Raw genomic sequence first — 218,273 nt, 5'->3', positions numbered from 1 at the left:
GATTTCCCTGCTTGAAGACCCCTTGTAGACGACGAGGTGGATAGGTTCGAGGTGGAAGCGCAGCAATGCGTGGAGCTGACGAATACTAATCGGTCGAGGGCTTATCCTATATTGGAATGATGTCTCACGTTTCGCATCCGGTTTTCAGGGCACAATAAATCCCTATGCGGACGTGGCTCAGTGGTAGAGCATCGCCTTGCCAAGGCGAGGGTCGTGGGTTCGAATCCCATCGTCCGCTCCATACATATAAGATGAAGCACCGCTAGTCAGCGGTGTTTTTTTGTGTCAAAAAATGACCTTATCCATAAAGATAGTATCAAAAATTGATTTTAAGTTTGGCCATAAACCGGAAATGCTAGGTTTCATAGCGAATAGGCTCAAAAAATGACTCTAAGCCTCCAAAACCACCATTCCACATCGTTCGTAAGCTCAATAACTGATATTATGCAAAGAGATAGTATCAAATATTGAGCTTAGGCGTTAGAATGGGTTTACTATGATACGAACGGATGGTGAAAAAATGAGCAATACCAGTTTCAGCAATATCCCTCAATTCAACAGCTTCGAGCAGTTTTGGCCGTATTATCTTCAGCAGCATAGCAAACCGTTGACTCGAATCTTGCACTTTATAGGTACGGACTTTGTATTCGTAGCGATCATTTTGGCTATTGTGCTTCATCCGGCATACATACTTTTAGCTCCGGTAGTTGCTTACGGCTTTGCATGGTTTAGTCACTTCCTCATTGAAGGCAACAAGCCGGCTACATTCGGTCACCCGATATGGTCGTTAATTGCAGATTTCAAAATGTGGTTTTACATCGCCTCAGGGCAAATTAACAAAGAGTTGGCGAGGCTGAATATTGCTCAATAATTGTTCGGAGACTACCTTGGAGAAACTCGGTCAATGATCGTTGCAGCGGAATAAAGTTCCGTACGAGGCGGTTGGTCAATGCGGCGCGGCAGCTGCAACGGAACAAAGATCCGTTCGGAGTAGCTAGTTTGACGGTGTGCCGGGCTGCAGCGGAATAAAGTTCCGTACGAGGCGGTCGGTCAATGCGGCGCGGCAGCTGCAACGGAAAAAAGTTCCTGTTCGGAGTAGCTAGTTTGGCGGTATATAGGGCTGCAGCGGAATACAATAGTAAAATCAAAAGAGCCAACCAAATCGGTCGGCTCTTCTTTGCATGTGCTTATGGCAGCTCGATCGTCACTTCGCGCTTCTGCTCGGAGGAGCGGAGAACGGCGTCGATGATCGCTTGATTGTACAAAATTTGTTCGCCCGGGATCGGTGCCGGACGGTTGTTGCGGATCGCGTCGACGAAGTCGCGAACCTTCTCGTTAAACAGATTGATGCTGTGCTCCTGAAGCGGAATTTCGCTCTCGGTATGATGTCCCATGATGTCATGGTACATCTTGACGCTGCCGAGTCGGCCGTCCCATACGCCGCTCCAAGGGCCTTTGCCGGCCGGATTAATTTTAAGGCCAGCATCGGTCCCAAGGAACAACGTCGAGCCGAGCGTATCCATATGCATCGCCCAGGAGATCTTATAGTTGAGCACAATGTCGCCTTCAAGACGGATCATGGCGACGCCGAAATCCTCCACGTCGAACTGGTCGGCTTGGTGATGGTATTTCGGATTCGTGCCGAAATAATTGGACGTATAAGCCGATACGGTCAGCGGCTTCGGATAGCCGAGCGCGTTCAGCGCCATATCGAGCGAATAGCAGCCGATGTCGGCCATCGCGCCGGCGCCTGCCAAGTCTTTACGGATGAACGTGCCGCCAGGCATGCCGCGGCGGCGTCCGCCTCCGGTTTCGACGAAATACACTTTACCGAGCTGACCGGATTGAACGATATCGCGGACAATTTTCATGTTCGGATCGTAGCGCGGCTGGAAGCCGATCGACAGCATTTTGCCCGTTTTTTTGGAAACCTGCACCATGTCGATCGCTTCATCCAGCGTAACCGACATCGGCTTTTCTACAAGCACGTGCTTACCGGCGTTCAACGCATCGACCGTCGTCTGGTGATGCGCCATGTTCGGCGTACAAACGCTGACGCCGTCCAAGTCAAGCTCGAGCATTTGGCGATGGTCTTCAAACGCTTCAGCGCCCGGCAAATCTTGATCTTGGATGAAAGACTTCGCCTTGCCCGGAACGATGTCCGCCACCGCTACGATTTCAACCTCTTCCATCGTTTTGTAGCCGCGAATGTGCGCAGCGGCGATGCCCCCGCTGCCGATAATGCCGATTCGGGTTTTTCGTGTCATAGGATTCCCTCTTTTCGTTTATATTCGCCGGGTGTAACGCCCAGCCGCTTTTTGAATACGGAAAATAAATAATTTCCGTTCGTGAAACCGTTATTTACCGCGATCTGCTCGATCGTCAAGTCCGGTCTGCGCAATTGCTCGCACACCCGCTTGAGGCGTACCGTTTCGAGATATTCGCTGAACGAAACGTCCCCATGCTCCCGAAACACACGCTGCAGCTGGCGGCCGCTCACCTGGACCCGCTCAGCCACCTCATCCAGAGAGAGGGGGCTGGCATAATTGTCCTGTATGTATTGAACGGCGAGCTGGTACCGGTGCCTGCTCATATCCCTTGCAGGGAGCGAGGTCATCCGACGATTCCGGAAAGCGCGGACGGACCGGAGTAAAATTTGGATGATCGCATGCTTCACGGTCGAGTGAAAGAACGGATCGTTCTCATGCCATGCGCGATAAGCGGTCAAAAACCACGACATCGCATCCCACTGATCGTTCACAGGCTTTGCCGGAAGTCGGCGCAGCTCCTCGACGCATCGTCGGGCTTCCTCATGCTCCAGCGCGTCAAACCCGCCGACACCGCCGATCCCGCTCAAACCCGGTTCGTTCAGCTCCACAATATCGATGTGCAAGCACAGCTCCGACATCGGATCCTCCGCGTCGGTCTCCTGATAGTGCAGCACATCCGGACCGGTCAAGTAAAACAAGCCTTCCCGAAGCTCGTATTCTCCGTCGGGAAGCCCCACTTTGCCGCGCCCTCTAGGGATAAAATGAAACTCATACTCCGAATGCTTATGCAATGAAATCGTATGCGACGGCGGAAACACGGCCAAATGACAGCGCAGCACGCGGAAACCGTAGCCGCCCCAGCGGAAGCTGATATCGAGCGCATCCAATGCCTTCGGGCGCTCTTCCATGACGGCATACGGAAATCCCTTGCTTGCTTTCTTAGGATTACGGGCATTCGGCGTACGCGTCGCCATCGTTTTACTTCTCCAAGCCGGCCAAATCGACAGCGCGGCCGGAAGCGGCCGATAGGTTCGAAGCCTCCATCAATTTCGTCAAATCGAGAGCGAGGGCAATGTTCTCATCCGCCGTCGACCCGTTCTGAATATGTCCGACCCACTGGTGGAACGCGCCGGGCACATTGCTCGGGATGTCTTGCGCTACCCAGCCTTCTGTGCCGTTGCGGTTGGAGCGGAGCAGAAGCTTGCTGTCCGGCGTACCGTACATAAGCGTGCCGTCCGTTCCGTGAATTTCAATCGTAAACGGCGAATGGCTGTTCACGAAACCGGCTTCCACGATGCCGACGGCGCCGGATTCGTACTTGAGAATCGCCACGGCGTTATCCTCGACTTGTTTGCCCGTCACATATCCGTACGTTGCGCTTACGCTTTTCGGCAAGCCCAGGAACAATCGGGTCAAATACATCGGATGGCAGCCGAGGTCGATCAAGGCTCCGCCTTGGCACTGCTCGAGATTGAAGAAATGCTCCGGCAGCCAGCCCGCCGTAGCGCCGTTATGCGACAGGCGAACGCGCGCCATCGTCAATTCGCCGAGCAGCTTTTCTTCAAGAATGCGCTGAATCGCAAGCGTATATCCGTCATTCAGCCGCGGCAGGGATACCGTAAGCTTCACGCCGGCTTCCCGTACGGCCGCCAAAATTTCGTTCGCCTCCGCAGTCGTTGCCGCGACAACCTTTTCCGTAAAAATGTGCTTGCCCGCTTTAGCGGCCTTCACCATCACGTCCCGGTGAATATTCGTCGGAGTATCTACGATGACCGCGTCGATGTCGCTCTGTGCGAGCAGCTCGTCGAGCGATTCGAAAAACCGAACGTCCCGCTTCTCCGCTTCCTTCCGTCCGCGCTCCGGCAGCTCATCCCAAATCGCGACAATCTCCGTGTCGGGGTGGTTTGTCGCTTCCCTCGCGTAATCGTTTGCATGAACGTGCCAAAAGCTTAACATAGCTACTCGAATCATAAACTTGCGCGCTCCCTTCGAAACTATAAAATAGCGACTTTTTTCATGATACGTACCTAAAATACCATGAAAACAATGGATTGAACACTATATTTTCGCGACACAATACAATTTTTAATCATGCATAGCAAAAAGCCCCCGCCGTATCGGAAAAGCTTGCGTCCGAACGGTGCGGGAGCTTTGGTCATTTCGCGTTCAATTCCCACCATTTCAAATGAGTAAACGGATCCGAGGTCGTCCACGGGGAGGAGGCGGTATGATACATTCCGAAATGCAGATGCGGCGAAAACTTGCCCGACGTGCCCTGCGGACCGTAGCCCGTGCTTCCTACGTACCCGATCAGCTGTCCTTGGGACACTTTGGCGCCTTTATACAGATTGCTTCCATATCCCGACATATGCGCATAATAAAATGCAGTATCATTATCGATTTGAACGGTGAGGCGCCATCCGCCGTAATCGTTCCAGCCGATGTTCACTACGGTGCCTCCGGCAGAGGCGTAAATCGGTGTGCCCGCTCTGGCGAAAATATCGACGCCCTCGTGCGTTCTTGTATCGGGGCCTTCCGGGCTCCAGTCGCGCGAGACGGCGTAATTGTCTTCGAACGGGGTGTATGTACCCGCTTTCAACGGAAACGTGCCGTTAACGAAATTGGCAGGCTTCTTGGGGATCGATAGTACGAGTCCTGCATAAATGTTGTCCAGGTTTGTGATTTGGGGGTTCGCTTTTGCTAAAATGGATAACGGGATGCCGAATTTTTGCGCGATGAGCCACATCGTATCTCCGTAGCGTACCGTGTAACCGTTTTTGACGGGAAGCTGCAGCGTCTGGCCGGGCCAAATCGAGCTGCTTGTTAAACCGTTATAGCTCATCAACTCGTTGACGGAAATGCCGTTCGCGTTCGCGATCAGCCACAGCGTATCTCCCGAGCGAACGGTGTAGCTCGCCGCGTTCGCAGTCGAGGCGATCAGAGGGAGCGAAATCAAGACGCTTGCCAAGCCGGCTGCTATTGTTCTCTTCATGATGCCAACTCCTTGAGGTTTGCTAGATTTAATGATAGGGGAAAGCGGTGGGCATTTTAAAGCTGTAAATATTGGGAAGAGGAAGTAAATCCAGTGCAAAGAAGGATGAAAAAGGATATGAATACAAGATACAGCGAGCTTTCGCAAGAGCAATTGAGAGAGGAAATCGAGCGGCTGGAGAAGGAACTGGCGAAGGCGGAATCGGCGTGGCAGGAGAACGTAATCCGGCAAAAGGCGTACATGGCAAAGTCGTATTTGATGAAAGGGCTGCAGCTGCCTCAAGGAACGTATCGTGTGGGACACGAGCCCCGGACGTTTCAGCTCGAGCGGATGAACGGGATCATGGCATGGGGGAGATGGGATGACGGGGAGGAAGGAGCGGTTCCGATCGCGGCGCTCTTGCTCCCGTAAGTAAAATAGAAAAAGCGGCTGCACCGTAACGGTTACATAGCCGCTTCTTCTCTTCTTTGTTTAACGCGCGCATCAATTTGCGTTCTAAGAATAAAGCCGCGCAAGCTGTTAAGCTGCTCCTGCGGGAAGTCGAGAAACTTAGCGCCGATATATACGCCGCGTTCCGACGTCTGCCTTCGGGAAACCTCGACCCGGCATTGAACGCCGCCCAAAATGTTGAACTCGGTCTCCGCTACCGTCATCGTCCGCAGCGGAACCGATTCGGAGGCAATTAACCCGACGCCGCCAAGGCTGATGTTGCTAATATGAAAGGGGAACGGCTCCTCTAATGGCTGTACCGATTGGTTCGTCCCGATGATGGCGCGGATGAAGCCCTCGCTCTGAATGTCGATCCGCGGGTGCTGCCGCCGCTGCGTCAGCCGCTGGTTTTCCGGCGGGTTCAAAATCATAATCACTTCGTTGTCCTTCGCGATGACGGACGATGGAAGAATAAGGAATCCGTTATTTGAGTATACGGTGACTTTGATCGGATCTCCGGGCGCGTAATATTTGGCTTGGGGCAGTTCGACTTCAATAATGTCGCCCTCGATAAACGTTACCATTCCTACGGAGACGAAATCTTTCTTTTCTACGGAAACTTTGTTTCCGATCGCAACCGAATTTTTGCTATGATGGTTTAATTCGTCGACCCGCAAGAACGGCATGCAATTTTCCTCCTATGTATGCAATCGGCAGCCCGGCCGCCATAACGGTCTCCCGCGTTAGGCCCTCGGCTTTGCGTCTCTGTCTTTCGGCAGATTTGCCTTTTATACGATCAATTGAAAATCACATGAAACATACTATATTATATGCGATATAGGAAAATAGTTGCAATACTAGACAAAGCGTCGGAAGTATACAATAAAGGGTTGCGGAGGCGGTACATGATGAAGATCGTTCGAATTGAAACGCAGGAAAGCCTGAAGCAAGCGTTCCGCATCCGGCTGGAAGTGTTCGTGGAAGAACAGCAGGTGCCGGAGGATTTGGAGATGGACGAGTACGACGTGTCGCCGGAGGCGGCCAGACATGTTTTGCTCTTGGATGAGGACGGGTCGCCGGCCGCTACCGGCCGGTTTATCGTATACAAACCGGATACGGCCAAGATGCAGCGCGTCGCGGTCCGCCAACGGTACAGAGGCCGCGGAACCGGGCGGGAGCTTATGGCTGCGCTGGAGAAATGGGCGAAGGAGGAAGGGTTTGCGTACAGCCTGCTTGACGCGCAATGCCATGCGGAGCCGTTCTACAAGAAATTGGGCTATGAAACGGTATCTCCGGAAACGTTCCTGGACGCGGGTATTCCGCATGTTCGGATGAAGAAAAAGCTATAAAGCAAGAGGCCGCTTCGATACCGATCGTTGCGGCCTCTACGATTTATTCGAATCGATACGGCTTGTGCTGCTCGATAAATTTCATGAGACCGGTTTGTCCGACAAACTGCTCCATCTCGTCGCCGTAGTGCATCAGCCAAATTCGCTCTTGGATGCGCGGCGGCAGCGATAGCAGCTCGGTTAACGTCGTATGCACCTCGCCCTTGCCGATCAGCTGGCAGTCGTGCATAATATGCCGGCAGCGTCCTTCATCGATCATCGACGTCAGTAACGCCTCGTCGAATACGAGATCGGAGCTGTAAAACAATGTATCGTTCATCAGCACTCCGTAGCTCGGTCTTCCCGGGATATGCAGGGTCGGGATGAGCTCAACGGTAAGCCCTTCGGACAGCGCCGTCGGCTTCCGGGGTTCAACGGGAATGACCTGGAAGTAGGCGTCCAGCGTATCGAGTCCTTGCTCGACGACTTCCATGGCGCCTTTGAGCGTAGAGTTCCAAAGCGTCTCAACGATGGTCGACGGAACGTATAGGACCGGCTTTTTCCGGTATTTAAACATCATTTGAAATGCGAATTCTTCCAAACCGCCTACATGATCCCCATGGATATGAGTAACGAGGAGAGCGTCGATGTCGGTGAAGCCGACGTCAAGCCGGTGAAGTGCATAAGGAGCCGTAACTCCGCAATCTAGAAGTAGTTGATAACCGTCGACCTTGACCAAAGCGTTGTTGTTGAAGTAGCGTTTGGCAAAGGCGCTGCCGGTGCCGATCATGGTCACTTCGACACTCACACTTAGTACCCTCCAGTCTTTCTTTAAAAACTGTTTAAAATCACTAAATATTAATGTAACACGATCATATGGAAATTTAAAGCATTCCCGGACAAACGAAAATCCGGGTCATTAAGACTCCGGATTTGTGTGGTTAATTAAGATGCGGACGATGAGCTGGTCGAGCCGCTGGCTGACGGCGACCACGTCCGGATGGCAGAAGTCGTATTCATATCTCTCCACAGTGTCCTCAAGCAAATTCTTGAGGCTCCTCATTTCCTCTTCGATCCGATAATTGTTCATCTTTATCTACTTCACCTTATTCTTCGTGTTAACAATGTTAATTTTATCCTATTCAGGACACAATCGGAACACCGTTCGATGCGCGCAAACTTTTGTTTACAAATACCAAGTTTTGTGATATTGGAAGTTTTTTGCCGAGGAAATGCGTTCGGAGCGCAACTCTTCCGCAAATGGCGAGTATAACTTGACGGAAACAACTTTTGGAGGGAATCTGAATGAAAATCCGCAGAATGCTGTTGTGCGCGATAGCGCTGTCCATGGTAGGCGGGGCTTCCATTGGAGCCAACGAGGCACTCCAGACTTGGAAAGGGAAAAAAGTGCGCGTAACCGTCAACGGCGACGATATTAGCGGAGGAGCGCTGCAAATCGACGGCAAGACATATATTCCTCTTCGGTCGGACACGCTTCAGGCTTTGGTGAAGAACGATCCGAATTCCGACGCGATACATATTTATAAGCCGAATGTGCATCTGTTTCTCTTTTACGGCGACAAGAACGCGATGAAGCCGTTCGGGTATGCCAAGAAGGGACAGTCCGGGGAATTTTTCGTGTTTGCGCAGGTCGACAATTTGCAGACGAAGGTTCGTTCGATTAAAACCGTGGTAGCCGACCCGAACGGCGAAACGGTCGAATCCCAGGTTTACAAACTGGAGGACGGCGCAAGCGACAGCTTCTGGCACGTCACGTCCCCCATTAAGATGGAGTTTAAATTGTCCGGGCAGTACAAAGTAAAGTTTTATATCAAACAATCGGAGGACAGCGATTTTGAGCTGGTGTCCGAGAAGGCGATTTTGTCGAAGGCGGAATAAAGTATAATGGGAGAGGCAACTGGGCCACACTCTAGCCTATAGACAATATTCGAACAGACGGAGCGAGGTAACTTACATGGCGGATCATGAGCGCGACAACCTGGAAGACGAAGAAGAAGCGGTATTGATCGTAACGGACGAAAACGGCGCCGAGCGCGAGCTGGTTCATATACGGACCTTCGACTACGACGGCAACGATTATGCGGTGCTGATCGACCGGAACGATCCCGATGCGGACGGACATATTTTGCGGATTGAGCAGGACGGCGACGAGCTCGTTCTCGCCAATATCGAGGACGACGAAGAGTGGGAAGCCGTGCTCGATATTTACAACAGCATGCTGGACGAAGAAATCGGGGAAGACGACTAATCGCAAAGCGTAAGAAGAGCCGCGGGTCTCAACGAAGAGACTAGCGGCTCTTGTTTTTTTGTCTATTTCCTGGGATTGAAATACATGATGCGGCCGTTGAATAAGTGCGTTTCGGTTTTGAGCTGTCGTCCTAAATATTTGCAGAACTCATTTGCTTTCGCTTTATCCCCGTGCGTACTTCCATCCGGAAGGACGACCTGGATGAAATGCCGTTCTCCGTCTTCCGTCGTTTCCTTGCCGACCCCGAAAACAATATACTTGTACAGCTCGTTCTTTCCTTTCAAGTAAAACCAGACGCCGTCCCCTTCGGGCTTGGACTCGATCGTATACGGAAATGCCGCCTCGGAATAACTCCAGCCCAGCTGCTTGCCGGTTAATTCCAATTGATCGCGGTAGTGCAGCAAATGCTGCTTCAGCTCGTCCAACGTGACCGATGGCGCTTCGGATCCGTCAACAAAATATAGCGCTGCGCTCTGACTCATATGTACACCTACTTTGGTTGCTGTAATCCGTGTTCCTTTTGTTTCCACGTACCATATTAACAGGTTTAGAGAACGGTTACAATGCTTATGGCCGGAGAAAACAAAAGCCGCCCCTTAAAAAAGCGGCGGCTGTATGCTTATGCGGTAATGGCGCGCTCCTCCACGATGACCTTCACGTTGCGGAGCGTCTTGTCTTCCGGTCCCTGCACCGGCAGTCCGACCTTGATATGCTCGTTAATGTAGTCGATGTTTTCCTGCGAAATGACTTCGCCCGGCAGCAGGATCGGAATGCCCGGCGGATAAACCATTATAAATTCCGCGATAATGCGGCCGTCCGACTCTTCCAGTGGGACCGATTCCGTCTCCGCATAGAACGCATCGCGCGGCGAAAGCGACAGCATCGGAATTTTCGGATTTTTGACCGCGAAGATTTTCGCTTCGGGCGCCCCCGCGCGCTCCTCGGCAATCGCCGACAAAGCGTCAATCAGAGCTCCTACCGTGTCTTCCGAGTCGCCGTGCGTAATGATGCACAGAATGTTGTACATATCGCTCATTTCCACTTCGATGTTGAACCGCTCCCGAAGCAGCCGCTCCATATCGAAGCCTGTAAGGCCGAGCTTGCGGACGTGGACTGTCAGCTTCGTCGGATCGTAATCGTAGGTTGCTTCCGTCCCCAAAATTTCCTTTCCGAAGCAATACAACCCTTTGATGGCGTTAACGCGTTCCCTTGCGGATTCCGCCAGCCGAATGGACTTCTCCGTCATTTCGCGACCGTGCAGCGCCAAATTTCGGCGAGCCGCGTCCAAGGACGCAAGCAGCAAGTACGACGTCGAGGTCGTAGTCAGCATGGACAAGATCGCCTGTACCCGCTTCGGACTGATCCGGTTGCCCTTCAGGTTCAGCACGGAGCTTTGCGTCAGCGATCCGCCAAGCTTGTGAACGCTCGTCGCCGCCGCATCCGCGCCGGCTTGCATCGCCGACAAAGGCAACTCCTCGTGGAACTGAATGTGGACACCGTGGGCTTCGTCTACAAGCACGGGGACGTCGAACGAGTGCGCCACCTCGACAATTTCCTTTAAATTGGCGCTGATGCCGAAATAGGTCGGGTTGATGACGAGCACCGCTTTGGCGTCGTGATGGAGCTCGAGCGCTTTCCGGACGGAACGCGTCGTAACGCCGTGCGCAATGCCGAGCTGGTCGTCCATCGCCGGCGACAAAAACACCGGGCGCGCGCCGGCAAAGATGATCGCCGACAAAACCGATTTATGAACGTTCCTTGGAACGATGATTTTATCTCCGGGGCCGCAAACGGCCATGATCATCGTTTGAATCGCGCCGCTCGTTCCTTGTACGGAAAAAAATGTATAATCCGCCCCGAAAGCTTCGGCGGCAAGCGCTTGAGCTTGCGCGATCGCGCCGGACGGCTGATGCAGATCGTCCAGCGGGGCGATATTGATCAAGTCGATGGACAGCGCGTTGTCGCCGATAAAGTCCCGAAATTCGGCGTCCATGCCTAAGCCCTTCTTATGACCGGGAATGTGGAATTGAAGCGGATTGCGCCGTGCGTGGGCTATAAGCGCTTCAAGTAACGGTGTGCGGGATTGATCCATATGAACAATCGCCCCTTTCGAGTAACAAGAGATATCGAAACAAACAATAGATTTGAGTATAGCAAAATTAGCGCCAGTTTCAACAATAATTTAAATGCGGAATCGAATATAGTGTTGTTCATGTTGGTGAAAATAATCAAGATCGGGCAAGGAAACTAAAGTAAGGAACAAACTGGGGAAAGAAGGGGGGAGAGACATGCGCTTTCCGAAGCTTTCGGGAATTTGGTCGCCGTTTGTTTTCGAGCTGTTGTTCATCATGTTTTCCGTCGAGTTTGTCAAAGGGGCGCTGCTCGTCTCCGTCCTGCCGCTGTATTTGAAAGGGGCGCTCGGAATGTCCGCGTTTGCGCTCGGCTGGGCGTTCTCGCTTCAATACATAGGAGACAATTTGTTCAGGGGACCCGTCGGCTGGCTGATCGATACGGCGGGCTACCGTTGGACGATGACGGCGGGAATCGGCATTACGCTGGCCGGTGTGGCGCTGCTCGCCTTCGGACGAACTCCGCTGCTTGCGGTCATCGGCTGCTTTCTGCTCGGAACGGGAACTTCTCCGCTATGGCCGAGCGTAGTGACCGGAACGACGGAGGTGGCGGGCGAGAAGGCGAAGGGCACGATCCTCGGCGTCGTTTATACGGCGTGGATGGCGGGCACCGGGGCGGGGCCGGTCGTCATCAATCTGTTCATTAAGGATCACACCTTTACGCTCCCGTATGCCATTATCCTCGGATTAACCGCGGCCGTATTTGTCGTATGCTTCTTTCTTCCGCACAGAACCGGAACAAGGGAGAGACCGCCGAGGCTTGAGAAGACGGGGGGAAAAGCCGCGGACGGTGCGCCCGTTACCGCGAAAGTCGCCGGTTATTTCAAGGAGCTCTCCCGTTCCCTTCAAGTAAGCAGGCTGCTGTATCCGGCGATGTTCCTGCAGACGTTCGCGCTGGGCGTATTGACGCCGATCGTTACGTTGTACGCCAGAGAAGATTTAAAGCTGTCGCCCAACGAATTCAGCTTGTTTCTGATCATCGGCGGAGCGGCGACGCTGCTGCTGCTCGTTCCGGTCGGAAGGCTGACGGACCGGTGGGGAACGAGATGGTTTCTGCATATCGGCATACCGCTCGCCGCCGCGGCGACTACTTGGTTCGCCGCGATCGGCGGGAGAGCGGAGCTGTATGCGGCCGTCATCGCCGTCGGGTTCGGTTATGCGCTGGTCATCCCCGCGTGGAACGCGCTGGTCGCTTCCGCCGTTCCCGAACGGAAGAGAGGGGCTGCTTGGGGCTTCTTCCTGACGATTGAAGGAGCAGGCTTCGTCATCGGCCCGCTCGTCTCCGGGAAGCTGTGGGACACGCTCGGCCACCGGTATCCGTTCCTGCTTAGCGGAGCGGTCCTCATGGCGCTGTTCGTTCTTCATCTGTTCATTTCCTATCGCAAAAAGGATGTGGTAGGATAAAGGTTGTTACTTCTGAGATTCGAGAGATGCGGGGGATCAACGTGGATAAACGGTTGCCGATTATTTTATTTATGGTATTTACGATTTTTCTCGGCTTCGGGATTATTATCCCGGTGCTGCCGGCGATGATCGTCGGCTCGGGAGCCGAGCGCTTTCATTTGTATGTCATGCTTGCGGCGTATTCGGCGGCGTCATTTTTGATGTCTCCGTTTTGGGGAGAGCTGTCGGACCGTTTGGGCCGAAGGCCCGTACTGCTGATGGGCGTCGCGGGCTTCAGCGTCAGCTTTTTGCTTTTCGGCTTGTCTTCCGGACATTTGGGGCTCATGTACGCTTCCCGCATTCTCGGCGGCATCTTTTCCGGCGCCGCGACATCGTGCGCCGTCGCTTATATAGCCGACATAACGTCGGAGGAAAAGCGGACAAGGTCGATGGGGCTGATCGGCATGTCCATCGGACTGGGCTTTATTTTCGGCCCGGGCATTGGAGGAGCGTTAAGCAATTTCGGAACGGCGGTCCCGTTCTTCGTCGCTTCCGGCGTGGCGCTCGTCAATTTCTTGTTCGCATTGTTTTCGCTCCCGGAATCGGTGTCTGCGGAGGAGCGCAGAAAACACGCGGCGAAGGAGAAGGTTTCGCGCTGGACCGCATTCGAAGGCCCGATCCGTTATTTGTTCGTGCTCTCTTTCATTGTGACGTTCACGCTCGCGGGTCTCGAATCGGTGCTCCAATATTTTAGTATGGAACGGTTCGGAGCGACGCCGGAGCAGTTCGGATACATGATGCTGATCAGCGGGGTTGTCGGCGCGCTGATGCAAGGCGGGTTCGTGCGGAAGTTCGCGAAGAAGGGGACGGAGCCGGGGCTCATCCGGGCCGGCTTGCTCATTTCGGCGGCCGGGTTTGTGCTGCTGCTGTTTTCCCGCGATTTTTTGACGACGTCTTTGTTTTTATGCGTCTTCTCGATCGGGAACTCGCTGCTGCGCCCGTGCGTGACGTCGCTGATCACGCAGACTACAACGGCGGGGCAGGGGCTTACCGGCGGGCTGAACTCGTCCATGGACAGCTTGGGCCGCATCGCCGGGCCGCTTATTGCGGGAGGCGTGTTCGAGCTTAAGTCCGCCTTTCCGTTTCTGCTTGGGGCTGTATTCTGCATCGGAGGACTTCTCCTGCTTCAACAGTTTTTGACGCTGATCAAGCGAAGGGCCGGGAGCGCGGCGTAGCTCAATAGGATGGGTTCGGCAATAGTGAAGTTTTACCGCACTATTTTGCAGAAACGAGGCACGTGGAGCGAAATAGTGAGGTGAAACTTCCTTATTGTGACGGTATCATCGAAAAGTGGCGAGGAAACGGTGATATAGTGAAGTTTGACCGCGCTATTTTGCAGGAAATGGTCTTCCGAATCTAAATAGTGAAGTTTTACCTTCTTACTATTAGTGCCAACCAAAGCAAAAGCCCCACCATCCGTTGGTGGGGCTTTTGCTTTGGTTTGATTATTATATTACTTTTGCATAATCTGAATAAGGTTGCCGCATGTATCGTCTAAGACAGCTATTGTGAGTTCGCCCATTGTTGTCGGCTCCATAGAAAACTTCACGCCGTTTTCCAATAACCGTTTATACTCTTTATTAATATCTGCAACGCCAAACATTGTTGCCGGGATGCCGTCCGTAAATATTTTCTTTTGATACTCTTTGGCGGCAGGATGGTCATTCGGTTCGAGCACAAGCTCGGTACCGTCTTGATCATCGGGAGAAACAACAGTTATCCACCTAAATTCACCCACGGGAACGTCATGCTTTTTTACAAAGCCCAGCGTTTTTGTATAAAACTCCAATGCCTTGTCTTGATCTTGAACGAATATGCTTGTAACAATGATTTTCATATTACTCGATCCATCCTTTCAGCAAATTTTTAAGTGGCTCGTTGTTGAATATTATTACTCGAAATTTCCCCTTTCGTTCTGATTTTACGAGCCCTGCATCTTCCAATGTAGAAAGATGTTTGGCTATCGCTTGCCGCGAAATGGAAAGCTGGTGCTTCATAATGAGACGTGCCGTAAGTTCGTACAACGTCAACTCGTTGCGTTCGGATAGTTCGTCTAATATAAGCCGCCGGGTAGAGTCGCCAAGTGCATTGAAAATAGCGTTTTTATCCCAATTCATATATCGAGTATATGCAACCCTGTGGTTACTTGTCAAGATTAGCAACCCTGTGGTTACTTGTCAAAATCCTGCCGATTCGTTTCCCCAAAGATTAGTTACCTCCAGCGGAACTTCGTTCCGTTGCAGCCATCCGCGCCGCATGACCGGCCACCTTGAACGGAACTTTATTCCGCTAAAGCTCCCTTCACCCACAGACTAATTTCACGCAACGGAAAAAAAGCAACCTCCCAAGTTTCTAACCGAAACAAGGGAGGTTGCTCTTCTTATTCACCGGCCGCAAGCTTATAAATCGGCGCCAGCTGACGCATCATCCCGCGGGCGAGCGCAATAAACCGCTCGCCGTCATGCACGATAGGATCGTCCTTGGCGATTTGCCTGCCGATGAGCAGTTCCGCGTTCTTCACGTTGCGGAAGCGGTGCAAAGCGGACTCCCAATCCGATCGGTTCATGGCGCTTACATCGCCTGCGCCTTTCTTCATATGGTCGGTCGAAAGCTGGGCGTCCTCCGGCAGCGCATCCCGAATCCGGTCGATGCCTGCGAGCAGCCGATCCGCTACCGCGGCTTTATCCGCTATCTCATAAATGCATGCCAGCCATATGAACACCCGGTCGTCGAACAATCCGATTTGAAAGTGCGGATACTGCTTATAGCCTCGCTTGTTCGGGCTGAACGCCAGCCACGTATCGACCGGCGGATTGACGGTGCGGCGGGCGTGCTTGGCGATATGCAGATACATTTCTTTGCCTGCCAGCGCGGTCAAATCGCCGGACAGCTCCTCGGCGATCTCCCTAAACTTCGGCTGAATCCGTTCGCGGATGCCGGCCATCCGCTCCTCTAAGCCTGCAATATGAAATACATTGAAATCTTCTGGAGTAAATCCCTTAAATGCCAATGCTGCCGCTCCCTTCGTGATGTCTAAGCTTATGTACGATGCTTCCAATATTGTATGGCGATTTGCGTGCGGTCACGCAAAGCGAGCTTTTCGAGAATGACGGTAATATAGTTTTTAACGGTGCCTTCGCTTAAAAACAGCTCTCCGGCAATTTCCTTGTTGGTCAGCCCGTCCGCTATTTTCGCTACGATCTTCATTTCGGCGGGCGTCAGTCCGGCGCCGGCGAACGCCGATTCGACGGAATCCGGGGCGGTCGTCTTCGGCGCCGGCTGCAGCATGTCGCTGAGCTTCTTGGCTATGTCGCTGTGCAGCACCATGTTTCCGTTATGCACCGTTCGAATTCCTTCCGCAATGCGCTCGGGGGAAACGTTTTTGACCAAATAGCCGTTTGCTCCGAAGCGCAGCGCCCGGACGAGAATATCGTCGTCGTCGAAGGTCGTCAGAATAAGCACTTTCACGTTCGGATCGATTTCTTTGATGAGCCTTGTCCCTTCCACACCGTCGCATTCCGGCATCCGAATATCCATCAGGACGACATCCGGCCGCGGGTTGCCGGCGCGGACGAAATCGGCCGCTTCCCGCCCGTTGCCGCAAACGCCGGCTACTGTAATGTCAGGCTGCAGGTCGAGAATCATTTTGAGGCTTTCGCGAATGAGCATGTCGTCGTCAACAATTAATAATGAGATCATAGCGCTTGTTCCCCTTTCCTATACGTACCGCCAAACTTTGCCTATTTGTCTTCGTTATGCGGAAGCGGAATCGTCGTCACGAGCGCGAATTCGTCTCCGACAACGATTTCCGCCGTTCCTCCCAAAAGAGATACCCGTTCTCTCATCCCGGTAATGCCGAGTCCGAGCCGGTCGACCTTTCCTTGATCAGGCAAGGCCCCGTTGTTCGAAACGGTCATGCGCACCGAATCGGGCAAATACTCGAGCGTAATGCGGGCGGTCGTCGCGCCTCCGTGACGGATCGCGTTCGTAATGGCTTCCTGCGCGTTGCGAAACAGAGCGACCTCCGCACTCGGGTACAGCGGATAAGGCATGCCCCGCATGTCGCCCGTCACCTCGATGCCGAACCGGTCGGCCGCTTCCTCCATCAGCCGGTGAATGGAAAATTGCCGGTGTCCTGCGGAGCGGTCCGGCTTCCACTTGCGAACCGTCAGCCGCATCGTTTCCATGCTGTCCTGCAGCTGATCCTTCACCGCCGACATCAGCTCGAAGCTTTTATCCGGCTGAGCGGAATGAATGTTCACCGCGGCCTCCAGCATCAGCTTGGCTCGAATGAGGCGGTGCCCCAAATCGTCATGCAGCTCGACGGCGATCCGGTTGCGTTCTTCCAGCTGGGCCGCATTCTCGATTTTTCTTGCAAAATCCGCCGCTTGCTGTTTGGCTTCCTCCAGCTCGTACGCTTTTTTGCGCACCTCGTCAAATAAAAATCCGGTTTCCCGGTTCGCTATCGACAATCGCCGCACTTTAAACAGCAATCCGATGAAGCAAGCGTAAAGCGTAATGATGGCAATGCACCCTTCCGTACCGTAGACGGAAGAAAACGATTCGAACACGGCAGCGCCTATTGCCAATCCTATGAAATTTGCCGTACGATCCGAATCCCGCGCAGCGGCGGGGGGAGAAGCAAATAGAGAGACGGCAAATGAGAAAGGGAGCAAATACATGAATTCCGCATAGGTGTGAGCAAACCAGAAGCAAGCAAATAGCTCGGCCGCTCGCCCGAGCCAGCGCGCCGACACCGGCAGCAGCCGGTCGGAGGCTTGCGCTGCCGCAAGGTAAAGCAGTGCGGCGGCGGTATACCATTCGTAATTATGTATATTGCCCCGGTATAATGCGAGGATGAAAGCTAAGATGAGCAGGGTATAACGAATCCATAGCAGAGTTCTCAAATCGGTACGCCTCCGTACGATTCGCCTGGAATGACAGGGGCTTGCGAATCGCGCAAAAAAGATTATAGCATATTTTTCTTTACCCGCTTAAGCTATGACTTAGGTCACTTGCGAAAATGACTCAATATACGTCAAAAAGGCCGCACCGGAAGCTACAATGATCTCATAAACGGGAAACTTGGAAAAAGGATGTGCTCAGCGATGCCGATCTTGCAGTTGAACGATGTTGTGAAACGGTACGACACGACCATGGCGGTCGATCATATGAACCTATCGATTGAAGAAGGGGAAATTTTCGGTCTGCTCGGACCTAACGGAGCTGGAAAAAGCACGGTGATCCGACTTATATCCGGTTTGCTCCGGCCCGACTCGGGCGAGGTGCTGGTCGACGGCTTGTCGGTCGTCAAGCATCCGAGAGAGGTCAAGCGGATCATCGGCGTCGTTCCGCAGGATTTGGCGATTTATTCGGAATTGTCTGCGTCGGAGAACGTCTCGTTCTTTGCAAGGCTGTACGGTCTTCGCGGGGCGAAGTTGAAGGAAAGGACCGAAGAGGCGCTCGAATTCGTAGGCTTGAAGGATCGCAGACACGATCGGCCGGACTCCTTCTCCGGCGGCATGAAACGGAGACTGAACATCGCCTGCGCGATCGCCCATCGGCCGAAGCTGATTATGATGGATGAGCCGACGGTCGGCATCGACCCGCAGTCCAGAAATCATATTTTGCAATCCGTGCTCGAACTGAACCGGCTCGGCTCTACAATCATCTATACAAGCCACTACATGGAAGAAGTGGAGGCAATTTCGACGCGCGTCGGCATTGTCGATCGCGGACGATTTATCGCTCGCGGGACGCAAGAGGAGCTGCAGGAGCAAATCCGGTTTGAGGAAACGCTCGATATCGAGCTTTCCGAGCCGCCAACGCCCGGCAGCGTAGAAGAGCTGCAGCGCCATGCAAGAATCCGCTTCGTACAGCCGGAAGACAACCGGTTGAAGCTGTATTTGACGGACTCCCAGCTCGTGCTGCAGGATGTGCTGTTCATTCTTTCGAAGCATGGCGCGGTCATCCGCTCCGTTCATCGGAATGAGCCGACGCTAGAGGCGCTCTTCTTGGCGTTGACCGGCAGAAAGCTAAGAGATTAATAAGGGGGTCGCGTTATGAATCTTTGGACGATTTTTCGCGGGGAAATGGTGCGAATGGCGCGCAGCCGCACTACGTTCGTGCTCTATTTCGCTTCTCCGCTGCTTATCATATTCATACTGGGCTCGGCGTTATCCCAAATGTTCAATCCGGGCGCGGAAACGTTTGCGCCGCGCGTGGCCGCCTACGTCTCCGCCGGGAGCGGCGTTCAAACGATGCTGGAGAAAACCCTCCCCACTGCCGAGATCGAATGGTTTGAGCGAGAAGAACAGGTGGAGGCGGAGACGGCCGGCGGCAATTTCGATTTCGGATTGGTCGTTAAGGACGGCGATACGCCGGTGTGGGAGCTTTTCCCCGGTAACGACCGGATGAAAAATATCGTAATCGAGAGCATGCTGCGAAGCGCGGCGGAGGAGACGGGGCTTAGGCAATCGGAGCAGACTGGTGTACCGATCCGGACCGAAACGGTAAAAACGTTCACTGCGATGCAATATTACGCTTCCGCGATGCTCGTCATGTTTCTGTTATATTCCGGAATGGTCGCCGCAAGCGGCTTGGCCGGGGAGAGAGAGAGGAATACGCTGGAGCGTCTGGCGGCTGCGCCGGTGCCATTCGGCTCGATCATTGCCGGCAAAATGCTCGCGCACGGGACGATTGCCTGCATTCAAACAGCCTTTATCATCGCATTCACGCACTGGGTTTACGGCGTATACTGGGGCGATCGGCTCGGACTGCTGGCGGTTGCCTCCGTTTTGACCGTTATCGCTTCGATGAGCTTAGGGCTGCTTGCCGCCGAATTTTTCCGCAGCGCGAAGGTCGTTACCGCCGTGTTCCAAACGCTGGTCATTACGATGACGCTTTTATCGGGAGGGTTCACGCAAGGAATCGGCGAGGAAATGGCGGCGGTCGGCCGGTTTACTTTGTCGTATTGGTCGACACGCAGCTTCCTGCGTTTAATGATCGACAGTCCGTATGACGCCGTCATTCAACATATCGCTTGGTTGGGCGCTTATGCGGCCGCGCTCTTTGCCTTGTCCATCTTATTCTCGAGGAGGACGAAATATTTATGAACTCGATATGGATTGCGGTAACGATGATTCGAAGAATCACCTCGAAACGCAAAAATATATTTTTCTTTCTGCTCGTTCCGTCCATCGTGGTTTCTTTTGCGATTCAAGCGCTGGGCTCCTTCGATAAAGCGGCGCCGACCGTCGGCTTTGTCGACTTGGAGGGGGGCGCTGCCGGCAAAGCCGTGCTTTCCGTGCTGGAGCGGCAGTTCGACGTCGTCCCGGCGGCGGATGAAGATGCGCTTACGACTGTTTTTGTGGACGGCTTGACGAACTCGGGCGTTATCGTGCGCGAGGACGGAAGCCTGCAATACAGGGAGTGGAGAGCGGGCGCCGACACGGCGGCGGTTCAAATCACGGTCGACGGAATCAGCCGCCGACTGGCCGAACCCGAGAATGCGGGAACCGTTCAGCCGGCCGTTACCGTGAAAGAAAGACCGAAGGGAAACGGGATCGTTCCCAACGCGCTGGGCTTGCTTCTCATGTTCATCCTTTTGCTGACCAGCGGCTCGGTAGCGACGATTTTAGAAGACCGCAGCGGTCGTACGCTTTCCAGAATGTATACGGCTCCCGTACGGCCGATCGAAATATCGCTCGGGTTATTTCTAGGGATGCTTGCCATCGGTCTCGGCCAAATCGGGATCGTCACCCTAATGAACATCGTCATTTTCGGCGTGGCGTTCACACATTCGCTTGGGCTTCAGCTGCTGATCTTAGTCTGCTTCTTGTTTGCGGCCGTCGGCATGTCGACCGCCATCGCAGGCGTTGCGAGACATCGGCATCAAATCGGCATCATCAATTCGCTGGTCATCACCCCGAGCTGCATGCTGGGAGGCTGCTTTTGGCCGGCGGAGTTTATGCCGGAGGTCATGCAGCGGCTTTCCAATATCGTCCCTCAGAAATGGGCGATGGACGGATTCATTGCCCTTGCCGGCGGGGGGACGCTTTCCGACATCGCTTGGCCGCTGCTCATTCTCATGCTGTTCGCGGCGGTGACGATCGGCCTCGGCTCGGCTGTGCTCAAACCGGAACAAGAGACGGTAAGCGGATAAAAATAGGTCCTTAAACCAAGTTGCGCAATCATATACATCAGTATACTATAAGGTAAAGATGAATTTTTAGAATATTTCGTCTCTTTATCACGCCGCAGCTTGGGAGGGATTGCCGTGAACAAAAGCTATGAAGTCGAATACTGCAACTTAGATTTACGATTTGATCGCCGGACAATCCACAACTTTATCAAATCATTGATCCAGGAAGGCTATTCATTGTATTGGAGCGAGAACGAATCGTATTTCATCGTTTCGATCCGCTCGGCGCGCAGGCTGGTGAAGCTGAAGTTTCAACGCATCGGAGACCGCTTTAAGATGGTAGGCAACTATTCGTTCCGGGATGAGAAGCTGGTGGAAATCATGGAGCGTATGATCGGGGCCACACGCGGGCACGCGGTAGTGAAAAGGTTCCGCGAACGCCAAATCGTCATCGAAAATATTATGTTCGGCGAAATCATTCGAATGGTGGAAATATCGGGGGTGGAGCATAAAGTGGTGTTCCAACGCGAGCGAGCCGTCACATTGGAGGATATTGCAAAGGCATACCGGTCGAAACGGGCGGAGGAGCGTATTCCGGTACTGCGTCTTGAAATCGATTATGAGCTGGCGACGCTTTCGGATGCATTGGCGGAAGGCGACGAGCCGCTGATTTCCGAAACGAAGGCAAGACTGGAAGCATTGCGTAAAGAAATGCTTTTGCTGGAGGCTTGAGTGCCGCATGATCCCTATAGCATGTTTTCATTATGCATAGCAGACGCTGTTTCTCTCACGATGAGCGGAACGGCGTTTTCTTTTTGCACGGTACCGTATGTTGGAAGTTGCGCTTCATTCGTGTAATATAGGGGAAGAGCGTTTTGTGCGATACATATTATTGGTACAAAGGATGATCCTAATGACGAAACAGCAGATCGGGGTCGTAGGCCTTGCGGTAATGGGCAAAAACCTGGCCCTTAACATGGAGAGCAAGGGTTTTTCCGTCGCGGTGTACAACCGTTCGCCGGAAAAGACGAGAGAGCTGGAGGAAGAAGCCAAGGGAAAAAATTTGAAAGCGACATACAGCGTTGAGGAATTTGTGCAATCATTGGAAACCCCCCGCAAAATCATGATTATGGTCAAAGCGGGCGAACCTACGGATAAGACGATTGAGCAGCTTGTCCCGCATTTGGACAAGGGCGACGTCATTATCGACGGCGGCAACGCATATTTTCCGGACACGCAGCGAAGGGAGAAGGAGCTGTCGGAGAAGGGGCTCCGCTTTATCGGCACCGGCGTATCGGGCGGCGAGGAAGGCGCATTGAAGGGGCCGGCCATTATGCCGGGCGGACCGAAGGAAGCGTACGATTTGGTCGGTCCGATCTTCGAAGCGATTTCCGCCCATGTAGGGGACGAGCCGTGCTGTACATACATCGGCCCGGGCGGTGCGGGCCATTATGTAAAGATGGTGCACAACGGCATCGAGTACGGCGATATGCAGCTCATCTGCGAAGCGTACCAGCTGCTTCGGGACGTGCTCGGGCTGAATGCGTATCAGCTCCATGAAATTTTCGCGGATTGGAACAAAGGCGAGCTCGACAGCTATTTGATTGAAATTACCGCGGATATTTTCACCAAGCTCGATCCGGATACGGGCAAGCCGATGGTCGATTTGATCAAGGATACGGCCGGACAGAAGGGTACGGGCAAATGGACGAGCGCAAGCGCCTTGGATCTGGGGGTGCCGCTGTCCATCATTACGGAATCGGTATTCTCGCGCTTTATTTCTTCCATGAAGGAAGAGCGGGTGAAGGCGAGCAAAGTGCTCGGCGGCCCGGCGGAGAAGCCGCTCGATATCGGCGCGGCCGAGTTTGTCGAGCAAGTCCGCAGAGCGTTGTACGCAAGCAAGATATGTTCTTATGCGCAAGGCTTCGCGCAAATGCGCGCCGCTTCCGAGCATTTCGGGTGGAATTTGCAGTACGGCGAAATCGCGAAAATTTTCCGCGGCGGCTGCATCATTCGCGCCCGGTTTCTGCAAAACATTACCGATGCGTACAAGCGTAACCCGGAGCTATCGAACCTGCTGCTTGACGATTATTTCAAGAACGCGGTCGAAAATTATCAGGACGCTTGGCGCAGCGTCGTTTCCGTCGCCGTGCAGCGCGGCATTCCGGTGCCTGCCTTCTCGTCGGCGCTGGCTTACTACGACTCTTATCGTGCGGAACGTCTTCCGGCGAACCTGCTTCAAGCGCAGCGCGACTACTTCGGAGCGCATACGTTTGAGCGGATCGATAAAGAAGGCACCTTCCATTTCAATTGGATCGATTAATTCGGCTTTAACGGCTCCCGCGCGGGAGCCTTTTTTCATTGTTCGCGCTCTTGCGTCTATGTTATGATGGGGAGAAAAGGCTGGCAGGGGAGCAACGTTGCGAAACATAACGCTTCAGGACAAGACGAACATCGCCTTAATCGGATTTATGGGGACCGGGAAGACGACCGTCGGACAGGCCCTCGCGGAGCGGCTGCGATGGACGTTCGTCGATACCGACGAAACGATAAAGGGGAAAGAGAACCGTTCGATTGCCGACATATTCGCCCAAGACGGCGAGCCGTATTTCCGGGAAGCGGAAACGTCGGCCATTCGCGAAATCATGATGGGCAAGCGGCAAATTATATCGACAGGCGGCGGAGCCGTGCTCCGCGAGGAGAACAGAAGACTGCTGAACGCCGGCGCATATATCGTCGCGCTTAAGGCGCCGGCGGAGACGATTATCGCGCGGTTACGCAAGGACACCGAACGGCCGCTGCTTGCGGGCGACAGAGAAGCCAACGTAAGAAGGCTGCTGGAAGATAGAAAAAACGCCTACGACTTTGCCGATCTGGCGATCGACACGTCGGAGGCGAATATTCGGCAAACCGTAGACAAAATTATCGCGCATTTCAAATTGCCGCGCTTATAATTGAGACCAGGCCGTCATCCCGCCGGTCATATTGACCGTATTGCGGTATCCGAGCGATTCGAGATAGGCGTACGCTTTGCCGCTCCGGTTTCCGCTGCGGCAAACGAGGATGACCTCGCAATCCTTCGGGATTTCTTGGCAGCGTCCCGGCAGCTCGCCGAGGGCGATATGCTTCGCTCCGGGAATCATGCCGGCAGCGACCTCTTCGTCTTCCCGAACGTCAATGATGCACGGCGTGTCGCCGCGGTCCAATCTTGCTTTCAATTCGGATGGTGAAATGGCGCGCAAATCGCTCATTGGCATCGTCCTTTCGTTTACGGCTTTATTTGGCTTTTAGACTAACAATCATCTTACGCCGTCGATTCGGCCGTTGTCAAACACAGGAGGGGCTGTATGGTTTGGTTAGCCGTAGCCGTATTCGGAGCTCTAGGGTCCGCCGCAAGATGGGGGATCGGACTTCTGATCGGCACAGGCTCGGGTTTCCCGTCAGGCACGCTGCTGTGCAACATTGCAGGCTCCTTTGCGCTCGGCTGGGTTACAGGCAGAAGCGTTGCGAAGCGGTGGCCCGCTTGGGCCGCGCAGGGGATCGGGACCGGGTTGATCGGCGCCTTTACCACGATGTCGGCGTTCGGCGTGGAGACTTGGACGCTGATTCGCTCCGAGCAGTGGGGATCGGCGGCCGTTTACGTGCTGGCGAGCGCTCTTCTCGGCCCCGCAGCGGCGTATTCCGGCCTGCGCTTCTACAAACAAAGATCGAAGGAGCAGCGGGTATGATACTTGGCGGGATACACGCAAACGTATTGGCTCCGGTTGTCGTCGCCTGCGGCGGAGCCCTTGGCGCTGTGCTGCGGTGGCTTGCGATCCGCTATGGGAAGAAGCTTCTCCGCAGTCCGATTCCGACGCTGTTGATCAATTGTGCCGGTTCCTTGGCGCTCGGATGGTTGGCTGCGCGCGATGCCGGCATCGTTGCGCTTGGGCTCGGAACCGGTGTTTTAGGAGGCTTTACCACGTTCTCGACGTTCGCGGTGGAAGCGGCACAGCTTTACGAAGCGCCGGAGCGGCGCATCAAATCGATGGTTTACGTCGCCGTCACATTATTCGCTTCCGCGGCTTTCGCAGCGGCAGGCTGGGTGATCGGAACCGGCGGCGTTTCTACATAACGTTACGCACATGAGAGGAGTATTCGAGTCAATGGATGCCATTATTAAACCGACGAAATCACTGAAGGGTGAAATTCAAGCCTTATCCTCCAAAAACTATACAACCCGTTACATGCTCGTTTCCGCATTGGCGGAAGGGATGAGCACGATTCGCTTCCCCGCCCATAGCGAAGACAGCGACGCTTTGCGGCGCTGCATCCAAGATTTGGGGGCGGTACTGGAGGAAGACGGGGACACGATGCACGTTACGGGGTTCGGGAAGCACCCGAACAATCCGGGCGAGCTGAATGTCGGCAATGCCGGAGCGGTGCTTCGCTTCCTGCTGTCGATCGCCGCGCTGCTGCCGAAAGTGACGTTCGTCAATGCGTACCCGGATTCTTTAGGCAAACGGCCGCACGACGATTTAATCACGGCACTGCAGTCTATGAACGTGCGGATCGAGCACCGGGACGGCAAGCTGCCGATCACGGTATACGGCGGGACGACGCGCGGCGGAAACATCGAGGTGTCGGGCAGCGTATCGTCGCAATTTTTAAGCTCGCTGTTGTTTTTGACGCCGATGCTGGAAGAAGACAGCGAAATTACCGTGCTTAACGATTTGAAATCGAAAATCGTGGTAGGACAGACGCTTGAGGTGCTTCAGGATGCGGGGATTGTCGTTGAGGCAAGCGCCGATTTGATGAAATATCGCATTCCGGGCAAGCAAGCTTACCAAAGCCGCGAATATATTGTACAAGGGGATTATCCGGGCTCCGCGGCTATTCTCGCGGCGGCCGCCGTTACCGACTCCGATGTTACGGTGCACCGGCTTCTTGAGCATAGCAAGCAAGGAGAACGCAAAGCGGTTGACGTGCTGAAGGCGATGGGGACGCCGCTGACGCATGAAGGCGGGGTCGTTCGCGTACAAGGCAACGGCCGGCTTACGGCTGGCGAATTCGACGGCGACGAGTTTACGGACGCCGTGCTCGCATGTGTGGCCGCCTCGGTTTTTGCCGAAGGCACATCAAGATTCTACAACGTGGAAAACTTACGATATAAAGAATGCGACAGAATCACCGATTTTGTTACGGAGCTTCGCAAAGCCGGAGCCGACGTGGAGGAGAGACGCAGCGAAATCATCGTACACGGCAAGCCGGAGGGCATCCGCGGCGGCGCCGTGATCGACGCTCACTTCGACCACCGTGTCATCATGGCATTATCGGTGGCAGGCTTGCGTTCGGAAGAAGGTTTAATTATTCGCGACGCGCATCATGTGGCCAAATCGTATCCGCAATTTTTCGATCATTTGCGCGCGCTGGGCGCGGACGTATCCCTCGAGTCGTAATAAGGAGGACTGAGAAGCATGGCGTATCGGCATCCGTCCAATGAGCAAATCAAGGAAATTCTTGAAAATGCCGGAAACATCGCAGTCGTCGGGCTGTCGGAAAATCCGGAAAAAACGTCCCACATGGTAGCTAAAGCAATGCAGGCCAAAGGGTATCGGATCATTCCGGTGAACCCGACGGGAGACGTCATCTTAGGGGAGAAATGCTATCCGAAGCTTTCGGACATTCCCGAACCGGTAGATATCGTCAACGTATTTCGCCGTCCGGAGCATACGCCCGAAATCGCCAAGGAAGCGGTAAGCATCGGAGCGAAGACGCTGTGGCTCCAGCAAGGAATCTATAACGAAGAAACGGCGGACATTGCGGCTAGCGGCGGGCTTAACGTCATTATGGACCGCTGCATTAAAGTGGACGATGCGCTGCTTCGTCCGAATCGGCAGAAGGTGGAAGGCTAGCCCGCCGAATCGGTTCATAAATTGTTTTCTCCTTAGACAAAATAAGTTTGGCTTCATCTTTGTCCTGTCCATGGGGGCATCGTTTGAAGACAACTTATCCTTCGAGGAGGAAAAACGAGTGTTCAATCAGTTTCAGTCTTCTTTCGGACAGCCGGTTCAGTCTCAGTACCGCGGTTCGGCTCGTCAGTTCCAGCCGACCGGCATCGTTCAGTCGTACTACGGCGGCCAACAGCAAAGCATGATCAACCCGCAAGCTCAAAGCTACCACACGGCAGGATATGCCGGCAACCAACCCGGTCACGACAATTACTTGCGTGCCGACAGCACGCGTCCGGGCTCGTTCTCTGCAGTAACGGCGCAAAGCTACCACACGGCGAGCTATGCGGGCAACAAGCAAGGTCATGATCAGCATTTGCGCGCTGATGCTACAAGCCCGAGCTCGATGGGGATGGGCATCGGTCAAGCCGTACCGTCGTTCCGCTCTTCGTTTGTTCCTGCGCAGAGCTTTGCGGCAAGCCAATTTGGCGGCGGGTTTCAGCAGCATCAAGTAAACCCGAGCAGCTACCATACCGCTAATTATGTCGGCAACCAGTCGGGCCATGACAATTATCTTCGCGCGGACAGCACGAACCCTTCCATGGGCCGTTCCCAAGGTATGGGCATGATGAGCACAAGCTTCCGGAACGTGTAATCGAAGCGAACGGTTGTGAAATGGCGGACAATGATCCATTGTCCGCCATTTTTTTGCTTGCTTTGACAATCCATTGTTCTCCAATTACCATTAGTGCTATGGAAAGGGGGGGATCCCACAATGAATACGATGGGAATGCTGCAGCAATTCGGCCGTTCGTTAATGATACCTACGATCGCGCTTCCCGCTGCGGCCATCTTGATCCGTCTCGGTTCATTCGATTGGGAAGCCGCCGGCATGGGACAAACCGGCGAGATGCTTACTTTTGCCGGAATGACGGTATTTATTTATTTGCCATACATATTCGCGATCGGCGTAGCGCTGGGCTTGACGGAAAGCGCAGGCGTCGCCGGCATGTCCGCGCTGGTCGGGTATTTTATATACGATAGGGTTACGCAATTTTTCATTCCCCAAGGATTTCAGTTAGGCGTTACGGGAGGCATCATCATCGGACTGATGGCTGCGCTGCTGTACCATCGCTTTAAAGGAGTCCGTTTTCCGGAATACATTCAATTTTTCGGCGGACCGCGCTCGGTGTTGCTGATCATGAGCTTCGCTTCCGTATTGTTCTCATTTCTGATCGTACATATCGGTCCTTATTTGCAGGCGGGACTGTTTGAGTTGAGCGACATCGTGCTAGGAATGGGCGGCTTCGGTACGTTCTTGTACGGCATGTTTCATAGACTGCTGGTTCCTTCCGGATTGCACCATATATTGAATAATGTCATCTATTTCCAAACGGGGACTTTCGAACGGGACGACGGAACGATCTTTTACGGGGATTTGCCGAGATTTTTTGCGGGGGATCCGACAGCCGGCACGTATATGGCGGGGCTGTATCCGATCATGATGTTCGCGCTGCCGGCGATCGCGTTCGCGATCATTCACGAGGCAAGGGAAGATTTGAAGCCTGCCGTTCGGGCGACGTTCTTGACGGCGGCGTTATCCTCCTTCCTCACCGGCGTCACCGAACCGATCGAGTTTGCGTTTTTGTTCGTGGCGCCGTACTTGTTTGTCGTACATGCCGTATTGTCCGGATTATCGATGTGGATCACCTATTTGCTCGACATCCATCACGGCTTTTCGTTCTCCGCCGGGGCGATCGATTACATCATCAACTTCCACCTGGCGAAGAACGGCTGGATGCTGATTCCGATCGGATTGGTGTACGGATTCGGGTATTATTTCCTGTTCCGATGGGCGATCCGAAAATTCCAGATTCCTACTCCAGGCCGCGAAGAAGGCTCGGCGCTCGACGAATGGGCGGGCGACATACCGTACCGCGCCCCGCTTATTTTGCAGGCGCTCGGAGGCAAAGAAAATATTACTCATATGGAAGCCTGCATAACCCGCCTTAGGCTTACGCTTGTGAACGACCGTTCGTTGGACGCGGCCGCGCTTCGCCATCTCGGGGCAGCCGGCGTCATAACGCTGGGCGGGGGCAACGTGCAGGTTGTGTTCGGCACGTTCTCCGAGCTGATCCGCGAAGAAATTATGAAGGTGATTCGGAAAGATCCGCGAGGCGTATCCTTCTACTCGCCGGTGAGCGGACGGATGATTCCGCTTGAGGAAGTTCCGGATCCGGTGTTCGCCGAAGGCATTGTAGGCCGCGGAGTGGCGTTTATGCCGGAGCGCGGCGAATTGGTTTCCCCGGTATCCGGCAAAATTGTGCATATCTACCCAACGATGCATGCGCTTGGAATCGCTACGGACGAAGGGCTTGAGGTGCTGCTTCATATCGGGATCGATACGTCGAATGCGCACGGAGTATTCCAATCGCACGTTCAAGAGCAGGAGACGGTCAAGCCCGGTCAGCTGCTGATTTCGTTCGATATCGCCAAGCTTCGCAAGCATGCCAAATCGCTTGCTACGCCGATGCTGGTCACGAACCCGGGCCGCGTCAAATCGTGGAGCTTCGCTCCATGGGGAGCCGTAAAGAAAGGCCAAGCGTCGATTATGTCCGTCACGATGAAGGAGGAGGATCAGGATGTCCATCGCTCGTAAAGCAACAGGTATCGGGGCTTCCGCGGGCATCGCGGTAGGCAAAGCGTTCGTGCTGCCGAGCCTGGAATGGGATGTGCCGGATCACCGAATCGGAGTGGAGGATTTGGCCGCCGAATTTGAGCGGCTGTATGAGGGCATTCGCCATTCCAAACAAGAAATCCATTTGATTAAACAGGAAATTTCGGGATATATCGGCGAATCGGAGTCGAACATATTCGACGCACATTTGGCCATACTGGACGATCCGGTATTCATGAACGAAATTCAAGGCATTATCCGGCGCCATTATAAGGCTGCCGAAGTGGCCGTCAAGGAAGTCATGGACAAGTTCGTGGGCATGTTCGACTTATTGGACGATCAATATATGAAGGAGCGGGCTCTGGACATAAAGGATGTCGGCAACCGGCTGTTAAAGCACTTGATCGGTTCTCCCGAAGTGAAGATGCCGGCGGACAATCGTCCGTTCGTCCTCGTGGCGAAGGAGGTTTCGCCTTCGCAGCTGGCTCATCTGAACCCAACCAACGTGCTGGGCATCGCCATGATGGCGGGCGGCGGCACCTCGCATGCGGCGATCATGGCTAGAGCGATGAACATTCCGATGGTCGTCGGCTTGGAAGGAAAGCTGCCAGCACCGGTCGAAACGGGCGACACGCTCGTCATCAACGGCAAGACCGGAGAAGTATACATCAATCCGCCCGATGATACGGTGTCCAGGCACTTGAAGCTTCGGGAAAAGGAGCTGGAGGCGAGGGAGCGTCTGTTTTCTCTGGCCGATTTGCCGGCGGTCACGAAAGACGGAGTCCGGACGCATTTATTCGTCAATATCGCGTCGCTGAAAGAGCTGGAGGGCGCGCTTTCGAGCGGCGCCGAAGGCGTCGGCTTGTTCCGCACGGAGTTCATTTATATGGATCGGGATACGTACCCTTCGGAGGAAGAGCAATTCGTCATTTACCGGCAGGCCGCCCAAATGCTCGCCGGCAAACCGCTCACGATCCGTACGCTGGACGTCGGAGGCGACAAGAAGCTCGACTATTTGGAGCTGCCTGAAGAGGAAAATCCGGTGCTCGGCTTGCGTTCCATTCGCATTTCCTTAGTGCATCAGGAGCCGTTCTTAACTCAGCTGCGCGCGATCGTCAGAGCGAGCGCCTACGGGAAAGTCCGCGTCATGTTTCCGATGGTATCCTCAGTGGAGCAGCTGCATGCGGCGAAAGCCATCCTGTCGCGGGCCATGAATGAGCTGAGAGAAGAAGGCCATCCGTTCGACGAACGGCTCCAAATCGGCATTATGATCGAGGTCCCGGCGGCTGCGCTCATCTCCGATCTGCTGGCGCAAGAGGTGGACTTCTTCAGCATCGGGACGAACGATTTAACGCAATACGTTCTCGCGGCGGACCGCATGAACGAGCATATCGCGAGCCATTACGAACCGTTTCACCCGGCGGTGCTGAGACTGATCTCGCAGGCGGTTGCCTCCGCCCGGCAAGCCGGCGTGTCGGTTTCGGTGTGCGGGGAGATGGCCGGGGACCCGCTGGCGCTGCCGGTTTGGTTAGGGCTCGGCGTCCGCGATTTGAGCATGGCCGGCGGTTTGATGCTGCCGCTGAAAAACCGGCTGCTTCGGGCAACGTATGAGGAGAGCGCGCGGCTGCTGGAGCGGATTATGTCCATGCGTTCCGCGGCGGACATTCGCCAGGCGCTCGGCGCGTACGACAAATCGTTGGAGGAAAGCCCGGAAGACGAGTAAGCGAGCGTTGCCAATAAGTACTATCGTGCAGCGGAAGGAGTTTTGTTTTCCCGGAGCGAATATACTCTACAAGCAGGAAGAATGGTCTTCCTCTCTAGGAGGGTTTGTTTTGGAAAAACAATGCGTTTGCGGCGCAACGATGGAAATTCGCTTAAGAACGGTGATCTTCTCGGGCAAAGTGACCATCGAGAACGTACCGGTATTATCCTGCTCCGGCTGTGAACGGAGCATCGTGCATCCCGATGCGAAGCCGGAGCTGTCGGATCTCCTTCGTTCGCTGGGCGATGCCTCGGAGAAGAAGCAAATCTTTTTTCATGAAGTGAACGAGTTCGCGTTTTTACTGCGGGAGGCAACCAGAAAAGACCGGAGCCATGTGCCTTTGGAGCATATCATAAGCGAACGTGTGAACGAGCTGCTGGACCTGCTGCTGCTTGCCCAATCCGTTCACGATACCGAATGGGCGAACAATATTCGGGAGAGGCTCTCGCAAATAACGAAGAAAAGAATCGCTACATATTAAATACCGTATTTCGACATAAACCTCCCCGGAGGTTTTTCTTTTTGGCGTTTTTCTTTGGAGGCAAGAAGGCGTCAGCGTTGCGCAAAGCAAATTTTTGTCGTATGATAACCTTATCTTGGATTGGACGTACAAATTTTTGTTTATTGGAGAGAATGCACGTGACTGTAACAATTTATGACGTGGCCAGGGAAGCGGGCGTATCGATGGCGACCGTATCCAGGGTCGTCAACAATAATCCGAACGTCAAGCCGCAGACGCGAAAGAAGGTTTTCGAGGCCATCGAGCGGCTCGGCTACCGCCCGAACGCCGTAGCGCGCGGACTTGCGAGCAAGAAGACGACGACCGTCGGAGTCGTCATTCCCGATATTTCCAACACGATGTATTCCGAGGTCGTTCGGGGCATCGAGGATATCGCCAATATGTATCACTACAACATGATTTTGTGTAACTCCGATAAGAAGAAGGAGAAGGAAATCCGCGTAATCAACACGCTTCTCGAGAAGCAGGTGGACGGACTTCTTTTTATGGGCGGAATCGTAACGGACGAGCATATCGAAGCGTTCCGGAATTCCGTGCCGATCGTGCTCTGTGCAACGACGGATGCCAATCACATCATGCCGTCGGTAGACATCGATCATGAGCGGGCCGCATTCGATGCGGTCACTTCCTTGATCCAGCACGGTCACCGCAGCATCGGCATGATTTCGGGCAATTTGCAGGACCCGTCGAACGGCTTTGCGCGTTACCAAGGCTACAAGACCGCTCTGGAAGCGGCAGGCATTCCGTTCCAAGAAGCCTATGTTCGGATCGGTAACTATAAATATGAGTCCGGCATTGAGACGATGGAGTATTTCTTGGGATTGGACAATCGTCCGACGGCGATATTCGCGGCAACGGACGAGATGGCGATCGGAGCGATTCACGCCATTCAGGATCACGGTCTCCGGGTGCCGGAGGATATTTCCGTTATTTCGGTCGACAACATTCGAATGGCCTCGATGGTGCGCCCGATGCTTTCTACCGTCGCGCAGCCGATGTATGACATCGGCGCCGTATCGATGCGGCTGCTCACGAAATTGATGAAGAAAGAACCGGTATCCAGCCCGACCGTCGTACTGCCCCACGAAATGATTATGCGCAAATCCGTGGCTCATGTATAATGAGCCTCTTTTTTTTGAGGAGGATGTAAGGAATGTCGTTTGAAACCGTCGGATTGATCGGCGCCATGCAAGAGGAAATCGAACGCTTTTTGGAACGGATCGGAAATGCCGAGACGATTACGGTCGCCGGCATCGAATTTCGTAAAGGCGACTGGCTCGGCAAGAAGGTCGTTCTGTGCAAGTGCGGCGTAGGGAAGGTGAATGCCGCCGTATGCACGCAGCTGCTGATCGATCGCTTCGGCGTCGACTGCGTTATTTTTACCGGTGTGGCGGGTGCGCTTCATCCGGAGCTTAACATCGGGGATATCGTCGTGTCCACGGATTGCATTCAGCACGATATGGACGTAACGCCGCTCGGCTTTGCCAGGGGCGTCATTCCATATACCGAAGAGTCGGTATTTCCGGCGGACGAGCGGCTGGTGGAGACGGCGTTTGCGGCGAGCGAAGCTTTATACCCGGGGAAGGCGCGTAAGGGAAGAGTGCTGTCCGGGGATCAGTTTGTCGCCAGCAGAGAAACCGTCGAGCTGCTTCGGCGGGAGCTGCAGGGCGATTGTGTCGAGATGGAAGGCTCGGCGGTCGCTCAAGTATGCCGTCTGAACGGCGTGCCGTATGTCGTGCTCCGCTCCATGTCGGATCGGGCGGACGGCTCGGCGCATGTAAATTTCGAGGAATTTACGAAGCTTGCCTCGGAACGGTCCGGAAGTATCGTGGAAGAGATGCTGAAGCGGGGTATTTGATTTTAGCATCACTATGAGTTGTTAATCGGTTGGTATTAAGGGTTCTGTAGAAATTAAGCACACTACGAGTTGTTAATCACGTAAAAATGGTGAGTAGAGAGCCGTTTTTGCCGAGATAGCAACTTACAGTGTGCTTATGTTTTTCAAAGGCGCAAAATATGGCCCCAACAGCAACTCCTAGTGATGCTATTTCTCCGATGCATAAAAAAAGCGACAGTCCATCGTCAATGGCTGTCGCTTTTTTCTTTACTCCAAATGTACGGAAGGCGAAGGGGGAGATTCCCCGGCGCCGTTCTCCGCCGTAATGCGGTACCAGCCGCCGACCGAAACGGAGATGTATTCGAAAGTCGTTCCTTCCGTCGAGCCGATCAACTGATACGGACCGGACTCAGCTTGCGCGAAGTAGACGTTATATTTCGCGACGGCTTGCTCGGCGGGGCTGGCCGCCCATGAGAGCTTAACGCCGAGATCGCGCGCTTCCGCAGTCGGCTGAGACGGTGCCGCCGGCGCTCCGGCAGCGGCGCCTCCGCCGTCTCCGGTACCGCCGTCTCCGGATCCGTCGCCCGCGCCCGAATCGAGCGGATCCGTACCGTCGCCCGTCGTATCGGACGGATTGAACGGCGTACCCCCGGCAGGCCCGATATAAAGCGGTTCGCTCGGCGCCGACGTTTTGCCGGCAATGTCGACGGCGACGATATAGTATCCGAACGTCCGGTTCTCATCGATGTCGTCGTAAAACGCGGTAATATCCCCGTTCAGGACGGTCTTGCCCGGCATCTGCTGGAACGGGCCGCCGTCTACGGAACGATAGACGCGATAGCCTGCGATATCGTTATGCGGACTCGGAGAGAACATGACTTTGAAGCCTTTGTCGGTTTTTAGGCTCGACAGCTTCGCAGGCGGCGTCGGATTGACGCCGTCCTCCACCCGCGGGTCCGTCTCCGTCGGCGCATCGCCGAAGCCGTCGTTCGGACGGTAGCGTTCGAGCGGCTTGCGCTTCTTCTCGGGAATTTTATTCATCAATTCCTCGATGCGCTTCAGCAGATCGGATATCGGCTCTTCACGCACGACGACGGGCATCGTTCTCGTCATATCGTCCGGCGTTCCCGATTGCGGAATGTACGATTTGCCTTTGACGTTTACGATCTTAGCCACCTGCAGTACATCGTCCACTTTGGTCGGAATATATTTGCGGTTGAACAAATCCGTAACCGTAAGCTTTTCTTTAATGACCGTTTCGCTCGGCAAATCGCCGGAAACGCGGGAGACGGTCTTTTGCACGATGCCTTCCGGCATTTCGAATTCTTTTGTCGCAAACAGCTCGGGCTTCGTTTCGACGAGCGTGTTCATGACATCCGCCCAAACCCGTTTCGCCCTGAGCGATTCCTTCAAGGTGGAAGGCTGATCGTACCCGACCCATACGCCAAGCGTCACGTCGGGGGAATAGCCTACGAACCAGAGATCGTAGTTTTCCGAAGTCGTTCCGGTTTTGCCGACGATCGGGATGTCTTTGCCGTATTTAAACCGGCGCTTCACCTCCGTCGCAGTGCCGCTCGAAATAACGGTGCGCATCATGTCCGTCATCAAATACGCCGTTTGCTCCGAAAATACCGGTTCCGGCGCCAGCTTGTGCTCGTAGATCACATTGTCCTCGGAGTCGGTAATTTTGCTGATTAAGTAGGCGTCGTTAAACTGGCCCTTATTGGCGATAGCGGAGTAGGCGTTCGTCAGCTCTTCGACGGAAACGCCGTGCTCCAGTCCGCCGATGACGCCCGTCCGCGCATGGTAGTCGTCCTCGGTCAAGCTGGTAATGCCTAGCTTCTTGGCGAAATCCCACGCGGCCGGAATCGTGACGGTATCCACAAACAGCTTGATGGCCGGGATGTTCCACGATTGATTCAGCGCTTGCCGCGCGGTGACTAGTCCATGGTACTTGCCGTCCCAGTTTTGCGGAATATGAATCCCCGACGTGCCGTCCGGAAGAATGATCGGCACATCGTCGATCACGTCGCCCGGCTGTATGGCTCCCGACTCGAGCGCCGGCAAATAAGCCGCGATCGGCTTCATCGCGGAGCCCGGCTGGCGGGTGCTTTGTGTGGCGTGGTTCATCTGCTCGATATGAAAGTCCCGCCCCTCGATCATGCCGAGAATGGCGCTCGTTTGGTTATCCAGCAGGATCGCGCCTACTTGTTCGACGCCTTTTTTCGGATCGTCCTTCGTAAAGTTTTCCGGATTTTCGGCATAAGCGCGCAGCGCGGTGTAAATGTTTTTGTCGATGGTCGTGTATACCTTGTAGCCGCCCCGCAGCAGGTGCTCCCGCGCATCCTTCATCGCCTCGGCGTATTCCGGGCTGCGCAGCTGCTTAAACGTTAAGTCCGGATTTCGGGCAAGCACCAACGTCTCGGATGCCTGCCGCTCAACCTCCAGCATCAAAAACGGATAAGTGGAATACGCTTTGCGGGTCGGCTTCGCCAAGCTGTTCTTCAAATCGAAGGCAAGCGCATCGCGGTACTGCTCCTCCGTAATTTTACCGGTATCGCGCATGCGGTGCAGCACCCAGCGCTGACGCTCCAGGGCTAGGCGCAAGCCTTCTTCGTCCAGCTCTCCCTTGCTGGTAAAAGCGGAGAAGCGGGAGGGCTGCTGCGGCAAGCCCGCCAAATAGGCGGATTGGGCGAGGTTCAGCTGGTTCAGCTCCAAGCCGAATATGCCTTTGGCCGCCGCCTTGATTCCGAACAGATTGTAGCCGGAGGAGCCGTTGCCGAACGGAACCTTGTTCAGGTACGCGGCTAAAATATCTTCCTTCGTCATAAACCGTTCCATCCGTAGCGAGAGAAAAATTTCTTTAATTTTGCGGGAATCGGTTTTATCCAGGCTTAAAAACACGCGGCGTGCCAGCTGCTGCGTTATGGTGCTGCCGCCGGTCTGCTCGTCCTCGTCAAGCACCCGCTGCTTGACGGCTCTGACGAGCGCCGTAAAGTCGATGCCGATATGGCTGCGAAAATCGGCGTCCTCGGTAGAAATGAGTGCGTCTTCGACATATTTCGGAATTTCCGGATAAGTAACTACTCTTCGGTCTTCTTCCGTCCGCAGCTGGCCGACGACGGTGCCGTCCCGGAAGTACACGAAGCCGGTCTCGCTGTTCGTGCTCACCGCCTCGAGAATTTCAGCCTGCGTACGCACTTTCTCGTCCTTAACCAGCGCAGCCACGTAGCCGGTTACGGCTCCTCCGGCAACGATCACGCCGAGTATGCCGACAAGGAAAAGCCATAGCAGCGACTTGAATCCGAACCGGACGAACTTTCGCCCGAACGAAGCGGACGAAGGCGAGGCTGCGTCCTTGTTTTGGTTTTCTTTCATATCAGACATCGTTATGTACCTCCCCAAGATCAACCTTCATTATATCACACGAACGCCGCCTTGGGCATGCAATGCGGCTGTTCCAAATAAAACACGGCCCGGGCATGTTGACTGTCGCGTAAGGGGTATGCTATATATTGGTACATCTTAAGGAGTGAGAGGAATCATGGAAAAATCGATTGAACTGACCAAAGAGCAGCAAGCTGAGCTGGATCGTCAGCTCGCGACACTTCGCCGGGGTACCGCTGATATTATTCCGGAGGAGGAGTTCGCAGCCAAGCTGGCCCGCTCGATCGTTTCGGGCGTTCCGCTCAAAATTAAGCTGGGGCTCGACCCGTCGGCGCCCGACATTCATGTCGGCCATACCGTCGTGCTGCATAAGCTGCGCCAGTTTCAGCAATTCGGCCACCGGGTGCAGCTGCTCATCGGCGACTTCACGGGAAGAATCGGCGACCCGACCGGAAAGTCCGAAACCCGGAAGCAGCTGACGGAAGAAGACGTTCAGCGCAACGCCGCCACTTATAAAGAGCAAATTTTTAAAATTTTGGATCCGGAACGGACGGAGGTCGTATACAACTCGACATGGCTCGCTCCGATGACGTTCGCCGACGTCGTGGCGCTTGCCGCGAAGACAACGGTGGCGAGAATGCTGGAGCGCGACGATTTCACGAAACGGTATACATCGGGACAACCGATTTCCATTCATGAATTTTTTTATCCGCTGATGCAAGGTTACGATTCCGTCGCGCTGGAGACCGATGTCGAGCTGGGCGGCACGGACCAGAAGTTCAACCTGCTGATGGGGCGGACGCTGCAGAAGGAGTACGGCAAAGAGGCGCAGATCACGATGACGATGCCGCTGCTCGAGGGGCTTGACGGCGTCCAAAAAATGAGCAAGAGTCTGGGCAACTATATCGGAATCAACGAGGACCCGAAGGAAATTTACGGAAAAGCGATGAGCGTGCCGGACGAGCTTATGCTGAAGTATTACGAGCTGGTCACGGATCTGACGAACGAAGAGCTCGTACAGCTGAAAAACGGTCTTGAAAACGGAACGACGCATCCGCGGGACGCCAAAATGAATTTGGCGCATACGCTCGTTCGCATGTACCATGGGGAAGAGGCGGCAAAGGAAGCGCAAAACCATTTCGTCACCGTGTTCCAGCAGCGTGCTCTCCCGGAGGATATCGAGGAATTCACCGTTCCGGCGTCCGAGCTGGATAACGGAACGATCCGCCTGGCGAAGCTGCTCGTCGTCAGCGGGCTGCAGCCTTCCGGCGCCGAGGCTCGACGTACCGTTCAAGGCGGAGGGGTAAAGGTGAACGAGGAGAAGGTGACGGACCCGAACGCAGAGCTTCGTGTGCAGGACGGGGATATCGTGCAGGTCGGCAAGCGCAAGTTCATCCGATTGAAGCTGTAAAGCTTGCTCAAGCTGCGAAAACAATAAAAAGGCTTCCGCTAAAAAAGCGGAAGCCTTTGTTGTGAACCGTTGATTATCGGCTGTAGAACTCGACGATTTGCTTCTCGTCGATTTCTTGCGGAAGCTCGGAACGCTCCGGCGTACGAACATACTTGCCTTCCAATGCAGCTTCGTTGAACTCAAGGTAGTTCGGCAGGAAGTTGCGGTTCGCAAGTGCTTCCTTAACGGAAGACAGGTTGCGGCTTCTTTCGCGAAGGCCGATCACGTCGCCTGTGGATACGAGGTACGAAGCGATGTCGACCTTCTTGCCGTTTACGGTGATATGGCCGTGGGACACCAATTGGCGTGCGCCGGCACGGGAATTCGCGAAGCCAAGACGATACACGAGGTTATCGAGACGGCTTTCGAGAAGAACCATGAAGTTCTCACCCGTAATGCCTTGCATATGGGAAGCTTTATCGAACAAGTTGCTGAATTGCTTCTCGTTCAAGCCGTACATATGGCGAAGCTTCTGCTTCTCCATCAATTGCATGCCGTAGCCGCTCACTTTACGGCGCTGGCCAGGGCCGTGTTGTCCCGGAGGGAAGGGACGCTTCAATTCTTTACCCGTGCCGCTCAAGGAAATGCCAAGACGGCGGCTTAATTTAAATTTAGGACCTGTGTAACGTGCCATGGTTAAAAAACTCCTTCTCGTTCGTAAATATAAGTTAGCGTTGCTCATTCTTTAGGTTAGGTTCCGATAAGCTTGGACACGATTGCGCCTGTACGCGCCGCAAAAAAACGGAAACGCCGTATGCGTCATTCGGACGTGTTCAGCCGCAGGCCCGAACGTGCGGTACAGGAGGGTTGCACAAAACTCTTGGGTTAGAAGAGCGGTCCAACTTACGTACTCGACTACTCATTCTACGTGATATATCAGTCATTTGTCAAGATTTAGCCTTCATAATTCGTTATGCATTTATATACGAAAGTATAGTAGAATATAGGTAATATTGTTCCGAACTGGGAAAATCGCGGTCGTTGCGATAAAGAGGGGATGTTTTTGAAAGAAGAACTATGCTTAGCAGACGCACAGAAAGACGGCGGCCCAAGCTATGTGAGTCTTAAGCGCGAATTGGAGATGTACCGCAAGCTGCAAGGCGCCGTCAGGCGACTGAGCTCGAAACGGTCGGGACGGGAAGTTTTGGAAGCGTTATCGGAAGCGATCAAGGACTGCGTTCCGCATGCGGACGCCAGCTTGTATTTGACGCAGGATATCGCAACGTCGGACTTCCATGTGAAGCCGCTGCTGTTTAAAAATACGGGAAAAGATCTTTGCACGACAGCGTATTTGGAAGGACGGACGCTGATCGAGGACGAAGCCGGAGGGAAGGCGGTCAGGATCGCGGCTCCGCTTACGGGCAACCAAGGCGTATACGGCGTTGTAGAGATTGCGGCCGACACGCACTTCTCTCCGGAAGAGGTCGTGTTTTTATCCAATATTTGCGAAACTGCCGGTTCGGTATTCGAAAACGTCAAGCTTAACGAGCAGTCGAATCTCCTCATAACCGAATTGCGGCTTGTAAACGAAATTGCCAAAAGATTGAACCAGAGTCTGCGGCTGAACGATCTGTTCAATTACGCTTGCACGGAGCTTATTGAAGCGTTCCAGGCTCACTTTGCATGCATTCTTCAACTAGACCCCCACAATAGAACCTTCGTAGTGCAAGCGACGAACCTGCCTGCCATGCATGGAGATCACTTTTCAATAGATTACGGGTTTTCAGGAATTGTTTACCGCACGAAGGAGCCGGTGATCATATCGGACTACCAGGCGAAAAGCTCCGTCGAATCGAAGCTGATGAGGCATACCGGAGCGCGCTCGCTAATTGCGGCGCCGATCACGGTCGCATCCGAGGCGGTCGGGGTCATTCTCGTCGCTCACGAGAAAGAAAACTATTTTACCTATGAGGATTATAAGCTGCTTCAAGTGCTTTCGGACCACATCGGACTGGCCATATCCAACGCCCAGCTTCACGCCGAGCTGAATCGGATGGTCATTACGGACAATTTGACCGGCCTTCATTCGCGCAAATATTTGGATGAGCAGCTTCTCCTGTTCCAGCGAAGAGACAACGGAGGGACGCTGATCGTTGTCGATGTGGACGATTTCAAGACGATCAACGATACGTACGGGCATCAAGTCGGGGACGACGTGCTCAAGCATGTCAGCACCATTATCCGCTCATGTATTCGGGACACGGACGTTGCCGCGCGATGGGGCGGGGAGGAGCTCGCCATTTACTTGCCGCAGGTGCCGCTTCAGCACGGACAGATGATCGCCGAAAGAATCCGCAGCCGCGTTGCGTCCGAGACGAGACCCCCGGTAACGGTATCCTGCGGGCTCGCCGAGTGGACCCGCGGCGACGACAAGGTGAGCGTCGAGCATTTGTTTTACCGTGCGGATATGGCGCTGTACGCAGCCAAGCACGGCGGCAAAAATCAATGCAAAACCGGATGAAGGCTTCATAGGGACGCTCGCTTCGCCGGCGTTTGTTGGATAAATTGACCTGTGATAAAATAATAGGCGTATTTCGTACTTTGCTGCGGTAGAATTCGAAGGAGGAACTGAACTTGAAAGATCCTAGAATGATAAAATTGGCCCAAACGATCGTAAACTACTCCGTTCGAGTGCAACCGGGAGAAAAAGTGCTGATCGAAATGATCGGCCCCGAGCGGGAGCTGCTGAAGTGCATCATCGACGAGGTGCATGCAGCCGGCGGATATCCTTTCGTTCAACTGACGGACCGCGCCGTGCAGCGCACGATGCTGAAATCGATGACGAAGGAAAACCTTGAAATGTGGCGCGACCACGACCTCGCCCGCATGAAAGAGATGGACTGCTATATTGCGGTTCGCTCCGGCGAGAACGCAAGCGAGCTGTCGGGGCTGCCGGACGGCCAGCTCGGCTTGTATGAGAAAATTTATTATAAGCCGGTTCACTTGGACCAACGGGTGCGTCATACGCGCTGGGTCGTAATGCGTTATCCGAGCCCGTCCATGGCTCAATCCGCCGGCATGAACACGGACGCATTCGAAGATTTCTACTTTGACGTCTGCACGCTCGATTACGAGAAGATGTCCAAAGCGATGGACCCGCTTTCGGAATTGATGTCGAAGACGGACAAAGTTCGTATTACAGGACCGGGAACGGACCTGACGTTCTCCATTAAGGGCATCCCGAACGTGAAATGCGTCGGCGACAAAAACTTGCCGGACGGCGAGCTGTACACGGCTCCGGTTCGCGACTCCGTAAACGGCACGCTTCAATACAATACGCCTTCCGTTTATAGCGGCATTACGTTCGAAAACATCTTCTTCCGCTTCGAGAACGGGAAAATCGTCGAGGCGACGAGTAACGACACGAAGAAGCTGAACGAAATATTGGACAATGATGAAGGCGCGCGGTATATCGGCGAATTCAGCATCGGCTTTAACCCGTACATTCAGCATCCGATGAAGGATACGCTGTTCGACGAAAAGATCGACGGAAGCCTGCACTTCACTCCGGGTCAAGCCTATGAGGAAGCCGACAACGGCAACCGTTCCTCCATTCACTGGGATCTGGTGCTCATTCAGCGTCCCGAATACGGCGGCGGAGAAATTTGGTTCGACGATCGACTCATCCGCAAAGACGGGCGTTTCGTCATTCCGGAATTGGAAGTATTAAACCCGGAAAATCTAAAATAATGTTGCGGTGAGCAAATCTCACAATAATTTTCTTGATAAAGCCGCAAACCCAAAGTATGATTAGGGAAGAATGGTTGTTCCACATTATGGGTTCGGAGGCGATACCTTTTGACAACAAACAAAAATGCTGCCATCGTGGAAATTGCGCAAACAGCCGGCAAATTCAAATCTTCTATCGTTCTTCAATATGAAAACAAGTATATTGACGTGAAGAGCATCCTCGGATTGTTCACGACGCTTTTAACGGACAGCGATTACGAGCTGCACGTACACGGCCCGGACGAAGAGGAAGCGAAGCAGGCGATGTCCCAAGCGTTCGAAAAGCACGGCTTGAAGGTTATCGTTGTAAACGGATAAGCAAGCATCATAGAAAGAGCGAGCCGCCTTGGCCCGCTCTTTTTTGCGCCTTGTGCCCGATTACTTGTACTGCGCGGCGATTTCGTCTAATATAAACATATAAAAGCTTGCAATTTCATTAAACATCTTAAGTATTTGAATGGTGTTACGTGGGGGGAAAGCGCCATGTCTTCTTCGGAATTGTTGCTCCAATTGAATCAAAAGGCGATGCACCTGCTGCAAGAGGACGCGCGCAAGATCGAAAATTTGATCCAGGTGCAGATGGAAAACCTGGCCACGCGCCAATGTCCGTTATATGAAGAAGTGTTGGATACGCAGATGTACGGTTTGTCCCGGGAGATCGATTTTGCGGTTCGTGCCGGTTTGATTCAAGCAGCGGAAGGGAAAGAGCTTCTGGTTAATTTGGAGCGAAACCTCGCCCAGCTGTACGAAGCGCTCGCGGTCAACCAAAATCGATAACGGTTAAGCGGCCATATAGGCCGTTTTTTTGTCCTTGAAGTGCATCCGGATACCCATTACAATGAAAATCAAAGCCTATATAAAGAGGTGAGCCTTTCGTGACGGAACAAAGTGGAAGCATTCGAATTGCAGACGATGTCGTAGCTACGGTTGCAGGATTGGCGGCGCTGGAAACACCGGGAATTGCGGCGATGTCCGGAGGTATTTCCGAAGGGTGGGCGAAGCGGCTATCCGGCAAAAATGCGCAAAAAGGAGTTTCTGTCGAGGTCGGCAATGTGGAAGCGGCTGTCGATTTGCGAGTTATCGTTCATTACGGCGTGGCCATTCATAACGTTTGCCGCGATCTGCAGGAGCGGGTAAGGGAATCGATCGAAAACATGACCGGTTTGCGCGTGGTGGAAGTGAACGTGAAAGTCGAGGGTGTACTGTTCCATGACGAAGTGACGGAGGAAGCGCCGGCGATTCGCGTGAAATAATGGATAATATACGAAAGAAGGCTGACCGCCTATGTGTTGAAAGCGGTGCAGCCTTTTTTTTGTTATGAACGAATGCGGGGCACCTGCTGCGGAATCCGCTCGACCCGAGGCTGCTTCTCCGATTCGACGGCCGCCTTGGAGCTATCCCGGGAGATGCTGAGCAAAATACCGGAGCTAAGCATGCACACAAGCAAGGATGAACCCCCGTAAGAGATGAAAGGCAGCGTAATCCCGGTCATCGGAATGGCGCGCGTGACGCCTCCGATATTGATCAGCGCTTGAATGCCGAACATGCCTATGATGCCGATGCCGACGAGCGTGCCGAACGGATCCGGACATCGCAGCGAGACGATGATTCCCCTCCACAAGTATAAGAGGAATAGAAGCAAAAATACGAGCGTTCCGATAAATCCGAGCTCTTCGCCCATAATGGCGAAGATGAAGTCGTTATGCGCCTCGGGGAGATAAAACAGCTTCTGGATGCTTTGGCCGAACCCGGCTCCGCCGATGCCGCCGTGGCCGAACGCCAGCTCGGCTTGTACGTTCTGCCAGCAGCCGCCTAGTTTGTCGGCCCAGGGATCGAGATAGCACTGAATCCGGTCCATCTTGTACGATTGCTGCTCGGAGAAAGCCAAGTTCCCTATGAATACGGCCCCGGCAACCGCGAGAGTCGCGGCACCGAGCAGCAGATGCTTCATATTGGCTCCGCCCGCCACAATGACGATGGCGCTGCAGCAAAGAAAAATAAAGGCCGAACCGAAATCCGGCTGCTTCAGGATCAAGAATGCGACAAACCCTACGACCATAGCGACGGGCAGCAAGCCGTTCTTGAACCGTTCGAATTTTTCGCCCTTCTTGCAAATCATGGAGCTTAAATACAAGATGATGGCAAGCTTGGCGAGCTCCGCGGGCTGGATCGAAAAAAAGCCGAGATCGATCCAGCTGCGAGGCTTGCCTCCGGCGGGCTGAAGCAGCACGGCAACCAGCAGCCCGAGCGTACATACGAAGAAAGGGAGATACCCTTTCTTCAGCTTCGTATACGGCACATTCATGGCGAGCAGCAAGAGTATGGCACCGAGCGTCCCCGCGATCAGCTGCTTCTTGGTAAACAGCAGCGTGTCTCCGTATTCGTAGGCTGCAACGGGCGAGCTGGCGCTGAATACCATGACGATGCCGAACCCCACGAAAAGAAACGTGAGCAACAGCAAAAGAAAATCCGGCGTTCCCCTACGTTCCATTTCAGTTCCCTGACGCTTACGCCTGAATCAGCTGTTTGAAGGCGGCAAGCTTCTGCTTCGCCAGCTTCATAACCGACTCCGGCACTGCGGAATTGTAATCCAGGCCGTGCGGGAACGTGGCCCGTCCGATGTAAACCTCTTCGACCGCAAGCACGGCTGCGGGGTTTTCCAGCTTGCCTTCAACCGCTCTTGTGCTGATCCGCACGAAATAGTCTTCCTTGCTCGGTTTATCTTCAATCTTCAAGTCGTATGTAGCGCGGGTATATTCCCATTGCCAACGGACAAAACCGATCTTCTCCGAAGCTTCGTCCAAATCGGCCAATTCCGCTTGCAGTCCTTTCAGTCCGCTGTCCTCGATAATCAAAATACATTCCTCCTGTTAATACCGCTTCGCGGCTAATCGTCAACCCCATGATATTATGAATTCGTCCCTCGACGCAACCATCTCTCTTAAAGGGGAATGACAATTATGTTACTATAAGATAAATGAGGAGGGATTCGGAATGGTTCGGGTTCGGGAAGAGACTTTGCAGGAAACGATGGAGCAGGTCGTGACATGGCGCAGACATCTGCATCGTTATCCGGAATTGTCGTACCAGGAGCGGGAGACGTCGGCGTTTGCCGCGAGGCTGCTTCGGGAGTGGGGCTGGAACGTCCGCACGGACGTAGGCGGCTACGGCATTGTGGCCGATCTTGCCGGCAGCGGGGGCGGCCGCACCGTTGCTTTGCGGGCGGATATGGATGCGCTCCCGATTCAGGATGCGAAAACCGTCGAATACGCGTCGCAGGTACCCGGCGTGATGCACGCCTGCGGGCATGACGGCCATACGGCGGCGATGCTCGGGGCGGCGAAGCTTTTATCGGAGTCGAAGGAGTCGCTCGAAGGCAATGTGCGGCTGTTGTTTCAGCCGGCCGAAGAAATGCCCCCGGGAGGGGCGAGCGCCATGATCCGGGACGGGGCGCTGGACGGAGTGGACTGCATATACGGCATCCATCTTTGGTCGCAGATGCCGGCCGGGACGGTACAGACGGTTGCAGGCCCGATGATGGCGGCGGCCGACGAATTTACGGTACATATTAAGGGTAAGGGCGGGCACGGCGGTTTGCCGCACGAGGCGATCGACAGCGTGCTCGTGGCTTCGCATGCAGTCGTCAATTTGCAGTCGGTCGTCAGCCGTAACTTCGATCCTACGCTGCCGAGCGTCATTACGGTCGGCTCGATTCGCGGCGGAACGACGTTCAACGTCATTGCCGCCGATTGCAAGCTGCAAGGGACGGTCCGTACGTTCCAGAAGGAGCTTCGCGCCTATGCGCAGCAGCGGATCGACGAGGTGCTGGCGCACACGTGCGGCATGTTCGGAGCGTCATACGAGCTCGAATACATGCTCGGGTATCCGCCCGTGGTGAACGACCCGGCCGAGACGGATTTCGTGCTGCGCAGGGCGGCCGAGCTGTTCGGTGCCGAGCGTACGGCAACGTCTCCGCTCATTATGGCCGCCGAGGATTTCTCTTACTACTTGGAGCGCGTGCCCGGATGCTTCGTGTTTGTCGGCGCCGGTTCGGATACGGTCCAAGCGCCGCATCATCACCCGTCTTTCGATATCGACGAAAGCGCGCTTGAAACGTCCGTAAGGCTGCTGTATTCGCTCGCTTCCCGGCGCTGAATGGAACGGCTTCCGTTTGGGGATTCTAAGGGAGAACGCAAAATATGCCGACATGAAGGCATACAGCTTTGATCCTTTACCCAAGCAGGAGGAGATTCGATGAAAACGGTCAAAACCGTTGCCGAAATTATGGAAACGGACATTGTAACGGTGACGTTGAAGGATAATATTTACGAAGTCGCGCTGAAGATGAAGCTTCACAATATCGGCTTTGTTCCGGTTGTGGAAGGCAAGCAGCTGCTCGGCGTCATTACCGACCGAGACCTCGTCATTCGCGGATATGCGGAGAAGCACTCCGGCTCCACCGCCGTCAAAGAGGTCATGAGCGATCAGCAGGTCATTACGGTGACGAAGGACACCTCGGTCGATGAATGCGCCAAGCTGATGGCGAAAAATCAAATTCGCCGTCTGCCGGTCATCGAAAACAACGAATTGATCGGCGTCGTGGCGATCGGCGACTTGGCCGTTCGGGATATGACGGAGGACGAAGCGGGAGAAGCGCTCAGCAAAATTTCCGAGCAGCGCAACACGGTCGGCAGTACTTCGATGAAATCGTGAAGAATCGTTTCCGCTCCGTTTTCCTTCTACAGGAAAACGGAGTTTATTTGTAAGCGGGGGTGAATTATTTTCATGACGGACAAGCCGATCATCGTGCAGAACGATAATACCGTGCTGCTGGAAACGGGTCACGGGAAAGCCGAAGAGGCAAGAAAGGCGCTGAACGGCTTCGCCGATTTATGGAAAAGCCCAGAGCATTTGCATACATACCGAATTACGCCATTATCGCTTTGGAATGCCGCCGCCTCGGGCTGGACGGCGGATTCGATTGTTCACGCCCTTTCCGAGCACGCGAAATTCGGCGTTCCCAAAAAAGTGGAGGAGTTCGTCACATCTTTTGTAAACCGGTTCGGATTGCTTCGTCTGGTGCAGGAGGGAAGCAGGCTGCTGCTTACTTGCGACGACGAAACTGTGCTTCGTCGAATCGAAGGCTACGGCTCGATGTTCCGGTATTTCGACGGCTACCGGGAGCTGGGGGCCATCGGCGTTAAGCCGGCGGAACGGGGCGAAATTAAACAGGAGCTGCTAAAGCTCGGCTATCCGGTAGAGGATGTTGCGGGGTATGCGGAGAGCGAGACGGTTCCGATCCGCATCCGGACCGTTTCGGCGAGCGGAAAACCGTTTCAGCTGCGGGATTACCAGGAGCGGGCGGTGGAGGCGTTTTACCGTGGGGGCAGCGCCGAGGGCGGGAGCGGCGTGCTCGTACTGCCGTGCGGCGCCGGAAAAACCGTTATTGGGATATTCGCGATGGCGCGGCTGGGCTGCGCCACATTGATCCTAACGTCCAATTCGACCTCCGTCCGGCAGTGGAAGGAAGAGCTGCTGGATAAGACGGAGCTGACCGAGGAGGAGGTCGGCGAATACGGCGGCGATCGCAAGCAAGTCAAACCGATCACGATCGCTACGTATCAGATGCTGACGCACCGCAAATCGAAGGACTCCCCTTATTCGCATATGCGCCTGTTTCGGGAGCGCAGCTGGGGACTCATTATTTACGACGAGGTACATATGCTGCCGGCTCCGGTATTCCGCGCGACGGCGGAAATTCAAGCGACGCGGCGGCTCGGGTTGACCGCAACGCTCATTCGCGAAGACAGCCGCGAGGACGACGTGTTCTCACTCGTCGGCCCGAAGCGGTTTGAGGTGCCGTGGAAGGAGCTCGAAGCGCAGGGCTGGATTGCCGATGTGCGCTGCCGCGAAATCCGGGTGTCCATGGACGAAGCGACGTCGAGGGAATACCGCGGCGCCGCTTCGCGCGAGCAGCACCGGATTGCCGGGGAAAACGTCGAGAAGCTGAAGGCTGTCGAGCGTCTGCTTTCCATGCATGACGGCGAGCAGACGCTGGTCATCGGGCAGTATCTCGATCAGCTGCATCGGATTTCCGAGCAGTTCGGCGCACCGCTTATTACCGGAGAGACGCCGCACGAGCAGCGTGAGGTGCTGTACCGGAAATTTAAGCGGGGCGAGCTTCGGCTGCTGGTCGTATCGAAGGTCGCCAACTTTGCGATCGACCTTCCGGATGCGTCCGTTGCGATCCAAGTTTCGGGAAGCTTCGGATCCAGGCAGGAGGAGGCGCAGCGTCTCGGCCGCGTGCTCCGGCCCAAACGCGGGGACAATACCGCTTATTTTTATACCGTCGTGACGAAAGATTCGAGAGAGCAGGACTACGCGCTGAAGCGGCAAATGTTTTTGGTCGAGCAAGGATACAGGTATCAAGTGGCCGATGCGGCGGAGAAGCTGTTACCGGAGGAGGCGTATCGATGATCGGACAGAAGCCGCAATTAAGCGGAACGGAGGAAAAAACGCTCCGCGCCATCGTGATTCATTTTGCCGAGGAGCCTTTTACGTGCGAGGCGCTGGAAGCCGCCGCACCTTGGGAGCTGACGGGCTGGGAGGCCGAGGCGGGGGTGGCGGGACTGCGCAGGAGGGGAATCGTAACGACGCGGAAAAAGGCGTGGGGCGAACGCATCCACACGCTGGCTGACGGCGTATTCGTATATTGGCAGCAGCTGTTTGTCGGCGGCGGCGAATCGCTTGCGATTCCCGCAGGTCGAATCGTTCCGTCCTACGAGCCGAGACGCGGCATTGCCTCATTGCTGTTCGGCCTGCTTTCGGCGGCGCGTTATACTCTTCTCCCGCTGACGCAGAAGGGGACGCTTCATAAGCGGGACTTGCAGCGCTTATCCGAGAGGCTGGACGTCTCCGACGAAGAGCTCGCGGGTTTGCAGAACAGCTATCTGCATCAGGATAAATACGGGATTGCGTTCGCCGTCGTCTACGACATGGCGCTCCGTCTCGGCCTGCTTACCGGAGGCGTAGACCGGATCGCCGCTAACCCGAAGCGGCTCGAAGAGTGGCTCGGCCGCTCCCGCCGCGAGATGAACGAGCGGCTGCTGGCGATTTGGCGGGAGGTGTACATGCCGAGCGATGTATGGCTGCAGCATGCCGCCGCCTTGCTGCAGTCGCTCCCCGCGGGGCAATGGACGAGCGTAAGCCGAATGACCGAGCTGCTGCTGAGCGCCGGCGTGCCGCAAGGCGGACGGACGCAAGCGGAGCTCGAGGACGCGATTCGAGCGTGCTGGCTGCGTCCGATGCGTGCCTTCGGCTGGCTTGAGCTTGGAAATTTGCACGGCGAGGAGGATGCCGTAAGGTGGAAGCAGGATCCGGATGGCGCGGAAGAGGCGGGAACCTGGTACGTGCAGCCCGATTTCGAGGTGCTTGTTCCGCCCGGCGTCCCGTTCTCTCTCCGCTGGGGGCTGGAAGCCTGCTGCCAGTACGCCGGCGGCGAAGAGCTGGAAAAATACCGTTTGACGAAGGAATCGTTGACGCGCGCTCTGGATCTGGGCATGAGCGCCGAGGACGTGACGGAGCTGCTGCGCCGCGGCTCGAAGCACGGGGTGCCCTCGAACGTCGAGGAGACGGTGCGGGGCTGGGGGAGCCGGTACGGGACGGTGACGATGGAGAACGTAACGCTGCTTCGCTGCCGGGATTCGAAGGATGCCGAGGACATCCGGTCGCATCCGATGACGGCGCCTTACGTGATAACTCTCGTCGGAGACCGCGATCTCATCGTTCGAAGCGGGATGGCCGACGAATTGTTCGACGTGCTCAAGCGGCAAGGCTATGATCCGCGTAAGGAAGAAGGCGAGGTGCCGCCTCCTTCCGCAGAGGAAGGGAAGTCTCCGGAGTCGCCCGGCGGGCTCGTATACTCCAGGCGGACAGCCGCTTTGTTCCCGGTGGATCCCGCTCCGCCCGCACCGGAAAGCGTGCGTCTGGCCGAGCAGGTGCCGCAAGCTTGGATCAAGCAGCTGCGCCGCTACCATCTGTCGACCATGCGGGATTTGGTGGAGACGGCGGTTCGCCTGAGGACGAATGTAAAGCTCGGAAGAGACGGAGAGCTGAAGACGTTCTACCCTCGCAGGATGGAGCGGATGAACGATCGGTGGTTCGCGGTCGGATATATGGACGGAGCGGAGGCGCGGATTGCGATCGAGGAATGGGCGGAGGCGCAGCTGCTCTTGCCGGAATAACGGCGCCTTAGGGCAAGCAATGTTTTTCCTTCTTCATTGCTCGCGCAAATATGATATGATGAAGTTGTATCTTATTTTGCAAATCCGAGGTTGATGGAATGAGCATAGCCGAAAGACATATAATGGATTTCCCTGCTCTTTTAGATAAAGCGGACGAACTCGGGAACGCGCTGCTCCGATCCAGCGAGGTCGCGCAATATTTGTTCTGGAAGGAGCGCGCTGCGAAGGACGAGGCGGCGAAAGCGATCATCCGGAAAATGGCGAAGGCGAAGGAGCGGTTCGAGGAGTGCGAACGGTTCGGGCACTTTCATCCCGACTATCACGCCGCATTGAACGATGTAAAGGCGATCGAAGCGGAGATGGAACGAGTCGAGTCGATCCGCGAATTCAAGAAGGCGGAGGATGCGCTCGATAAGCTGCTGTATGACGTATCCGAAGTTATTGCGCATGCGGTGTCGGAATCAGTTAAGGTTCCAAGCAACGATCCGCTGCCGAAAAGCGGATCGAGCTGCGGCACGGGCGGCTGCTCGGGCGGCTGCAGCAGCTGCGGGTGACGAACATAACGGATGCGTCCGCCAAGGGAAGCCGTAAGCTTCCTTGGCGGACGCATCTTTTTTTCGTTGCTAACGGACACCACAGACGTTATATCGCCATTTTCCCCACCGTCATGCCGCTAACGGACACTACAGACGCTAAACCCCGATTTTTGGCGCTGATCCCTGTTTTTTCGAGGCAATAACTGCTACGGTGTCCGTTACAACTGCAAACTCCATTCAAAACGCCGAATAACTGCATCCTTGTCCGTTAGAGCGAGCCGCCATTTATCAGAATCGATCCAGCTTGAACACCGGCACGGTGCGGCCGACCTCCGTGCCGGCCCAGTTTTTGATGACGGGGCGATGAAACGACGACAGCTTTTCGCTCTCTTCCGGTGTCAGCCATCCGAGCTGCAGCAGCGCCTCGGTAACGGCCGGATAATTCGCCCGTTGATTGCCGTCCTCGATTTTGCTCGCCAAAGCAAGTCCCGACCCCGGCATCGTCACCGCGAATACGCCTTCCGCGCCCATCTTCCCGACAAGCTTGCCGTTCGTAGCGATGATCAGCGCGGTGTCGAACCGGCCTTCGCCTGCGATCATGTGCGGATGCTTCGAAACGGCGCCGACGATCGTGCGGCACGCTTCGGAAGGAAGCGGATCTGCAGGCGTCCCGAGGCGGGCGAAGGCGAGCGCGATGTTTTTGAGCGGCGTGCCGTACACGGGAACGCCGCAGCCGTCCACGCCGATGGCAATGGAATCCTCGGGGATCCCGGCGAACGCGGCGTAGGTCGCGAGCATTCGCTTCTGAACGGGGTGATCCGGCTCCAAGTACGTCTCGAGCGGCGCCCCCATGTGAACGGCTAACGTAAGCATCCCGGTATGCTTGCCGGAGCAGTTGTTGTGAAGAGCGGTCGGCTTTTTTCCTTCCAGCGCGAGCGCTTCCGCCGACGGTTTATGGTACGGGGCGTGAGCGCCGCAAAGCAGCATCTCCGGCCCGATCCCGAGCTTGCCGAGCATGCCCGCGACGGTTTCCACGTGCCGCTGCTCGCCGCCGTGGGAAGCGCACATCACTGCGATCTCCCGCTCGTTGTAACCGAACGCCTCGGCTGCGCCGGACGCAACGACCGGCACCGCCTGTATAAATTTCGCGGACGATCTGGCATACGTAACATAATCGGGATTTCCCGCTCCGGCGGCAAGCTTCCCGCTCGTGTCCACGACGGCCATATGGCCGCGGTGAACGGACTCGATGACGGATCCTCTCATCATATGGATCAGCTGAATTGATTCGGACATGAAGATCGACGCTCCATTCGACAATTTTCTGTTATAATAGTATCCATAAGAAGTACCAGTCTCACTTGGAAATGGGGAATACTCATGTTTGTGGAACGGCTCGGTATCATTGTCTGGTTATCCGATACGAAATCCGCACGGAATCTTGAGAAATACGGAACGCTTCACTACATCTCCAAAAAGATGTTTTATGCGGTGCTTTACGTCCATGCCGACCGTGCGGAGGAGACGATAAAAAGTATACAACGATTGCCTTACGTAAAGAAAGTAGAACGGTCTTACCGGGCAGAAATACCTACGGAATACAACAATACGATACCGGACAAAACGAGATTTTATACCTACTAAGCACATTTTTAGAAAAAAAGCAATGCCTTCCGTTTCGGCGGGAGGCATTTTTTATGCGTTTCTTTTTCGCTGGAAAAGTTAATTTCCTGTTGTAATATGAGAAATAACAAAGGCGGCGGCCGTACAGCGGAGGAGACGAATGAAGGATAAAGCGACGGAACGGTGGGGGACTTACGAATCATTTTTCGTGCAGCTGGGGGACAAAAGAATCGCCGACATTATCGTGACGAATCACGCCAAGGAACGGTGGACGAACCGGGTGGAATCGGAGAAAACGGGCACCGACGATATTTGCGCATTTCTTTGGGAGCATCTGAAGAAAGGGACGATCCGTTCCTATTACCGAAACGAACAGGATGTGTATACGGTAGAGGACGATTTGGTGTTCGTCGCCGAGTTTGCGCCTTCCGACCGCCATATGGATCTTGAGGGCAAGCCTCTGGAAAAGATGATCGTCGTAACGTTCTTAGGCAGGATGTCGGAAACGATGGAGCTAAGGGATTTGCGGACGTATTATTCGTGGCTTCGCCACTCGAGACGGATGACGTTGATCAAAAACGGCAGAAAAAAAAGATGAAGGCGCGGTGTGTGCGTTAGCCCCGCGCTTTTTTCATGCCGCTGCACTCTGGTATAATGTAGCAAGACCGCGATTGGCGAAAGGTTTTGTTGAAACTAAACAATTGCCGATCTCGTTAGTTATAAAAAACTCGTAAAGCGGTGAGCTCATATGGCGCTAAGCTTTCATCAACTGCATATATTTCATACGGTGGCCGAGAAGGGCAGCTTCTCTGCGGCCGCTGCCGCCCTTCATATGACTCAGCCCGCTGTGACCATGCAGGTTCAAGCGCTTGAGGAATATTTCGGAACGAAATTGTTTATCCGTTCCACCAAAAAAATCGAACTTTCGGACGCGGGGAAAGCGCTTCTCCCTTACGCCCGCAGAAGCATCGAGCTCGTGAAGGAGACGGATATCGCCTTATCCAAATTTACGCATATGCTGGAGGGCAGGCTGCAGCTGGGCGCCAGCCTGACGGTCGGGGAATATGTGCTGCCAAGGCTGCTCGGGCCTTTTAACCAGGAATACCCGAACATTGCGATCCAGATGAAAGTGATGAACACGACGCAAATTCTTGAAGAAATGACGCGCCATCAGCTTACGTTCGGATTAATTGAAGCGCCGGTCGTCCATCCGGATGTTCATACGGAGCCGGTGCTCAGCGATGAGCTGAAGCTGATCGTGCCCGACGGACATCCGCTGCTGTCTTTGCCGGAAGTTACGCTTGAGGATGTGCTCACATATCCGTTCGTGCTGCGGGAGCAGGGCTCCGGGACGCGCCAGGTGATGGAGCAGGAGCTGCGCCGCGCCTCGATCGACCCCGCGTCGATGAAAATCGTCATGGAGCTCGGGAGCACCGGCGCAGTCAAGTCGGCGGTCGAAGCCGGGCTCGGCATCACGTTTTTGTCGCAATCGTCCGTCAAGCATGAGCTCGCCCTCGGGGTGCTCAAGATGGTGCCCTTGCGCGAAATCCGGTTCATGAGGCATTTTTACGCGATGTATTTAAAAACGACCCTCCTGCCGATTTCGGCGGTTACGTTCTTGACCTTTTTGCGGGAGAGGGATCTCAGCAAATGGCTGTAAAGGAGACGGACGGAATGAACGAAGGGCGGTACGACCTGCATACGCATACGACGGCGTCCGACGGCCGCCAAACGCCGAGCGAAAACGTGCGCCTTGCCAAACAATCGGGTTTGGCCGGCCTTGCCATAACGGATCACGATACGGTGGCCGGCGTCGCGGAGGCGCTGGAAGAAGGAGCCGGAAGCGGCGTTACGGTCATTCCCGGCGTTGAAATCAGCACGAGCGGCGACGACGGGGATGTGCACGTGCTCGGGTATTGGGTCGACATTCGCGACGAAACGTTCCTCGAACGGCTTGCCGAGCAGCGCGACGCGAGATTGAAGCGCAACGAGCTGCTGATTGAAAAGCTGAACGAATTAGGCTATGTCGTGACGCTGCAGGAGGCGGAAGCGGTTGCGGCGGAGCGGAGAAGCGGCAAGGAGAAGGCCGTCGGCCGTCCTCACATCGCGGAGCTGCTTGTGCGCAAAGGGTACGTCGAATCCGTCTCCGCAGCGTTCGAGACGCTGATCGGCTCCGGCGGCAAGGCGTACGTTACGGTACCGAGAGTGGCGCCGGAGTTGGCAGTGCGCTGGATTCATGAAGCGGGCGGCGCTGCGGTGCTCGCTCATCCGGGGCTTTATTCCGCAGGGGAAGAGCTCGCCGAGCGGCTTGTGTCCGCCGGACTGGACGGGGTTGAAGCCGCGCATGCGGACCACGACGAAGCGAAGGAAGCGGCATACCGGAAGCTGGGGCTGCGGCTCGGGCTCGTTGCGACGGCGGGCTCGGATTTCCACGGGTTTCGCGACGGCATCGCTTTTCATGCTCCGCTCGGCTCGCGCACGGTCGATCGGTCCGTCGTTCGGCGGCTGTTCGAAGCAACGGGAAGAAAAGAGAGGTATACATGATGATACGTAAAGCGATCATTCCGGCCGCGGGTCTTGGCACCCGATTTTTGCCGGCGACTAAAGCGCAGCCGAAAGAGATGCTGCCGATTGTGGATAAACCCGCTATCCAATATATCGTGGAGGAAGCCATCGATGCGGGCATCGAAGATATCATTATCGTAACCGGCCGGAATAAACGGGCGATCGAGGACCATTTCGACAAATCGATCGAGCTGGAATTGATGCTGGAGGAAAAAAAGAACGAGGAAATGCTGAACATGATCCGCGGCATTTCCAACATGGTCGACATTCATTACATTCGCCAAAAGCAGCCCCTCGGACTCGGACACGCCGTATTGTGCGCCAGAACGTTTATCGGAGACGAGCCGTTCGCCGTATTGCTCGGGGACGACATTATCGAATCGAAGCCCTCGTTCCTGAAGCAAATGCTTCAGGCGCACGAGGAGCATCGGACGTCCGTCGTAGCCGTGCAGCAGGTGCCTTGGGATGAAGTGCAAAAGTACGGCATCGTCTCCCCGTCGGAGCCCGTAGCGGGCGTGAACGGAACGTGGCTTGAGGATTTGGTTGAGAAGCCGGACCGGGAGCAGGCGCCGTCCAATTTGGCGGTAATCGGCCGGTATATTATCGAGCCCCACGTATTCCGCATTCTGGAGCATTTGCAGCCCGGACGCGGGGGAGAAATCCAACTGACGGACGCGCTGCGGATTTTGAACAAGGACAAGCGCATGATCGCCTGCACGCTGCAAGGCAAGCGGTACGACATCGGCGACAAGTTCGGATATATCGAGGCGACGATTGAATTCGCCCTGCGGCGCCCCGAGCTTTCCGGCTCCGTACGAGCCTATTTGACGTCGCTCGTTCAACAGTGGGAGCAAGAAAAGCAATAAAAGGATTGCATGGATTGGAAAATGGTGGTATGATATATCCAACAGCACATCTTAAGGTGAAGCACACCTTTGGAACGGCCTCGGCCGTTCCGAAGGTGTTTTTTGTTATTCCGATTTTTTGAAAACAGCCGATAAGGAGTGAAAGGCGAATGGGAGCATTATTGTTTACGAAGGAAGAGATGACGGCGTTTTTGATCAAGCATATTCAGGAGAAGGAGCCGAGCATCCGATTTGAGCCGAAAGAGGAGGAATTGCTGTATACGATACGTTTTGAAGGCTATCAGGAAGATTTGGCGGTAATGAATTTCAACAATATTTGGACCGCTTATTCCCGAACGAACGATTTGAATTGCGTGATCGAAGGGCTGAATGCGCAAGTGAAGGCATTAAGCATGTCGCGCAGCTTGCAGGAAGACTGGCAAGGCTTTCGCGAGGAGCACGTATACCCTGTGCTGCGTCACAAGCTGTATGCTCCGGACCGGAGAGGGGAAAGAGACGGGCTGCTGACCGACGCGACGGTGGAAGGGCTGGATACGATGTTTCTGGAACGGAGGGACGGCATATGTTTGCTGCTGAGCAAGCAGATGGTTCCGCCGGGCGAGCAGGCGAGGTGGAAGCGGATTGCGTACGATAACGTGCGCGCCAAAGGCTGGGTGCCGCCTGCGGAATCGTTTCCCGCGCTGAACTTTTGGGAAGGCGGAACGATGCATGTGTTTTACGGCGCCGACCACCCGTTCCAGCTGCAGTTTTTCTTGAAGGAGCTGAGGGAGAAAGGGATGCCGTCATCTTTCCTTGTCGGTTTTCCGAGCTACGATATGGCGATCGCGCTGACGGTGGACGGGGGCATCGCGAAAGCGAAGACGGCGAAGGAGATCGCCCTGCGCTCCGGTTTGGCCAAGTATATGAGAGCGATGTACTTACAGGAGCCTAGACCGCTGTCCGTCAATGTGTATTGGGTGAACGGGGAGCACAAGAGTTGCGTCCTTCGGGAGCCGGCGCACGCTTCGAACAAAAAAACAGGCTGAAGCTCAAGCCTCAGCCTTGCTGCTTTCCGGCGGACATCGCCTTTACTTTCTCTTCGTCCGGCGTAATATAGATCGTCTTTTGCCGTTCATAGATGACGAATCCGGGCTTTGCGCCCGAAGGCTTGCGCACATGGCGGACCTGGGTGTAATCGACGGGAACGCTGCTGGAGCTTTTCGCTTTGCTGAAGTAAGCCGCCAAATTCGCAGCTTCGTCCAAGGTCGCTTGGCCGAACCGGTCGCCGCGGATCAATACGTGCGAGCCCGGAATATCCTTCGTGTGCAGCCACGTATCGGAAGGGTGCGCAAGACGGTTCGTGATGTAATCGTTCTGGGTATTGTTTTTTCCTACATAAATCGTGACGCCTTCGGAAGAGACGAAGCCGTGCAGCTGCGGCTTGGCGCCCGGGCGCGCTTTCTTCTCCTTGCGGCCGCCTCTGCTGCGGACGTAGCCGCCTTCGACAAGCTCGGCGCGAATTTCTTCGATGTCGGCCAGCGTCGCGTCGTCCAGCTGCTGCAGCAAATCCTCGAGGTAGCGGATTTCTTTGGACGCTTCCTCCATTTGCTCCTCCACCGCGGTCAGGCTGTTTTTCATCTTTTGGTATTTTTTGAAATACCGCTGCGCATTTTCGGAAGGCGTAAGCAGCGGGTCGAGCTCAATCGTCATACTCCGCTGCTCCTCGTCGTAATAATTGACGACTTCGACCTGCGCGGCGCCGCGTTCGAACGTGTGCATGTAGGCGTTGAGCAGCTCTCCTTGAATGCGGTACCGGTCGGCATCCTGCGCATCGTTCAGCGTTTCGCGGAGCTTTTCGAGCTTCTTTTCGTTTTTGTTCCTCTCGTTTTGCAAAAAGCGGTGAAGATCGTGCGTCTTTTGCTTGACCGCATCTCGTTCCGCCTTGTCGCCGTAGTACTGCTCCAAGCATTCGCTGATTCCTTGGTATTGCTTTCGCTCGCCTCGGATATGAAGCAGCGGAACGACGGAGAAGTACGACTTCCCGGTTCGCTCCTGCACTACGATGTTAGGCTCATAGCGATGGCTGCGAATCGCCTCCATCGTTTGAACGAACGCATGTGCGGCGGCTTCGGCGGCGACGTATTCTCCATCGGCGAGGCTTGAGACGGCGCGCTCCGCGATGGCTCGGGCAGCCAGCGGGCTGATCCCCGTAAAGCCGTCCACCAACGCCCGCGCTGCTAGATCCGGCGTTAGTGCGGCCCCGTCGTTCACCGCGGAATGCAGGCGGACGGTTACTTCACTCGGTGAAGCGTCCAGCGGATTGCGTTTGTCCTGCTCGGGCGGAGCGACGTACGGACTTCCGGGAACGATGATGCGGTACGAGCTGATTGCGGGCGTAACGCGGTGGATCGCATCGAGCACCGTACCCGAGGACGGATCCGTCAGGACGATATTGCTGTGCCGGCCGGTCAGCTCGATGACGATTCGCTTGGAGCTGACGTCTCCCAGCTCATCCCGCTGCCGAACGTGAATATGGATGATCCGCTCCATGCCGACCTGCTCGATCGATTCGATCACGCCGTTCTCGCAATACTTTCGAAGAAGCATGCAGAACATCGGCGCTTCCAGCGGGTTTTGATAGCTGCGCTCCGTCCGGTGCACTCTCGGGTAGGTCGGATTGGCGGAGAGCAGCCACTTGGCTGTCGTGCCGCCGCCTCTTAAGGTCCAAACCAGCTCATGCTCGTTCGGTTGATGTATTTTATGAATTCGTCCGCCGACGAACGATTGCATTTCATGCACTACGGCGCGGACGACTAAACCGTCGTATGACATTGTTTTCAACTCTCCCTCGACTTGCCTGACAATACCCCTATATTGCCACACTTTGCCCGAAAAGGTAAGAGAAACAGTTCCTCAACAGGTGGGATATTCTCGTCCAAGCATGAATACATTGATGCTAGTACAAGTATTTCCACTGGGAGGGAAGAGGGGTTATGACGCAAAAACCGTGGTATCAGATGGACGTGAAAGAGCTTTGCGACATCCACGGACTGGACCCTGAACGAGGGTTGTCGACCGCCGAGGCGGACCGTCTTCGGGAGGAGCTGGGCGCCAACGAGCTGAGCGAAGGCGTTCGCGTTTCGCCGCTGACGTTATTTTTAAACCAGTTCAAGGACTTCATGGTGCTCGTTTTGATGGGTGCTACGCTCATTTCCGGCTTGCTCGGCGAGTATTTGGACGCAGTCACGATTTTGGCGATTATTATCATTAACGGTATCCTCGGGTTTATTCAAGAGTTCCGAGCGGAGCGGTCGCTGCGGGCGCTGAAGGAGCTGTCGGCGCCGACGGCCAAGGTGCTTCGGGAAGGGGAATGGACCGTTATTCCTGCCCGTGAACTGGTGCCCGGAGACGTGGTGGCGCTGGAAAGCGGCGACCGCGTTCCCGCGGACGTGTTGTTCATCGAGGCGAATAGCCTGTATGCCGAAGAATCTGCGCTAACGGGCGAATCCGTCCCCGTATCGAAGCGGATCGGCCCGCTTACGGAGGACGACATTCCGCTCGGCGACCAGCGCAATATGGGCTTCCTCGGCACGATGATCACGATGGGCACCGGCAAAGGCATTGTCGTTCGTACCGGAATGCATACGGAAATGGGCAAAATCGCCGATCTGATCAACAACACCGAGGAAGCGGAGACGCCGCTGCAGCATCGCTTGGAGCAGTTCGGCAAAATATTGATCGGCGTGGCGCTCGCTTTGACAGTGCTTGTCGTCATTGCCGGCATTATGCACGGCCAGCCGGTATACGGCATGTTCCTCGCAGGCGTCTCGCTTGCGGTCGCCGCCATTCCGGAAGGGCTGCCGGCCATCGTCACGATCGCTCTCGCCCTCGGCGTGCAGCGGATGATCAAGCGAAAGGCGATCGTGCGCAAGCTGCCGTCCGTCGAGACGCTCGGCTGTGCGACCGTCATTTGCTCGGATAAAACCGGAACGCTTACGCAAAACAAAATGACGGTGACGAAGCTGTGGCTTGGCGGAAGGAAGTTGGATGTGACCGGCGAAGGCTATGAGCCTCAAGGCCATATCTTAGCAGGCGGGGAAAAAATCGACTGCCGCGAAGACAGCGCGCTCCGCAGGTTTTTGCAAATTTCCGTGTTGTGCAACAACGCGGCGCTCGTAAAAGAAGAAACGGTCGTGCAGGATAAGCGGAAAAAAGCGAAGAGCACCGTGCAGACGATATGGAACATTAAAGGCGATCCGACGGAAGGGGCGCTCATGGTGCTCGGCGCGAAAGCCGACGTAACGCGAAGCAGCCTGGAAGGTTTGTACAGCCGCGTTGCGGAATTCCCGTTCGATTCGGAGCGCAAGCGCATGTCGGTGCTGGTCGAGCACCAGGGCGGGCGGCTGCTGTGCGTGAAAGGCGCGCCCGACATGCTGCTGGATAAGTGCAGCTATATTTTATGGGACGGCAAGCTCGTTCCGTTCACTGGGACGCTCAAGCAGAAGGTGATGGAAGCGAACGAGGGGTTTGCGGAGTCCGCGCTACGCGTGCTCGGTTTGGCGTTCCGCGACGTCAAGCCGACCGAGACGCTGGAGGCGTTCGAGGACGCCGAGAAAAACCTCGTCTTCGTCGGTCTGGCGGGCATGATCGATCCGCCGCGCCGCGAGGTGAAAGAGGCGATTGTCAAATGCCGCCGCGCGGGCATCAAGACGGTCATGATTACGGGGGATCATCAGACGACAGCGGAAGCGATCGCCGATCAGCTCGGCATGATTCCCAAGGGCGGGAGAACGATCAGCGGCGCGCAGCTTGCCGCCATGACCGACGAACAGCTCGATAAGCATGCCGACGACATATACGTTTATGCGCGCGTTTCGCCGGAGCACAAGCTGCGCATCGTGAAGGCGCTCCAGCGCCGCGGACACGTGGCGGCCATGACGGGGGACGGCGTCAACGACGCGCCGGCGATTAAAGCGGCCGACATCGGCATCGCCATGGGCATTACGGGGACGGATGTTTCCAAGGAGGCTTCGGCGCTCATCTTAAGCGACGACAACTTCGCAACGATCGTCGCGGCGATCGAGGAAGGGCGCGGCATCTACGAAAATATCCGCAAGTTCATCCGTTACTTGCTCGCCTCCAACGTCGGCGAAATATTGACGATGTTTATCGCGATGATGGCCGGCATGCCGCTGCCGCTCGTGCCGATCCAAATTTTATGGGTCAACCTGGTGACCGACGGCTTGCCCGCGATGGCGCTCGGCGTCGACCAGCCGGAGGCCGACTTGATGGAGCATAAGCCTAGAGGCGCGAAGGAAAATATTTTTGCACGCCGCTTAGGCTGGAAAATATTGTCGCGCGGCGTATTGATCGGGATATGCACGTTGATTCCTTTCTGGCTTGTGCTTCAGCAAACGGCGGGGGATGCGGACTCTTTGACGAAGGCGCAAACCGTCGCATTCGCTACGCTCGTTATGGCGCAATTGATACACGTGTTCGATTGCCGAAGCTCGCGCTCCATATTCCACCGGAACCTGTTTGAAAACAAATACCTTGTCCTTGCGGTAATTTCTTCCTTGCTGCTGCTTCTCGGCGTCATCTACATCGAGGCGGCGCAGCCGATCTTCAAGACCGTTGCGATCGGCTTGAAGGAGTGGATTATGGTGCTGCTGTTCGCATCGATTCCGACGCTGTTTTTCGGCTTCGGCAGCTTGCTCTCCAAACCGAAGAAAAACCGGACGATCCGGTATGGCGCAAGCAGCGGAGCGGGAGCGGCCGCCAGATAATCTCCCGCGAAAGCCCAAAGTTTGTAGTACGCGTTCAAATACGACAGAAATACTAGGCTTTGCCTCCGATTTGCGGTATGATATTGGCTAATCAAGTGGTCAATCTTACCCCGATTCGGGGGTTTTCGTTTTTTCAATGGGGGATGAACAGAATGGATTTCGTGAAAATGCACGGTCTCGGCAACGACTTTATCGTGGTGCGAAGCCCGGAGGTGCCTGCGGACGCCGGGGAGCTGGCCGTTCGCCTATGCGACCGCCACTTCGGCATCGGCGCCGACGGCCTCGTTTATATATTGCCGTCCGCCTCGGCGGACGCGATGATGCGCATCTTTAACGCGGACGGCTCGGAGGCGGAGCAGTGCGGCAACGCGATTCGCTGCGCCGCCAAGTTCGTTTGGGAGCAAGGCGGCTTCGAGTCGGATGAGCTGACGATCGAAACGAAGGGCGCTGGAGTGCAGCCCGTTCGGGTGTTTACGGAAGGCGGGAAGGTCGTCCGCGTACGTGTCGATATGGGCGCGCCGATGTTAGACGGGCTGCGCATTCCGACGACGATCGACGAAAGCCCGGTAGTGAACCGGCCGATTGAGGCGGACGGCAGACGGTTTACGTTTACCGCAGTGTCCATGGGCAACCCGCATTGCGTCATACCGGTCGACGATGCGGCGCAATTTCCGGTGGACGTATGGGGACCGCTGCTGGAGAAGCACGAATGGTTTCCGAAGCGAACGAACGTAGAGTTTGTGACGGTGCGGTCGCGCACGGCGGCCGATATGCGCGTATGGGAGCGCGGCGCCGGCCAGACGCTCGCCTGCGGCACCGGCGCGTGCGCCGTGCTCGTGGCTGGCGTATTGAACGGGACGATGGAGCGCGCCGGCACCGTTTCGCTAAAGGGCGGCGATCTATCCATCGAATGGGACGAAGAAACCGGCAGAGTATATATGACCGGAGCGGCGGACGAAGTGTTTAGGGGGAGAGTTGCGTCATGACGAAGGGGAAGCTTCTGGATGTGATGAACCGGGAGGTGCTGGTCGGAGACGGTGCGATGGGCACGTATTTGTATCAGCTCGGGTTTCCGGTCGGCATATCGTATGAGGAATTAAACATCACGAAGCCCGATGTCATTCAGAGCATTCATCGGCAATACGTCGAGGCGGGAGCGAACGTGCTCGAAACGAACACGTTTTCCGCCAATCGCGAAAAGCTGTCCAAGTTCGGGCTGGAAGGCGAAGTCGAGCGGATCAACCGTGCGGGCGTGGCCGCGGCGCGGGCGGCCTGCGAGCCGGAGACGTTCGTGCTTGGCGCCGTAGGCTCGATTCGGGCGGGCAAGCGCATTTCGATCGACGACGACGCGGTGCGCGGCGCCTTCAAGGAGCAGCTGCAGGTGCTTGCGGATACGGACATCGACGGCATTATTCTTGAGACGTTCTATGAGGTGCAGGAGGCGATCATCGCCCTGCGGCTTGCGCGGCAAATGACGGACTTGCCGGTCATATGCCAGCTGGCGGTCGAAATCGGAGGCGCCGCGCAGGACGGCGTGCCGGTTCGAAAGGCGTTCGACATGCTCCGCGACGAGGGAGCGGACATCGTCGGCTTCAATTGCAGAATCGGCCCGCACGGCATCATTCGCTTAGTAGAGGGCTTGGGCGGTTATCCGGAAGCCCCGCTCTCGGTCTTTCCGAACGCCGGCTTGCCCGCATATGTGGACGGCCGGTTTACGTATCCGGCGGGACCGGACTATTTCGGGGAGAGCGCGCTCGCATTCGCACGGCTTGGCGTGAAGCTGGTCGGCGGCTGCTGCGGAACGACGCCGGAGCATATTCGCTCCATAAGACAGGCGATCGACAAGATCAACGCCGGAGAGGGCGCCGGCAAGCCGGCTGCCGCCGACGTTCCTTCCGCGAAGCTCGGGGCTCCCGCCGTCGCCGAAAAGCCGAAAGCGGAAGCTGTTCCGGCTGAAGCGGAGCAGGATCCGACGCTCGTCGAATTGGTGAAGACGCGGCATACCGTCATCGTCGAGCTCGACCCGCCGCGCGATTTGAGCATCGACAAGTTTATGCGCGGCGCCCGGGCTTTGAAGGAGGCGGGAGTCGACGCCATTACGATGGCGGACAACTCGCTGGCGATGACGCGCATGAGCAACCTGGCGCTCGGCTATCTTGTGAAGGATAAGCTGAACATGCGCCCGCTCGTCCATATCGCCTGCAGAGACCGCAATCTGATCGGCACCCAATCGCATCTGATGGGGCTGCACGCGCTCGGGATCGACCACGTGCTGGCCATCACGGGCGATCCCGCCAGATTCGGAGATTTGCCGGGATCAAGCTCGGTGTACGATTTGACGTCGTTCGAAATCATCCGCATGATCAAGCAGCTGAACGACGGCGTGTCGTTCTCCGGAAAGCCGCTGAAGCAGAAGGCGAATTTCTCGGTGGCGGCCGCGCTGAACCCGAACGTGAGGCATCTTCATAAAGCGGTGGAGCGGCTCGAGAAAAAAATCGACGCCGGCGCCGATTACGTGATGACACAGCCCGTATACGATCCTGAGCTTGTGGAACGGCTGTACGAAGCGACGAAGCATATCCGCATTCCGATTTTTATCGGCATCATGCCGTTTACGAGCGGACGGAACGCGGAATATTTGCATAACGAGGTGCCGGGCATTACGCTGTCGGACGACGTGCGCAAGCGGATGGCCGGTCTCGAAGGGGAAGAAGGACGGCGCGTGTCCCTCGACATTTCGAAGGAGCTGCTCGACGTTACGATGAAGCGGTTTAACGGCATTTATCTCATTACTCCTTTTATGGCGTACGAAATGACGGTTGAGCTGACAAAATATATTTGGGAGCGAACGAATCGCCGTTTTCCACTTGTACCCACCTTGTAAATGAAGTAGAATACAGGAATGGAAATAGAGAAAGAGCGCGGAAATGCGCCGTAACCGAACGATTATTCATTGCACGGAGTGCGAATAACGGTATGAGCCGCTTCGGTGAGGGCAACAATGCCTATTATAGAGGTGCAGGGGGAATCATCTGTGGCTATTAAGCTTATTAACATCGGTTTCGGAAACATTGTTTCCGCAAATCGCATCATTTCAATCGTCAGCCCTGAATCGGCTCCGATCAAACGGATCATCCAGGAAGCGCGGGACCGTCATATGCTGATCGACGCGACGTACGGGCGGAGAACGAGAGCCGTCATCATCACCGACAGCGACCACGTCATTCTTTCCGCGGTTCAACCGGAAACGGTCGCTCATCGACTATCCAATAAGGATGAAGATAACGACGAATGACGAGCATGACAGGAGCTGCCCAACCTATTACCTTAAGCAAAGCAGAGGAAGGTTTCATGAATAAAGGCTTATTGCTTGTCCTCTCCGGTCCGTCGGGCGTGGGCAAAGGCACGCTGTGCGCCAGGCTGCGCGAGCTGGCCCCCGACCTCGTATATTCCGTATCCGCAACGACGCGCGCGCCGCGCGCCGGCGAGGTAGAAGGGAAAAATTACTTCTTTACTTCCCGCGAACGGTTCCGCGACATGATCGACCGTGGGGAGCTGTTGGAGTGGGCGGAATACGTCGGGAATTTCTACGGGACCCCCAAACGGTTCGTTGAGGAGACGATCGAGCAGGGCCGCGACATCATTTTGGAAATCGAAGTCCAAGGCGCCATGCAGGTGAAGAGAAATTTCCCCGAAGCGGTATTTATATTTCTGCTTCCTCCTTCGCTGCCCGAACTGCTCAGCCGAATTACCGGGCGCGGGACCGAGAGCGAAAGCGTCATTCAATCGAGAATGCAGACGGCGACCGAAGAGCTGAAGCTGATCGAGCAATACGATTATGCGGTTGTTAACGATGTTGTCGATGATGCCTGCAAGCGAATTCGGAGCATCATTCAAGCGGAGCACTGCAAAAAGGAACGCATGATTCCCGCAATTCAATCTTGGCTGAACGAGGTGTAACCATATGTTGTATCCGTCAATCGACAAACTGCTTGAGAAGACCGACAGCAAGTATTTGCTGGTAGTGGCCGCTTCCAGACGGGCGCGCGTTTTGCGCGACGGCGCGAAATCGCAAATCCGCACTCCGAGATCCCATAAAAATGTCGGCGTTGCGCTTGAAGAACTGTATCAGGATTATATTCGGGTCGAGAAAAGCCCTAAAGAGAGCGTAAAGTAACGTTCAAGCCTGCAAATCATTCGGCACACGCCAAACAAACTTGACAACCCTCAGCGGTTGTTATTTTTTTCTCTAAGGGAGAGTGAGCGCTTTGCTGCAGGGGAAAACGATTGTTTTAGGAGTTACGGGGGGCATAGCCGCCTACAAAGCCGCCGCTGTATGCAGCAAGCTGAAGCAGGCTGGCGCCGACGTGCACGTCGTCATGACCGAATCCGCGGTCAAATTCGTTGCGCCGCTGACGTTTCAAGCGATATCCCGCAACCGGGTCATCGTGGATACGTTCGATGAGGCGGACGCCTCGGTCATCTCGCATATCGACCTTGCGGACCGCGCGGATGCGGTCATCGTTGCGCCGGCGACGGCGAACTTTTTGGCGAAGCTGTCGCTGGGCCTTGCCGACGACATGCTGAGCACGACGCTGCTCGCGACGCGCGCCCCGATTCTTGCAGCCCCGGCGATGAACGTTCACATGTATGCGAACCCGGTCGTACAGGGCCACATGAGGACGCTGCGGGAACGAGGGGTTCGCTTCGTCGAGCCGGGCGAAGGCTTTCTTGCCTGCGGATATACGGGCAAAGGACGGCTTGCCGAGCCGGAACACATCGTAGAGGAGCTGACGCGAATGCTTGGCGCGTCCAAGCTGCTAGCCGGCAAAAGGGTGCTCGTAACCGCGGGAGGGACGATGGAGCGCATCGATCCCGTCCGTTATTTGACGAACGATTCTTCGGGCAAGATGGGCTTCGCGATCGCCGAGGCCGCCAGAGACCGGGGAGCCCGCGTTACCGTCGTCGCAGGCCGGACAAGCGTCGAACCGCCGTCCGGAGTGGACGTCGTCTATGCGGAGTCGGCTGCGGATATGCTGAAAGCGGTCCTGTCTTTGTACGAGAGCTCGGATATCGTCGTGAAGGCGGCGGCCGTAGCGGATTATCGCCCGGTGAAGGCGGAGGACAAAAAAATCAAGAAGGACGGGGACCGTCTAACGCTCGAATTGGAAAAGACGACCGATATTCTTCAGGAGCTGGGTAAACGAAAAACGCATCAGGTATTGATCGGTTTTGCAGCCGAAACACATGATTTGGAAAGGTTTGCCATCGGAAAAGCTGTAAAGAAAAATTGCGATTTGATCGTAGCGAACGATGTGACGGTGCCTGGAGCCGGTTTTGCGGTCGATACGAACGAGATTTCGATATATAACGCGGAAGGCTTGGTCGAGAAGCTTCCGCTGCAAGCGAAGCGGGAGGCGGCGGAGCGCATCGTCGCGCTCGCAGCGGCGCTGCTTGCCGAGCGGGAAAGAGGTAAGGCGGACGAATGATTGCCAAAGTAGTGGTAGACGTAGCGGCCCGGGAAACGGACCGGCCGTTCGACTATGCGGTGCCGGACCGTCTCCGGCCGCTTGTGCGACCGGGCGTGCGGGTCGCCGTGCCGTTCGGTCCGCGTTTGCTGCACGGCTTTGTAGTCGGAACGGCGGATTCCAGCGACACGCCGGCGGACAAGCTGCGGCCGCTGAAGTCCGTGCTGGATTTAACCCCCGCTGTCACTGAGGATTTGCTCGAATTGTCGGCCTGGATGAGCCGAAAGTACGTGTGCACGCTGCATACCGCGCTGTCTGCGGTGCTGCCGAGCGCGCTGAAGACGAAGACCGAAACGGTGTACCGTTTGTCGGAATCGGCGCGCGCGCAGGCAGGACTGCAGCTGTCCGACATGGCGGAGCTCATCGCATACATAGAGCGGAAAGGGGCGGCCGCCGAATCGGATTTGCTGAAGACGTTCGCGGACCGGTCCGAGCTGCTGCGGATGGCGGTCGATCAAGGGATCGTCACGGAGGAGAAGCAAATCCGTGACGCAGCCGGTAAGAAGCTCGCTTTGTTCGTATCGCGGCGAGAAGCGCCCGAAGCGCTCCTCGCCGCCGCGGAATCGCTCCGCAGGAAGGCGCCGAAGCAGGCGGAGCTGCTGCAGCTGCTTGCGGACGGCGACGAGCCGATTGCGCTTGCCGAGCTGCTGAAGTCAGCCGGAACGAGCGCCGGCGCCGTTCGCTCGCTCGAGGAGAAGGGGCTTGTCTCCGTCGAAGAAACGGAGGTTGCCCGCGACCCGTTCGCGCACCGCACCTTCGAGACGTCGAAGCCGCTTCCGCTCACGAGCATGCAGGCATCCGCGCTTGAACCGATTCGCGCGGCGGTAGCCCAGTCAAAGCACGAAGCGTTTCTGCTGCACGGCGTAACCGGCAGCGGCAAGACGGAAGTATATTTGCAGGCGATGCAGTCGTGCCTCGACGCGGGGCGCGAAGCGATCTTGCTCGTGCCGGAAATATCGTTGACGCCGCAAACGGTGAACGCCTTTAAAGGCCGGTTCGGCGACGAGGTCGCGGTCATGCACAGCAGGCTGTCTACCGGAGAGCGCTATGACGAATGGCGGAAAATCGCCGAGGGCAAAGTGCGGATCGCCATCGGAGCGCGATCTGCAGTGTTTGCGCCGTTTACGAATATCGGACTTATCATTATTGATGAAGAACACGAATCTTCCTATAAGCAAGAGGAATCGCCGAAATATCATGCGAGAGACGTCGCGCTGCGGCGGGGGAACATGCACGGAGCGGCGGTCGTGCTCGGCTCCGCGACGCCATCCCTGGAAACGTATTTGGCCGCTCGCCAGGGAAAGTACGCGCTGCTGGAAATGCAGGAGCGGGTAAACGGAAAGCCGCTGCCCGCGGTGGAAATCGTAGACATGCGCTCGGAGCTGAAGGACGGCAACCGGGCGATGTTTTCAAGACGGCTGAGAGAGGCGCTGGAGGCGAGGCTTGAGCGCGGCGAGCAATCGGTGCTGCTGCTCAACCGCAGAGGATACTCCACCTTCGTGCTTTGCCGGTCGTGCGGCTTTACGGCGCAATGCCCGCATTGCGATATAACGCTCACGTACCACCGGACGAGCCGCCATTCGAGATGCCATTATTGCGGCTATACCGAGCGGGAGGCCACTGCCTGCCCGAGCTGCGGAAGCGAGCATATCCGCCATTTCGGCGCAGGCACGCAGCGGGTGGAGGAGGAGCTCGCAAAGCTGTTCCCGGGCATCCGGACGATCCGGATGGACGTCGATACGACGGCTGCGAAAGGCGCCCACGAAAAGCTGCTCGCGGCGTTCCGCAACCGTCAAGCCGACGTGCTGCTGGGGACGCAAATGGTGGCCAAGGGGCTCGATTTTCCTTATGTGACGCTGGTCGGCGTCATTAGCGCCGATACGGTGCTGCGCATCCCGGATTTTCGCGCCGCGGAACGGACGTTTCAGCTGCTGACGCAGGTGGCGGGGAGAGCGGGACGTCATGAGCTCGCCGGCGAAGTCATCGTGCAGACGTACACGCCCGACCATTACAGCATTGTGCACGCCTCCAAACACGACTACCGCTCCTTCGCCCGGCGGGAGCTGACGATGCGCAAGGAGCTCGGTTACCCTCCATACCGCCGATTGGCGCTCGCCACGCTCGCCCATGAGGATGCGTCGAAGCTTTTGAGGTGGAGCGAATCGTTCGCTGCAGGCTTACGGGCCAGCATCGGCCGCAAAGCTTGGGAATACGGTCCTCCGGAGCTGCTCGGTCCTGTGCCTTCGCCCATTCCGAAGCTGAAAGATAGATATCGATTCCAATGCGTGGTAAAATATCGTGGAGAAACAGCCGCGATCGACGCATTAAAGGATGCGGCCGACGAGCTTCGCGACGAAATACGAAAGTCGAAATTGAGCATCCAGCTGGACGTAGACCCCCAGATGCTCATGTGACGCATACATGCATGTAACTGAGCCATTCCGGCCTAAAAAAAGAAGGAGTGCAAAATCTATGGCAATCCGCATCATCGTTAAGCACCCGGACTCGGTTCTCCGAGAGAGAGCGAAAGAAGTTCCGAAAGTGACTCCAAACATTCAGAAGCTGCTCACCGATATGGCGGACACGATGTACGACGCGCCAGGCGTCGGGCTCGCCGCTCCGCAAATCGGCATATTAAAGCGGGTCATCGTCGTCGATATCGGAGACGAGCACGGCTTGATCGAGCTCGTAAATCCGGAAATCCTGGAAGCGGACGGAGAGCAGTTCGGCCCGGAAGGCTGCTTGAGCATTCCCGGCCTGCAGGGAGACGTCAGAAGAAAGAACCGCGTTAAAGTCAAAGGGCTTAACCGCGACGGAGAACAAATCGTCGTTGACGCAACAGGCTACTTGGCGCGCGCGCTTCAGCATGAAATCGACCATTTGAACGGCGTGCTGTATATCGACATCGCCGAGCGAGTATATGAGCCTAAGGAAGAGGACGAAGAAGAAGCATGATGAAATCGCAATTTCCCGCGATCGTATTTATGGGAACCCCCGATTTTGCCGTACCTTGCTTGCGGGCGCTGATCGATGCCGGATATAACGTCGTTGCGGCCGTCACGCAGCCCGACCGCCCGGTCGGGCGCAAACGGGTGCTGACGCCGACGCCGGTCAAGGAAGAAGCGCTGCGCCATGGCATTCCTGTACTGCAGCCGGTCAAGCTGCGGGCTGCGGACGCGGTGGAAGAGCTCGCCGCCTTCAAGCCGGATTTGATCGTAACGGCCGCCTACGGCCAAATATTGCCGAAGTCGGTGCTGGAGCTTCCGCATTACGGCTGCATCAACGTGCACGGCTCGCTGCTTCCGAAATACCGCGGCGGCGCGCCGATTCAGCGTTCGGTTATGAACGGGGATACGGTTACGGGCGTAACGATAATGTATATGGCGGAAGGGCTCGACACCGGGGACATGATCTCCGTCGTCCGGGTGCCGATCGAGCCGGAGGACGACACGGGCTCGATGTATGAGAAGCTGAGCGCGGCGGGCGCCGAATTGCTCATTCCGACCGTCGCTTCCATATTGGACGGCACCGCAACCCGCACGCCGCAGGACGACGCTCAGTCTACCTACGCGCCGAATTTGTCGCGGGACGACGAGCGCATCGACTGGAGCAAGCCGGCGGCGCACATTCACAACCAAGTGCGCGGCTTGTCGCCCAGGCCCGGCGCGTTTACGTATTGGAACGGCGACGTGTTCAAGGTGTGGAAGACGGCGCCGGAGCAGGGCTCGGCTTCGGGCAAGCCGCCGGGAACGGTCGTCACTGCGGATGGGGACGGCATACGGGTTGCGGCGGGCGACGGCATTCTCCGCCTGCTGACGGTACAGCCGGCCGGCAAGAAGGCGCTGCCCGCGGCGGACTTCGTCCGGGGCGGACAGCTGAAAGCGGGCGACCGGCTCGGGGAGGCAACCCCGTGAGCCGCGCGGCAAATCGCTCCCGACCCGTCGGAGCGAGAGAGCTGGCATTGCAGGCGCTGCTGTCGGTCGAGGCGGAGGGCGCTTACAGCAATCTCGCGTTGAACGAGGCGCTGCAAAAGCATCGCCCCGAGCCGCGGGAAGCCGCTCTTGCGACCGAGCTCGTGTACGGTACGATTCAACGCAAAAATACGCTCGATACGGTGCTGAACCGTTTTATCAATAAAGGTGTGGAAAAGCTGCAGCCGTGGGTACGCAGCTTGTTTCGTTTAAGCGCATATCAGCTGTTGTATTTGGACCGCGTTCCCGCCCATGCGGCGGTCAGCGAGGCGGTAGCGATCGCCAAGCGGCGCGGCCACCAAGGGATCAGCGGCATGGTGAACGCCGTGCTCCGCAACGTGCTTCGCACTCCGGACCCGCTGCAGCCGCAGCCGGACTGGACGGCGAGCGAACGCATCGCCTTCGTTCATTCCCACCCGGAATGGCTCGTGAAGCGATGGATCGGTCAATTCGGAGAAGAGACCGCAGCGAACATCGCCGCGGCAAACAACGAGCCGCCGAGCGTGAGCATCCGTGCGAATACGCTTCGCATCTCGCGGGACGAGCTTCTCCGGAAGCTTACGAGCGCCGGAATCGACGCGAAGCCGTCCGACGTAAGCCCATCCGGCATCGTCGTGAAAGGTGCGGGCAATATGGCCCATTCGCAATGGTACAAGGACGGCTTGTGCACGATTCAAGACGAAAGCTCGATGCTGGTGGCCTCGGCTCTTGCTCCGCCTCCGAAAGCGAGGGTGCTCGATTGCTGCGCCGCCCCCGGCGGAAAGACGACGCACCTCGCGGAGCTGATGGGAGGCGAGGGCACGGTCGTCTCCTGCGACATTCATCCTCACAAGCGCGAGCTGATCGAAAGCAACGTCAAGCGGCTCGAATTATCCAATGTCGAGACGCATACGATCGACGCGACGAAGCTGGCCGGCAAGTTTCCGGAGAACAGCTTTGACGCCGTTCTGCTCGATGCGCCGTGCTCGGGCTTCGGCGTCATTCGGCGCAAGCCGGACATCAAGTGGTCGAAACGCCCGGAGGATGTGAAAGAAATCGCCGGGCTGCAGCACGACATTTTGACAAGTATTCATGGGTTGCTCAGGCCGGGAGGAACGCTTGTGTACAGCACATGCACGCTGGATGCGGAAGAGAACGAGCGGCAGATCGAGCGGTTTTTATCGGAATATCCGATGTTCGAGCTTGACGATTCGATTGCCCGTTACGTGCCGCAGGAGGTCGCCGCCCGGTGCGCGATCGCACCTGGACAGCTTCGCGTTCTGCCGCATTATTTCGGCTCCGACGGCTTTTTCATCGCGCGGCTTCGCAAGAAATAAGCCCTAAGCAATCAAGCCTGTGTTAAAATAGGCAACATCAGATTACAATAGAGGTAAAAAAAGGCCGGGGATCAACCATATGAAAAATCCAGATATAAAACCGGAAAAACCGTTTATTTACGACCTTTCTCTGGAAGCTTTGCAGGATTGGGCGAAGGAGAACGGCGAGCCCGCCTTTCGGGGCGGACAAATTTTCGATTGGCTGTACGTCAAGCGCGCAAGCTCCTTCGACGAAATGAGCAATTTGCCGAAGAGCATGCGGGAAAAGCTGGCGGAACAATTTCAGTTCGTGACGCTGAACGAAATTACGAAGCTGGAGTCGAAGGACGGCACCGTAAAGTTTTTATTCGGTCTGTGGGACAACAACGCGATCGAGACGGTCGTCATGCGGCACAACTACGGGATCAGCATATGTGTAACGACACAGGTAGGCTGCCGTGTCGGCTGCACGTTCTGCGCGTCGACGCTCGGCGGCTTGAAGCGCAATTTGACCGCGGGCGAAATTATCGCTCAGGTCGTTTACGCTCAGAAGCTGCTCGATGCAACGAAAGAGCGCGTCAGCTCCATCGTCATAATGGGTACGGGCGAGCCGTTTGAAAACTATGACAATGTGAAGCAGTTTCTGCAAACGATGATTCACGAGAAGGGGCTCAATATCGGCCAGCGCCACATTACGGTGTCCACCAGCGGCATCGTGCCGGGCATTATCGCCTTCGCGGATTGGAACACGCAAATCAGCTTGGCGATTTCGATTCACGCGCCGAACGATGAGCTCCGCTCGAAGCTGATGCCGGTCAACCGCCGGTACCCGTTCGCGCAGGTGATGGACGCTTTGAAATATTACATTGAGAAAACCGGAAGGCGCGTCACGTTCGAATACGCGCTCATCAACGGCGTCAACGACCGGCCGGAGCATGCGGAGGAGCTCGGCGACGTGCTGTCCGGCATGCTGTGCCACGTAAACCTGATTCCCGTCAACTATGTGCCCGAGCGTGAGCATTACGAGCGGACGAGCCGGGAAGACATTTTTCAATTCCAGCGTATTCTAGTGGAAAAAGGGGTAAACACGACGATCCGCAGAGAGCAGGGCCACGACATTGCGGCCGCCTGCGGACAGCTGCGTGCGAAGCATATGGAGTCAACCGCGAGGTGAATGTAATGCTTATTTCAGCACATAAATCCGACGTCGGCCGGGTTCGTTCGGTGAACGAGGACCGCGCCGTCGTCCGAAACGGGCTCGGCGGTTTAACGTTTGCCGTCGTCGCTGACGGCATGGGCGGACATCAAGCCGGCGACACCGCCAGCCAAATTACGGTGGAAATTTTGCAGCAGGAGCTTGAGAAGCTTTGCGCCGAGGGGAACTTGGAGGAATGCGCCGGGCATTTGCGCGAAGCGATTCGCCAGGCGAACGCAAAGGTGTTCGAAATCGCCTCGAGCAAAGAGCATTACCGCGGCATGGGCACGACGGTTACGGCCGCGCTCGCCGACGCCGAGCATCTGTTAATCGGCCATATCGGGGATTCCCGGGCTTATTTGGTGAACGGGGAGGATGCCCGTCAGCTGACGGAGGATCATACGCTGGTTTATGAATTGTTGAAGAGCGGGCAAATTACGCCCGAGGAAGCGCAGTTGCATCCGAGGCGCCACGTTGTCACCAGAGCGCTGGGAACCGATGCCGAGGTGGAGATCGATATCGAGAAGCTTTCTTGGCACTCGGGGGATACGCTTGTCATTTGCAGCGACGGATTATCGAATTTAGTAGACTTGGAAGATATGATCAGGACGCTGCGAACCGACGCCCCCCTTCAGGAGAAGGCGGATTTGCTCGTACAGCTGGCGCTGGATGCCGGCGGGGACGATAACATAACGGTGGTGCTTTTGAACAATGAATAAACAATCGATCAGCAGAAGGGGTGAGACCGGGTGACAGGAAATTTGCTCGCGGGACGTTATGAAATGCTGGAACGCGTAGGCGGCGGCGGGATGGCGCTCGTTTACAAAGCGCGGGATACGCTGCTGAACCGCAATGTCGCGGTAAAGGTGCTGCGCCAGCAATACGTTCATGACGAAGAATTTGTCCGCCGGTTTCGCCGGGAGGCGCAATCCGCTGCGTCGCTCTCTCACCCGAACGTCGTCAACGTGTACGATGTCGGCCAGGACGAAGAAACGCATTTTATCGTTATGGAATTTGTAGAAGGCTCGAACTTAAACGACATTATTAAAGAACAGGCGCCGCTTCAGGTGGAGCGCGCGGTGCGGATCGCAGCGCAAATTTGCGATGCGCTGGGCTCCGCCCATGCCAACGGAATTATTCATCGCGATATTAAACCTCATAATATATTGATCGGCACGAACGGACGCGTGAAGGTAACCGACTTCGGCATCGCGCGCGCCGCGACGTCGTCCTCCATTACGCAAACCGGCTCCGTCATCGGCTCCGTCCATTATTTTTCGCCGGAGCATGCGAAGGGCGTCTCCGCCGGAGAGAAGTCGGACATTTATTCGGTAGGCATCGTATTGTACCAAATGTTGACCGGAAGGCTTCCCTTCCTCGGCGAGAGCCCGATTTCCGTCGCTTTGAAGCATCTGCAGGAGAACGTGGAGGAGCCCCGTTCGGTCAATGCGATGATCCCGCAAAGCGTCGAAAATATTATTCTCAAAGCGATGCGGAAAAAACCGGAGGAGCGGTACTCCACGGCCGGCGAAATGCTTCGCGATTTGGAGACGTGCCTTTCGCCGCAGCGGGTGAACGAGCCGAAATGGACGTACGCCGGCGACGACGGGCACGATGAGGACGCTACCCGCATCATGCCGGCGATCCGCGGCTTGGAGCCGCAGGATAAAGCTTCCTCCGACGAGGCGCGAGCGGGCGGGGAAGCGCCGGTATGGCGCGACGATAAATACGAGGAGCCGGGACAGGAGAAACGGAAAAACCCGTGGGTAAAGCCGGTCATCTGGTTCGCGGTGATGCTGCTGCTGCTTGGCGGCGCCTGGTACGGCGTCCAAGCGATGCAAAAAGCGCTCGTCATTCCGGAGGTTCGTGTTCCGGACGTGACCGGACTGCCGCTCGAGAAGGCTAAGGCGGATCTGGAGGCCGTTCAGCTAAAAGTCGCCGATCCGGTATTTGAATTCAATCGGGACGTCCCTGAAAATTACGTCATTCGTCAAGACAAGATGACTCCTGATACAGCGAAAATTCATACGGAAATCCGTTTGTTCGTCAGCAAGGGCATCCAGAAGGTGATCATGCCGCCCGTCGAAGGGGAGAAGCTTTCGGATGCGATCGCGGCATTGGAGGAAGCGGGGATCCCGGGGGATAAAATCGAGAAAAAGGAGCAAGCCTCCGATCAAGACCCGGGTACGGTGCTGCAGCAGTTTCCGAGCGCGGACGAGGAAATCGATCCGCTCTCCTCGTCCGTCACGCTGATCGTCAGCAAGGGGCGCGATCAGGTAGCGATGCCGGATTTGATCGGCCGCGACCCGAATGAGGCGAGGGCGCTGCTTGAACGGGAAAATCTCGTGCTGAAGGAAGGAAACATCATTAAAGATAAGGCGTATTTCCCTGTCGGCAAAGTGTTCAAGCAGTTTCCTTACGAGCCCGGCCAGATGGTGACGCCGCCGGGCGACGAGATTCAAATATACGTCAGCTCCGGTCTTCCCGACGATGCGCGCGTGACGAACTACGACGTGACGGTCGGCCCGCAGCAGGACGGCGTGGAGAGCGTAATCCGCATCGTCGTCAGCGACGCGATGGGCGACAGCAAGGAAGCGGTGAGGCAGAAGGTGACGCAGTTCGAGACGTTCAGCGTTGAGCTGGTCACTTCGCCGTCGAAGAACGCCGTTATTGAAATATACCGAGACGACGTCAAAATCGGCCATTATACGTGGACGAACCGCCAAGCTAAGGAATCGGGAGGCAGCGCGTCTACAGGATTCGAGCCGGAGCCTGCGCAGGAGCCGCCGGCGGCGGAAAACCCGCCGGCAGATGCTGCGGACGATTCCGCGGACGGGCTGTCAGAGGACGTAACCGCACCGGGAGGCTTATAAACCAATGCTTGAAGGCATGATCGTCAAAGCATTAAGCGGTTATTATTATGTAAAGCCGCATGACGGCGGAGAAGCGGTGCAATGCAGAGCGAGAGGCTTGTTCAAGAAGCAGGGTATTACGCCCTTGGTAGGGGACAAAGTATTGTTCGAGCGTTCCGGCGACGAAACGAGCGACGGCACCGTAACGGACGTGCTGCCCCGTACGACGGAGCTGATCCGGCCGCCGATCGCGAACGCGGATACGGCCTTGCTCGTGTTTGCGGTGGCGGAGCCTGCGCTCGGCTTGCAGCTGCTGGACAAATTTTTGGTGCATGCCGAGCTTGCGGGCTTGCGCCCGGTCATTTGCTTGTCCAAGGCCGATTTGCTGGACGGCGAAGGCGAGGAGATCGCGGCGCTCCGCGAGCGGATCGGATCGATCGCCGCAACGTACGAATCGATCGGGTACCAAGTGTTTGTAACGAGTGCCAGGCTGCAGCGTGACATCGACAAGCTCCGCAGCGCTCTCGACGGGAAAGTCACCGTGTTTGCGGGCCAGTCCGGTGTCGGCAAATCGTCGCTGATGAACCGGCTCGTTCCGGGACTTACGCTTGAGACGAACGAAATCAGCCAAAAATTAGGCCGCGGCAAGCATACGACGCGCCATGTGGAGCTGTTTCCTCTCGGGGAGCGCGGGCTTGTCGCCGACACGCCGGGATTTTCCCAGCTGGATTTTCCGGAGATGGAGCCGGAGCGGCTGTCCGGCGCCTTCCCCGAGATGGCGGAGCTTTCGGCAGAGTGCAAGTTTCGCGGCTGCCTGCACCGCAGCGAGCCCGGCTGCCGCGTGCGCGAAGCCGTCGAATCCGGCAGCATCCCGGCTTCGCGGTATGAGCACTACGGACTGTTTTTGACGGAAATAAAGGAGAGGAAACGGAGGTACTGAAATGGCGATTATCGCACCGTCGCTTTTGGCCGCCAATTTTGCCTCGCTGGCTGAAGAAGTGCGCGAGGTGGAGGCGGGCGGCGCCGAATGGCTGCATCTGGACGTCATGGACGGCCATTTCGTCCCGAACATAACGTTCGGCCCGCTGGTGATCGAAGCGCTGCGTCCGCGCACATCGCTCTTTCTGGACGTTCATTTGATGATCGAGCGGCCGGAGAGCTTCATTCCGCAATTTGCGGCGGCAGGCGCGGATTTGATCACGGTTCATGCGGAGGCGTGCGTGCATCTGCACCGCGTCGTACAGCTGATTAAGGACCAAGGCGTCAAGGCGGGCGTGGCCGTCAATCCCGCAACGCCGGCCGAATGGATATTGCCGATGCTGCCCGATGTCGATTTGGTCTTGATTATGACCGTCAACCCGGGGTTCGGCGGGCAATCGTTCATTCGTTCGACGCTCGGCAAAATTGCCCAGGTTCGCAAGTGGATTCGCGAGCAAGGCCTGGAAGGGCGCGTGGAGCTGGAGGTGGACGGAGGCATCGCCGTCGACACGGCGAAAGAAGCGGTGAAAGCCGGCGCATCCGTGCTCGTGGCGGGCAGCTCCGTCTTCGGCGCGAAGGACAGGCCGGCGGCCATATCCGCGCTGCGGGAAGCTTCGATTTGACGCTCGCCCGTTGATACGAGCATGCAACTTTTCTTCCCGTTTCTTCGCAAAAGTAGGCACATTTCCGAATTCCATGAATACAATAAGGCTATAAAGGCTGTACGTAGGGTAAATGGAAAGAGCTGAGGCGGCGTTACTATTGCGAGGAGGGGTAGAGATGAGGTTTTATACAATCAAACTACCTAAATTCTTAGGCGGCTTTGTCAAGACGTTATTGAACGCGTTTAACAAAAATTAACGGTTCCGTTACGCGGCGGCAGGCAGCGGCAGAGAGGCTGGGAGTTTGAGGCGCAAACGGTGAAAGCACCCGATCGGGTGCTTTTTGTCATTCGTCGTTAAAGAGCGCATAAAAGAAACCGCTCCGTCGCGCAATAGCGAAACGAAGCGGCTTCCTGCCTTGTCCAACACGCGATTATACGCGAGTCACTTTACCGGATTTCAACGCGCGAGTGCTTACGTATACGCGCTTCGGCTTACCGTTCACGAGAATCCGAACCTTCTGTACGTTAACGCCCCAAGAGCGGCGGTTGCGATTATTCGCGTGAGAAACGTGGTTTCCCGTGCCCGGTGTTTTACCGGTGATGAAGCATTTGCGAGCCATTACAGACACCACCCTTCCGTGGCAAACATAACTAAAACTATACCATATCATAAAAAGTTTCGTCAACTCGGACGATCGAGAGGTTTTGCATTTATTTCTGACGTTTAATATAGTACAATGAGCCTTAGTCCATAATATGACATAGTACCGAAGGAGAGGAATACAGATGCCCATTCAAATAGACACGGACAGAGGGAAAATACACGTAACCGACGAAGTCATCGCAACGATTGCCGGGTCCGCCGCTTTGGAATGTTATGGACTCGTGGGCATGGCCTCAAAGAACAAGTTGAAGGACGGGATTGCGGAGCTGTTGCGCAGAGAAAACCTCGGCCGCGGCGTGGACGTGCGGCGCGAGACGGATGCCGTGCATATCGACTTGTATATTGTGGTTAGCTATGGTACCAAAATTTCTGAGGTTGCCCACAATATCCAATCGAAAGTAAAATACGTACTGAACGATATTGTCGGCTTGCACGTAGATTTCGTCAATATTTTCGTGCAGGGTGTTCGCGTTTCACCTTAGGAAGGAGAATGAAATTGAGTAAGCGCTTAATAAATGGTGCTGAATTTGCGGCGATGGTATTTGCGGGCGCCGCGCGATTGAGTGCGGGAGTTCAGCGGGTTAACGCATTGAACGTCTTTCCCGTACCGGATGGAGACACCGGAACGAATATGAATTTAACGTTGACCTCCGGAGCGGAAGAGCTCAGAAAGAAGCCGTCCGATCGGATCGGCCCAGCCGCGGAAACGCTGGCAAGAGGCTTGCTGATGGGTGCGCGCGGCAATTCGGGCGTAATTCTTTCCCAGCTGTTCCGAGGCTTTGCCAAGAGCGTGTCCGCTATGGAAACCGTCGGCCCCGCCGAATTTGCCGCTGCGCTTCAGCAAGGCGTGGAGACCGCTTATGCGGCGGTAGTCCGGCCGGTTGAAGGCACGATTCTTACCGTTTCCAAGGAGGCGGCCAAGGCTGCGCTTCAATCCGCGCGCCGGGCTCCGGATTTGGAGACGGTGATGCGCGATACGCTGAACGCCGCGAATGAAGCGCTTGCCCGGACCCCCGATCTGCTGCCGGTACTCAAGCAAGTCGGCGTCGTCGATTCTGGCGGACAAGGCCTCGTGCTCGTTTACGAAGGTTTTTACGCCGCGCTTACGGGCGAAGCGGCCGAACCTGCCGCGGATACGAGAGCCAAGACCGACTATTCCGTTATTCCGGCGGATGCGCTTGAGCTTGTCAGAGCGGAAGAGAAGAAGGCCCGCGAATATGTTCCTGCACAAGCGCACATCGATACGGGTTCGATTGAATATGGATATTGTACGGAATTTATCGTTATGCTGACTCCGGGCGGGAAAACTCCCGGCGTCGTATTCGACGAGCCGGAATTTACGCGCGAGCTCGAGAAGCTTGGAGATTCGCTGCTGGTCGTAGCCGATCAAGATCTCGTCAAAATTCACATTCACGCCGAGCAGCCCGGCGAAGTGATGAACTACGCCATGAGATACGGCGATTTGACCCGCATCAAAATCGAAAATATGCGCGAACAGCATTCACATATTTTAAATCAAGATTACGACTTGCCAGCCGCTGCGGACGACAATCCGGCGCCTGCCGCCGCCGTCGAGCCGAAGAAGCCTTACGGCATTATTGCGGTTGCGGCCGGCGAAGGCATCGCCGACATCTTTACAAGCGTAGGGGTCGATTATGTTCTCTCGGGCGGCCAAACGATGAACCCGAGCACGGAAGATATTTTGAATGCCGTGAGCCAAGTGAACGCGGAGCATGTGTTCGTGCTTCCGAACAATTCCAACATCATTTTGGCTGCGGGACAGGCGATGGAGCTTTCCGAAACGCCGCTGTTCGTCATTCCGACCAAATCGATCCAGCAAGGACTCGCAGCCGTGCTTGCGTTCCAAGAGGGCGCCGACATCGACAGCAACGTCGAGCAGATGCAGCGGGCCGCTTCGAAGGTGAAATCCGGCCAAATAACACATGCGGTTCGGGACACCTCCATCGACGACGTAACGATTCGAGAAGGCGATTATATCGGCATTTTGGACGGAAAAATCGTCGTCTCGGAGCCGGACATGTTCGCTTCTTGCTCGGAGCTGCTTCGCGCGATGCTAGTTTCCGGCGATGAGATGGTTACCGTTTTGCTGGGGGCGGATGCGGATGATGCCGTCACGGAGAAGTTAACTGCATTATTAGAGGAGCAGTTCCCGGATGCGGAATATGAACTGCTGCCGGGCGGCCAACCGGTATATGCGTATCTGTTTTCCGCCGAATAAGGAAAACCACCGACTCGTGATGAGGTGAATTGTGCTATGGCAAACGTGCGAATCGTCGTCGACAGCACGGCGGACATTCCGCTCGACATTCGACAGCGGCTGGGCATCGAGATGGTCCCGCTAAAGGTTCATTTCGGCAACGAAACGTATCTCGACTCCGTTACGATCCACGCCGATCAATTTTTCGAGAAGCTTGCGGCGGCGAAGGAGATGCCGACGACGTCTCAGCCGTCTCCCGTCGATTTTCTTGAGAAATACAAAAAATTATTGGAAGAGCCGGATACCGCAATTATTTCGATACATCTTTCCTCGGCGTTCAGCGGCACGTATCAGTCCGCCGTTCTCGCCAAATCGCTTCTCGGTACGGAGTCTAACATTCATATCGTCGACTCCAAAACCGCATCGCTCGGCGTAGGCATACTTGCGATGGCTGCCGCGGAAGCTGCGCAGTCCGGCGCAAGCGCGGAACAAATACTGCAGCTCATCGAAACGACGAAGCAGCAGACCCGCTTGTACTTTCTCGTCGATACGCTCGAGTACTTACATAAGAACGGGCGAATCGGCAAAGCGTCGGCGGTGTTCGGTTCGCTGCTGAATATTAAGCCGATTTTATCGATCGACGACGAGGGCACGATCTACCCGGTCGATCGGGTGAGAGGCAGCCGCAAAGCGATGAATCGAATCGTGGAATTGCTCAAAAACGATTTCAACGGCAAAGAGGTCGATATTTCGATCGTTCATGCGGTCGCGGAGCAGCCGAGCAAAGAGCTGGAGCAGGTTATAAGAGAGCATTTTAACGTACGAACCGCATCATTTTATGAGCTTGGTCCCGTCATCGGCACCCACGTCGGACCGGGAACGCTGGGGCTGTTTATGACCCCGGCGAAAGCGTGATGAGAGACGTATTCCAAATCCCGGTGGATCAAGTGCGCGGCGTAGGCGATGCCAAAGCCCGCGAGCTTGCATCCTTCGGGATTGTTTCTGTCGGCGGTCTTTTTGAGTTTTTCCCGCACCGGTACGAGGATTTTCGCATTCGGGAATTGTCGGAGGCCGGGGACGGAGAGCGGGTCACGGTATCCGCCGTGCTGATGGGCGTTCCGTCGCTTCAAATGTACGGAAGGAAGAAGTCGAGGCTTGTTTGCCGGGCCGCCTCCGGGGCCGTTTCGTTCACGGCGGTCTGGTTCAATCAGCATTACTTGAAGGACAAGCTTGCTTCCGGCAGCGAGGTCGTGTTGACGGGCAAATGGGATCGCGCCCGCAAGCAGCTGACCGTGTCGACCTGCGAGTTTCCGAATGCCGGAACGCAGCGGGCGGGCACGGTTCAACCGGTGTACGCGCTCGGCGGCGAACTGTCGCAGGCTTGGTTTCGCAAGGTGATGGCGACGGCTTTGCAGCAATACGGCGATCTGATCCCCGAATGGCTGCCGGAAGAGCTCGTGCGCAAGTACCGGTTAGTTGCCAGATCTGCGGCGATCGCTGCCATTCACCAGCCCTCGGGACAGCATGATGGGGTTCAAGCGCGGAGACGGCTTGTATATGAGGAGCTGTTTTTGTTTCAGCTTAAGCTTCAGGCTTACCGGGCGATGACGCGCAGAAAAAAGGACGGCGTAGCCCACTCCTTCGACCGCGAAGAAGTGCGGAGGTTTGTCCGGTCGCTCCCGTTCGAGCTGACCGACTCCCAGAAGCATGTCGTTGCCGATATATTGCGCGATTTGGAGGAGCCGTATGCGATGAACCGCCTGCTGCAGGGGGACGTCGGAGCCGGCAAAACCGTCGTCGCCGCCGTTGCGCTGTACGCATGCGTCAAAGCGGGACGTCAAGGCGCGTTGATGGTGCCGACGGAAATACTCGCGGAGCAGCATGCGCGCTCGCTGTCGCGGTTGTTCGACGGTCTCGGGGTCGAAGTGGGGCTGCTGATCGGATCGATGACGGAGCGGCAGCGAAGAGACGTGCTTGCGGGACTGCAGAGCGGCATGACCGATATCGTCGTCGGCACGCACGCGTTGATCCAGGAGGGTGTATATTTCAACGCGCTCGGCTTGGTCGTGACCGACGAGCAGCACCGGTTCGGGGTTCAGCAGCGCGCCATTCTGCGCCGGAAAGGAATGAACCCGGACGTATTGACGATGACTGCGACTCCGATTCCGCGCACCCTTGCCATCACCGCGTTCGGCGATATGGACGTCTCGACGCTGAACGAGCTGCCGAAGGGCAGGCTGCCGATCAAGACGTATTGGGTGAAGCACAGCGCGATGGACCGGGTGCTCGGCATGATCGGCAAGGAGCTGGCGGCGGGGCGGCAAGCGTATGTGATTTGTCCGCTCATTGAAGAATCGGACAAGCTGGATTTTGAGAACGCTTTGGATATGTGCGTGCGTTTGCAGGGCGTGTTCGGCGCGGAGCAAGTCGACCTGCTGCACGGGCGCATGACGGCGGCGGATAAGGAAGCGGTGATGGGCCGGTTTAAGGACGGCGCCTTCGGCGTGCTCGTATCGACGACGGTCGTTGAAGTCGGAGTGGACGTCCCGAATGCGACGGTGATGGTCGTGTACGACGCGGAGCGGTTCGGGCTGTCGCAGCTGCATCAGCTGCGGGGCCGGGTCGGCCGCGGCGAGCATCAGTCGTACTGCGTGCTCGTCGCCGACCCGAAGTCGGAGCAAGGCCGCGAGCGGATGCGCGTCATGACGGAGACGAACGACGGCTTTGAGGTGGCGCGGCGCGATCTGGAGCTTCGCGGGCCGGGCGATTTTTTCGGCACGAAGCAGAGCGGCGCGCCGGAGTTTCGGCTGGCCGACCTGTCGGCGGACTTTGCCGTTCTCGAGGCGGCCCGCGACGACGCCGCGGCGCTCGTGCAGGGCGGCGAGTTCTGGACGAACGTGAAATACACCGCCCTGCGTTCCTTGCTCCTGAAGGAGCAGATGTTCCAGGGCGAGCAGTTGGATTAGGCGCGTTGCGTACGTGATGGAGTGCGTGCGCCTCCATTTGGTAGGTTAGACCACTTTTTGGTGCTAACCACCTCGGTTTGGGCTGTTTTTGCGGGGTTAGTACTAAGTTTTGGTGCTAGCTTGATTGGTTCCTGTAGTTTTGATGGGGTTAGCACCAAATTTTGGTGTAAACGGTTTCGGTTCAAGTAGTTTTGGTGGAGTTAGTACCAAACTTTGGCACCAATTCACTTGGTGTCCAGTTGATCGTATAAGGGAGTACCATGTTTGAGCGCAGCGGGCTTATGCTTGCTGCGCTTTTTTTGGTGCAGACGCCGGAGTATGTAATTACTAGTGCCATTTTTTCGTTGGGCTTGATTCATACGGCCAGGCAGTTTAGCGGATTTTCATTCATACAATTAGTAAAAAGCTTTCGGCAGCATTGCAAGGGAGGAACGATATGGCGGCATACGAAAAATACGGAATCAGCCCGGAGCTGGTGGAGAGAGTAAAGACGAAGCTGAAGGATCCCGTCGTCAAGGAGCGGGTCAAAACGGTGCTGAATAACGTCACCAAGGTGGATTTGCAAGACCGCGCCAAGGTCAAAAAACTGCTCGCGCTTACCTCGAAGGCGGTGGGGGAGAAGCTGAACGACAATCAATCGGACCAGATTATCCGCTTTATCATCAGTCAAAAAATCGATCCGAACAATGCGCTGCATTTGATCAAATTATGGAATATGTTCCGGTAACGGTTTTTGGGCTGGATAGGAATATACGTTCGGTGTATAATAAGGGAACACGAACATATATTCCTGTTTTTGTGTTCGCGATTGCGAAAAGTAACGGGTGATGACGGATTGGCGAAGCCGAGAGTAGTGATGATGGTCGATATGCAGAGCTTTTACGCCAGCGTGGAGAAGGCAAGCCGGCCCGAATACGCGAACCGGCCCGTCGTCGTCGCGGGCGACCCGAAGATTCGCTCCGGGATCGTGCTGGCGGCGTGCCCTCTCGCGAAGAAATGGGGGGTTACGTCGGCGGAACGGCTCGGGGAGGCGATGAACAAATGTCCGGAGCTCGTCGTGCTGCGTCCCCGCATGCAGACGTATATCGACGTATCGATGCAAATTACGCGCATTATGGAGCGCTACGCCGACGCAGTCGAGCCGTTCTCGATCGACGAGCAGTTTTGCGAGCTGACGGGCAGCCTGCATCTGCACGGCGGAGATGTAAGGGCGGCGGCGATGCGCATTCAGCGCGAAATCAGCGACAAGACGGGCGTCTATGCGCGGGTCGGCATCAGCGACAACAAGGTGCTGGCGAAGATGGCGTGCGACCTGTTCGCGAAGAAGAATGCGGAAGGGATTTTTTATTTGCCGAAGGCGGACGTGGAGAAGGAGCTTTGGCCGAAGCCGGTGCACGGCTTATTCGGCGTGGGGAGCCGGATGACGCGGCATTTTCACCGGATGGGCATATACACGATCGGCGACCTGGGCCGAACTCCGGTCGAGACGCTGAAGCGGAAATGGGGGATCAACGGCGAGGTGCTGTGGCGCACCGCCAACGGCATCGACGATTCGCCGGTCACGCCGGGAACGCACGACGGGGCGCAGCAGGCGATCGGGCACGGCATGACGCTGCCGCGGGACTACGGGGAGAAGCGAGACATCGAGACCGTACTGCTCGAGCTTGCGGAGGAGGTGTGCCGCAGGTGCCGGTTCCGCGGGGTGATGGGTCGCGTGCTGTCGGTCGGCTGCGCCGGCGCCGGGTTCGACTTCGGCTTCTCCCGGCAGACGACGCTGCTACAGCCGACGCAGGTGACGAACCACGTATACCGCGCGGCGGTCGAGCTGTTCCATCAATTTTGGAACGGACGTCCGGTGCGGCAGCTCTCGATCGCGCTCGGCGGGCTTGTGCGCGACGACATGTACCAGCTCGAGTTCGACGACGAGCGGGAGAAATTCCGGGCGCTCGAGCGCACGACGGACGATATTAAGGCGCGCTTCGGCGTCGCGGCGCTCATACGGGCCGTCTCGGCCGGGCCCGGGGGGCAGGCGTACGGGCGAGCCGCCAAAATCGGCGGCCACTACAAATAAAGAAGGGGGGCGAAGAGCATGGCACAGCAACGCGGCAAAAAATTGCGCGGCAACGGAATATGGGAGGCGACACGCATGATGCTCCCGCAGCATAAGGAAGCGATTCGCACCCATCGGAGCCGGCTCGGAGAGCGGGCCAAGCCGGAGCTGGACGAACAGCGGATCGAGGAGCTGTCGCTCGCGCTGGCGGAGGCGCTCGAAAGCGGCTCGGAGACGGCCGTTACGGTGTTCGGGCCGTTCGAGGACGAGACGAGCGTCGGCATCGTCGAGAAGGTCGATCCGCTCGGCCGTTACGTGAAGCTGGCAAGCAGGGAAGAAACCGTATGGATTCCGTTCGGGGATATCGTGCAGATTACGGTGCGCAAACCGGCGCGTACGGATGACGAGGCGGCGCTGCACTAAGGCAGCTCCGCACTCTCTAACCGGCAGCGGATCGATTCGAGCCAACGACATTATTGTATTCCGCGGCAAAATGTTGTAAACTCACAAAGAATCCAATCAAGGAGGTCTCCGTAGACCGATGAAGCAATAACACTGATGCTTACGCTTACGAACTTGACGCGAACGATGCGGCAAGCGCCTGTTACCGGGCGGATGAAGCGGGATCAGTGTGTTTACGGGGCCGGACTCATGACGTGGCGGATATAGCCGTGTCGTGCGGTTGATTCGGATATACGCCGTGTATTTCACCGTTCCTTTACGATGCTTTTCATCCGAGCCCGGGCAGCTGCAAAGCTGCTGCCGGGCTTTTTTATTGCGCCTGCCGCATCCGGTTACTGCCACAAACGAATACGTACCGGAGGCGATGTTTATATGTTTATCGTGAAAGCGAAAGGAATCGGATTCAGCGTACAAGGCGCTCCGCTGTTCAGCGGCGTCGACCTGGAGCTGAAGGAAGGGGAGCACGCCGCGCTGCTGGGCCGAAAAGGCGCCGGAAAAACGACATTGCTCGGCATATTGCAAGGTGCCATCGAGCCCGAAGAAGGGCAGGTGCAGCGGTTCGTCAGCCCGGAGGAGTGGGGCTGGCTGCAGCAAGCCGCCGAAGCGCCGCCCGGGCAGAGGACAATCGACTATGTGCGCGCCGGAACCCCGCGAATGAACGAAGCCCGCTGCGAGCTGCTCCGCCGGCAGGAAGAGCTCGAGAAGCTGAGCGGGCAGGCCGGAGGAGGCGACGCTGCCGTCGATTGGGAGGACGCGCTCGCCCGCTACGGTTCCGCCTATGAGCGCTATGCCGCGAGCGACGGCTACGGCTGGGAGGCGGAGGTGGAGCGGGCGATGAAGCAGGCGGGGCTCGAAGCTCGCCTGTGGGAGCTGCCGTATGACCAGCTGAGCGGCGGACAGCAAACAAAGGCAGGGCTAGCCAGATTGCTCGCACGAAAGCCGAAGGTGCTGCTGCTGGATGAGCCGACGAACCATGTCGACGAAGAGACGATGCTATGGCTGCAGGAATGGGTGCGCTCTTATCCCGGCACGATTCTGATGGTGTCGCACGACCGCGCCTTCCTGGACGCAACCGCCGAGCGCATACTCGAGCTGCAGCCCCAAGGCGTAAGGTCGTACAACGGCAACTACAGGGCGTACCGGGAGCAGAAGGAGCTCGAGCGAAAGACGCAGGAGATGCTCTACCGAAAGCAGGAAGCCGAGAAGGAAAAGCTGCTCGAATCGATTCGCATGTACCAGCAATGGTATTTGAAGGCGAGCCGCCAGGCGGCCAAGGCGGAGGTCGGCGCCGCGAAGCCGTATTACGCGGCGCGGGCGAACAAGCATACGGCAAGATACCACGCGAAGCAAAAAGAGCTCGAGCGACTCGAATCCAACAAGGTGGAGCAGCCTCGCGATTCGGAGCAGCTCCGGATGCGCTTGGAGTCCGCCGCCTTTGAAGCGAAGACGCTCATCCATGTCGACCGGATCCGGTTCGCTTACGAGCATTCGCTGCCGCCGTTATTTTCAGGCGCGACGCTCACCGTCAAACGCGGGGATCGCGTGGCGGTCGTCGGGCCGAACGGCGCCGGCAAATCGACGCTGCTTAAGCTGATCATCGGCGAGCTGACCCCGCGGGAAGGAACCGTTACGCGCCATCCGGAGCTGAAAATCGGCTATTTTTCGCAGCAGCTTCAAAGCCTTCGGCAGAGCACGACGATCCTCGACAGTCTGCTGACGATTCCCGGGATGACCGAATCGTTCGCGCGGACGATTCTCGGATGCTTCTTATTTTCCAGGGACTCGGTGTATAAGGAGATCGGAAGCTTAAGCATGGGCGAAAAATGCCGGGTGGCGTTTCTTCAGCTGTATTTCAGCGGCGCGAATTTGCTCGTGCTCGACGAACCGACCAACTACTTGGACATCGATACCCGGGAGCGAATGGAGGAGGCGCTTGCGGCGTACAATGGGGCGTTCGTTGTCGTTTCGCACGACCGGTACTTGCTTCGCGCGCTCGCAAGCAAGGTCGTCGCGCTTGACGGGCGAGGCGGCTGGCGGCTGTATGAAGGCAGCTTCGCCGAATACGAGGAGCGGTTGAGCGGCGGAAAAGCAGAGATGCAGCCGACCGGCGATACGGAACGCATCCGCATATTAAAGCTTCGCCAAGCCGTCCTGATCGCCAAGGAACAATTATCGGAGGAAGAGAAGGCGCAGCTGGAGCAGGTCAACCGGCTCCTCGGAGAAGCCGCAAATTAAACGAAACCCCGCATCGGCATAAAGCAGGCCGTAGCGGGGTTATTTTTGACGTATAAATAATCGTGAATAACCTATCCTGGATTTGCCAAGACTTGAATCAATGCATACACTTTTCCGGATACCGGATGTTCGGAGGCTAACGATGGCAATCATCGTCGGGACTATAGCAACCTGGATTGCAGTAACTGTTTTTTCACTCATTCCAAAGAAACTCACCGTATCCGAAAATATTGTTCTATTTTTTTATAATACAATATTTGAACTAAGCGTGTTTACGATTCTACATGTCAATCTCAAACTAATCGTCGTTGAACCGGGGATTGGGAACGGGATTGCAGATTTAATGTTTCGACTTATCGAACTGCCTTTAGTATTAGTCGCGACGTCCAATATCTTACTGTATTCAAGCGATGTAAAATGGCTCGGAGTGGCATTGATCGTACTGTTTACTTTACTTGTTCAGCTGGTAGCGGTATATGTCGGGATCGTTTCCTTTCATCATTGGAATATTATATATTCGGCCATTAGCATGTGCGCAAATGTACTGTTTTCGAGAATAATAACTTGGGCGATTACTTCCTTGGACAGAAAGGTAACAGCTTAAACATGATTGTTTATGATACTCAATTTAACGCCAACGAATGGTTCGTTATTACCGGATTCTGTACCGGTTATCTATTGATGTTTATTTTACCGAAACGATTTCCCTTAAAGACTACCGTTATATTTGCAACTTGCGGGATCTACAACGGTTTCATGTTCGATCATTCCCTAAGCGTGGAGCCGGTAGATTTTTATGATGTAAATGATTCATCAAACTATGAGTTTTTCGACTTCATCTCCTATTTGATGTATGGGCCATGGAGCTATTTGTTTTTTTACGTATGGGATTGGTTGCGTTTCAATTTTCGTTTTGCGCCTCTATATATCTTTTTATGGGGAGCATTTTCGTTCGGACTAGAAAGATTGGCAGTTTTGTGCAACGTGTATCATTATAAAAACGGTTACGAATTTATGTATTCTTTTCCGATTTATTTAGTTGCCATAAGTTTTTGGGCTGTTCTTTACTACTTTTTTAAAGGTAAGCAGCTTAGTGAAAAATAATTGAAAACGGCATGATGTAAGCTTAGTTAACCGTCTTCTAAGGAAGGCGGTTCATTTTTTTACCGCAGAGATGCAAGCCTGACAAAAAAAGTCCGTACGGACTTTTCCGCACGGAAAATAATTCGGGGCCTGCTTTCGCAGACCCCTTTCATGGGAGAGGAGAAACCGGACGAAGAGCTTATGGGGAAACGTAAGTCTTCTCCGCGGTTGTCTACGACATACGTGATGTCGCTAACTACAGCATTGCCGAATTTGGGAGTTTTATACACCTGATGCGGAACATTTTTCACGGAAAAAGAATTATGTTACGATAAATTGGAAAAATGTTCGTACAGCAACAATCAATCAGCGGTTTTTTGGAGGAAACAGCACGTGAGGGTCATATCGGGTTCGGCCAAGGGGAGGCCGCTGAAGGCGGTGCCGGGAATCGGGACGCGGCCGACGACAGACAAAGTGAAGGAAGCGCTCTTCAGCATGATCGGTCCGTACTTCGACGGCGGGGACGCGCTCGATTTGTTCGCCGGTACCGGCGGACTCGGCATCGAGGCGCTGAGCCGGGGGATGGACGGCGCCGTCTTTATCGACCATGACAAGCGGAGCATCGAGACGATCAGGGACAATTTGCGCTCGGCCAAGCTGGAATCGAAGGCGGAGGTGTTTCGCACCGAAGCGGCGCAGGCGCTCAAGGCGCTTGCCAAGCGAAGCCGCTCGTTCGATCTGGTGTTTCTCGATCCTCCGTACCGGATGAAGGATGCCGCGGACTATTTATTATTTATGGAGAACCGCGGCTTGCTCCGGGACGGGGCGGTCGCGGTAGTGGAGCATGAGGTTTCGCACAGCTATCCCGACAGCTTCGGATCGTTCAAGCTGCGGCGGAAATCGCAATACGGGGATACGGCCGTCAGCTTGTACGATTTTGAGCCGGAAGAGGAAGCGACAGAAACAGAACAGATCGGCGGGAGCATCGAGTAGAGAGGGGTAATCATACGTATGGAAAATCCGAAAGGGCGGGGCGCGACGGTTGCCGTGTATCCGGGAAGCTTCGATCCGGTCCACTACGGACACCTTGACATTATTCACCGCGCAGCCAAGCAGTTCGACCGGCTGATCGTCGCGGTGCTGAACAACACGTCGAAAAATCCTTTGTTTACGCTGGACGAAAGGAAAGAGCTGCTTCTCAGCGTTACGAAGGATATTCCGAATGTGGAGGTCGACGGGTTCCGCGACCTGCTCATCAATTATATGAATCAAAAGCAAGCTCATGTCATCGTTCGCGGCTTGCGCGCGGTGTCGGATTTCGAGCATGAAATGATGATGGCTTCTACGAACCGAAAGCTGGGCGGCGATATCGAAACGTTCTTTATGATGACGAACCCCGTTTACTCGTATGTAAGCTCCAGCATCGTAAAAGAGGTCGCCACGTTCCGCGGTCCGGTAAAGGATCTAGTTCCGCCTGAGGTCGAAAAAGCGCTTCGGGACAAATATTCGGGCCAGTAACGATAACGATGCGGCAGCGGCGAGAACCAGCGCAAGCAGCGCAAAGGTTACGGGCACATGCTGCCAGTACGATGCGCCGCCTTGAACGGCAGCTTCAGTTCCGCCAATGGCAGAAATAGGGGAAAACGTCTGCTCGGCTTGGCCGGGGAGCAGAAGAAGCAGCCGGCGAAGCGGCTCCCACAGCGTCAACGCAACGAACAAAGATACGATCGAATGGACGATGCGCGAAAGCAAAAAGGCAGCGTAGCGCAAGTCGGTGCCGGCGATCAGGCTTTTCACCTGTGCGTGAACCGATAAGCCGCCCCAGCCGACCGCCGCGCACAGCAAGGCGGCCGTCCATAAGGCGCCGCTTTGGCTATGGCTAAGGGCGTAGGCGCCGAGATGAACTTCAAACAGCGCTGTGATTGCGCCTTCGGCCAGCTCCGGCGGCACACCGAACGGGACGAACAACGTTTGGAGCAGCCGGTGCAGCTGCGCCGTCAATCCGGAAACGGCAAGCAGCTTCAGCAGGACGGAAAAAACGATCATAAAACCGCCGATGGCGAGCAGCGACTGCACCGAGGAGCCGACGGCTTCCCCGAGCAGCCGGCCGAAGACGCGGCCGTCTTGGCGTTGTCCCTTTTGCATGCCGTCGAACATTCGGTAAAGGATAGGAGGGCGTTTTCTTTTCCGGCCCGCACGAAGGTCCGTCTCGTCGGCGCCGTCCGCCGGCGCGCCAGACTCATTGGCGTCCGTACGCTTCGCCGGCGGTATGAAAAATACGCGAACGATCAGACCGGTAAGCAGCGCGGAAAGCAAGTGAAGGATGAACAGCGGCAAGCCGAATTCGGGTTTGCCCCAAAAAGAAGCCGCAACGACAATCGTCAAAAATACGGGAGAGCACAGATGCGACAAGGCGAGCAGCCGGTTTCCGTCCGAGCGGCTGATGAAGCCTTGCCTGCGCAGATCGGCCGCAGCCTTCGCGCCCGCGGGGAAGCCGATCGTGAAGCCCATGGCGGCCGCCCAGCCGCCCGCGCCGGGAAGTCGGAACAACAGCCGCATGAGCGGTTCCAACAGCACGCCGACGGCGTGAATGACGCCGAGGCCGAGCATCAATTCGGACAAAATGAAAAACGGAAGCAGCGCAGGGAAAACGTATTCCCACCAAATGCGCAGTCCGGACAACGAAGCGGAGAACGACTCCGCGGGGAACGCGACGATCATGGCGACAAGCGTCACTGCAGCGATACCGAACAGGGCGGAAATCAGGCTGCTGAAGCGGGATTCTTTCGTTTGCAAAGCGTTTCGCCCCCGACGTAAAAATGGAATGGTACATGTTTACGCGGAAAACCGTCCGTTTAGACCAAGCCCTACGGGAAGGAGTGAAGCCCGGCCATGCCCGGACGCCTGCATCGATTGAACAACACAAGATCGTTTATTTTGGGGATGGTAACTGCGGCGCTCCTATTTGTGCTGCTGTCGCTGCTTCCGGTTCCCTACGTCGTATACGAGCCCGGAACGGCCGAGCGAACGCGGGATATGGTGGAGGCGGCGCATATCCAAGGGGAGGAGCAGGGAGCGCTGCTCCTTACCACGGTCCATGTACAGTTCGCCAATGTCTACTCCTTTGTAAAAGCAGGTTTAAGTCCTAATGCGCAATTGTTTCATCAGAACGATATTTTGCGCGGCAATACGAAGGAAGACTACGACGCCAGGCAGCAGGTAACGATGAAATCCTCCCAAGGGAACGCGATCGAAGCGGCTTACAATGCGTTGGATATTCCGTACCAAGAAAAAAGCACGGCCATCGTCGTCATGTCGGTGGAGCCGGGGCTCGGAGCGGCGGGAGTTTTACGGCCGGGGGACGAGCTGAAAAAGGTGCGCGGACACGATATCCGGACGGTGGAGGACGTGGTACAGTCGCTCGAAGGCAGCAAGCTTGGCGATAAGATAGAGGTTGCTTATCGCCGGGGGGAGCAGCAAGCAACAGCGGAGATTGAGCTGAAGCCGCTGCCCGGCACGGATCCGCCTAAGCCTGGGATCGGCATCGCGTTCGGAGCGGTGTTGTCGGTGGTCAGCGACGATCCTAACAAGCAGGTGAACATCAAGGTGAGCCACATCGGAGGTCCGTCCGCCGGTCTCATGTTTGCGCTAGAGATTGTAAACCAGCTGACCGAGGACGATGTAACCCGCGGACACATTATCGCCGGGACGGGAGTGATTTCGCCGCAAGGGGAGGTCGGCTCGATCGGCGGCATCCGACATAAGGTCGTGGCAGCCGATCGGGAAGGGGCGGAGGTGTTTTTCGCTCCGGTCCAGAACGCGCAAGAAGCCGAGCAGAAAGCAAAGGAAATCGGAACCGGGATGAAGATCGTTCCCGTCAAGACGCTGCGGGATGCGCTCGATTACTTGGAGCAATTGCCGCCGGTCTCGAATGCTTCCGCGTCCTAGTCTTCGGCTGTGCGCGGCTCTGGCAACCCGGACTCGGCTTCGGACTCGGCCCCGGCAGCTCCGGAACGCCGCACGGGGGAGGCATAGTAATCTTCGAACCAATGCTCCGGCGTTGATGCGGTATAGGCTAACGAGTATGCCGCGGTTGCCGCGACATCCAGCTGAAGCATAGGATGAAGGTGCTCCCGGCCGACATTCGTCAGTACGGGCACCGACGCCTTTTCTTTCATTTTTTTGAGCAGCGGCCTTCCGCGCTCGGAAAAGCCGAGTACCCGCAAGTAAGGAACGCCTTGCCTCAGCACATCGGCCGTCAACGCGTCTTTGCGGTGCTCCAAATAAATGGAAGTCAGCATCCGCTGCAGCTTCGTTCTTGTATAACGTTTCGTTTTGAGCGCCTCCAGCAGGCTGTCGACGGTCACGGGCCGGGCAGCGGCGGAGAGCGCCTTTTTTATGCGGTGCTCTAAGCCTTCTGTCACTTCCCGGAACGCGGCAAGCTGCTCGGGGGTTGCCGTGAGCAGCCGGTGAAGCAGCGGAATGCGGTACGATTCCCAATGCACCGGTCCTTTGCCCGCTTCGCATTCCCGGATCATAATGTCGAGCGTCGCCTTAGGCACGAACGCGGCGATGCCGCGGAGCGCCTCTTTCGAATCGGCCGCCTCCTTGCTGAAAAGCGCTTTGCGGATCGCCGTAGCGCTTGCGATCGATTCGTCCGTGATGTGCTCTTGCGCATACCCGGCTTTGATTCGCTGAATAGTGTACGGCTTTATGCGGCTGCCAAGCCGAAGCAAGGATAAGATGTAATGGTAGCCGAGCGAGTTGTTCGGCTGGGAAAGCAGGCTACCGGCGTCCGCATCCGTATTCGGCACGAGCGACCGGACGGCGGCGGCGTAGGCGAGCGGATAAGGGGCCCCGCTCTTCAATTGCGCTCTCAGCTTTTCCTTGAACGTTTCCGGCTCGCTGCTCATCCGCTCTGCAACGGCATACAGCGCACCGATGTCGCCGGCCTCGCTGCCGAAGCAAAGCGCGTCGACGATTCCGCTCGCGTGAAGCGCGGATACGGCTCCGTAAGCGAACCATTCGGCGGGCTGCGTGCTGTAAGCGACAGGGAGCTCGATGACGAGGTCCGCTCCGCCGGCAAGCGCCATTTCCGCGCGGGCCCGCTTCGAAACGAGCGCGGGCTCTCCCCGCTGCAGCCAGTTGCCGCTCATGACCGCGACGACCGCTTCCGCGCCGGTTGCGCGAAGCGTCTCCTCAAGATGATAGGCATGTCCGTTGTGGAAAGGATTGTATTCCACCACAATGCCCGCCGTAATCCCCATGCTTCATCCATCCTTCATCGCCGTTTGCGGCATATTATACCAAAACAAAACGCCTCCCCGTAAGGGAGGCGCTGCAAACCGGAATTTTAGGCTTCGAGATTTCGCTTCGCTTGCTTCCTGACGAATACGAAGCGGGATAAGCCGATGCTGATTTCATAAAGCAGCAGGAGCGGCACGGTGACGAGCACGTCGGAAGTAATGTCCGGAGGCGTGATCGTTACGGCAACGATCGTAAGGATGAAGTATGCCATCTTCCGCACTTTCGCCAGGCGGATCGGGTTTAAGATGCCGAGCGACGTTAAAAACATGACGACGACAGGCATCTCGAACAGTACTCCGAACGGCACGGTCATATTGATCATAAACCGGAAATACTTCTCGGCCGTATAGTTCGTCTCGAACGTGTCGGCGGCGATGCTTGTCAGAAAATCGAGCACCATCGGATAAATGATGAAATAACCGAACGAGATGCCGACCGCAAACAAGATGGCAAGCGCCGGAATGTAAGCCAGTGCGGCTCTTCGTTCGTTATCCTTGAGCCCCGGCGAGACGAAGCGCCAAAGCTGGAAGCCCGCGATCGGGATCGTCACGGCGATGGCGAACACGCAAGCGATCATCAGGTACACCCACAGGGCGTCGGAAGGGCCCAACGTCTGAAGCTTGTACCCTAAATCGCGGGTCAGCCATTTGTATATGTCTTCCACATAGAAAAAGGCAGCAAAAAGGGCGACTAGAAAGGCGCCCATCGTAATGAGGAGCCGCTTTCGCAGCTCCGCAAGGTGCTCTGTAAGGTGCAAGTCTCGATCAGCCATCCGAACCACCGGTTTCCTTTATTTTTGGTCAGCCGACAGTTGGCTTTGCGGCTTATTTTTTTCGTCCTCGTCCGCATCGCCGGACGTAAGGCTCCGCGTTGCGGTCTTGAACTCGCTGAGCGTCCGACCGAACGCACGGCCGAGCTCCGGCAATTTGGAAGGTCCGAAAATAATGAGCGCAATGATCAATATTAACACCAAGCCGCCGATCCCGATATTTCCAAATGGCATTTCTTGGACAACTCCTCTGCTTATTGCTTTTAGGTAAACATCATTATATCAAATTGTATGAAGAAAGTGTAATTAGAATGCAAACCCGGTAATGGCGACGACGGCCGGGCGCGGTTGATTGTCTCCCGGGCGATGCGGCCACTTGGAGGTCGGCTTCGCCGCGTCTTCCGTTTCTTCGCCCGGATGCTGCACCGCAAGGAACAGCGTGCGCTCGTCCGGCGTAAACCAAGGTCCCGTCAGCTCGGCTTCAACCGGAGCGGAGGCGAATTGCAGCGCTTGGCCTTTGGCCGGGCCGGAGCTCGGAATGACGTAAACGCCGTTGTTCCCGAATGGGGTATGTACGCCTTTGTTCAGGGAGCTCGACGAAATGTCGGTCACAGTCCAAAGATCGCCGTTCGAATCGAACGTAATGTTGTCCGGAGCGGAGAAGCCGCTTTGACGTCCGCCCGCCGCGAATATTTCAAAGTCGAATTCCATCGCGCCAAGGTCGTTGTCCTTCTCGAAGAAGCGAGTAATATGACCGTGAATGTTGCCGTGCAAGTCGTTGTTCGTATGGCAGACGAAGAACGTGTTGTCGAACGGCGAAATTTCGATATCCTCCGGACGGTCCGTCGGCGTACCGCCAAGCGCCATGGCAACCTCGTGGCAGTTCACGAGCACGTCCGCTTGCGTCTGAAATTTCGCCTTCCATTCCTCGGCCGTACCGCTCTTCGGCTTCCAGTTCGGCGCGTTCATCGCTTTTTTTAGCGCTTCGATCGTGACCGCGATCCATTTGCCTTTTTTCAAGTCCGCTACGTAAAGGGTGCCTTCATACAGCAGCTTGCTGTTCTCTTTGCCTTTCGCCGGATCGTACTTGCCGCTTGTAATGAACTTGTATACGCCTGCGTCTTTTTTGTCGTCTCCCATGTAGACTACTACCCGGCCGTCTTTGGAGAGGCCCATGGCCGTATTTTCATGGTTGAAGCGTCCGAGCGCCGTATGCTTAACGATGTCGCGCTTGTCATCGAACGGATCAACCTCGACGACCCAGCCGTAATGCGCGGAATCGAGACCGGCGTCCTTCGCGGTCGATTCAAAGTTTTCTTCGCAGGAGAGCAGCGTGTTCCAAAGCGTCATGCCGCCGGAGCAGTTGGCGAACGTGCCCTGTACGGTCGTTGCGCCATTCACGGCTTTCGTTCCCGCAGCCGGACCGACGAGCTTGATGGGGGTCATGCCGGTTACGCGGCGGGCATATTTCGAGCTCGTATCCATTTTCCAGACGCCTTTCGCATCCCTGTAAACCTCAATGACGGAGCCGCCTTGATTATAAAGCAGCTTCTCGACTTGCGCCTTGGAAAATTTGCCGTCCGTCTTCGCCCCGGTAACCCACAGCTCGCTCGTATATTCGTGGTTTACCCACAGCAAGCCGCGCTCGTTGCTTCCGTCGATCGGGAAATAAACTGTAAAATCGTTATTGTATCCGAAGGTGTCGCCTTTCTTGTTGATCACGTCGCCGTAAGCCGCCACTACGTCGTATTTGAAGCCTTTCGGAAGAACGAGGTCGTCTTTCGTCGTATGCCCGATCGGTTCGAAATATCCGGAAACTTTGTTCGTTTTGAAACCGAACATGTGGTCCGCGGACGTAGCCGCATTCGCCTTGCCGTCAAGAGTGCCGAGCCCTGCGGAAGCTGCAGCGAGAGCCGCGACGCCGGTACCTAGATGAGTCAAAAATGTGCGCCTGTCCATTTTCTTTTCCATTACATACGCTCCTTACAAGGTATAATGAATTTCATGTCCAGCATGAAGGAGCATTGTTAACCCGACGTTAACTGCAATTTAAAAGATTGTAAAATTCGTTCCGGTAATAATAGAACCTTTTGAACTACATACTTTATGTTGACAAAGAGCAAAATGAATGGATATAATAGTCTTTGTTTGTTTGGGGTGATAACTACGTGATCGTGAATTTACGCGAGCTGGCAGGAAGAGACGGCCCGCTGGAGCTTCACGGAGCATTCGTAATGCCGGACTTGGAAAGCGACGGCATTCGATTCGAGCAGCCCGTGGTCGCCGATTTGTCGGCGGAATGGGACGCCGGAGCGGCGAAGGTAACGGGTACGCTCACGGCAGCGATGAACATCGTCTGCTCCAAATGTTTGAAGAAGTTCACCGAGCGGCAGTCGTTTCCGATTGACGAGATGTTTACGCAGCAGCGCAGCATCGCCGACAAGGACGAAGATATTCACCTGGTGGACGACGAGCGCGTGGATGTAATGCCCTACTTGCAGGAATCGCTGCTGGTGCAGTTGCCTTATGCACCCGTCTGCAGCGCGGATTGCAAAGGTCTTTGTCCCGTCTGCGGGACGGATCGCAATACGCATTCGTGCAATTGCGCACACGAAAGCATCGATCCTCGCTTAGCGGGTTTGAAAGATTTTTTTAAACAATAACGAGATTAAAGAGCACTCTTGCAAGGAGGTGGGAACATGGCAGTACCATTTACGAAAACGTCCAAGCAGCGCAAGAACAAGCGCCGGACCCATTTCAAACTGGAAGTCCCGGGCATGGTCAAATGCGACAATTGCGGCGAATTGAAATTGGCCCATCACGTATGCAAAGTGTGCGGAACTTATAAATCGCGCGATATCGTGAAGCAAGGCTAATGAAACGAACGGAAAGCATCTTCCAAGCGAAGATGCTTTTTTTGTTGTCATATACTGACCAACTACTATATACTAGTATTAGGACTTGGTACTAAATCAGATGCGGCTTAGGAGGCGGTCCCCATCGAGCGATTGCCGAAACCGGTAAGACAGGAACGGTTGAAGGAACGAATTACGGCAAACCCTTTCGTAACCGACGAAGAATTGTCGCTGCAGTTCGGGGTCAGCATTCAGACGGTGCGGCTCGATCGAATGGAGCTTGGCATTCCCGAGGTTAGGGAAAGAATAAAGAGTATGGCGGCCGAATCCCAAGGCGTCGCCAGATCGCTCCCGATGGACGAAGTCATCGGGGAAGTGATCGATCTCCAGCTCGACAAGTCCGGCATTTCGATTATGGAGATCGGCAAGGAGCACGTGTTTTCCCGTACGAAAATCGCCCGCGGGCATCATATATTCGCGCAGGCCAACTCGCTTGCGGTCGCGGTCATCAATGACGAGGTGGCGCTTACGGCATCGGCGGACATTCGATTTATCCGGTCCGTCAAGCTCGGGGAACGCTGCATCGCCAAGGCATATGTTCGTTCGGCGCCCGGGGACAAAGGGAAGGCGAAAGTGGAGTTATTTACATATGTAGGGGACGAATTGGTGTTTCAGGGCCACTTCGTCATATACCGATCCGGGAAAACGGCGGGCATGAGAGGAGCTACGAAAGATGCGGATATCGGTTGACGCGTTCGGCGGGGATCACGCCCCCGAAGCGGTCGTGGAAGGCGCGGTTGCCGCCGCGAAGGAATGGCCGGATACGGCGCTGACGCTTGTGGGAGACGAGCGGCGCATCAAGCCGCTGCTTGAGGCGGCGGGGGCGCCGGCGAACATTCAAGTCCGCCACGCCGCGGAAGTAATCGCGACAGACGAAGAGCCGGTGCGCGCCGTACGAAGGAAGAAAGATTCCTCGATGGTTGTCGCGGCGGCGATGGTTCGCGACGGAGAAGCCGACGCTTTTATCTCGGCAGGAAATACCGGCGCATTGATGGCGTCCGGCTTGCTGGTCGTCGGCCGGCTGCCGGGCATCGAACGCCCCGCGCTGGCGCCGATGATTCCGACGATGGACGGAACCGGCATGCTGGCGCTCGATCTCGGCGCCAACATGGATGCGACGCCGGAACAATTAAGGCAGTATGCGGTGATGGGCTCGATTTACCGCAGCAAGGTTCACGGCATCGCCGAGCCGCGCGTCGGCTTGCTCAACGTCGGCACGGAGTCCGGCAAAGGGAACGAAATGACGAAGGCTGCATACCCGCTGCTGGAGGAGGCGCCGATTCGTTTCGTCGGCAACGTCGAGGCGAGAGATGTGCTTAAAGGCGTCTGCGACGTGCTCGTTTGCGACGGCTTCGCCGGCAACGTCATGCTGAAGGCGCTCGAGGGAACGGCATCCACGGTTTTCTCCGCGCTTAAAGCTGAATTTACCCGCAGCTTCATGACGAAGCTTGCAGCCGCGGTGCTCAGCCCCGGACTGCGAGCCTTCAAAAATAAGCTCGATTATAAGGAGCACGGATCCGCGCCGATGCTCGGCCTCTCCGGCGCCGTCATGAAGATGCACGGCTCCAGCGACGCACGTGCGGTCAAAAACGCCGTTCGCCAGACGAGACTTGTGCTTTCTAACAACATAGTGGGTGCCATTGCGGCGGAACTCGGGAAAGGGGATCGGTAAATCATGATAGGAAGACGCGTCGGTATTATCGGTACGGGGAAATATGTTCCCGAACGCGTGCTGACAAATCAAGACTTGGAAAAAATGGTCGAAACGAACGACGAATGGATCACGACCCGGACGGGCATCAAGGAACGCCGGATCGCTTCGGCGCAAGAGGCGACGTCGGACCTCGCTTATGAGGCTTCTCTGAAGGCATTGGAGAGGGCGGGAATTTCGGCGGATCAGCTCGGCCTCATCATCGTCTCGACGATGACGCCCGACGTCGCGTGCCCTTCGACTTCCTGCATTCTTCAAGAGAAGCTCGGCGCGAAGAAAGCGGCGGCGTTCGACTTGTCCGCCGCATGTTCGGGCTTTGTATACGGCATCGCCAACGGAGCGAATTTCATCGCTTCCGGCATGTACGATTATGTGCTTGTCGTGGGCTCCGAGGTGCTCTCCCGCGTGACCGATTACACGGACCGCAACACTTGCGTTCTGTTCGGAGACGGCGCAGGCGCCGTCGTGCTCGGTCCGGCGAAGGAAGGGCACGGCTTCGAGGCGTTCGAGCTCGGGGCTGACGGCACCGGCGGCATGCTGCTGCGCGGCGGCTGCGTAGGCGGCTCGCGCTACCCGACGGAGGAGGATTTGCCGGAGGGAATGACGAAGCACATATGGCAGAACGGACGCGAAGTGTTCAAATTCGCCGTTCGCATTATGGATACGCTCACGGAAAGCGTGCTTGCCAAGGCGGGCAAAACAAAAGAAGACATTAATCTGCTCGTTCCACATCAAGCGAATATTCGCATCATTCACGCCGCAATGGAAAAGCTGGGGCTAACGGAAGAACAGGTCATGATCAACGTCAATAAGTACGGCAATATTTCCGCGGCGACGATCCCGATTGCGCTTGCCGAGGCGGTTGAGGAAGGACGCGTGAAGGAAGGCGACACCGTCGTGCTCGTCGGCTTCGGCGGCGGATTGACGTGGGGCGGAGCGGTTTTGACCTGGTAAAAGAGGATTTTCTCGATAAAGAAAAGAAATAGGGAGCGGATCAGATGGGTAAGACGGCATGGGTATTTCCCGGCCAAGGCGCGCAAACCGTCGGCATGGGGAAGGACGCTTGGACGGATGTTGAGGCGGCGAAGCGGTTGTATGAAGCGGCGGATTCGGCCGTAGGCTTCGAGCTGTCGCGCATCGCATTCGAAGGGCCGGAAGCGGAGCTGAAGATGACAGCCAATACGCAGCCGGCGCTGCTGACGACAAGCCTCGCTTACTTGCATGCTTTCAAAGCGGCCGGCGGCGCCGATGCTCGGCCGGATTACGTTGCCGGTCATAGTCTCGGCGAGTGGACGGCGCTTGCTGCGGCAGGAGCGCTGGAAGCGAGCGAAGCCGCTCGTCTTGTGCATATGCGCGGCCGGTTTATGGAAGAAGCGGTTCCGGGAGGGCGCGGCGCGATGGCGGCCGTGCTCGGGGCGGAGCGCGAAACGCTCGGCGAGCTTTGCCGTGCGGTCAGCGCGGAGACGGGTCTCGTGGAGCTGGCGAATTTGAACTGCCCGGGACAAATCGTCGTGTCCGGAACGCGGGAAGGCGTAGAAGCGCTCGCCGCGCGGGGCAAAGAAGCCGGCGCGAAGCGGGTCATTCCGCTGGAAGTAAGCGGGCCGTTTCATTCGTCGCTAATGAGACCGGCGTCCGAGCGGCTGGGCGAGCTTCTCGGGAGCGCAGCCGTTGGAGCGCCGTCCGTACCTCTCATCGCTAACGTAACGGCGGAGGTAACCGGCGATGCGTCGGAAATTCGCGGGCTGCTCGTCCGCCAAGTGTATTCTCCCGTATTGTGGGAAGACAGTGTAATGAAGATGATCGAGCTCGGCGTCGATACGTTCGTAGAGTTCGGTCCGGGTTCCGTGCTGGCGGGACTTATTAAGAAAATCAGCAAAGACGTCCGCACGATTTCCGTTAACAGCGTGGAAGCCGCGAGAGAAGCGGTACCCGCATTGCTATAGCGCTAAGGAGAGGTGAAGCGAATGCTGCTCGAAGGAAAAACGGCGCTGGTCACCGGCGCATCGAGAGGAATCGGCAGGGCGATTGCGCTGGAGCTTGCCGGCGCGGGCGCGGACGTTGCCGTCAATTACGCGGGCAACGAAGCCGCGGCGCAAGAGGTGGTGGCGGCCATCGAAGCGATGGGACGCAAAGCGTTTGCCATCAAGGCGAATGTCGGCGATGCGGCTCAAGTGGACGATATGGTGTCGGTTACGCTGGAGCGTTTCGGCAAAATCGATATTTTGGTCAACAACGCGGGCATTACGCGCGACAATTTGCTCATGCGAATGAAGGAAGAAGAGTTTGACGACGTTATTAATACGAACCTGAAAGGCGTCTTCAATTGCATCAAGGCGGTTACGCGCCCGATGATGAAGCAGCGCGGCGGCCGGATCATCAATATTTCCTCCGTCGTCGGCGCGCTCGGCAATGCGGGCCAGGCGAACTATGTCGCCGCCAAAGCCGGCGTCATCGGGATGACGAAGTCCGTCGCGCGCGAGCTCGCTTCCCGGAATATTACCGTAAACGCCGTTGCGCCGGGCTTTATCGAAACGGACATGACGGATAAGCTGACGCAAGAGATGAAGGACGCGATGCTGAAGCAAATTCCGCTCGCCGCGTTCGGCAAGCCGGAATCGGTGGCGAAAGCGGTGCGGTTCCTCGCTTCCGAGGACGCCGCGTATATGACCGGACAGACGCTGCATGTCGACGGCGGAATGTACATGTAAGACCGCAGTTCCGCATAGTCTGTATATAACAGGACATGCTGTGGCATTTTGGCGATGGTTTTCGTATAATACGTAGAGGAGGTGAACCGGATGTCCGACGTTTTCGAACGTGTGAAAAAAATTATCGTCGACCGCCTTGGAGTTGACGAGGCCGAAGTAACGCTTGAAGCTTCTTTCAAGGAGGACTTGGGCGCCGACTCTCTTGATGTCGTCGAATTGGTAATGGAACTGGAAGATGAATTTGATATGGAAATCTCCGATGAGGATGCGGAGAAGATCACTACGGTGGGAGAAGTAGTGAATTACATACAATCTCATACGTAAGATGGAGCATTCGGGTCCCGTTTTCGCAAGGAACGGGACCTCTCCACTTCTACCGTTCCTTCAGGGCATTCCTTTCACTGAAAGCTTGAGAAAAACATAAACGGTGTTATCGTTTGTTAATAGAATGGTTGACTACAATAACTGTTTCTTAATTGAGGTGGGTCCTGTGAAGCATCGAGTGGTCATTACGGGGATGAGCGCCATTACGTCGCTCGGACGCGATTTGGATACGTTTTGGAACAATTTGATGGAAGGAAAATCCGGGGTGTCGCACATCGAAGCGTTCGATGTAAGCGAATACCCGACGCATATAGCGGCAGAAATTAAAAACTGGAACCCCGAAGAGTACATGGACAAGAAGGAAGCGCGCCGCATGGACCGTTACGTGCAATTTGCGGTTGCGGCCACCCAGCTTGCGCTGAAGGATGCGAACCTGAACATTCGGGAAGATATGGACCCTGAGCGTGCGGGCGTGTATATCGGCTCCGGCATCGGCGGTCTCGGCACATGGGAGGAACAGCACAAGGTGCTGCTCGAGAAAGGTCCGAAGCGGGTGTCGCCGTTCTTCATTCCGATGATGATCGCGAACATGGCGTCGGGACAAGTGTCGATTTTAACCGGCGCCAAAGGCCCGAACACGACGACCGTAACGGCCTGCGCAACGGGGTCGCATACGATCGGCGATTCGATGCGCTTGCTGCAGTCCGGCGAAGCGGACGTTATGATTTGCGGCGGCGCGGAAGCGACGATTCGCCCGACGGGGCTGGCCGGCTTCAGCGCGATGCGCGCGATGTCGACCCGCAACGACGAGCCCGAGCGGGCAAGCCGTCCGTACGATGTCGACCGCGACGGCTTCGTCATGGGCGAAGGCGCGGGCGTGCTCATCCTTGAGACGCTGGAGCATGCGCAAAAGCGCGGCGCGCGCATTTACGCCGAGGTGATCGGCTACGGGATGAGCGGCGACGCGCACCATATGACCGATCCGGATCCGAACGGGGCGGCGCGCTGCATGAAGAAGGCGCTGAACGACGCGGGGCTCGCGCCGGAGGACGTCGATTATATTAATGCGCACGGCACTTCTACGCCGGTAGGCGACATTTCCGAGACGAAGGCGATTAAGGAAGCGTTCGGCGATCATGCGTACAAGCTTGCGGTTTCCTCGACCAAGTCGATGACGGGCCATTTGCTTGGCGCAGCCGGCGGCGTCGAGGCCGTTATTTGCGGCTTGGCGCTTGTGAACGGGGTCATTCCGCCGACGATCAACTTGGAAAATCAAGATCCGAAGTGCGACCTGGACTATGTGCCGAACAAGCCGCGCAAGGCGGATTTGAACGTCGTGTTGTCCAATTCGTTCGGCTTCGGCGGACATAATGCAACGATCATTTTGAAAAAGTTCGAGGGGTAAAGGGATTGCGATGACTGCGACTGCGGGCGATTGGGAACGGCTGCAAAGCGAACTGCATATTCGATTTGTGAACGGTGCGCTGCTGCGCGAGGCTTTCACTCATTCGTCTTATGTTAACGAGCATCGGGACGCGACGCATAACGAACGGCTCGAGTATTTGGGCGACGCCGTGCTGCAGCTGGCGGTTGCGGATTACTTGTTCCGCACGTACCCTGCTTGGCCGGAAGGCAAGCTTACGTTCGTGCGGGCGGCGATCGTGCGCGAAGGCGCGCTCAGCAAGCTGGCTGTCCGGCTTTCGCTTGGTTCGTATGCGCTGCTGGGCCGCGGCGAGGAGCTGTCCGGCGGGCGGAGCCGGGCTTCGCTGCTCGCGGATTTGTTCGAGGCGCTTGTAGGCGCGATATATTTGGACGCGGGCTGGGAAGCGGTGCAGCGGTTTTTGGCGGCGCACATGTTTCCCGAAATCGAGTCGTACGTGGCTCGGGGAGTGATCGACGCCAAGTCGCGCCTGCACGAGCGGGTACAGCACGAAGCGCTCGGCACGATCGAGTATGCGGTCGTGGAGGAGCGCGGTCCGGCGAACGAGCGGGAGTTCGTGATCGAAGCCCGTTTGAACGGGCAGGCGCTGGGCCGCGGCGTCGGGCGGACGAAGAAGGACGCCGAGCAGGAGGCAGCCGCGGAGGCGCTGGAGCGTCTGGGCGCGTCCTCGTCGGCATCTTCGTCTTCCTTGGGTAAGAAGCGGTAGCGTATGCGAGCCGCGGTTGAGGCTGAGCAAGGGGAGCAAATCCCTTAGTCAGGTGCCTCGGCCGCGGCTTTTGTGCTGAGTTGGGGGAATCCGATGCAGCACCTTACACCGGCAAGTAGCTGCTTCCAACGGAACCTAGTTCCGTTGCTCTGAGCCGCACCGCATGATCGACCGCCTCGAACGGAACGATCTTCCGCTGCAGCACCTCACACCGACAAAGTAGCTGCTTCCACGGAATCTTCCATTGTTGAGTGACTCGATCGTATAAGGGAAAATGAAACTAGTGCCAAAATTTGGCGCTAGCCGTGTCGCCGAGTGCGGATACCGGTAAGTTAGTACCAAAACTTGGTGCTAACATGGGTGTTACGCCGGAGAGTGCAGGAGTTAGCACCAGAATTTGGTACTAACCAAGGCGCTGCGTCCGAGAGTGCGGGAGTTAGCACCGGAACTTGGTACAAACCGTGCAGGAACCACCGACGAAGGGAAGCGCTTATTTGTGGTACCTGCTTCCCAAGAGAAGGTTTCCATTTTCACCGACGTTTCCGAACATATCCCCCGGCTCAAAGCGCAAAAAGAATGCGGCCCGGTTTCCTTTTGTGCTACAATACGGTGGGGTGATTATGCTTGTTTCTGAAAAGATTGGAGCTGGCCGGCTTTAAATCGTTCGCGGACCGCACGGAGCTGGAGTTTGTTTCCGGCATTACGGCGGTTGTCGGCCCGAACGGAAGCGGCAAAAGCAATGTTTCCGACGGGATTCGCTGGGTGCTCGGCGAGCAAAGCGCAAAAAGCTTGCGCGGCGGGAATATGCAGGACATCATTTTTGCCGGGAGCGACGCCAGAAAAGCCGTAAACTTCGGCGAAGTATCATTAACGCTGGATAATACCGACAACGCGCTGCCGCTGGATTTTAGCGAGGTTACGGTCACCCGGAGAATTCACCGCAGCGGTGAAAGCGAGTATTTCATCAACAAACAGCCGTGCAGGCTGAAGGATATAACCGAGCTGTTCATGGATACGGGAATCGGGAAAGAAGCGTACTCCATCATCGGACAAGGCCGGATCGAGGAAATATTAAGCACGCGGTCCGAGGACCGGCGCGGAATATTCGAGGAAGCGTCCGGCATCGTCAAATACAAATCCCGGAAAAAGGAAGCGCAAAAAAAGCTGGATGAGACGGAAGCGAACTTGGTCCGGATTCACGACCTTACCTCCGAGCTCGAAGACCAGCTGGAGCCGCTTCGCGTGCAATCGGAGAAAGCGACGCAATTTAAAGCGCTCAAGGAAGAGCTGAAGTCGAAGGAAATTTCGCTGTATGTCCACAACATCGGAGAGCTTCACCAATCGTGGACGGAAGCGAACGCCGTGCTGACCAAGCTGCGCAATGAAGAGCTTGAGCTGTCATCGATCGTTTCCGCTCATGATGCAAAGCTCGAAAGCAACCGCTTGGAGCTGCGAAAGCTGGAAGAGAAGCTCGAGGAGCTGCAAGCCGAACTGCTGCGGACGAGCGAAGAGCTGGAGAAAAGCCTGAGCGTCGGCGAGGTGCTGAAGGAGCGGCGGAAGCACGCGGAGGAAAATATCGCAGGCTACCAAGAAACGATCGCTGCGCTGGAGACAAAGCTGCAGGAGCGCCGCGCCGAAGAGGAGCAAGTGAAGCTCAAGCGAGACGAAGTTTCCGCGCAAGTGGAGGAGCTGCAGCGAAGCATTACGGCGGAAGAAGACCGATTGATCGCCGAAGCGGGCGGCATGGCCGGAGAAGAGGAAGAAAAGCTGAAGGCGGAGCTGCTGGACAAGCTGAATGAGCTCGCCTCCGCCCGCAACGAGCTGAAATACATAGAAGCTCAATCGGAGCAAGCGGATCGGCGTTCGACCCGGTTAACCGAAGAAAAAGAAAAGTCGGAAACGAGAGTCCGCGAGCTTGAAGCGGCGCATGCCGATTGGTCGAAGCGGCTCGCCGCCTTGCAGGGAGACATCGAGAGCGAACGAAATCGATATATGGATCTCGGACAGGCGATCCACGAAAAGCAAGGATTGCTGGAGGAAGCGCAGGGCATGGTCCGCAAGTGGGAGCAGAAGGTGGATTCTCTCGTCTCCCGGCGTGAAACGATGAAAGACCTCGCCAATGATTATGACGGCTTTGCCGTCGGCGTTAAAGAAGTATTGAAGGCGAAGCAGCGCGGCGGCCTGCACGGCATCCGCGGCGCGATCGCCGAGCTGATCCGGGTAAGCGGGAAATATGAAACCGCGCTTGAAACCGCGCTGGGCGCCTCGCTGCAGCACATTGTAGTCGACAACGAGGGGCGTGCGAGGGAAGCGATCTCTTATTTGAAGTCTCGTCAGGCAGGACGTGCAACCTTCTTGCCGCTGGATGTCATCAAGCCGAGAACGATTCCGGAGACCGAACGGCGTACGGCATCCGGAGCCGAAGGCTTCGTAGGCATTGCGTCCGAGCTTGTGCAATACGAGGAAGAGTACGCTTCGATCGTCGGCAGCTTGCTCGGGAATGTCGTCATCGCCGAAACGCTCGAGCAGGGCAACCGGATCGCCGCAAAGCTCGGCTATCGTTACCGGGTCGTCACGCTGGAAGGCGATGTGGTCAATGCCGGCGGGTCGATGACCGGAGGAAGCCTGCAGAAGAAGAACGTATCTCTGCTCGGCCGCCAGCGCCAATTGGAGGAGCTGGGGCAAGAGATTGAGACTGCGGAGAAGCAGACGAATGAGCTGCGCGTCCGTGTGCAGCAGATGCGCGAGGACGTCGCGAAAGCGCAGAAGGAGCTGGAGCTGTGCCGCGAAACCGGGGAGCGCAAGCGCCGCGAGGAGACGGAAGCGCGCGGAGAGCTCGGCCGGCTCGATGCCGAGCTGCGCAATGCGCGGGCGCAGCTGCAAATTATCGAGGCCGACACGGCCGGCCTCGCCGAGGAGCGCGCCGCGGAGAAGGGCAAGCGTACGGAGCTCGCCGAGCGCATTGAGCGCCTCACGGGCGAAGAGGCGAAGCTGAACGAGGCGATCCGCCAGGCGGAGCTGACGCGCAAGGCGGCGCAGTCCGCGAAGGAGGAGCTGCAGCAGCTGCTCACCGAATGGAAGGTGAAGGCGGCCGCGGCGAATCAGGACAAGCAATCGCTGCAAGCGCAGCTGCAGCGGATCCGCCAGGAGACGGAAGCTTTGGAGCAAGAGCAGCGGGAGGCGCAAAGCGCCGTCAAGCGACTGCAGGATGAGCTGCTAAACCTCGAGAGCGAGACGGTATCGCGTACGGAGCACGGCAACCAACTAAAAATCAACAAGGAACGATGCGCCGAGCAGTTGGATTATAAGCGGGCGGAACGCGCTAAGCTTGTCGTACAGCTGGAGCGGGAGGAGAACGAAACCCGCGACGAACGCAACCGGTTGAAAGCGATCGAGGAGCAGGTGCGGCAGACGGATATTCGCGTCAACCGCCTCGATGTCGAGCTGGACAGCTTGCTGAAGAAGCTTGCGGAGGATTACGAGCTGAGCTACGAGCTTGCGAAGGAGCGTTACCCGGTGCCTGACGACGTGCCTGCGGTGCAGAACGAGGTGCGCGAGCTGAAGCGCAAAATTTCCCTCCTCGGCGAGGTCAATCTCGGAGCGATCGAGGAGTACGCCCGCGTCATGGAGCGCTGGGAATTTCTATCGGGCCAAAGAAAGGACCTCATCGAGGCGAAAACCGCGCTGTACGGCGTCATCAAGGAAATCGAAGGCGAGATGTCCAAGCGGTTCCTGACTTCGTTCCAAGCGATTCGCGAGCAGTTCACGGATGTGTTCACCCGCTTGTTCGGCGGCGGACGCGCAGACCTCGTACTGTCGGAGCCGAACAATTTGCTGGAAACCGGCATCGACATCGTCGCGCAGCCCCCGGGCAAAAAGCTGCAAAACCTGCAGCTGCTTTCCGGCGGCGAGCGCGCGTTGACGGCGATTGCGCTGCTCTTCGCCATTCTGCGCATTAAGCCGGTGCCGTTCTGCGTGCTGGACGAGGTCGAGGCGGCGCTGGACGAGGCGAATGTCGCCCGCTTTGCGCAATATTTGCGCGAATTTTCGAACCAGACGCAGTTTATCGTAGTAACCCACCGCAAAGGGACGATGGAGGAGGCCGACGTGCTGTACGGCATCACGATGGAGGAAGGCGGCGTGTCCAAGCTCGTCTCCGTCCGTCTGGACGAGGACGAGGAGCCGCCGATGACGGCCTAACGCAGTGCCGGGATCGGCGGCCGACATCCATATAAATCTCGATAAGTGGAGCGTGAAACCTTGAGTTTTTTCAAAAGGCTGAGGGAAAGCATCTCTTCGAAGGCGGAAGAGGTCACAAGCAAATTTAAAGAAGGATTATCGAAAACCCGGAACGCGCTCGTCGGCAAAGTGGAGGATTTGTTCCTCCGCCGCAAAAAAATCGACGAAGCGTTCTACGAAGAGCTCGAAGAAATATTGATCGGAGCGGACGTCGGCGTGAGCACGGTCATGAAGCTGATCGACGATCTGCGCAAAGAAGTGCGCCAGCAGCGCATTGAAGAAGCTTCGGAGCTGCGCCCGATCCTCTCCGAGAAGCTTGTGGAGCTGCTCGGAGGCAACGGCGATGACGGGCAAGCCGGGACGCTGCATACGGCAGAGTCGGGGCTTACGATTTATCTCGTCGTCGGCGTCAACGGCGTCGGCAAGACGACGACGATCGGCAAGCTGGCGCACCGCTTCAAGCAGCAGGGCAAGTCGGTGCTGCTTGCGGCCGGGGATACGTTCCGTGCCGCGGCTATCGAGCAGCTTGAGGTGTGGGGTCAGCGGGCCGGCGTGGACGTGATCAAGCAGAGCCAAGGAGCCGACCCGGCTGCGGTCATTTACGACGCGGTGCACGCGGCGAAGCAGCGCGGGGTGGACATACTGATCTGCGATACGGCCGGGCGACTGCAAAACAAGGTCAACCTGATGGAAGAGCTGAACAAAATGTACCGCGTCATTCGCCGGGAGGTGCCGGAGGCGCCGCACGAGGTGCTGCTCGTCCTGGATGCGACGACAGGGCAGAACGCGCTGCAGCAAGCGAAGCTGTTCGGCGAAAAAACGGGCGTAACCGGCCTCATTCTAACGAAGCTGGACGGCACGGCGAAGGGCGGTATCGTCATCGCGATCCGTCAGGAGCTGGAGCTGCCGGTGAAATTCGTCGGCCTTGGAGAGAAGATGGACGATTTGCAGCCGTTCGATTCCGAGCAGTTCGTGCATGCGCTGTTTTTGACGACCGCATCCGAAAGCGAAAAATCCGAAGAATAAATGATAAACGCTTGTCCGGCGCATTACGTCGGACCGGCGTTTTTTGTTCCGGGATGAAGGTGAATTGCCTATCAAGGTAAATGCCTTGACAAGGCGGCAGGCCATGCACTATACTATCCAAGGTGATTGTAAAGTGATTTCCCTTGACGGGGAACACGCGGAAGGAGCGGTAACGATGCCGGAACGGACGGAACCCGTCGAACGGGACGCGCTCTCGAAGACGAACCGCATCAATCTGCTGTTTGATTTTTACGAATCGCTGCTGACAGACAAGCAGCGGACGTTTCTGAAATATCATTTCCATGACGATTTTTCGCTTGGCGAGATCGCGGAGGAATTCAACGTATCGCGCCAAGCGATCTATGAGCATATCAAGCGGGCGGAGACGACGCTGGAGGATTACGAACGCAAGCTCCGCCTGTATGAAAAACACGAGAAGCGCACCCGCCTCGCCGAGCAAATCCGCTCGGAGCTGGAGGGCGCCGCAGACCCCCGGCAGCGGGAGAACATTCTCGCGCTGCTTGCCGAAATGCTATAACGATTGATCAGCATAGGAGGTGACTTGCATGGCATTCGAAGGATTATCCAGCCGGTTGCAAAGCGTATTCTCGAAGCTGCGCAGCAAAGGGAAGCTGACCGAGGACGACGTAACCGAGGCGATGCGCGAGGTGCGTCTGGCCCTGCTTGAAGCTGACGTGAACTTCAAGGTCGTGAAGGACTTTGTTGCGAAGGTGAAGGAGCAAGCGATCGGACAGACGCTCGAGAAGGGCTTCAACCCGGCGATGACCGTCGTCAACATCGTCAACAAAGAGCTGACGGAGCTGATGGGCGGAACGAACGAGAAGCTCGCGCGGTCCAATCGGCCGCCTACGGTGATCATGATGGTGGGCTTGCAGGGCGCCGGCAAGACGACGACAACAGGCAAGCTTGCAAAGCTGCTCTTGAAGCAGAATCACCGCCCGCTCCTCGTTGCGGCGGACATTTACCGTCCGGCTGCGATCAAGCAGCTGCAGGTGCTCGGCGAGCAAGTTCAAGCTCCCGTATTCTCTCTCGGCGACCAAGTGAGCCCGGTCGAAATTGCGAAGCAAGCGGTCGCGCATGCGAAGGAGCACCATAACGATTATGTCATTATCGATACCGCCGGCCGCCTTCACATCGACGAAACGTTGATGGCGGAGCTGCAGAGCATCCGCGAAGAGACGAAGCCGGACGAAATTTTGCTCGTCGTCGACGCGATGACGGGTCAAGACGCCGTCAACGTGGCGGAGCACTTCAACTCGCAGCTTGAGCTCAGCGGCGTCGTCCTGACGAAGCTAGACGGCGATACGCGCGGCGGCGCGGCGCTCTCCGTCAAAGCGGTGACCGGCAAGCCGATCAAGTTCGCGGCGCTCGGCGAGAAGCTGGATGCGCTCGAGCCGTTCCATCCGGAGCGGATGGCATCCCGGATTCTCGGGATGGGCGACATGCTGTCTCTCATCGAGAAGGCGCAAGCGAACATCGACGAGGATAAAGCGAAGGAAATGGAGCGCAAATTCCGCAAGGCGGAATTTACGCTGGAGGATTTCCTGGAGCAGATGCAGCAGGTGAAGAAGCTTGGGCCGCTCGAGAACATTCTCGAGATGCTCCCCGGTATGAGCAATATGAAGCAGCTGAAGGACGCGAAAATCGATCCGAAGCAGTTTACCCGTGTGGAAGCGATCGTCCTTTCGATGACGAAGGAAGAGAAGCAGCGGCCTGAAATCATTAATCCGAAGCGGAAGCAGCGGATTGCGGCGGGCAGCGGCACGACGGTGGCCGATGTGAACCGTCTGCTCAAGCAATTCGAGGACATGAAGAAGGTTATGAAGCAGCTTTCGGGCATGATGGGCGGCAAAGGCAACAAAATGATGAAGAAGCTGGGTAAAGCGAAAGGCAAGGGCGGCGGCATGCGGTTCCCGTTTGGGTAAGCCGCAAACCTCGCGGTCGTCGGCACAACATAAACCGGTTCATTTTTTGAAGGAGGTGAAAGTTTCATGGCAACACGTATCCGTTTGAAGCGTATGGGTGCTCACAAGGCTCCTTTCTATCGTGTAGTCGTTTCCGACTCCCGTTCTCCGCGTGACGGTCGATTCATCGAAGAAATCGGCACTTACAACCCGGTTGCACAACCGGCTCAAGTATCGATCGATGAGGAGAAAGCATTGAAGTGGCTGCAAAACGGCGCGCAAGCGTCCGACACAGTTCGTCACTTGTTCAGCAAAGCAGGCATCATGACAAAATTCCACGAATCCAAGCTGCAGAAATAATCGGTAGCGGATCGGAGGCGCGCCTATGGAACTGTTAGTGCGCACAATTGTCCAAGGGCTTGTCGACCATCCGGACGAAGTCCGGGTGGATGTAACTGAAGACGAGCAATCCGTCCTATACGAATTGCGCGTCAATCCGGACGATGTCGGCAAAGTGATCGGCAAGGGCGGCCGCATTATTAAAGCGGTCCGCACCGTCGTCACCTCCGCATCCGCCCGCAGCGGAAAGCGGATTTCCGTCGAAATCGTTTCTTAAGCGCAAGGGTTAGGACTTGTTCCTAACCCTTTTGCGCATCTTAAGTCTGATGATGACCATCCCCGGAGGTACTTCCCTAATGAATCCGAAATATTTGCTTGTAGGTAAAATCGCCAATACGCACGGCATTCGCGGCGAGCTGAAGGTTTGGCCGGAAACCGATTTTCCGGAGCAGCGCTTTCGCAAAGGAGCCGAGCTGCTGCTCGTTCATCCCGAACAGGATAGCATGACGGTTCCGGTTACGGTGACGTCGGCCAGAGATCAAAAAAACCTCTACATCGTAAAGTTCGAGCAGTTCCATAATATTAACGAAGTAGAGAAATACAAAGGCTGGAGCCTGAAGGTGTCGGCCGACAAAAAGGCGGAGCTTTCGAAGGACGAATTTTACTTCCACGATATTATCGGATGCGAGGTCGTTACGGAGGAAGGGGAAACCGTCGGCACAATCACCGAGATTTTGCGCCCGGGTGCCAATGACGTATGGGTCGTTTCCAGAGACAAACAGAAACCGGCATATCTTCCTTATATAGAAGACGTAGTGCGCTCGGTTGACATAGAGGCAAAGAAAGTGACAATTCGCGTGATGGAAGGGCTTCTCGAATGAACATCGATGTGCTGACTCTGTTTCCGGAGATGTTTGCCGGCGTGTTCGGCTCAAGCATTCTCGGGAAAGCGCAGGAGAAAGGAATCGTAAGCTTAAACGCGGTAAATTTCCGGGAGTTTTCGGGAAACAAGCACAACACTGTGGACGATTATCCATACGGCGGCGGAGGGGGGATGGTGCTGAAGCCGGAGCCGATTTTTTCGGCGGTGGAGCACTTGACGCCCGAGGGCGAAAAGCCCCGCATTATATTGATGTGCCCGCAGGGGGAAACGTATTCGCAGCGCAAAGCGGAGGAGCTTTCCAAGGAGGAGCGGCTCATCTTCATTTGCGGCCATTACGAGGGGTATGACGAGCGCATTCGCGAGCATTTGGTCACCGATGAAATATCGATCGGCGATTATGTGCTGACCGGCGGGGAAATCGCCGCCATGGCCGTCATCGACAGCGTCGTCCGGCTGCTTCCGGGCGCGCTTGGCAACGAACAATCCGCAGTCACCGACAGCTTCAGCACGGGACTGCTCGAATATCCGCATTATACCCGGCCTGCCGAGTTCAGGGGCTGGACTGTCCCCGACGTGCTGCTTTCCGGCCACCATGAGAATGTAAACAAGTGGCGCCGGAAGCAATCGCTTCACCGGACGTGGCAGCGGCGTCCCGATCTGCTTGCGAACGCCGAGCTGACGGCTCTGGAACGCAAGTGGATTGAGGAGTGGGAGCAAGGTTCTGGAGAAAAGTAAGGTTTATGGGAAAATGTTGCGCGTATAACGAAACGTTTTTCTTGTCATGGACATGAGTTTATGATACTATATTTTTTGTGTGTTTGTCGGATTAACGGGCGGTCCTCTGTAAGCGGTGAACGGAACCGTTAGAGCGTTCCCGGAGCGATCAAGAACGCCTAGGACGGAAGGAGGGAATTCCATGAGCAATTTGATTCAAGAACTGACACGCGAACAACTTCGCAGCGATTTGCCGAGCTTTCGTCCCGGCGATACACTGAGAGTTCACGTTAAGGTAAAGGAAGGCAACCGCGAGCGTATTCAGGTGTTCGAGGGCGTTGTCATTAAGCGCCGCGGCGGCGGAATCAGCGAAACGTACACGGTTCGCAAAATTTCGTACGGTGTGGGCGTTGAAAGAACGTTCCCGCTGCACAGCCCGCGCGTAGACAAGATCGAAGTACTGCGCCGCGGTAAGGTTCGCCGTGCGAAGCTTTACTACTTGCGTAATCTCCGCGGTAAAGCCGCAAGAATTAAAGAAATTCGTTAATCGAATGAAGAGAAGCGGGGGCTTGGGTATCAAGTCCTCGTTTTTGCATACAAGGGGGTTAATCGCATGGAAGAACGGCTAGACTCCAAGCCTTCCGACGACAGTTCCGAGAAGGAAGGCAAACCATCCGACTGGAAAACCGAGGCGGTCGACTGGGCGAAGGCGCTGGCGGTAGCGGCAGTCCTTGTCGTCGTGATTCGCTTTTTCTTATTCTCGCCTTTTATTGTCGAAGGACCGTCAATGTACCCGAACTTTTTTACGGGCGAGCGCATTATCGTGAATAAGATTTTATATGATATTCGGGCGCCTAAGCGGGGAGAAGTGATCGTCTTCCATTCGCCGTTTAATGCGGATTATATTAAGCGGGTCATCGCTTTGCCGGGCGAGACGGTGGAGGTTCGCGGAGATACGGTGCTTGTGAACGGCGAGCCGATCGAAGAGCCATATATTCAGAATGAGAAGGATATGAACGCCGAAGCGGGTACAACCTATAACAACAAAGATTATGAGAAGGCGACCGTGCCGGAAGGGCATGTGTTCGTCATGGGCGACAACCGCCCGAATTCGCAGGACAGCCGGGATATCGGGTTTATCGCTTACGACAAAATCGTCGGCAGAGCCGATGTCGTCATCTGGCCTTTGCCTGAAATTCGTTTTATCCCGCATACGAAACCGAATTAAGAGAGGCTATCGGGCACAATGACCATACAATGGTTCCCCGGGCACATGACGCGTGCCCGCCGGCAAATCGAAGAAAAATTAAAGCTGATCGACGTTGCGATCGAGCTGCTCGACGCCAGGCTGCCGATCTCCAGCCGCAATCCGATGGTGGAGGACATTCTCGGCGGCAAGCCGAGGCTCGTGCTGCTGAACAAGATCGATCTCGCCGACCCGGCCGTAACCGAGCGATGGGTGAAAATATTGGACGACGACGGCGTAAGCGTGCTCCCGATCGATGCGGCGAGCGGAACCGGAGTGAACGGGATATTGCCGCGCTGCCGCTCTCTTGTGGCGCCGATGTTCGAAACGTGGGCGCGCAAAGGCATGGCGCCGCGCGCAATTCGTTCCTTGATCGTCGGCATTCCGAACGTAGGGAAATCGACGTTAATCAATCGGCTGGCCGGCAGAAGCATAGCGGCAACCGGCGACCGCCCCGGCGTAACGAAGGGACAGCAATGGATTAAGGTCGGCAATGAGCTTGATCTGCTCGATACGCCCGGCATTTTATGGCCGAAGTTCGAGGACGAGAAGGTCGGACTGCGCCTGGCGGCAACGGGAGCGATTCGGGATGAAATATTGCATTCCGAGGATGTTGCGTTTTATTTGGTGAAGCATCTGCTGCGGCATTATCCGGCTGTCTTTTCGGAGCGCTACGATATTGACGAACTGCCTGATGACATGGAAAATCCGCAAGAGGTCGTCGAGCTGATGGAAGCGGTCGGCCGCAGACGCGGCTGCGTCGTGAGCGGCGGCAAAATCGACCTGACGAAAGCGTCCGAAGTTCTGCTGCGCGATTTGCGTACGGGAAGATTGGGACGAATTTCGATGGATATACCTTGATTCGGGGAGCGGCGTCAGAAATGATTCAACGGAAAGATAACCATTATACGGTGTTTCAAAGCGCTTTGTTTGCGACAACATCGACGGTAGTCCAGACGAAGGATCTCGTACTGCTCGTCGACCCGACATGGCTGCCGCAAGAAGTGGAGCACATTCGGGGGTACGTGTCTTTTATTCGCGGCGACCGGCCGCTTTATTTGCTGTTTACCCACTCCGATTGGGACCACATCCTCGGTTACGGGGCGTTCCCGGACGCGGTGACGATCGGCTCGCGGGCACTGGCCGAGCGCTCGGATCCGGAATCGATTCTGGAGCAAATTCGTACGTTCGACGATAAATATTACGCCGTGCGGCAGTATCCAATCGTGTTTCCGCGCATCGATGTAACGGTGGAACGGGACGGCCAGCAATTGACGGTCGGGGATACGACGTTGACGTTTTATTTGGCTCCCGGACATAGCGACGACGGCATCTTTGCGATTGTCGAGCCTGAGGGCGTATGGATCGCGGGCGACTATTTATCGGATATCGAATTCCCGTTCATATACGACGGAAGCGCCGCATATGAGGAAACGATGGCGAAGGTGCCGGCCATTCTCGAAAAGCACTCGGTTGGCGTGATGATTCCGGGACACGGGATGGCGACGTCGTCTGCCGATGAAATATTGTTTCGGTGCAAAAAAAGTTTGGATTACATAAAAGAAACGAGGAAAGCCGTTGCGGAAGGGCGGGAGTCGGACACTTTCGCGGGGCTCGAAGCGTATGCATTCCCGAAAGGCATGAAAATGGCGCACGAGGACAACCTTCGTCTGCTCCGGCGGGAGCTGGGAATAGACGAGGCGAAATAGAGGCTTTATCGTCCCCGATTGCGGATCGTATGGTCCGTCAGTCGGGGATTTTTTGTGTTTGATTCGCTTTTGCCGCTGCGTACTGGAAACATTTTTCCAAATTTGATGTCAGGTGTCGGTTTCCGTGCTACAATGTCGGGTAGGTTGGGAGGCTTGTGTACGCATGAATACATACGAGATGAACATATGGAGCGAAGGATACGCGCGGATTGCCGGAGTGGACGAGGTGGGGCGCGGCTGCTTGTTCGGGGATGTGGTGGCTGCGGCGGTCATTTTGCCTAAAGGGCTTGTCATTGACGGTGTGGACGATTCCAAGAAGCTCTCGGAAAAACGGCGCGAGGAGCTGTACGACATCATTATGGGGGAAGCGGCCGCCGTCGCCGTCGGGCGTGTGGATGCGGAGACGATCGACCGGATCAACATTAAGCAGGCTTCGCGATTGGCAATGAAGCTGGCGGTGGAAGGGCTTGAGCCGTCTGCCGATTACTTGCTGGTCGATGCGGAGAAGGTCGATGTTGCGCTCCCGCAGCTGGCCGTTATACATGGGGACGCTTTGTCCCAGTCGATCGCGGCGGCATCGATTGTTGCGAAGGTGACCCGCGACCGCCTATGTGCGGAGCAGTGGGATTTGGAATACCCGGAATACGGAATCGGCATACATAAGGGCTACGCCACGAAGACGCACAGGGAACGGCTGCTTCAGTTCGGACCGTCTCCGCTGCACCGGAAATCGTTTCTCGGCAAATTGTTTGCGGAGCAGATGGAGCTTTTTTAAGCGGCCGGTACAAAAATGGGATGCTTAAGCCGATATAAAGGTGCATAAAAGGGACGCTCTTGCCGGTTATGCGGTGCAAAAACGGGCGCTCTCGCCGATATAACGATGCAAAAATCGACCGATCTCGCCGATATAACGGTGCAAAAATCGGCCGCTCCTGCCGATATAAATGGTAAATAAGGTTATGGGAAGGAGGAGGACCGGAATGGACGTCGGGAATATCGTCCGCGCATTGCTCGGCGCGCAGCAGCCTGCTGACAAGAAGCTAGTGGAGCTGAAGGCCGGACAGGTCGTTCGCGGCGTGCTGATGCAGATGTTGACCGAGTCGGAAGGTTTGGTGAACATTTTGGGGACGACGGTACGCGCGCGGCTGGAGACGCCGCTGGCGCAAGGGCAGTCCACGCTGCTGCAGGTTCAGCCGGAAACGGCGAACGGGACGGTCGTACTGAAGCCGCTCGCTTCCTCCTCTGCGGATATTGCTCCCGAGTCGATCCCGGAAGTGCTGAAGTCGGTCGGGCTTAAGGATTCGCCGCTAAATCGCGCAGTCGTGAAAGGGTTTCATCAAGACGGAGTTGTTTTGTCTAAAGAGCTTGCAAAGGAGGCGTCTGCTGCCGTACAGGGAGCGGGGGCTTTTCCGGCAGCGTCCGTCGAAGGGGACGAAGCGGCCGTGAAGGCGGCAGCCGTCGCCGCAAAGCGCGGGCTGCCGCTGACTCCTGTCACGGTCAGCGCGCTTCGGGCCGCGATGTTTGGGGACGGACCGAGCGAGCTGCTGAACCGGGTGGCGGAGGAGGCGCGCGCGTTTGTTTCGGCGTATTCTTCGGACGAAAGCAGCGGCGGCAGGAGCGGGGTGTCGCAGCAGCTGGCTTCGCAGACACTATCCGTTCTTGGGAATAAGGATGCTATTGTAAGCGCGTTGTTGAGGCAAGATCCGGAAACAGGCGGCAAGCCGTTGCAGGCTGCAGCGGCGTCTGCTTCCTCGGTTTCGGCTGCATCCATCGCGGTAGAGGAACGTGGCGGAGTGACTCCGCTGCCTGGAGGAACGGCGAACGAGCAGGCGGCTTTGGGGGCGCAAAAACCGGGCGGTTCCGCCGTTGCGGCTGCGAAGCCGCCCTTACTGGCGTTGCTGCAATGGCTCGGCGTCGATCTGGAAAAGATGGCTTCGAAGCCTTCTTCGGCGACAGTCGGGCCGTCTGCAGGGACAACTGCGTCAGGGTTGCGCGAAGCGCATTTCGTACGGCCGGAGGCGCCTGTGCAAGGTGCGGCAGCGAATGCTGCGAATTCGGCGCAATCAGTGCAGCCTGCGCAACCAGTGCATTCGGACGCGTCCACATCGATCCGGTCAGAAGCCGCGAGAGGTACGGCGGTGCGGCAGACGGGGGAGGAGCCTCATCCGCTGCCATTTCGGACATCGCCCGCAGCAGAAGGTGGATCGCACCGCACCGCTTCCGATGACGGAATAACGCAGCATAAAGCTATGCGAACGATCGATGCGGGGCGGGAAGCTTCATTAACCGGAATCGGCGCGCTAGGGCCGGCACAAGATGCGGAAGCGGCTTCCGAACGCCCGGCTCCAAGCTGGGCGGAGTCGCTCAAGGCGACGCTTCTGCAGCTTCAAGGCGCCGACGATGTGCCGCAGGCGCTAAGGGAAGCCGCACAGCAAGCGGTTCAGTGGATTACAGGCCAGCAGCTGCTGCTTAGTACGGAGAGAGGCAACCCTTTCGTGTTTGCTACGATGTTTGTTCCGTTCGGAACGCCTGAGGACGGTTCGGGCGGCAATGCGTCGGTGCATATCCAAACGCGCAAAGGCAGACGCGGGGAGTGGGATGCGGACAATTGCCGTCTATGGTTCGATCTGCGGCTTGCCCGGATCGGGGAAACGCGCATCGATGTACAAGTGACGAACAAGCTTGTTTCGCTTCACGTTTTTAACGATAAGCTCGACTCCATGCCATGGCTTGAGGAAAACAAAGCGGCGATCGAGGCGGCGCTGGAGAGCATCGGTTATCGGCTTTCCGCCGCTCGAACGTCCCCCATACCGGAACCCGAGTCGCAGGCTGGCGGCGGTACTGCGGGATTTCGTCGTACGGCGGCCGGTGTGCCTGTTTTATTCGGCGGCTCAGCGTATAAGGGGGTTGATGTGCGCGTATGACAACGGGCGAGACACAAAAGCCGAGAAAGGCCGTTGCGCTCTCCTATACGCCTGAAACGAACGCCGCTCCGGTCATTGTAGCCAAGGGTAAAGGCGCCGTCGCCGAGCGGATTATGACTACGGCGAAGGAGCACGGCGTGCCGGTGCAGGAGGATGCGTCGCTGGTGGAGGTGCTGTCCCAGCTCGATATTGAGCAGGAGATCCCGCCGGAGCTGTACAAGCTGGTCGCTGAGATCATGAGCTTCGTCTACCGCGCCGACCGGCAAATGTCGGACCTGCCGAGCGAGGAGTGAAGCGATGACGGAGCGAATTCGCATGAGTCGCAAACAGACGGGGGACGAAGGAGAGAAGCATGCGCTGAAGCATTTGCTGGCGAACGGTTACGAAATATTGCATACGAACTGGCGGTGCAAGCTCGGTGAGCTCGATATTATCGCTCAGCTGGAAGGGATGCTCGTCTTCGTTGAGGTGCGTTCCCGTACGGCTTCTGCCGATTACGGCTTCGGCTCTCCGGAGGAATCGGTCGATGCCCGCAAGCAGCAGAAGCTTCGCCGGCTCGCCGAGCTATACATAACGATGAACGGCTTTTCTGCGAGACCGGTTCGGTTTGACGTGATTGCCGTTCGTTTTTCGCGGGATGAGAGAGTCAGCATTCGGCATGTTGAGGATGCTTTGTAGCTCTACACTGCCAGCTCCACTTGTTGGCGGTTTATGCCGCAGTTTTGACGTGAGTAATGGGAGTAACTCCATTTGTTGGAGGTCTATGCCGCGGTTTTGGCGTGAGTAGTGGGAGTAACTCCATTTGTGGACGGTCTATGCCGCAGTTTCGGCGTGAGTAATGGAAGTAACTCCATTTGTTGGAGGTCTATGCCGCGGTTTTGGCGTGAGTAGTGGGAGTAACTCCATTTGTTGGCGGTCTATGCCTCGGTTTTGGCGTGAGTAGTGGGAGTAACTCCAGTTGTGGACGGTCTATGCCGCAGTTTCGGCGTGAGTAATGGAAGTAACTCCAGTTGTTGGAGGTCTATGCCGCGGTTTTGGCGTGAGTAGTGGGAGTAACTCCAGTTGTGGACGGTCTATGCCGCAGTTTCGGCGTGAGTAATGGGAGTAACTCCATTTGTTGGAGGTCTATGCCGCGGTTTTGGCGTGAGTAGTGGGAGTAACTCCATTTGTGGACGGTCTATGCCGCAGTTTCGGCGTAAGTAATGGGAGTAATTCCATTTGTTGGCGGTCTATGCCTCAGTTTTGGCGTGAATAGTGGGAGTTACTCCACTTATTGGCGGTCTATGCCGCAATTTCGGCGTGAGTAGTGGGAGTAACTCCATTTGTTGGCGGACTATGCCGCAATTTCGGCGTGATTAGTGGGAGTTACTCCATTTGTGGACGGTCTATGCCGCAGTTTCGGCGTAAGTACTGGGAGTAAGTCCAGTTGTTGGCGGTCTATGCCGCACTTTCGGCGTGAGTAGTGGGAGTAACTCCATTTGTTGGCGGTCTATGCCGCAGTTTTGGCGTGAGTAGTGGGAGTAACTCCATTTGTTGGAGGTCTCGAATACGGTTTGAGGTTGATTAGTGAGGGAAACTCCCTTTTTAGACTGGCTGGACCTTGAAGAGGAACAAAATTCCGTAGCAGAGCAGGAAACCGCCTACGCGGTCGGTGCAACGGAACAAAGTTCCGTTCGAACTAGCTAGTTTGGCGGTGTGCAGTGCTGCGGCGGAATAAAGTTCCGTTCGAGGTGGTCGGTCATGCGGCGCGGAGGAGTGCAACGGAACAAAGCTCCGTTCGAACTAGCTAGTTTGGCGGTGTGCAGTGCTGCAGCGGAATAAAGTTCCGTTCGAGGCGGTCGATCATGCGTTGCGCCAGAGTGCAACGTAACAAAGTTCCGTTGGAAGCAGCTAGTTTGGCGGTATACGGTGCTGCAGCGGAATAAAGTTCCGTTCGAGGCGGTCGGTCATGCGGCGTGGAGGAGGCAACGGAACAAAGTTCCGTCTGCGAAAAGGAGAAGCCCGCCTCGTTGAAAGACGCAGAGGGCCGGGCGCATCCCGCTAAGCGCGGCTGCGTCCGGCCTCCTGCGTCTTATCCGCGAACTGCCGGTCCAGCGCGCGGTACTGAAGCGCCTCGGCCACGTGCTCGAACGCAAGCACCTCGCTGCCTTCCAAATCCGCGATCGTACGCGCAATTTTAATGATGCGGTCGTGTGCGCGTGCGCTAAGCCCCATGCGCTCGCAAACGTCCGCCATCATCGACGCCGTTGCCGCATCCAGCGGACAATAAAGGCGCAGCAGCCTCCCCGTTAAATCCGCGTTGCTCCGAATCGCTGTCCCGCGATATCGCACGTTCTGGCGTTCCCTCGCTTGTAGCACGGAAGCGCGCATCGTTTCCGAATCCAAAGAGACGGATTTCACCGCTCGGTCGCGGTACGCCTCCGCAATGCTCAAGCGCGGAACGTCCACGTGGAGGTCGATACGATCGAGCAGCGGTCCTGACAGCTTCGAGCGGTAATACAAAATTCTCTGAAAGCTGCAAGTGCACGAATGCTGCTCGTCCTCATGCCCCCAGTACCCGCAAGGGCAAGGATTCATCGAAGCGGCGAGCACGAAAGAGGCCGGAAAAGTTAGCGTAGTCCGAGCGCGCGAGATCGTAACCCGTGCATCCTCCAGCGGCTGCCGGAGCACCTCGAGCACGTTGCGTGAAAACTCGGGCAGCTCGTCCAAAAAAAGCACGCCGCGATGGGCCAGACTAATTTCGCCGGGCTTCGGCACGCCGCCGCCGCCGACCAGACCGTTCGGCGATATGGTGTGGTGCGGCGAGCGAAACGGTCGCTTGCGAACGAGCGTGCCGCGTTCCGCAAGCAAACCGGCCGTGCTGTATACCTTAGTGACCTCGAGCGCTTCCTCGTCGGTGAGCGGCGGCATAATGGAGGGCAGCCTGCGGATGAGCATCGTTTTGCCCGATCCGGGGGGACCTACCAGCAATATATTGTGCATGCCGGCCGCGGCAATCGTCAGCGCCCGCTTGGCGCCTTGCTGACCGAGAATGTCGGCGTAATTTTCTTCTTCTGCGGGCAAGCCGGCAACGACGGATGGCCGGCTCACAAGCGGATTCCGTTCGCGCCCCGCATAAGCGGCTTCCTCAGGATTGCTTAAGTCGCGCAATCGATAAACCGGAACTACGCTTATGCCGTCGATCAGCCCGGCCTCCTCCGCGTTCGCGTAAGGAACGAATACGCGGGATAATCCCGCCGTCTTTGCCGCATGCACCATGGAGAGCACACCCGGAACCGGCCGGATTTCCCCATCCAGCGCAAGCTCCCCGATCAGCGCCGCGCCGTCGGCAACGCTCTCGTCCATTTGACCGCTTGTGATCAATATTCCCGCCGCAATCGCCAAATCGAACGAAGATCCTTCCTTCCGCAGATCGGCGGGTGACAGGTTGACCGTAATGCGCTTCAACGGGTACTCGAAGCCGCTGTTCTTCATTGCCGCACGGACACGCTCCGCCGCTTCCCGGATCGAGCTGTCCGGCAGCCCTACGATGGTTAGCATCGGCAGCCCGTTCGACAGGTCGACCTCCACGCGAATGACCGCCCCTTCAATTCCATGAACGCAAGCGCTTAAGCACGTTCCAAACATAAAAAACACCCCGTTTCCGTCATTCGTACCGCAAGCGTTACTGCCGCGGCCGATTCGGAACCGAGGTGCTTCCTCAGCGATCCCGTATCCACATTTGATTTCCATTGTAGCAAGGCGGCAATATTTTGGCAATAACGATCGAATCTTTATGCAATAGTATGGTTTTCGTGCGTTTTCTTGCTTTTTCGCCACGCCAAAAACAATAATCATGCGAAAATGTCGAAGCGGGAGAAGAAAAAGTTTTTAAAACGTGGTACAATAGGACAGTTGGCGCATCGCGGACATTTGGCTGAAATGTTACAAAAGTGTATATTGTTCGTAGAGCGAACCCATGTACGGCTCAGGAATATAGAGACATTCCTCGCCGGTTATTGGAAGGCGCCGGAGAGAATCGAATAGGAGGTTTCTAGATGAACATTCACGAGTATCAAGGTAAACAAGTGCTCAAAGCGTACGGCGTGAAAGTTCCGGAAGGATACGTTGCTTTTACTCCGGACGAAGCGGTCGAAGCGGCGAAGAAGCTCGGAACGAGTGTAACCGTCGTGAAAGCGCAAATCCATGCCGGAGGGCGCGGCAAAGCGGGCGGTGTAAAAATTGCGAAAAGCCTTGACGACGTTCGCAATTACGCATCGGAGCTGCTTGGCAAGACGCTCGTAACGCACCAGACCGGACCGGAAGGCAAAGAAGTGAAACGCCTGCTCATCGAGCAAGGCTGCGACATTAAGAAAGAGTATTACATAGGTGTCGTAGTGGATCGCGCTACGGGCCGTGTAGTCATGATGGCGTCCGAAGAGGGCGGTACGGAAATCGAAGAAGTAGCGGCGAAAACTCCCGAGAAAATTTTCAAAGAAGTGGTCGATCCGGCTGTCGGCTTGGCGCCGTATCAAGCTCGCAAGCTCGCTTACGCCATCAACATCCCGAACGATTTAGTAAACAAAGCCGTGAAGTTCATGTTGGCATTGTACCAAGCGTTTGTGGAAAAAGACTGCTCGATCGCCGAAATCAACCCGCTCGTCGTTACCGGCGACGGCGAAGTGATGGCGCTTGACGCGAAGCTGAACTTCGACTCGAACGCACTATTCCGCCACAAAGACATTTTGGAGCTGCGCGACCTCGACGAGGAAGATCCGAAAGAAATCGAAGCCTCCAAATTCGACCTTAGCTACGTCGCGCTTGACGGCAACATCGGCTGCATGGTTAACGGCGCGGGTCTTGCGATGGCGACGATGGACATTATTAAATATTACGGCGGCGAACCGGCCAACTTCCTTGACGTAGGCGGCGGCGCGACGACCGAGAAGGTTACGGAAGCGTTCAAAATCATCCTCTCCGACGAGAAGGTGAGAGGCATCTTCGTAAATATTTTCGGCGGCATCATGCGCTGCGACGTCATCGCCAACGGCGTCGTCGAAGCGGCGCGCCAGCTTGGCCTTGACAAGCCTCTCGTCGTTCGTCTCGAAGGCACGAACGTGGACCTCGGCAAGAAAATTCTTAACGAATCCGGCTTAAATATCGTAGCGGCCGATTCGATGGCAGACGGCGCGCAAAAAATCGTAAATCTCGTCAAGTAAGACGAGAATTAAGCGGAAAGGGAGTGACCTAGAACGCCATGAGTATTCTAGTGAATAAAAATACGCGAGTCATTACGCAAAACATGACCGGTAAAACAGGTATGTTCCATACGCTGGGCGGCCTTAACTACGGCACGCAAATGGTTGCCGGAGCGGTCCCGGGCAAAGGCGGCACGAATGTCGATTTCACGCTTGAGGACGGTTCGGTCAAGACGTTGCCGGTGTACAATACGGTAGCGGAAGCGAAAGCGGCAACCGACGCGAACGCATCGGTGATCTACGTTCCGCCGGCTTTCGCGGCGGACGCGATCATGGAAGCCGTCGACGCGGAGCTTGATTTGGTTATTTGTATCACTGAAGGCATTCCGGTGCTTGACATGGTAAAGGTAAGCAAGTATATGGAAGGCAAGAAGACGGTATTGATCGGGCCGAACTGCCCTGGCGTCATTACTCCGGGCGAGTGCAAAATCGGCATTATGCCGGGCTACATTCATCTTCCGGGCCATGTGGGCGTCGTTTCCCGAAGCGGTACGCTGACGTATGAAGCGGTGCATCAGCTGACCGCGCGCGGCATCGGCCAGTCGACGGCTGTCGGCATCGGCGGCGACCCGGTCAAGGGCTCCGAGTTCATCGACATTCTGAAGCTGTTCAACGAAGATCCGGACACGTACGCGGTCATCATGATCGGCGAAATCGGCGGAACGGCGGAAGAAGAGGCGGCTGAGTGGATTAAGGCCAATATGACGAAGCCGGTCGTCGGCTTCATCGGCGGTCAGACGGCGCCTCCGGGACGCCGCATGGGCCACGCCGGCGCGATCGTTTCCGGCGGCAAAGGCACGGCTGCCGAGAAAGTCGCTACGATGGAGCGCTGCGGCATCCGCGTTGCTCCGACTCCTTCCGAGATGGGCTCCACGCTCGTTGCGGTGCTTGAAGAGAAAGGTCTTCTGGAGAAGTGCATCGTAAAAAAATAATACCCTTTGGATAGGTAAGCAACCTTCCATTACGGCTTTTAACGGCCGTAAGGAAGGTTGCTTTTTTTATATTCAAACATCGAAAGGCGGGATGAAATCGTGGAAATCGGCGAGCGTTCGATTTTGATTGCGCTGCACGACATTAAAGGCGTCGGCTGGGAGACGGTCAACAAAATATTTACCGCTTCGAAGGGAGACGTAACCAAGCTGCTGGAACACCCCGAGCGGCTGCTTAAACAGGCTGAAGTGCCTCCTCGACTTCAGCGGGAAATTGTTCCTGTTTTGACGAAATCCATGATAGCGGGTAAACTTAGTTTCTATGAGAGCTGCAATGTGCAATTTGTAACGTGGTTCGACTCTTTTTATCCACCGTTATTGCGTTACATTCACAAGCCGCCGTGGGTCATGTACGCACGGGGCGACCTCAGTCTTCTAACCCTTCCGATGATTTCCATTGTCGGGACACGGCACCCGACGCCTTACGGCAGGGAGGTTTCCGAATGGTTCGGCTCGGAAATTGCGGCTGCGGGCTTCGCGGTCGTGAGCGGTCTTGCGCGAGGGGTCGATTCCGGGGCGCATTCGGGGGCGTTACGAGCGAACGGGCCGACGATTGCAGTGCTCGGCTGCGGCTTGAATGTGAACTACCCTCCCGAGCATTACGAGCTGCAGCGGAGAATTGAAGAAAAGGGGCTCGTGTTAAGCGAATACCGTTGGAATACGTCGCCGACGAAGGGATCCTTCCCTTGGCGGAACCGGATCATCGCGGGCATGAGCCGCGGAACGGTCGTCGTCGAGGCGGCGGAGCGAAGCGGGTCGCTCATTACGACGGAATTTGCGCTGGAAACCGGACGGGATATTTTTGCGGTGCCCGGGCTGATTACGTCCCCTAAGAGCGCCGGGACGTATCGGCTGCTGAGAGACGGCGCCAAGATGGCGACAAGACCGTCCGACGTGCTTGAGGAATACTATGTAACAAGACGGGAAATCCCGGCGAACGAAGCGGAAGCGCATACCGAAGAAGAAGCGGAGCTGCTGCTGGCGATGGGCGCGGAGGCGGTAACCGTCGACGACTTATTGCAACGGACGGGTCACACGTTTGGACATTTGCATGTCATTTTGTTATCGTTACTGATGAAGAAACGGATTCGGGCATTGCCCGGCTCCGCATATATCGCTAGGTTGAATTGACGGAAGTGAGGTGTAGGGGAGATGGCAGCCGACACGCTGGTCATCGTGGAATCTCCGGCCAAAGCCAAGACAATTGGGAAGTATTTAGGAAGCAAATATATTGTCCGGGCATCGATGGGCCATATTCGCGATCTTCCGAAGAGCCAAATCGGAGTGGAAGTAGAAAGCGGCTTTACGCCGAAATATATTACGATTCGCGGGAAGGGCGACGTGCTTAAGGAATTGAAGGACGCCCGCAAAAAGGTGAAACGCGTCTATCTGGCAGCCGACCCGGATCGCGAAGGAGAGGCGATTGCATGGCACCTTGCCCATTACTTGGAAGTAGATGAGCATGAGGAGTGCCGCGTCGTTTTTAACGAAATTACGAAGCAAGCGGTAAAAGAGGCGTTCAAGCAGCCGCGCAAGATCGACATGGATTTGGTGAACGCCCAGCAGGCGCGAAGAATATTGGACCGCCTCGTCGGCTACAAAATCAGCCCGCTGCTTTGGAAAAAGGTGAAAAAAGGGCTGTCCGCAGGACGCGTGCAATCCGTCGCCGTAAAGCTGGTCATGGATCGGGAGAGAGAAATTAAAGCTTTTACTCCCGAGGAATATTGGTCGATTACGGCGCTGCTGCTCGCCGACGGCTCGGAGCTGGAGGCGAAATTCATCGGAGCCGGCGGCGAAAAGAAAGAGCTGTCCAGCGAGGCGGAAGTTAAGCAAATCTTAGAGCTTATCGGCAGCAACGACTTTATCGTGAAAGAAATCAAGGAGCGCGAGCGTCACCGCAATCCTTCGCCGCCGTTCATTACGAGCTCGATGCAGCAAGAAGCGGCGCGCAAAATCAACTTCCGCGCAGCCAAGACGATGCAAATCGCTCAGCAGCTGTATGAAGGCGTAGACCTCGGCAAGGAAGGCACGGTCGGTTTGATTACGTACATGCGTACCGACTCGCCGCGTATTTCACCGGTCGCGCAAGAAGAAGCAAGAGCCTATATTGAAGAAACGTACGGCAAAGATTACGTTCCGGAAACGCCGCGCAACTATACGAAAAAGAACGCAAACGCACAAGATGCGCATGAGGGCATTCGCCCGACCTCGGCCGGCAGGGATCCCGAGTCGGTGAAGCCGTATCTTTCCCGCGATCAATTCCGGCTTTACAAGCTGATTTGGGAACGGTTCATCGCCAGCCAAATGTCCTCCGCCGTATTGGATACGGTGACCGCAGACATTGAAGCCGGAGGAACGAGCTTCCGCGCCGTCGGCTCGAAGGTGAAATTTCACGGCTTTATGAAGGTGTACGTCGAGGGCAACGACGACGGCGTCAACGACGATGAGCGGTTCCTTCCGCCGCTCGCGGTCGGGCAGAAGCTGAAGGCGAAGCAGGTTGAGCCGAAGCAGCATTTCACCCAACCGCCGCCCCGGTATACGGAAGCAAGGCTAGTGCGCTCGCTGGAGGAGCTCGGCATCGGTCGTCCGAGCACGTACGCGCCGATTCTCGACACGATCCAAAGACGCGGATACGTCGCGATCGAGGAAAAAAAATTCATCCCCACGGAGCTGGGAGAGCTCGTCATCGAATTGATGGAGCAATTTTTCCCGGAAATTTTGGACGTGGAATTTACCGCCCACATGGAACAGGACCTGGACCATGTGGAAGAAGGAACGGCGGATTGGGTGAAGGTGCTCGACTCCTTTTATCAATCGTTCGAGAAGCGCCTTGAGGTTGCGGAAGAGGAAATGAAGGAGGTCGAGCTCCAGGACGAGGAATCGGGCGAAATGTGCGAGAAGTGCGGCAGGCCTCTCGTTTACAAGATGGGGCGCTTCGGCAAGTTTTTGGCCTGCTCCGGATTTCCCGAGTGCCGCAACGCGAAGCCGATCGTGAAAGATATCGGCGTTACGTGCCCGAACTGTAAGATCGGACATATCGTGGAGCGGCGCAGCAAGCGGGGCCGCGTCTTTTACGGATGCGACAGATACCCGGAGTGCGAATTCGTGTCCTGGGATCAGCCGGCATCGGACCCGTGCCCGGAGTGCGGCTCGATGATGATCGTGAAAAAATCGAAAAAAGGGACGACGGTGCAGTGCACGTCCTGCAACTATAAGAACGCCGCCGAGGATGAGGCTGAATCCGAGGATGCAGTCGAAGCGGACTACTAACAGGAAACGCATGCTCACAGCATCAGTCATCCGGAGGAGGATTACACTATGACACAACGGGTTACCGTTATCGGCGCCGGTTTGGCGGGCAGCGAGGCCGCATGGCAAATCGCGCAAAGCGGAGTGCCGGTAACCTTATACGAGATGCGACCGATTCGCAAGACGCCGGCGCATCATACCGACCGTTTCGCAGAGTTGGTTTGCACCAACAGCTTGCGGGCGAACGCGATCACGAACGCCGTCGGCTTATTGAAGGAAGAAATGCGCATCGCGAATTCATTGATTATGCGCAGCGCGGACCGCCACGCGGTTCCCGCGGGCGGGGCTCTGGCGGTGGACCGCGAAGGCTTTTCCGACGAGGTGACGAGAACGCTCCGCGAGCATCCGCTCATCGAGGTCAAGAATGAAGAAGTAACGGATATTCCGAGCGACGGGATTGTAGTTGTCGCAACCGGACCGCTCACCTCTCCGGCGTTGTCGGATCAAATCAAGCGATACACGGGCGAGGACTATTTTTATTTCTACGATGCGGCGGCGCCGATTGTCGAGAAGGATTCGATCGACATGGACAAGGTGTTTCTCGCGTCGAGATACGACAAGGGCGAAGCCGCTTATTTGAACTGCCCGATGACCGAGGAAGAGTTCAATACTTTTTACGATGCGCTCGTCACGGCGGAGACGGCTCCGCTGAAGGAATTCGAGAAAGAGATTTACTTTGAGGGCTGCATGCCGATCGAGGTCATGATGAAGCGCGGCAAGCAGACGGCGCTTTTCGGACCGATGAAGCCGGTAGGCTTGGTCGACCCGAGAACGGGCAAACAGCCTTACGCCGTCATCCAGCTTCGCCAGGACAATGCGGCCGGCACGCTGTACAATTTGGTCGGCTTCCAGACGCATCTGAAGTGGGGCGAGCAAAAGCGCGTATTCTCCTTGATCCCGGGTCTCGAGAACGCCGAGTTCGTCCGGTACGGCGTCATGCATCGGAACACGTTCGTCAATTCGCCGAAGCTGCTCCGTCCGACCTATCAGCTTCGCACTAGGGACGAGTTGTTTTTTGCGGGTCAAATGACCGGCGTCGAGGGGTATGTGGAATCCGCCGCTTCCGGTTTGATCGCGGGCATCAACGCCGCTCGGCTCGCGCTGGGCAAGGAGCTGCTAGTGTTCCCGGAGGATACGGCGCTAGGCTCTATGGCGCACTACATTACTACCGCCGATTTCCGTCACTTCCAGCCGATGAACGCCAATTTCGGCCTGTTTCCGCCTTTGGAAACCCGAATTAAAAATAAGAAGGATAAGAACGAGGCGATTGCAAACCGCGCGCTCGAGCATATAAAGGTGTTTTTGGCCGGGGCGGAGAAAGCGGCCTTGTAAAATATTTCAACGCTGTGGTACGATAGGTTAAAATCTGTATTGCGCGAAAGTTCTGACGATTCCGCTAACAGCAATCGAGGTGCCGCCATGGAATCGGATCAAGTCATCGACCGTTTCTTACTTTCGATGGAGCTTGAAAACCATGCTTCATCCTATACGTTACGCAGCTACGCCTCCGATTTGGCGCAGTTCGCCGAATTTTTGCAGCAGCAACAAATCCCCGGGTTTGCTGCTGTTTCTTATGTTTCCGTTCGAATGTTTTTGGCCGGGCTGCACGGCAAATCGTATTCGAAACGGACGATCGCGCGTAAGCTTTCGGCGCTTCGATCGTTTTATTCGTACCTGCTGAAGGAAGGAAAGATCGAAACGAATCCTCTGGAGGAAGTAAAAAGCCCGAAGCTGGATAAGCCGCTGCCGAAGTTTCTTTATTTGGACCAAATGCTCGGGCTGTTGTCCAAACCGGACGCTTCTACCGCATTCGGCCAAAGAGACAAAGCCATGTTCGAGACGCTGTACGGAAGCGGAATCCGCGTTGCCGAGCTGGTAGGCATGGACATCTCGTCCGTTCGCCTGGACCTGGGCATGGCGCTCGTGTACGGCAAAGGCGGCAAGGAACGCTGGGTGCCTCTCGGAGAACATGCGGTCGAAAGCTTGCGCGTATATATGAATGCGGGCAGAAACGCGCTTCTTTCCGCCGGGAACGGCGCCTCAACCGAAGCGATGTTTTTGAACCGGGACGGCACCCGGTTAAGCGACCGCAGCGTGCGCCGCATTGTAGACAAATATGTGGCAACCATGGCCGATGTGAACCGTATAAGTCCTCATACGCTCCGCCACACGTTCGCGACCCATTTGCTTGAGGCGGGCGCCGATTTGAGGACGGTCCAGGAGCTGCTCGGCCATGAACATTTGTCCACCACGCAAGTATATACTCACGTAACGAGAGACCATTTGCAATCGGTCTATAACCGGGCGCATCCCAGAGCATAGTAACATTAATAAATAAGGAGGACGGCAGCATGCAATCTTCATTCCACGCTACTACAATATTCTCCGTTCGGCATAACGGAAAGGGCGCCATCGCCGGAGACGGTCAAGTTACGTTCGGCAACGCCATGGTCATGAAGCACGGCGCGAAAAAAGTGCGCCGGCTGTATCGCGGGAAAGTCGTCGCCGGCTTTGCGGGCTCGGTGGCGGACGCCATTACGCTCTTCGAGAAGTTCGAAGCGAAGCTGGAGGAATTCAGCGGAAATCTGCAGCGGGCTGCCGTGGAGCTGGCGAAGGACTGGCGTTCCGACCGGGTTCTCAGACGGTTGGAGGCGATGATGATCGTGATGGATGCTCATCACCAGCTTCTGATTTCCGGCAACGGCGAAATCATTGAGCCGGACGACGGCATTCTGGCCATCGGCTCCGGCGGAAGCTACGCGCTGGCGGCCGGACGAGCGCTGAAGCGATATGCGGGACAGCATATGACCGCGAAGGAAATTGCGCTCGCCGCCATGACGATGGCTGCCGAAATTTGCGTGTACACGAACAATAACATCATCGTTGAAGAACTGGAGGGGTAACGGAAATGGAGTCGAAGGAAGCTTTAACCCCCCGGCAAATCGTTGCCGAGCTTGATAAATATATTGTAGGCCAAAAAAAAGCGAAACGGTCGATGGCGGTTGCGCTGCGCAACCGGTATCGCAGAAGCTTGCTTGACGAACAGTTGCGAGATGAAGTCATCCCGAAAAACCTGCTGATGATCGGACCTACCGGCGTCGGCAAAACGGAAATCGCCCGCCGGCTCGCGAAGCTTGTCAACGCACCGTTCGTTAAAGTGGAGGCGACGAAGTTTACCGAAATCGGCTATGTCGGGCGCGACGTCGAATCGATGGTTCGCGATCTCGTGGAAACCGCCATTCGCATGGTGAAAAACGAGCGCACGGAGAAAGTGAAGGACAAAGCCGAAATGCTCGCCAACGACCGAATCGTTGCGATCATGGTCCCGTCCCCGCATAAGGAAAGGCAGCCGCGCAACCCGCTCGAAATGATTTTCGGCGGCGGCGGAGCCCAGACGCAGGAGCAAACGGAAGTTCACGACCCGGGGCTTGCAGAGCGCAGAGCCGAAGTGAAGCGCAAGCTGCTGGCCGGATTGCTCGAGAACGAAGTGATCGAAATCGAAGTGGAAGAAAATGCGCCGAACATGCTCGATATGCTGTCCGGGCAAGGAAACGAGCAAATGGGCATGAACATGCAGGAAATGTTCGGCAGCTTCCTCCCGAAACGGACCAAGCGGCGGAAGCTCCCGGTGAAGGAAGCGAGGAAGGTGCTCACGCAAGAGGAGGCGCAAAAGCTGATCGATATGGACGATGTCGGGCAAGAGTCCATACGAAGAGCGGAGCAGAGCGGCATCATCTTCATCGACGAGATCGACAAAATCGCCAGCTCCTCTCGCGGTACCGGTCCGGATGTGTCCAGAGAAGGCGTGCAGCGCGACATATTGCCGATCGTGGAAGGCTCCACCGTCATGACCAAATACGGCCCGGTAAAAACCGACTATATTTTGTTTATCGCGGCAGGCGCTTTTCACGTAGCCAAGCCGTCGGATCTCATACCGGAGCTTCAAGGACGCTTTCCGATCCGCGTGGAGCTGAGCTCCTTGACGCAAAGCGATTTCGAATTGATCCTGAAGGAACCGAAGAATGCGCTGACCAAGCAATATACCGCATTGCTTGAGACCGAAGGCATCGCCGTTGAATTTTCCGATGCGGCGATTTCCGAAATCGCGAGCATTGCGGCCGAAGTGAACGAAAACACGGAAAATATCGGAGCGCGGCGGCTGCATACGATCCTGGAAAAGCTGCTTGAGGATTTGTCGTTCGAAGCGCCGGAAATTACGCTGGAAAACATCGTCATCACGCCGGAGTACGTTCGAGAGAAGTTGGGCGAGGTGTCGAGAAACCGCGACTTGAGCCAGTATATCCTATAATGCGAGAGGCATGTATATAAGAATGAGCTTATTAATAAAAACGAGGCGGTTAAACAGACTGCTGCAGAAGGCTGCGGGCACCTCCGTAAATTTCATGGAAATGGCGGAGGTGCTGCGGGACATTGTAGGCGCCAATATTTATGTCGTAAGCCGCAGAGGAAAAATTTTAGGATACGGCCTGCTGCAGGAGGCGGGGCTAGACCTTCGCCGGATGGTTACGGAGGAGCGCCGCTTCCCTTCCGAAGTGAATCAATGGTTTTTGAGCATCGACGAAACGTCTTCCAATACGGAGGGCGACAGCCCGTATAAGATGCTGGCGGCTAAAATCCAGGAGCTCGTGCACGATCGATTTGTGACCGTCGTCCCGATTTCGGGGGCGGGGGACCGAACCGGAACGCTCATTGTCGCGAGGGACGATCGTTCGTTCGGAGAGGACGATCTGATCTTGGCCGAATACGGTTCTACAATTATCGGGATGGAAATTCTTCGCATGCGCGCGGAGGAAATCGAGCAGGAGGCGCGAAGCAAGGCGTCGGTGCAGGTTGCTGTCGGAAGCCTGAGCTTCAGCGAACTGGAAGCGGTCGAACACATTTTTGACGAGCTCGGCGGCAAGGAAGGGCTGCTAGTGGCGAGCAAGGTGGCCGACCGCGTCGGCATTACCCGTTCGGTGATCGTTAACGCGCTGAGGAAGCTGGAAAGCGCAGGAGTTATCGAAACGCGCTCGCTCGGCATGAAGGGTACGTACATTAAAATTTTGAACGATCAAATCATGGAAACGATCGTGAAATCCAGGGATTGAGCATATTTACTTCCAAATCACATATTAGGAACAAAAGCCTATCACACAAATGTGTCATAGGTTTTTTTGTTGGTTTTTGCACAAAGGTTTTGCCGGATAAGCAAAAAAAATGTCGAATAAAGGAGGAATATTTTCGAGATATGTTGAATAAGAATATCTGACTATTTTGCGGTCACATTTTGTCGATGCGTTAGATTGATTCGCATAGGAAGGAGGGCCCCTGTGATTCCGTTAGCCGGGAGCCAATTTCAGTTGCTTGAGCGAACGTTGAGTGCTGCAAACATGCGGCAATCCGTTATTGCCAATAACATTGCAAATTCGGAAACGCCTTATTTCAAAAGATCGCAAGTCGTCTTCGAGGATCTTCTTCAGAACGAAATGCAGGGTGTTTTTAAGCCGATTGTCGGACGCCGCACGGACCCCCGCCATATATATATCGGCAGCAAAGGCCGAAATGTTGAGCCCCAAATTGTCGCAGATCAATCCACGGTGATGAACAACAATATCAATAATGTGGATATCGACGCGGAAATGGCGCTGATGGCGAAAAACCAGCTTCGTTACAACACGTTGATTCAACAAGTAACGCATGATATCAAGATGTACAGAACGGCGGTGGAAGGCAGGTAATGCGCATTTCGAACAGTTTTGACATCAGCTCCTCCGCATTAACCGCACAGCGGCTAAGAATGGACGTCATCGCCTCGAATATCGCGAACGCGGAGACGACACGGGGTCGGCTCGTCAACGGCAAGTGGATTCCGTACCAAAGAAAATTAATCGTAATGGAACCTAAGAGCGGCACGTCCTTCGCCGATGTGCTTCAAGGGAAAATGCAAGGAAACGCCGGCGAGGGGGTTAAAGTAACGAAAATTTATAACGACCCGGAGCCGTTCAAGCAGGTGTACAATCCCGCGCATCCGGATGCTGACGAGAACGGCTTCGTTCTTATGCCTAACGTCGACGTTATGAAGGAAATGGTTGACATGTTGACCGCTACCCGCTCTTATGAAGCGAATGTGACGGCTCTTAACGCTTCCAAGTCAATCATCGCGAAAGCTCTCGAAATCGGAAAATAATAGAATCGAAGGGACAGATAGGCAGTGGAAGTTTTAGGAGCTAGGATGAATCCGATACATACTGTGGGGGCTGCTAATGTAACGAAGCCGATCGCCGAAAGCAAAGGGGCGGCGGAAATGGCCGAAACGTTCGGCCAAGCGCTGGAGAAAGCTATATCCGGCGTGGAACAGCAAGAGAAAGCAGTTCACGAGCTTAACGATAAATTTATAACCGGTCAGAACGTTGACGTTCACACATTGATGATCGCCTCCGAGAAGGCGCAGTTGGGTCTTCAGCTCACCGTACAGGTCCGCAATAAAGTTATTGAAGCGTACCAGGAAATCATGAGAACGCAGCTGTAATTTTTTTGCGGCATATGGCATGACCCACGCTGTTAAAGAGGTGAAATAGTGAACGAGTCGCTTGTCCGGCTTCGGGAGTCTTTGCTCCGGTTCTGGAATCAATATAGTCAAAAGCAACGCATCTTTTTTATTGCCGCATTCATTCTAAGCGTCGCAACGATAGCGATATTGGTCGCCCAATTTTCCAAAACGGAATATTCGGTCGCGTTTACGAATTTGAATCCGTCAGACGCAGCTAACGTCAAAGCTTATTTGGAGTCGGCGGGCGTCCCTTACAAGCTTAGTACGGACGGCAGGACGATCGGCGTTCCCAGTACTGAGGTTGCATCCGTCAAAATCGACGTCGCCTCGCAAGGTTTAGTAACGAACGGGTCGATCGGTTATGAAATATTTACGGAAAATATGAACAGCTGGAGCATGACCGACAATCAGTTCGATGTCATAAACGATAGCGCAAGAGCAGGAGAAATTCAGAAGCTGATCAATCAAATCAGCGGCGTCAGCAGCTCGCAGGTGTTGATCAACAAGCCGAAGGAAAGCGTGTTTCTTCCTGCGGACGGCGCCGAGCAGCAAGCTTCCGCCTCGGTTGTCGTGCAATTCGCTCCGGGCTTGCCGCCCGATCAAGCCAAGATCGATACGATCTATAACCTGGTTGCCAAGAGCGTGCAAGGACTTAACCTCGACAACATCACCATATCCGACCAGAACGGGGAGCTGCTGCCTTCCTCCAAGCTGGGCGGCGGCACTGGGGCTTTATCCGGAGTCATCGAAAAGCAGCTGCAAGTAAAGAAGCAATTCGAGCTTGATTTGCAGCGAAATATTACCAGCTTTTTAGCTCCGCTCGTCGGTCGGGATAACGTCGTAGTCAGCGTATTTTCGACTTTGAATTTTGACAAGAAGACGTCTCAGGAAAATCTCGTCAAGCCCGTAAATGAAGAAGACGGTTTAGGAATACCGATTTCGTCGCAAGAAAAGCAAGACACCGTAACGAGCGAAGGCGGCACAGCCGGCGGAACGCCCGGAACGGGCGAATCGGATATTCCGGGGTACCCCGCCACATCGGCTAACCAAGGCAATTATGAGTCCGAAAGCATTGAACGGGTCACAAACTACGAAGTCAATCGAATTACGAACCAAATCGAATCGAGCCCTTACGTAGTTAAGGATTTAACGATATCCGTCGGTTTGGGCGCGAACGCTTCGCAGGAAACCGTGCAACAGGTGGAGACGCTGCTCGCGAATATCGTCGGCACTTCTCTGGCCAATAACGGTCAACAGTTGACGCAAGAAGAGCTGCTTTCGAGAGTTTCCGTCATTTCCGGCAGCTTCCAGGCTGCTGCGGATACGGCGCAAAGCGGTCCGATGAATCAAGCCCTGCTCTACGGGCTGCTCGGAGCCGGAGTCGTCGCGCTGCTGGCCGGGGGCGGCTTCGTGGTTATGCGCCGCAAGAAGGCGAAAGAAGAGGAGATTGCGCGGATCGAAGCGGAGCTTGAAGCGGCGCAGAAGGTTGAACCGGTCATCGACATCGAGACGGTCAATAACGAAAGCCAAATTCGCAAGCAGCTGGAAAGCTTGGCCAAACGGAAACCGGAAGAATTCGTCAACTTGCTGCGCACATGGATTGTGGATGAATAGAGGTGTTTTCACATGGTAAAGATGCAGCAACAGCAGCCTGTGCTTACCGGTAGGCAGAAAGCGGCGATCCTGCTGATCACGTTAGGTCCGGAAGTATCCGCGCAGGTGTTCAAGCATTTGCGGGACGAAGAAATCGAGCAGCTTACGCTTGAGATTGCAAATGTCCGGAAGGTGGACAACTCCGAGAAGGAAACGATTATGTCGGAGTTCCACCAGCTGGCTGTCGCTCAAGAATATTTAACGCAAGGCGGCATCAATTACGCGAAGGAAATTTTGGAGAAGGCGCTCGGCACAAGCAAGGCGATGGACGTCATCAACCGTTTGACCGCAACGCTGCAAGTGAGGCCTTTCGATTTTGCGAGAAAAACCGATCCTGCGCAAATTTTGAACTTTATCCAGAACGAGAACGCCCAAACGATCGCCCTTGTTTTGTCTTATTTAATGCCGGAGCAGTCGGCAGCTATTTTGTCCTCGCTGCCGCAAGAAAAACAGGCCGACGTTGCCAAACGGATCGCATTGATGGACAGCACCTCACCGGAGGTGATTTCCCAAGTGGAACGCGTGCTGGAGCAGAAGCTGTCCGCAACGGTAACGCAGGATTACACCTCTGCGGGCGGCATTGAAGCGATCGTGCAAATTTTGAACGGGGTCGATCGGGGGACGGAGCGCACCATTCTCGACTCGCTCGAGATTCAAGATCCGGAGCTCGCGGAAGAAATCAAGAAGCGCATGTTCGTATTCGAGGATATCGTCAACCTCGACAACCGTTCCATACAACGCATTATCCGCGATATCGAGAACGCCGACCTGCAGCTTGCGCTCAAGGTCGCGAGCGAAGAAGTCCGAGAAGCGATATTCCGCAATATGTCCAAGCGGATGTCCGACACCTTTAAAGAAGAAATGGAATACATGGGACCCGTTCGGCTGCGTGACGTTGAGGAAGCGCAGACGAGAATCGTTGCAACCATTCGTCGCTTAGAAGAATCAGGAGAAATCATTATCGCCCGCGGCGGGGGAGACGATATCATTGTCTAGTGTCATTAAATCGTTTGCTTATGTTTCATTAGATGAATCGTTGACGATCGATCCTCCGATTTTACGGCCGCCTGCGACGCCTGCGACACCTTCTGAGGCGGAACATACCGATCTATCCGGATCCGCTGCCATGCGACCTTATGAGGAGGAGGCCGAAAAGCTTCTCTCCGATGCCAAAGCGGCCGCCGAGGAGCAATTGAAGCTGGCTACGGAAGAGACGCTGCGCATGAGGGAAGCTGCGGCGGCCGAGATCGAACAGTGGTGGAACGAGCGCCGCATCGAGGATATCAAGGTCGTGGAGGAAAGCCGCAGCAGCGGTTTTGAAGAAGGATATAAGGAAGGTTTGGAACATGCCGAGAGACAGGTTATGGACCGTTACGATTCTCTCATTCAAGAAGCCGTTCATTTAATAGAAGAAGCGCATCGAATGAAAGAGTCGATCATAGCCGAAGCGGAGCCGTTTCTCGTTGAGCTGTCTCTTGGAATTGCCCGCAAAATTATCGGACAACACGTAGAAGGCTCGCCCGAATGGACCGTTGCCCACGTGAAGAGGACGTTGGAGCGCAGAAGGGAAAAGGGCGTAATCACCCTTTGCGTGGCTCCATCGCAGTTTGGCAAGATGCAAGATGCCAGAGCGGAGCTGTCGTTGTCGATCGATTCGCAGGCCGAATTGCAAATCGTTCCCGATCATACCGTGGATGAGGGCGGCTGCGTCGTGCGCACCTCCTTCGGAAGCGTCGATGCGAGAATCGACACGCAGCTTGCGGAAATCAAGAAAGTGCTTCTGGAAGTGGCTCTTAGCGGCGAGACGGGTGACGAGCCATGAGTGCGCCCCACGGCTCGCTGCATGCCGGCAAATATTTGGAGGCGTTAGGTCAGGTCGACCCGGTGCGCGTAAACGGGAAGGTTACCCAAGTGATCGGTCTGACCGTCGAATCGGAAGGACCAGACACGAAGCTAGGCGACATCTGCTACATCTATCCCGGCAAGGGCGCCTCCCCCGTTCAAGCCGAAGTGGTCGGCTTTCGCAACAATAAGGTCATTCTGATGCCGTTCGGCGAGCTGACCTCGGTAGGTCCAGGCTGCGACGTTGTCGGCACCGGCAAGCCGCTCACGGTGAAGGTCGGCCATGAATTGCTGGGCAAAGTGCTGGACGGGCTCGGGAATCCGCTTGACGGTTCGCTGCTCCCGGCGCGCATGCAGGAGATGCCGGCCAATAACGCGCCGGTCAGTCCGCTCAAGCGGCCGCGGGTACTCACTCCGTTATCCGTCGGCGTGAGATGCATCGACGGATTGTTAACGGTCGGCAAAGGCCAGCGCGTCGGTATATTTGCGGGCTCCGGCGTAGGCAAATCGACGCTGCTGGGCATGATTGCGCGAAATACGGAAGCCGACGTGAACGTCATCGGTTTGATCGGCGAGCGCGGGCGCGAAGTGCTTGATTTTATTGAACGGGACTTGGGACCCGAGGGACTAGCGCGTTCCGTCGTCGTGGTAGCCACCTCGGATCAGCCTGCGTTGATTCGGATGAAAGGCGCGCTGATTGCGACGGCCATCGCGGAATATTTCCGCGACCGCGGGTTAAACGTCATGATGATGATGGATTCGGTGACGCGGTATGCGACGGCGCTTCGGGAGGTCGGACTCGCAGTCGGCGAGCCGCCGGCGACGAGAGGCTACACTCCTTCCGTGTTTGCCAATTTGCCGAAGCTGTTGGAGAGAGCGGGGACGAGCCCGAAGGGATCGATCACCGCATTCTACACTGTGCTCGTCGACGGCGACGATATGAACGAGCCGATCGCGGACACGGTTCGCGGCATTTTGGACGGCCATATCGTATTGGATCGAAAGCTGGCGGGAAGAGGCCATTACCCTTCCATCGACGTGCTTTCCAGCGTGTCCCGCGTCATGAGCGAGGTGGCGCCGAAAGAGCAAATTCAAGCCGCAAACCGGTTTAAGCAATTGCTTTCCATATACCGGGAATCCGAGGACTTGATCAACATCGGCGCTTACAAGACGGGCTCCAATCCGGAGATCGATACGTCCATCCAATATATCGGACAAATATGGGACTACGCCAAACAGGACGTAGATGAGAAGACGACGCTGGGGGACGCGGCCGACCGTCTTGTGCATCAATTTCTCGGAGGATGACAGCCGTTATGAGATTTGCTTATCCATTGCAAAAAATCGTCGACCTCAAGGCAAATGAAAAAAAGCAGGCAGAGTCGAGTCTCTCTCAAGCGATATCGTTTCTGAACGAAGAAGAACGCAAGCGCGATGAGCTCTCGCAGGCCAAACTGTCGCTGCAGGAGCAGCTTACTGGGGAAAATGCCGAAAAGCTGGCGGTTTCCGAAATGATGCTCATCCAGCAATATATCGATCATTTGGACGACCAAATCCGAAAAACAGGAATGAGCATCGTCCAAGCGGAACGGGCCGTTGAAAGCAGGAGGCAGCAATTGACGGAGCGGATGGTCGATGAAAAGGTGTGGGTAAAAGCGCGCGAAAAGGCTCACTCCGCTCATAAGGAGCGCGTGGAGAAGCAATCGCAAAATCAGCTGGACGATCTGGCCTTGGCTAGAAGACGAAACGCATAGCGGCGGATTAGAGACAAAAAGGGGATGAAGAGCGATGCCGGAGTTGGAGGCGGAAAAATCGTACGGGTGGTTTGAACGGTTTCTCTTTTATACGCTGCCTGTGCTCTTCACGCTGCTGCTAACCGGAGTGCTGCTCACCGTTTTCGGCTACGATGTAATGAACGAGGCGCTCCGCATCGCGAACAAAATACCGGTCGTCTCCAGCGTGATTCCGGATCCGAAGCCGACGGGAGCCGAGCTGCAAAACGCAATCAAGCAAGCGGAAAGCGGGAAATCGGACGAGAAAACGTATTCGGAGGCCGAATACGTCGCTATTCAGAGAATGCTCGAAGAGAAGCAGACGCAGCTCAGTCAATTGAACGACGAAGCGATCGCGAAAGACGACCAAATCGCGAAATTGACCCAAGAGGTAAAGCGGCTTCAGGAGCGGCTGGACAGCATGACGCAGAGCGACGAAGAATATGCCGCAAGCATAAAAAACTTGGCCGATATTTACGCAAGAATGTCCCCAAGCAAGGCGGCGCCGGTTATTGAAAGCTTGACGATGAACGAGCGCGTTCTCGTCTTGAGCCGAATGAAGCAGGACAAACAAGTCGGCATTCTCGAGAAGATGGACCCGAAAATTGCGGCGGACACCTCGATTCGGCTGAAAGACGTAATGCCTGCCAAAGATTTGCAGATCGCTGCGCTTCAAGACCGATTGGAAGCGAATGCGGGAGCCAAGACGGAGGCAGGGGGAGCGCTTACGAAATCCGAAGTTAGCGATACGTTCGCGAAGATGTCCCCGGACAATGCGGCTGCGGTATTACTTGAAATGTCGAAGTCGAACCTTACGCAAGTTGTCAACATCCTTCGTTTGATGGAGCCGGCGGCGAGAGCCTCCGTCTTGAATTCGCTGACGGGCTTGTCGGAAACGCAGACGGCCAAAATTACGGCTAAGCTCGGATAGGCGTTATACGTAACTCTTGTTTTGAAAGGAGGTGAAAATAGATGAATACAGTGATGGTTTCAGCGCAGGCAGGCATGCCGAATGCAGCGTCAGCGGCCGCAGGTGCGGTTGCGGGGACGGGAATGCCGGCGGCGGGAGCGATTGCCGGGAACGGCGCGGGAACGAACGTCTCCGGTTTCGCAGCGCTATTGCTCGGATTGATTCCGACCGGCGATACCGAATCGGCGGCAACGACCCCGCTCTTGTCTCTTTCGCTCCCGACATCCGCTGTCCCGGTGCCTTCCGAGGCTGAAGGCGATTCGGCGGACGAAGCGGATGCGCTCGCGGCGATGCTTGACCGGCTGGCCCAAATGATCGAAGCGATGCCGAGCGACTGGAAGCAGCAATTTATTGCATGGGCTCCGGTTCAGACGTGGATGGGATCTGCGAATATCGAGCTTGCCTTGTTGTCGGGCGATTTGTCTGCGTTATCCGGCTTGTCGCCGAATCAAGAGCAATCGAACGGCTCCGGGCGTCCCGAAGCGAATCCTGCGTATGAGTTCATGACCGTGCTCGCGAAGCTTTCCGAAGCGTTAACCCAAAGCGGAGGCAATGCTCAACTGCAGCAGGTCGCAGCCGACGTTAAGAAAGTGACGGCCGATTTTATTACGGCGTTTCAATCGATGACGACGCTTGATGCAGACGTCAACGATTCGGCCGCTCAAACGAAGAACGCAGCGGGCGGCTTATTCCGGCGTACGGGGTCCGATATGTTGCGTCAAAGCGCTTCGGCGCAGCTTGCGCAGATGAACGGCAATATTTCGCTGGAAGCCGATCAGAAAACGGCCGGACCAGGCGCCACTGCGGCAAGCACCCATTTGGCGGCGATCGATTCCAAGTTTTCCGCCGTGAAGCTCGCGCTCATCTCCGAGTCGGGACAGCAAAGCTCATCTGATCGCAATGCTTACGGAGGCTCCTCCGAGCAAGCCGACAACAATTCGTTTACGGGATTGGTAACGGATGCAGGCAAAGCGTTGAATGCGACGGCGGCGCCAAAAGGCGAGGCGATTCCGCAGTCCATGAATGCGGAAGCGTTCGCGGACGAAATGGCGGATTGGATGCTGAAGCAGTCTTTGGGCGGCAAGAGCGGCATCTTGACCGAAGCGAAAATCATGCTCAAGCCTGAACATTTAGGTCAGCTGGAAGTTAAGCTTTCAATGCATAACGGGCAGCTGGTCGCTCTATTCCATACGGAATCGGCAGCCGCAAAGGATATGCTCGAGTCGAACCTTGCGGCGCTTCGGATGAATTTGTCCAGCAGCGGCGTTCAGGTTGAAAAGCTGGAAGTATCGCAGCAGCAGGCGGCTCAAGGCTCCGGTCTTTTTGGACAAGAGGGCAAACAGCGACAAGGAGCTGAGCGCGACTCCCGGCAGTCCAAGAAGCGGGAAGCGGAAGGGATAGATGAGTGGGCTGAAACGCTCGGACTTCGCCTGGATGAGACGGAAGGAAAGCGAGTCCGCTCGTACGGAAGCTCGTTCCACGCTACCGCGTAACCGGAGGTGAAACAACAATGGCGGATCAAACGACCGTTACGGGAACAAAAAACGTTTGGCCTTATTATGCGAAAGGAAACGTATCGTCTACGAAGGGCAAGAACGGCAACGAGCTCGGGAAAGACGAATTTTTACATATCCTGATCACCCAGATCAAAAATCAAGACCCGATGCAGCCGTTGCAAGACCGGGAGTTTATCGCCCAGATGGCGCAGTTCTCCTCCGTCGAGCAGCTCATGAACATGGGGAAGGAGCTCACGCTGCTTAGGCAGTCGTTCGGTTTTTCTTCTTCGTTGATCGGCAAATCGGTCACATGGAACGTCTTCGACGAAACCGGCGCCGTAAGCGGTGTGAAGACGGGAATCGTGGATGCGATTGTCATGAAGGACGGAAAGCAGTTTTTCAAAAGCGGTACCGAAGAAGCGGAGCTTGATACAATCGTCAAGATTGAACGAGGGGAGGAGGCGGCTGAATGACGGACCGAATTTCCGCTTACCGTCTATATCCTCAATCGATCCATGCGGGATTGCTAAAGCCGCAAGCGAAGCCTCAGGAACGGAAGGATGCGAATCCGGCATCGACGTTCCAAAGCATGCTCGACCAAAAGCTCGTTCATTTCAGCAGCCATGCGGAGCAGCGATTGGTTCAAAGGGGCATCCGTCTCGGAGAGGAGCAGCTTGAAAAGCTCGGAGGAGCTATCGACAAGGCGGCGTCCAAAGGCGCTAAGGAATCGTTGGTGCTGTTTGAAGACATGGCGTTCATCGTCAATGTTAAAAATCGGACGGTCGTAACGGCGATGGACGATGCCGCAATGCAAAATCACGTATTTACGCAAATCGACAGCACCGTATTGGTGCGTTGAGGGTTGGACCGATTCAGGGGACCCTGTCACGCGGATCGACGGAAGCGTGGCGTTAATTCATCAATGTAGGAGGATTACCATTTATGCTTAGATCATTATACTCCGGTATTTCGGGTATGCGCGGGTTCCAAACAAAGCTCGACGTGATCGGCAACAATATCGCCAACGTGAACACGATCGGCTTTAAATCCGGCCGTGTCATGTTCAAAGATATTTTGAGCCAGACCGTATCCGGAATTACCGCGCCGGAGGAAGGGGCGCGCGGCGGCGTGAATGCGAAGCAGATCGGACTCGGGGTAACGATCGGTTCGATCGACACGATTCATACGCCTGGCAGCGCAATGACGACCAACGTCGTCACCGACCTTCGGATTGACGGAGACGGATTTTTCGCCGTTTCCGCGTCGGAAGACCAAGAGGTTCCGTATTTGACGCGTGCGGGCAACTTTACGCTTGACGGCAACCGGCAATTGGTAACGGCCGACGGCTTGTTCGTCCAAACGGTTGGCGGAGGGAATATCGTTCTCGACGCGGAGGTGACGGCATTCTCCATCGCTCAGGACGGTTCGATCATCGCCGTTAATGCGGACGGCACAAGTGCGCCGACCGGCTTTCAAGTCGGTGTCGTAAAGGTGGCGAACCCGGGGGCGCTGGAAAAAATCGGCGGCAACCTGTATCGGGTGAACGCCAACGCTCATCCGGAGGACATTGAAGTCGTCGCCGCCAATGACGCGGAAGCGGGCACCGGCGCCGTTATTTCCGGTCAGTTGGAAATGTCGAACGTCGATTTAACGAACGAGTTTACGGAAATGATCGTCGCGCAGCGCGGCTTCCAGGCAAACTCCCGGATCATTACCACTTCGGACGAAGTGCTGCAAGAGGTAGTGAACCTGAAACGATAAGGATGATTGGCAGACGCAGCGCTAGAGGAGGCAATGGCTTCTTCTAGCGCGGCGCCGTAAGCCGCTGGGAGGGAACTAGCTTGATTACCGTAACCCGCCTGAACGGTTCGAAAGTAACCGTCAATGCACTATTTATTGAAACGATCGAAGAAACTCCGGATACGATTCTAACGCTAACCACCGGCAAAAAAATCGTCGTTACCGAAAGGTCGGACGAGGTCGTCCGGTTGGTGAAAGCTTATTTGCAAGGAATCGGAATCGCCAGAGCGATCGTCGATTTCCAACATTCGGAGGGGTCCCAGTGAGAAAAATGCTGCCTTGGCTCATCGTCATTTTGCTTGCCGTAACGCTCATCGTCGGCGCCGCATTCGTGCTTTGGAATCAATTCCAGCGCGAATCGACTCCCCAAGACCCGAGGGAAGCGGCGAAGGAGAGCGCCAACATGGCCGAAGCGGAATACGTGAGTGCCGAAAAGCTGAAGGACATGACGTTCGCTATCGACGATGTCATCGCGAATTTGTCGGATCAATCTTATTTTGTGAATGCAAGCTTTACTTTCGAGCTGGACAGCAAGGAAGCCAAGACGGAATTCGAAATGATACAGTTTAAAGTAAAAGACGTCATCAACACGACGCTTTCCGATCTGAAGCCGGAGCAAGTCAAAGGCAGCGCAGGCATCGACAATATGAGCTCCGTGCTGATAAACCGGACGAACGAGCTGCTCCACAAAGGTAAGGTCAGACATGTTTACGTCACAAAGTTGATCGTTACCGAGCAGTAAAAGACAAACGTGCCTGAGCCTGATTCCGTTTATAAAGAGGGTGAACCCCAATGGTTGACGTACTTTCGCAAAACGAGATAGACGCCTTGCTGGCGGCTTTGTCGTCAGGCGAAATGGACGCTGAGGAGCTTAAAAAAGAGGATACGCAGAAAAAGATCCGGTCATACGATTTCAAGCGTGCGATGCGGTTCTCTAAAGAGCACCTGCGAAGTCTGACAAGAATCCATGAAAACTTCGCCCGGTTTTTGACAACGTATTTTTCGGCGCAGCTTCGGACCTTCGTACAAATCAGCGTCGTTCAGGTCGAACAGCTTCCGTACGATGAATTCATCCGGTCTATTCCGAAGATGACGATCTTAAACATCTTCGAAGCCGACCCGCTCGAAGGACGGATGGTGCTCGAGGTTCATCCGAACGTCGCGTTCGCGATGGTCGACCGTTTGTTGGGCGGAACCGGCACTTCTCCGTCAAAGATCACGAACTTGACGGAAATTGAAACGATTGTTATGGAGCGTATTTTCAGCAAAGCTTTCGACAGCTTGCAGGAGGCTTGGAAAACCGTTATCGATTTGCAGCCTCGGCTTGAGGCGCTGGAGACGAACCCGCAATTTATGCAAATCGTCTCCCCGAACGAAACGATCGCATTAATTTCACTCAGTACGAAAATCGGTGATACGACCGGAATGATAAACTTATGTATTCCGCATGTCGTGCTCGAACCGATTATGCCGAGATTGTCCGTAAACAATTTGTTTTTCTCGCAAAAGAAAACACGCGCCCCTGAAGAGATAGAGGTGCTCCAGGAAAGGCTGCACCGGGCTAAACTGCCGATTATTGCGGAACTCGGAACGACGCAAATTTCTGTGCGCGAGTTTCTCAATCTTGCAGCGGGAGACGTCATCGCTTTGCAGAAACCGATCGATAAGGGGCTTGACATAAAGATTGGAGATCGGTGGAAGTTCATTGGTAATCCTGGTACGGTCAAAGGCCGGCTGGCCGTTCAAATTACGGACATTGTGACCGAAGGAGAAGAAAAGAATGACGAATAAAGATTACTTATCCCAAGAGGAGATCGACGCGCTGCTTCGCCAGTCGTCCGAAATGTCGGATGCGGACAGCTTTTCGGGTTCGGAACTTTCTCCTTCATTAGACGGGCTCTTAACCGAAATGGAAAAGGACGCGTTGGGCGAAATCGGCAATATCACGTTCGGAAGCGCGGCGACTGCTTTATCTACGCTGCTTGGCCGCAAGGTTGATATAACGACGCCGAAAGTTTCCGTCATTCCAACAACGGATCTTTCCAACGAATATCCTAAGCCTCACGTCGCGGTTTCCGTCAATTATGTCGACGGCTTCCAAGGAATCAATATGCTCGTGATCAGAACGACGGACGCGCAAATTATCGCGGATTTGATGCTTGGCGGCGACGGGCAGCCGAACGAAGCGGCCGAATTGAACGAAATTCATATCAGTGCGGTTCAAGAAGCCATGAACCAGATGATGGGCTCCTCCGCAACGTCCATGTCGACCATCTTTAACCGATTCGTCAATATTTCGCCACCCGGGATCGATATTCTTACGTTCGACAAACGGGAGGACAGCAAATTTCTTTCCGAAGACGCATTGGTGCAAATTAAGTTCCGATTGATCATCGGCGATTTGATCGATTCCAACATTATGCAGCTCCTGCCGATTTCCTTCGCGAAAGAGCTCGTTTCCACCTTGATGGGGGGGGAACAGCCTGCAAGCGCACCCGTGAGCGCGCCGGCTTCCCAGCCTCAGACGGCCTCGGCGCCCACGCCTCCGCCGCCAAGGCAGGAAAGCGTCCAACCGCCTGCTTATGCGACCGGATACGATCAAACTGCCGCTGCGGCAAATAGTTATCCGCCGCAGTCCTACCCGCCGCAGCAGCACATGGGCTATCCGCCGCCGCAGCCGATGGGCTATCCGCCGCAGCCTGCGCATTACGGACAAAGCTTGCCGCCGCGAAGCGTACAGCAAGCCCAATTTTCGGATTTGGCGCCGGGCGGGATGACAGCCCCCGATAACCCGAATTTAAACCTGCTGCTCGATATACCGCTGAAGGTGACGGTTGAATTGGGCAGAACGCAGAGGTTGATCAAAGATATTCTTGAACTGTCTCAAGGCTCGATCATCGAGCTGGACAAGCTAGCAGGCGAGCCGGTCGACATCTTGGTCAACAACAAGCTGATTGCCAAAGGCGAGGTTGTCGTCATCGACGAAAACTTCGGCGTGCGCGTAACCGACATCGTCAGCCAGTGGGACAGGATTCAAAAGCTGCAGTAATTCCTTTCTGGCTGAAAACATTGCAGCAAGAGCGCGAACATAAAAAAATATACACAAAAAGGAAGGAACTTTGTGATGGCAAACAAGATACTAGTGGTAGATGACGCGGCGTTCATGCGCATGATGATTAAGGATATTTTGACGAAGAACGGCTACGAGGTCGTGGCGGAAGCGGCGGACGGCGCGCAAGCGATCGAGAAATTCAAAGAATTTCGGCCCGATCTGATTACGATGGATATTACGATGCCGGAGATGGATGGAATAACCGCGCTGAAAGAAATCAAAAAGGTGGACCCGTCAGCGAAAGTCATTATGTGCTCCGCCATGGGCCAGCAGGCGATGGTCATTGACGCCATTCAAGCCGGCGCTAAAGATTTTATCGTAAAACCGTTCCAAGCGGATCGAGTGATTGAAGCGATCAAGAAAACGTTGGGATAAGCTGTATGAACCGCTTTTCTGGGACCTCATTATGGTTGAGCGCGGAAGCGCCTCCCGAGACGTTAGGGTCTGGGTTTGACGCGACGAATTTTTACGGAAGCATCCTTCAAGTCATTATCGCGCTTGCCGTAATCATCGGCATTATTGTTTTGCTTATCCGCTTCCTGGCGAAGAGAAACAAACAGTGGGCCGCAAACCGTTCCATGCGTATTCTGGGCGGAGTTACACTGGGCCAAAACAAATCGATGCAAATCGTTGAAATCGGCGATGCCGTATATATTGTGGGGATCGGCGACAATATTACGCTGCTGGACAAAATTTCCGAACCGGAAGCCGTCGAGGAGCTGTTGTTGTCCATCGAAGGCACTCGTTCCGCCGCATCGGCGCCGTTCTCGTTCGATCTTTCGCGATGGATGTCCCAGCTTCGCGCCGGCGGCGCGAAGGCGGAGGAGAAGGAAGAGATGGACTCGGCCGTCGCATTTAAGGATCTCTTGCAATCGAGACTAAAGAACGTAACGAATCGGAAGGATCTTTTGCGGGATATGGCCGGCGACGCTGAAGAGCAAAGGCGGGATAACGAAACACCATGAGAATATTGCCTGTCGTCGTCGCACTAATCGTCGCTTTATTGTCCTTCTCTCCGGAAACCGCCGTTGCGGCGCAATCGCCGATTCCCGGTGTCGACGTGACGATCGGAACGTCGGACGAGCCTGCCGATGTATCGTCAACACTCAGCATTGTACTGCTGATCACGATACTTAGCTTAGCACCGGCCATCTTAATAATGATGACGAGCTTTACCCGGATCGTCATCGTTCTCGGCTTCGTGCGAACGTCGCTCGCAACGCAGCAAATGCCGCCCAATCAAGTGCTTATCGGGCTTGCCTTGTTTTTGACCTTCTTCGTCATGGCGCCGACATTCGGCCAGGTGAACGATACGGCCCTGCAGCCGTATTTGAGGGGAGAGCTGACCCAGATGCAGGCGCTCAATCAGGCCGCGATCCCGATGAAGGAGTTTATGTGGAAGCATACGCGGCCGAACGATTTAAAGCTGTTTTTGGATTATTCCAAATCGCCGAGACCTACATCTTATAAGGATACGCCCATTACGGTCATGGTTCCGGCATTCGCCATAAGCGAGCTGCGAACGGCCTTTACGATGGGTCTGATGATTTTCATACCGTTCCTCATTATCGATATGGTCGTGTCAAGCACGTTAATGGCGATGGGGATGATGATGCTTCCGCCGGTCATGATTTCGCTGCCGTTCAAGATTTTGCTGTTTATTCTCGTTGACGGCTGGTACCTGATTGTAAAATCGCTGCTTATGAGCTTTAATCCATAAATACGTTCGGAGTGATTGCCGATGAGGTCGGACACGGTCATCCGCATTGCCGGAGAATCGATATATACGGTGCTTTTAGTCAGCGCTCCGATGCTGGTTTTGGCGCTGGTCGTCGGTTTGATCATCAGCGTGTTTCAAGCGACGACGCAAATCCAAGAGCAGACGCTTGCATTCGTGCCCAAAATCGTAGTCGTCCTGTTGGCGATTTTGTTTTTCGGTCCGTGGATGCTGTCGAAGCTGGTCAGCTTTACGTTTAACATTTTCGACAACCTGTATCGGTTTGTAGGATAGGGCTGGGAAGTTCATGGAGCTCGCACTTTCCTTTTTACCGAATTTGCTCCTTATTTTCTGCAGACTGACCGGTTTTTTCGTCACGGCGCCGGTTTTTTCTTCAAGAAATAACGTTCCGATGCAATTTCGAATCGGACTTTCCGTATTCATTTCGCTTCTCGTCTTTCTTTCGGCCGGGACGCAAACGCCGATTCCTATGGATTCGGATTATGCGCTGTATGTCATCCGCGAATCGCTGATCGGCGTCCTTTTAGGATTTATCGCTTATATGTTTTTTACCGTCGTTCAGATTGCCGGCTCTTTTATCGATATGCAGATGGGCTTCGGCATTGCGAACGTGATCGACCCGATGACGGGTGCGCAAACGCCGGTTTTCGGAAGCTTTAAGTATATTGTCGGCACGCTTATTTTCTTTTCCATCAACGGACATCATTACTTGCTGGCTGCGATTTTGGACAGCTATCAAGCGATTCCGCTGGAAAACCGCTTTTTTGAAATTTACGCTTCCGGAACGGTCACCGAGCTGCTTGTCAAAAGCCTGGTCGTCGGTTTTACGATCGCTTTCCAAATGGCGGCGCCGATCGTTGCGTCCATGTTTCTAATCGACGTCGCACTCGGCATTTTGACGAAGACATCCCCGCAATTCAACATCTTTGTTGTGGGCATGCCGCTGAAAATTATCGCCGGTTTGTTTTTGACGTTTTTGCTTGTTCCGACGTTTTTAACGATCTTTCAGCATTTGTTCGGAACGATGTTCGATCACTTGTTTGAACTGCTGCGGCTTCTTCGCAGCTAAACCGTCTCGAGGGGGATCTTTGTGGCGCGGTACCGTTACGTTCTCAATCTGCAGCTGTTCTCCCAGGAAAAAACGGAACCGGCTACGCCCAAGAAGCGGCAGGAAGCCCGTCAAAAAGGTCAAGTAGCCAAAAGCATGGAGCTGCCGGGAGCGGTCATAATGCTGGGCGGCTTTAGCTTTCTCGCGATGTACGGTTCGTATATGGGCGAGAAAATTGTCGGACTGTTTGCGGCCCCGCTTCGGGAATACATGCTCTGGGAAGCGACCGAGCAGAACGTAATAACGATATTTTCGCAGATCGGCTGGCAATTGTTGCTTCTAATGCTTCCGATTATGGGACTTGCCGTGCTGCTGGCGGTCGTCTCCAACTATATGCAGGTCGGATTTATGCTGACGGGCGAACCGCTCAAGATGAAGCTGGAGAAGCTTAATCCGATCAAAGGCGCGAAAAATATTTTTTCCATGAAATCGCTGATCGAGTTTTTGAAATCGATCGTTAAACTGACCGTCATCGGCTTGATCGTCTTCGCCGTGTTATGGGGCGAGAAGACGAAGATGCTGACCCTAAGCACGATGCCGCTGGAATCGCTGTTTTCCTATATTGCTGGCATTACGCTTCGTCTCGGGCTGCTGATCGGCGGAGCGCTCGTCGTCATCGCCGCGTTCGATTACGCCTTTCAACGGTTCGAATTCGAGAAAAGCATTCGCATGTCCAAGCAGGATATCAAGGACGAATACAAGAAAACCGAGGGCGACCCGCTCATTAAAGGGAAAATTCGGGAGAAGCAGCGGAGAATGGCCATGCAGCGCATGATGCAGGAGGTTCCGAAGGCCGATGTCGTCATAACGAACCCGACGCACTTTGCCGTCGCCATCCGCTATGACAATAAAATAATGGAAGCGCCGCAAGTGATCGCAAAGGGCGCGGATTATGTGGCGCTGCGCATAAAGCAAACCGCGAAAGACAGCGGCGTTACGTTAATGGAGAATAAACCGCTGGCAAGAGCTCTTTATGCGGAGGTCGAGATCGGGGAAACGATTCCGCAGCAGCTGTTCCAAGCTGTGGCTGAAGTGCTGGCTTATGTGTATAAATTGAAAGGCAAAAAATAATCCGCTGACGGAAGAGAGGAGGGGCTTCGGATGAAAATGAAGGACGTCGGCGTATTGGTCGGCATTATCAGCATTGTACTGATGATGGTCGTGCCGATCCCGCCGCTGCTTTTGGACTTTTTGTTAATCGTAAATATTTCGCTTGCGCTGACGATGTTGCTTGTCGCGATGAATACGAAAGAGGCGCTCCAATTTTCCATCTTCCCTTCTCTTCTGTTGATTACGACGCTGTTTCGGCTTGGGTTAAACGTTTCGACGACGCGGAACATTTTGTCGGAAGGCCATGCGGGAGAGGTCGTCAAGACGTTCGGCTCGTTCGTAGCCGGCGGAAATATCGCGGTCGGCTTTATCGTGTTTCTCATTCTGGTCATCGTGCAGTTTATCGTCATTACGAAAGGCTCGGAACGCGTCGCCGAGGTCGGCGCTCGCTTCACCCTCGACGCGATGCCCGGCAAACAGATGAGCATCGACGCCGATTTGAACTCAGGCTTGATTAACGAACAGCAAGCGCGGGAGCGCCGAAAGAAGATCGAGCAGGAAGCGGACTTTTACGGCGCGATGGACGGTGCCAGCAAATTCGTTAAAGGCGACGCCATCGCTTCGATCATCATTTTGATCATCAACATATGCGGCGGCTTGATCATCGGCATGTCGATGAAGGGGATGCCGTTCGGAGATGCGGTCGAACATTATTCCATCCTGACGATCGGCGACGGTCTCGTCAGCCAAATTCCTGCGCTGCTCATTTCGACGGCTGCGGGCTTAATCGTTACCCGCGCCGCCTCCGAAGACAATCTGGCCAGCGATATTACGAATCAAATTTTTTCGTATCCGCGTCTGTTGTATATTGTTGCCGGCACGTTGACGCTGCTTGGCTTTTTTACGCCGATCGGCCCGATGCGGACTTTGCCGATTGCGGCCGTGCTGGCGGTGGCCGCATTCCGAACGGAACGCGCGCAGAAGCGTAAGGTGGTCGAGGATGAAATGCTTGTAGAGGAGCAGCAGATCGAAGAGGTGCGAAGCCCCGAAAGCGTCGTAAACTTGCTGCAGGTCGATCCGATCGAGTTCGAGTTCGGCTACGGATTGATTCCGCTGGCCGACACGCAGCAGGGAGGCGACTTGCTCGATCGAATCATTATGATCCGCAGGCAATGCGCGCTCGAGCTCGGTCTCGTAGTGCCCGTCATTCGGATTCGAGATAACATTCAGCTGAGGCCGAACGAGTACGTCATTAAAATCAAAGGAAATCCGATCGCGAAAGGCGAGCTGCTGCTCAATCATTATTTGGCGATGAGCCCCGGCTTCGACGACGACAGCGTAACCGGCATCGAGACGACCGAGCCGGCATTCGGATTGCCGGCGCTGTGGATCGACGAGCAAATGAAAGAAAGGGCGGAGCTTTCCGGCTATACGGTCGTAGATCCGCCCTCCGTAGTGGCGACTCATTTGACCGAAACGATCAAGCGCCACGCCCACGAGCTGATCGGCCGCCAAGAGACGAAATCGCTCGTCGACAATCTCAAAGAATCGTATCCTGCGATTGTGGACGAACTGATTCCGAACGTGCTTTCGATCGGAGACGTCCAAAAGGTGCTCGCCAAGCTGCTGAAGGAGAAAGTTTCGATCCGGGATTTGGTCACGATTTTCGAGACGCTCGCCGATTACGGAACGTATACAAAGGATCATGACGTATTGACCGAATATGTGAGACAAAACTTGTCAAGGCAAATTACACAGCAGTTTACGGACGGAGGCGAAATGCTTCGCGTCGTTACGGTCGGGCCGGCGCTCGAGAAGAAAATTGCAGAAGCCGTTCAGCAGACCGATCACGGCAGCTACTTGGCCATGGACCCGGTCAGCTCCCAAACGATCGTTCAGAAAATCGCGGAGCAGGCGTCAAAGCTGCTGCAAAGCGGGAATACGCCGATAATACTGACTTCGCCGACGATCCGTATGTATTTAAGGCAGCTGCTTGAGCGTACGATGCAGGACATCACGGTGCTGTCGTACAGCGAGCTTGAACCGAATGTCGAAGTACAAAGCGTAGGGGTGGTGAATGTATGAAGGTGAAAAAATATGTGGTCGATTCCATGCCCGACGCTCTTCAAAAAATTCGCAGCGAGCTCGGCAAGGACGCCGTCATTATCAATACGAAGGAAATTCGGGTAGGCGGCATTCTCGGCATGTTCGCCAAGAAAAAAATCGAAGTGATCGCGGCGACCGACGGAAGTACGGAGCCGCGGCCGCCGCAGTCTGCGGCGGTGCGGCGGAGCCCCGCGGCAATGCCGGCAGGGGAGCTGCCGCTTTCGCGCCCGATGCCCGCCGCTGAGCCTCGCGCCGGAATTTCCGTTCAGGCCGCTCAAGCTCCCGCTGCGTCGGTGCCGGCGGAGCAAACGGCGGAAATGCGGGGGCACTTTGCGAAGCCGTCGGGACCGGAAGCATATCCCAAGTCAGCCGCTCCGAGCCGCGGTAGTGAAGATGCGCTGCTCGAAGAAATGAAGCAAATGAAAGATATGATGCGGAAGATCGCCGCCGGCGGAGTGCAGGAAGACCCGAAACCGAGTCTTCCTGAGCCGTTCGAACGGTTGAATAGCATCCTGCTGGAGCACGAGGTGCGTCCCGATATCGCCAGGTCGTTGATCGAAGCGGCAATCGGGGACGAGCCTGAAGCCGAACGCTCTGAAGCCGAGGCGCGGGCGGCGGTCAAGAACGAGGTTCTCAAGCTGCTGTACCGGCAAGGCGCGGAACCGATTTTGCAGGACACGCGAATTGCGCATTTCGTCGGTCCGACAGGTGTCGGCAAGACGACGTCCATCGCGAAGCTTGCGGCCGAACAGGTGCTGAAGCATAAACGGAAGGCCGGGTTTATTACTTCGGATACGTACAGAATCGCCGCGGTCGAGCAGCTGCGCACCTATGCGAACATTTTGAACATACCGCTCGAGGTCGTATTTTCACCGCTCGATTTGCCGAAAGCGTACGAAAGGCTGAAGGATTGCGACATTATTTTCATGGATACGGCAGGGCGAAACTTCCGGAACGAAATGTACGTTTCCGAGCTGAATACGCTGCTGCAATCCGAGGCGCGGCGCGAAACGTATTTGGTGCTCAGTCTCAGCATGAAATATAACGACATGAGAGCGATCACGAACAATTTTTCGAAATTCGGGCTGCATAAAGTGTTGTTTACAAAGGCGGACGAAACGGTGACGTTCGGTTCGGTGATCAACTTGCTTCATGACTATCCGCTGTCGTTGTCCTATATTACAGACGGCCAGAACGTACCCGACGATATTCGGCCGGTAAACGCAGAGGCGCTGGCCGACCGGCTTGTGGAGGAACCGCAACATGAATGACCAAGCGCAGTCCTTGCGAAATTTGGTTCAACATCAAGATCAGCTTCGCGAGGATCGTACGAACCGGATGGAGCAGCCGGAACACCCGGAACAGCCGATTGATCGCGGCGATCTATTAAAAACCCGAATATTAACGATCACTAGCGGCAAAGGCGGAGTGGGGAAATCGAACTTTACGATCAATTTCGCTTTGTCTTTGCAGGAGCGCGGGTACAAGGCGCTTGTATTCGACGCCGATATCGGCATGGCGAATATCGATGTGCTGATGGGCGCGTCTCCGAAATATAACCTGTACCACCTGTTGAAGCGCGAAAGAACGATTCATGAAATCATTCACCGCGCGGACAACGGACTTCAGTTCATAGCAGGGGGCTCCGGCTTCAACGATCTGATGTCGCTTTCGGAATCGGAAATCAATTATTTCTCCGATCAGGTAAATTTGCTGAACGGAACCGTGGACTTCATCTTATTCGATACGGGTGCCGGTTTATCCAAGGAAACGCTCAAATTTATCGCCGCCGCGGAGCAAACGATCGTCGTAACGACGCCGGAGCCGACCTCGATCACCGACGCGTATGCGATTATCAAGATGGTGCACTCCATGGAGCCGGAAGTGAAGTTCCAGCTAGTCGTCAACCGGGTAACCGACGGGAAGGAAGGCAAGCAGACGGCCGATAAAATCGCCATGGTGGCAAAACAATTTTTGCAGGTGGAGCTCCCGACATTAGGGTACGTACCGGATGATGCGAATGTCATGAAAGCGGTCAAGAGGCAGGTTCCGTTTTCCTTACTGTTCCCGGATACGCCGGCCGCCCTCGGAATTCGCGCCGTTGCCGATCGGTTTTTATTGTCCAAGCCGTTGGCTGAAGAAACGCCGGGCGGCGGGGTGAAAAGATTTTTGAACCGAATGCTCGGCTTTCTGAAATAATCCGAAAGGCACATATTGTACCTTAACATGATGAGAGATTCGGAGGAGGAATTCCATGCCGCCCTTTGGTGTATTGGTAGTGGACGACTCGGCATTTATGAGAAAGCTGATTACCGAAATGATCGCCGAGGATTCGAGGTTTACGGTGCTTGACACCGCCCGGAACGGGCGCGATGCGGTTGAAACCGCGAAGCGGCTCCGGCCCGATGTCATCACGATGGACGTCGAGATGCCCGAAATGAACGGATTGGAGGCATTGTCCGTCATTATGAGGGACAATCCGACACCCGTCGTTATGCTCAGCTCTCGGACGCACGAAGGAACGGCGGAGACGATTCATGCGCTGGAAATCGGCGCGCTCGATTTTGTCGAGAAGCCTTCCGGCCCGATTTCTCTCGATCTCCATCGCGTGAGGGACATGCTGCTGGAGAAGCTGTACACGGCCGCTTCAAGCGGTGCCGCAGCGGCAAAAAGAGCGGGCGCCGCTTTGCCGCCGAAGCCGCCCGCCGCGAAACCGAGCTCGAAGAGCGGTGCTCCGCTACGGAAGCTTGTTCCGACAACGGGGGTACGCAGCTTGGTTGCGATCGGCACCTCCACGGGAGGTCCTAAGGCGCTTCAAAGCGTGCTCACGGCTCTTCCTTCCGATTATCCGTCGCCGATCGTGATCGTTCAGCATATGCCGCCCGGGTTTACGAAATCGCTGGCGCAGCGGCTGGATTCCATCTGCGAAATTCGCGTCGTCGAAGCGGAGGACGGCGCGGAGCTGCATCCGGGAACGGCGTACATCGCCCCCGGCGGAATGCATTTGAAAGTGGCGCGCGAGCGCGACAAATACGTTGCCAGACTTGCGGGAGAACCCCCCCGCAACGGTCACAGGCCGTCTGCGGACGTGCTGTTTGAATCCATTGCGCCTTACGGAGAGTTGGAGCGAACGGTCGTGTTAATGACGGGAATGGGAAGCGACGGCGCACGCGGCATGAAGCTGCTGCATGACAGCGGCGTGACGCGGACAATCGCCGAGGACAAATCGACATGCATCGTGTTCGGCATGCCGCGCGCGGCGATCGAGCTGGAATGCGTAAACACGATCGTTCCCTTGGACCGCATACCCGCTCAATTGCTGAAAGCGGCCCACTACCAGGAGGAGGTGTAGGATGGATACAAACCAATATTTATCCATGTTTATCGACGAATCGCGTGAACATCTTCAAGCGATGAACGACAATATGCTCGCCCTCGAGAACGCTCCGGACGATATCGGCATCGTACAGAACATATTTCGTTCCGCGCACACGTTAAAAGGGATGTCCGCGACGATGGGATACGAAGACATCGCTTCCTTGACGCACGAAATGGAGAACGTGCTTGATGCGGTGCGGAATCATAAGCTGTCAATGGACGATCACATCTTTGACTGCGTGTTCAAAAGCCTCGACGCATTGGAAGCGATGGTCGGCGACATCATTGCGGGCGGATCCGGAAAGGCTGACGTTGCCGCCATCGTGGCGGATTTGAAGCGCATTGTGTCCGGCAGCTACATTCCAGGCGGGTCTTCCGCGCCTGCGGCGGCGAATTCGAAGCCGGAAGCGGAACGTTTGCCATTCTTCGGCGCCGTATTGGACGAGTTTCAGCTGTCCGTGGTCCGGCAGTCTATGGAATTGGGACAAAACGTTTATTTCATTGACGTTCGGATTCGCAAGGATTGTATGCTGAAGGCGGTCCGTGCATACATGGCGTTTATGGCGCTTGAAGGAAAAGGAGAAGTGATCCGTTCCAATCCTTCCGTTGAAGACATAGAGGCCGACAAGTTCGATTTTCAGTTTTCGCTCTTTTTCATTTCGGAGGCAGCCGGCAAAGAGCTCGAAGCGGCGATTGCAGACGTTTCCGAAATCGAATCGGTAACCGTCTCCTTGCTGGACGCCGATTCGCTGCAACAAATCGCCCGCGGCAAAGAAGCCGCTGCGGAGATTGCGGCTGCCGTTTCGACGGCGCCGGCTGTCGATGCGCCCGATTCGGGCCGCGGCGCCGCAGAGCCGAAGAGCGGACAAGCGGCGCCTGCGCGGCCTCAGGCGGCGCAAGCGTCGCGAACGATCCGGGTCGATATTGAGCGGCTCGATATATTGATGAACTTGTTCAGCGAGCTGCTGATCGACCGCGTGCGCCTGGAGCAGCTGGCCAGCGAGGTGAAGCGAAGCGAGTTGACGGAGACGGTCGAGCATATGAGCCGCGTAAGCAGCGATCTCCAGAACATCGTAATGAAGCTGCGCATGATGCCGGTCGATTCCGTGTTCAACCGCTTTCCCCGCATGGTTCGCGACCTCGCCAAGTCGCTCGACAAGAAGGTGGAGCTCGTCGTGTCGGGTGCGGAGACGGAGCTGGACCGGACGGTCATTGACGAAATCGGCGATCCGTTGGTGCATCTGCTGCGAAACTCGCTGGACCATGGCGTAGAATCCGTTGCCGAGCGGCTCGCAGCCGGTAAGCCGGAAACCGGAACGGTGCATCTTCGCGCGTTCCACAGCGGCAACCATGTGTATATTGAAATCGAAGACGACGGCAAAGGCATAAACCGGGATATTGTGCTTAAAAAAGCGATCAAAAACGGCATCGTAACCGCCGAAGACGGAGAGCGGATGAAGGATGAGGAAGTGTATCAGCTTCTGTTCGCCTCAGGCTTCAGTACGGCGGAGGTCATTTCGGACATTTCGGGCCGGGGGGTCGGCCTTGATGTCGTAAGATCGAAAATTACTTCGCTGGGCGGTCACGTACATGTCTCCTCAAGGCTGGGGCTCGGCACGAAGTTTTCCATTCAGCTGCCGCTTACGCTGTCCATCATCTCGGCGATGATGATTAAGCTCGGTTCCGAGAAATATGCGATTCCGCTGACGAATATCGTGGAAACGGCGATCGTCGCGTCCGCAAACGTACATAAAGTGCACGGCAACAAGATGATAACGTACCGAAGCTCCGTCATTCCGCTCGTCAGTCTGAGCCGGCTTCTGGAAGTTCCGGATTACAGCGAAGAGGGAGAAGACGAGACGGAAGTCGTTATTATCCGCAAAGGGGAAAAGCTTGCCGCATTAATGGTCGACGAGCTGATCGGACAGCAGGAAATCGTGCTGAAATCGCTCGGCAATTACTTGTCGAAAGTGTTCGCCGTATCCGGGGCGACGATCCTCGGCGACGGACAGGTTGCGCTGATTATCGACCCGAACGCCATTATCAAATAAAGCTAAAGGAGATGCACCCAAATGAGCGAAGAGATCAAAACCATCGTATTCGCGCTCGGCTCGGAGGAGTACGGAATTGAAGTGGAGCATGTCAAAACGATCGAGCGGATGCTGCCGATTACCCGAGTTCCGAAAACTCCCGCGTTTGTAAAGGGCGTCGTTAATTTGCGGGGCGTTGTCGTTCCGGTCATTCATCTGGCCGGACGCTTCGGTCTTCCTGAATCCGAGCCGACGGAGAATACAAGAATCGTCATGGTTTCCGCCGGCGGCATGGAAATCGGATTCATCGTCGACAACGCGAACGACGTCATCGATCTTGATTCGGACTCCATCGAAGCGCCTCCGGAAATCGTCGGCGGCATACGCGCCAAATATTTGCGGGGCGTCGCCCGAATCGGCGAAGATCGGCTGCTCGTGCTGCTGAATTTGTCCGAAGTATTGAACAAGAGCGAGCTTATTCAATTAGAACAGATGGGGACGGAATCGGTTTGAGCGAACGGGGACGGCTCGGCGAGTATCAATTGGATGTATTGAAGGAAGTCGGAAATATCGGAGCGGCGCATGCGGCGACCGCATTATCGACTTTGCTGCAGCGCTCGGTGGAAATGAAAGTGCCGAGCGTAAATTTTCTGCCATTCGATCAAATCGCGGAAAGCGCCGGCGGGGCCGAGGAGGTCGTCGCAGCCGTATTTTTGCGCGTAGAGGGCGATGCGCCGGGCAATATGTTTTTCATTGTCAGCGCCGCATCGGCCAAGCGGCTCTTATCGGGAATTGCGCCGGAAAGCCGCTCAGGGGATTATCAGTTTTCCGAAATGGAAATTTCGGCGCTCTCCGAAATCGGCAATATTCTTGCCGGCTCGTATTTGTCTTCCTTGGGCGATTTTACAACCTTGCGCCTCGCGCCGTCCGTTCCTTCGCTGGCAATCGATATGGCCGGAGCCATCCTGGCGTACGGATTGCTTCAATACGGTGAGATGGGGGATCAAGCTCTCTTGATCGAAACCGCCTTTTATGACGACGGGGATCAAGTGGACGGAAACTTCTTTTTCATACCGGATCCCGAATCGTATACGATCATTTTTCGCTCGCTAGGGGTGCCTCCCGAATGAATAGCGACACCATCATCAAAGTGGGAATGGCGGATTTGAACGTAGCGAATGCGGGTTGCGTGCTAAGAACGACGGGGTTGGGCTCCTGTGTCGGCGTTACGCTGTACGATCCCGTTTTAAAAATCGCGGGCATGGCGCACGTCATGCTTCCAAGCTCCGAGATTGCAAGAGAAGGCGTGCTGAATAAAGCCAAATATGCGGACACGGCCATCCCGGAGGTGATTCGGCTGCTCGTGCAGCTCGGGGCGGCGGCTTCGAGGCTCGAAGCCAAATTGGCCGGCGGAGCTCAAATGTTTTCCCTCGGCACCGGAGGGGACACGATGCGCATCGGTCCGCGCAACGTCGAATCGTGCAAGCTGAGCTTGCAAAAGTTCAACATTCCGGTGAAAGCGGAGGATACGGGTGGGAACTATGGACGTACGATCGAGTTTCAAAGCGACTCCGGGAAGCTGCTTATCCGGAGCGTACAACACGGAATTAAGGAATTATAACCGATGATCGGCTCTATTCTTTGGAATGCGGCAGCCGCTGTGGCGGGCGCAGCGCTCATCTTTTTGCTGTCTTACGGACACAACCCGCCGGCGACGTCCGGCATGCGGGCTTTGTACAGCTTTGTTATTGTGTTCGCCGTCACGTTTGCGGTGCGCTGGCTGCTTGCGCTCGCTTTGACTGGCGGAGCGGGACCGAATGCAACCTCACCGTCTCCGCCGGAAACGGACGGCGCCGCCGAAGACGACAAAGGGCAGAGCATCGATTTTACGACCCCGGATGACGACAAGGATTTTTCGCCGCTGAATCCTCCGAAGCTGAAAACCGTCAGAGGGTTGGAAGATCCGGAGGAACTGGCAAAAGCGATCAGGCACATGTCGGAACAGTAAGGATGGTGAAGCCAAATGGAACTTTCCCTTAACGCTTCCGGGCCGATGGATACGCATCAGCTTTGGCGCCGTTGGAAGGAATCCGGAGATCCGGAAGCAAAAAAACGTCTCATAGAGAATTATACGGGCTTGGTTGATTTTGTTACCGGACGGCTCGCCATCGGACTTCCTAAAAATGTGGCGAAAGAAGATTTAACAAGTTATGGTATAATGGGATTGATCGATGCTGTCGAGAAGTTCGATTACGAGCGCGGCTTGCAGTTTGAAACGTATGCTTCTTGGCGCATTCGGGGGAGCATTATCGACGGGATGCGGCAGGCGGATTGGGTGCCCCGGTCCGTACGCGAGAAGGCAAAGCGCATTGAGGACGCCTATCAGAAGCTGGAGCAGCAATATTTGCGTTCCGTGACGGACGAGGAAATGAGTGCTTATTTGAATGTGACGGAGCAGGAGTTCCAACATATGCTGCAAGAGGTTTCCGTCTCATCGATTTGTTCTCTGGAGGATCCGATTCGGGAGGAAGAGTCCGAAACGAGAGCTTCGCTTTTAGTAGACGACCGTGCCGTCAAACCGGAAGACAGCGTAAGAAGCTTGTTCATGAAGGAAAGCTTGGCGAAAGCGATCGAAAAGCTGACCGAAAAGGAACGAACCGTAGTCTCATTATTTTATTTTGAGGAATTATCCTTAAGCGAAATAGCGGAAGTCATGTCGCTCTCTCCATCACGAATTTCTCAATTGCATTCGAAGGCGATTTTGCGGCTTCGCGGTAGCTTAAACCGAATCAAGCATTACTTAATGCAAGAGTAATGCTTCCTAGATGGAAGGGGGAGAAGAGGTATGGCAGCCGATATGAGCAGTATCGAAGCCTCTGTTGCCTTCTCGTTGTCGGAAGACAAAATGTCGGCCTATTTGCAAATCATCGAAGCGGACGATCATACGTTTTTTACGGTTGAAGCGCTGGAGCAGCTGCTAAAGTCCAACGGAGTAAACTATGGGGTTAATACGGACGCTCTCAATAAACTTGCAACCGATCCAAAAATGTTTCTAGCAAGCACCGTAAAGGTGGCTCAAGGAAAGCCGGCGATCAACGGGGAAGACGGATCCGTACACTTTCTGTTCGATCTCGGCAATGAAACCACCGGGCCGGCGGAGCTGGAGGACGGAAAGGTCGACTACCGCGAGATCCGCAAGTTGAATAACGCAGCCAAAGGGCAGCTGATCGCGGAGAGATTGCCTCCGACCAAAGGAATACCCGGAATGAACGTTCTCGGCGAAGCGGTCGCCGCCAAGGACGGGCGCGAAGCTAGAATTATGATCGGCAGGAACGTGGTGACCGATCCCGAGCGGAATCGGCTGTATGCCGTCATCGACGGGCTGATTACGTTAACCGAACGCGGCAAAATCAACGTATTCCCGGTCTACGAAGTGAACGGGGACGTCGACTACAGAACCGGCAACATCGACTTTATCGGAACCGTTGTCATACGGGGCAATGTATTGACCGGCTTTCGCGTAAAGGCGGCCGGCGACATTCGCGTCACGGGCGGCGTGGAAGGGGCGGAGCTTGAGGCAGACGGTTCCATTGATATTGCGGCAGGAATCGTAGCTGCAAACAAAGGCAAGGTCATAGCCGGAGTCAACGTAAAGAGCTCTTTCGTCCAGGAAGCGAATATAACGGCCGGCGAGGATGTCATTGTAAGCCAAAGCATTATGCATTCCCACGTTCGGGCAGGGCGCGGCGTATATTGTAAAGGCGCTAAAGGGCTGATCGTAGGCGGCGTCATACAGGCGGGGGAAAAAATCGAGGTTCGCACCGTGGGCAATACGATGTCGACTCCGACTTCGCTTGAGGTCGGCGTGTCGCCGGAATTGCGGAACGAGCTGCTCCAGCTTCGTCAGTCGATCAAATCGATCACCGAAAACATCGATAAAACCGACAAAGCGCTGAACCTGTTAAACGGAATGGCTGCCGCAGGCACGTTGACGCCGGATAAGCTTGAAATGCGCACGAAGCTGATGCATTCGAAGAAGGCGTCGGTCGATGAGCTGGCGAACGTCAGAGACCGGATTTTGGAGATTGAAGCCGCTTTGGAAATGATCGATAAAGCACAAGTAGACGTGATAAACACGATCTATGCCGGCTCGAAGGTTGTTATCGGAAGATATACGCGGTTTATTAAAGATTCGACCACAAGAGTACAATTTTTTCTCCAAAACGGGGATATATCGCTGACATCGCATTTCTAATCTTTCTAAGGGCGTTCCCCCTCGTTTGTCCCGAAATTTCGAATTTTAGGGAGGACCGGTGAGGATGAGCTTGAAATCGATTGAAATGCAAATCGCCATACCTCGCACGAACGAAGCGACAAGCGTGCAAAATCAGATGCAGCATAAGCCGGGCTTCGACCAATCGGCGCTCGCCGGCCATTCGGCCAAACAAACGGAAAAAGAGCGGCAAAGGAGCTCGGAGATTGAGGAGACGTCTTACCTGAACGTCCGGGATGAGGGGTCCTCTTCACGGGGTAAGGGTGACCGGTCCGGTTCCGGCCGGCGGAACAAGCAAGTCTCCGGCAAGTCGTCAGGGAAATCTGTCCATCCTTATAAAGGAAAACATATCGATATCTCACTTTAGAACGGGCTAGGTGAATGTGTTGGATGCATGGATCATCATAGTCATGCTTGGCGTTGTCATTTTACTTTATGCATTCTTGCTTCCTAAGCCGGCCCCCCGAAGGACGGTAGACGAAGAAGTGTTGGATACGGTAGAGGACACGCTGGCGACCTTCGTCGAGGAGTTGGAACAGGAAAATAAGGAATTCGCCCGGATGGTCGGACAGCTAAAGCGCGAGCATGAGAAGCAAACGTCAACGCTTATGAACCGGATTGAATTTCTGGAGCGCAAGACGGCCATGCTGACGGAGCAAATGCCTTCGGTGGCGAAAGCAAGCGCGTTGCCGGTCGTCGATTTGATAAAATCGGAGCCGCTCGAAGAGCCGGCGCGGGGTGACGCAGCGGCAGAAAGCGCGGAGCAGGCTTCAGTCGATTTAGAAGCTCCGGCGCCTGAATCGGACAAGCCCGCTACCGTTAAATCCCGGTATAAAGAAGTGTTCGACTTGTACGGTCAAGGTAAATCGATTGAATTTATTGCGAAAAAGCTAGGTACGAATAAGGGAGAAATTCAGCTTATCATTCAACTGGCGAAGCGGGAGGAACAAGCCGATGCTTCGAAATAGAACGTTTCTGTTCGGCCTCGGCGCCGGTCTCATTATCGCCGCCCTTATATTGCAGATCATATATGAAGCGGAGAAGGCTTCGTCGGGGCAGCCGCCTATTGCGGGGCAGCCGTATTCCGGTGCGGCGCTCGGGTTGGCCGAGCTGCGCGAGCAGGCCGGAGCGTTAGGCTACGAGTTGTATGCGAAAGACGAAGAGCGGTTCACTTCGGAAGAAGTGGAGGCGAAGGTAGAGGAGGCGCTTGCGAAACAAGCGGACCAGGCAAAGCCTGACGCAAGCCAGGTGTATGCCTTCACCATCGGCAAAGGAACGGATGCAAAGACAATCGCTTATATGCTCGTGGAGATGGGGCTCATCGACGATTGGCGGGCTTTTATGGATGAGATGACGAACCGGAAGCTGGCGGACAGCGTCCAAGCCCGGTATTACATATTTAAAGAAAAACCGGACATGCAAGCTTTGATTACGCAATTAACGACTCCGGGACAATAAAAGCCGGTTGCACTTCCAGCAAGCAATGTGTTATATTAGTTGACGGTGTGAAAATCACACGCCCGCTCAATTTTCGCAAGGGTGCTGTCTGCTGAGGAATGAGACAGTCTTACGGAAAGCTGCGACGGGCGGAGGACAAAAACCATTATAAGGAGGTGCGGGAAGATGGCAGTAATTTCCATGAAGCAATTGCTGGAAGCCGGCGTACACTTTGGTCACCAAACGCGTCGCTGGAATCCGAAAATGGACAAATACATCTTCACCGAACGTAACGGGATTTACATTATCGACCTTCAGAAGACGGTCAAGAAAGTGGAAGAAGCATACAACTTCGTTAAGCAGCTTGCTGCAGACGGCGGAACGATTCTTTTCGTCGGCACGAAGAAGCAAGCGCAAGACTCCGTAGCTGAAGAAGCGGAGCGCAGCGGTATGTACTTCATCAATCAACGTTGGTTGGGCGGCACGCTCACTAACTTCTCCACGATCCAGAAGCGGATCGACCGTTTGAAAGAGCTTGAGCGTATGGAGCAAGACGGCACTTTCGACGTATTGCCGAAGAAAGAAGTTATTTTGCTTCGCAAGGAGCAAGAGCGCCTCGAGAAGTTCCTCGGCGGCATTAAGAATATGCGCCGCTTGCCGGATGCGTTGTTCATCATCGACCCTCGCAAAGAGCGCATCGCCGTTGCCGAAGCCCGCAAGCTCGGTATTCCGATCGTAGGCATCGTCGATACGAACTGCGACCCGGACGAAATCGACTATGTCATCCCTGGCAATGACGACGCAATTCGCGCAGTTAAGCTTTTGACCGCTAAAATTGCCGACGCCGTAATTGAAGCGAATCAAGGCGAAACAACTAGCGCATAATGTTCATATAACGAGGAGGCCGTGAAGGCAGCCTGCGGAAGTGAACGGTACGAACGCAAAATAGGGAGGGTGCGGGTTGGTTCGACAACCGGCCACTCCCTTTTTTTGGATATAAAGTGCTACATAGCACGTTGCGTAAAGCAATGCATATATAAGGAGGAACTTTACTCATGGCTGCTGTATCGGCTGCATTGGTTAAAGAATTGCGCGAGAAGACAGGCGCAGGAATGATGGATTGCAAGAAAGCGCTGGAGGAAGCGAACGGCGATATTCAGAAAGCTTCCGAGCTTTTGCGTGAGAAAGGGTTGGCGGCGGCTGCGAATAAAGCGGGACGTATCGCTACAGAGGGCTTGGTTGAGTCTTATATTCACGCGAACGGCCGGATCGGCGTTCTGGTTGAAGTAAACTGCGAAACGGACTTCGTTGCAAAAACGGACGCTTTCCGTGAATTCGTAAGAGACGTCGCGATGCAAATCGCCGCTGCGAGCCCGAAATACGTTCGCCGCGAAGAAGTGCCTCAAGAAGATCTTGAGAAAGAAAAAGAAATCTTGAAAAATCAAGCGTTGAACGAAGGCAAGCCGGCGCACATCGTTGAAAAGATGGTGGAAGGCCGCATGAGCAAATTTTATGAAGAATATTGCTTGCTGGAGCAGTCGTTCATTAAGGATCAGGACAAAACGGTCCAGCAGCTCGTAAACGAGAAAATTTCGACGATCGGCGAAAACATCACAATTCGTCGTTTCGTGCGCTTCGAGCTTGGCGAAGGCCTCGAGAAGAAGCAAGACAATTTCGTTGAAGAAGTAATGGCACAGGTTAAACAATAAAATGAAAGATTAGAAGGAACACGACGTGTTCCTTCTTTTTCAATACGGTGGTTTCCGGATTTAGCGAATGGAGGGTTTACAACTTGAATCGACCGGTTTACAAGCGTGTCGTTCTGAAATTAAGCGGCGAAGCTCTGGCGGGGCAGCTCGGCTTCGGCATCGACGCAGGCATGATCTCTACGATCGCCTCGCAGGTGAAAGAAGTCGTGCAGCTTGGGGTGGAAGTTGCCGTAGTCGTCGGAGGCGGCAATATTTGGCGAGGGATTGCGGGAAGCGCCAAAGGCATCGACCGGGCAACGGCGGACTATATGGGCATGCTCGCCACGGTAATGAACTCTCTTGCGCTGCAGGATGCGCTCGAAAATCTTGAAGTTCCGACCCGCGTTCAAACCTCGATCAATATGCAGCAGGTGGCCGAGCCGTATATTCGCCGCAGGGCCATTCGGCATTTGGAGAAAGGACGCGTCGTTATTTTTGCCGCCGGTACGGGAAATCCGTACTTTTCAACGGACACGACCGCCGCTTTGCGCGCCGCCGAAATTGAAGCGGAAGTTATCTTGATGGCCAAAAATAAGGTGGACGGCGTCTATTCGGCCGATCCGTTCCTAGATCCGTCCGCGGTGAAATATAAGACGTTGACATATATGGAAGTGTTGAATAAAAATTTAGGTGTAATGGATTCAACCGCTTCATCTCTTTGCATGGACAACAACATTCCGTTACTCGTGTTCTCCATCTCGGAGCAGGGGAATATCAAGCGCGCCGTATTAGGCGAAGAAATCGGAACGATCGTTAGAGGATAAGGAGTGTAACTATCATGCCGCAATCGATTAAGAAAAATGCTGAAGAACGTATGGAGAAAGCGATTGCCTCCCTAAAAAAGGAGCTTTCCAGCCTGCGTGCCGGCCGCGCGACGCCGGCGCTGCTCGATCGGGTTCAAGTGGAATATTACGGGGCGATGACGCCGGTCAATCAACTCGCCAATGTAAATACGCCGGATGCCCGCACGCTGATGATTCAGCCTTGGGATAAAAGCTCGATCGGCGCCATTGAGAAGGCGATTTTGAAGTCCGATCTCGGACTGACTCCTTCCAACGACGGAGCCTCCATCCGATTGACGATTCCCGCGCTTACGCAGGAACGCCGGGCCGAGCTCGCCAAGCTGACGAAAAAATTCGGCGAAGAGGCGAAGGTGGCGATTCGTAACATTCGCCGCGACGCGAATGACGAAATCAAGAAGCTCGAGAAAGATCAAATCTCGGAAGACGAATCCAAGCGTCATCAGGACGACGTCCAGAAACTGACCGATAGATTCGTCGCAGAAGTCGACAAAGTGATTTCCGCAAAAGAAAAAGAAATTATGGAAGTGTAATAAACCGCAAGAACCCCTGGCGCAAAACAGATGCGGGGGTTCTTGCGTCATCTACCTTTTGGGGGAATCGTTATGAACCGTCTGTTCGGCTTCCTCAAATCGAAACCGATCGAACAGGAAAAGCTGACGGTCAACCGCGACAACATTCCGCAGCACGTTGCGATCATTATGGACGGAAACGGGAGATGGGCGAAACGCCACGGCATGCCGCGCGTCGCCGGCCATCGGGCAGGAATGAAAAATGTGAAGACGATTACGATGGCTGCAAGCGATCTTGGCATCAAGGTGTTGACGCTATACGCCTTCTCGACCGAAAACTGGAAGCGTCCGAAAGAGGAAGTCGACTTTTTAATGAAGCTTCCCCAGGAGTTTTTCCCGCTCGAGATCGGAGAACTGAAGGCGAATAACGTTCAAATCCGCATGATGGGCAGCAAGGAAGGGTTGCCGCCGCATACGCTGGAAGCGGTTGAGAATGCGATTGAGGAAACGAAACACAACACGGGACTCATTCTTAATTTTGCGCTGAACTACGGCGGCCGAAGAGAGCTGCTCTTGGGAGTCCGCAAGCTGGCGGAAGACGTGCGCGACGGAAAGCTCGACATCGAAAGCATCACCGAGCAGCTGTTCGATTCGTATTTGCAATCGGACGGCTTGCCGGAGCTTGACATGCTCATTCGAACGAGCGGCGAGGTGCGAATCAGCAATTTCATGCTGTGGCAGCTTGCGTACACGGAGCTCTGGTTTACCGACGCTTATTGGCCCGAATTCACAAGGGAGCATTTTATGGAAGCCATTCGTTCTTACCAAGGCCGTGCCCGGCGTTACGGGAAGGTTTAAGCGAAAGAGGGGTAATGGCAGATTGAAGCAACGAATCGTAACGGGCGTGCTTGCCGCTTCTGTCTTTCTGGCCGTATTGGCTGCGGGTAACGGTTGGTATACATTTTTAATTATCGCGCTTGCGTTGGTTGCTTATTATGAATTCGTGCGTCTGAACGGGGCGAAAAGCTGGGAGCCGTCCTCGCTTGTCGGATTTGCCGGAATTTTTTATTTGACGGTTCCTTGGGGCAGTCTGACAAGCGTGCATCTTCCGTCCCAAACGGCGGTCGTATGGCTGCTGATGTTTTTATTTTTCGCCATCACCGTCGTCTCGCAAAATCGCACGAGCATCGATAAAATCGCTTTGTTGTTCATCGGGGTTCTATACATAGGCGTCGGATTTCACTATATGATCATTACGAGGCTTTTGGAGAACGGACTGTTTTGGACGCTGCTGCTGTTCGGATGCATTTGGCTTACGGATGTCGGCGCCTATTTTACGGGGAAAGCGTTCGGCAAGCATTTGCTTTGGCCGTCCATTTCTCCGAAAAAGACGGTGGAAGGAGCCGTAGGCGGCGTCGTTATTTCGCTGCTGACCTCCGTCGTTTTCTGTGTCATAAAGCCCGAAATTTTGAGCTTGAGCGAAGCCGTGCTCATCGGAATCACCGCATCGGTGCTCGGACAGTTGGGAGATTTGATCCAGTCCGCCTATAAGCGGGTGCGGGGGGTAAAGGATTCGGGCAACATTTTGCCTGGACACGGCGGCATACTGGACCGTACCGACTCGTGGATCATCGTCTTTCCGTTTATGCATTTGCTCGGCTTGCTTCCGATGTAAGAGGAGGATTACCGTTGAAAAAAATAGCGATACTGGGGAGCACGGGGTCGATCGGGACGCAGACGCTTGACATTGTGAAGCATCACCCGGACCGGTTTCAAGTGGAGGCGCTCGCTGCGGGAAGCAATGTAGAACTGCTTGCCGAGCAGGCGCATTTCTTTCTGCCGAAGCTCGTTTCCGTCGCTTCGAAAGAAGCGGCGTCGAAGCTTGAGCCGCTCGTTCCCGCCGGCGTGAAGGTCGTTTGGGGCGAGGAGGGGCTGCGGGCCGCCGCGGCGGAATCGGACGCCGGCGTCGTCGTTGCAGCCATGGTCGGCAGCGCAGGACTGAAGCCGACGCTCGATGCGATCGACGCCGGCAAGCATATCGCGCTCGCCAACAAGGAGACGCTTGTCACGGCGGGACATATCGTGATGAAGCGGGCGGCGGAACGGGGCGTTCCGATCGTTCCGGTGGACAGCGAGCATTCGGCTATATTCCAATGCTTGAACGGCAGCCGGACGGAGGACGTCGCGGCGATCACGCTGACGGCTTCGGGCGGCAGCTTCCGCGACAGAACGCGCGAGCAGCTCGCGGACGTCACGCTGGAGCAGGCGCTGAAGCATCCGAATTGGTCGATGGGCGCGAAGGTGACGATCGATTCGGCCACGATGGCGAACAAGGGGCTGGAAGTGATCGAGGCCCACCATCTGTTCGGCGTCGGCTTCGACCGAATTAAAGTGTTGATTCATCCGGAATCGATCGTTCACTCGTTCGTGGAATTTAACGACCGAAGCGTGATCGCCCAGCTGGGGCTGCCCGATATGCGCGTACCGATTCAATATGCGCTTACATACCCTGAAAGGCCTCCGTCACCGTCCGGTTCATTGGACCTTGCGGCCATCGGCAAGCTTCACTTCCGCGAGATGGATTTCGGCCGCTTTCCGATGCTGAGGCTGGCCTTTGAAAGCGGGCGCGCCGGCGGAACGGCGCCGGCGGTTTTCAACGCCGCCAACGAGGTCGCCGTCGCCCGGTTTATACAAGGAGACATTCCGTTTCTCGGCATCGAGGAAATCGTCGACCGGACGTTGTCGGGGCACATCGTTTCGGCTTCGCCGTCGCTTGAAGAAGTATGGGAGGCAGACGCTTGGGCAAGGGATCAAGCGAAAATATTGCGGCTTTAACCGATTTTTCCGTTCTCTTGAACGCTTCGGACGAATAATGGTAAGCTAAGGACATACTTGCAGGGGGACGGACGGAGGCTATTTCTCGTCGTCCTGTCGTCCCCCCAAGCGCTTAAGGAGGAACGGCTGATAGATGACACCCCAGTTGACGCCGCAGGGAATCGTTCTGACGGTGCTCCTGTTTTTTGTGTTAGTGACGATCCATGAATGGGGCCATTTCTACTTCGCGAAGCGCGCCGGCATTTTGGTCCGGGAGTTTGCCATCGGCTTCGGACCGAAGGTGCTGACCTTTCTTCGGGGAGAAACGAAATATACGCTGCGTATGCTGCCTTTAGGCGGCTATGTGCGGATGGCCGGAGAAGATCCGGAAACGGTGCAGGTTCAAAGCGGACAGACGATTGCCGTTACGGTGAGCGGAGATCAAGTGCAAACCGTTTATTTGGACCGTCTGGACGAGCGGACGGATGCGATCCGCGGCGAGGTAAAGCATATCGATTTGGAACGCCGCCTCACGCTGACGATGGATGTGGAAGGCGAAGAGGAATCGTACCGGATTCATCCGAAAGCGATGATCGTGGCACGGGGGAAAGAAACGCAAATCGCGCCGTTCGACCGGCAATTCGGAGGCAAGACGGTGGCGCAGCGGGCAATGGCGATTTTCGCCGGGCCGATGATGAACATCATATTGGCTTTCGGATTGTTCATCGCTTTTGCTTTCTTGAGCGGCGTTCCGATTAACATTAAGGTCAATGAAGTCGTCAAGGGCGAGCCGGCCGAAGCGGCCGGTCTGCAGGCGGGCGACGTCATTCTCAGCATCAACGGGGAAACGATCGGTCCGAGCGCTTCGAAAATTACGCGTTTGGTTACGAATTCGGCCGGCCAACCGATGACGTGGATCATCGACCGCGGAGGGGAGCAGCTTCAGCTTGAGGTTACGCCTGCTCCCGCCAAGGATGAAGAAGGGAACGAAGTCATTCGCGCCGGCGTTCGGATGGAAGCCGTCACGCGTCCCGCCACATTGCAGGAAGGCTTCGCGAACGGGATGAACACGATGTGGGATTCGACAGTAGCCATATTCCAAGGCTTTCAGAAGCTGGTTACGCTTCAATTTACGATGGACGATCTCGGCGGACCGCTGCGCATCGCCGAAGTGACGATGCAGCTCGCCAATGCCGGAATTTTGTATTACACATGGTGGGCCGCTATGTTAAGCTTGTACTTGGCGATTTTTAATTTGCTGCCGATTCCGGCGCTCGACGGGAGCCGTTTGATTTTCCTCGGGCTTGAAGCGGTAAGAGGCCGACCGGTCGATCCGAATCGGGAAAGCCTTGTGCATTTCATCGGATTCGCCATGCTGATGCTGCTCATGGTGGCGGTAACGTATAACGATATTTTGCGGCTGTTTCGGGGGTAATGACGGATGTCGAAAGAGAACGATAAGCAGTTTGTAAGGGAAATCACGCCGCAAAGCGAAGATTTCTCAAGATGGTATTTGGATGCGATCCGCAAGGCGGATTTGATGGATTATGCGCCGGTTCGCGGTTGCATCGTATTTAAGCCGGACGGGTACGAGCTATGGGAGCTCATTCAGCGCCAGCTGGACGACCGATTTAAAGCAACGGGGCATCGCAACGCGTACTTCCCGCTGTTCATCCCGGAAAGCTTCTTCCAGAAGGAGAAGGAGCACGTCGAAGGCTTCAATCCGGAGCTGCCTTGGGTAACCGAGGCAGGGGGCGAGAAGCTCGAGGAGCGGCTTGCGATCCGTCCGACGTCCGAAACGATGATCGGCCATATGTATTCGAAGTGGATTCAGTCGTACCGCGATTTGCCGGTGCTGATCAACCAATGGGCGAACGTCGTCCGTTGGGAGAAGCGTACGCTGCCTTTCTTGCGAACAAGCGAATTTTTATGGCAGGAAGGCCACACGGCTCACGAAGACGAAGCCGACGCGCGTAAAGAGACGATGCTCATGCTCGAGACGTACAAAGAATTCGTCGAGAACGTGCTCGCCATTCCGGTCATTGCGGGGCAGAAGACGGAATCCGAGAAATTCGCCGGCGCGGTCGACACGTATTCGATCGAAGCGATGATGCGGGACGGACGCGCCGTGCAGGCCGGTACGAGCCATTACCTCGGCACGAATTTCGCCGCCGCGTTCGACATCAAGTATTTGGACCGCGAAAACAAACAGCAGCTCGTACACACGACCTCTTGGGGCGTATCTACGCGATTGATCGGCGCGCTCATCATGGTGCACGGCGACGACCGCGGACTTGTGCTTCCGCCGAAGGTCGCACCGACGCAAGCGGTGCTCATTCCGATCGGCCCGCCTGCCAAGCGTGAGCCTGTGCTCGCCAAATCGGCCGAAATGCTCGCCGATTTGAAGGCGGCCGGTATTCGCATACGGATGGACGATCGGAACGACGTATCTCCGGGCTGGAAATTCAACGAATACGAAATGCGCGGCATTCCGGTACGCATCGAGATCGGTCCGCGCGATTTGGAGAACGGACAAGCCGTGCTCGTATCCCGAGTAACCGGGGAAAAGCGCATCGTGCCGCTCGATAACATCGCGGAAGAAGTGAAAGCGCAGCTGGAAGCGGTGCATCAAGAATTGTACAGCCGCGCGGCCGCGTTCATGGAGGAACATTTCCGTTCGGTGGATTCGCTGGACGAGCTGAAGACGAACGACGACAAGCTGAGAGGCTTCGTGCTGGCCGGCTGGTGCGGCTCCCGCGAATGCGAGAGCAAGGTGAAGGAAGAGACCGGCGCTACGAGCCGAAATATTCCGTTCGAACCGAAGGAACACAAAACAACATGTCTCGTATGCGGCAACGATGCGAAGCATACGGTTGCGTTCGCCCGAGCTTATTAAGAAAACTTCATCGATGTACCAATAAGGAAGCTAGACCGCGGTTAGAGGAAGTTTTTCTTGCGATATCAGGAAGTTAATGCTCAAAAGCTTATACTTCCTGATATCTTTATTGCGGGCGGGGCTTCAGCGCCTTCGCGCCTTGCGCGGGACATCAATTCAATAGTTGCTAGAGTAGGCGTAAAGTCAAGAGGGCCAGCAGTAACGAGATTTTAGTTTTGGGGAGGAGACCCTTTTGAGCAATGTAGCTGAAAAACGGAATCGATTCGAGCTTCTGATGAAGCAGGCGGCCATCAAGGCCGACGTAATCGATTCTTTTTTTGCCGACGGGTATATTAATCGGGTGGAAACGAGCCGCACGAACCGAGAATGGACGTTTTTCCTTCATAAGGAAAAAATAGTGCCGGCGGACGTTTACCGCTCCTTTTGCCGTGCGGTAGTGAGCAAATTTTCGCATATTGCGGCGATTCGATTCGTTCTGGAATACGCGCAATCGGTAGCCGATGAGACAATCATAGAGCAATATTGGCCTTTGTTCGTAGAATGGGCGCAAAGAGAAGTAGTGTCCGTCAACGGCTGGCTCGCGAAGGCGAAGCTGGAAATCGAGCAGGGATCCGTCACGGTTCTCTTAATGGATGCGGCAACGCTGGAGCTGGCGAAGAAGAAAGGAATCGAAGACCTCGCCAAGCAGTATTTCTCGCAATATTTCACTAGAGACATTCGGGTGAAGCTGGCCGTATCGGAATCGCTTCGCCAAGAGGAATACGAACGGTTCCAGGCGAGAATTATCGAAGAGGAGAAGCTGTTCCGCGAGGAGCTGCTTTCGGAGGCTGCTCAACTGCCGGAAAGCGTGCCTGACGGCGATCCGGCCGAAGTGCTGATGTACGGCTACGAGATTAAAGACCAGCCGGTTCCGCTTCAGCAAATCCGCGAGGAAGAGAAGAAGGTCACGATTCAGGGGACCGTCTTCCAATTGGATGTCAAGGAGCTGAAGAACGGAAGCACGCTGTTTCAATTTTCCATTACCGACTTTACCGATTCCTTGCAGTGCAAATGCTTCGCCAAGACGAAAGACGACGTGAAGACGCTGAAGCTTCTGTCGCTGGGCAAGTGGGTCCGGCTTCGCGGACGGGTGGAGTACGACCGGTTCATGCAGGTGCCGGAGCTCGTCATGATGGTGTCCGATTTGAACGAGGTGGCCGCCCCGCCGGAGCGGAAGGACGATGCGAAGGAAAAGCGCGTCGAGTTCCATCTGCACACGCTGATGAGCACGATGGACGCCGTAAGCGGCATCGATGAATATGTGAAGCTGGCCGCAAAGTGGGGGCATAAGGCGATTGCAATCACGGACCATGCGGCGGTACAAGCGTATCCGGAAGCGGCAAAGGCTGCGAAAAAGAACGGCATTCAAATGATTTACGGCTTGGAAGCCAACGTCGTCAACGACTCGGTTCCGATTGTCCTGAAGCCGGACGACCGTCCGCTGGCCGGCAGTACATACGTAGTGTATGACGTAGAGACGACCGGTCTTTCCGTCGTCCACAACAAAATCATCGAGCTGGCTGCGGTCAAAATGGTCGACGGAAAAGTAGTGGACGAGTTCGCCGAATTCATTAATCCGCATGAGAAGATTCCTTACCATATTACGCAATTGACGAATATTACGGACGAGATGGTGGAGAACGCGCCGGAAGAAGCGGACGTCGTTCCCAGATTTGTCGAGTGGGTCGGCGACGCGGTGCTGGTTGCGCACAATGCGAAGTTCGATACGGGCTTCTTGCAGGCTGCATGCAAGCGGCACGGATTGCCGGAGATGGAAAATCCGGTGCTCGATACGCTCGAGCTTGCGCGGCATCTGTATCCGTCGATGAAAAATCACCGGTTAAATACGCTGGCGGATAAATTCAAGGTGTCGCTGGATAATCACCACAGGGCGATCGACGACTCGAAGGCGCTGGGAAGCATTTTGTTCCACATGCTGAAGGAAGCGGACGGACGCAACATGAAGATTCTTTCCGCCTTCAATCAATATGTGGGCACCGACTTGTCCAACACGCGTCCGTTCCACTGCAATATTTACGCGCTGAACGCCATAGGGAAGAAAAACATATATAAGCTGGTCTCCTTGTCCCATACCGAATATTTCAACCGTGTAGCCTGCATTCCGAAGTCGAAGCTCGAGGAGCACCGGGAAGGTCTCATCGTCGTATCGGGCTGCGAGAAGGGCGAGTTTTTCGAAGCGGTGCTGAACAAATCGGTGGAAGAAGCGACGGAGGTCGCGGAATTTTACGATGTGCTGGAAATTCAGCCGCTGGATTTCTATATGCATCTGGTCGATAAAGGGCTCGTCGGCAGCGTAGAGCAGCTGCAGTCCGCGATCCGCACTGTATGCGACATCGGGCGCAAGCTCGGCAAGCCGGTCATCGCTACCGGGAACGTGCACTACGCGCATCCGCGTCAGAAAATATTCCGCGACATTACGATTCACGGCATAACCGGATTCAGCCCGCTGAAGGATATGAAGAAGCCGGACGCGCACCTGCGGACGACGAAGGAAATGCTGGAAGCGTTCGCTTTCCTAGGGGAGGAGCTTGCTTACGAGGTCGTCGTACGTAACACGAACGAGCTGGCGGACCGGTTTGAACCGATCGAGCTGTTCCCGGTCAAGGGCGGTCCGACCGACAACGGATTGTTTTCGCCGATCTTTGAAGGCTCGGACGAGGAAATCCGGAATTCTTGTTACGAAACCGCGCGCCAAATGTACGGAGATCCGCTGCCGGAGGTCGTAACGGCGCGGCTTGAGAAGGAACTGGCGCCGATTATTAAATACGGCTTTTCCGCGAACTATTTGATATCCGCAAAGCTCGTCAAGAAATCGAACGAGGACGGCTACCTAGTAGGCTCCCGGGGCTCCGTCGGCTCGTCCATCGTCGCAACGATGCTCGGCATATCAGAGGTCAACCCGCTGCCGGCGCATTACTTGTGCCTTTCGTGCAAACACAGCGAATGGTTTCTGGACGGCTCGATCCCGAGCGGCTTCGATCTTCCGAATAAAGATTGTCCGAAATGCGGCGCGCCGCTCAAAGGCGAAGGCCAAGATATTCCGTTCGAGACGTTCCTCGGCTTTAAGGGAGACAAAGTTCCCGATATCGATTTGAACTTCTCGGGCGAATATCAACCGCATGCGCACAACTTTACGAAGGTAATGTTCGGAGAGAAAAACGTATTCCGTGCGGGTACGATCGGAACCGTCGCCGAGAAAACCGCCTTCGGCTTCGTGAAGAAGTTTGAGGAAGACCGCGGCGTCAAGTGGCGCGGCGCGGAGGAAGGGCGCCTCGCGCTAGGCTGTTCCGGCGTGAAGCGCTCGACCGGCCAGCATCCGGGCGGCATTGTCGTCGTGCCGGACTATATCGAGGTGGAGGATATTACGCCGGTACAGTACCCGGCCGACGATACGAGCTCGGAATGGAAGACGACGCACTTCGATTACCACGCCTTCGACGCAAACCTGCTCAAGCTCGATATTCTGGGACACGACGATCCGACGATGATGCGGATGCTGCAGGATTTGACGGGCGTCGATCCGACGACGATTCCGATGAACGATCCGAAGGTGATGAGCATCTTCTCCTCGACGGAGGCGCTCGGCGTTACGCCGGAGCAAATCCGCACGACGGTCGCCACGTACGGGGTGCCGGAGATGGGGACGAAATTCGTCCGTCAGATGCTTCAGGAGACGCAGCCGAAGACGTTCGCCGACCTGCTGCAAATATCCGGCTTATCCCACGGCACGGGCGTTTGGCTCGGCAATGCCCAGGAGCTCATCAAGAACGGCACTTGCAACATCAAGACCGTTATCGGCTGCCGTGACGACATTATGCTGTACTTGATTTATAAAGCCGGGATGGATGCGGCGCTGGCGTTTAAAATTACGGAAAGCGTACGTAAGGGCAAGGGATTGACCGACGAGTGGATCGAAGAGATGAAAAAATGCGGAGTGCCGAAATGGTACATCGACTCCTGCCTGCGCATCGAGTACATGTTCCCGAAGGCGCATGCCGCCGCATACGTCATCTCGGCCGTACGCACCGCATTTTTCAAGGTGTACTACCCGATCGAGTTTTACGCGACGTACTTTACGGTCCGCGCCGACGATTTCGATTTGGATTTGCTGGCGCAAGGCTACGATGCGATTCTTGCGAAGCTTAAGGAAATCGAAGAGAAAGGCTTTAACGCCACGACGAAAGAGAAAAATATGGTGTCGCCGCTCGAGATGGCGCTGGAGATGACGGCGCGCGGGTTTACGTTCAAGCCGCTTGATCTGTACCGCTCGGATGCGAAAAAATTTATCGTCGACGGCACATCGCTCATTCCGCCGTTCTCCGCCGTCGGAGGCATCGGCGAGAACGCGGCGCGCAACATCGCCGCCTCCCGGGAAGACGGGCCGTTCCTGTCGATCGAGGATTTCCAGCAGCGCTCGAAAGCTTCGAAATCGATCATCGAGCTGCTCTCGCAGATGGGCTGCTTCCGCGGCCTCCCGGAATCGAATCAGCTGGCATTATTTTAATATGATTACCGCCCCAAGCCGTATCGCAGCGAGGGGCGGTTTTTTCATTCCAAATGCGAATTTTGCTTTTTCAAAACCTCTATGGAGTCGTCCTGCCTCAGGCCGATTCGTTCATGCGCTTTCGTATCCTCATAGACCGTTTTCGGGTTTCCGTCCCTCTCATCTTTCAGTTTATCCTTCGGCATGCGCCGTCACCACCTTTCCCTTGTAAAGTTCCCTCATGCATAGCCCTTCATTCCCAAACAATCGCACCGAAGTTAAATATTGTATACTGCTAGTCCAGTGGATCGTTCGTCTCAACAGTCAGTGATATTGACATATTAGTCAGCGCGAAGCGACACATTTGTCAATTTGATTGACAAACGGTTACGGTAGTCAACGTTATTGACAATGTAGGCAAATTTCGCTGACAAATGAGTCAATATCGCTGACAAACCCCGAGCGTTATGCGGAATATTGCAAGGCGAAAGGCATTGAACCGAGACAAATGCAAGGATCACCGAATAACACCTGGCGCGTGCGCCTCCAGTTCGATTCGAAGCGGTGATTGTGTAAGCCCCCGGTAAGCACATAAAAGCCACCTTCCAAAAATGATATGCTCCCCTCTAGGTAGACAGGTGAAATAATAAAACCTGTTTACCAAGGGGAGTTTTTTCATGTCCAAAATTAACGAGTACAGCGGGAAAGAGAAATTAGCCGTATTGAAGGAGCTTGAAACGGGGCAAGGGTCACTAAGCGAGATAGCCTGCAAATATAGTATTAACGTCAGTACTTTGAAAGACTGGCGACGTCGTTATGAACTTTACGGAGCTGAAGGGTTGGAATTTCGTTCAAAGAATAAAAGTTATTCGGTAGAACTTAAACTACAAGCGATTCAAGATTATCTTTCCGGAAAGTACTCACAACACGAAGTCATAAGAAAATACAGTATAGCAAGTCGTACACAACTCAGGAACTGGATTAGAAAGTATAATAGTCATAGCGGTCTAAAACCGTATAAGAATGGAGGCGTAGCCGCTATGACAAAGGGACGAACGACTACCTGGGAAGAACGGATCGATATCGTGTTGTACTGCCTTTCACAAAATCACGATTACCATAAAGCAGCAGAAAAGTATCAGGTTTCTTATCAGCAGGTTTATCAATGGGTGAAGAAATATGATGCAGGGGCAGAAGATGCCCTCAAGGATCGACGCGGGAGGAATAAGCCTGCAGAGGAGTTAAGCGAAGCGGAGCAGCAAAGACTTGCTATGAAGAAGCTAGAGGCCGAGAACGAACGGCTGCGAGCGGAGAATACATTGTTAAAAAAGTTAGAGGAACTCGAAAGGAGGCGTTTTTAAGCCAGGTACGCCGGGAGAACATCTACCTTTCGATTCAAGCCGTGCAGCAAAGTACGGGTTTTAGCATTCAACTGCTATGCAAAGTGGCAGGTATTCCCCGCTCAAGCTACTACAAGTGGTTAAATCGGGAACCCAGTTTCCAAGAGCAAGAAAACGAACACTTAGCGAATGCCATGATCTTACTTTATGAGAAGGTAGATGGCATCTTTGGTTACCGCCAGTTAACTCTTCATTTAAGAAAACAGCTGGATTGTGCGATTAACCACAAACGGGTTTATCGCCTGATGAAACTTGCAGGCATCCAGTCGGTTATTCGCAAGAAGAAAAAGAAATACGTGAAATCCACGCCTGAACAGATAGCGGAGAACCTGTTGAACCGCGATTTTACCGCTGAAAAGTCGAATGAGAAATGGGTGACCGACGTAACGGAAATGAAGTACGGAAAAGGTCAGAAAGCTTATCTCAGTGCAATCTTAGATCTTCACGATAAATCCATTGTGGCCTACGTACTTGGCCATTCCAACAACAATAACCTTGTTTTCACAACACTTGATCTGGCGTTGAAAGCCGCACCTGGAACATCGCCAATGATACATAGCGATCGTGGTTTTCAATACACGTCCTGGGGCTTTAAAAGACGCTTAGAGGCAAACGAGATGACGCAGAGCATGTCAAGAGTCGGAAAGTGTATCGATAACAGTCCTATGGAAGCATTCTGGGGCACTCTTAAGTGCGAGAAATACTACCTTCACAAATACCATACCTTTGATGCATTAAAGAAAGACATCGATGACTACATTCATTTCTATAACTACGAGCGGCTACAGAAAAAATTAAACAGCCTTAGCCCGATGGAAGCTCGTGCTAAGGCAGCTTAATCATTTTATTTTATTCCACCGTCTACTTGACTGGGTGCACTTCAAAATCGAAGGCGGCTTCACATTTGTTTTGAAATAAAAGAAGCTCCATGGTAAAATGAAGAGTGGCCACGGAGTATAAAATATATTGATTAGAATATCCCAATATAATCATAACACAACTAAAGCGGTTTGTCAAACCGTCCGCGGCTTAAAATTTACATGAAGGGGAGCATGCGAATGAGCATGGAACAGCGCGATTGGACTGCGGAGCAGCAACGGATCGAACGGGTCAAGAAAGTGATCGAGGAGCGAATCTCGGTTCTTCGGGAGGAGGCGGGACTACAGAAGTCGGATGTAGTCGATATTCGCAAGCACTTCTGGGAGGACGTGACGATCAGTTTTGACGATCCGAACGATGCGATAGAAACGTACGCTAGCATAAAGCAGCAAGCGGACCTGCTGTCCGAGAAGGAGCGAAGCTATCGGCTTGCGGCCAAAAAGGCGTCCGTTCTCGAACGGCTGCTGCAATCTCCTTATTTCGGCAGAATCGATTTTTTGGAAGACGGCATGCCGGCCGAGGATCGCATTTATATCGGCCTTGCATCGCTCCTTGACGAGGACGAATTGGACTTTCTCATCTACGATTGGCGTGCGCCGATATCCAGCATGTACTATGATTTTCTTCCCGGGCCGGCATCCTACGAGACGCCGAGCGGGACGATCCGCGGCGTTATGAAAGAGAAACGGCAGTACGTCATACGAAGCGGACAGCTGGAAGGCATGTTCGACGCGGGAATTACGATCGGAGATCAGCTGCTGCGGGAGATGCTGGGCAAGCGTGCGGACACGCATATGAAAACGATCGTTTCTACGATCCAGAAGGAGCAAAACCGGATCATCCGCAACGAGAAGAGCCGAGTGCTGATCGTGCAAGGCGCGGCGGGCAGCGGAAAGACGTCGGCTGCGCTGCAGCGGATTGCCTACTTGCTCTACCGGTACCGCGGCATGCTGACTGCCGATCAGATCGTGCTGTTTTCCCCCAACCCGATCTTTAACGGTTATATTTCCACTGTCCTGCCCGAGCTCGGCGAAGAAAATATGCAGCAAACGACGCTCCAGGAATATTTGGAGCATCGAATCGGTGAGACGTTCAAGCCGGAGGACCCGTTCGATCAAATGGAGTATACGCTGACATCCCGGGAAACGCCGGGATATTCCGTGCGTATGGCGGGGATTCGGGCCAAATCGTCCGCTTGGTTTATGCAGGCGCTCGAGCGGTATACCGAGTCTTTGGCCCAGTGCGGAATATGCTTCAAAGACGTCGTGTTTCGCGGCGAAGCATTAATTACGGCGGATGAAATGAAGAAGCAGTTTTACGCTTACGACGCTTCGATCCGAGTGCCGAACCGGATCCGGCTGCTGTCGCAATGGCTGCTCGCGAAGCTGGATCGTTGCGAAGCGGAAATCAGACGGCAGCCTTGGGTCGAAGAAGAAGTCGGATTGCTGGACCAGGACGAATATCTGTGGGCGTATAAAGAGCTGCAAAAACAGAATCGCTTTTCCGAGAATTCGTTCGACGATTTCGATAAGGAGTTTGAATTTCTCGCGGAGAAAGTAGTGGAGGCGCACTTCCGTCCGCTGCGGGCATGGGCGGAACAGCTCGGCTTCTTGGATACGGCCGCTATTTACAGCCTATTGTATCGGGATGCGGCCCGGTTTTCCTCGTTTACGGACGCGCAGAACATTCCTGAGGAGTGGGCGGACATATGCGAGCAAACCGCCGCAAGGCTGGAGCTCGGCGAACTTCCGTATGAGGACGCGGCGCCTTTCGTATATGTGAAAGAAAGGCTGGAAGGGTTCCATACGAATCGTTCGATACGCCATGTCTTTATCGATGAAGCGCAGGACTATTCTCCGTTCCATTATGCCTTTATCAGCCGGTTGTTCCCTAGGGCAAAAATGACCTTGCTTGGCGATTTCAATCAAGCGATTTTTCCGAACGCGGGGAGCGGGTTTGCGGCGGCGGAGGCATGGTTCGATCCTGCGGAGCGGGAGCTGATCGTGCTGCCGAGGTCGTACCGGTCCACACGGCAAATCGTTGAGTTTACAAGGGAGCTGGTAAAAGAAGGCGGCGGCATCGAACCGTTCGAGCGCGACGGCCCCAAACCGATCGTATCCGAGGCTCCCGATCGCGAGACTGCGGCGGAGCGTGTTGCGTCACTGATCCATCGCCTGCAATCCGAAGGCTATCGGACGATCGCCGTCATTTGCAAAACCGCAAGCGAGACAAAGGACGCTTTCGATCGGATCAATCGCCGCTTGTCCGCCGTTCTGATCACGAAAGAGTCGGCCGCCTTCGTTCCCGGGGTTTCGGTCATCCCGTCTTATTTGGCCAAAGGGGTCGAATTTGACGCCGCGATCGTTTACGACGCATCGGCGTCTCAGTACGGCGAAGAAGAAGATCGCAAGCTGCTTTATACCGTATGCACGCGCGCAATGCACGAGCTTCATTTGTTCTATATCGGGGAAATGAGTCCGTTCATACAAGATGCGGCGGCTACCGCGTACGAATTGAAAAAATAATTTGCTCCTCGTGAACCTGCGCGGCAGTTTCTGCGACTATTCAGTAGAAAGGATGGTGAGGGATGACCTTTGAAGAACTATACATGCAATACGCCGATTGCGTGTACTCGTTCCTGCGGTTTAAAATCCGGGACGTTCACTTGATGGAAGACATGTTTCAAGAGACGTTCCTTGCGGCATACCGCGAGCTTCAAGCCGGACGCAAGCCGGAGCGGCCGAAGCCGTGGCTCCTCACCATCGCGCATCGGCGAATGGTCGACCGATTGCGCCGTCTGCCGGATCGCGAAACGGCCCTCCGAGAGAGTATTCCGGCAGGCGGCAGCGGGGGAATGGATTGGACGGAGGCGATACACTTCTCGGATTTGATGAACCGGCTTGACGAGTCCGCACGAACCATTTTGTACGCGCAATATGTCGAAGGGCTGTCGGTCGGCGAAATCGCCGCCATGCTTGATATTCCGGAGGGCACCGTCAAAAGCCGCGCTTATCACGCCAAATGCAAACTATCCGAGTGGTTGAAGGAGGGAGGCCCGAATGGAGCATAGTCGAAAACAGGAGCTGGCCTTTCTTTATCTCCAAGGCGCCTTGGAACCCGAGGATAAGGCCGCAGTGTTTCAATTGATTCTGCATGACGAGCCGTTTCGCGAATGCCTTAAGCTGGAAGTGGAACTCCGTGAAAACATGAAACGGCTGTCGGCCGTCATGGACGACAAAGCGAAGCAGAAGTTGTTAGCCGAAATTCAAAGGAAGGCTGACCGCCGGATTGACCGGACGGAAAGCAAAGAGCCCGAATGGCTGCAATGGAGCGAGTGGGCGCTTCGGCTGACGCTGCCGCCTGTCGTTTATCCGATTATGAAACGATTGCAAAGGAGACTGTTCGTATGAGCCATGAGCATCATCATCACGATATTCCGACGAAGGAAATCGGAGAACTGCTGGAAATCGTATCGGCGAAAGTGCCGAAGCTTGTAAGCGACTTGCTGGGAACGCTGTATTCCGAGGAAGCGGGCGCCAAGATCGGTAAAGCGGTCGGGACCTTTTACAAAGAGCTGGTGAACGCGGGCATTCCGGCCGCCGAAGCGCTGGCCATGACCAAGGATTATATGAATCAGGTCAAGTCGGTCACATCCGATGTCATGAAGAACGGTTCCCATACGAGCTATTCGTATAGCTCTGACAAGTAAACGTATGAACGTGGCGAAAATCGTTGCGTATGCGCTTGTGCTGATCGTCAAAATGCCCGGTACGCTGCTGAGTATCGGATTTCACAAACGGCGGGGCTCCCGCACGTTCCGTAACGAACTGATCCATGCGGGGGTCGATCCGGCGCAGGCGGAGGAGCTGACGCGGATGTACAGGTCCATCGTGCCTTCGTTCCCGGAGCTGATCAAACTCGGCGCGAAAAAATAACCGATTCGGCGAATGAAACAGGCTGCGGATGACGGCCTGTTTTCTTTTGTTATATAATGTCAGAAAAGAAGGGCGCACAAAACAAGGAGGCCCTATGAAAAATAAATATGCCGATCGACCGGGTTGGAGGAGAATTTTACAAAAACAATATAGGCAAACCTTTGTAGACGATCGCGGCTTTCGCGGGTATGTAACCATGCTGTCGCTGCAGCGGGTCAAGGAGCCTCTCGTTGTGTCATACGGAGAACGCGAAATATGCATAGCGGACGACGGGTACGTTTGGCTGATGTTTTTCCCTGAGGGCGAGCCCTACTCAGCCACGGTGATGATCGGACGTGACGGAAAAGTCGTTCAATGGTATTTTGACATCATTAAATCGCAAGGGCTGACGAACGGAGGAATACCTTACATTGAAGATTTGTATTTGGATGTTGTCCTGCTGCCTAATGGAGAAATATATGTCTTGGACGAGGACGAGCTGAATGAGGCTTTAGAGCGCAGACAAATTACCGATGCGGATTATGAGCGTTCCCATGCGGCGACGTCGTCGCTTACGGATGCGCTGCGCTGCGGCGCGAATCCGATTGTAAACCAAACTCTAGTATTCTATGAGATTATCTTGAACGAAGGAGAGATTCGACATGGCGAACGCTAAACCGGTCGGATTGACGGCGTCGGCCGGGTATCAGATCGGGGTCAGAAGAACGCTGCCGATTACGAAGGAGCAAGCATGGGATTATTTAACGTCCCCGGAAGGCTTGCAATCATGGCTGGGCGACGCTCCGGGGATTTCTTTCGCGGCGGGGGAGCGTTATCGCACGGCAGAGGGTACGACGGGCGAGATGAGAGTCGTCAAGCCGTATGAACAAATTCGAATGAAGTGCCGGTTTGCCCAGTGGGAGAAAGAGTCAACGCTGCAAATCCGCATCATCCCCGCCGGCGAACGGAAGACGACCGTCAGCTTTCATCAAGAAAACCTTGCCGACGGTATCGTGCGAGAAGAGATGAAGCGGCGCTGGGAGCTTGTACTGGACCGATTGGCCGATAGCTTTCAATAAGGAGGCAGCGATGAATACGTATCTTTACTTTGTGAGGCATGCGGAGTCCCCGTTTTCGCTGGAGGAGGAGCGTTCGCGCGGTCTGTCGGCCAAAGGTGCGGCCGATGCGGTCAGAGCAGCGGATTTGCTGCAGCATGAAGGCATCGACGTGATCGTGTCGAGCAGCTACCGAAGGGCGATCGATACGGTGAAGCCGCTAGCAGACCGCCTGGGGAAAACAATCGAGCTATACGAGGAGCTTCGCGAACGTGCAATTGCGAGCATGAGATATGAAGTGGCACAAGAAGAGTTGACGGAAGGCATTCGGAAATCGTTCGAGGAGCCCGATTTTTGCTTGCCGGAGGGCGAGACGACGAGACAGGCTCAGGAAAGAGCGATCCCTGTCATTACAAAATTATTAAACGAGCATGCGGGAAAAAGAATCGCCATCGGCACCCACGGCAACATTATGACAATCATTTTGCAGTATTATAGCCGTGAATACGGGTTTGATTTTTGGAACCGAGCCTCGAAGCCGGATATTTATAAGGCGGAATTTCATGGAGAACGGCTCATTACCCTAGAGAGGGTTTGGGAGCATTAAAGGCGGTGCGAGCAATGTCTTTTGCCAAAAAAATGATCGACGATCGTTTGGAGCTTCGCTTGCTGCAGCAAGAACACGACGCTGAGACAGGTGAAAAAGTCCGGCGACAACTATTCGGATCGTCACGTGTACTCTATAGTAAAGCAAGAATGGGATTCGCCAGACTCATATTAGGAGGCGAAAAGTTTGGAACAGACGTTTCGTAACCGGATTACGACTGTCGATGAGCTTGAGGAGCTGCGCCCTTTATTCGGTTATCCCAGCAAATTGTCCGCCAACAAGGTAATAAACGCTCTTGATTCACACGGCAAGCTTTTTATTTCAAAGAGTCCTTTTCTAATGATTTCCACGTCATCCTCGGACGGCCGGTGCGACGTTTCCCCGCGCGGGGACGCTCCCGGCTTCGTTCACGTTATCGACGACCGTCATTTGTTCATACCGGACCGCCCGGGAAACCGAAGAATGGACTCGATCCGTAACATACTTTCGAATCCAAGAATCGGCCTCATTTTTATGATTCCGGGCTTGGAGGAGACGTTCCGGGTGAACGGAAAAGCGTGCGTAAGCAGAGATGAGGCGTATTTGCGGGAGACGGCGGTAAACGGCAAGCAACCGATCATGGGGATCGGCGTCGAAGTGGAGGAATGTTATTTGCACTGCGCCAAATCGTTCAAGCGATCCGGCTTGTGGGATCCGAGCCGATGGCTTCCCGCCGAACAGCTCCCGAACATTCCCGAGATGATGGCTTCCCACGTGAAGTCGAAAATAAGCATAACGGCGGGCGAAGTTTCAACATTGCTGGATGAGAGCTATACCAAACGATTGTATTAAACGGAAGAGGCGGCTTATGACGATTGCGATACGAACGGAAAGATTGACATTGCGGACGGTTGACGGATCCGCCGCACCGCAGGTGCTCGAGTTTGTGCAGCGGAACAAGAGCTTTCTGAGAGAATGGGAGCCGGCAAGAGGACCCGAATTTTTTACGCTAAAAGAGCAAAAAGAAATATTGCTGGAAGATTGCGAGAAGATGAACAACGGCACGCTGTTTAAGGTATGGTTCTACAAGGATCGGCGGATTATCGGTTCGGCGTCGCTGAGCAACATCGTGCGGGGCAACTTCCTTTCATGTCATCTCGGTTACAAAATGGACGCCGAGGAGTGCGGCAAAGGGTACATGACGGAAGCGCTGCGTGCGCTGATCGATTACGCTTTCGACACGCTCGGCCTGCACCGGATCGAAGCGAACATTATGCCCAGAAATCACGCTTCGCTGAAGGTCGCGGAGAAGCTCGGCTTTCATAGCGAAGGGCTTGCCAAAAAGTATTTGAAAATCAACGGAGTGTGGGAAGATCACATCCATATGGTTCTATTGAACGAAAAAATAGAGTAGAAGGGGCAAGCGGTAATCTATGCGGCAATTTTTGATCGGGCAATACGGAGGTTTTGACGAAGCGAAGTACCGCAGAGATTTCAAACCGGAGTTTTACGGCATCGAAGCGTGCATGTTTGAGAACGAAGAGGATGTTCGAACACTCGTGGAACAATCCGAGGCCAAAGGAATTCTGGTCGGCATTCATTTCCCGCTGCGAAGCGGAGGTTCGCCAATCAGAGACGCGTTGTTTATGTCAAAGGACGATGCGGTTCGCGAGGACGCTTTGGAACGGATCGAACGAGAGCTGGAATATGTACGTCAAGTCAAGCCCGAGTACGTCCTGTTTCATTATCCGAAGCCGGTCGTATTGGACGACGCGGTAAATTGGGAGCAATGGCGGTTTGCCGATCGGTCGGAATATATGTTTGAGAGCGAAATAACGGAAGAGCAATTCGTATCCGGGACGGAGCGGCTGTTTCAATGGCTGACCGCTGCGGCCGAGCGGCACGATTTTATCCCGGTACTGGAATTCGACGCTTTGAATCGATACGTGTATGAAGGTACCGCCATTGAGGATTTGCTTGCAGCATATGATAAGATTAAGCTGTGCTTAGACACGGGAAGGCTATGGCAGCAACAATGCATCGATCCGGGCTTCGATTCGAGGGCGGTCATCCGTAAATACGGAAGGTTCGCGCATACCGTGCATCTTTGGAACGTGCAAATAAAGCAGCGGGTCGAGAACGGACATTTTCCCGTGCTTCCCGATCATAGGACGGAAGACGGCTGGGCGCCGATTGAACACTATTTGCGAATCGTCCGGGAACAAAATCCGAACGTGAAAGTGATGTTTGAGCATCGGTCGGACAAAATCGACGATGAGCAGCTGGAGCGGTGCTACAGCTGGGTACACAATTTGATGAACGGTGATGCTCGTCATGAATGAAAATTTGCCCCCGCAGCGTAAGCTCGATGCCGAAACGCTCGCGCATTTGAAACGGCTGAGCGAAGAGGAGCGGATTCCGCTTCTCCCGGAACTTCTGCGTTACTTACGAGCCGGTGACGATCCGTCGCCGACGGCTTCGGAGCTGGCGGAGCTGCTCATTTCGCACGGCTATGAATTGGTCCCTCTTTTGAAAGCGATTTTGGAGTCCGGCGAAGGGGCCGGGAAATATGCCGTAATGGAGCTATTGGTAAAGAAGCTTCCCGAAGAAATTACGCTGGAGCTAGCGCCGGAGCTGCTTAGATTGGCTATGAATCCGAGCGATGAGGACGAATCGTGGGAAGTCGACGAGCTGGCGGAGGAACTATTGAGCCGGATCTTATGAGCCGGCAGTTACTTCATTGAACGAAAGGCGGTATTTGGCCATGAACGGACGCATGCAGGCTTTATACGATTTTATGGATGAGCGGCAGCTGGATGCTTTGCTCGTTACGCTGCCGAAGCACGTGTACTATTTAACCGGGTATTTATCGAATCCGCACGAGCGTATGCTGGCGGTCGTCATGCCTCGCGGGGAGGAGCCGTTCTTGTTCGCGCCCGCGCTTGATCGTGACGCGGCGGAAGCGAGCTCGTCGCTTGAGAGGATCGTAACGCACGATGACACGGAGAACGCTTATGAGGTGTTGTCCCGCCGATTGCCCGCAGGCATCCGTCGTCTCGGCATCGAGAAGGGTCACTTGACTGTCAATCAATTCGAAGCGCTGAGCTTGTTTATCGGCGCGGATACATACGATGATGCCGGTGCGGCGCTGCTTGCGCTGCGGGCCGTTAAATCCGCGGAGGAGACGGAGCGGATGCGGAAGGCGGCGCGGATCGTGGAGGATGTGCTGCGCGCCGCTCTGGATAAATTTCAAGTCGGCATGACGGAGATGGAGCTCGCGGCGGAGCTGGACTTTCAGATGAAGAAGCTCGGCGCGCAAGGCCCTTCGTTCGACACGACCGTTCTGGCGGGTGAAAAATCCGCGATGCCTCACGGCGAGACGGGAACGCGGCCGATTCGCGAAGGCGAGCTGCTGCTTTGCGATTTGGGGGTGTACGCTGACGGTTACGCCTCGGACATTACGCGCACGTTTGCAGTCGGAGACATCAGTCCGAAGCTTAAGGATGTGTACGATACGGTGCTGCAGGCGAATATTGCCGGGATTGCGGCCGTTCGGGCAGGCGTTGCGTACAGCGCGATCGACAAGGCTGCCAGGGCAACGATCGCGGCGCGCGGGTACGGCGAATATTTTACGCATCGGCTGGGACACGGACTGGGGCTCGATATTCACGAGTTCCCCTCGATGCACGGAGCCAATCACGAATTGGCGAAGGAAGGGGTCGCCGTTACGATTGAGCCGGGCGTATATTTACCCGGCATCGGCGGCGTGAGAATCGAGGACGACGTCATCGTAACGGCGGACGGCGCAGATGTGCTGACATCGTTCCCCAAGCAATTGACGGTAATCGGGTAATTCAAAATAAAAGAAATGAGAGTGATGGCATGAGTCAGACATCTCACACGATGGTTAAGGAAATTGTCAAAACGGTGCGCAGCAATTATCTTCTCTACTTGCCGAAGCAGTATGAAGAAAGTGAAGAGAAATGGCCGTTGATCGTGTTTCTGCACGGAGCGGGTGAGCGGGGCAGCGATATTGAGAAGGTGAAAATTCACGGCATTCCGAAAATTGCGGAGGGCAGGGACGATTTTCCGTTTATCGCCGTATCTCCGCAATGTCCGGAAGACTCGTTCTGGTCGGTGGAAATCGACGCCTTGGACTCGCTCATTAACGAGATTGCCGACAATTACCGGGTGGACACGGACAGAATTTATTTGACCGGCTTGAGCATGGGCGGATACGGCACATGGACGCTATCGATCGCGTATCCCGACCGGTTCGCGGCCATAGCCCCGATCTGCGGCGGGGAAAACCCGGCAAGAGCGGCCGCGACGTTAAAGAACGTGCCGATTTGGGTGTTTCACGGCGCGAAGGACAACGTCGTTCCGCTTCGCGAATCGGAGCAAATGGTTGAAGCGCTCCAACGGGTCGGAGGCAACGTCAAATTTACGGTATATCCCGACGCGGACCACGACTCGTGGACGGAAACGTATAATAACCCGGATCTGTATGAGTGGTTTCTGAAGCACTCGCTGGCAGACCGGTAAAAAAAATCAACCAAGCATTTATGCTTGGTTGATTTCGCGAATGGCGGGCGAATACAGCCATATGCAGATTATCGGGGCATTCCAGTCGAGATCGTTTTTGTAGGGAGGTGTTCCGTTGTTTCGGAATGGAGTACGGAATCGACGGTTGGCTTTGACTGCTCCGGCGATCGTTATTTTTTTGCTGCTCATTGCCGGCGCCGCTGTCCTGCTGTCTTTGCCGGGGAATCCCGACCTCGAAATCAAGGAATTGATAGAAGGCAGCGATTTCGGAGACGTCCGAATTTTTATGAAGGAAGAGGAGGTCATCGAGCTTGCGGGCGGGGGAGACATGTATCTGGAAGGAATGGGCGGTCACGGCAGGGAGTATAAAAGGGCCGGTTTGCTCCTCGGCTTCGCGGACGACCGGGATAACCGCGCATTCGGGAAAGTAACGTCGATCGAGACGACAAATCCGAAGCACCACTTGTTCGGCATCCGGGTGGGGGATTCGCTAGGGGCAGCGGAGGAAGCGCTGAAGGCGAAAGGCTACCGCAAGCAGACGTATGACATTTGGGTGAAGGGCGAGCTGAGCGTCATATTGGAAAACGGCGGCGATCGGATTGCGAAAATCAGAGTATGGTTTAGCGACGACAAGCTGAAAGATCGGGTATATTAGACAATTTCTCTTTTACCCGACCGGCGGATAAAGTCACATTTTGAACGTAAAAAAGTTCATTTCATTGTTGCAGCGTTCTTTGTATCACCGTTCTGTACGCATCCTTCGGCCGCAGACCGACAAGCCGATCCATCGGCTGGCCGTCCCGGTAAACGATCACCGTAGGCATGCCCATGATGCCCAGCTCGGACGCAAGCTCCGGCGACTCATCCACATCGACTTGGGCGAAGCTGACGGCAGGGCCGTACTCGCCCGCAAGCTCGTGCAGCAACGGCGACAATTGTTTGCACGGCGGACACCAAACGGCGCCGAACTCGATTACTGAAACGCCGGACATGTTCAGCCGCTCTCTATACTGTTGTTGGGTAATCGATTGAAGCGTCAACGGGAAACACCTTCCTGTTCCTTTAATATAGAAGCGATTCGTTCCTCCAAATTGCTTTTAATAGAAGAAAGAAGCGCAATTTGGCTGTCGATTTCCTGAAGCTTCTGCCGGTAAACCGGAAGCACGTCTTGGCAGAACGCCTCCTTATTTTTCATAACGCAGTGCAGGAAGCCGGCAATTTGTTCCGTGCTTAAACCGAGCGTCAAATAAAAATGAATCGTCAGCACTTGTTCGACCGCAAGCGCATGGTATTCCCGATATCCGTTGTTTTGCCGCTCGGCCGTTAGCAGCCCTTGCTGCTCATAATAGCGTAAGGAGCGGACGCTGACCCCGGTCGCTTTGGACAATTCTCCGATCTTCAATGCTAAGCCTCCTTCACTAAGAAGCGGTATGTGTGTATTATAAACCCTGACATCAATGTCAGGGTCAATACTAATTTTTTTAAAAAAATTTTCAGGAACCTCATCTTCGCCGAAAGCATACTATGGGGAAATAATCCAGGCTGCTGCGGAGGTGACGGGCGGATGAATACGGACATTGGCAATCAGAAATTCCGCGAAGGGTGGAAAGCCTTTGAAAAGCTGCTCCTGAACAAGCTGAATTCGATGAAGCAAGCGAATGACGGCGGGGAAGAATTTAATTGGTGGCGCTTGCTGGGGGAATCGCTCGACCGGCTGGAGCAAATGTCCGTGTCGGGGTTAACGACGGACATATTTGAAACGCATCGTTCGGTCATCGTCAGGATCCGGTTGCCAGCGAACGCTTTCGGCTGCAAGCCTTCGGTCGTCGTCGGAAATCGGCATGTTACGGTTGCAGGCATTCCAGGGAAACGGGTCGAGACGATCCCGCTGCCGGAAAAGGTGACCGTCAAACGAAGCAGAGCGGAACTCTCCAAAGGTATTCTTGAGATTCGTTTGCGGAAGCAAAGGCTTGAGAAGCCGGAAATAGTTGTCAAATGTTCGTCGGAACGCGTTTCATTATAATGCTGAACGAACGCCGGCGACAACCGGAAAAGCTCCTCTTGTGCCGCTTTTCACTTTTGTGGTATACTTTTCAAGTGATTGTGCAGATACTGCTGAACAGTGAGAGTGGGGAAACCCACTCTTTACGTTTTTTCCATAGAGGAGGTTCGTTAGTGAGCGCAACAGGAGTGACGAAGACCGTTGCCGAGATGGTGCAGCCCTTTCTTGACCGTGAAGGGTTTGAATTGGTGGATGTGGAGTATGTGAAGGAGGGAGGGAACTACTTCCTTCGCGTGTATGTTGACAAGGAAGGCGGAATCGACATCGACGAATGCGGACGGATCAGCGAGTATTTAAGCGATCGTCTGGATGCCGAGGATCCGATTCCGGATGCCTATATTTTGGAGGTTTCCTCGCCGGGGGCGGAGCGTCCGTTAAAGAAGCCGGAAGATTTCAAACGGGCGGTCGGTAAAGACGTTTACATCACTACATACGAACCGATCGGCGGCAAGAAGGAATTCGAAGGCCGGTTGCTTTCCTATGACGAGCAACAGTTGACCGTTCAGGACGGCAAAAAAACCGTCGAGCTCCCGGTAAACAAAATTGCCGGCGCTCGGTTGACTATCATATTTTAATAAAGCTTCTTTGGGATAATTGAAAGGGGGAAGTGAATGCCATGAACTCGGATTTTATCGAAGCGTTATCGGAGATTGAAAGAGAGAAGGGCATCAGCAAGGACGTATTGATCGAAGCGCTTGAAGCGGCGCTCATCTCGAGCTATAAACGGAATTTCAATACCGCCCAAAACGTTCGGGTCGACATTAACCGGACGACGGGCAGCATCCGCGTATTTGCCCGTAAGACGGTTGTGGACGAGGTGCTCGATCCGCGTCTTGAAATATCGCTTTATGCGGCGCGCGAAATCAATCCGAACTACGCGCTTGACGACATTGTGGAAATCGAAGTGACGCCGCGCGATTTCGGCCGCATCGCCGCGCAGACCGCCAAGCAGGTTGTCACTCAGCGCATCCGCGAAGCGGAGCGCGGACTTATTTATAATGCATTCGTCGATAAAGCGGAGGATATCGTCACCGGCATCGTACAACGGATGGATACGCGGAACCTGTATGTCGACCTCGGCAAGGTGGAAGCGGTTATGCCTTTGAACGAGTTAATGCCGACCGATAAATTTAAGCTCAATGACCGGGTCAAAGGGTATATCACCCGCGTTGAAAATACGACAAAGGGTCCGCAAATCGTGCTTTCGCGCACGCATCCGGGCTTGCTTAAACGGCTTTTCGAGCTTGAAGTGCCGGAAATTTACGACGGTGTCGTAGAAATCAAATCGGTTGCCCGGGAAGCCGGCTTCCGCTCGAAGCTTGCGGTCTATTCGCGCAATGAGGACGTCGACCCGGTCGGTTCGTGCGTCGGGCCGAAGGGTGCGAGGGTGCAGACGATCGTCACCGAGCTTCGCGGCGAAAAGATCGATATCGTGCGCTGGAGCGAAAATGTCGAGGAGTTCGTAGCGAATGCGCTCAGCCCGTCCAAAGTCGTCGAGGTGCAGGTGCTGGAGGATGAAAAGACGGCTCGGGTCATCGTTCCCGACTATCAATTGTCGCTGGCCATCGGGATTAAGGGGCAGAATGCAAGACTTGCCGCCAAGCTGACCGGCTGGAAGATTGATATCAAGAGCGAGTCGCAGGCGGAAGAAGAATACGGCCGTCCGCGCACGTCGGATGAGCTGCCGCAGGATTCGGTCAGCTTCGATTAACATTCATATCATATTCAAAGGATAGAGGTGATCGTCATGAGAGTACGGCGAGTGCCGTTACGCAAATGTGTCGCTTGTCAGGAAAACATGCCCAAAAAACAGTTGATCCGTATCGTTCGCACGCCGGAGTCCGAAGTGCTCATCGACATCACCGGCAAAAAATCAGGCCGGGGCGCTTATTTATGCGGCAAAGTTTCGTGTTTTAAGCTCGCCAAGAAAAGCCGGGCGCTCGACCGGGCGTTGAAGGTCACGGTAAGCGATCAAGTGTATGACACGCTCGCGCAGGAGTTCATCCGCGTCGAGGATGAGTTTCGCGCATATCAAGCGGCGCAACCAGACGAAGAGGAAGAGGGCGAGTAAACCGGGCAATGTCGGATCATAGCAAAACGTTGTCGTATTTAGGATTGGCGCTCCGGGCAGGAAAGCTGGCAAGCGGAGATGAAGCGGTATTAAAGGCCGTGCGGAGCGGCACGGCGAAGCTGGTGTTTTTGGCTAATGACGCTTCGGATAACGCGAAGAAAAAATATCGGGACAAGTGTTCGTTTTACAAGGTTCCGATTATTGAAATATTCGAACGGCACGAGCTCGGCCATAGCGTAGGGAAACCTGAGCGTGTGGTGGTCGCCGTTATGGACGAGGGGCTGTCCGGGCTTGTCCGCAAGAGCTTGGGAAATCATGCGGAGGAGGAAATATATTGACAAAAGCGGATAACAAATTAAGGGTGTACGAATACGCAAAATCGCTCAATATGAGCAGCAAGGAAATTATTACGATTTTGAAACGGCTGGATATTCCGGTGAATAACCATATGAGCGTAATGGAGGACAATGCGGTGTCGGCCGTGGAGAAGTTTTTTCGAGATGTGAAGGCGAACGCGGCAGCGAAGCGCAACGAACCGGCCGGCGGATCGTCCGGCGCGCCGCAAGCATCATCGCCTAAAAGCGGGACGGCGCCGAGGCGTGACGGGGATCGTCCTCAGGGCGACCGTTCGCAGCAGGAGCGTCCGCAAGGAGATCGCCCGCAACAGGATCGCCCGCAATCGGAAGGCGACCAAGCAAGCCGCCCGCAAGGGGATCGTCCGCAAGGCGACCGCCCGTATGGCAACCGTCCGCAAGGCGACCGCCCGTACGGAAATCGCCCGTATGGCAACCGTCCGCAAGGGGATCGTCCGCAAGGCGACCGTCCGCAAGGGGATCGCCCGTACGGCAACCGTCCGCAAGGCGACCGTCCGCAAGGGGATCGCCCGTATGGCAACCGTCCGCAAGGGGATCGTCCGCAAGGCGACCGTCCGCAAGGGGATCGCCCGTACGGCAACCGTCCGCAAGGCGACCGTCCGCAAGGGGATCGCCCGTATGGCTTTCGGCGTAAGTACTGGGAGTAAGTCCAGTTGTTGGCGGTCTATGCCGCACTTTCGGGCAACCGGCCGCAAGGGGATCGTCCGCAAGGCGACCGCCCGTAAGGCAATCGTCCGCAAGGGGATCGTCCGTACGGCAACCGTCCGCACGGGGATCGTCCGCACGGCGACCGTCCGCAAGGGGATCGCCCGTACGGCAACCTGCCGCAAGGCGACCGTCCGCACGGGGATCGCCCGTATGGCAACCGTCCGCAAGGGGATCGTCCGCAAGGCGACCGCCCGTATGGCAATCGTCCGCAAGGGGATCGTCCGTACGGCAACCGTCCGCAAGGGGATCGTCCGCAGGGCGACCGCCCGTACGGCAACCGTCCGCACGGGGATCGTCCGCAGGGCGACCGCCCGTACGGCAACCGTCCGCACGGGGATCGTCCGCAGGGCGACCGTCCGTACGGCAACCGTCCGCAAGGTGATCGTCCGTATGGCAACCGTCCGCAAGGGGATCGTCCGCAAGGCGACCGCCCGTAAGGCAAACGTCCGCAAGGGGATCGTCCGTACGGCAACCGTCCGCACGGGGATCGTCCGCAGGGCGACCGTCCGTACGGCAACCGTCCGCAAGGTGATCGGCCGTACGGCAACCGTCCGCAAGGGGATCGTCCGCAGGGCGACCGTCCGTACGGCAACCGTCCGCAAGGTGATCGTCCGTACGGCAACCGTCCGCAAGGGGATCGTCCGCAGGGCGACCGTCCGTACGGCAATCGTCCGCAAGGGGCTCGTCCGTACGGCAACCGCCCGCAAGGGGATCGGCCGCAGGGCGACCGTCCGTACGGCAATCGTCCGCAAGGGGCTCGTCCGTACGGCAACCGACCGCAAGGCGATCGTCCGCAAGGCGACCGTCCGCAAGGGGATCGTCCGCAGGGCGACCGTCCGTACGGCAACCGCCCGCAAGGAGATCGTCCGCAAGGCAACCGCCCGCAGGGAGATCGTCCGTACGGCAATCGTCCGCAAGGCGACCGACCGCAAGGCGGCGGACGTCCCGGAGGCAACCGTTTCGGAGGCGCAGCCAAAATTCCGGCGCCGCCGACCGATACTCGGATGCAGCCGCAGCCGACCCGCGAACGCGATCGCAATAAAGGCAAAGAGCGTGAGACCGATCGCATTTCCCGCTTTGACGACGGTGAATTCAGCGACGGCAAAGGACGCAAGAAGTCGAACAAAGCGAATAAGCTGTCCAAAGGCGCCAGAATGGCTCAAGGCCGTAAAGAAAAAATCGACAATACGCCGAAGAAAATTATCGTTCGCGGCAATATGACCGTAGGCGAAACGGCGAAGCTGCTCCATAAAGACGCTTCCGAAGTCATTAAGAAGCTGCTCTTCATGGGCATCATGGCGACCATAAACCAAGAGCTGGATCTCGACGTGATTCAACTGTTGGCTGCGGAATTCGGCGTCGAAGTCGATGTGAAAATCGCCGTCAACGAGGACAATTACGAGGAGACGGAAGAGCAGGACAATGAAGAGGATCTCGTAGAGCGTCCGCCGGTCGTTACGATCATGGGTCACGTCGATCACGGCAAAACGACGCTCCTTGACGCCATCCGCGAAACGAACGTCGTTTCCGGCGAAGCCGGCGGCATCACGCAGCACATCGGCGCATACCAAGTCGAGATTAACAATAAGAAAATTACATTCCTCGATACACCGGGCCATGAGGCGTTCACCTCGATGCGCGCACGCGGCGCTCAAGTGACGGACATTACCATCCTGGTCGTTGCCGCGGATGACGGCGTTATGCCGCAGACAGTCGAGGCGATTGCGCATGCGAAGGCGGCCAAGGTGCCGATTATCGTCGCGGTCAACAAAATCGACAAGCCGGAAGCGAATCCGGACCGGATCAAGCAAGAGCTGACCGAGCACGAGCTTGTGCCGGAAGAGTGGGGCGGCGACACGATTTTCGTGAACGTATCCGCAAAGCAAAAGATGAACCTCGAGAACTTGCTCGAAATGATTTTGCTCGTATCCGAGGTGCAAGAATATAAGGCGAACCCGAACAAGCGCGCCCGCGGTACGGTAATTGAGGCGGAGCTGGACAAAGGAAAAGGCGCCGTGGCTCGCGTTCTCGTACAGAACGGAACGCTTAAGGTCGGCGACGCGCTCGTTATGGGCAACAGCTTCGGACGCGTACGCGCTATGGTCAACGACAAGGGCCGCCGCGTGAAGGAAGCGGGACCGTCTACGCCGGTGGAAATTACCGGTCTTACGGAGGTACCGCAAGCCGGCGATCCGTTCATGGTGTTCGAGGACGAAAGAAAAGCCCGCGAAATTGCGGAATCCCGGACGTCCAAGCAGCGCCAAGCGGACTTTACCGCGAACGCCCGCGTATCGCTTGACGACTTGTTCAACAAAATTAAAGAAGGCGAACTGAAGGAACTGAACGTTATCATTAAAGCCGACGTTCAAGGCTCCTTAGAGGCGCTGAAAGGCTCGCTCGAGAAGATCGAAGTGGAAGGGGCTCGCGTACGTATTCTCCACTCCGGCGTCGGCGCCATCACCGAATCCGATATTTCCCTTGCGACGGCCTCGAGCGCCATCGTCATCGGCTTTAACGTCCGGCCGGAGCCTGCCGCCAAGACGACGGCGGAGCAGGAAGGCGTCGATATTCGTTTGCACCGGATCATCTACAACGTCATCGATGAGATCGAATCCGCGATGAAAGGGCTGCTGGACCCGGTTTACAAAGAAAATGTAATCGGCCAAGCGGAAGTGCGAAATGTGTTTAAGGTAAGCAAAGTCGGTACGATTGCCGGCTGTATGGTTACCCAAGGCAAAATTACCAGAAACGCGGAAGCGCGCATCATTCGCGGCGGTGTCGTTGTGTTCGAAGGCAAGATCGAATCGCTCAAGCGGTTTAAGGACGACGCGAAAGAAGTTGCGCAAGGCTACGAGTGCGGTATTAGTATCGAGAAATTTAACGATATTAAAGAGGGAGACATCATTGAGGCATTCGTGATGGAAACGGTTGAGAGGTGATGTAAGCATGGCTAAAATTCGCGTGGGAAGAGTGGGCGAGCAGCTGAAGAAGGAGCTCAGCCACATTATTCAAACCGAATTGAAAGACCCCGGCATCGGCTTTATGACGGTGACCGGCGTGGATGTGACCAACGACTTGTCGCAGGCGAAGGTGTATATCAGCGTGCTAGGCAGCGAGGAACAGCGCGCGACTACGCTGAAATCGCTCGCCCGCGGGAAGGGCTTCATCCGTACCGAGCTCGGCAAGCGCATGCGGCTTCGCCACGTTCCCGAATTGCTGTTTCAATTCGATACGTCCATCGATTACGGAAGCCGAATCGAGAAGCTGCTCGAATCGATCAACAGCGAGGCGGAACATCAATGAACCGGTACAAAGATCAGCTTGAGGCTGCCGCGGCGTTTATTATGGAGAACGACGATTTCCTCGTCGTGTCCCATTTATCGCCGGACGGCGACGCGATCGGTTCGACGAGTGCGGTAGGCTTCTTGCTGAAGCAGCTCGGGAAATCTTGCACACTCATCAACGAAGGCCGAACTCCCGACAAGTATATGATGCTTTTAGGCGATCAAACGATTATCAATTACTCGCTCGAGGCGCCTTCCCGGCGTTTCGGGCGCGTAATCGCCGTCGATTGCGCGGATTTTGCGCGGATCGGCGGTGTACATAACTTGTTTGAAGCCGATGTACGGCTGCTGAATATCGATCACCACCCGACGAACGATTTGTACGGCTCGGCCAATCTTGTCCGGCCGGATGCGGCGGCAACGGTGGAAATCATATATGAGCTGGGAGAAGTGCTGGGCGTTTCGTGGACCAAGCCGCTTGCAAGCAGCATCTATGGCGGCCTGCTGACGGACACCGGCGGCTTCCGGTATTCCAATACGACTCCGAACGTGCTGCGAATCGCCGAACGGATGCTTCAAGCGGGAGCCGAAGGCGCCGTGCTTGCGGAGCGGCTGCTGGAGACTATGACGTATCCTCAGATGCTGCTCCTTCGGGATGCGCTGTCGACGCTGGAATTTTCGAAGGACCGCCAAATTGCGTGGTTAACCGTATCATTGGATACATTGCGCAAAGTCGGCGCGGCGGATGAAGATTCCGAGGGGCTGGTCAACATTCCGCGCAACGTGGAAGGCGTCCAAGTCGGCATGCTGTTTAAGGAAAAAGGCGACAACGTGTTCAAGGTGAGCCTGCGCTCGGCCGGTAAAGTCGATGTGGCTCAAATCGCCAAGCAGCTCGGCGGCGGCGGGCATGTACGCGCCGCCGGCTGTACGGTGGAAGGCCGGCTGAATGAGGTTGTCGACCGATTAGTGGAAGCGGTGAACGCAAAGCTATGAATGAATGGGAGGGCGTACTGCCGCTTTGGAAGGAAGCAGGAATGACCTCGCACGATTGCGTAGCGCGCGCCAGAAAAATCTTGAAGCAGAAGCGGATCGGCCATACGGGCACGCTGGATCCAGACGTATCCGGCGTGCTTCCGTTATGTTTAGGCCGGGCGACGCGTATCGTCGAGTATTTGCAGGAGCTTCCCAAGACATACGAAGCGGAGCTTACGATCGGGTATGCCACCGATACGGAGGACGCAAGCGGGGATATTACGGAAAGCAGCGAGTCGGTGGCCGTCACGGAACGGGAAATTCGGGAGGCGGTTGTTTCGTTCGTCGGAACGATCGAACAAATTCCTCCGATGTATTCGGCGCTCAAAATCCAGGGCAAACGCCTGTACGAGCTGGCAAGAGAAGGGCAAACCGTAGAGCGGGCGGCAAGAGAAGTTACGATTTACGGCATCGACATTCGAAGCGTAAATTTGGACAGCCGCTACCCGAAGGTTTCGTTCGAGGTTACGTGCTCGAAAGGTACCTACATCCGCACGCTCTGCGTCGATATCGGGCGAAAGCTGGGCTACCCGGCCGTAATGAGCGCGCTGGAGCGGACAGGCTCCGGAGCGATCCGCAAAGCGGACTGCATCACGCTGCTTGAAGCGGAGCAGTATGCAGCGGAAGGAACGCTGGCGGAACATTTGGTTTCGGTCGCCGACGCTTTGTCGCACTTGCCCGGCGGAATCGTCAACGATACCGCCGTTCTATACGCGCTCCAAGGCAGAAAGCTGTTTTTTCCTGCGGTCGCGCTGGAAGGCGAGGCGGCCGACGGGCAGCTTGTACGTTTGTTCGGACGTCAGAAACCGCTTGACGAACATCAGTTTATCGGCATATACCGGCGGGATGAGACGCAGCGATGCTACATCCCCGAAAAGCTGTTTACTTAATCGACCGTACGGTTTGACGGATTTCACCGGAAAGGAGGCGTTTCGCTGTGGAAGTGATGCATATATCCTACCCGCTGCAAGACGATATGCTCCTGAGTGCTTCGAATCTCGGCCAGGCGATTGCGATCGGGGACTTTGACGGAGTTCATCTCGGGCACCGGCAAGTGATTGGCGAGGCGGTAAGAGCCGCCCGAACGGAAGGGCTTTCTTCCGCCGTCATGACGTTTCATCCTCATCCGCGCCAAGTGCTTGGCTCAGCCATCTACGCTTCATGCTTGACGCCGCTTGACAGAAAGCTGCTTGAGTTCGAACGGCTTGGCGTAGAACGGGTTTATGTCGTTCGGTTTGACGACGGCCTATCCAAGCTGTCTCCGTCCGACTTTATTCAACAAGTGCTGCTGCCTTTGGGCGTGCGGCACGTTGTCGTCGGTTTTAATTTTTCGTTCGGGCATAAGGGTGCAGGCAGTCCTCAACTGTTGGAAGAGCTTTCGGCCGACGCATATCGCGTTACTGTCGTGCAGCCGTATCGTGTCGAAGAGCATCGGATTAGCTCTACGCTCATCCGCGCGTCGCTGTCGGCGGGCGATGTCGGGCTGGCGGGGACGCTGCTCGGCCGCCCATACGAAATAACGGGAACAGTCGTTCATGGAGAAGGCAGAGGCCGAACGATCGGTGTGCCTACCGCAAATGTGAAGCCTGACGGAGCGTATGTATTGCCTGCGAACGGGGTTTACGCGGTAACGGTTAAGCTCGCCGGCGGGGAAACGGTAAACGGAGTTATGAACGTAGGCAAAAAGCCGACATTTCATGACAATTTGCCCGAGCCGACCTGCGAGGTTCATTTGCTCGATTTCGACGGCGATTTGTACGGACGCAGCCTAGCCGTTCAATTTAAATATTTTATCCGAAGCGAGCGGAAATTCGAATCGGTAGACGCTTTGATCGCACAAATCAAGGACGATATTCGTAAGGCGGGGCAATTGCTGCAGCCGTCCACATAAATTGTTTTACTTCATACGAAAGTTATGCTATACTCTCGTATGTTGCGGTAATTGATCCGCAATTCAATCGAACCGCTGCTTGGCACGCCGACTCACCGACGGCTCGCTAGGCTGCCGGGGATTATACGAAGGAGGTGAACGAGGATGGCATTGACGCAAGAGCGTAAACAACAATTGATCGAAGAATTCAAGGTGCACCCGACGGACACCGGTTCTCCGGAAGTACAGATCGCTATCCTTACTGAGAACATTAACGGACTTACCCAGCATTTGCGGGAACACAAGAAGGATCACCACTCCCGCCGCGGGTTGCTCAAGATGGTAGGCCAGCGCCGTAAGCTGCTTGCATACCTTAAGAACAACGACGTTAAACGTTACAGCACATTGATCGAAAAGCTCGGCTTGAGAAGATAATTGTTTTCGCGAGAAGAACAACCTTCGCCGATTCGGTCCGGGCCGCAAGCGCCTGTCCGATGAAGCGTCGGTTGTTTTTTGTTAGACTGCGAAAAGATTTGGTTTTAGAAGGAAATAATACATATGATGCAGAATGTATGAAGGATTGAATTCAAGGAGGAAATACTATGGAGTCAGGCAACACCAAAAAGGTGCAAATGGACCTGGCCGGACGTCCGCTCGTTCTGGAAACCGGACGGCTTGCCAAGCAAGCGAACGCTGCAGTGGTTGTTCATTATGGCGAAACTGTAGTTCTTTGCACGGTAACCGCATCGTCGGAGCCGAAAGATTTGGATTTTTTTCCGCTGACGGTCAACTATGAAGAACGGCTTTACGCCGTAGGTAAAATTCCTGGCGGCTTCATTAAGCGGGAAGGCCGGCCGAGCGAGAAAGCGATTTTGGCGAGCCGCCTCACGGACCGCCCGATTCGCCCGTTGTTTCCGGACGGCTTCCGGAACGACGTACAGATTGTTGCGCTTGTAATGAGCGTGGACCAAGATTGCTCTCCGGAAATCGCCGCCATGATCGGCACGTCCGCGGCGCTCAGCATCTCCGACGTTCCGTTCAACGGACCGGTAGGCGGCGTCATCGTCGGACGCGTGGACGGACAGTTCATCATTAACCCGACGGTCGAGCAGGAGAAAAAATCCGATATTTACCTGGTCGTTGCAGGTACGAAAGACGCCATTATGATGGTGGAAGCGGAAGCGAACGAAGTGCCGGAAGAGGACATTTTGGAAGCGATCATGTTCGGCCACGAAGAAATCAAGAAAATCGTAGCGGTTCAAGAGGAGCTCGTCCAGCAAGCCGGCAAGCCGAAGATGGAAGTGAAGCTTCACACGGTCGATGCCGATGTCGATGCTCAAGTGCGTGAGTACGCCCAAGCCCGATTGGTCGAGGCGGTCAAAATTCACGGCAAGCAGGAGCGTGCCGACGCGATTGAAGCGATCAACGAAGAAACGGTTGCACACTTCACGGAAGCGTTCGCGGCAGAACCGTCCAAGCTGAAGGACGTTAAAGAAGTGCTTTACGATATCGTGAAAGAAGAAGTCAGACGCCTGATTACGCGCGATAAGGTTCGTCCGGACGGACGTGCCGTGAACGAAATCCGGCCGATTGATTGCGACGTTGCGGTGCTGCCTCGGACGCACGGTTCCGGCTTGTTCACAAGGGGACAAACGCAGGCGCTCAGCATTTGCACATTAGGGGCCATCGGCGACGAGCAAATTCTCGACGGCATCGGTCTCGAAGAGTCGAAGCGCTTCATGCATCATTACAACTTCCCGCCGTTCTCCGTCGGCGAGGCGAGACCGCTTCGTCCTCCGGGCAGACGCGAAGTCGGTCACGGTGCGCTCGGCGAACGCGCGCTGGCTAAGGTCATCCCGTCCGAGGATAAATTCCCGTATACGATTCGCCTTGTATCCGAGGTGCTTGAATCGAACGGCTCCACTTCTCAAGCCAGCATTTGCGCAAGCACGATGGCGTTGATGGATGCCGGCGTACCGATTAAGGCTCCGGTTGCGGGAATCGCGATGGGTCTTATTAAGGACGATGAGCATTACACCGTATTGACGGATATTCAAGGCATGGAAGACCATCTCGGCGATATGGACTTTAAGGTCGCGGGCACCGCCGAAGGCGTTACGGCGATCCAGATGGACATCAAAATCGACGGCATTAACCGCAGCATTTTGAAGGAAGCGCTGGAGCAGGCGAAAGAAGGCCGGATGTTCATTCTCGGCAAGATGATGCAGGCGATTTCCGAGCCGCGCAAAGACTTGTCGCGTTACGCTCCGAAAATTACCGTTATGCAGATCAATCCGGACAAAATTAGAGACGTCATCGGCGCCGGCGGCAAAATCATCAACAAGATCATTGAAGAAACCGGCGTAAAGATCGATATCGAGCAGGACGGCCGCGTATATATCGCTTCCCCGAACTCGGAAATGAACGAGAAGGCGAAATCGATTATCGAGGGGATCGTTCGCGAAGTGGTCGTAGGCGAAGTGTACGACGGCAAGGTGAAGCGGATCGAAAAATTCGGCGCCTTCGTAGAGATTTTGCCGGGCAAGGAAGGCTTAGTGCACATCTCGCAATTGTCGACGGAAAGGGTCGCCAAGGTGGAGGACGTAGTTTCCTTAGGCGACGTGATCCAGGTGAAGGTTACGGAGATCGACGCTCAGGGCCGCATCAACCTTTCGAGAAAAGTGCTGCTTGCGCCACCCGCACCGGCGGCTCCGGCTCAACAGTAAAAAAACAATCAAGACGGGAGAACCATGGTAAAGGTTCTCTTTTTTGTTTCATTCTATCCTTGTCCTCCCGGGCATAAAATGGAAGCAACAGACAAGCCGAGCCGGCTTTGAACGAACGGGAGGATACGGAACGTGCGGAACAAATGGAAAAAAACGATCGTCATTTTGGCGTTTGCGGCATTTTCGTATATGGCGCTCAACCAAGCGGGGAGCATCGCCGAATACGTCGCCTCCGTCAAAACGGAGGGAGGGGCACAAAATGCGTTTCTTAACGCAATCGTCCCCTTCGATCCTGCCGCCCTGAAAGGCAAACAGAAGGAGCTGTACGATCGGATCGCGGCGGAGGCGGAGAAACGAAAAATAGAACCGATTAACGCCCGTGTGGATCGGGTCTGGAAAGCGATTCCCGGCTTGAACGGCGAGGAAGTGGACATCGAGCGGACGTTTAAGCTTGCGATGGAATCGAAAAGAAGCAGCGAAGAGATTGTGTACGTGACGAAGCCGATCCCGCCGGCAATCAGCTTGGATCAGTTAGGGGCGTATCCGATTTATAAAGGAAATCCGAGAAAGCCGATGATTTCACTGATGATCAATGTGGCTTGGGGGAACGAGTATATCCCGGGCATGCTGGAAACGCTGCGGAAGGAGAAGGTGAAGGCGACCTTTTTTCTGGACGGCAAGTGGCTGAAGAACAATCCGGACATCGCGAAGCAAATTATGGCCGAAGGGCACGAAATGTCCAACCACGCGTATTCGCACAAAAACATGAGCCGACTAACCGATGCGGCGGCGCGGGAGGAAATCGTCAAAACGCAAGACCTGCTTAAGAACGTCCTGGGAGTCGACAACAAGCTGTTTGCTCCTCCGTCGGGCGACTTCGATCAAGATACGGTTAAAATCGCGCATGAATTGGGGTTGAAGACCGTACTGTGGACAATCGACACGGTCGATTGGAAGAAGCCGCCGGCCGCATCCGTCGTGCGAAAAATTTCCGCACGGCTGGAGCCGGGATCTCTCATACTCATGCATCCTACGGAAAGCGCCTCCGGTGCGCTGCCGGGAATTATCGCCGAAGCGAAGCGGAGAGGATTCGCAATCTCCACCGTTAGCGATACGCTTTCGCCCAGCCGCACCTCCATAGTTGAGACCCCGCCTGGATTTTGATAATATCAGTAGAAGCGGTTCATGCAGTGGAGCCGGAATACTGATATTTCAATCGAACCTGCTAAAGAAGATCGGTATATCAACGCCAAACCAGGAGGCGTATCAGTGGAAAAGAGGCAGCTAAGCAACGGAATTCGCGTATTACTTGAAAATATCCCGACCAGCCGATCGGTGTCGTTCGGAATATGGGTAAAAACGGGGTCCCGCAATGAGAACGAAACGATCAACGGCATATCCCATTTTATCGAGCACATGCTGTTTAAAGGCACCGAGCGGTATTCCGCCAAGGATATCGCGGACGTCTTCGACGGGATCGGGGGCAACGTGAACGCCTTCACCTCGAAAGAGTACACGTGCTATTACGCCAAGGTGCTGGATGAGCATATTCATATCGCCGTTGACGTTCTTTCGGACATGTTCGCACGCTCGCTGATCGACGAACAGGATTTGGCGAAAGAGAAAAACGTCATCATCGAGGAAATATCGATGTACGAGGACACGCCGGACGATATCGTCCACGATATGATCGCAAGGGCGGCTTACGGAAGCCACCCGTTAGGCTTTCCGATCCTCGGGACAGAGACTAATTTGCTCGCGATGAAGCCGGAAGACCTTCGCGGTTATATGGAAACCTATTACGGCCAAGAAGACGTCGTATTAAGCGCGGCGGGCAACATCGGCGATTCGTTGATCGAGCTGTTTGAGAAGCATTTCGGCTCTTACGGAAACAAAGGTCCCAAACCGGCGTTTGACGCTCCCGAATTTTTAAACGGCCACGAATATTTCAAGAAGAAGACGGAACAAAATCATATTTGCATCGCTTTTCCGGGCTGTGCGATGGAAGATCCGATGCTGTATCCGATGATTTTGCTTAACAATATCTTCGGCGGCGGCATGAGCTCCCGTCTGTTTCAAGAGATCAGAGAAAAGCGCGGCCTGGCCTATTCCGTTTATTCATATCATACCTCGCATATCGACAGCGGCATTTTTACCGTGTATGCAGGAACGGCGCCGAAGCAAACGTCCGAGGTTCTCGACATCACGTTCCAGATGCTTGACGACGTACGAGCGAAGGGCATTACGGAAGAGGAGCTGCGCAAGGGGAAAGAGCAGCTGAAAGGCAGCCTCATCCTCGGGCTTGAAAGCACAAGCAGCCGAATGACGCGCAACGGAAAAAACGAGCTCATGACCGGAAAACACTATTCGCTGGATGAATTGATTGACCGGATCGAAGACGTGAGCATGGATGAGGTAAAGCGGCTCGCGGGGAATTTGTTCTCCGGGCCGTGCGCTACCGCACTTGTCGGAACCTCGGATAAAGCGCTTTTGAAGTGGAGGACAAAATATGAATCGGCCCATTGAGGTTAAGATGGTAAAGCTGCCGGGAAACGAGGATGTTCCGCTGCCCGTCAAGATGTCATCCGGCGCGAGCGGCTACGACCTGCATGCGGCCGTACCTGAGCCGGTCACGCTGCAGCCGGGAGAAAGAGCGCTCATACCGACCGGATTTTCATTATCGATGCCGGACGGTCTGGAAGCGCAAGTTAGGCCGAGAAGCGGGCTCGCTTTCAAGCACGGAATTACAACGTTGAATACCCCAGGAACGATCGATGCCGACTATCGCGGAGAAGTGAAGGTGCTGCTTATTAATTTGGGGCAGGAGCCGTTCACGGTTAGCCGCGGAGAGCGGATCGCGCAGATGGTGTTCCAGCTCGTTCCGGAAATCAGCATCGCCTTAACGGATACGCTCGACGATACGGAACGCGGAGCCGGCGGATTCGGACATACGGGTAAATAAGCGACCCGCCTGAGAAGGCGGGTCTTTTTTTTGCGGCTCCTCGCAACACCTGCGGTGCTAACGGACACCACAAATGTTATATCGCCAATTTGCCCGCCGCAATACCGCTTACGGACGCCACAGACGCTATATCCCGATTTTTGGCGCTTATCCTTGCTTTTTCGAGGCAATAACTGCAGTGGTGTCCGTTAAAACCGCAAACTCCATTTAAACCGCCGAATAACTGCATCCCAGTCCGTTAGAACGATCCGCCAGCCTTGCCTGCGAAAGAAAGATTGGAGCCCTTAGGCATATTCCGCACCCTTCTATGCTCGTAATAACTTAATGCTCGAATTCAAAGGACGCCGCAAGGCGTTTTTCTTATGCTGTAACCAAAAATGGGCGTTTGCCATAGTATGGGTGTATATCCCGATTGCCTGGAAAGGAGGGTGTTGTGATGCTGACCGGAACGCAAGTTACTTTCATCGGCGGAGATGCCCGCCAATTGGAAGTGATTAAGCGGATGGTGGAGTTGGACGCTTCCGTTACATTAATCGGATTCGACAATCTAAGCCAATCGTTCAGCGGGGCAACCTCCGCTGAATTACATGAAAACAGCTTGCTGGGGCAGGATGCGGTTCTGCTTCCCGCAGTCGGTACCGATGACAACGGTTTGGTCGATTCCATGTTTTCAACGCGCGAGCTGATGCTGACCGACACGCATATTAGCAGGTTGCCGAAGCATGCCAAAGTGTATACGGGAATGGCGAAGCCGTACCTAAAGCAGCTTTGCGCGGCGCAGGGAATTGAGTTGATCGAGCTGTTCGAACGGGACGATGTTGCCATATACAACTCCATTCCGACGGCCGAAGGAGCCGTCATGATGGCTATGCAAAACACCGATATTACACTCCATAGTTCGGTTTGCACCGTGCTCGGCTTCGGCAGAACGGGCATAACGGTGGCAAGATTGCTGCAAGGCTTCGGGGCGAACGTTCAGGTAGGGGTGCGAAGGGATGAACATTTTGCCCGGGCCTTTGAAATGGGGTTCCAACCGTTTTATACGAAGGACCTGAAAGCCAATGTAGGGAATACCGACGTTCTGTTCAACACGATCCCGAGTCTAATCGTAACGGCGCAGGTGATTGCGGCGATGCCTCCCCGCACCTTGATTATCGACCTGGCTTCAAAGCCCGGCGGGACGGATTTTCGCTTTGCGGAGCGGCGCGGTGTGAAGGCGATTTTGGCGCCTGGCCTTCCGGGAATCGTTGCCCCGAAAACCGCGGGTAAAATTATTGCCTCTGTCGTCAGTCAAATGATTATGGAAGATTCAGCGAAACGGGGGAATAGCGAATGAATTGGGAAGGAAAAACGGTTGGTTACGCCCTGACCGGCTCGCATTGCACGCTCGAGGAAGTAATGCCGCAAGTGAAGCGATTTGTCGACGCGAAAGCGAAAGTGATCCCGATTATATCATATTCCGTCCAAATGACGGACACTCGGTTCGGCAAAGCGGAGGATTGGCAGAAGCAGTTGAAAGAACTAACCGGAAATGATATTATTTCTACAATTGTGGATGCCGAGCCTCTCGGCCCTTCCAAACAGATCGACGTGCTTGTCATTGCGCCTTGCACGGGGAATACCACAAGCAAGCTGGCGAACGCAATGACGGAGAGCCCCGTGCTGATGGCCGCCAAAGCCCAAATGCGCAACGGAAGGCCTTTGGTGCTGGCCATATCCACAAACGACGGTTTAGGGCTCAACAGCTTCAACATCGCCAAACTGCTGACTATGAAACATATTTATTTCGTACCGTTCGGCCAGGATGCACCGACCAAAAAGCCGAATTCGCTCGTTGCACGCATGGATTTGATCATGGAAACGTGCGAGGCCGCTATGGAAGGAAGACAGCTGCAGCCTATGCTGATTCAATACGAGCAATCATAAGCGCAAATTTCGAAGGTGAAGCTAACCGTCGATCCGTCCGCCCTACGGCGGGCGGATTTCACGGCTTTGCCCGCAAAGTTCGATCAACAATCGCATATTGTGGCGTACCGATGGATTCAGTAAAGTATGGAGGGAAACAAGTTGCGCATCTTGGTTCAGAAATTCGGAGGCACTTCCTTGTCCACGGCTGAAGCAAGGGAACACGCCATCAAGCATATTCGCCGGGCCTTGGATGAACAATACGCCTTGGTTGTCGTCGTTTCGGCGATGGGGCGCCGCGGCGACCCGTATGCGACCGATACGCTGCTGCAATTGATGGGCGAGAACGGCAACGCATTGCCGATCCGGGAACGAGACATGCTGCTCGCTTGCGGAGAGATGATATCTGCAGCGACGCTGTGCAGCTTGCTGCAGTCAGGCGGCATACCTGCCGTCGCTTTGACCGGCGCTCAGGCCGGCATCGTAACGACCGACGATTACGGTAACGCGCGAATTACCGATATCCAGACGGAACGCATCGAGCAATACTTAAATCAAGGGAAAGTCGTCATCGTAACCGGCTTCCAAGGGGCGGCCCCTAACGGAGATTTTACGACGCTCGGGAGAGGCGGCAGCGACACGTCCGCGACTGCGCTGGGCGCGGCATTGCGGGCGGAATGCGTGGACATCTTCACGGACGTCGACGGGGTACTGACGGCCGATCCGCGAATCGTTACGGACGCCAAGCCGCTTACGCGCGTAAGCTACGCTGAAATTTGCAACATGGCGAACAACGGCGCGAAGGTCATTCACCCGCGGGCGGTTGAAATCGCGATGGCTGCGGATATTCCGGTAAGGGTCCGTTCGACGTTCTCGGACTCGGAGGGCACCTTGGTGACAAACGCTTCAACGCTTCAACGCTTGAAAGAGCCTGTCCCGGATCGCTTAATTACCGGCATCGCGCATGTGACGAACGTGTCGCAAGTATCGGTGCAGGCGGCGGAGGGACAGTACGATTTGCAGCTCCGCGTATTTAAAGCTATGGCGCACAACGGCATCAGCGTTGATTTGATCAATGTCACCCCGTCGGGCGTTGCTTATACGGTATTCGATTCCGAAGCGGAGCGTGCGGCCGCATTGCTGAAGGAGCTCGGCTATGAGCCGAGGATCGTCCCCGATTGCGCCAAAGTATCGGTCATCGGCGGAGGGATGAACGGGGTACCCGGCGTTATGGCCACGATTATCGAAGCTCTGACGGAGGAAAACGTCGGCATCCTGCAGTCCGCCGATTCCAACACGACGATTTGGGTGCTCGTTCGAGCAAGCGATACGGCGAAAGCAGTAAACGCATTGCATCGGAAATTTCAGCTTCATTTATCAATCCGTCATTAAATGCACTTATACTTTTGATCATTATGGAAGTGTTCAAGGGAGGAACTACGGTGGATTTCGGTAGACTCGTTACGGCAATGGTAACCCCTTTCGACGACAAGCTTCGGATCGATTGGGAAAAAACCGCAAACCTGGTCGAATACTTAATTGAAGAGCAGCAATCCGACAGCTTGGTGGTGGCCGGCACCACCGGCGAATCGCCGACGCTGTCCGACGACGAAAAGCTCGAGCTGTTTCGTTTTGTCATGCGTCAGGCACGCGGCCGAGCTAAAATTATCGCGGGCACGGGCTCGAACGATACGGCGCACTCCGTCCATTTGACCAAGGAGGCCGAGAAGGCGGGAGTGGACGCCGTATTGCTTGTCTCTCCTTACTATAGCCGCACCTCTCAGGACGGGTTGATCGCGCATTTCGGGGCGATCGCGGAAGCGACGAGCGTTCCGGTCATGCTGTACAATATTCCGTCCCGGACAGGCGTCAATATCGAGCCGAATACGCTGCTTACGCTGATGCGGCAGCATTCCAACATCACGGCCGTTAAAGAATCGAGCGGCGATTTGGATCAGATGTCGCAAATCATAGCCGGTCTGCCGGAAGGGACTTTGCTGTATAGCGGTGACGACAATTTGACGCTTCCCGTGCTCAGCATCGGCGGACATGGAGTAGTAAGCGTCGCAAGCCACGTGATCGGCCGCGAAATGAAGCAAATGATCGAAGCGTATACAGGCGGCCGTCCTGCGGATGCGGCCAAACTGCACGGGAAGCTGATGCCGGTATTCAAGGGACTGTTCTACTGTCCGCACCGCGTTCCGAATCCGGTTCCGGTAAAGCACGCGCTGAAGGTGAAGGGCGTGGACTGCGGAGGGGTCAGATTGCCTTTAGTAACCGTAACGGAGCAAGAAGCTGAATTTATCGAGGATTTGCTGAAATAATTTACGGGTAAGCTCCCGCGAACGTTCGTTCCAACAACGGTGCCAACGCTGAGTTTATGCACGGGCTCGGCGGCAGGCATCGTTTTTTGTTTTGGAGGATATTCTAAACGGTACCGGAAGCGTCTGTCGCCGACCGACTTGAGTTTCCTATTTTTGTTCATGTATAATATGGATAAGTGACTGGTTCGGTATGTTTAATGTTAATCGGCATGGTTTGTATTCATATAGATCGTCGCCAATATACTTAAGGAGGTTTCTTTGTTGTCAAAGAAAAATAATGAAAAGGTAACCATTTTCGCTCTTGGCGGCGTGGGCGAAATTGGGAAAAATATGTACGTGGTCCAGTATGCCAACGATATCGTCGTGATCGACTCAGGTTTGAAGTTTCCGGAGGAGGACATGCTCGGGATCGACGTAGTTATTCCTGATATTTCTTACTTGATCGAAAATCGGGATAAAGTTCGGGGGATACTTGTCACCCACGGGCATGAAGACCATATCGGCGGATTGCCTTATATTTTGAAGCAATTGAACGTTCCGGTGTACGGAACGAAGCTGACTCTCGGACTGATCGAGAGCAAATTGAAAGAAGCGAACCTTCTCGGGGAAACCAAGAGAATCATGATCAACCCAAGCTCGGCTGTCGATATGGGCTCGATTCGCGCTTCGTTCTTCAGGACGAATCACAGTATTCCGGATTCCGTCGGCGTCGTTCTCGAAACTCCGGAAGGCACAATCGTCCATACCGGGGATTTCAAATTCGATTTGACCCCCGTTAACGGGCAATATGCCGACATTCACCGCATGGCGGAAATCGGCAGCAAGGGCGTATTATGTCTTTTATCCGAGAGCACCAACGCGGAACGTGCCGGGTTCACCCCATCCGAAAAGACGGTAGGCGATGAGCTGGTCGAGGTGTTCCGCCGCTCGACGCAACGCGTTGTTGTAGCTACGTTCGCATCGAACGTTCACCGGATTCAGCAAGTGTTTGAAGCGGCGCATTTGACGAACCGGAAGGTTACCGTCATCGGGCGCAGCATGGTGAATGTCGTTAATATTGCGAGCGAACTCGGTTATTTGGATATTCCGGACGGTATGCTGATTGAACCGGAGGAGGTCAACCGGCTGCCGGCCGACCGCGTCGTCATACTGTCGACGGGCAGCCAAGGGGAGCCGATGTCCGCTTTAACCCGCATGGCACGCTCCACGCATAAGAAGCTGGACATTTTGCCCGGGGATACCGTAATTATCGCCGCTACTCCGATTCCCGGAAACGAGAAGGATGTCGGGCGCACCGTCGACGAGCTGTATCGTCTGGGCGCGAACGTTATCTACGGACCGGGCTCGCTTACGGGCGTGCACGTTTCGGGACACGGCAGCCAAGAAGAGCTGAAGCTGATGCTAAGCTTCATGAAGCCGAAATATTTCATTCCGATTCACGGCGAATACCGGATGCTGAAGCAGCACGCGAATTTGGCGGAATCGGTCGGCGTTGAGCGCGAGAACATTTTTATTTGCGATATTGGGGATACGGTGGAAATTCAGAACGGCGTCGCCCGCAAAGCCAATAAAATTACGGCCGGGAACGTATTGATCGACGGGCTCGGCGTCGGCGATGTCGGCAATATCGTGCTTAGAGACCGGAAGCTGCTTTCGCAGGACGGCATTCTTGTAGTCGTCGTCACGCTCAGCAAGTCGGAAGGCAAAATTTTATCGGGACCCGATATTATTTCCCGCGGATTCGTATACGTTCGGGAATCGGAAGGGCTGCTCGAGGAAGCGAACAAAATCGTATCCGGAACGCTGCTCAAGCTGATGAACGACAAAGTTAACGAATGGGCGTCTCTCAAAACACAGGTTAAAGATGCACTCGGACGATTCTTATATGAACAAACCAGAAGAAGACCGATGATTTTGCCGATCATCATGGAAGTATAGTACCGCAAGTTACAAAACCACAAAGCCATGTCACCTGCAAGCCTCTTCGGACTTTCGTCCCGAAAGAGGCTTATTTTATCTTCTTTTCCATTTAACCGCATATTTCCGCCTTACCTCCCCATACTATGGTAGATTGCTCTTGTCTCATTAGAATGGAGGGGTCCTTTTTGGCAGATAAGCAAACGAAAACACCGATTTCCGAACAACCGGAGCCCGGCGAACGCAAAAGCGCCGTTGCGGAAAATATTTCGACGCTCGGCACGACAAACCCGCCCACTTCGGAGCAGTCGAACATTTATTGCCTGACGATCATCGGGCAGGTGGAGGGGCACATCGTGCTCCCGCCGCAAAATAAAACGACGAAATATGAGCATGTCATTCCTCAGCTGGTGGCGGCCGAACAAAACCAGAGGATCGAAGGCATTCTCATCATATTAAACACGGTCGGCGGCGATGTGGAAGCGGGGCTTGCGATTGCGGAGATGATCTCCTCCATGTCCAAGCCGACGGTAACGATCGTGCTTGGCGGCGGGCATTCCATCGGCGTGCCGATCGCCGTAAGCTCGGACTATTCGTTCATCGCCGAAACGGCGACGATGACCATTCATCCGATCCGCCTGAACGGCTTGGTGATCGGCGTACCTCAAACATTCGAGTATTTGGACAAAATGCAGGAGCGCGTCACCCGCTTTGTGCTTGCGCATTCGACAATTACAGAGGAAAAATTCAAGGAATTAATGTTCAAAACCGGCGAATTGACGAGGGATATCGGGACGACGGTCATCGGCTCTGAAGCGGTAAGATACGGCTTAATCAACGCCGTCGGCGGGATCGGAGACGCGATCAAGGAGCTGAACCAGCGGATCGAGGAGCGAAGGGAGACCGGCGAGAAAGTGCCGAAGGGGGTAAAGCATTGATCCTGTACACACCAATGCCGCTTGAGCAAATATTCCAAGGCATCGAAGACATTGCCGCTCCCCAAGAAATTACGTTGAACGGTGTAACGATGCAGGTGGAGGTTTTGTCTGCTTCGCAGGCGAGGATCGTCAGGCTGATCTCGCCGAATCCCGACGATTACATGAACGAAAGCTACGCCCCGGGTTCCATCATACAATTTACTCCTTCCGTATAACTCGTTTCTTTGAGTTGGCCACGCGAGGAGGTTTTCTTAGAACGGAGAAGGAATTGAACCGGCCCCAGGAGAACTATGCTATAACCAAAATAAAGAAAGGTTTGGTTGAAACATTGAAAAAATCTTCTTCGGTATTAAAGATGAGGATTTCAATGGTATAATGTTCTTCTGGGGGTGTTTGTTGTTGGCGAAATCTAGAAAAAAGCGAAAAAAATCGATGTCCTCCAACCTCAAATTTGAATTATACGGGATACTTTTACTGATATTTTCCGTGATCACGCTGGCTAGGGAAGGCTCGGTGGGCAAATCGATCGCGTTTCTGTTCCGAATCCTTGTCGGGAACTGGGAGCCGGTGCTGTCGGCCATCCTAATATACATAGCGGTATACCATTTAATGATTAAACGGTCATGGCCGAACAGCTGGTCTGTCAAATATACCGGCGTCCTGCTGCTGCTGCTCGGACTGCTCATCAGCTCGCATTCGGGACTGTTTTCGAAGCTTGTGCCTGACGGCGGCTATACGCCGAGTTGGGTCGTTTCCCAGACATGGGAAAGCTTAATGTCGCATATTACCCCCGCCGGTATCGAATTTAAAGGCAAGGATGCGGGCGGCGGCATGGTCGGCGGCATGCTTTACGCCGCGCTGTACGTGTTGTTCGGACAGTGGGGGGCAAAGCTGATTCAACTGACGCTGTATGCCGTCGGCTTCTTGCTTGTGACGGGATTGTCCTATGTAAAGCTGATGGGCATGGTGAAGCGTATGTTGAACAAGTCGTTCTCCCGCGTCAGCATCGGAGCGAAGGAGACGATTCAGCTTCTTCACGAGCGGGCGGGCGGCGTTGCCGCCGAGGGCTCGGCCGTTGTAAAGAGAAAGGCGCATCGTACGCCTCCTCCGCTGGACATTGACGAGGAGTTCGACGAGGAGCGGTGGAAGCCGCCGGAGGCTAAGAAGCAAAAGCGTAAATTGTTTTTCGATTTGTTCTCCTCCTCCGGCCAGCGCAAACCGAAAAATAAAGAAGAGGCGGCCGCCGAGGAAATCGTCGCAGAGACAGACGCAAGTGCGGCTCAAGATCCGGATGCGGGGGAAACCGTCCTGTATGCCGCAGACGGAGACGGGCATGAGCCGTACGGTTTCGCAAAGACGGAGACGGGGAACGCCTTAGACGATATGCCGAAGCACGATGATGCGAGCGAACCGGTATTCGTCGATTTCTTGGATCAGGTAAGGCAGTCCGCCCAGGACGATGATTCGGACCTGCCGGAATATCGGGAACCGGCTAGAGAGGCCGCTCCCGAAGCGACATCCGGCGATGCGGCAGCGGCCCATGAGCCGTCCGGCGAGGACGATGTGGCCGCGGAGAAAGCGGCCGGCAAACCGCCGATCCCCGTACGTCCTCCTTACCGGCTGCCTCCGTTCGGACTGATGGCGAAGCCCGGCGGAGGGAAAGGCGGAGAATCGGCCG

General features: G+C 55.2%; 222 protein-coding genes, 1 tRNA gene, 1 rRNA gene, 1 pseudogene and 1 riboswitch (1 of these 226 cut by a window edge). Of the genes and pseudogenes, 194 read left to right on the top strand and 31 right to left on the bottom strand.

All coding sequences use genetic code 11. The annotated features are described in order from the left end of the window. From PT964_RS01940 to PT964_RS01930, 3 genes are all read left to right on the top strand, one after another. Window positions 1-109 (top strand): 23S ribosomal RNA (locus PT964_RS01940); the annotation flags it as partial. A 57-nt stretch (window positions 110-166) separates the two neighbouring features. After that, a tRNA-Gly gene (locus PT964_RS01935) sits at window positions 167-241 on the top strand. A 279-nt stretch (window positions 242-520) separates the two neighbouring features. Next, window positions 521-871 carry an Mpo1-like protein gene (locus PT964_RS01930; protein ID WP_274361618.1) on the top strand — a complete coding sequence of 117 codons (351 nt, stop codon included), beginning with the start codon at window positions 521-523 and terminating at the stop codon, window positions 869-871. Window positions 872-1,187: 316 nt separating this feature from the next. Here PT964_RS01930 and PT964_RS01925 read toward each other — a convergent pair whose 3' ends face one another. From PT964_RS01925 to PT964_RS01910, 4 genes are all read right to left on the bottom strand, one after another. Further along, window positions 1,188-2,267: a Gfo/Idh/MocA family protein gene (locus PT964_RS01925; RefSeq protein WP_274361617.1), complete on the bottom strand. Its 1,080-nt coding sequence runs from the start codon at window positions 2,265-2,267 to the stop codon at window positions 1,188-1,190. Continuing rightward, on the bottom strand, window positions 2,264-3,244 hold the full coding sequence (locus PT964_RS01920) for an AraC family transcriptional regulator (RefSeq protein WP_274361616.1): 981 nt from the start codon (window positions 3,242-3,244) through the stop codon (window positions 2,264-2,266). Before PT964_RS01920 ends, PT964_RS01925 begins: the two co-directional genes overlap by 4 nt. A gap of 4 nt (window positions 3,245-3,248) precedes the next feature. Next, entirely contained in the window at window positions 3,249-4,241 is a 993-nt protein-coding gene (locus tag PT964_RS01915; RefSeq protein WP_274361615.1) for a Gfo/Idh/MocA family protein, read from the bottom strand. 184 nt (window positions 4,242-4,425) lie between these two features. Continuing rightward, window positions 4,426-5,262 carry a M23 family metallopeptidase gene (locus tag PT964_RS01910; RefSeq protein WP_274361614.1) on the bottom strand — a complete coding sequence of 279 codons (837 nt, stop codon included), beginning with the start codon at window positions 5,260-5,262 and terminating at the stop codon, window positions 4,426-4,428. Between the two features lie 117 nt (window positions 5,263-5,379). Between PT964_RS01910 and PT964_RS01905 the strand changes: the two genes are divergently transcribed. Next, a complete protein-coding gene (locus tag PT964_RS01905) occupies window positions 5,380-5,673 on the top strand; it encodes a DUF1811 family protein (RefSeq protein ID WP_274361613.1) in 294 nt (97 codons plus the stop codon). A gap of 32 nt (window positions 5,674-5,705) precedes the next feature. Here the strand turns inward: PT964_RS01905 and PT964_RS01900 are convergent, their stop codons facing one another. Continuing rightward, complete coding sequence (locus PT964_RS01900) at window positions 5,706-6,377, bottom strand: PilZ domain-containing protein (RefSeq protein WP_274361612.1); 672 nt, start codon at window positions 6,375-6,377, stop codon at window positions 5,706-5,708. A 23-nt stretch (window positions 6,378-6,400) separates the two neighbouring features. After that, window positions 6,401-6,487: riboswitch (cyclic di-GMP riboswitch) on the bottom strand. A gap of 112 nt (window positions 6,488-6,599) precedes the next feature. Between PT964_RS01900 and PT964_RS01895 the strand changes: the two genes are divergently transcribed. After that, window positions 6,600-7,040 (top strand): GNAT family N-acetyltransferase, encoded by a 441-nt coding sequence (locus PT964_RS01895; RefSeq protein ID WP_425262656.1) that lies wholly within the window; start codon window positions 6,600-6,602, stop codon window positions 7,038-7,040. A gap of 43 nt (window positions 7,041-7,083) precedes the next feature. On the opposite strand, the gene PT964_RS01890 is transcribed toward PT964_RS01895, so the two are convergent. After that, entirely contained in the window at window positions 7,084-7,827 is a 744-nt protein-coding gene (locus tag PT964_RS01890; RefSeq protein ID WP_274361610.1) for an MBL fold metallo-hydrolase, read from the bottom strand. Between the two features lie 111 nt (window positions 7,828-7,938). Then, complete coding sequence (locus PT964_RS01885; RefSeq protein WP_274361609.1) at window positions 7,939-8,109, bottom strand: aspartyl-phosphate phosphatase Spo0E family protein; 171 nt, start codon at window positions 8,107-8,109, stop codon at window positions 7,939-7,941. A 215-nt stretch (window positions 8,110-8,324) separates the two neighbouring features. Between PT964_RS01885 and PT964_RS01880 the strand changes: the two genes are divergently transcribed. Continuing rightward, window positions 8,325-8,918, top strand: coding sequence for a copper amine oxidase (locus tag PT964_RS01880; protein WP_274361608.1), 594 nt, complete (start codon window positions 8,325-8,327; stop codon window positions 8,916-8,918). A 76-nt stretch (window positions 8,919-8,994) separates the two neighbouring features. Next, complete coding sequence (locus PT964_RS01875; RefSeq protein WP_274361607.1) at window positions 8,995-9,288, top strand: DUF1292 domain-containing protein; 294 nt, start codon at window positions 8,995-8,997, stop codon at window positions 9,286-9,288. A 62-nt stretch (window positions 9,289-9,350) separates the two neighbouring features. Here the strand turns inward: PT964_RS01875 and PT964_RS01870 are convergent, their stop codons facing one another. Then, window positions 9,351-9,770: a DUF1885 family protein gene (locus tag PT964_RS01870; RefSeq protein WP_274361606.1), complete on the bottom strand. Its 420-nt coding sequence runs from the start codon at window positions 9,768-9,770 to the stop codon at window positions 9,351-9,353. 137 nt (window positions 9,771-9,907) lie between these two features. Further along, window positions 9,908-11,380: an aminotransferase class I/II-fold pyridoxal phosphate-dependent enzyme gene (locus tag PT964_RS01865; protein ID WP_274361605.1), complete on the bottom strand. Its 1,473-nt coding sequence runs from the start codon at window positions 11,378-11,380 to the stop codon at window positions 9,908-9,910. A gap of 196 nt (window positions 11,381-11,576) precedes the next feature. Between PT964_RS01865 and PT964_RS01860 the strand changes: the two genes are divergently transcribed. Both PT964_RS01860 and PT964_RS01855 read left to right on the top strand, forming a co-directional pair. Next, window positions 11,577-12,821 (top strand): MFS transporter, encoded by a 1,245-nt coding sequence (locus PT964_RS01860; RefSeq protein WP_274361604.1) that lies wholly within the window; start codon window positions 11,577-11,579, stop codon window positions 12,819-12,821. A 41-nt stretch (window positions 12,822-12,862) separates the two neighbouring features. Further along, the gene (locus PT964_RS01855; protein WP_274361603.1) at window positions 12,863-14,035 is read left to right on the top strand and encodes an MFS transporter; all 1,173 of its coding nucleotides are present in this window, start codon (window positions 12,863-12,865) and stop codon (window positions 14,033-14,035) included. Between the two features lie 278 nt (window positions 14,036-14,313). Here PT964_RS01855 and PT964_RS01850 read toward each other — a convergent pair whose 3' ends face one another. From PT964_RS01850 to PT964_RS01830, 5 genes are all read right to left on the bottom strand, one after another. Then, entirely contained in the window at window positions 14,314-14,697 is a 384-nt protein-coding gene (locus tag PT964_RS01850; RefSeq protein ID WP_274361602.1) for a VOC family protein, read from the bottom strand. Window position 14,698: 1 nt separating this feature from the next. Then, entirely contained in the window at window positions 14,699-14,977 is a 279-nt protein-coding gene (locus PT964_RS01845; protein WP_274361601.1) for an ArsR/SmtB family transcription factor, read from the bottom strand. 263 nt (window positions 14,978-15,240) lie between these two features. Then, window positions 15,241-15,870 carry a DUF1054 domain-containing protein gene (locus PT964_RS01840; protein WP_274361600.1) on the bottom strand — a complete coding sequence of 210 codons (630 nt, stop codon included), beginning with the start codon at window positions 15,868-15,870 and terminating at the stop codon, window positions 15,241-15,243. 29 nt (window positions 15,871-15,899) lie between these two features. Continuing rightward, complete coding sequence (locus PT964_RS01835) at window positions 15,900-16,559, bottom strand: response regulator transcription factor (RefSeq protein WP_274361599.1); 660 nt, start codon at window positions 16,557-16,559, stop codon at window positions 15,900-15,902. 41 nt (window positions 16,560-16,600) lie between these two features. Continuing rightward, window positions 16,601-17,767, bottom strand: a complete 1,167-nt coding sequence (locus PT964_RS01830) for a sensor histidine kinase (protein WP_274361598.1) — start codon at window positions 17,765-17,767, stop codon at window positions 16,601-16,603. Window positions 17,768-17,968: 201 nt separating this feature from the next. Here PT964_RS01830 and PT964_RS01825 point away from each other — a divergent pair, with 201 nt between their 5' ends. The 6 genes from PT964_RS01825 (at window position 17,969) to PT964_RS01800 (ending at window position 23,957) form a co-directional block, all read left to right on the top strand. Continuing rightward, the gene (locus PT964_RS01825; RefSeq protein ID WP_274361597.1) at window positions 17,969-18,907 is read left to right on the top strand and encodes an ABC transporter ATP-binding protein; all 939 of its coding nucleotides are present in this window, start codon (window positions 17,969-17,971) and stop codon (window positions 18,905-18,907) included. 15 nt (window positions 18,908-18,922) lie between these two features. Next, window positions 18,923-19,975 carry an ABC transporter permease gene (locus PT964_RS01820; protein ID WP_274361596.1) on the top strand — a complete coding sequence of 351 codons (1,053 nt, stop codon included), beginning with the start codon at window positions 18,923-18,925 and terminating at the stop codon, window positions 19,973-19,975. Then, entirely contained in the window at window positions 19,972-21,024 is a 1,053-nt protein-coding gene (locus PT964_RS01815; protein WP_274361595.1) for an ABC transporter permease, read from the top strand. Before PT964_RS01820 ends, PT964_RS01815 begins: the two co-directional genes overlap by 4 nt. 114 nt (window positions 21,025-21,138) lie before the next feature. Further along, a complete protein-coding gene (locus tag PT964_RS01810; protein ID WP_274361594.1) occupies window positions 21,139-21,735 on the top strand; it encodes a hypothetical protein in 597 nt (198 codons plus the stop codon). A gap of 181 nt (window positions 21,736-21,916) precedes the next feature. Next, window positions 21,917-23,326, top strand: a complete 1,410-nt coding sequence (gene gndA, locus PT964_RS01805; protein ID WP_274361593.1) for an NADP-dependent phosphogluconate dehydrogenase — start codon at window positions 21,917-21,919, stop codon at window positions 23,324-23,326. 97 nt (window positions 23,327-23,423) lie between these two features. Continuing rightward, on the top strand, window positions 23,424-23,957 hold the full coding sequence (locus tag PT964_RS01800) for a shikimate kinase (protein WP_274361592.1): 534 nt from the start codon (window positions 23,424-23,426) through the stop codon (window positions 23,955-23,957). On the opposite strand, the gene PT964_RS01795 is transcribed toward PT964_RS01800, so the two are convergent. Then, window positions 23,952-24,254 (bottom strand): rhodanese-like domain-containing protein, encoded by a 303-nt coding sequence (locus PT964_RS01795; RefSeq protein WP_274361591.1) that lies wholly within the window; start codon window positions 24,252-24,254, stop codon window positions 23,952-23,954. The two genes, PT964_RS01800 and PT964_RS01795, sit on opposite strands and share 6 nt — an antisense overlap. Window positions 24,255-24,350: 96 nt before the next feature. Here PT964_RS01795 and PT964_RS01790 point away from each other — a divergent pair, with 96 nt between their 5' ends. The 10 genes from PT964_RS01790 (at window position 24,351) to PT964_RS01745 (ending at window position 33,750) form a co-directional block, all read left to right on the top strand. Next, window positions 24,351-24,731, top strand: coding sequence for a fluoride efflux transporter FluC (locus PT964_RS01790; RefSeq protein ID WP_274361590.1), 381 nt, complete (start codon window positions 24,351-24,353; stop codon window positions 24,729-24,731). Further along, window positions 24,728-25,117: a fluoride efflux transporter FluC gene (locus PT964_RS01785; RefSeq protein WP_274361589.1), complete on the top strand. Its 390-nt coding sequence runs from the start codon at window positions 24,728-24,730 to the stop codon at window positions 25,115-25,117. The genes PT964_RS01790 and PT964_RS01785 overlap by 4 nt, the downstream gene beginning before the upstream one ends. A gap of 31 nt (window positions 25,118-25,148) precedes the next feature. Beyond that, window positions 25,149-26,441 carry a 3-phosphoshikimate 1-carboxyvinyltransferase gene (aroA, locus tag PT964_RS01780; RefSeq protein ID WP_274361588.1) on the top strand — a complete coding sequence of 431 codons (1,293 nt, stop codon included), beginning with the start codon at window positions 25,149-25,151 and terminating at the stop codon, window positions 26,439-26,441. 18 nt (window positions 26,442-26,459) lie between these two features. Continuing rightward, on the top strand, window positions 26,460-26,897 hold the full coding sequence (locus tag PT964_RS01775) for a CoA-binding protein (RefSeq protein ID WP_274361587.1): 438 nt from the start codon (window positions 26,460-26,462) through the stop codon (window positions 26,895-26,897). 118 nt (window positions 26,898-27,015) lie between these two features. Further along, window positions 27,016-27,588, top strand: coding sequence for a hypothetical protein (locus tag PT964_RS01770; protein WP_274361586.1), 573 nt, complete (start codon window positions 27,016-27,018; stop codon window positions 27,586-27,588). Window positions 27,589-27,708: 120 nt separating this feature from the next. After that, on the top strand, window positions 27,709-29,592 hold the full coding sequence (locus tag PT964_RS01765) for a glucose PTS transporter subunit IIA (RefSeq protein ID WP_274361585.1): 1,884 nt from the start codon (window positions 27,709-27,711) through the stop codon (window positions 29,590-29,592). Beyond that, window positions 29,576-31,333, top strand: a complete 1,758-nt coding sequence (ptsP, locus tag PT964_RS01760) for a phosphoenolpyruvate--protein phosphotransferase (protein ID WP_274361584.1) — start codon at window positions 29,576-29,578, stop codon at window positions 31,331-31,333. The genes PT964_RS01765 and ptsP overlap by 17 nt, the downstream gene beginning before the upstream one ends. Before the next feature lie 109 nt (window positions 31,334-31,442). Beyond that, entirely contained in the window at window positions 31,443-31,853 is a 411-nt protein-coding gene (locus PT964_RS01755; protein ID WP_274361583.1) for a YgiT-type zinc finger protein, read from the top strand. A 158-nt stretch (window positions 31,854-32,011) separates the two neighbouring features. Further along, window positions 32,012-33,013, top strand: a complete 1,002-nt coding sequence (ccpA, locus tag PT964_RS01750; protein ID WP_274361582.1) for a catabolite control protein A — start codon at window positions 32,012-32,014, stop codon at window positions 33,011-33,013. A 32-nt stretch (window positions 33,014-33,045) separates the two neighbouring features. Beyond that, window positions 33,046-33,750, top strand: coding sequence for a 5'-methylthioadenosine/adenosylhomocysteine nucleosidase (locus tag PT964_RS01745; protein WP_274361581.1), 705 nt, complete (start codon window positions 33,046-33,048; stop codon window positions 33,748-33,750). A gap of 246 nt (window positions 33,751-33,996) precedes the next feature. Here PT964_RS01745 and PT964_RS01740 read toward each other — a convergent pair whose 3' ends face one another. After that, window positions 33,997-37,116, bottom strand: coding sequence for a transglycosylase domain-containing protein (locus tag PT964_RS01740; RefSeq protein WP_274361580.1), 3,120 nt, complete (start codon window positions 37,114-37,116; stop codon window positions 33,997-33,999). Window positions 37,117-37,273: 157 nt separating this feature from the next. On the opposite strand from PT964_RS01740, the gene tyrS reads away from it, so the two are divergent. Beyond that, window positions 37,274-38,527, top strand: a complete 1,254-nt coding sequence (gene tyrS, locus PT964_RS01735) for a tyrosine--tRNA ligase (protein WP_274361579.1) — start codon at window positions 37,274-37,276, stop codon at window positions 38,525-38,527. Window positions 38,528-38,600: 73 nt separating this feature from the next. On the opposite strand, the gene rpsD is transcribed toward tyrS, so the two are convergent. Then, window positions 38,601-39,200 (bottom strand): 30S ribosomal protein S4, encoded by a 600-nt coding sequence (rpsD, locus tag PT964_RS01730; RefSeq protein WP_274361578.1) that lies wholly within the window; start codon window positions 39,198-39,200, stop codon window positions 38,601-38,603. A gap of 369 nt (window positions 39,201-39,569) precedes the next feature. On the opposite strand from rpsD, the gene PT964_RS01725 reads away from it, so the two are divergent. From PT964_RS01725 to PT964_RS01705, 5 genes are all read left to right on the top strand, one after another. Beyond that, window positions 39,570-41,027 (top strand): sensor domain-containing diguanylate cyclase, encoded by a 1,458-nt coding sequence (locus PT964_RS01725; protein ID WP_274361577.1) that lies wholly within the window; start codon window positions 39,570-39,572, stop codon window positions 41,025-41,027. Window positions 41,028-41,140: 113 nt separating this feature from the next. Beyond that, window positions 41,141-42,256 (top strand): aminopeptidase, encoded by a 1,116-nt coding sequence (locus PT964_RS01720; protein ID WP_274361576.1) that lies wholly within the window; start codon window positions 41,141-41,143, stop codon window positions 42,254-42,256. A gap of 108 nt (window positions 42,257-42,364) precedes the next feature. Then, window positions 42,365-42,613: an HPr family phosphocarrier protein gene (locus PT964_RS01715; protein WP_274361575.1), complete on the top strand. Its 249-nt coding sequence runs from the start codon at window positions 42,365-42,367 to the stop codon at window positions 42,611-42,613. 165 nt (window positions 42,614-42,778) lie between these two features. Next, on the top strand, window positions 42,779-43,072 hold the full coding sequence (locus tag PT964_RS01710; protein ID WP_274361574.1) for an Fpa/YlaN family protein: 294 nt from the start codon (window positions 42,779-42,781) through the stop codon (window positions 43,070-43,072). A gap of 98 nt (window positions 43,073-43,170) precedes the next feature. Beyond that, window positions 43,171-43,548 (top strand): Asp23/Gls24 family envelope stress response protein, encoded by a 378-nt coding sequence (locus tag PT964_RS01705; protein WP_274361573.1) that lies wholly within the window; start codon window positions 43,171-43,173, stop codon window positions 43,546-43,548. 62 nt (window positions 43,549-43,610) lie between these two features. Here PT964_RS01705 and ftsW read toward each other — a convergent pair whose 3' ends face one another. Together ftsW and PT964_RS01695 are read right to left on the bottom strand one after the other, a co-directional pair. Next, the gene (gene ftsW / locus PT964_RS01700; protein WP_274361572.1) at window positions 43,611-44,786 is read right to left on the bottom strand and encodes a putative lipid II flippase FtsW; all 1,176 of its coding nucleotides are present in this window, start codon (window positions 44,784-44,786) and stop codon (window positions 43,611-43,613) included. Window positions 44,787-44,802: 16 nt separating this feature from the next. Further along, window positions 44,803-45,150: a YugN family protein gene (locus PT964_RS01695; protein ID WP_274361571.1), complete on the bottom strand. Its 348-nt coding sequence runs from the start codon at window positions 45,148-45,150 to the stop codon at window positions 44,803-44,805. Between the two features lie 139 nt (window positions 45,151-45,289). Here PT964_RS01695 and PT964_RS01690 point away from each other — a divergent pair, with 139 nt between their 5' ends. The 5 genes from PT964_RS01690 to PT964_RS01670 all read left to right on the top strand — a co-directional run bounded on the left by PT964_RS01690 (window position 45,290) and on the right by PT964_RS01670 (window position 51,092). Further along, on the top strand, window positions 45,290-46,450 hold the full coding sequence (locus PT964_RS01690) for an amidohydrolase (RefSeq protein WP_274361570.1): 1,161 nt from the start codon (window positions 45,290-45,292) through the stop codon (window positions 46,448-46,450). Between the two features lie 99 nt (window positions 46,451-46,549). Further along, window positions 46,550-47,008 carry a CBS domain-containing protein gene (locus PT964_RS01685; RefSeq protein WP_274361569.1) on the top strand — a complete coding sequence of 153 codons (459 nt, stop codon included), beginning with the start codon at window positions 46,550-46,552 and terminating at the stop codon, window positions 47,006-47,008. Between the two features lie 72 nt (window positions 47,009-47,080). After that, window positions 47,081-48,772, top strand: coding sequence for a DNA repair helicase XPB (locus PT964_RS01680; protein ID WP_274361568.1), 1,692 nt, complete (start codon window positions 47,081-47,083; stop codon window positions 48,770-48,772). Beyond that, window positions 48,769-50,538, top strand: coding sequence for a helicase-associated domain-containing protein (locus PT964_RS01675; RefSeq protein ID WP_274361567.1), 1,770 nt, complete (start codon window positions 48,769-48,771; stop codon window positions 50,536-50,538). The genes PT964_RS01680 and PT964_RS01675 overlap by 4 nt, the downstream gene beginning before the upstream one ends. Window positions 50,539-50,636: 98 nt before the next feature. Beyond that, window positions 50,637-51,092, top strand: coding sequence for a YlbF/YmcA family competence regulator (locus PT964_RS01670; RefSeq protein ID WP_274361566.1), 456 nt, complete (start codon window positions 50,637-50,639; stop codon window positions 51,090-51,092). Between the two features lie 270 nt (window positions 51,093-51,362). Here PT964_RS01670 and PT964_RS01665 read toward each other — a convergent pair whose 3' ends face one another. Then, on the bottom strand, window positions 51,363-52,370 hold the full coding sequence (locus PT964_RS01665; RefSeq protein ID WP_274361565.1) for an asparaginase: 1,008 nt from the start codon (window positions 52,368-52,370) through the stop codon (window positions 51,363-51,365). 84 nt (window positions 52,371-52,454) lie between these two features. On the opposite strand from PT964_RS01665, the gene PT964_RS01660 reads away from it, so the two are divergent. The 6 genes from PT964_RS01660 (at window position 52,455) to PT964_RS01635 (ending at window position 57,153) form a co-directional block, all read left to right on the top strand. After that, window positions 52,455-52,718, top strand: a complete 264-nt coding sequence (locus tag PT964_RS01660) for a YlbG family protein (RefSeq protein WP_274361564.1) — start codon at window positions 52,455-52,457, stop codon at window positions 52,716-52,718. A gap of 139 nt (window positions 52,719-52,857) precedes the next feature. Next, complete coding sequence (locus tag PT964_RS01655) at window positions 52,858-53,295, top strand: hypothetical protein (RefSeq protein WP_274361563.1); 438 nt, start codon at window positions 52,858-52,860, stop codon at window positions 53,293-53,295. A 150-nt stretch (window positions 53,296-53,445) separates the two neighbouring features. Then, entirely contained in the window at window positions 53,446-54,357 is a 912-nt protein-coding gene (locus tag PT964_RS01650; protein WP_274361562.1) for a selenium metabolism-associated LysR family transcriptional regulator, read from the top strand. Beyond that, window positions 54,348-55,241 (top strand): PHP domain-containing protein, encoded by an 894-nt coding sequence (locus PT964_RS01645; RefSeq protein WP_274361561.1) that lies wholly within the window; start codon window positions 54,348-54,350, stop codon window positions 55,239-55,241. Before PT964_RS01650 ends, PT964_RS01645 begins: the two co-directional genes overlap by 10 nt. Then, window positions 55,238-56,128: a UTP--glucose-1-phosphate uridylyltransferase GalU gene (galU, locus tag PT964_RS01640; protein WP_274361560.1), complete on the top strand. Its 891-nt coding sequence runs from the start codon at window positions 55,238-55,240 to the stop codon at window positions 56,126-56,128. The genes PT964_RS01645 and galU overlap by 4 nt, the downstream gene beginning before the upstream one ends. A 149-nt stretch (window positions 56,129-56,277) precedes the next feature. After that, on the top strand, window positions 56,278-57,153 hold the full coding sequence (locus PT964_RS01635) for a hypothetical protein (protein WP_274361559.1): 876 nt from the start codon (window positions 56,278-56,280) through the stop codon (window positions 57,151-57,153). A 10-nt stretch (window positions 57,154-57,163) separates the two neighbouring features. Here the strand turns inward: PT964_RS01635 and PT964_RS01630 are convergent, their stop codons facing one another. Beyond that, window positions 57,164-58,939 (bottom strand): Rqc2 family fibronectin-binding protein, encoded by a 1,776-nt coding sequence (locus tag PT964_RS01630; RefSeq protein ID WP_274361558.1) that lies wholly within the window; start codon window positions 58,937-58,939, stop codon window positions 57,164-57,166. A gap of 161 nt (window positions 58,940-59,100) precedes the next feature. On the opposite strand from PT964_RS01630, the gene PT964_RS01625 reads away from it, so the two are divergent. From PT964_RS01625 to spoVM, 17 genes are all read left to right on the top strand, one after another. Then, window positions 59,101-61,893, top strand: coding sequence for a calcium-translocating P-type ATPase, SERCA-type (locus tag PT964_RS01625; RefSeq protein WP_274361557.1), 2,793 nt, complete (start codon window positions 59,101-59,103; stop codon window positions 61,891-61,893). 152 nt (window positions 61,894-62,045) lie between these two features. Next, window positions 62,046-62,879, top strand: coding sequence for a diaminopimelate epimerase (dapF, locus tag PT964_RS01620; protein WP_274361556.1), 834 nt, complete (start codon window positions 62,046-62,048; stop codon window positions 62,877-62,879). Then, a complete protein-coding gene (locus PT964_RS01615; protein WP_274361555.1) occupies window positions 62,876-64,777 on the top strand; it encodes a bifunctional homocysteine S-methyltransferase/methylenetetrahydrofolate reductase in 1,902 nt (633 codons plus the stop codon). Before dapF ends, PT964_RS01615 begins: the two co-directional genes overlap by 4 nt. A 150-nt stretch (window positions 64,778-64,927) precedes the next feature. Continuing rightward, window positions 64,928-65,188, top strand: a complete 261-nt coding sequence (remA, locus tag PT964_RS01610; protein ID WP_138196745.1) for an extracellular matrix/biofilm regulator RemA — start codon at window positions 64,928-64,930, stop codon at window positions 65,186-65,188. Window positions 65,189-65,244: 56 nt separating this feature from the next. Further along, window positions 65,245-65,853: a guanylate kinase gene (gene gmk / locus PT964_RS01605; RefSeq protein ID WP_274361554.1), complete on the top strand. Its 609-nt coding sequence runs from the start codon at window positions 65,245-65,247 to the stop codon at window positions 65,851-65,853. Between the two features lie 4 nt (window positions 65,854-65,857). Beyond that, entirely contained in the window at window positions 65,858-66,070 is a 213-nt protein-coding gene (gene rpoZ / locus PT964_RS01600; RefSeq protein ID WP_274361553.1) for a DNA-directed RNA polymerase subunit omega, read from the top strand. Between the two features lie 91 nt (window positions 66,071-66,161). Then, window positions 66,162-67,382, top strand: a complete 1,221-nt coding sequence (coaBC, locus tag PT964_RS01595; RefSeq protein ID WP_274361552.1) for a bifunctional phosphopantothenoylcysteine decarboxylase/phosphopantothenate--cysteine ligase CoaBC — start codon at window positions 66,162-66,164, stop codon at window positions 67,380-67,382. Continuing rightward, complete coding sequence (gene priA, locus PT964_RS01590) at window positions 67,379-69,835, top strand: primosomal protein N' (protein WP_274361551.1); 2,457 nt, start codon at window positions 67,379-67,381, stop codon at window positions 69,833-69,835. The genes coaBC and priA overlap by 4 nt, the downstream gene beginning before the upstream one ends. A 58-nt stretch (window positions 69,836-69,893) precedes the next feature. Next, complete coding sequence (gene def / locus PT964_RS01585; protein ID WP_274361550.1) at window positions 69,894-70,376, top strand: peptide deformylase; 483 nt, start codon at window positions 69,894-69,896, stop codon at window positions 70,374-70,376. Then, window positions 70,373-71,335 carry a methionyl-tRNA formyltransferase gene (fmt, locus tag PT964_RS01580; RefSeq protein WP_274361549.1) on the top strand — a complete coding sequence of 321 codons (963 nt, stop codon included), beginning with the start codon at window positions 70,373-70,375 and terminating at the stop codon, window positions 71,333-71,335. The genes def and fmt overlap by 4 nt, the downstream gene beginning before the upstream one ends. Then, complete coding sequence (rsmB, locus tag PT964_RS01575) at window positions 71,332-72,708, top strand: 16S rRNA (cytosine(967)-C(5))-methyltransferase RsmB (RefSeq protein WP_274361548.1); 1,377 nt, start codon at window positions 71,332-71,334, stop codon at window positions 72,706-72,708. The genes fmt and rsmB overlap by 4 nt, the downstream gene beginning before the upstream one ends. A 79-nt stretch (window positions 72,709-72,787) precedes the next feature. After that, the gene (rlmN, locus tag PT964_RS01570) at window positions 72,788-73,861 is read left to right on the top strand and encodes a dual-specificity RNA methyltransferase RlmN (RefSeq protein WP_274361547.1); all 1,074 of its coding nucleotides are present in this window, start codon (window positions 72,788-72,790) and stop codon (window positions 73,859-73,861) included. A gap of 5 nt (window positions 73,862-73,866) precedes the next feature. Then, window positions 73,867-74,601 (top strand): Stp1/IreP family PP2C-type Ser/Thr phosphatase, encoded by a 735-nt coding sequence (locus PT964_RS01565; RefSeq protein WP_274361546.1) that lies wholly within the window; start codon window positions 73,867-73,869, stop codon window positions 74,599-74,601. Between the two features lie 30 nt (window positions 74,602-74,631). Further along, window positions 74,632-76,755, top strand: a complete 2,124-nt coding sequence (gene pknB, locus PT964_RS01560) for a Stk1 family PASTA domain-containing Ser/Thr kinase (protein WP_274361545.1) — start codon at window positions 74,632-74,634, stop codon at window positions 76,753-76,755. A 4-nt stretch (window positions 76,756-76,759) separates the two neighbouring features. Further along, entirely contained in the window at window positions 76,760-77,674 is a 915-nt protein-coding gene (rsgA, locus tag PT964_RS01555) for a ribosome small subunit-dependent GTPase A (protein WP_274361544.1), read from the top strand. A gap of 1 nt (window position 77,675) precedes the next feature. After that, window positions 77,676-78,335, top strand: coding sequence for a ribulose-phosphate 3-epimerase (gene rpe, locus PT964_RS01550; RefSeq protein ID WP_274361543.1), 660 nt, complete (start codon window positions 77,676-77,678; stop codon window positions 78,333-78,335). A gap of 157 nt (window positions 78,336-78,492) precedes the next feature. Beyond that, window positions 78,493-78,573: a stage V sporulation protein SpoVM gene (gene spoVM / locus PT964_RS26470; protein ID WP_274361635.1), complete on the top strand. Its 81-nt coding sequence runs from the start codon at window positions 78,493-78,495 to the stop codon at window positions 78,571-78,573. Window positions 78,574-78,747: 174 nt separating this feature from the next. On the opposite strand, the gene rpmB is transcribed toward spoVM, so the two are convergent. Further along, complete coding sequence (gene rpmB / locus PT964_RS01540; protein WP_274361542.1) at window positions 78,748-78,936, bottom strand: 50S ribosomal protein L28; 189 nt, start codon at window positions 78,934-78,936, stop codon at window positions 78,748-78,750. A gap of 166 nt (window positions 78,937-79,102) precedes the next feature. Between rpmB and PT964_RS01535 the strand changes: the two genes are divergently transcribed. The 11 genes from PT964_RS01535 (at window position 79,103) to coaD (ending at window position 91,512) form a co-directional block, all read left to right on the top strand. Further along, window positions 79,103-79,462: an Asp23/Gls24 family envelope stress response protein gene (locus PT964_RS01535; protein WP_274361541.1), complete on the top strand. Its 360-nt coding sequence runs from the start codon at window positions 79,103-79,105 to the stop codon at window positions 79,460-79,462. An 8-nt stretch (window positions 79,463-79,470) separates the two neighbouring features. After that, window positions 79,471-81,219: a DAK2 domain-containing protein gene (locus PT964_RS01530; protein ID WP_274361540.1), complete on the top strand. Its 1,749-nt coding sequence runs from the start codon at window positions 79,471-79,473 to the stop codon at window positions 81,217-81,219. Window positions 81,220-81,255: 36 nt separating this feature from the next. Next, window positions 81,256-82,113 (top strand): DegV family protein, encoded by an 858-nt coding sequence (locus PT964_RS01525; protein WP_274361539.1) that lies wholly within the window; start codon window positions 81,256-81,258, stop codon window positions 82,111-82,113. Beyond that, window positions 82,113-84,164: an ATP-dependent DNA helicase RecG gene (recG, locus tag PT964_RS01520; RefSeq protein WP_274361538.1), complete on the top strand. Its 2,052-nt coding sequence runs from the start codon at window positions 82,113-82,115 to the stop codon at window positions 84,162-84,164. Before PT964_RS01525 ends, recG begins: the two co-directional genes overlap by 1 nt. Window positions 84,165-84,600: 436 nt before the next feature. Next, window positions 84,601-84,891, top strand: coding sequence for a stage VI sporulation protein F (locus tag PT964_RS01515; protein ID WP_274361537.1), 291 nt, complete (start codon window positions 84,601-84,603; stop codon window positions 84,889-84,891). Between the two features lie 108 nt (window positions 84,892-84,999). Further along, window positions 85,000-86,235 (top strand): DNA polymerase IV, encoded by a 1,236-nt coding sequence (locus PT964_RS01510; RefSeq protein WP_274361536.1) that lies wholly within the window; start codon window positions 85,000-85,002, stop codon window positions 86,233-86,235. An 18-nt stretch (window positions 86,236-86,253) separates the two neighbouring features. Further along, complete coding sequence (locus tag PT964_RS01505) at window positions 86,254-86,637, top strand: YolD-like family protein (protein ID WP_274361535.1); 384 nt, start codon at window positions 86,254-86,256, stop codon at window positions 86,635-86,637. A gap of 411 nt (window positions 86,638-87,048) precedes the next feature. Next, window positions 87,049-88,911 (top strand): ribosomal protection-like ABC-F family protein, encoded by a 1,863-nt coding sequence (gene abc-f / locus PT964_RS01500; protein ID WP_274361534.1) that lies wholly within the window; start codon window positions 87,049-87,051, stop codon window positions 88,909-88,911. 142 nt (window positions 88,912-89,053) lie between these two features. Next, complete coding sequence (locus PT964_RS01495; RefSeq protein WP_274361533.1) at window positions 89,054-89,515, top strand: hypothetical protein; 462 nt, start codon at window positions 89,054-89,056, stop codon at window positions 89,513-89,515. Window positions 89,516-90,387: 872 nt separating this feature from the next. Next, window positions 90,388-90,987: a 16S rRNA (guanine(966)-N(2))-methyltransferase RsmD gene (gene rsmD, locus PT964_RS01490; protein ID WP_274361532.1), complete on the top strand. Its 600-nt coding sequence runs from the start codon at window positions 90,388-90,390 to the stop codon at window positions 90,985-90,987. An 18-nt stretch (window positions 90,988-91,005) separates the two neighbouring features. Further along, window positions 91,006-91,512, top strand: a complete 507-nt coding sequence (gene coaD, locus PT964_RS01485; protein ID WP_274361531.1) for a pantetheine-phosphate adenylyltransferase — start codon at window positions 91,006-91,008, stop codon at window positions 91,510-91,512. Here the strand turns inward: coaD and PT964_RS01480 are convergent. After that, window positions 91,459-92,790, bottom strand: coding sequence for a nucleoside recognition domain-containing protein (locus tag PT964_RS01480; protein ID WP_274361530.1), 1,332 nt, complete (start codon window positions 92,788-92,790; stop codon window positions 91,459-91,461). The genes coaD and PT964_RS01480 overlap by 54 nt on opposite strands. A gap of 96 nt (window positions 92,791-92,886) precedes the next feature. On the opposite strand from PT964_RS01480, the gene PT964_RS01475 reads away from it, so the two are divergent. Then, window positions 92,887-93,942, top strand: coding sequence for a YlbL family protein (locus PT964_RS01475; RefSeq protein ID WP_274361529.1), 1,056 nt, complete (start codon window positions 92,887-92,889; stop codon window positions 93,940-93,942). Here PT964_RS01475 and PT964_RS01470 read toward each other — a convergent pair. From PT964_RS01470 to PT964_RS01455, 4 genes are all read right to left on the bottom strand, one after another. Next, the gene (locus PT964_RS01470) at window positions 93,939-95,261 is read right to left on the bottom strand and encodes a nucleotidyltransferase (protein WP_274361528.1); all 1,323 of its coding nucleotides are present in this window, start codon (window positions 95,259-95,261) and stop codon (window positions 93,939-93,941) included. The two genes, PT964_RS01475 and PT964_RS01470, sit on opposite strands and share 4 nt — an antisense overlap. Window positions 95,262-95,347: 86 nt before the next feature. After that, complete coding sequence (tatC, locus tag PT964_RS01465) at window positions 95,348-96,073, bottom strand: twin-arginine translocase subunit TatC (protein WP_274361527.1); 726 nt, start codon at window positions 96,071-96,073, stop codon at window positions 95,348-95,350. A gap of 18 nt (window positions 96,074-96,091) precedes the next feature. Further along, window positions 96,092-96,304 carry a twin-arginine translocase TatA/TatE family subunit gene (locus PT964_RS01460; protein ID WP_274361526.1) on the bottom strand — a complete coding sequence of 71 codons (213 nt, stop codon included), beginning with the start codon at window positions 96,302-96,304 and terminating at the stop codon, window positions 96,092-96,094. A 72-nt stretch (window positions 96,305-96,376) separates the two neighbouring features. Then, entirely contained in the window at window positions 96,377-98,041 is a 1,665-nt protein-coding gene (locus PT964_RS01455) for a PhoX family protein (RefSeq protein ID WP_274361525.1), read from the bottom strand. A 197-nt stretch (window positions 98,042-98,238) separates the two neighbouring features. Between PT964_RS01455 and PT964_RS01450 the strand changes: the two genes are divergently transcribed. The 26 genes from PT964_RS01450 to PT964_RS01325 all read left to right on the top strand — a co-directional run bounded on the left by PT964_RS01450 (window position 98,239) and on the right by PT964_RS01325 (window position 121,558). Then, window positions 98,239-98,733, top strand: coding sequence for a YceD family protein (locus PT964_RS01450; protein ID WP_274361524.1), 495 nt, complete (start codon window positions 98,239-98,241; stop codon window positions 98,731-98,733). Window positions 98,734-98,769: 36 nt separating this feature from the next. Then, entirely contained in the window at window positions 98,770-98,946 is a 177-nt protein-coding gene (rpmF, locus tag PT964_RS01445) for a 50S ribosomal protein L32 (RefSeq protein WP_274361523.1), read from the top strand. A gap of 132 nt (window positions 98,947-99,078) precedes the next feature. After that, a complete protein-coding gene (gene fapR / locus PT964_RS01440; RefSeq protein ID WP_274361522.1) occupies window positions 99,079-99,675 on the top strand; it encodes a transcription factor FapR in 597 nt (198 codons plus the stop codon). After that, a complete protein-coding gene (plsX, locus tag PT964_RS01435; protein WP_274361521.1) occupies window positions 99,659-100,657 on the top strand; it encodes a phosphate acyltransferase PlsX in 999 nt (332 codons plus the stop codon). Before fapR ends, plsX begins: the two co-directional genes overlap by 17 nt. Window positions 100,658-100,660: 3 nt before the next feature. Beyond that, a complete protein-coding gene (locus PT964_RS01430) occupies window positions 100,661-101,650 on the top strand; it encodes a beta-ketoacyl-ACP synthase III (protein ID WP_274361520.1) in 990 nt (329 codons plus the stop codon). A 44-nt stretch (window positions 101,651-101,694) separates the two neighbouring features. Continuing rightward, the gene (gene fabD / locus PT964_RS01425) at window positions 101,695-102,639 is read left to right on the top strand and encodes an ACP S-malonyltransferase (RefSeq protein WP_274361519.1); all 945 of its coding nucleotides are present in this window, start codon (window positions 101,695-101,697) and stop codon (window positions 102,637-102,639) included. A 21-nt stretch (window positions 102,640-102,660) separates the two neighbouring features. Then, window positions 102,661-103,404: a 3-oxoacyl-[acyl-carrier-protein] reductase gene (gene fabG / locus PT964_RS01420; RefSeq protein WP_274361518.1), complete on the top strand. Its 744-nt coding sequence runs from the start codon at window positions 102,661-102,663 to the stop codon at window positions 103,402-103,404. Window positions 103,405-103,494: 90 nt separating this feature from the next. Then, entirely contained in the window at window positions 103,495-103,728 is a 234-nt protein-coding gene (gene acpP, locus PT964_RS01415) for an acyl carrier protein (RefSeq protein ID WP_274361517.1), read from the top strand. Between the two features lie 166 nt (window positions 103,729-103,894). Beyond that, window positions 103,895-105,133: a beta-ketoacyl-ACP synthase II gene (gene fabF, locus PT964_RS01410; RefSeq protein WP_274361516.1), complete on the top strand. Its 1,239-nt coding sequence runs from the start codon at window positions 103,895-103,897 to the stop codon at window positions 105,131-105,133. A gap of 10 nt (window positions 105,134-105,143) precedes the next feature. Then, a complete protein-coding gene (gene rnc / locus PT964_RS01405; protein ID WP_274361515.1) occupies window positions 105,144-105,875 on the top strand; it encodes a ribonuclease III in 732 nt (243 codons plus the stop codon). Between the two features lie 624 nt (window positions 105,876-106,499). Continuing rightward, the gene (gene smc, locus PT964_RS01400) at window positions 106,500-110,075 is read left to right on the top strand and encodes a chromosome segregation protein SMC (RefSeq protein ID WP_274361514.1); all 3,576 of its coding nucleotides are present in this window, start codon (window positions 106,500-106,502) and stop codon (window positions 110,073-110,075) included. Between the two features lie 60 nt (window positions 110,076-110,135). Beyond that, window positions 110,136-111,140 (top strand): signal recognition particle-docking protein FtsY, encoded by a 1,005-nt coding sequence (gene ftsY / locus PT964_RS01395; protein ID WP_274361513.1) that lies wholly within the window; start codon window positions 110,136-110,138, stop codon window positions 111,138-111,140. A 175-nt stretch (window positions 111,141-111,315) separates the two neighbouring features. Next, window positions 111,316-111,678 (top strand): putative DNA-binding protein, encoded by a 363-nt coding sequence (locus PT964_RS01390; RefSeq protein WP_274361512.1) that lies wholly within the window; start codon window positions 111,316-111,318, stop codon window positions 111,676-111,678. A 28-nt stretch (window positions 111,679-111,706) separates the two neighbouring features. Next, a complete protein-coding gene (gene ffh / locus PT964_RS01385) occupies window positions 111,707-113,086 on the top strand; it encodes a signal recognition particle protein (RefSeq protein WP_274361511.1) in 1,380 nt (459 codons plus the stop codon). 66 nt (window positions 113,087-113,152) lie between these two features. Further along, window positions 113,153-113,425, top strand: a complete 273-nt coding sequence (gene rpsP / locus PT964_RS01380) for a 30S ribosomal protein S16 (RefSeq protein ID WP_274361510.1) — start codon at window positions 113,153-113,155, stop codon at window positions 113,423-113,425. A gap of 25 nt (window positions 113,426-113,450) precedes the next feature. Beyond that, window positions 113,451-113,681: a KH domain-containing protein gene (locus PT964_RS01375; RefSeq protein WP_274361509.1), complete on the top strand. Its 231-nt coding sequence runs from the start codon at window positions 113,451-113,453 to the stop codon at window positions 113,679-113,681. A 79-nt stretch (window positions 113,682-113,760) separates the two neighbouring features. Continuing rightward, the gene (gene rimM / locus PT964_RS01370) at window positions 113,761-114,285 is read left to right on the top strand and encodes a ribosome maturation factor RimM (protein ID WP_274361508.1); all 525 of its coding nucleotides are present in this window, start codon (window positions 113,761-113,763) and stop codon (window positions 114,283-114,285) included. Next, complete coding sequence (gene trmD / locus PT964_RS01365; protein WP_274361507.1) at window positions 114,282-115,022, top strand: tRNA (guanosine(37)-N1)-methyltransferase TrmD; 741 nt, start codon at window positions 114,282-114,284, stop codon at window positions 115,020-115,022. Before rimM ends, trmD begins: the two co-directional genes overlap by 4 nt. Before the next feature lie 181 nt (window positions 115,023-115,203). Further along, window positions 115,204-115,548, top strand: a complete 345-nt coding sequence (gene rplS / locus PT964_RS01360) for a 50S ribosomal protein L19 (protein WP_274361506.1) — start codon at window positions 115,204-115,206, stop codon at window positions 115,546-115,548. Between the two features lie 66 nt (window positions 115,549-115,614). Continuing rightward, complete coding sequence (gene lepB / locus PT964_RS01355) at window positions 115,615-116,229, top strand: signal peptidase I (protein WP_274361505.1); 615 nt, start codon at window positions 115,615-115,617, stop codon at window positions 116,227-116,229. Window positions 116,230-116,247: 18 nt separating this feature from the next. After that, a complete protein-coding gene (gene ylqF, locus PT964_RS01350) occupies window positions 116,248-117,108 on the top strand; it encodes a ribosome biogenesis GTPase YlqF (protein ID WP_274361504.1) in 861 nt (286 codons plus the stop codon). Between the two features lie 20 nt (window positions 117,109-117,128). After that, a complete protein-coding gene (locus tag PT964_RS01345; protein ID WP_274361503.1) occupies window positions 117,129-117,956 on the top strand; it encodes an MBL fold metallo-hydrolase in 828 nt (275 codons plus the stop codon). A gap of 163 nt (window positions 117,957-118,119) precedes the next feature. Then, window positions 118,120-118,731 carry a ribonuclease HII gene (locus PT964_RS01340; RefSeq protein ID WP_274361502.1) on the top strand — a complete coding sequence of 204 codons (612 nt, stop codon included), beginning with the start codon at window positions 118,120-118,122 and terminating at the stop codon, window positions 118,729-118,731. Between the two features lie 205 nt (window positions 118,732-118,936). After that, window positions 118,937-120,880 carry a hypothetical protein gene (locus PT964_RS01335; protein ID WP_274361501.1) on the top strand — a complete coding sequence of 648 codons (1,944 nt, stop codon included), beginning with the start codon at window positions 118,937-118,939 and terminating at the stop codon, window positions 120,878-120,880. Continuing rightward, window positions 120,877-121,173, top strand: a complete 297-nt coding sequence (locus tag PT964_RS01330; protein ID WP_274361500.1) for an EscU/YscU/HrcU family type III secretion system export apparatus switch protein — start codon at window positions 120,877-120,879, stop codon at window positions 121,171-121,173. The genes PT964_RS01335 and PT964_RS01330 overlap by 4 nt, the downstream gene beginning before the upstream one ends. Before the next feature lie 22 nt (window positions 121,174-121,195). Continuing rightward, on the top strand, window positions 121,196-121,558 hold the full coding sequence (locus PT964_RS01325; RefSeq protein ID WP_274361499.1) for a YraN family protein: 363 nt from the start codon (window positions 121,196-121,198) through the stop codon (window positions 121,556-121,558). 1,362 nt (window positions 121,559-122,920) lie between these two features. Here PT964_RS01325 and PT964_RS01320 read toward each other — a convergent pair. After that, entirely contained in the window at window positions 122,921-124,507 is a 1,587-nt protein-coding gene (locus PT964_RS01320) for a YifB family Mg chelatase-like AAA ATPase (RefSeq protein WP_274361498.1), read from the bottom strand. A 410-nt stretch (window positions 124,508-124,917) separates the two neighbouring features. On the opposite strand from PT964_RS01320, the gene sucC reads away from it, so the two are divergent. From sucC to PT964_RS01040, 56 genes are all read left to right on the top strand, one after another. Then, entirely contained in the window at window positions 124,918-126,078 is a 1,161-nt protein-coding gene (sucC, locus tag PT964_RS01315; RefSeq protein WP_274361497.1) for an ADP-forming succinate--CoA ligase subunit beta, read from the top strand. Window positions 126,079-126,116: 38 nt separating this feature from the next. Next, window positions 126,117-127,049 carry a succinate--CoA ligase subunit alpha gene (gene sucD, locus PT964_RS01310; protein WP_274361496.1) on the top strand — a complete coding sequence of 311 codons (933 nt, stop codon included), beginning with the start codon at window positions 126,117-126,119 and terminating at the stop codon, window positions 127,047-127,049. A gap of 99 nt (window positions 127,050-127,148) precedes the next feature. Continuing rightward, complete coding sequence (gene dprA / locus PT964_RS01305) at window positions 127,149-128,237, top strand: DNA-processing protein DprA (protein ID WP_274361495.1); 1,089 nt, start codon at window positions 127,149-127,151, stop codon at window positions 128,235-128,237. A gap of 21 nt (window positions 128,238-128,258) precedes the next feature. After that, window positions 128,259-130,376, top strand: a complete 2,118-nt coding sequence (gene topA, locus PT964_RS01300; RefSeq protein WP_274361494.1) for a type I DNA topoisomerase — start codon at window positions 128,259-128,261, stop codon at window positions 130,374-130,376. A 48-nt stretch (window positions 130,377-130,424) separates the two neighbouring features. Next, a complete protein-coding gene (trmFO, locus tag PT964_RS01295; protein WP_274361493.1) occupies window positions 130,425-131,747 on the top strand; it encodes an FADH(2)-oxidizing methylenetetrahydrofolate--tRNA-(uracil(54)-C(5))-methyltransferase TrmFO in 1,323 nt (440 codons plus the stop codon). An 87-nt stretch (window positions 131,748-131,834) separates the two neighbouring features. Continuing rightward, the gene (gene xerC / locus PT964_RS01290) at window positions 131,835-132,737 is read left to right on the top strand and encodes a tyrosine recombinase XerC (RefSeq protein ID WP_274361492.1); all 903 of its coding nucleotides are present in this window, start codon (window positions 131,835-131,837) and stop codon (window positions 132,735-132,737) included. A gap of 29 nt (window positions 132,738-132,766) precedes the next feature. Beyond that, on the top strand, window positions 132,767-133,318 hold the full coding sequence (gene hslV, locus PT964_RS01285; RefSeq protein ID WP_274361491.1) for an ATP-dependent protease subunit HslV: 552 nt from the start codon (window positions 132,767-132,769) through the stop codon (window positions 133,316-133,318). A gap of 5 nt (window positions 133,319-133,323) precedes the next feature. Then, the gene (gene hslU, locus PT964_RS01280) at window positions 133,324-134,724 is read left to right on the top strand and encodes an ATP-dependent protease ATPase subunit HslU (RefSeq protein ID WP_274361490.1); all 1,401 of its coding nucleotides are present in this window, start codon (window positions 133,324-133,326) and stop codon (window positions 134,722-134,724) included. 22 nt (window positions 134,725-134,746) lie between these two features. After that, window positions 134,747-135,523, top strand: a complete 777-nt coding sequence (gene codY / locus PT964_RS01275; RefSeq protein ID WP_274361489.1) for a GTP-sensing pleiotropic transcriptional regulator CodY — start codon at window positions 134,747-134,749, stop codon at window positions 135,521-135,523. A 222-nt stretch (window positions 135,524-135,745) separates the two neighbouring features. Continuing rightward, window positions 135,746-136,153 (top strand): flagellar basal body rod protein FlgB, encoded by a 408-nt coding sequence (gene flgB / locus PT964_RS01270; protein WP_274361488.1) that lies wholly within the window; start codon window positions 135,746-135,748, stop codon window positions 136,151-136,153. Then, complete coding sequence (flgC, locus tag PT964_RS01265) at window positions 136,153-136,602, top strand: flagellar basal body rod protein FlgC (RefSeq protein WP_274361487.1); 450 nt, start codon at window positions 136,153-136,155, stop codon at window positions 136,600-136,602. Before flgB ends, flgC begins: the two co-directional genes overlap by 1 nt. Window positions 136,603-136,647: 45 nt before the next feature. Beyond that, window positions 136,648-136,944, top strand: a complete 297-nt coding sequence (fliE, locus tag PT964_RS01260) for a flagellar hook-basal body complex protein FliE (RefSeq protein ID WP_274361486.1) — start codon at window positions 136,648-136,650, stop codon at window positions 136,942-136,944. Window positions 136,945-136,992: 48 nt separating this feature from the next. Next, window positions 136,993-138,579, top strand: a complete 1,587-nt coding sequence (fliF, locus tag PT964_RS01255; RefSeq protein ID WP_274361485.1) for a flagellar basal-body MS-ring/collar protein FliF — start codon at window positions 136,993-136,995, stop codon at window positions 138,577-138,579. A gap of 12 nt (window positions 138,580-138,591) precedes the next feature. Next, a complete protein-coding gene (gene fliG / locus PT964_RS01250) occupies window positions 138,592-139,614 on the top strand; it encodes a flagellar motor switch protein FliG (RefSeq protein ID WP_274361484.1) in 1,023 nt (340 codons plus the stop codon). Beyond that, window positions 139,607-140,440 (top strand): FliH/SctL family protein, encoded by an 834-nt coding sequence (locus PT964_RS01245; RefSeq protein ID WP_274361483.1) that lies wholly within the window; start codon window positions 139,607-139,609, stop codon window positions 140,438-140,440. Before fliG ends, PT964_RS01245 begins: the two co-directional genes overlap by 8 nt. Further along, a complete protein-coding gene (fliI, locus tag PT964_RS01240) occupies window positions 140,437-141,768 on the top strand; it encodes a flagellar protein export ATPase FliI (protein ID WP_274361482.1) in 1,332 nt (443 codons plus the stop codon). The genes PT964_RS01245 and fliI overlap by 4 nt, the downstream gene beginning before the upstream one ends. A gap of 8 nt (window positions 141,769-141,776) precedes the next feature. Then, window positions 141,777-142,214 (top strand): flagellar export protein FliJ, encoded by a 438-nt coding sequence (gene fliJ, locus PT964_RS01235; protein ID WP_274361481.1) that lies wholly within the window; start codon window positions 141,777-141,779, stop codon window positions 142,212-142,214. Window positions 142,215-142,248: 34 nt separating this feature from the next. Then, complete coding sequence (locus PT964_RS01230) at window positions 142,249-143,163, top strand: MotE family protein (protein WP_274361480.1); 915 nt, start codon at window positions 142,249-142,251, stop codon at window positions 143,161-143,163. 41 nt (window positions 143,164-143,204) lie between these two features. Further along, a complete protein-coding gene (locus PT964_RS01225; RefSeq protein WP_274361479.1) occupies window positions 143,205-144,695 on the top strand; it encodes a flagellar hook-length control protein FliK in 1,491 nt (496 codons plus the stop codon). Between the two features lie 17 nt (window positions 144,696-144,712). Then, window positions 144,713-145,171, top strand: a complete 459-nt coding sequence (locus PT964_RS01220) for a flagellar hook capping FlgD N-terminal domain-containing protein (RefSeq protein ID WP_274361478.1) — start codon at window positions 144,713-144,715, stop codon at window positions 145,169-145,171. Next, window positions 145,168-145,557, top strand: a complete 390-nt coding sequence (locus tag PT964_RS01215; RefSeq protein WP_274361477.1) for a TIGR02530 family flagellar biosynthesis protein — start codon at window positions 145,168-145,170, stop codon at window positions 145,555-145,557. The genes PT964_RS01220 and PT964_RS01215 overlap by 4 nt, the downstream gene beginning before the upstream one ends. An 83-nt stretch (window positions 145,558-145,640) precedes the next feature. Beyond that, a complete protein-coding gene (gene flgG, locus PT964_RS01210) occupies window positions 145,641-146,459 on the top strand; it encodes a flagellar basal body rod protein FlgG (protein WP_274361476.1) in 819 nt (272 codons plus the stop codon). An 80-nt stretch (window positions 146,460-146,539) separates the two neighbouring features. Then, a complete protein-coding gene (locus PT964_RS01205; RefSeq protein ID WP_274361475.1) occupies window positions 146,540-146,764 on the top strand; it encodes a flagellar FlbD family protein in 225 nt (74 codons plus the stop codon). A gap of 5 nt (window positions 146,765-146,769) precedes the next feature. After that, complete coding sequence (locus tag PT964_RS01200) at window positions 146,770-147,240, top strand: flagellar basal body-associated FliL family protein (RefSeq protein ID WP_274361634.1); 471 nt, start codon at window positions 146,770-146,772, stop codon at window positions 147,238-147,240. 50 nt (window positions 147,241-147,290) lie between these two features. Continuing rightward, window positions 147,291-148,289 carry a flagellar motor switch protein FliM gene (fliM, locus tag PT964_RS01195; RefSeq protein WP_274361474.1) on the top strand — a complete coding sequence of 333 codons (999 nt, stop codon included), beginning with the start codon at window positions 147,291-147,293 and terminating at the stop codon, window positions 148,287-148,289. Further along, window positions 148,279-149,547, top strand: coding sequence for a flagellar motor switch phosphatase FliY (gene fliY, locus PT964_RS01190; protein ID WP_274361473.1), 1,269 nt, complete (start codon window positions 148,279-148,281; stop codon window positions 149,545-149,547). Before fliM ends, fliY begins: the two co-directional genes overlap by 11 nt. Before the next feature lie 75 nt (window positions 149,548-149,622). Beyond that, on the top strand, window positions 149,623-149,985 hold the full coding sequence (locus PT964_RS01185; protein WP_274361472.1) for a response regulator: 363 nt from the start codon (window positions 149,623-149,625) through the stop codon (window positions 149,983-149,985). 5 nt (window positions 149,986-149,990) lie between these two features. Next, complete coding sequence (locus PT964_RS01180) at window positions 149,991-150,575, top strand: flagellar biosynthetic protein FliO (RefSeq protein WP_274361471.1); 585 nt, start codon at window positions 149,991-149,993, stop codon at window positions 150,573-150,575. Continuing rightward, on the top strand, window positions 150,572-151,330 hold the full coding sequence (fliP, locus tag PT964_RS01175) for a flagellar type III secretion system pore protein FliP (RefSeq protein WP_274361470.1): 759 nt from the start codon (window positions 150,572-150,574) through the stop codon (window positions 151,328-151,330). The genes PT964_RS01180 and fliP overlap by 4 nt, the downstream gene beginning before the upstream one ends. 21 nt (window positions 151,331-151,351) lie before the next feature. Further along, on the top strand, window positions 151,352-151,621 hold the full coding sequence (gene fliQ / locus PT964_RS01170) for a flagellar biosynthesis protein FliQ (RefSeq protein WP_274361469.1): 270 nt from the start codon (window positions 151,352-151,354) through the stop codon (window positions 151,619-151,621). A gap of 13 nt (window positions 151,622-151,634) precedes the next feature. Beyond that, window positions 151,635-152,417 carry a flagellar biosynthetic protein FliR gene (gene fliR / locus PT964_RS01165; RefSeq protein ID WP_274361468.1) on the top strand — a complete coding sequence of 261 codons (783 nt, stop codon included), beginning with the start codon at window positions 151,635-151,637 and terminating at the stop codon, window positions 152,415-152,417. Between the two features lie 21 nt (window positions 152,418-152,438). Continuing rightward, window positions 152,439-153,527 carry a flagellar biosynthesis protein FlhB gene (flhB, locus tag PT964_RS01160; RefSeq protein ID WP_274361467.1) on the top strand — a complete coding sequence of 363 codons (1,089 nt, stop codon included), beginning with the start codon at window positions 152,439-152,441 and terminating at the stop codon, window positions 153,525-153,527. 30 nt (window positions 153,528-153,557) lie between these two features. Next, window positions 153,558-155,591, top strand: a complete 2,034-nt coding sequence (gene flhA, locus PT964_RS01155) for a flagellar biosynthesis protein FlhA (RefSeq protein ID WP_274361466.1) — start codon at window positions 153,558-153,560, stop codon at window positions 155,589-155,591. After that, window positions 155,588-156,883, top strand: a complete 1,296-nt coding sequence (gene flhF, locus PT964_RS01150; RefSeq protein WP_274361465.1) for a flagellar biosynthesis GTPase FlhF — start codon at window positions 155,588-155,590, stop codon at window positions 156,881-156,883. The genes flhA and flhF overlap by 4 nt, the downstream gene beginning before the upstream one ends. Beyond that, window positions 156,876-157,811 carry a MinD/ParA family protein gene (locus PT964_RS01145; RefSeq protein ID WP_274361464.1) on the top strand — a complete coding sequence of 312 codons (936 nt, stop codon included), beginning with the start codon at window positions 156,876-156,878 and terminating at the stop codon, window positions 157,809-157,811. Before flhF ends, PT964_RS01145 begins: the two co-directional genes overlap by 8 nt. A 55-nt stretch (window positions 157,812-157,866) precedes the next feature. After that, the gene (locus PT964_RS01140; RefSeq protein ID WP_274361463.1) at window positions 157,867-158,964 is read left to right on the top strand and encodes a protein-glutamate methylesterase/protein-glutamine glutaminase; all 1,098 of its coding nucleotides are present in this window, start codon (window positions 157,867-157,869) and stop codon (window positions 158,962-158,964) included. A gap of 1 nt (window position 158,965) precedes the next feature. Then, on the top strand, window positions 158,966-161,041 hold the full coding sequence (locus tag PT964_RS01135; RefSeq protein ID WP_274361462.1) for a chemotaxis protein CheA: 2,076 nt from the start codon (window positions 158,966-158,968) through the stop codon (window positions 161,039-161,041). A gap of 21 nt (window positions 161,042-161,062) precedes the next feature. Further along, complete coding sequence (locus PT964_RS01130) at window positions 161,063-161,533, top strand: chemotaxis protein CheW (protein ID WP_274361461.1); 471 nt, start codon at window positions 161,063-161,065, stop codon at window positions 161,531-161,533. Beyond that, window positions 161,530-162,150, top strand: coding sequence for a chemotaxis protein CheC (locus tag PT964_RS01125; RefSeq protein WP_274361460.1), 621 nt, complete (start codon window positions 161,530-161,532; stop codon window positions 162,148-162,150). The genes PT964_RS01130 and PT964_RS01125 overlap by 4 nt, the downstream gene beginning before the upstream one ends. Then, window positions 162,147-162,641, top strand: a complete 495-nt coding sequence (locus PT964_RS01120; RefSeq protein ID WP_274361459.1) for a chemotaxis protein CheD — start codon at window positions 162,147-162,149, stop codon at window positions 162,639-162,641. Before PT964_RS01125 ends, PT964_RS01120 begins: the two co-directional genes overlap by 4 nt. A gap of 3 nt (window positions 162,642-162,644) precedes the next feature. Next, window positions 162,645-163,028: a hypothetical protein gene (locus PT964_RS01115; RefSeq protein WP_274361458.1), complete on the top strand. Its 384-nt coding sequence runs from the start codon at window positions 162,645-162,647 to the stop codon at window positions 163,026-163,028. A gap of 45 nt (window positions 163,029-163,073) precedes the next feature. Beyond that, window positions 163,074-163,835 carry a FliA/WhiG family RNA polymerase sigma factor gene (locus PT964_RS01110; protein WP_425262654.1) on the top strand — a complete coding sequence of 254 codons (762 nt, stop codon included), beginning with the start codon at window positions 163,074-163,076 and terminating at the stop codon, window positions 163,833-163,835. Window positions 163,836-163,865: 30 nt separating this feature from the next. Further along, entirely contained in the window at window positions 163,866-165,275 is a 1,410-nt protein-coding gene (locus PT964_RS01105) for a DUF342 domain-containing protein (RefSeq protein ID WP_274361456.1), read from the top strand. A 64-nt stretch (window positions 165,276-165,339) separates the two neighbouring features. Beyond that, window positions 165,340-165,660, top strand: a complete 321-nt coding sequence (locus PT964_RS01100) for a hypothetical protein (protein ID WP_274361455.1) — start codon at window positions 165,340-165,342, stop codon at window positions 165,658-165,660. A 19-nt stretch (window positions 165,661-165,679) separates the two neighbouring features. Further along, window positions 165,680-166,261, top strand: a complete 582-nt coding sequence (locus tag PT964_RS01095; RefSeq protein WP_274361454.1) for a DUF6115 domain-containing protein — start codon at window positions 165,680-165,682, stop codon at window positions 166,259-166,261. Further along, the gene (locus PT964_RS01090; RefSeq protein ID WP_274361453.1) at window positions 166,248-166,751 is read left to right on the top strand and encodes an MltG/YceG/YrrL family protein; all 504 of its coding nucleotides are present in this window, start codon (window positions 166,248-166,250) and stop codon (window positions 166,749-166,751) included. The genes PT964_RS01095 and PT964_RS01090 overlap by 14 nt, the downstream gene beginning before the upstream one ends. A 165-nt stretch (window positions 166,752-166,916) precedes the next feature. Next, window positions 166,917-167,615, top strand: a complete 699-nt coding sequence (rpsB, locus tag PT964_RS01085) for a 30S ribosomal protein S2 (RefSeq protein WP_274361452.1) — start codon at window positions 166,917-166,919, stop codon at window positions 167,613-167,615. 170 nt (window positions 167,616-167,785) lie between these two features. Then, the gene (gene tsf, locus PT964_RS01080) at window positions 167,786-168,439 is read left to right on the top strand and encodes a translation elongation factor Ts (RefSeq protein WP_274361451.1); all 654 of its coding nucleotides are present in this window, start codon (window positions 167,786-167,788) and stop codon (window positions 168,437-168,439) included. Window positions 168,440-168,522: 83 nt separating this feature from the next. Then, window positions 168,523-169,242 (top strand): UMP kinase, encoded by a 720-nt coding sequence (gene pyrH, locus PT964_RS01075; RefSeq protein ID WP_274361450.1) that lies wholly within the window; start codon window positions 168,523-168,525, stop codon window positions 169,240-169,242. A 14-nt stretch (window positions 169,243-169,256) separates the two neighbouring features. Further along, window positions 169,257-169,811 (top strand): ribosome recycling factor, encoded by a 555-nt coding sequence (frr, locus tag PT964_RS01070; RefSeq protein ID WP_274361449.1) that lies wholly within the window; start codon window positions 169,257-169,259, stop codon window positions 169,809-169,811. Between the two features lie 72 nt (window positions 169,812-169,883). Next, on the top strand, window positions 169,884-170,648 hold the full coding sequence (locus PT964_RS01065; RefSeq protein WP_274361448.1) for an isoprenyl transferase: 765 nt from the start codon (window positions 169,884-169,886) through the stop codon (window positions 170,646-170,648). 22 nt (window positions 170,649-170,670) lie between these two features. Further along, window positions 170,671-171,465 carry a phosphatidate cytidylyltransferase gene (locus PT964_RS01060; RefSeq protein WP_274361447.1) on the top strand — a complete coding sequence of 265 codons (795 nt, stop codon included), beginning with the start codon at window positions 170,671-170,673 and terminating at the stop codon, window positions 171,463-171,465. A 14-nt stretch (window positions 171,466-171,479) separates the two neighbouring features. Then, on the top strand, window positions 171,480-172,625 hold the full coding sequence (locus PT964_RS01055) for a 1-deoxy-D-xylulose-5-phosphate reductoisomerase (protein ID WP_274361446.1): 1,146 nt from the start codon (window positions 171,480-171,482) through the stop codon (window positions 172,623-172,625). Between the two features lie 133 nt (window positions 172,626-172,758). Then, window positions 172,759-174,039: an RIP metalloprotease RseP gene (gene rseP / locus PT964_RS01050; protein ID WP_274361445.1), complete on the top strand. Its 1,281-nt coding sequence runs from the start codon at window positions 172,759-172,761 to the stop codon at window positions 174,037-174,039. 6 nt (window positions 174,040-174,045) lie between these two features. After that, complete coding sequence (gene proS / locus PT964_RS01045) at window positions 174,046-175,500, top strand: proline--tRNA ligase (RefSeq protein ID WP_274361444.1); 1,455 nt, start codon at window positions 174,046-174,048, stop codon at window positions 175,498-175,500. Between the two features lie 232 nt (window positions 175,501-175,732). Beyond that, window positions 175,733-180,064 (top strand): PolC-type DNA polymerase III, encoded by a 4,332-nt coding sequence (locus PT964_RS01040; RefSeq protein ID WP_274361443.1) that lies wholly within the window; start codon window positions 175,733-175,735, stop codon window positions 180,062-180,064. A 44-nt stretch (window positions 180,065-180,108) separates the two neighbouring features. Here the strand turns inward: PT964_RS01040 and PT964_RS01035 are convergent, their stop codons facing one another. Beyond that, the gene (locus PT964_RS01035) at window positions 180,109-180,249 is read right to left on the bottom strand and encodes a hypothetical protein (protein WP_274361442.1); all 141 of its coding nucleotides are present in this window, start codon (window positions 180,247-180,249) and stop codon (window positions 180,109-180,111) included. A gap of 471 nt (window positions 180,250-180,720) precedes the next feature. On the opposite strand from PT964_RS01035, the gene PT964_RS01030 reads away from it, so the two are divergent. The 16 genes from PT964_RS01030 to PT964_RS00955 all read left to right on the top strand — a co-directional run bounded on the left by PT964_RS01030 (window position 180,721) and on the right by PT964_RS00955 (window position 193,077). Further along, a protein-coding gene (locus tag PT964_RS01030; RefSeq protein ID WP_274361441.1) for an IS3 family transposase occupies window positions 180,721-182,282 on the top strand; the annotation gives its coding sequence in 2 pieces (ribosomal slippage) (window positions 180,721-181,357 and window positions 181,357-182,282; 1,563 coding nt in all). A 219-nt stretch (window positions 182,283-182,501) separates the two neighbouring features. Beyond that, complete coding sequence (gene helD, locus PT964_RS01025; RefSeq protein WP_274361440.1) at window positions 182,502-184,847, top strand: RNA polymerase recycling motor HelD; 2,346 nt, start codon at window positions 182,502-182,504, stop codon at window positions 184,845-184,847. Window positions 184,848-184,909: 62 nt separating this feature from the next. Then, window positions 184,910-185,392, top strand: coding sequence for an RNA polymerase sigma factor (locus PT964_RS01020; RefSeq protein ID WP_274361439.1), 483 nt, complete (start codon window positions 184,910-184,912; stop codon window positions 185,390-185,392). Continuing rightward, the gene (locus tag PT964_RS01015) at window positions 185,382-185,732 is read left to right on the top strand and encodes a hypothetical protein (RefSeq protein WP_274361438.1); all 351 of its coding nucleotides are present in this window, start codon (window positions 185,382-185,384) and stop codon (window positions 185,730-185,732) included. Before PT964_RS01020 ends, PT964_RS01015 begins: the two co-directional genes overlap by 11 nt. Then, complete coding sequence (locus PT964_RS01010) at window positions 185,729-186,031, top strand: hypothetical protein (protein ID WP_274361437.1); 303 nt, start codon at window positions 185,729-185,731, stop codon at window positions 186,029-186,031. The genes PT964_RS01015 and PT964_RS01010 overlap by 4 nt, the downstream gene beginning before the upstream one ends. A 4-nt stretch (window positions 186,032-186,035) precedes the next feature. Next, window positions 186,036-186,257 carry a hypothetical protein gene (locus tag PT964_RS01005; RefSeq protein ID WP_274361436.1) on the top strand — a complete coding sequence of 74 codons (222 nt, stop codon included), beginning with the start codon at window positions 186,036-186,038 and terminating at the stop codon, window positions 186,255-186,257. 94 nt (window positions 186,258-186,351) lie between these two features. After that, window positions 186,352-186,912 (top strand): ribonuclease FAU-1 family protein, encoded by a 561-nt coding sequence (locus PT964_RS01000; RefSeq protein WP_274361435.1) that lies wholly within the window; start codon window positions 186,352-186,354, stop codon window positions 186,910-186,912. Further along, window positions 186,899-187,315, top strand: coding sequence for an SRPBCC family protein (locus PT964_RS00995; RefSeq protein ID WP_274361434.1), 417 nt, complete (start codon window positions 186,899-186,901; stop codon window positions 187,313-187,315). The genes PT964_RS01000 and PT964_RS00995 overlap by 14 nt, the downstream gene beginning before the upstream one ends. Window positions 187,316-187,325: 10 nt before the next feature. After that, a complete protein-coding gene (locus PT964_RS00990; protein ID WP_274361433.1) occupies window positions 187,326-187,898 on the top strand; it encodes a histidine phosphatase family protein in 573 nt (190 codons plus the stop codon). Window positions 187,899-188,084: 186 nt separating this feature from the next. Then, window positions 188,085-188,729 (top strand): pyridoxamine 5'-phosphate oxidase family protein, encoded by a 645-nt coding sequence (locus PT964_RS00985; protein ID WP_274361432.1) that lies wholly within the window; start codon window positions 188,085-188,087, stop codon window positions 188,727-188,729. Between the two features lie 16 nt (window positions 188,730-188,745). Continuing rightward, a complete protein-coding gene (locus PT964_RS00980) occupies window positions 188,746-189,291 on the top strand; it encodes a GNAT family N-acetyltransferase (RefSeq protein ID WP_274361431.1) in 546 nt (181 codons plus the stop codon). 19 nt (window positions 189,292-189,310) lie between these two features. After that, a complete protein-coding gene (locus PT964_RS00975) occupies window positions 189,311-190,219 on the top strand; it encodes a sugar phosphate isomerase/epimerase family protein (RefSeq protein ID WP_274361430.1) in 909 nt (302 codons plus the stop codon). Then, complete coding sequence (locus PT964_RS00970; RefSeq protein WP_274361429.1) at window positions 190,212-190,601, top strand: DUF5071 domain-containing protein; 390 nt, start codon at window positions 190,212-190,214, stop codon at window positions 190,599-190,601. The genes PT964_RS00975 and PT964_RS00970 overlap by 8 nt, the downstream gene beginning before the upstream one ends. 40 nt (window positions 190,602-190,641) lie before the next feature. Beyond that, window positions 190,642-191,730: a M24 family metallopeptidase gene (locus PT964_RS00965; protein ID WP_274361428.1), complete on the top strand. Its 1,089-nt coding sequence runs from the start codon at window positions 190,642-190,644 to the stop codon at window positions 191,728-191,730. Window positions 191,731-191,759: 29 nt separating this feature from the next. Beyond that, window positions 191,760-192,422 (top strand): carboxylesterase family protein, encoded by a 663-nt coding sequence (locus PT964_RS00960; RefSeq protein WP_274361427.1) that lies wholly within the window; start codon window positions 191,760-191,762, stop codon window positions 192,420-192,422. A gap of 115 nt (window positions 192,423-192,537) precedes the next feature. Then, complete coding sequence (locus tag PT964_RS00955; RefSeq protein WP_274361426.1) at window positions 192,538-193,077, top strand: hypothetical protein; 540 nt, start codon at window positions 192,538-192,540, stop codon at window positions 193,075-193,077. Window positions 193,078-193,138: 61 nt separating this feature from the next. Here PT964_RS00955 and PT964_RS00950 read toward each other — a convergent pair whose 3' ends face one another. Next, window positions 193,139-193,462 (bottom strand): thioredoxin family protein, encoded by a 324-nt coding sequence (locus tag PT964_RS00950; protein ID WP_274361425.1) that lies wholly within the window; start codon window positions 193,460-193,462, stop codon window positions 193,139-193,141. Beyond that, window positions 193,459-193,824 (bottom strand): MerR family transcriptional regulator, encoded by a 366-nt coding sequence (locus PT964_RS00945; RefSeq protein ID WP_274361424.1) that lies wholly within the window; start codon window positions 193,822-193,824, stop codon window positions 193,459-193,461. Before PT964_RS00945 ends, PT964_RS00950 begins: the two co-directional genes overlap by 4 nt. A 162-nt stretch (window positions 193,825-193,986) precedes the next feature. Between PT964_RS00945 and PT964_RS00940 the strand changes: the two genes are divergently transcribed. From PT964_RS00940 to PT964_RS00820, 25 genes and pseudogenes are all read left to right on the top strand, one after another. After that, complete coding sequence (locus PT964_RS00940; RefSeq protein WP_274361423.1) at window positions 193,987-194,445, top strand: Hsp20/alpha crystallin family protein; 459 nt, start codon at window positions 193,987-193,989, stop codon at window positions 194,443-194,445. 152 nt (window positions 194,446-194,597) lie between these two features. Further along, the gene (gene rimP / locus PT964_RS00935) at window positions 194,598-195,059 is read left to right on the top strand and encodes a ribosome maturation factor RimP (RefSeq protein ID WP_274361422.1); all 462 of its coding nucleotides are present in this window, start codon (window positions 194,598-194,600) and stop codon (window positions 195,057-195,059) included. Between the two features lie 41 nt (window positions 195,060-195,100). Further along, on the top strand, window positions 195,101-196,195 hold the full coding sequence (gene nusA, locus PT964_RS00930; protein ID WP_274361421.1) for a transcription termination factor NusA: 1,095 nt from the start codon (window positions 195,101-195,103) through the stop codon (window positions 196,193-196,195). A 36-nt stretch (window positions 196,196-196,231) separates the two neighbouring features. Beyond that, window positions 196,232-196,555: an RNase P modulator RnpM gene (gene rnpM, locus PT964_RS00925; RefSeq protein ID WP_274361420.1), complete on the top strand. Its 324-nt coding sequence runs from the start codon at window positions 196,232-196,234 to the stop codon at window positions 196,553-196,555. A gap of 8 nt (window positions 196,556-196,563) precedes the next feature. Beyond that, the gene (locus tag PT964_RS00920) at window positions 196,564-196,893 is read left to right on the top strand and encodes a YlxQ family RNA-binding protein (protein ID WP_274361419.1); all 330 of its coding nucleotides are present in this window, start codon (window positions 196,564-196,566) and stop codon (window positions 196,891-196,893) included. Continuing rightward, window positions 196,890-197,576 (top strand): translation initiation factor IF-2 N-terminal domain-containing protein, encoded by a 687-nt coding sequence (locus tag PT964_RS26400; RefSeq protein ID WP_337995001.1) that lies wholly within the window; start codon window positions 196,890-196,892, stop codon window positions 197,574-197,576. Before PT964_RS00920 ends, PT964_RS26400 begins: the two co-directional genes overlap by 4 nt. Window positions 197,577-198,310: 734 nt before the next feature. Next, a pseudogene (locus PT964_RS26465) lies at window positions 198,311-198,679 on the top strand (hypothetical protein); the annotation flags it as partial. Further along, window positions 198,642-200,576 carry a translation initiation factor IF-2 gene (infB, locus tag PT964_RS00905; protein ID WP_274361418.1) on the top strand — a complete coding sequence of 645 codons (1,935 nt, stop codon included), beginning with the start codon at window positions 198,642-198,644 and terminating at the stop codon, window positions 200,574-200,576. The pseudogene PT964_RS26465 and the gene infB, both read left to right, overlap by 38 nt. A 7-nt stretch (window positions 200,577-200,583) precedes the next feature. Then, on the top strand, window positions 200,584-200,940 hold the full coding sequence (gene rbfA, locus PT964_RS00900) for a 30S ribosome-binding factor RbfA (RefSeq protein ID WP_274361417.1): 357 nt from the start codon (window positions 200,584-200,586) through the stop codon (window positions 200,938-200,940). Then, window positions 200,937-201,914, top strand: a complete 978-nt coding sequence (locus PT964_RS00895; RefSeq protein WP_274361416.1) for a DHH family phosphoesterase — start codon at window positions 200,937-200,939, stop codon at window positions 201,912-201,914. The genes rbfA and PT964_RS00895 overlap by 4 nt, the downstream gene beginning before the upstream one ends. Beyond that, window positions 201,911-202,843 carry a tRNA pseudouridine(55) synthase TruB gene (gene truB, locus PT964_RS00890; protein ID WP_274361415.1) on the top strand — a complete coding sequence of 311 codons (933 nt, stop codon included), beginning with the start codon at window positions 201,911-201,913 and terminating at the stop codon, window positions 202,841-202,843. Before PT964_RS00895 ends, truB begins: the two co-directional genes overlap by 4 nt. 56 nt (window positions 202,844-202,899) lie before the next feature. Next, window positions 202,900-203,844: a bifunctional riboflavin kinase/FAD synthetase gene (locus PT964_RS00885; protein WP_274361633.1), complete on the top strand. Its 945-nt coding sequence runs from the start codon at window positions 202,900-202,902 to the stop codon at window positions 203,842-203,844. A 144-nt stretch (window positions 203,845-203,988) separates the two neighbouring features. After that, window positions 203,989-204,258 (top strand): 30S ribosomal protein S15, encoded by a 270-nt coding sequence (gene rpsO / locus PT964_RS00880; protein ID WP_274361414.1) that lies wholly within the window; start codon window positions 203,989-203,991, stop codon window positions 204,256-204,258. 167 nt (window positions 204,259-204,425) lie between these two features. After that, window positions 204,426-206,549, top strand: coding sequence for a polyribonucleotide nucleotidyltransferase (pnp, locus tag PT964_RS00875; protein ID WP_274361413.1), 2,124 nt, complete (start codon window positions 204,426-204,428; stop codon window positions 206,547-206,549). Window positions 206,550-206,681: 132 nt separating this feature from the next. Then, on the top strand, window positions 206,682-207,713 hold the full coding sequence (locus PT964_RS00870) for a polysaccharide deacetylase family protein (RefSeq protein WP_274361412.1): 1,032 nt from the start codon (window positions 206,682-206,684) through the stop codon (window positions 207,711-207,713). A 105-nt stretch (window positions 207,714-207,818) separates the two neighbouring features. Next, a complete protein-coding gene (locus PT964_RS00865) occupies window positions 207,819-209,075 on the top strand; it encodes a M16 family metallopeptidase (protein WP_274361411.1) in 1,257 nt (418 codons plus the stop codon). Further along, window positions 209,059-209,511 carry a dUTP diphosphatase gene (dut, locus tag PT964_RS00860; protein ID WP_274361410.1) on the top strand — a complete coding sequence of 151 codons (453 nt, stop codon included), beginning with the start codon at window positions 209,059-209,061 and terminating at the stop codon, window positions 209,509-209,511. Before PT964_RS00865 ends, dut begins: the two co-directional genes overlap by 17 nt. Window positions 209,512-209,947: 436 nt before the next feature. Next, window positions 209,948-210,847 (top strand): dipicolinate synthase subunit DpsA, encoded by a 900-nt coding sequence (dpsA, locus tag PT964_RS00855; RefSeq protein WP_274361409.1) that lies wholly within the window; start codon window positions 209,948-209,950, stop codon window positions 210,845-210,847. Then, window positions 210,844-211,437 (top strand): dipicolinate synthase subunit B, encoded by a 594-nt coding sequence (locus tag PT964_RS00850; protein ID WP_274361408.1) that lies wholly within the window; start codon window positions 210,844-210,846, stop codon window positions 211,435-211,437. The genes dpsA and PT964_RS00850 overlap by 4 nt, the downstream gene beginning before the upstream one ends. Window positions 211,438-211,578: 141 nt before the next feature. Next, window positions 211,579-212,808 (top strand): aspartate kinase, encoded by a 1,230-nt coding sequence (gene dapG / locus PT964_RS00845; RefSeq protein WP_274361407.1) that lies wholly within the window; start codon window positions 211,579-211,581, stop codon window positions 212,806-212,808. A 50-nt stretch (window positions 212,809-212,858) separates the two neighbouring features. Then, window positions 212,859-213,740: a 4-hydroxy-tetrahydrodipicolinate synthase gene (gene dapA, locus PT964_RS00840; RefSeq protein ID WP_274361406.1), complete on the top strand. Its 882-nt coding sequence runs from the start codon at window positions 212,859-212,861 to the stop codon at window positions 213,738-213,740. A gap of 261 nt (window positions 213,741-214,001) precedes the next feature. Then, on the top strand, window positions 214,002-215,678 hold the full coding sequence (locus PT964_RS00835) for a ribonuclease J (protein ID WP_274361405.1): 1,677 nt from the start codon (window positions 214,002-214,004) through the stop codon (window positions 215,676-215,678). Window positions 215,679-215,845: 167 nt separating this feature from the next. Further along, a complete protein-coding gene (locus PT964_RS00830) occupies window positions 215,846-216,595 on the top strand; it encodes a ClpP family protease (RefSeq protein ID WP_274361404.1) in 750 nt (249 codons plus the stop codon). Further along, complete coding sequence (locus tag PT964_RS00825) at window positions 216,592-216,810, top strand: YlzJ-like family protein (RefSeq protein WP_274361403.1); 219 nt, start codon at window positions 216,592-216,594, stop codon at window positions 216,808-216,810. The genes PT964_RS00830 and PT964_RS00825 overlap by 4 nt, the downstream gene beginning before the upstream one ends. 184 nt (window positions 216,811-216,994) lie before the next feature. Further along, window positions 216,995-218,273, top strand: partial view of an FtsK/SpoIIIE family DNA translocase gene (locus PT964_RS00820; protein WP_274361402.1) — the 5' end (the start) only. Its footprint extends 1,358 nt past the window's final position; only the first 1,279 of its 2,637 coding nucleotides appear in the window; the start codon lies at window positions 216,995-216,997; the stop codon falls past the right edge of the window.

Origin of the sequence: Paenibacillus thermotolerans (genome assembly GCF_028745515.1) — a bacterium.
GTDB lineage: Bacteria > Bacillota > Bacilli > Paenibacillales > YIM-B00363 > Paenibacillus_AE > Paenibacillus_AE thermotolerans.
The sequence above is the reverse complement of the archived record's forward strand: the minus strand, read 5'-3'. Positions and strand labels throughout refer to the sequence as shown.

Coding starts and splice junctions, on each gene's coding strand:
- PT964_RS01930 (WP_274361618.1), top strand. CDS start 521: ATGAGCAATACCAGTTTCAGCAATATCCCTCAATTCAACAGCTTCGAG.
- PT964_RS01925 (WP_274361617.1), bottom strand. CDS start 2,267: ATGACACGAAAAACCCGAATCGGCATTATCGGCAGCGGGGGCATCGCC.
- PT964_RS01920 (WP_274361616.1), bottom strand. CDS start 3,244: ATGGCGACGCGTACGCCGAATGCCCGTAATCCTAAGAAAGCAAGCAAG.
- PT964_RS01915 (WP_274361615.1), bottom strand. CDS start 4,241: ATGATTCGAGTAGCTATGTTAAGCTTTTGGCACGTTCATGCAAACGAT.
- PT964_RS01910 (WP_274361614.1), bottom strand. CDS start 5,262: ATGAAGAGAACAATAGCAGCCGGCTTGGCAAGCGTCTTGATTTCGCTC.
- PT964_RS01905 (WP_274361613.1), top strand. CDS start 5,380: ATGAATACAAGATACAGCGAGCTTTCGCAAGAGCAATTGAGAGAGGAA.
- PT964_RS01900 (WP_274361612.1), bottom strand. CDS start 6,377: ATGCCGTTCTTGCGGGTCGACGAATTAAACCATCATAGCAAAAATTCG.
- PT964_RS01895 (WP_425262656.1), top strand. CDS start 6,600: ATGAAGATCGTTCGAATTGAAACGCAGGAAAGCCTGAAGCAAGCGTTC.
- PT964_RS01885 (WP_274361609.1), bottom strand. CDS start 8,109: ATGAACAATTATCGGATCGAAGAGGAAATGAGGAGCCTCAAGAATTTG.
- PT964_RS01880 (WP_274361608.1), top strand. CDS start 8,325: ATGAAAATCCGCAGAATGCTGTTGTGCGCGATAGCGCTGTCCATGGTA.
- PT964_RS01875 (WP_274361607.1), top strand. CDS start 8,995: ATGGCGGATCATGAGCGCGACAACCTGGAAGACGAAGAAGAAGCGGTA.
- PT964_RS01870 (WP_274361606.1), bottom strand. CDS start 9,770: ATGAGTCAGAGCGCAGCGCTATATTTTGTTGACGGATCCGAAGCGCCA.
- PT964_RS01865 (WP_274361605.1), bottom strand. CDS start 11,380: ATGGATCAATCCCGCACACCGTTACTTGAAGCGCTTATAGCCCACGCA.
- PT964_RS01860 (WP_274361604.1), top strand. CDS start 11,577: ATGCGCTTTCCGAAGCTTTCGGGAATTTGGTCGCCGTTTGTTTTCGAG.
- PT964_RS01850 (WP_274361602.1), bottom strand. CDS start 14,697: ATGAAAATCATTGTTACAAGCATATTCGTTCAAGATCAAGACAAGGCA.
- PT964_RS01845 (WP_274361601.1), bottom strand. CDS start 14,977: ATGAATTGGGATAAAAACGCTATTTTCAATGCACTTGGCGACTCTACC.
- PT964_RS01835 (WP_274361599.1), bottom strand. CDS start 16,559: ATGATCTCATTATTAATTGTTGACGACGACATGCTCATTCGCGAAAGC.
- PT964_RS01825 (WP_274361597.1), top strand. CDS start 17,969: ATGCCGATCTTGCAGTTGAACGATGTTGTGAAACGGTACGACACGACC.
- PT964_RS01820 (WP_274361596.1), top strand. CDS start 18,923: ATGAATCTTTGGACGATTTTTCGCGGGGAAATGGTGCGAATGGCGCGC.
- PT964_RS01815 (WP_274361595.1), top strand. CDS start 19,972: ATGAACTCGATATGGATTGCGGTAACGATGATTCGAAGAATCACCTCG.
- gndA (WP_274361593.1), top strand. CDS start 21,917: ATGACGAAACAGCAGATCGGGGTCGTAGGCCTTGCGGTAATGGGCAAA.
- PT964_RS01795 (WP_274361591.1), bottom strand. CDS start 24,254: ATGAGCGATTTGCGCGCCATTTCACCATCCGAATTGAAAGCAAGATTG.
- PT964_RS01790 (WP_274361590.1), top strand. CDS start 24,351: ATGGTTTGGTTAGCCGTAGCCGTATTCGGAGCTCTAGGGTCCGCCGCA.
- PT964_RS01785 (WP_274361589.1), top strand. CDS start 24,728: ATGATACTTGGCGGGATACACGCAAACGTATTGGCTCCGGTTGTCGTC.
- aroA (WP_274361588.1), top strand. CDS start 25,149: ATGGATGCCATTATTAAACCGACGAAATCACTGAAGGGTGAAATTCAA.
- PT964_RS01775 (WP_274361587.1), top strand. CDS start 26,460: ATGGCGTATCGGCATCCGTCCAATGAGCAAATCAAGGAAATTCTTGAA.
- PT964_RS01765 (WP_274361585.1), top strand. CDS start 27,709: ATGAATACGATGGGAATGCTGCAGCAATTCGGCCGTTCGTTAATGATA.
- ptsP (WP_274361584.1), top strand. CDS start 29,576: ATGTCCATCGCTCGTAAAGCAACAGGTATCGGGGCTTCCGCGGGCATC.
- PT964_RS01745 (WP_274361581.1), top strand. CDS start 33,046: ATGTCGTTTGAAACCGTCGGATTGATCGGCGCCATGCAAGAGGAAATC.
- PT964_RS01740 (WP_274361580.1), bottom strand. CDS start 37,116: ATGTCTGATATGAAAGAAAACCAAAACAAGGACGCAGCCTCGCCTTCG.
- tyrS (WP_274361579.1), top strand. CDS start 37,274: ATGGAAAAATCGATTGAACTGACCAAAGAGCAGCAAGCTGAGCTGGAT.
- rpsD (WP_274361578.1), bottom strand. CDS start 39,200: ATGGCACGTTACACAGGTCCTAAATTTAAATTAAGCCGCCGTCTTGGC.
- PT964_RS01710 (WP_274361574.1), top strand. CDS start 42,779: ATGTCTTCTTCGGAATTGTTGCTCCAATTGAATCAAAAGGCGATGCAC.
- ftsW (WP_274361572.1), bottom strand. CDS start 44,786: ATGGAACGTAGGGGAACGCCGGATTTTCTTTTGCTGTTGCTCACGTTT.
- PT964_RS01690 (WP_274361570.1), top strand. CDS start 45,290: ATGGTTCGGGTTCGGGAAGAGACTTTGCAGGAAACGATGGAGCAGGTC.
- PT964_RS01685 (WP_274361569.1), top strand. CDS start 46,550: ATGAAAACGGTCAAAACCGTTGCCGAAATTATGGAAACGGACATTGTA.
- PT964_RS01680 (WP_274361568.1), top strand. CDS start 47,081: ATGACGGACAAGCCGATCATCGTGCAGAACGATAATACCGTGCTGCTG.
- PT964_RS01675 (WP_274361567.1), top strand. CDS start 48,769: ATGATCGGACAGAAGCCGCAATTAAGCGGAACGGAGGAAAAAACGCTC.
- PT964_RS01670 (WP_274361566.1), top strand. CDS start 50,637: ATGAGCATAGCCGAAAGACATATAATGGATTTCCCTGCTCTTTTAGAT.
- PT964_RS01665 (WP_274361565.1), bottom strand. CDS start 52,370: ATGTCCGAATCAATTCAGCTGATCCATATGATGAGAGGATCCGTCATC.
- PT964_RS01660 (WP_274361564.1), top strand. CDS start 52,455: ATGTTTGTGGAACGGCTCGGTATCATTGTCTGGTTATCCGATACGAAA.
- PT964_RS01655 (WP_274361563.1), top strand. CDS start 52,858: ATGAAGGATAAAGCGACGGAACGGTGGGGGACTTACGAATCATTTTTC.
- PT964_RS01650 (WP_274361562.1), top strand. CDS start 53,446: ATGGCGCTAAGCTTTCATCAACTGCATATATTTCATACGGTGGCCGAG.
- PT964_RS01645 (WP_274361561.1), top strand. CDS start 54,348: ATGGCTGTAAAGGAGACGGACGGAATGAACGAAGGGCGGTACGACCTG.
- galU (WP_274361560.1), top strand. CDS start 55,238: ATGATGATACGTAAAGCGATCATTCCGGCCGCGGGTCTTGGCACCCGA.
- PT964_RS01635 (WP_274361559.1), top strand. CDS start 56,278: ATGGGAGCATTATTGTTTACGAAGGAAGAGATGACGGCGTTTTTGATC.
- PT964_RS01630 (WP_274361558.1), bottom strand. CDS start 58,939: ATGTCATACGACGGTTTAGTCGTCCGCGCCGTAGTGCATGAAATGCAA.
- PT964_RS01625 (WP_274361557.1), top strand. CDS start 59,101: ATGACGCAAAAACCGTGGTATCAGATGGACGTGAAAGAGCTTTGCGAC.
- dapF (WP_274361556.1), top strand. CDS start 62,046: ATGGATTTCGTGAAAATGCACGGTCTCGGCAACGACTTTATCGTGGTG.
- PT964_RS01615 (WP_274361555.1), top strand. CDS start 62,876: ATGACGAAGGGGAAGCTTCTGGATGTGATGAACCGGGAGGTGCTGGTC.
- gmk (WP_274361554.1), top strand. CDS start 65,245: ATGAATAAAGGCTTATTGCTTGTCCTCTCCGGTCCGTCGGGCGTGGGC.
- rpoZ (WP_274361553.1), top strand. CDS start 65,858: ATGTTGTATCCGTCAATCGACAAACTGCTTGAGAAGACCGACAGCAAG.
- priA (WP_274361551.1), top strand. CDS start 67,379: ATGATTGCCAAAGTAGTGGTAGACGTAGCGGCCCGGGAAACGGACCGG.
- def (WP_274361550.1), top strand. CDS start 69,894: ATGGCAATCCGCATCATCGTTAAGCACCCGGACTCGGTTCTCCGAGAG.
- fmt (WP_274361549.1), top strand. CDS start 70,373: ATGATGAAATCGCAATTTCCCGCGATCGTATTTATGGGAACCCCCGAT.
- rlmN (WP_274361547.1), top strand. CDS start 72,788: ATGAAAAATCCAGATATAAAACCGGAAAAACCGTTTATTTACGACCTT.
- PT964_RS01565 (WP_274361546.1), top strand. CDS start 73,867: ATGCTTATTTCAGCACATAAATCCGACGTCGGCCGGGTTCGTTCGGTG.
- rsgA (WP_274361544.1), top strand. CDS start 76,760: ATGCTTGAAGGCATGATCGTCAAAGCATTAAGCGGTTATTATTATGTA.
- rpe (WP_274361543.1), top strand. CDS start 77,676: ATGGCGATTATCGCACCGTCGCTTTTGGCCGCCAATTTTGCCTCGCTG.
- spoVM (WP_274361635.1), top strand. CDS start 78,493: ATGAGGTTTTATACAATCAAACTACCTAAATTCTTAGGCGGCTTTGTC.
- rpmB (WP_274361542.1), bottom strand. CDS start 78,936: ATGGCTCGCAAATGCTTCATCACCGGTAAAACACCGGGCACGGGAAAC.
- PT964_RS01535 (WP_274361541.1), top strand. CDS start 79,103: ATGCCCATTCAAATAGACACGGACAGAGGGAAAATACACGTAACCGAC.
- PT964_RS01530 (WP_274361540.1), top strand. CDS start 79,471: ATGAAATTGAGTAAGCGCTTAATAAATGGTGCTGAATTTGCGGCGATG.
- PT964_RS01525 (WP_274361539.1), top strand. CDS start 81,256: ATGGCAAACGTGCGAATCGTCGTCGACAGCACGGCGGACATTCCGCTC.
- recG (WP_274361538.1), top strand. CDS start 82,113: ATGAGAGACGTATTCCAAATCCCGGTGGATCAAGTGCGCGGCGTAGGC.
- PT964_RS01515 (WP_274361537.1), top strand. CDS start 84,601: ATGGCGGCATACGAAAAATACGGAATCAGCCCGGAGCTGGTGGAGAGA.
- PT964_RS01505 (WP_274361535.1), top strand. CDS start 86,254: ATGGCACAGCAACGCGGCAAAAAATTGCGCGGCAACGGAATATGGGAG.
- abc-f (WP_274361534.1), top strand. CDS start 87,049: ATGTTTATCGTGAAAGCGAAAGGAATCGGATTCAGCGTACAAGGCGCT.
- PT964_RS01495 (WP_274361533.1), top strand. CDS start 89,054: ATGGCAATCATCGTCGGGACTATAGCAACCTGGATTGCAGTAACTGTT.
- coaD (WP_274361531.1), top strand. CDS start 91,006: ATGGAAAATCCGAAAGGGCGGGGCGCGACGGTTGCCGTGTATCCGGGA.
- PT964_RS01475 (WP_274361529.1), top strand. CDS start 92,887: ATGCCCGGACGCCTGCATCGATTGAACAACACAAGATCGTTTATTTTG.
- PT964_RS01470 (WP_274361528.1), bottom strand. CDS start 95,261: ATGGGGATTACGGCGGGCATTGTGGTGGAATACAATCCTTTCCACAAC.
- tatC (WP_274361527.1), bottom strand. CDS start 96,073: ATGGCTGATCGAGACTTGCACCTTACAGAGCACCTTGCGGAGCTGCGA.
- PT964_RS01460 (WP_274361526.1), bottom strand. CDS start 96,304: ATGCCATTTGGAAATATCGGGATCGGCGGCTTGGTGTTAATATTGATC.
- PT964_RS01455 (WP_274361525.1), bottom strand. CDS start 98,041: ATGGAAAAGAAAATGGACAGGCGCACATTTTTGACTCATCTAGGTACC.
- rpmF (WP_274361523.1), top strand. CDS start 98,770: ATGGCAGTACCATTTACGAAAACGTCCAAGCAGCGCAAGAACAAGCGC.
- plsX (WP_274361521.1), top strand. CDS start 99,659: ATGCGGATATCGGTTGACGCGTTCGGCGGGGATCACGCCCCCGAAGCG.
- PT964_RS01430 (WP_274361520.1), top strand. CDS start 100,661: ATGATAGGAAGACGCGTCGGTATTATCGGTACGGGGAAATATGTTCCC.
- fabD (WP_274361519.1), top strand. CDS start 101,695: ATGGGTAAGACGGCATGGGTATTTCCCGGCCAAGGCGCGCAAACCGTC.
- fabG (WP_274361518.1), top strand. CDS start 102,661: ATGCTGCTCGAAGGAAAAACGGCGCTGGTCACCGGCGCATCGAGAGGA.
- acpP (WP_274361517.1), top strand. CDS start 103,495: ATGTCCGACGTTTTCGAACGTGTGAAAAAAATTATCGTCGACCGCCTT.
- rnc (WP_274361515.1), top strand. CDS start 105,144: ATGACTGCGACTGCGGGCGATTGGGAACGGCTGCAAAGCGAACTGCAT.
- PT964_RS01390 (WP_274361512.1), top strand. CDS start 111,316: ATGCCGGAACGGACGGAACCCGTCGAACGGGACGCGCTCTCGAAGACG.
- ffh (WP_274361511.1), top strand. CDS start 111,707: ATGGCATTCGAAGGATTATCCAGCCGGTTGCAAAGCGTATTCTCGAAG.
- rpsP (WP_274361510.1), top strand. CDS start 113,153: ATGGCAACACGTATCCGTTTGAAGCGTATGGGTGCTCACAAGGCTCCT.
- PT964_RS01375 (WP_274361509.1), top strand. CDS start 113,451: ATGGAACTGTTAGTGCGCACAATTGTCCAAGGGCTTGTCGACCATCCG.
- rimM (WP_274361508.1), top strand. CDS start 113,761: ATGAATCCGAAATATTTGCTTGTAGGTAAAATCGCCAATACGCACGGC.
- trmD (WP_274361507.1), top strand. CDS start 114,282: ATGAACATCGATGTGCTGACTCTGTTTCCGGAGATGTTTGCCGGCGTG.
- rplS (WP_274361506.1), top strand. CDS start 115,204: ATGAGCAATTTGATTCAAGAACTGACACGCGAACAACTTCGCAGCGAT.
- lepB (WP_274361505.1), top strand. CDS start 115,615: ATGGAAGAACGGCTAGACTCCAAGCCTTCCGACGACAGTTCCGAGAAG.
- ylqF (WP_274361504.1), top strand. CDS start 116,248: ATGACCATACAATGGTTCCCCGGGCACATGACGCGTGCCCGCCGGCAA.
- PT964_RS01345 (WP_274361503.1), top strand. CDS start 117,129: ATGATTCAACGGAAAGATAACCATTATACGGTGTTTCAAAGCGCTTTG.
- PT964_RS01340 (WP_274361502.1), top strand. CDS start 118,120: ATGAATACATACGAGATGAACATATGGAGCGAAGGATACGCGCGGATT.
- PT964_RS01335 (WP_274361501.1), top strand. CDS start 118,937: ATGGACGTCGGGAATATCGTCCGCGCATTGCTCGGCGCGCAGCAGCCT.
- PT964_RS01330 (WP_274361500.1), top strand. CDS start 120,877: ATGACAACGGGCGAGACACAAAAGCCGAGAAAGGCCGTTGCGCTCTCC.
- PT964_RS01325 (WP_274361499.1), top strand. CDS start 121,196: ATGAGTCGCAAACAGACGGGGGACGAAGGAGAGAAGCATGCGCTGAAG.
- PT964_RS01320 (WP_274361498.1), bottom strand. CDS start 124,507: ATGTTTGGAACGTGCTTAAGCGCTTGCGTTCATGGAATTGAAGGGGCG.
- sucC (WP_274361497.1), top strand. CDS start 124,918: ATGAACATTCACGAGTATCAAGGTAAACAAGTGCTCAAAGCGTACGGC.
- sucD (WP_274361496.1), top strand. CDS start 126,117: ATGAGTATTCTAGTGAATAAAAATACGCGAGTCATTACGCAAAACATG.
- topA (WP_274361494.1), top strand. CDS start 128,259: ATGGCAGCCGACACGCTGGTCATCGTGGAATCTCCGGCCAAAGCCAAG.
- trmFO (WP_274361493.1), top strand. CDS start 130,425: ATGACACAACGGGTTACCGTTATCGGCGCCGGTTTGGCGGGCAGCGAG.
- xerC (WP_274361492.1), top strand. CDS start 131,835: ATGGAATCGGATCAAGTCATCGACCGTTTCTTACTTTCGATGGAGCTT.
- hslV (WP_274361491.1), top strand. CDS start 132,767: ATGCAATCTTCATTCCACGCTACTACAATATTCTCCGTTCGGCATAAC.
- hslU (WP_274361490.1), top strand. CDS start 133,324: ATGGAGTCGAAGGAAGCTTTAACCCCCCGGCAAATCGTTGCCGAGCTT.
- codY (WP_274361489.1), top strand. CDS start 134,747: ATGAGCTTATTAATAAAAACGAGGCGGTTAAACAGACTGCTGCAGAAG.
- flgC (WP_274361487.1), top strand. CDS start 136,153: ATGCGCATTTCGAACAGTTTTGACATCAGCTCCTCCGCATTAACCGCA.
- fliE (WP_274361486.1), top strand. CDS start 136,648: ATGAATCCGATACATACTGTGGGGGCTGCTAATGTAACGAAGCCGATC.
- fliG (WP_274361484.1), top strand. CDS start 138,592: ATGGTAAAGATGCAGCAACAGCAGCCTGTGCTTACCGGTAGGCAGAAA.
- fliI (WP_274361482.1), top strand. CDS start 140,437: ATGAGTGCGCCCCACGGCTCGCTGCATGCCGGCAAATATTTGGAGGCG.
- fliJ (WP_274361481.1), top strand. CDS start 141,777: ATGAGATTTGCTTATCCATTGCAAAAAATCGTCGACCTCAAGGCAAAT.
- PT964_RS01230 (WP_274361480.1), top strand. CDS start 142,249: ATGCCGGAGTTGGAGGCGGAAAAATCGTACGGGTGGTTTGAACGGTTT.
- PT964_RS01225 (WP_274361479.1), top strand. CDS start 143,205: ATGAATACAGTGATGGTTTCAGCGCAGGCAGGCATGCCGAATGCAGCG.
- PT964_RS01220 (WP_274361478.1), top strand. CDS start 144,713: ATGGCGGATCAAACGACCGTTACGGGAACAAAAAACGTTTGGCCTTAT.
- PT964_RS01215 (WP_274361477.1), top strand. CDS start 145,168: ATGACGGACCGAATTTCCGCTTACCGTCTATATCCTCAATCGATCCAT.
- flgG (WP_274361476.1), top strand. CDS start 145,641: ATGCTTAGATCATTATACTCCGGTATTTCGGGTATGCGCGGGTTCCAA.
- PT964_RS01200 (WP_274361634.1), top strand. CDS start 146,770: ATGCTGCCTTGGCTCATCGTCATTTTGCTTGCCGTAACGCTCATCGTC.
- fliM (WP_274361474.1), top strand. CDS start 147,291: ATGGTTGACGTACTTTCGCAAAACGAGATAGACGCCTTGCTGGCGGCT.
- fliY (WP_274361473.1), top strand. CDS start 148,279: ATGACGAATAAAGATTACTTATCCCAAGAGGAGATCGACGCGCTGCTT.
- PT964_RS01185 (WP_274361472.1), top strand. CDS start 149,623: ATGGCAAACAAGATACTAGTGGTAGATGACGCGGCGTTCATGCGCATG.
- PT964_RS01180 (WP_274361471.1), top strand. CDS start 149,991: ATGAACCGCTTTTCTGGGACCTCATTATGGTTGAGCGCGGAAGCGCCT.
- fliP (WP_274361470.1), top strand. CDS start 150,572: ATGAGAATATTGCCTGTCGTCGTCGCACTAATCGTCGCTTTATTGTCC.
- fliQ (WP_274361469.1), top strand. CDS start 151,352: ATGAGGTCGGACACGGTCATCCGCATTGCCGGAGAATCGATATATACG.
- fliR (WP_274361468.1), top strand. CDS start 151,635: ATGGAGCTCGCACTTTCCTTTTTACCGAATTTGCTCCTTATTTTCTGC.
- flhA (WP_274361466.1), top strand. CDS start 153,558: ATGAAAATGAAGGACGTCGGCGTATTGGTCGGCATTATCAGCATTGTA.
- flhF (WP_274361465.1), top strand. CDS start 155,588: ATGAAGGTGAAAAAATATGTGGTCGATTCCATGCCCGACGCTCTTCAA.
- PT964_RS01145 (WP_274361464.1), top strand. CDS start 156,876: ATGAATGACCAAGCGCAGTCCTTGCGAAATTTGGTTCAACATCAAGAT.
- PT964_RS01140 (WP_274361463.1), top strand. CDS start 157,867: ATGCCGCCCTTTGGTGTATTGGTAGTGGACGACTCGGCATTTATGAGA.
- PT964_RS01135 (WP_274361462.1), top strand. CDS start 158,966: ATGGATACAAACCAATATTTATCCATGTTTATCGACGAATCGCGTGAA.
- PT964_RS01130 (WP_274361461.1), top strand. CDS start 161,063: ATGAGCGAAGAGATCAAAACCATCGTATTCGCGCTCGGCTCGGAGGAG.
- PT964_RS01120 (WP_274361459.1), top strand. CDS start 162,147: ATGAATAGCGACACCATCATCAAAGTGGGAATGGCGGATTTGAACGTA.
- PT964_RS01115 (WP_274361458.1), top strand. CDS start 162,645: ATGATCGGCTCTATTCTTTGGAATGCGGCAGCCGCTGTGGCGGGCGCA.
- PT964_RS01110 (WP_425262654.1), top strand. CDS start 163,074: ATGGATACGCATCAGCTTTGGCGCCGTTGGAAGGAATCCGGAGATCCG.
- PT964_RS01105 (WP_274361456.1), top strand. CDS start 163,866: ATGGCAGCCGATATGAGCAGTATCGAAGCCTCTGTTGCCTTCTCGTTG.
- PT964_RS01100 (WP_274361455.1), top strand. CDS start 165,340: ATGAGCTTGAAATCGATTGAAATGCAAATCGCCATACCTCGCACGAAC.
- PT964_RS01090 (WP_274361453.1), top strand. CDS start 166,248: ATGCTTCGAAATAGAACGTTTCTGTTCGGCCTCGGCGCCGGTCTCATT.
- rpsB (WP_274361452.1), top strand. CDS start 166,917: ATGGCAGTAATTTCCATGAAGCAATTGCTGGAAGCCGGCGTACACTTT.
- tsf (WP_274361451.1), top strand. CDS start 167,786: ATGGCTGCTGTATCGGCTGCATTGGTTAAAGAATTGCGCGAGAAGACA.
- frr (WP_274361449.1), top strand. CDS start 169,257: ATGCCGCAATCGATTAAGAAAAATGCTGAAGAACGTATGGAGAAAGCG.
- PT964_RS01065 (WP_274361448.1), top strand. CDS start 169,884: ATGAACCGTCTGTTCGGCTTCCTCAAATCGAAACCGATCGAACAGGAA.
- rseP (WP_274361445.1), top strand. CDS start 172,759: ATGACACCCCAGTTGACGCCGCAGGGAATCGTTCTGACGGTGCTCCTG.
- proS (WP_274361444.1), top strand. CDS start 174,046: ATGTCGAAAGAGAACGATAAGCAGTTTGTAAGGGAAATCACGCCGCAA.
- PT964_RS01035 (WP_274361442.1), bottom strand. CDS start 180,249: ATGCCGAAGGATAAACTGAAAGATGAGAGGGACGGAAACCCGAAAACG.
- helD (WP_274361440.1), top strand. CDS start 182,502: ATGAGCATGGAACAGCGCGATTGGACTGCGGAGCAGCAACGGATCGAA.
- PT964_RS01020 (WP_274361439.1), top strand. CDS start 184,910: ATGACCTTTGAAGAACTATACATGCAATACGCCGATTGCGTGTACTCG.
- PT964_RS01015 (WP_274361438.1), top strand. CDS start 185,382: ATGGAGCATAGTCGAAAACAGGAGCTGGCCTTTCTTTATCTCCAAGGC.
- PT964_RS01010 (WP_274361437.1), top strand. CDS start 185,729: ATGAGCCATGAGCATCATCATCACGATATTCCGACGAAGGAAATCGGA.
- PT964_RS01005 (WP_274361436.1), top strand. CDS start 186,036: ATGAACGTGGCGAAAATCGTTGCGTATGCGCTTGTGCTGATCGTCAAA.
- PT964_RS01000 (WP_274361435.1), top strand. CDS start 186,352: ATGAAAAATAAATATGCCGATCGACCGGGTTGGAGGAGAATTTTACAA.
- PT964_RS00995 (WP_274361434.1), top strand. CDS start 186,899: ATGGCGAACGCTAAACCGGTCGGATTGACGGCGTCGGCCGGGTATCAG.
- PT964_RS00990 (WP_274361433.1), top strand. CDS start 187,326: ATGAATACGTATCTTTACTTTGTGAGGCATGCGGAGTCCCCGTTTTCG.
- PT964_RS00980 (WP_274361431.1), top strand. CDS start 188,746: ATGACGATTGCGATACGAACGGAAAGATTGACATTGCGGACGGTTGAC.
- PT964_RS00975 (WP_274361430.1), top strand. CDS start 189,311: ATGCGGCAATTTTTGATCGGGCAATACGGAGGTTTTGACGAAGCGAAG.
- PT964_RS00970 (WP_274361429.1), top strand. CDS start 190,212: ATGAATGAAAATTTGCCCCCGCAGCGTAAGCTCGATGCCGAAACGCTC.
- PT964_RS00965 (WP_274361428.1), top strand. CDS start 190,642: ATGAACGGACGCATGCAGGCTTTATACGATTTTATGGATGAGCGGCAG.
- PT964_RS00960 (WP_274361427.1), top strand. CDS start 191,760: ATGAGTCAGACATCTCACACGATGGTTAAGGAAATTGTCAAAACGGTG.
- PT964_RS00940 (WP_274361423.1), top strand. CDS start 193,987: ATGAATACGGACATTGGCAATCAGAAATTCCGCGAAGGGTGGAAAGCC.
- nusA (WP_274361421.1), top strand. CDS start 195,101: ATGAACTCGGATTTTATCGAAGCGTTATCGGAGATTGAAAGAGAGAAG.
- rnpM (WP_274361420.1), top strand. CDS start 196,232: ATGAGAGTACGGCGAGTGCCGTTACGCAAATGTGTCGCTTGTCAGGAA.
- PT964_RS00920 (WP_274361419.1), top strand. CDS start 196,564: ATGTCGGATCATAGCAAAACGTTGTCGTATTTAGGATTGGCGCTCCGG.
- infB (WP_274361418.1), top strand. CDS start 198,642: ATGCAGCCGCAGCCGACCCGCGAACGCGATCGCAATAAAGGCAAAGAG.
- rbfA (WP_274361417.1), top strand. CDS start 200,584: ATGGCTAAAATTCGCGTGGGAAGAGTGGGCGAGCAGCTGAAGAAGGAG.
- PT964_RS00895 (WP_274361416.1), top strand. CDS start 200,937: ATGAACCGGTACAAAGATCAGCTTGAGGCTGCCGCGGCGTTTATTATG.
- truB (WP_274361415.1), top strand. CDS start 201,911: ATGAATGAATGGGAGGGCGTACTGCCGCTTTGGAAGGAAGCAGGAATG.
- PT964_RS00885 (WP_274361633.1), top strand. CDS start 202,900: ATGCATATATCCTACCCGCTGCAAGACGATATGCTCCTGAGTGCTTCG.
- rpsO (WP_274361414.1), top strand. CDS start 203,989: ATGGCATTGACGCAAGAGCGTAAACAACAATTGATCGAAGAATTCAAG.
- pnp (WP_274361413.1), top strand. CDS start 204,426: ATGGAGTCAGGCAACACCAAAAAGGTGCAAATGGACCTGGCCGGACGT.
- dut (WP_274361410.1), top strand. CDS start 209,059: ATGAATCGGCCCATTGAGGTTAAGATGGTAAAGCTGCCGGGAAACGAG.
- dpsA (WP_274361409.1), top strand. CDS start 209,948: ATGCTGACCGGAACGCAAGTTACTTTCATCGGCGGAGATGCCCGCCAA.
- PT964_RS00850 (WP_274361408.1), top strand. CDS start 210,844: ATGAATTGGGAAGGAAAAACGGTTGGTTACGCCCTGACCGGCTCGCAT.